This is a genomic window from Intrasporangium mesophilum (assembly GCF_054783095.1).
Map to the genome: position 1 here is coordinate 1 of NZ_BAAGRF010000058.1, position 224,366 is coordinate 224,366.

At 70.4% G+C, this 224,366-nt stretch carries 228 protein-coding genes, 2 tRNA genes and 1 pseudogene (1 of these 231 running past the window's edge); 110 read left to right on the forward strand and 121 right to left on the reverse strand.

Going from position 1 to position 224,366, the window contains the following annotated elements:
- The 4 genes and pseudogenes from ACYVLP_RS25200 to ACYVLP_RS25215 all read right to left on the reverse strand — a co-directional run.
- Positions 1-83 (reverse strand): annotated as a pseudogene (locus ACYVLP_RS25200) (electron transfer flavoprotein subunit beta); the annotation flags it as partial.
- 167 nt (positions 84-250) lie between these two features.
- On the reverse strand, positions 251-598 hold the full coding sequence (locus ACYVLP_RS25205) for a hypothetical protein (protein ID WP_460630033.1): 348 nt from the start codon (positions 596-598) through the stop codon (positions 251-253).
- A gap of 71 nt (positions 599-669) precedes the next feature.
- Entirely contained in the window at positions 670-1,449 is a 780-nt protein-coding gene (locus ACYVLP_RS25210) for an enoyl-CoA hydratase/isomerase family protein (protein WP_460630034.1), read from the reverse strand.
- Complete coding sequence (locus tag ACYVLP_RS25215; RefSeq protein WP_452268661.1) at positions 1,449-1,958, reverse strand: type III secretion system chaperone family protein; 510 nt, start codon at positions 1,956-1,958, stop codon at positions 1,449-1,451. Before ACYVLP_RS25215 ends, ACYVLP_RS25210 begins: the two co-directional genes overlap by 1 nt.
- 45 nt (positions 1,959-2,003) lie before the next feature.
- On the opposite strand from ACYVLP_RS25215, the gene ACYVLP_RS25220 reads away from it, so the two are divergent.
- Together ACYVLP_RS25220 and glgX are read left to right on the forward strand one after the other, a co-directional pair.
- Positions 2,004-2,780, forward strand: coding sequence for an endonuclease/exonuclease/phosphatase family protein (locus ACYVLP_RS25220; RefSeq protein ID WP_460630035.1), 777 nt, complete (start codon positions 2,004-2,006; stop codon positions 2,778-2,780).
- Between the two features lie 18 nt (positions 2,781-2,798).
- Positions 2,799-4,934: a glycogen debranching protein GlgX gene (gene glgX, locus ACYVLP_RS25225; protein ID WP_460630036.1), complete on the forward strand. Its 2,136-nt coding sequence runs from the start codon at positions 2,799-2,801 to the stop codon at positions 4,932-4,934.
- Here glgX and glgP read toward each other — a convergent pair.
- On the reverse strand, positions 4,931-7,519 hold the full coding sequence (gene glgP, locus ACYVLP_RS25230; protein WP_460630037.1) for an alpha-glucan family phosphorylase: 2,589 nt from the start codon (positions 7,517-7,519) through the stop codon (positions 4,931-4,933). The genes glgX and glgP overlap by 4 nt on opposite strands.
- 529 nt (positions 7,520-8,048) lie before the next feature.
- On the opposite strand from glgP, the gene ACYVLP_RS25235 reads away from it, so the two are divergent.
- The 6 genes from ACYVLP_RS25235 to ACYVLP_RS25260 are packed head-to-tail and all read left to right on the forward strand — an operon-like array spanning position 8,049 to position 17,630.
- Positions 8,049-10,052, forward strand: coding sequence for an alpha-1,4-glucan--maltose-1-phosphate maltosyltransferase (locus tag ACYVLP_RS25235; protein WP_460630363.1), 2,004 nt, complete (start codon positions 8,049-8,051; stop codon positions 10,050-10,052).
- A 4-nt stretch (positions 10,053-10,056) separates the two neighbouring features.
- Positions 10,057-11,763: a maltose alpha-D-glucosyltransferase gene (gene treS, locus ACYVLP_RS25240; protein ID WP_460630038.1), complete on the forward strand. Its 1,707-nt coding sequence runs from the start codon at positions 10,057-10,059 to the stop codon at positions 11,761-11,763.
- Positions 11,763-13,190, forward strand: coding sequence for a maltokinase N-terminal cap-like domain-containing protein (locus tag ACYVLP_RS25245; protein WP_460630039.1), 1,428 nt, complete (start codon positions 11,763-11,765; stop codon positions 13,188-13,190). The genes treS and ACYVLP_RS25245 overlap by 1 nt, the downstream gene beginning before the upstream one ends.
- Complete coding sequence (gene glgB / locus ACYVLP_RS25250) at positions 13,187-15,481, forward strand: 1,4-alpha-glucan branching protein GlgB (protein ID WP_460630040.1); 2,295 nt, start codon at positions 13,187-13,189, stop codon at positions 15,479-15,481. Before ACYVLP_RS25245 ends, glgB begins: the two co-directional genes overlap by 4 nt.
- Positions 15,478-17,124, forward strand: coding sequence for a phosphoglucomutase (alpha-D-glucose-1,6-bisphosphate-dependent) (pgm, locus tag ACYVLP_RS25255; protein WP_460630041.1), 1,647 nt, complete (start codon positions 15,478-15,480; stop codon positions 17,122-17,124). Before glgB ends, pgm begins: the two co-directional genes overlap by 4 nt.
- The gene (locus ACYVLP_RS25260) at positions 17,121-17,630 is read left to right on the forward strand and encodes a hypothetical protein (protein WP_460630042.1); all 510 of its coding nucleotides are present in this window, start codon (positions 17,121-17,123) and stop codon (positions 17,628-17,630) included. Before pgm ends, ACYVLP_RS25260 begins: the two co-directional genes overlap by 4 nt.
- An 18-nt stretch (positions 17,631-17,648) precedes the next feature.
- Here ACYVLP_RS25260 and ACYVLP_RS25265 read toward each other — a convergent pair whose 3' ends face one another.
- The 7 genes from ACYVLP_RS25265 to ACYVLP_RS25295 form a co-directional block, all read right to left on the reverse strand.
- Positions 17,649-18,059 carry a hypothetical protein gene (locus ACYVLP_RS25265; protein ID WP_460630043.1) on the reverse strand — a complete coding sequence of 137 codons (411 nt, stop codon included), beginning with the start codon at positions 18,057-18,059 and terminating at the stop codon, positions 17,649-17,651.
- A gap of 46 nt (positions 18,060-18,105) precedes the next feature.
- Positions 18,106-19,047, reverse strand: a complete 942-nt coding sequence (locus ACYVLP_RS25270; RefSeq protein ID WP_460630044.1) for a co-chaperone YbbN — start codon at positions 19,045-19,047, stop codon at positions 18,106-18,108.
- Between the two features lie 14 nt (positions 19,048-19,061).
- The gene (locus ACYVLP_RS25275) at positions 19,062-20,054 is read right to left on the reverse strand and encodes a hypothetical protein (RefSeq protein ID WP_460630045.1); all 993 of its coding nucleotides are present in this window, start codon (positions 20,052-20,054) and stop codon (positions 19,062-19,064) included.
- A 153-nt stretch (positions 20,055-20,207) separates the two neighbouring features.
- Positions 20,208-20,522, reverse strand: coding sequence for a thiamine-binding protein (locus tag ACYVLP_RS25280; protein ID WP_452268673.1), 315 nt, complete (start codon positions 20,520-20,522; stop codon positions 20,208-20,210).
- A 45-nt stretch (positions 20,523-20,567) separates the two neighbouring features.
- Positions 20,568-21,575, reverse strand: a complete 1,008-nt coding sequence (locus tag ACYVLP_RS25285) for a GNAT family N-acetyltransferase (protein WP_460630046.1) — start codon at positions 21,573-21,575, stop codon at positions 20,568-20,570.
- A gap of 127 nt (positions 21,576-21,702) precedes the next feature.
- Positions 21,703-22,677, reverse strand: a complete 975-nt coding sequence (gene meaB, locus ACYVLP_RS25290; protein ID WP_460630047.1) for a methylmalonyl Co-A mutase-associated GTPase MeaB — start codon at positions 22,675-22,677, stop codon at positions 21,703-21,705.
- A gap of 23 nt (positions 22,678-22,700) precedes the next feature.
- The gene (locus ACYVLP_RS25295; RefSeq protein ID WP_460630048.1) at positions 22,701-23,903 is read right to left on the reverse strand and encodes an acetyl-CoA C-acetyltransferase; all 1,203 of its coding nucleotides are present in this window, start codon (positions 23,901-23,903) and stop codon (positions 22,701-22,703) included.
- Between the two features lie 136 nt (positions 23,904-24,039).
- Between ACYVLP_RS25295 and mce the strand changes: the two genes are divergently transcribed.
- Positions 24,040-24,480: a methylmalonyl-CoA epimerase gene (mce, locus tag ACYVLP_RS25300; RefSeq protein ID WP_460630049.1), complete on the forward strand. Its 441-nt coding sequence runs from the start codon at positions 24,040-24,042 to the stop codon at positions 24,478-24,480.
- A 94-nt stretch (positions 24,481-24,574) separates the two neighbouring features.
- Here mce and ACYVLP_RS25305 read toward each other — a convergent pair whose 3' ends face one another.
- Positions 24,575-25,366 (reverse strand): polysaccharide deacetylase family protein, encoded by a 792-nt coding sequence (locus ACYVLP_RS25305; protein WP_460630050.1) that lies wholly within the window; start codon positions 25,364-25,366, stop codon positions 24,575-24,577.
- Positions 25,367-25,570: 204 nt separating this feature from the next.
- Between ACYVLP_RS25305 and ccrA the strand changes: the two genes are divergently transcribed.
- Positions 25,571-26,911, forward strand: coding sequence for a crotonyl-CoA carboxylase/reductase (gene ccrA / locus ACYVLP_RS25310; protein WP_460630051.1), 1,341 nt, complete (start codon positions 25,571-25,573; stop codon positions 26,909-26,911).
- 9 nt (positions 26,912-26,920) lie between these two features.
- On the opposite strand, the gene ACYVLP_RS25315 is transcribed toward ccrA, so the two are convergent.
- Both ACYVLP_RS25315 and ACYVLP_RS25320 read right to left on the reverse strand, forming a co-directional pair.
- Positions 26,921-27,229 (reverse strand): hypothetical protein, encoded by a 309-nt coding sequence (locus ACYVLP_RS25315; RefSeq protein WP_460630052.1) that lies wholly within the window; start codon positions 27,227-27,229, stop codon positions 26,921-26,923.
- A 104-nt stretch (positions 27,230-27,333) separates the two neighbouring features.
- Positions 27,334-29,121: a 3-hydroxyacyl-CoA dehydrogenase family protein gene (locus tag ACYVLP_RS25320; protein WP_460630053.1), complete on the reverse strand. Its 1,788-nt coding sequence runs from the start codon at positions 29,119-29,121 to the stop codon at positions 27,334-27,336.
- A gap of 87 nt (positions 29,122-29,208) precedes the next feature.
- On the opposite strand from ACYVLP_RS25320, the gene nucS reads away from it, so the two are divergent.
- Positions 29,209-29,904 (forward strand): endonuclease NucS, encoded by a 696-nt coding sequence (gene nucS / locus ACYVLP_RS25325; protein ID WP_460630054.1) that lies wholly within the window; start codon positions 29,209-29,211, stop codon positions 29,902-29,904.
- A 44-nt stretch (positions 29,905-29,948) separates the two neighbouring features.
- Here nucS and ACYVLP_RS25330 read toward each other — a convergent pair whose 3' ends face one another.
- The 3 genes from ACYVLP_RS25330 to ACYVLP_RS25340 form a co-directional block, all read right to left on the reverse strand.
- Positions 29,949-30,293 carry a hypothetical protein gene (locus ACYVLP_RS25330; protein ID WP_460630055.1) on the reverse strand — a complete coding sequence of 115 codons (345 nt, stop codon included), beginning with the start codon at positions 30,291-30,293 and terminating at the stop codon, positions 29,949-29,951.
- Positions 30,294-30,327: 34 nt separating this feature from the next.
- Positions 30,328-32,346 (reverse strand): protein meaA, encoded by a 2,019-nt coding sequence (locus ACYVLP_RS25335; RefSeq protein ID WP_460630364.1) that lies wholly within the window; start codon positions 32,344-32,346, stop codon positions 30,328-30,330.
- Between the two features lie 118 nt (positions 32,347-32,464).
- On the reverse strand, positions 32,465-32,698 hold the full coding sequence (locus ACYVLP_RS25340) for an STAS domain-containing protein (RefSeq protein WP_460630056.1): 234 nt from the start codon (positions 32,696-32,698) through the stop codon (positions 32,465-32,467).
- 3 nt (positions 32,699-32,701) lie between these two features.
- Here ACYVLP_RS25340 and ACYVLP_RS25345 point away from each other — a divergent pair, with 3 nt between their 5' ends.
- Complete coding sequence (locus tag ACYVLP_RS25345) at positions 32,702-32,953, forward strand: hypothetical protein (RefSeq protein WP_460630057.1); 252 nt, start codon at positions 32,702-32,704, stop codon at positions 32,951-32,953.
- 70 nt (positions 32,954-33,023) lie between these two features.
- On the opposite strand, the gene murA is transcribed toward ACYVLP_RS25345, so the two are convergent.
- Positions 33,024-34,307, reverse strand: coding sequence for a UDP-N-acetylglucosamine 1-carboxyvinyltransferase (murA, locus tag ACYVLP_RS25350; protein ID WP_460630058.1), 1,284 nt, complete (start codon positions 34,305-34,307; stop codon positions 33,024-33,026).
- Between the two features lie 264 nt (positions 34,308-34,571).
- Here murA and ACYVLP_RS25355 point away from each other — a divergent pair, with 264 nt between their 5' ends.
- Positions 34,572-35,213, forward strand: a complete 642-nt coding sequence (locus ACYVLP_RS25355; protein ID WP_460630059.1) for a cob(I)yrinic acid a,c-diamide adenosyltransferase — start codon at positions 34,572-34,574, stop codon at positions 35,211-35,213.
- On the opposite strand, the gene ACYVLP_RS25360 is transcribed toward ACYVLP_RS25355, so the two are convergent.
- Complete coding sequence (locus ACYVLP_RS25360) at positions 35,214-35,651, reverse strand: DUF2550 domain-containing protein (protein ID WP_460630060.1); 438 nt, start codon at positions 35,649-35,651, stop codon at positions 35,214-35,216.
- Between the two features lie 10 nt (positions 35,652-35,661).
- Positions 35,662-35,943 (reverse strand): F0F1 ATP synthase subunit epsilon, encoded by a 282-nt coding sequence (locus ACYVLP_RS25365; protein ID WP_460630061.1) that lies wholly within the window; start codon positions 35,941-35,943, stop codon positions 35,662-35,664.
- 146 nt (positions 35,944-36,089) lie between these two features.
- On the opposite strand from ACYVLP_RS25365, the gene ACYVLP_RS25370 reads away from it, so the two are divergent.
- Positions 36,090-36,527 (forward strand): DUF6918 family protein, encoded by a 438-nt coding sequence (locus tag ACYVLP_RS25370; RefSeq protein WP_460630062.1) that lies wholly within the window; start codon positions 36,090-36,092, stop codon positions 36,525-36,527.
- Between the two features lie 81 nt (positions 36,528-36,608).
- Here ACYVLP_RS25370 and ACYVLP_RS25375 read toward each other — a convergent pair whose 3' ends face one another.
- From ACYVLP_RS25375 to ACYVLP_RS25490, 24 genes are all read right to left on the reverse strand, one after another.
- Positions 36,609-37,949 (reverse strand): NAD(P)/FAD-dependent oxidoreductase, encoded by a 1,341-nt coding sequence (locus ACYVLP_RS25375; protein ID WP_460630365.1) that lies wholly within the window; start codon positions 37,947-37,949, stop codon positions 36,609-36,611.
- 313 nt (positions 37,950-38,262) lie between these two features.
- A complete protein-coding gene (locus ACYVLP_RS25380) occupies positions 38,263-39,963 on the reverse strand; it encodes a hypothetical protein (protein ID WP_460630063.1) in 1,701 nt (566 codons plus the stop codon).
- A 22-nt stretch (positions 39,964-39,985) separates the two neighbouring features.
- A complete protein-coding gene (gene atpD, locus ACYVLP_RS25385) occupies positions 39,986-41,443 on the reverse strand; it encodes a F0F1 ATP synthase subunit beta (RefSeq protein ID WP_460630064.1) in 1,458 nt (485 codons plus the stop codon).
- Between the two features lie 27 nt (positions 41,444-41,470).
- Entirely contained in the window at positions 41,471-42,406 is a 936-nt protein-coding gene (locus ACYVLP_RS25390; RefSeq protein WP_460630065.1) for a F0F1 ATP synthase subunit gamma, read from the reverse strand.
- Between the two features lie 96 nt (positions 42,407-42,502).
- Positions 42,503-44,134, reverse strand: coding sequence for a F0F1 ATP synthase subunit alpha (gene atpA, locus ACYVLP_RS25395; RefSeq protein WP_460630066.1), 1,632 nt, complete (start codon positions 44,132-44,134; stop codon positions 42,503-42,505).
- Between the two features lie 77 nt (positions 44,135-44,211).
- Positions 44,212-45,024 carry a F0F1 ATP synthase subunit delta gene (locus ACYVLP_RS25400; RefSeq protein ID WP_460630067.1) on the reverse strand — a complete coding sequence of 271 codons (813 nt, stop codon included), beginning with the start codon at positions 45,022-45,024 and terminating at the stop codon, positions 44,212-44,214.
- Entirely contained in the window at positions 45,024-45,602 is a 579-nt protein-coding gene (locus ACYVLP_RS25405; RefSeq protein ID WP_460630068.1) for a F0F1 ATP synthase subunit B, read from the reverse strand. Before ACYVLP_RS25405 ends, ACYVLP_RS25400 begins: the two co-directional genes overlap by 1 nt.
- A 57-nt stretch (positions 45,603-45,659) precedes the next feature.
- Entirely contained in the window at positions 45,660-45,869 is a 210-nt protein-coding gene (gene atpE, locus ACYVLP_RS25410) for an ATP synthase F0 subunit C (RefSeq protein WP_331888275.1), read from the reverse strand.
- 106 nt (positions 45,870-45,975) lie between these two features.
- Positions 45,976-46,758 carry a F0F1 ATP synthase subunit A gene (atpB, locus tag ACYVLP_RS25415; RefSeq protein WP_460630069.1) on the reverse strand — a complete coding sequence of 261 codons (783 nt, stop codon included), beginning with the start codon at positions 46,756-46,758 and terminating at the stop codon, positions 45,976-45,978.
- Between the two features lie 145 nt (positions 46,759-46,903).
- On the reverse strand, positions 46,904-47,179 hold the full coding sequence (locus ACYVLP_RS25420) for an AtpZ/AtpI family protein (protein WP_460630070.1): 276 nt from the start codon (positions 47,177-47,179) through the stop codon (positions 46,904-46,906).
- Positions 47,180-47,193: 14 nt separating this feature from the next.
- A complete protein-coding gene (locus ACYVLP_RS25425) occupies positions 47,194-47,712 on the reverse strand; it encodes a hypothetical protein (protein ID WP_460630071.1) in 519 nt (172 codons plus the stop codon).
- 144 nt (positions 47,713-47,856) lie between these two features.
- Positions 47,857-48,954: a glycosyltransferase family 4 protein gene (locus ACYVLP_RS25430; protein ID WP_460630072.1), complete on the reverse strand. Its 1,098-nt coding sequence runs from the start codon at positions 48,952-48,954 to the stop codon at positions 47,857-47,859.
- Between the two features lie 36 nt (positions 48,955-48,990).
- Entirely contained in the window at positions 48,991-50,271 is a 1,281-nt protein-coding gene (locus tag ACYVLP_RS25435) for a serine hydroxymethyltransferase (protein ID WP_460630073.1), read from the reverse strand.
- A 48-nt stretch (positions 50,272-50,319) separates the two neighbouring features.
- Positions 50,320-51,222, reverse strand: a complete 903-nt coding sequence (locus ACYVLP_RS25440; protein WP_460630074.1) for an L-threonylcarbamoyladenylate synthase — start codon at positions 51,220-51,222, stop codon at positions 50,320-50,322.
- Positions 51,219-52,184, reverse strand: coding sequence for a peptide chain release factor N(5)-glutamine methyltransferase (gene prmC, locus ACYVLP_RS25445; protein WP_460630075.1), 966 nt, complete (start codon positions 52,182-52,184; stop codon positions 51,219-51,221). Before prmC ends, ACYVLP_RS25440 begins: the two co-directional genes overlap by 4 nt.
- Positions 52,181-53,257, reverse strand: a complete 1,077-nt coding sequence (prfA, locus tag ACYVLP_RS25450) for a peptide chain release factor 1 (protein ID WP_460630076.1) — start codon at positions 53,255-53,257, stop codon at positions 52,181-52,183. Before prfA ends, prmC begins: the two co-directional genes overlap by 4 nt.
- 85 nt (positions 53,258-53,342) lie before the next feature.
- A complete protein-coding gene (gene rpmE / locus ACYVLP_RS25455) occupies positions 53,343-53,558 on the reverse strand; it encodes a 50S ribosomal protein L31 (RefSeq protein WP_452268704.1) in 216 nt (71 codons plus the stop codon).
- A gap of 191 nt (positions 53,559-53,749) precedes the next feature.
- Positions 53,750-54,694, reverse strand: a complete 945-nt coding sequence (locus ACYVLP_RS25460; protein WP_460630077.1) for a hypothetical protein — start codon at positions 54,692-54,694, stop codon at positions 53,750-53,752.
- Between the two features lie 152 nt (positions 54,695-54,846).
- Entirely contained in the window at positions 54,847-56,832 is a 1,986-nt protein-coding gene (rho, locus tag ACYVLP_RS25465) for a transcription termination factor Rho (RefSeq protein WP_460630366.1), read from the reverse strand.
- Between the two features lie 342 nt (positions 56,833-57,174).
- A complete protein-coding gene (thrB, locus tag ACYVLP_RS25470) occupies positions 57,175-58,143 on the reverse strand; it encodes a homoserine kinase (protein ID WP_460630078.1) in 969 nt (322 codons plus the stop codon).
- Between the two features lie 4 nt (positions 58,144-58,147).
- Positions 58,148-59,242 carry a threonine synthase gene (gene thrC, locus ACYVLP_RS25475; RefSeq protein ID WP_460630079.1) on the reverse strand — a complete coding sequence of 365 codons (1,095 nt, stop codon included), beginning with the start codon at positions 59,240-59,242 and terminating at the stop codon, positions 58,148-58,150.
- Positions 59,242-60,558 carry a homoserine dehydrogenase gene (locus ACYVLP_RS25480; RefSeq protein ID WP_460630080.1) on the reverse strand — a complete coding sequence of 439 codons (1,317 nt, stop codon included), beginning with the start codon at positions 60,556-60,558 and terminating at the stop codon, positions 59,242-59,244. The genes thrC and ACYVLP_RS25480 overlap by 1 nt, the downstream gene beginning before the upstream one ends.
- 102 nt (positions 60,559-60,660) lie before the next feature.
- A complete protein-coding gene (lysA, locus tag ACYVLP_RS25485; RefSeq protein ID WP_460630081.1) occupies positions 60,661-62,079 on the reverse strand; it encodes a diaminopimelate decarboxylase in 1,419 nt (472 codons plus the stop codon).
- Between the two features lie 2 nt (positions 62,080-62,081).
- Positions 62,082-62,876: a DALR anticodon-binding domain-containing protein gene (locus ACYVLP_RS25490; RefSeq protein WP_460630082.1), complete on the reverse strand. Its 795-nt coding sequence runs from the start codon at positions 62,874-62,876 to the stop codon at positions 62,082-62,084.
- Between the two features lie 157 nt (positions 62,877-63,033).
- Here ACYVLP_RS25490 and ACYVLP_RS25495 point away from each other — a divergent pair.
- Positions 63,034-63,105, forward strand: a tRNA-Arg gene (locus ACYVLP_RS25495).
- 522 nt (positions 63,106-63,627) lie between these two features.
- Here ACYVLP_RS25495 and ACYVLP_RS25500 read toward each other — a convergent pair.
- Genes ACYVLP_RS25500 through ACYVLP_RS25510 form a run of 3 tightly spaced genes read right to left on the reverse strand, consistent with a single transcriptional unit; the run spans position 63,628 to position 65,654 of the window.
- Positions 63,628-64,674: a 1-acyl-sn-glycerol-3-phosphate acyltransferase gene (locus ACYVLP_RS25500; RefSeq protein ID WP_460630083.1), complete on the reverse strand. Its 1,047-nt coding sequence runs from the start codon at positions 64,672-64,674 to the stop codon at positions 63,628-63,630.
- Positions 64,671-65,510: a patatin-like phospholipase family protein gene (locus ACYVLP_RS25505; protein WP_460630084.1), complete on the reverse strand. Its 840-nt coding sequence runs from the start codon at positions 65,508-65,510 to the stop codon at positions 64,671-64,673. The genes ACYVLP_RS25500 and ACYVLP_RS25505 overlap by 4 nt, the downstream gene beginning before the upstream one ends.
- Positions 65,511-65,519: 9 nt before the next feature.
- Positions 65,520-65,654, reverse strand: coding sequence for a hypothetical protein (locus ACYVLP_RS25510; protein WP_460630085.1), 135 nt, complete (start codon positions 65,652-65,654; stop codon positions 65,520-65,522).
- Between the two features lie 9 nt (positions 65,655-65,663).
- Here ACYVLP_RS25510 and ACYVLP_RS25515 point away from each other — a divergent pair, with 9 nt between their 5' ends.
- Complete coding sequence (locus ACYVLP_RS25515) at positions 65,664-66,287, forward strand: ASCH domain-containing protein (RefSeq protein WP_460630086.1); 624 nt, start codon at positions 65,664-65,666, stop codon at positions 66,285-66,287.
- 38 nt (positions 66,288-66,325) lie between these two features.
- Here ACYVLP_RS25515 and ACYVLP_RS25520 read toward each other — a convergent pair whose 3' ends face one another.
- Both ACYVLP_RS25520 and ACYVLP_RS25525 read right to left on the reverse strand, forming a co-directional pair.
- Positions 66,326-67,363, reverse strand: coding sequence for a hemolysin family protein (locus tag ACYVLP_RS25520; protein ID WP_460630087.1), 1,038 nt, complete (start codon positions 67,361-67,363; stop codon positions 66,326-66,328).
- Positions 67,360-68,712: a hemolysin family protein gene (locus ACYVLP_RS25525; RefSeq protein WP_460630088.1), complete on the reverse strand. Its 1,353-nt coding sequence runs from the start codon at positions 68,710-68,712 to the stop codon at positions 67,360-67,362. Before ACYVLP_RS25525 ends, ACYVLP_RS25520 begins: the two co-directional genes overlap by 4 nt.
- A 178-nt stretch (positions 68,713-68,890) precedes the next feature.
- On the opposite strand from ACYVLP_RS25525, the gene ACYVLP_RS25530 reads away from it, so the two are divergent.
- The 5 genes from ACYVLP_RS25530 to ACYVLP_RS25550 all read left to right on the forward strand — a co-directional run bounded on the left by ACYVLP_RS25530 (position 68,891) and on the right by ACYVLP_RS25550 (position 76,210).
- A complete protein-coding gene (locus tag ACYVLP_RS25530; protein ID WP_460630089.1) occupies positions 68,891-69,946 on the forward strand; it encodes an ABC transporter ATP-binding protein in 1,056 nt (351 codons plus the stop codon).
- Complete coding sequence (locus tag ACYVLP_RS25535; RefSeq protein WP_460630090.1) at positions 69,943-70,746, forward strand: ABC transporter permease subunit; 804 nt, start codon at positions 69,943-69,945, stop codon at positions 70,744-70,746. Before ACYVLP_RS25530 ends, ACYVLP_RS25535 begins: the two co-directional genes overlap by 4 nt.
- A 446-nt stretch (positions 70,747-71,192) precedes the next feature.
- Positions 71,193-75,140, forward strand: coding sequence for a multifunctional oxoglutarate decarboxylase/oxoglutarate dehydrogenase thiamine pyrophosphate-binding subunit/dihydrolipoyllysine-residue succinyltransferase subunit (locus ACYVLP_RS25540; RefSeq protein WP_460630091.1), 3,948 nt, complete (start codon positions 71,193-71,195; stop codon positions 75,138-75,140).
- Between the two features lie 106 nt (positions 75,141-75,246).
- Positions 75,247-75,423, forward strand: a complete 177-nt coding sequence (locus ACYVLP_RS25545) for a DUF6104 family protein (RefSeq protein ID WP_460630092.1) — start codon at positions 75,247-75,249, stop codon at positions 75,421-75,423.
- A gap of 130 nt (positions 75,424-75,553) precedes the next feature.
- Positions 75,554-76,210, forward strand: a complete 657-nt coding sequence (locus tag ACYVLP_RS25550; protein ID WP_460630367.1) for a GDSL-type esterase/lipase family protein — start codon at positions 75,554-75,556, stop codon at positions 76,208-76,210.
- A 22-nt stretch (positions 76,211-76,232) separates the two neighbouring features.
- On the opposite strand, the gene ACYVLP_RS25555 is transcribed toward ACYVLP_RS25550, so the two are convergent.
- Positions 76,233-76,634 (reverse strand): hypothetical protein, encoded by a 402-nt coding sequence (locus tag ACYVLP_RS25555; protein WP_460630093.1) that lies wholly within the window; start codon positions 76,632-76,634, stop codon positions 76,233-76,235.
- A 377-nt stretch (positions 76,635-77,011) separates the two neighbouring features.
- Between ACYVLP_RS25555 and ACYVLP_RS25560 the strand changes: the two genes are divergently transcribed.
- The gene (locus tag ACYVLP_RS25560) at positions 77,012-77,260 is read left to right on the forward strand and encodes a WhiB family transcriptional regulator (RefSeq protein WP_030194844.1); all 249 of its coding nucleotides are present in this window, start codon (positions 77,012-77,014) and stop codon (positions 77,258-77,260) included.
- Between the two features lie 64 nt (positions 77,261-77,324).
- On the opposite strand, the gene ACYVLP_RS25565 is transcribed toward ACYVLP_RS25560, so the two are convergent.
- Both ACYVLP_RS25565 and ACYVLP_RS25570 read right to left on the reverse strand, forming a co-directional pair.
- The gene (locus tag ACYVLP_RS25565; protein ID WP_460630094.1) at positions 77,325-78,812 is read right to left on the reverse strand and encodes a sensor histidine kinase; all 1,488 of its coding nucleotides are present in this window, start codon (positions 78,810-78,812) and stop codon (positions 77,325-77,327) included.
- A 142-nt stretch (positions 78,813-78,954) separates the two neighbouring features.
- Positions 78,955-84,423 carry an NAD-glutamate dehydrogenase gene (locus ACYVLP_RS25570; protein WP_460630095.1) on the reverse strand — a complete coding sequence of 1,823 codons (5,469 nt, stop codon included), beginning with the start codon at positions 84,421-84,423 and terminating at the stop codon, positions 78,955-78,957.
- Positions 84,424-84,625: 202 nt separating this feature from the next.
- Between ACYVLP_RS25570 and ACYVLP_RS25575 the strand changes: the two genes are divergently transcribed.
- The 3 genes from ACYVLP_RS25575 to ACYVLP_RS25585 all read left to right on the forward strand — a co-directional run bounded on the left by ACYVLP_RS25575 (position 84,626) and on the right by ACYVLP_RS25585 (position 86,047).
- Entirely contained in the window at positions 84,626-84,931 is a 306-nt protein-coding gene (locus ACYVLP_RS25575; RefSeq protein WP_460630096.1) for a hypothetical protein, read from the forward strand.
- Positions 84,928-85,419: a hypothetical protein gene (locus ACYVLP_RS25580; protein ID WP_460630097.1), complete on the forward strand. Its 492-nt coding sequence runs from the start codon at positions 84,928-84,930 to the stop codon at positions 85,417-85,419. The genes ACYVLP_RS25575 and ACYVLP_RS25580 overlap by 4 nt, the downstream gene beginning before the upstream one ends.
- Positions 85,420-85,549: 130 nt before the next feature.
- Positions 85,550-86,047 (forward strand): DUF2505 domain-containing protein, encoded by a 498-nt coding sequence (locus tag ACYVLP_RS25585; protein WP_460630098.1) that lies wholly within the window; start codon positions 85,550-85,552, stop codon positions 86,045-86,047.
- A 140-nt stretch (positions 86,048-86,187) separates the two neighbouring features.
- Here ACYVLP_RS25585 and pruA read toward each other — a convergent pair whose 3' ends face one another.
- The 8 genes from pruA to ACYVLP_RS25625 all read right to left on the reverse strand — a co-directional run bounded on the left by pruA (position 86,188) and on the right by ACYVLP_RS25625 (position 93,337).
- Complete coding sequence (pruA, locus tag ACYVLP_RS25590; protein WP_460630099.1) at positions 86,188-87,816, reverse strand: L-glutamate gamma-semialdehyde dehydrogenase; 1,629 nt, start codon at positions 87,814-87,816, stop codon at positions 86,188-86,190.
- Positions 87,817-87,916: 100 nt separating this feature from the next.
- Positions 87,917-88,318: a DUF4870 domain-containing protein gene (locus ACYVLP_RS25595; protein ID WP_452271203.1), complete on the reverse strand. Its 402-nt coding sequence runs from the start codon at positions 88,316-88,318 to the stop codon at positions 87,917-87,919.
- 79 nt (positions 88,319-88,397) lie between these two features.
- Positions 88,398-89,105 carry an SGNH/GDSL hydrolase family protein gene (locus ACYVLP_RS25600; RefSeq protein WP_460630100.1) on the reverse strand — a complete coding sequence of 236 codons (708 nt, stop codon included), beginning with the start codon at positions 89,103-89,105 and terminating at the stop codon, positions 88,398-88,400.
- A gap of 60 nt (positions 89,106-89,165) precedes the next feature.
- A complete protein-coding gene (locus ACYVLP_RS25605; protein ID WP_460630101.1) occupies positions 89,166-90,155 on the reverse strand; it encodes an alpha/beta hydrolase in 990 nt (329 codons plus the stop codon).
- Positions 90,156-90,255: 100 nt separating this feature from the next.
- Positions 90,256-90,858: a TetR/AcrR family transcriptional regulator gene (locus tag ACYVLP_RS25610; RefSeq protein ID WP_460630102.1), complete on the reverse strand. Its 603-nt coding sequence runs from the start codon at positions 90,856-90,858 to the stop codon at positions 90,256-90,258.
- Between the two features lie 93 nt (positions 90,859-90,951).
- Positions 90,952-91,470 carry an NUDIX domain-containing protein gene (locus tag ACYVLP_RS25615; protein WP_460630103.1) on the reverse strand — a complete coding sequence of 173 codons (519 nt, stop codon included), beginning with the start codon at positions 91,468-91,470 and terminating at the stop codon, positions 90,952-90,954.
- Positions 91,470-91,916, reverse strand: a complete 447-nt coding sequence (locus ACYVLP_RS25620) for a DUF6912 family protein (protein ID WP_460630104.1) — start codon at positions 91,914-91,916, stop codon at positions 91,470-91,472. Before ACYVLP_RS25620 ends, ACYVLP_RS25615 begins: the two co-directional genes overlap by 1 nt.
- Positions 91,916-93,337: a WS/DGAT/MGAT family O-acyltransferase gene (locus ACYVLP_RS25625; protein ID WP_460630105.1), complete on the reverse strand. Its 1,422-nt coding sequence runs from the start codon at positions 93,335-93,337 to the stop codon at positions 91,916-91,918. The genes ACYVLP_RS25620 and ACYVLP_RS25625 overlap by 1 nt, the downstream gene beginning before the upstream one ends.
- A 40-nt stretch (positions 93,338-93,377) precedes the next feature.
- On the opposite strand from ACYVLP_RS25625, the gene ACYVLP_RS25630 reads away from it, so the two are divergent.
- Together ACYVLP_RS25630 and ACYVLP_RS25635 are read left to right on the forward strand one after the other, a co-directional pair.
- A complete protein-coding gene (locus ACYVLP_RS25630; protein WP_460630106.1) occupies positions 93,378-93,761 on the forward strand; it encodes a hypothetical protein in 384 nt (127 codons plus the stop codon).
- Positions 93,762-93,797: 36 nt separating this feature from the next.
- Complete coding sequence (locus tag ACYVLP_RS25635; protein WP_460630107.1) at positions 93,798-95,147, forward strand: hypothetical protein; 1,350 nt, start codon at positions 93,798-93,800, stop codon at positions 95,145-95,147.
- Here the strand turns inward: ACYVLP_RS25635 and ACYVLP_RS25640 are convergent.
- The gene (locus ACYVLP_RS25640) at positions 95,137-96,873 is read right to left on the reverse strand and encodes an AAA family ATPase (protein ID WP_460630108.1); all 1,737 of its coding nucleotides are present in this window, start codon (positions 96,871-96,873) and stop codon (positions 95,137-95,139) included. The genes ACYVLP_RS25635 and ACYVLP_RS25640 overlap by 11 nt on opposite strands.
- Complete coding sequence (locus tag ACYVLP_RS25645; protein ID WP_460630109.1) at positions 96,870-97,532, reverse strand: CpaB family protein; 663 nt, start codon at positions 97,530-97,532, stop codon at positions 96,870-96,872. Before ACYVLP_RS25645 ends, ACYVLP_RS25640 begins: the two co-directional genes overlap by 4 nt.
- Positions 97,533-97,851: 319 nt before the next feature.
- Between ACYVLP_RS25645 and ACYVLP_RS25650 the strand changes: the two genes are divergently transcribed.
- Positions 97,852-98,079 carry a helix-turn-helix domain-containing protein gene (locus ACYVLP_RS25650; protein ID WP_452271193.1) on the forward strand — a complete coding sequence of 76 codons (228 nt, stop codon included), beginning with the start codon at positions 97,852-97,854 and terminating at the stop codon, positions 98,077-98,079.
- A gap of 17 nt (positions 98,080-98,096) precedes the next feature.
- Here ACYVLP_RS25650 and ACYVLP_RS25655 read toward each other — a convergent pair whose 3' ends face one another.
- The gene (locus tag ACYVLP_RS25655; protein WP_460630368.1) at positions 98,097-98,639 is read right to left on the reverse strand and encodes a hypothetical protein; all 543 of its coding nucleotides are present in this window, start codon (positions 98,637-98,639) and stop codon (positions 98,097-98,099) included.
- 303 nt (positions 98,640-98,942) lie between these two features.
- Between ACYVLP_RS25655 and ACYVLP_RS25660 the strand changes: the two genes are divergently transcribed.
- Both ACYVLP_RS25660 and ACYVLP_RS25665 read left to right on the forward strand, forming a co-directional pair.
- Entirely contained in the window at positions 98,943-100,073 is a 1,131-nt protein-coding gene (locus ACYVLP_RS25660; RefSeq protein WP_460630110.1) for a LysM peptidoglycan-binding domain-containing protein, read from the forward strand.
- A gap of 155 nt (positions 100,074-100,228) precedes the next feature.
- Positions 100,229-100,768, forward strand: coding sequence for an Rv3235 family protein (locus ACYVLP_RS25665; protein ID WP_460630111.1), 540 nt, complete (start codon positions 100,229-100,231; stop codon positions 100,766-100,768).
- 244 nt (positions 100,769-101,012) lie between these two features.
- Here ACYVLP_RS25665 and secA read toward each other — a convergent pair whose 3' ends face one another.
- From secA to ACYVLP_RS25680, 3 genes are all read right to left on the reverse strand, one after another.
- Positions 101,013-103,868, reverse strand: a complete 2,856-nt coding sequence (gene secA / locus ACYVLP_RS25670; protein ID WP_460630112.1) for a preprotein translocase subunit SecA — start codon at positions 103,866-103,868, stop codon at positions 101,013-101,015.
- Between the two features lie 203 nt (positions 103,869-104,071).
- Positions 104,072-105,253 (reverse strand): winged helix-turn-helix domain-containing protein, encoded by a 1,182-nt coding sequence (locus ACYVLP_RS25675; RefSeq protein WP_460630369.1) that lies wholly within the window; start codon positions 105,251-105,253, stop codon positions 104,072-104,074.
- Positions 105,254-105,365: 112 nt separating this feature from the next.
- Positions 105,366-106,061 carry a response regulator gene (locus ACYVLP_RS25680; RefSeq protein WP_460630113.1) on the reverse strand — a complete coding sequence of 232 codons (696 nt, stop codon included), beginning with the start codon at positions 106,059-106,061 and terminating at the stop codon, positions 105,366-105,368.
- A gap of 78 nt (positions 106,062-106,139) precedes the next feature.
- On the opposite strand from ACYVLP_RS25680, the gene ACYVLP_RS25685 reads away from it, so the two are divergent.
- Together ACYVLP_RS25685 and ACYVLP_RS25690 are read left to right on the forward strand one after the other, a co-directional pair.
- Entirely contained in the window at positions 106,140-107,648 is a 1,509-nt protein-coding gene (locus tag ACYVLP_RS25685) for a recombinase family protein (RefSeq protein WP_460630114.1), read from the forward strand.
- A 230-nt stretch (positions 107,649-107,878) separates the two neighbouring features.
- Positions 107,879-108,559 carry a DUF2637 domain-containing protein gene (locus ACYVLP_RS25690; protein ID WP_460630115.1) on the forward strand — a complete coding sequence of 227 codons (681 nt, stop codon included), beginning with the start codon at positions 107,879-107,881 and terminating at the stop codon, positions 108,557-108,559.
- 359 nt (positions 108,560-108,918) lie between these two features.
- Here ACYVLP_RS25690 and ACYVLP_RS25695 read toward each other — a convergent pair whose 3' ends face one another.
- Together ACYVLP_RS25695 and ACYVLP_RS25700 are read right to left on the reverse strand one after the other, a co-directional pair.
- Complete coding sequence (locus ACYVLP_RS25695) at positions 108,919-109,185, reverse strand: hypothetical protein (protein ID WP_460630116.1); 267 nt, start codon at positions 109,183-109,185, stop codon at positions 108,919-108,921.
- Positions 109,182-109,541, reverse strand: a complete 360-nt coding sequence (locus ACYVLP_RS25700) for a hypothetical protein (RefSeq protein WP_460630117.1) — start codon at positions 109,539-109,541, stop codon at positions 109,182-109,184. Before ACYVLP_RS25700 ends, ACYVLP_RS25695 begins: the two co-directional genes overlap by 4 nt.
- 331 nt (positions 109,542-109,872) lie before the next feature.
- Here ACYVLP_RS25700 and ACYVLP_RS25705 point away from each other — a divergent pair, with 331 nt between their 5' ends.
- From ACYVLP_RS25705 to ACYVLP_RS25735, 7 genes are all read left to right on the forward strand, one after another.
- Positions 109,873-110,586 carry a helix-turn-helix transcriptional regulator gene (locus ACYVLP_RS25705; RefSeq protein WP_460630118.1) on the forward strand — a complete coding sequence of 238 codons (714 nt, stop codon included), beginning with the start codon at positions 109,873-109,875 and terminating at the stop codon, positions 110,584-110,586.
- An 83-nt stretch (positions 110,587-110,669) separates the two neighbouring features.
- Positions 110,670-111,182, forward strand: coding sequence for a hypothetical protein (locus ACYVLP_RS25710; RefSeq protein ID WP_460630119.1), 513 nt, complete (start codon positions 110,670-110,672; stop codon positions 111,180-111,182).
- Complete coding sequence (locus tag ACYVLP_RS25715) at positions 111,179-112,174, forward strand: hypothetical protein (protein ID WP_460630120.1); 996 nt, start codon at positions 111,179-111,181, stop codon at positions 112,172-112,174. The genes ACYVLP_RS25710 and ACYVLP_RS25715 overlap by 4 nt, the downstream gene beginning before the upstream one ends.
- Positions 112,175-112,203: 29 nt before the next feature.
- Positions 112,204-112,596, forward strand: a complete 393-nt coding sequence (locus ACYVLP_RS25720; protein WP_460630121.1) for a hypothetical protein — start codon at positions 112,204-112,206, stop codon at positions 112,594-112,596.
- A 2-nt stretch (positions 112,597-112,598) separates the two neighbouring features.
- On the forward strand, positions 112,599-112,928 hold the full coding sequence (locus ACYVLP_RS25725; protein ID WP_460630122.1) for a histone-like nucleoid-structuring protein Lsr2: 330 nt from the start codon (positions 112,599-112,601) through the stop codon (positions 112,926-112,928).
- A 149-nt stretch (positions 112,929-113,077) separates the two neighbouring features.
- Positions 113,078-113,932 (forward strand): hypothetical protein, encoded by an 855-nt coding sequence (locus ACYVLP_RS25730; protein WP_460630123.1) that lies wholly within the window; start codon positions 113,078-113,080, stop codon positions 113,930-113,932.
- A gap of 29 nt (positions 113,933-113,961) precedes the next feature.
- Positions 113,962-114,222 carry a hypothetical protein gene (locus tag ACYVLP_RS25735; protein ID WP_460630124.1) on the forward strand — a complete coding sequence of 87 codons (261 nt, stop codon included), beginning with the start codon at positions 113,962-113,964 and terminating at the stop codon, positions 114,220-114,222.
- 159 nt (positions 114,223-114,381) lie between these two features.
- Here the strand turns inward: ACYVLP_RS25735 and ACYVLP_RS25740 are convergent, their stop codons facing one another.
- Positions 114,382-114,753 carry a helix-turn-helix domain-containing protein gene (locus tag ACYVLP_RS25740; RefSeq protein ID WP_460630125.1) on the reverse strand — a complete coding sequence of 124 codons (372 nt, stop codon included), beginning with the start codon at positions 114,751-114,753 and terminating at the stop codon, positions 114,382-114,384.
- Positions 114,754-114,806: 53 nt separating this feature from the next.
- On the opposite strand from ACYVLP_RS25740, the gene ACYVLP_RS25745 reads away from it, so the two are divergent.
- The 26 genes from ACYVLP_RS25745 (at position 114,807) to ACYVLP_RS25870 (ending at position 130,844) form a co-directional block, all read left to right on the forward strand.
- Positions 114,807-115,106, forward strand: coding sequence for a helix-turn-helix domain-containing protein (locus ACYVLP_RS25745; protein ID WP_460630126.1), 300 nt, complete (start codon positions 114,807-114,809; stop codon positions 115,104-115,106).
- Positions 115,103-115,243, forward strand: coding sequence for a hypothetical protein (locus ACYVLP_RS25750; protein ID WP_460630127.1), 141 nt, complete (start codon positions 115,103-115,105; stop codon positions 115,241-115,243). The genes ACYVLP_RS25745 and ACYVLP_RS25750 overlap by 4 nt, the downstream gene beginning before the upstream one ends.
- A 90-nt stretch (positions 115,244-115,333) precedes the next feature.
- Positions 115,334-115,642, forward strand: a complete 309-nt coding sequence (locus ACYVLP_RS25755) for a hypothetical protein (RefSeq protein WP_460630128.1) — start codon at positions 115,334-115,336, stop codon at positions 115,640-115,642.
- Positions 115,639-117,264: a DNA cytosine methyltransferase gene (locus ACYVLP_RS25760; protein ID WP_460630129.1), complete on the forward strand. Its 1,626-nt coding sequence runs from the start codon at positions 115,639-115,641 to the stop codon at positions 117,262-117,264. The genes ACYVLP_RS25755 and ACYVLP_RS25760 overlap by 4 nt, the downstream gene beginning before the upstream one ends.
- On the forward strand, positions 117,261-117,485 hold the full coding sequence (locus tag ACYVLP_RS25765) for a hypothetical protein (protein WP_460630130.1): 225 nt from the start codon (positions 117,261-117,263) through the stop codon (positions 117,483-117,485). The genes ACYVLP_RS25760 and ACYVLP_RS25765 overlap by 4 nt, the downstream gene beginning before the upstream one ends.
- A complete protein-coding gene (locus ACYVLP_RS25770; RefSeq protein WP_460630131.1) occupies positions 117,482-117,721 on the forward strand; it encodes a hypothetical protein in 240 nt (79 codons plus the stop codon). Before ACYVLP_RS25765 ends, ACYVLP_RS25770 begins: the two co-directional genes overlap by 4 nt.
- Positions 117,715-117,999 (forward strand): WhiB family transcriptional regulator, encoded by a 285-nt coding sequence (locus ACYVLP_RS25775; RefSeq protein WP_460630132.1) that lies wholly within the window; start codon positions 117,715-117,717, stop codon positions 117,997-117,999. Before ACYVLP_RS25770 ends, ACYVLP_RS25775 begins: the two co-directional genes overlap by 7 nt.
- Positions 117,996-118,739, forward strand: coding sequence for a hypothetical protein (locus tag ACYVLP_RS25780; protein WP_460630133.1), 744 nt, complete (start codon positions 117,996-117,998; stop codon positions 118,737-118,739). Before ACYVLP_RS25775 ends, ACYVLP_RS25780 begins: the two co-directional genes overlap by 4 nt.
- A 42-nt stretch (positions 118,740-118,781) precedes the next feature.
- Entirely contained in the window at positions 118,782-119,414 is a 633-nt protein-coding gene (locus ACYVLP_RS25785; protein ID WP_460630134.1) for a hypothetical protein, read from the forward strand.
- A gap of 85 nt (positions 119,415-119,499) precedes the next feature.
- Complete coding sequence (locus ACYVLP_RS25790) at positions 119,500-119,859, forward strand: hypothetical protein (protein ID WP_460630135.1); 360 nt, start codon at positions 119,500-119,502, stop codon at positions 119,857-119,859.
- Positions 119,856-120,020 carry a hypothetical protein gene (locus tag ACYVLP_RS25795; protein ID WP_460630136.1) on the forward strand — a complete coding sequence of 55 codons (165 nt, stop codon included), beginning with the start codon at positions 119,856-119,858 and terminating at the stop codon, positions 120,018-120,020. The genes ACYVLP_RS25790 and ACYVLP_RS25795 overlap by 4 nt, the downstream gene beginning before the upstream one ends.
- On the forward strand, positions 120,017-120,220 hold the full coding sequence (locus ACYVLP_RS25800; RefSeq protein WP_460630137.1) for a hypothetical protein: 204 nt from the start codon (positions 120,017-120,019) through the stop codon (positions 120,218-120,220). Before ACYVLP_RS25795 ends, ACYVLP_RS25800 begins: the two co-directional genes overlap by 4 nt.
- A 112-nt stretch (positions 120,221-120,332) precedes the next feature.
- Positions 120,333-122,972: an AAA family ATPase gene (locus ACYVLP_RS25805; protein ID WP_460630138.1), complete on the forward strand. Its 2,640-nt coding sequence runs from the start codon at positions 120,333-120,335 to the stop codon at positions 122,970-122,972.
- Positions 122,963-123,304, forward strand: a complete 342-nt coding sequence (locus tag ACYVLP_RS25810) for a hypothetical protein (protein WP_460630139.1) — start codon at positions 122,963-122,965, stop codon at positions 123,302-123,304. The genes ACYVLP_RS25805 and ACYVLP_RS25810 overlap by 10 nt, the downstream gene beginning before the upstream one ends.
- Positions 123,305-123,322: 18 nt before the next feature.
- Complete coding sequence (locus ACYVLP_RS25815) at positions 123,323-123,535, forward strand: hypothetical protein (protein WP_460630140.1); 213 nt, start codon at positions 123,323-123,325, stop codon at positions 123,533-123,535.
- On the forward strand, positions 123,532-124,020 hold the full coding sequence (locus ACYVLP_RS25820) for a hypothetical protein (RefSeq protein ID WP_460630141.1): 489 nt from the start codon (positions 123,532-123,534) through the stop codon (positions 124,018-124,020). The genes ACYVLP_RS25815 and ACYVLP_RS25820 overlap by 4 nt, the downstream gene beginning before the upstream one ends.
- The gene (locus tag ACYVLP_RS25825; protein WP_460630142.1) at positions 124,017-124,430 is read left to right on the forward strand and encodes a hypothetical protein; all 414 of its coding nucleotides are present in this window, start codon (positions 124,017-124,019) and stop codon (positions 124,428-124,430) included. Before ACYVLP_RS25820 ends, ACYVLP_RS25825 begins: the two co-directional genes overlap by 4 nt.
- Positions 124,427-124,705 carry a hypothetical protein gene (locus tag ACYVLP_RS25830; protein ID WP_460630143.1) on the forward strand — a complete coding sequence of 93 codons (279 nt, stop codon included), beginning with the start codon at positions 124,427-124,429 and terminating at the stop codon, positions 124,703-124,705. Before ACYVLP_RS25825 ends, ACYVLP_RS25830 begins: the two co-directional genes overlap by 4 nt.
- Entirely contained in the window at positions 124,698-125,360 is a 663-nt protein-coding gene (locus ACYVLP_RS25835) for a hypothetical protein (RefSeq protein ID WP_460630144.1), read from the forward strand. The genes ACYVLP_RS25830 and ACYVLP_RS25835 overlap by 8 nt, the downstream gene beginning before the upstream one ends.
- Positions 125,357-125,572, forward strand: coding sequence for a hypothetical protein (locus ACYVLP_RS25840; RefSeq protein ID WP_460630145.1), 216 nt, complete (start codon positions 125,357-125,359; stop codon positions 125,570-125,572). The genes ACYVLP_RS25835 and ACYVLP_RS25840 overlap by 4 nt, the downstream gene beginning before the upstream one ends.
- Positions 125,573-126,007: 435 nt before the next feature.
- Complete coding sequence (locus ACYVLP_RS25845) at positions 126,008-126,259, forward strand: hypothetical protein (RefSeq protein ID WP_460630146.1); 252 nt, start codon at positions 126,008-126,010, stop codon at positions 126,257-126,259.
- Between the two features lie 3 nt (positions 126,260-126,262).
- Positions 126,263-127,414 (forward strand): hypothetical protein, encoded by a 1,152-nt coding sequence (locus ACYVLP_RS25850; RefSeq protein ID WP_460630147.1) that lies wholly within the window; start codon positions 126,263-126,265, stop codon positions 127,412-127,414.
- Between the two features lie 118 nt (positions 127,415-127,532).
- Positions 127,533-127,730: a hypothetical protein gene (locus ACYVLP_RS25855; protein ID WP_460630148.1), complete on the forward strand. Its 198-nt coding sequence runs from the start codon at positions 127,533-127,535 to the stop codon at positions 127,728-127,730.
- Complete coding sequence (locus ACYVLP_RS25860; protein ID WP_460630149.1) at positions 127,723-129,105, forward strand: hypothetical protein; 1,383 nt, start codon at positions 127,723-127,725, stop codon at positions 129,103-129,105. Before ACYVLP_RS25855 ends, ACYVLP_RS25860 begins: the two co-directional genes overlap by 8 nt.
- A gap of 72 nt (positions 129,106-129,177) precedes the next feature.
- The gene (locus ACYVLP_RS25865; RefSeq protein ID WP_460630150.1) at positions 129,178-130,701 is read left to right on the forward strand and encodes a hypothetical protein; all 1,524 of its coding nucleotides are present in this window, start codon (positions 129,178-129,180) and stop codon (positions 130,699-130,701) included.
- The gene (locus tag ACYVLP_RS25870; RefSeq protein ID WP_460630151.1) at positions 130,698-130,844 is read left to right on the forward strand and encodes a hypothetical protein; all 147 of its coding nucleotides are present in this window, start codon (positions 130,698-130,700) and stop codon (positions 130,842-130,844) included. The genes ACYVLP_RS25865 and ACYVLP_RS25870 overlap by 4 nt, the downstream gene beginning before the upstream one ends.
- 587 nt (positions 130,845-131,431) lie before the next feature.
- Here the strand turns inward: ACYVLP_RS25870 and ACYVLP_RS25875 are convergent.
- Genes ACYVLP_RS25875 through ACYVLP_RS25885 form a run of 3 tightly spaced genes read right to left on the reverse strand, consistent with a single transcriptional unit; the run spans position 131,432 to position 132,061 of the window.
- On the reverse strand, positions 131,432-131,671 hold the full coding sequence (locus ACYVLP_RS25875; protein ID WP_460630152.1) for a hypothetical protein: 240 nt from the start codon (positions 131,669-131,671) through the stop codon (positions 131,432-131,434).
- Positions 131,671-131,874: a hypothetical protein gene (locus ACYVLP_RS25880; protein WP_460630153.1), complete on the reverse strand. Its 204-nt coding sequence runs from the start codon at positions 131,872-131,874 to the stop codon at positions 131,671-131,673. Before ACYVLP_RS25880 ends, ACYVLP_RS25875 begins: the two co-directional genes overlap by 1 nt.
- Positions 131,867-132,061 carry a helix-turn-helix domain-containing protein gene (locus tag ACYVLP_RS25885; protein WP_460630154.1) on the reverse strand — a complete coding sequence of 65 codons (195 nt, stop codon included), beginning with the start codon at positions 132,059-132,061 and terminating at the stop codon, positions 131,867-131,869. The genes ACYVLP_RS25880 and ACYVLP_RS25885 overlap by 8 nt, the downstream gene beginning before the upstream one ends.
- A 55-nt stretch (positions 132,062-132,116) precedes the next feature.
- Between ACYVLP_RS25885 and ACYVLP_RS25890 the strand changes: the two genes are divergently transcribed.
- The 25 genes from ACYVLP_RS25890 (at position 132,117) to ACYVLP_RS26010 (ending at position 153,288) form a co-directional block, all read left to right on the forward strand.
- On the forward strand, positions 132,117-132,476 hold the full coding sequence (locus ACYVLP_RS25890; protein ID WP_460630155.1) for a hypothetical protein: 360 nt from the start codon (positions 132,117-132,119) through the stop codon (positions 132,474-132,476).
- Positions 132,466-134,220 (forward strand): terminase, encoded by a 1,755-nt coding sequence (locus tag ACYVLP_RS25895; protein WP_460630156.1) that lies wholly within the window; start codon positions 132,466-132,468, stop codon positions 134,218-134,220. The genes ACYVLP_RS25890 and ACYVLP_RS25895 overlap by 11 nt, the downstream gene beginning before the upstream one ends.
- Before the next feature lie 16 nt (positions 134,221-134,236).
- Positions 134,237-135,730: a phage portal protein gene (locus tag ACYVLP_RS25900; protein ID WP_460630157.1), complete on the forward strand. Its 1,494-nt coding sequence runs from the start codon at positions 134,237-134,239 to the stop codon at positions 135,728-135,730.
- On the forward strand, positions 135,711-136,451 hold the full coding sequence (locus ACYVLP_RS25905) for a VG15 protein (RefSeq protein ID WP_460630158.1): 741 nt from the start codon (positions 135,711-135,713) through the stop codon (positions 136,449-136,451). The genes ACYVLP_RS25900 and ACYVLP_RS25905 overlap by 20 nt, the downstream gene beginning before the upstream one ends.
- Positions 136,452-136,560: 109 nt before the next feature.
- Entirely contained in the window at positions 136,561-137,184 is a 624-nt protein-coding gene (locus tag ACYVLP_RS25910; RefSeq protein WP_460630159.1) for a hypothetical protein, read from the forward strand.
- 35 nt (positions 137,185-137,219) lie between these two features.
- Positions 137,220-137,585, forward strand: a complete 366-nt coding sequence (locus ACYVLP_RS25915) for a capsid cement protein (RefSeq protein ID WP_460630160.1) — start codon at positions 137,220-137,222, stop codon at positions 137,583-137,585.
- A 97-nt stretch (positions 137,586-137,682) separates the two neighbouring features.
- On the forward strand, positions 137,683-138,594 hold the full coding sequence (locus ACYVLP_RS25920) for a phage major capsid protein (RefSeq protein WP_460630161.1): 912 nt from the start codon (positions 137,683-137,685) through the stop codon (positions 138,592-138,594).
- The gene (locus tag ACYVLP_RS25925; RefSeq protein ID WP_460630162.1) at positions 138,591-138,770 is read left to right on the forward strand and encodes a hypothetical protein; all 180 of its coding nucleotides are present in this window, start codon (positions 138,591-138,593) and stop codon (positions 138,768-138,770) included. Before ACYVLP_RS25920 ends, ACYVLP_RS25925 begins: the two co-directional genes overlap by 4 nt.
- 38 nt (positions 138,771-138,808) lie before the next feature.
- Entirely contained in the window at positions 138,809-139,162 is a 354-nt protein-coding gene (locus tag ACYVLP_RS25930; RefSeq protein WP_460630163.1) for a hypothetical protein, read from the forward strand.
- A complete protein-coding gene (locus tag ACYVLP_RS25935) occupies positions 139,156-139,482 on the forward strand; it encodes a hypothetical protein (protein ID WP_460630164.1) in 327 nt (108 codons plus the stop codon). Before ACYVLP_RS25930 ends, ACYVLP_RS25935 begins: the two co-directional genes overlap by 7 nt.
- The gene (locus ACYVLP_RS25940) at positions 139,479-139,832 is read left to right on the forward strand and encodes a hypothetical protein (RefSeq protein ID WP_460630165.1); all 354 of its coding nucleotides are present in this window, start codon (positions 139,479-139,481) and stop codon (positions 139,830-139,832) included. Before ACYVLP_RS25935 ends, ACYVLP_RS25940 begins: the two co-directional genes overlap by 4 nt.
- Positions 139,829-140,233, forward strand: a complete 405-nt coding sequence (locus ACYVLP_RS25945) for a phage tail terminator protein (RefSeq protein WP_460630166.1) — start codon at positions 139,829-139,831, stop codon at positions 140,231-140,233. The genes ACYVLP_RS25940 and ACYVLP_RS25945 overlap by 4 nt, the downstream gene beginning before the upstream one ends.
- A gap of 86 nt (positions 140,234-140,319) precedes the next feature.
- Positions 140,320-141,030 carry a phage tail tube protein gene (locus ACYVLP_RS25950; RefSeq protein ID WP_460630167.1) on the forward strand — a complete coding sequence of 237 codons (711 nt, stop codon included), beginning with the start codon at positions 140,320-140,322 and terminating at the stop codon, positions 141,028-141,030.
- A gap of 89 nt (positions 141,031-141,119) precedes the next feature.
- Positions 141,120-141,278: a hypothetical protein gene (locus ACYVLP_RS25955; protein ID WP_460630168.1), complete on the forward strand. Its 159-nt coding sequence runs from the start codon at positions 141,120-141,122 to the stop codon at positions 141,276-141,278.
- Positions 141,275-141,751, forward strand: coding sequence for a DUF7426 family protein (locus tag ACYVLP_RS25960; protein WP_460630169.1), 477 nt, complete (start codon positions 141,275-141,277; stop codon positions 141,749-141,751). Before ACYVLP_RS25955 ends, ACYVLP_RS25960 begins: the two co-directional genes overlap by 4 nt.
- Before the next feature lie 188 nt (positions 141,752-141,939).
- Positions 141,940-145,140 (forward strand): hypothetical protein, encoded by a 3,201-nt coding sequence (locus tag ACYVLP_RS25965; protein ID WP_460630170.1) that lies wholly within the window; start codon positions 141,940-141,942, stop codon positions 145,138-145,140.
- Positions 145,137-145,904 carry a hypothetical protein gene (locus ACYVLP_RS25970; protein ID WP_460630171.1) on the forward strand — a complete coding sequence of 256 codons (768 nt, stop codon included), beginning with the start codon at positions 145,137-145,139 and terminating at the stop codon, positions 145,902-145,904. Before ACYVLP_RS25965 ends, ACYVLP_RS25970 begins: the two co-directional genes overlap by 4 nt.
- Positions 145,905-145,907: 3 nt before the next feature.
- Positions 145,908-146,150: a hypothetical protein gene (locus tag ACYVLP_RS25975; RefSeq protein WP_460630172.1), complete on the forward strand. Its 243-nt coding sequence runs from the start codon at positions 145,908-145,910 to the stop codon at positions 146,148-146,150.
- Positions 146,151-146,154: 4 nt separating this feature from the next.
- Entirely contained in the window at positions 146,155-146,547 is a 393-nt protein-coding gene (locus ACYVLP_RS25980) for a phage tail fiber protein (RefSeq protein WP_460630173.1), read from the forward strand.
- 29 nt (positions 146,548-146,576) lie between these two features.
- Complete coding sequence (locus ACYVLP_RS25985) at positions 146,577-149,867, forward strand: discoidin domain-containing protein (RefSeq protein ID WP_460630174.1); 3,291 nt, start codon at positions 146,577-146,579, stop codon at positions 149,865-149,867.
- A gap of 4 nt (positions 149,868-149,871) precedes the next feature.
- Positions 149,872-150,078, forward strand: a complete 207-nt coding sequence (locus ACYVLP_RS25990; RefSeq protein ID WP_460630175.1) for a hypothetical protein — start codon at positions 149,872-149,874, stop codon at positions 150,076-150,078.
- Positions 150,078-151,601, forward strand: coding sequence for a hypothetical protein (locus tag ACYVLP_RS25995; RefSeq protein ID WP_460630176.1), 1,524 nt, complete (start codon positions 150,078-150,080; stop codon positions 151,599-151,601). Before ACYVLP_RS25990 ends, ACYVLP_RS25995 begins: the two co-directional genes overlap by 1 nt.
- An 18-nt stretch (positions 151,602-151,619) precedes the next feature.
- Positions 151,620-152,024 (forward strand): hypothetical protein, encoded by a 405-nt coding sequence (locus ACYVLP_RS26000; RefSeq protein ID WP_460630177.1) that lies wholly within the window; start codon positions 151,620-151,622, stop codon positions 152,022-152,024.
- The gene (locus ACYVLP_RS26005) at positions 152,021-152,878 is read left to right on the forward strand and encodes a hypothetical protein (protein WP_460630178.1); all 858 of its coding nucleotides are present in this window, start codon (positions 152,021-152,023) and stop codon (positions 152,876-152,878) included. Before ACYVLP_RS26000 ends, ACYVLP_RS26005 begins: the two co-directional genes overlap by 4 nt.
- A gap of 143 nt (positions 152,879-153,021) precedes the next feature.
- Complete coding sequence (locus tag ACYVLP_RS26010; protein WP_460630179.1) at positions 153,022-153,288, forward strand: hypothetical protein; 267 nt, start codon at positions 153,022-153,024, stop codon at positions 153,286-153,288.
- A gap of 170 nt (positions 153,289-153,458) precedes the next feature.
- Here ACYVLP_RS26010 and ACYVLP_RS26015 read toward each other — a convergent pair whose 3' ends face one another.
- The 14 genes from ACYVLP_RS26015 to ACYVLP_RS26080 form a co-directional block, all read right to left on the reverse strand.
- On the reverse strand, positions 153,459-153,737 hold the full coding sequence (locus ACYVLP_RS26015) for a hypothetical protein (protein ID WP_460630180.1): 279 nt from the start codon (positions 153,735-153,737) through the stop codon (positions 153,459-153,461).
- Position 153,738: 1 nt separating this feature from the next.
- Positions 153,739-153,972 carry a hypothetical protein gene (locus tag ACYVLP_RS26020; protein WP_460630181.1) on the reverse strand — a complete coding sequence of 78 codons (234 nt, stop codon included), beginning with the start codon at positions 153,970-153,972 and terminating at the stop codon, positions 153,739-153,741.
- Positions 153,969-154,208: a hypothetical protein gene (locus ACYVLP_RS26025; protein WP_460630182.1), complete on the reverse strand. Its 240-nt coding sequence runs from the start codon at positions 154,206-154,208 to the stop codon at positions 153,969-153,971. The genes ACYVLP_RS26020 and ACYVLP_RS26025 overlap by 4 nt, the downstream gene beginning before the upstream one ends.
- Entirely contained in the window at positions 154,201-154,593 is a 393-nt protein-coding gene (locus tag ACYVLP_RS26030; RefSeq protein ID WP_460630183.1) for a hypothetical protein, read from the reverse strand. Before ACYVLP_RS26030 ends, ACYVLP_RS26025 begins: the two co-directional genes overlap by 8 nt.
- 397 nt (positions 154,594-154,990) lie before the next feature.
- Positions 154,991-155,596 carry a hypothetical protein gene (locus ACYVLP_RS26035; RefSeq protein ID WP_460630184.1) on the reverse strand — a complete coding sequence of 202 codons (606 nt, stop codon included), beginning with the start codon at positions 155,594-155,596 and terminating at the stop codon, positions 154,991-154,993.
- The gene (locus tag ACYVLP_RS26040) at positions 155,593-156,090 is read right to left on the reverse strand and encodes a hypothetical protein (RefSeq protein WP_460630185.1); all 498 of its coding nucleotides are present in this window, start codon (positions 156,088-156,090) and stop codon (positions 155,593-155,595) included. Before ACYVLP_RS26040 ends, ACYVLP_RS26035 begins: the two co-directional genes overlap by 4 nt.
- 15 nt (positions 156,091-156,105) lie before the next feature.
- Complete coding sequence (locus ACYVLP_RS26045; RefSeq protein WP_460630186.1) at positions 156,106-156,330, reverse strand: hypothetical protein; 225 nt, start codon at positions 156,328-156,330, stop codon at positions 156,106-156,108.
- Between the two features lie 59 nt (positions 156,331-156,389).
- Entirely contained in the window at positions 156,390-156,527 is a 138-nt protein-coding gene (locus ACYVLP_RS26050) for a hypothetical protein (protein WP_460630187.1), read from the reverse strand.
- Positions 156,528-156,805: 278 nt separating this feature from the next.
- Positions 156,806-157,450, reverse strand: a complete 645-nt coding sequence (hpf, locus tag ACYVLP_RS26055) for a ribosome hibernation-promoting factor, HPF/YfiA family (protein WP_452271187.1) — start codon at positions 157,448-157,450, stop codon at positions 156,806-156,808.
- A gap of 240 nt (positions 157,451-157,690) precedes the next feature.
- Positions 157,691-158,227: a ComF family protein gene (locus ACYVLP_RS26060; RefSeq protein WP_460630188.1), complete on the reverse strand. Its 537-nt coding sequence runs from the start codon at positions 158,225-158,227 to the stop codon at positions 157,691-157,693.
- A 339-nt stretch (positions 158,228-158,566) separates the two neighbouring features.
- Positions 158,567-160,360: an LpqB family beta-propeller domain-containing protein gene (locus tag ACYVLP_RS26065; RefSeq protein WP_460630189.1), complete on the reverse strand. Its 1,794-nt coding sequence runs from the start codon at positions 160,358-160,360 to the stop codon at positions 158,567-158,569.
- Complete coding sequence (gene mtrB, locus ACYVLP_RS26070) at positions 160,357-162,147, reverse strand: MtrAB system histidine kinase MtrB (protein WP_460630190.1); 1,791 nt, start codon at positions 162,145-162,147, stop codon at positions 160,357-160,359. The genes ACYVLP_RS26065 and mtrB overlap by 4 nt, the downstream gene beginning before the upstream one ends.
- 1 nt (position 162,148) lies before the next feature.
- Complete coding sequence (gene mtrA, locus ACYVLP_RS26075) at positions 162,149-162,826, reverse strand: MtrAB system response regulator MtrA (protein WP_452271183.1); 678 nt, start codon at positions 162,824-162,826, stop codon at positions 162,149-162,151.
- 146 nt (positions 162,827-162,972) lie between these two features.
- The gene (locus tag ACYVLP_RS26080; protein WP_460630191.1) at positions 162,973-163,494 is read right to left on the reverse strand and encodes a hypothetical protein; all 522 of its coding nucleotides are present in this window, start codon (positions 163,492-163,494) and stop codon (positions 162,973-162,975) included.
- 212 nt (positions 163,495-163,706) lie between these two features.
- On the opposite strand from ACYVLP_RS26080, the gene ACYVLP_RS26085 reads away from it, so the two are divergent.
- Positions 163,707-165,203, forward strand: a complete 1,497-nt coding sequence (locus ACYVLP_RS26085; RefSeq protein WP_460630192.1) for a hypothetical protein — start codon at positions 163,707-163,709, stop codon at positions 165,201-165,203.
- A 110-nt stretch (positions 165,204-165,313) separates the two neighbouring features.
- Here ACYVLP_RS26085 and ahcY read toward each other — a convergent pair whose 3' ends face one another.
- The 7 genes from ahcY to ACYVLP_RS26120 all read right to left on the reverse strand — a co-directional run bounded on the left by ahcY (position 165,314) and on the right by ACYVLP_RS26120 (position 172,761).
- Positions 165,314-166,750: an adenosylhomocysteinase gene (ahcY, locus tag ACYVLP_RS26090; RefSeq protein WP_460630193.1), complete on the reverse strand. Its 1,437-nt coding sequence runs from the start codon at positions 166,748-166,750 to the stop codon at positions 165,314-165,316.
- Between the two features lie 181 nt (positions 166,751-166,931).
- Positions 166,932-167,867, reverse strand: a complete 936-nt coding sequence (locus ACYVLP_RS26095) for a DUF808 domain-containing protein (protein ID WP_460630194.1) — start codon at positions 167,865-167,867, stop codon at positions 166,932-166,934.
- 90 nt (positions 167,868-167,957) lie between these two features.
- Positions 167,958-169,391, reverse strand: coding sequence for a mycothione reductase (locus tag ACYVLP_RS26100; RefSeq protein WP_460630195.1), 1,434 nt, complete (start codon positions 169,389-169,391; stop codon positions 167,958-167,960).
- 75 nt (positions 169,392-169,466) lie between these two features.
- Positions 169,467-170,603 carry an SIS domain-containing protein gene (locus ACYVLP_RS26105; protein ID WP_460630196.1) on the reverse strand — a complete coding sequence of 379 codons (1,137 nt, stop codon included), beginning with the start codon at positions 170,601-170,603 and terminating at the stop codon, positions 169,467-169,469.
- Between the two features lie 12 nt (positions 170,604-170,615).
- The gene (locus tag ACYVLP_RS26110; protein ID WP_452271176.1) at positions 170,616-170,822 is read right to left on the reverse strand and encodes a Trm112 family protein; all 207 of its coding nucleotides are present in this window, start codon (positions 170,820-170,822) and stop codon (positions 170,616-170,618) included.
- Positions 170,819-172,324 carry a phosphomannomutase/phosphoglucomutase gene (locus ACYVLP_RS26115; RefSeq protein ID WP_460630197.1) on the reverse strand — a complete coding sequence of 502 codons (1,506 nt, stop codon included), beginning with the start codon at positions 172,322-172,324 and terminating at the stop codon, positions 170,819-170,821. Before ACYVLP_RS26115 ends, ACYVLP_RS26110 begins: the two co-directional genes overlap by 4 nt.
- Positions 172,325-172,341: 17 nt before the next feature.
- Positions 172,342-172,761: a DUF3499 domain-containing protein gene (locus ACYVLP_RS26120; RefSeq protein ID WP_460630198.1), complete on the reverse strand. Its 420-nt coding sequence runs from the start codon at positions 172,759-172,761 to the stop codon at positions 172,342-172,344.
- A 160-nt stretch (positions 172,762-172,921) separates the two neighbouring features.
- On the opposite strand from ACYVLP_RS26120, the gene ACYVLP_RS26125 reads away from it, so the two are divergent.
- Positions 172,922-173,356 (forward strand): metallopeptidase family protein, encoded by a 435-nt coding sequence (locus ACYVLP_RS26125; protein WP_460630199.1) that lies wholly within the window; start codon positions 172,922-172,924, stop codon positions 173,354-173,356.
- A gap of 13 nt (positions 173,357-173,369) precedes the next feature.
- Here the strand turns inward: ACYVLP_RS26125 and ACYVLP_RS26130 are convergent, their stop codons facing one another.
- The 3 genes from ACYVLP_RS26130 to ACYVLP_RS26140 are packed head-to-tail and all read right to left on the reverse strand — an operon-like array spanning position 173,370 to position 178,409.
- Positions 173,370-174,836, reverse strand: a complete 1,467-nt coding sequence (locus ACYVLP_RS26130) for a DUF5719 family protein (RefSeq protein ID WP_460630200.1) — start codon at positions 174,834-174,836, stop codon at positions 173,370-173,372.
- Positions 174,833-178,105, reverse strand: coding sequence for a glycosyltransferase family 2 protein (locus ACYVLP_RS26135; protein WP_460630201.1), 3,273 nt, complete (start codon positions 178,103-178,105; stop codon positions 174,833-174,835). The genes ACYVLP_RS26130 and ACYVLP_RS26135 overlap by 4 nt, the downstream gene beginning before the upstream one ends.
- A gap of 37 nt (positions 178,106-178,142) precedes the next feature.
- Positions 178,143-178,409, reverse strand: coding sequence for a WhiB family transcriptional regulator (locus ACYVLP_RS26140; protein ID WP_452271170.1), 267 nt, complete (start codon positions 178,407-178,409; stop codon positions 178,143-178,145).
- Between the two features lie 262 nt (positions 178,410-178,671).
- On the opposite strand from ACYVLP_RS26140, the gene cofD reads away from it, so the two are divergent.
- Both cofD and ACYVLP_RS26150 read left to right on the forward strand, forming a co-directional pair.
- A complete protein-coding gene (gene cofD, locus ACYVLP_RS26145; protein WP_460630202.1) occupies positions 178,672-179,691 on the forward strand; it encodes a 2-phospho-L-lactate transferase in 1,020 nt (339 codons plus the stop codon).
- Positions 179,688-180,809, forward strand: coding sequence for a coenzyme F420-0:L-glutamate ligase (locus tag ACYVLP_RS26150; protein ID WP_460630203.1), 1,122 nt, complete (start codon positions 179,688-179,690; stop codon positions 180,807-180,809). Before cofD ends, ACYVLP_RS26150 begins: the two co-directional genes overlap by 4 nt.
- A gap of 21 nt (positions 180,810-180,830) precedes the next feature.
- On the opposite strand, the gene ACYVLP_RS26155 is transcribed toward ACYVLP_RS26150, so the two are convergent.
- A complete protein-coding gene (locus tag ACYVLP_RS26155) occupies positions 180,831-181,802 on the reverse strand; it encodes a zinc-binding dehydrogenase (RefSeq protein WP_460630204.1) in 972 nt (323 codons plus the stop codon).
- A 159-nt stretch (positions 181,803-181,961) separates the two neighbouring features.
- On the opposite strand from ACYVLP_RS26155, the gene ACYVLP_RS26160 reads away from it, so the two are divergent.
- Genes ACYVLP_RS26160 through ACYVLP_RS26170 form a run of 3 tightly spaced genes read left to right on the forward strand, consistent with a single transcriptional unit; the run spans position 181,962 to position 183,975 of the window.
- Positions 181,962-182,648: a biotin transporter BioY gene (locus ACYVLP_RS26160; RefSeq protein ID WP_460630205.1), complete on the forward strand. Its 687-nt coding sequence runs from the start codon at positions 181,962-181,964 to the stop codon at positions 182,646-182,648.
- A complete protein-coding gene (locus ACYVLP_RS26165; protein WP_460630206.1) occupies positions 182,645-183,355 on the forward strand; it encodes an energy-coupling factor ABC transporter ATP-binding protein in 711 nt (236 codons plus the stop codon). Before ACYVLP_RS26160 ends, ACYVLP_RS26165 begins: the two co-directional genes overlap by 4 nt.
- Positions 183,352-183,975 carry an energy-coupling factor transporter transmembrane component T family protein gene (locus ACYVLP_RS26170; RefSeq protein ID WP_460630207.1) on the forward strand — a complete coding sequence of 208 codons (624 nt, stop codon included), beginning with the start codon at positions 183,352-183,354 and terminating at the stop codon, positions 183,973-183,975. The genes ACYVLP_RS26165 and ACYVLP_RS26170 overlap by 4 nt, the downstream gene beginning before the upstream one ends.
- A gap of 55 nt (positions 183,976-184,030) precedes the next feature.
- Here ACYVLP_RS26170 and ACYVLP_RS26175 read toward each other — a convergent pair whose 3' ends face one another.
- The 3 genes from ACYVLP_RS26175 to ACYVLP_RS26185 form a co-directional block, all read right to left on the reverse strand.
- On the reverse strand, positions 184,031-185,191 hold the full coding sequence (locus ACYVLP_RS26175; protein WP_460630208.1) for an NAD(P)-dependent malic enzyme: 1,161 nt from the start codon (positions 185,189-185,191) through the stop codon (positions 184,031-184,033).
- 191 nt (positions 185,192-185,382) lie between these two features.
- Positions 185,383-186,678, reverse strand: a complete 1,296-nt coding sequence (locus tag ACYVLP_RS26180; RefSeq protein WP_460630209.1) for an HD-GYP domain-containing protein — start codon at positions 186,676-186,678, stop codon at positions 185,383-185,385.
- Positions 186,675-187,985 carry an HD-GYP domain-containing protein gene (locus ACYVLP_RS26185; protein WP_460630210.1) on the reverse strand — a complete coding sequence of 437 codons (1,311 nt, stop codon included), beginning with the start codon at positions 187,983-187,985 and terminating at the stop codon, positions 186,675-186,677. Before ACYVLP_RS26185 ends, ACYVLP_RS26180 begins: the two co-directional genes overlap by 4 nt.
- 597 nt (positions 187,986-188,582) lie before the next feature.
- Here ACYVLP_RS26185 and ACYVLP_RS26190 point away from each other — a divergent pair.
- On the forward strand, positions 188,583-188,657 hold the full coding sequence (locus tag ACYVLP_RS26190; protein WP_369791897.1) for a 50S ribosomal protein bL37: 75 nt from the start codon (positions 188,583-188,585) through the stop codon (positions 188,655-188,657).
- Between the two features lie 136 nt (positions 188,658-188,793).
- On the opposite strand, the gene rsrA is transcribed toward ACYVLP_RS26190, so the two are convergent.
- Genes rsrA through ACYVLP_RS26210 form a run of 4 tightly spaced genes read right to left on the reverse strand, consistent with a single transcriptional unit; the run spans position 188,794 to position 191,499 of the window.
- The gene (gene rsrA / locus ACYVLP_RS26195) at positions 188,794-189,084 is read right to left on the reverse strand and encodes a mycothiol system anti-sigma-R factor (protein WP_460630211.1); all 291 of its coding nucleotides are present in this window, start codon (positions 189,082-189,084) and stop codon (positions 188,794-188,796) included.
- Positions 189,081-190,007 carry a sigma-70 family RNA polymerase sigma factor gene (locus ACYVLP_RS26200; RefSeq protein WP_460630212.1) on the reverse strand — a complete coding sequence of 309 codons (927 nt, stop codon included), beginning with the start codon at positions 190,005-190,007 and terminating at the stop codon, positions 189,081-189,083. The genes rsrA and ACYVLP_RS26200 overlap by 4 nt, the downstream gene beginning before the upstream one ends.
- A 17-nt stretch (positions 190,008-190,024) precedes the next feature.
- The gene (locus ACYVLP_RS26205; protein WP_460630213.1) at positions 190,025-190,666 is read right to left on the reverse strand and encodes an alpha/beta hydrolase family protein; all 642 of its coding nucleotides are present in this window, start codon (positions 190,664-190,666) and stop codon (positions 190,025-190,027) included.
- Positions 190,663-191,499 (reverse strand): SOS response-associated peptidase, encoded by an 837-nt coding sequence (locus ACYVLP_RS26210; protein ID WP_460630214.1) that lies wholly within the window; start codon positions 191,497-191,499, stop codon positions 190,663-190,665. The genes ACYVLP_RS26205 and ACYVLP_RS26210 overlap by 4 nt, the downstream gene beginning before the upstream one ends.
- 159 nt (positions 191,500-191,658) lie before the next feature.
- Between ACYVLP_RS26210 and ACYVLP_RS26215 the strand changes: the two genes are divergently transcribed.
- The 5 genes from ACYVLP_RS26215 (at position 191,659) to ACYVLP_RS26235 (ending at position 196,283) form a co-directional block, all read left to right on the forward strand.
- The gene (locus ACYVLP_RS26215) at positions 191,659-192,204 is read left to right on the forward strand and encodes a DoxX family protein (protein WP_460630215.1); all 546 of its coding nucleotides are present in this window, start codon (positions 191,659-191,661) and stop codon (positions 192,202-192,204) included.
- Positions 192,201-193,583 (forward strand): 3-phosphoshikimate 1-carboxyvinyltransferase, encoded by a 1,383-nt coding sequence (gene aroA / locus ACYVLP_RS26220; RefSeq protein WP_460630216.1) that lies wholly within the window; start codon positions 192,201-192,203, stop codon positions 193,581-193,583. The genes ACYVLP_RS26215 and aroA overlap by 4 nt, the downstream gene beginning before the upstream one ends.
- Before the next feature lie 13 nt (positions 193,584-193,596).
- A complete protein-coding gene (rsgA, locus tag ACYVLP_RS26225) occupies positions 193,597-194,640 on the forward strand; it encodes a ribosome small subunit-dependent GTPase A (protein WP_460630217.1) in 1,044 nt (347 codons plus the stop codon).
- 50 nt (positions 194,641-194,690) lie between these two features.
- Complete coding sequence (hisN, locus tag ACYVLP_RS26230; protein ID WP_452271155.1) at positions 194,691-195,482, forward strand: histidinol-phosphatase; 792 nt, start codon at positions 194,691-194,693, stop codon at positions 195,480-195,482.
- 264 nt (positions 195,483-195,746) lie between these two features.
- Positions 195,747-196,283: a GNAT family N-acetyltransferase gene (locus ACYVLP_RS26235; RefSeq protein WP_460630218.1), complete on the forward strand. Its 537-nt coding sequence runs from the start codon at positions 195,747-195,749 to the stop codon at positions 196,281-196,283.
- A 35-nt stretch (positions 196,284-196,318) separates the two neighbouring features.
- On the opposite strand, the gene ACYVLP_RS26240 is transcribed toward ACYVLP_RS26235, so the two are convergent.
- Both ACYVLP_RS26240 and ACYVLP_RS26245 read right to left on the reverse strand, forming a co-directional pair.
- A complete protein-coding gene (locus tag ACYVLP_RS26240) occupies positions 196,319-197,707 on the reverse strand; it encodes a M16 family metallopeptidase (RefSeq protein WP_460630219.1) in 1,389 nt (462 codons plus the stop codon).
- Positions 197,704-199,014: a M16 family metallopeptidase gene (locus ACYVLP_RS26245; protein WP_460630220.1), complete on the reverse strand. Its 1,311-nt coding sequence runs from the start codon at positions 199,012-199,014 to the stop codon at positions 197,704-197,706. The genes ACYVLP_RS26240 and ACYVLP_RS26245 overlap by 4 nt, the downstream gene beginning before the upstream one ends.
- A gap of 144 nt (positions 199,015-199,158) precedes the next feature.
- Between ACYVLP_RS26245 and ACYVLP_RS26250 the strand changes: the two genes are divergently transcribed.
- A complete protein-coding gene (locus ACYVLP_RS26250; RefSeq protein ID WP_460630221.1) occupies positions 199,159-200,853 on the forward strand; it encodes an aminotransferase class V-fold PLP-dependent enzyme in 1,695 nt (564 codons plus the stop codon).
- 36 nt (positions 200,854-200,889) lie between these two features.
- On the opposite strand, the gene ACYVLP_RS26255 is transcribed toward ACYVLP_RS26250, so the two are convergent.
- The 8 genes from ACYVLP_RS26255 to ACYVLP_RS26290 all read right to left on the reverse strand — a co-directional run bounded on the left by ACYVLP_RS26255 (position 200,890) and on the right by ACYVLP_RS26290 (position 214,888).
- Complete coding sequence (locus ACYVLP_RS26255; protein WP_460630222.1) at positions 200,890-201,786, reverse strand: NADP-dependent oxidoreductase; 897 nt, start codon at positions 201,784-201,786, stop codon at positions 200,890-200,892.
- Between the two features lie 144 nt (positions 201,787-201,930).
- A complete protein-coding gene (locus tag ACYVLP_RS26260) occupies positions 201,931-204,762 on the reverse strand; it encodes a lactonase family protein (RefSeq protein ID WP_460630223.1) in 2,832 nt (943 codons plus the stop codon).
- Positions 204,763-204,770: 8 nt separating this feature from the next.
- Positions 204,771-206,156: an ABC transporter permease gene (locus ACYVLP_RS26265; RefSeq protein WP_460630224.1), complete on the reverse strand. Its 1,386-nt coding sequence runs from the start codon at positions 206,154-206,156 to the stop codon at positions 204,771-204,773.
- Positions 206,153-207,220 (reverse strand): ABC transporter ATP-binding protein, encoded by a 1,068-nt coding sequence (locus tag ACYVLP_RS26270; RefSeq protein WP_460630225.1) that lies wholly within the window; start codon positions 207,218-207,220, stop codon positions 206,153-206,155. Before ACYVLP_RS26270 ends, ACYVLP_RS26265 begins: the two co-directional genes overlap by 4 nt.
- Positions 207,221-207,585: 365 nt before the next feature.
- Complete coding sequence (locus ACYVLP_RS26275; RefSeq protein ID WP_460630226.1) at positions 207,586-209,028, reverse strand: helix-turn-helix domain-containing protein; 1,443 nt, start codon at positions 209,026-209,028, stop codon at positions 207,586-207,588.
- A gap of 178 nt (positions 209,029-209,206) precedes the next feature.
- Positions 209,207-209,280: transfer RNA gene (locus ACYVLP_RS26280), tRNA-Met, on the reverse strand.
- 89 nt (positions 209,281-209,369) lie between these two features.
- Positions 209,370-212,399, reverse strand: coding sequence for a UPF0182 family membrane protein (locus tag ACYVLP_RS26285; protein ID WP_460630227.1), 3,030 nt, complete (start codon positions 212,397-212,399; stop codon positions 209,370-209,372).
- Positions 212,400-212,866: 467 nt separating this feature from the next.
- Positions 212,867-214,888, reverse strand: a complete 2,022-nt coding sequence (locus ACYVLP_RS26290; protein WP_460630228.1) for an HNH endonuclease signature motif containing protein — start codon at positions 214,886-214,888, stop codon at positions 212,867-212,869.
- 303 nt (positions 214,889-215,191) lie between these two features.
- On the opposite strand from ACYVLP_RS26290, the gene ACYVLP_RS26295 reads away from it, so the two are divergent.
- Positions 215,192-215,731 (forward strand): PPA1309 family protein, encoded by a 540-nt coding sequence (locus ACYVLP_RS26295; RefSeq protein WP_460630229.1) that lies wholly within the window; start codon positions 215,192-215,194, stop codon positions 215,729-215,731.
- 11 nt (positions 215,732-215,742) lie between these two features.
- On the opposite strand, the gene ACYVLP_RS26300 is transcribed toward ACYVLP_RS26295, so the two are convergent.
- Complete coding sequence (locus ACYVLP_RS26300) at positions 215,743-216,891, reverse strand: YlbL family protein (protein ID WP_460630230.1); 1,149 nt, start codon at positions 216,889-216,891, stop codon at positions 215,743-215,745.
- Positions 216,888-217,325, reverse strand: a complete 438-nt coding sequence (locus ACYVLP_RS26305) for a molybdenum cofactor biosynthesis protein MoaE (protein WP_460630231.1) — start codon at positions 217,323-217,325, stop codon at positions 216,888-216,890. The genes ACYVLP_RS26300 and ACYVLP_RS26305 overlap by 4 nt, the downstream gene beginning before the upstream one ends.
- A gap of 181 nt (positions 217,326-217,506) precedes the next feature.
- Here ACYVLP_RS26305 and ACYVLP_RS26310 point away from each other — a divergent pair, with 181 nt between their 5' ends.
- On the forward strand, positions 217,507-219,309 hold the full coding sequence (locus ACYVLP_RS26310) for a zinc-dependent metalloprotease (protein WP_460630232.1): 1,803 nt from the start codon (positions 217,507-217,509) through the stop codon (positions 219,307-219,309).
- Positions 219,306-219,911, forward strand: coding sequence for an NUDIX hydrolase (locus ACYVLP_RS26315; protein ID WP_460630233.1), 606 nt, complete (start codon positions 219,306-219,308; stop codon positions 219,909-219,911). The genes ACYVLP_RS26310 and ACYVLP_RS26315 overlap by 4 nt, the downstream gene beginning before the upstream one ends.
- Positions 219,912-219,991: 80 nt before the next feature.
- Here ACYVLP_RS26315 and ACYVLP_RS26320 read toward each other — a convergent pair whose 3' ends face one another.
- Positions 219,992-220,543: a YgjP-like metallopeptidase domain-containing protein gene (locus tag ACYVLP_RS26320; RefSeq protein WP_460630234.1), complete on the reverse strand. Its 552-nt coding sequence runs from the start codon at positions 220,541-220,543 to the stop codon at positions 219,992-219,994.
- Positions 220,544-220,776: 233 nt separating this feature from the next.
- On the opposite strand from ACYVLP_RS26320, the gene ACYVLP_RS26325 reads away from it, so the two are divergent.
- The 3 genes from ACYVLP_RS26325 to ACYVLP_RS26335 all read left to right on the forward strand — a co-directional run bounded on the left by ACYVLP_RS26325 (position 220,777) and on the right by ACYVLP_RS26335 (position 223,604).
- Entirely contained in the window at positions 220,777-220,938 is a 162-nt protein-coding gene (locus ACYVLP_RS26325; protein ID WP_010849458.1) for a DUF5679 domain-containing protein, read from the forward strand.
- A 229-nt stretch (positions 220,939-221,167) separates the two neighbouring features.
- Complete coding sequence (locus ACYVLP_RS26330) at positions 221,168-222,199, forward strand: hypothetical protein (protein WP_460630235.1); 1,032 nt, start codon at positions 221,168-221,170, stop codon at positions 222,197-222,199.
- 67 nt (positions 222,200-222,266) lie between these two features.
- Positions 222,267-223,604: an ABC1 kinase family protein gene (locus ACYVLP_RS26335; RefSeq protein WP_460630236.1), complete on the forward strand. Its 1,338-nt coding sequence runs from the start codon at positions 222,267-222,269 to the stop codon at positions 223,602-223,604.
- 59 nt (positions 223,605-223,663) lie between these two features.
- On the opposite strand, the gene ACYVLP_RS26340 is transcribed toward ACYVLP_RS26335, so the two are convergent.
- The 3 genes from ACYVLP_RS26340 to ACYVLP_RS26350 all read right to left on the reverse strand — a co-directional run.
- Positions 223,664-223,858, reverse strand: coding sequence for a hypothetical protein (locus ACYVLP_RS26340; RefSeq protein WP_460630237.1), 195 nt, complete (start codon positions 223,856-223,858; stop codon positions 223,664-223,666).
- 257 nt (positions 223,859-224,115) lie between these two features.
- Complete coding sequence (locus ACYVLP_RS26345) at positions 224,116-224,250, reverse strand: hypothetical protein (protein ID WP_452269381.1); 135 nt, start codon at positions 224,248-224,250, stop codon at positions 224,116-224,118.
- Between the two features lie 87 nt (positions 224,251-224,337).
- Positions 224,338-224,366 carry the final stretch of a WhiB family transcriptional regulator gene (locus ACYVLP_RS26350; RefSeq protein WP_452269380.1) on the reverse strand. The gene runs 259 nt beyond the window's last position, so 29 of the gene's 288 nt are visible here — the last part of the coding sequence; its start codon lies off the right edge, out of view — the gene reads right to left on this strand; the stop codon is at positions 224,338-224,340.

Sequence of the window (224,366 nt, forward strand, 5' to 3'; positions counted from 1 at the left end):
CGGTCGGTCGTGTTGTCAGATGCGTTGAACGTGCGCTCGGCCTGGGCGTCGGGCACGTACTTGACACAGACGACGATGTTCATGGGTGAACGTCCTCTTCCGTTACGTGGTCAGATGATGCCGGAGGTCGCTCCGGCACTGCGGCCCATCCTCTCACTGAGCGTTTGCATACCGAGCATGCTCGGGGCGTGACGCTCACCACCCGTGCGCTGCCTCACCCCGGGCCTGACCCCGGGCCTGACCCCGGGCCTCACCCCGGGTCTGACGCAGGATCGAGGCCGGCGGTCTCGATGACGTGGAAGGCGGGCTCCTCGTAGGGGTGGGACGCGCGCAGGGCCGCCACCACCTGGCGTCGCAGCCCGCGCTCGAAGGTCACCTCGACCCGGTGCTCGGGCAGCCGCTCGAGGGCGCCGACGACGCCGACCGCCGGACGGGCGCCGGCACCGGGCCGGAACTGGCCCGTGCCCTCGACGAGCCACGCACACTCCGAGTATTCGCCGACCCGCCCCGCCCCGGCGGCGAAGAGGGCAGCGAGCACGCGCTCGGTCGCCTCGACGGGTGAGTAGAAGACGAGCACGTCGAGTGGCCGCTCCGTCACACGACCCGCGTCCGGCATGACCCTAGGAGCAGCGGGTGTGTCGAAGCGGCCACTCGACGCAGGGGAATCGGTCACTGGCCTTCGAACTTCGCCTTGCCCGGCCCCTGCTCGACGAACGAGGTCATGCCCGTCTCGCGGTCCTTGGTGGCGAACAGCCCGGCGAAGAGCATCCGCTCGATCTCCAGACCGGTCTCGAGATCGGTCTCGAGACCACGGTCGATGGCCTCCTTGGCCGCGCGAACGGCATACGAGGCGGCGCCGACGAAGCTCCCGGCCCACTCGCGCGCCGTGGCGTAGACGTCCGCCGCGGGGACGACCCGGTCGGCCAGCCCGATCGCGAGCGCCTCGGTGGCGTCGACGAACCGGCCGCTGAGGATGATGTCCTTGGCCTTGGCGGCGCCGACGAGGCGCGAGAGTCGCTGGGTGCCGCCGGCGCCAGGGATGATGCCGAGCAGGATCTCAGGCTGGCCCAGCTTGGCGTCGTCGGCCACGACCCGGAAGTCGCACGCGAGCGCAAGCTCGCAGCCGCCGCCGAGGGCGTAGCCGGTGATCGCGGCGATGACGGGCTTGGGGATGCGGGCGACCGCACTGATCGAGGTCGTGAGCGGCCCGGAGCGGTCGACCATGCCGGTGTACGACATGGTCTGCATCTCCTTGATGTCGGCGCCGGCGGCGAAGACCCGCTCGCCGCCGTAGACGATGACCGCCTTGACGTCCGAGCGCGCCGACGCCTCGGTGGCCGCCGCGCGGATCTCCTCCTGGACCTGGACGTTGAGCGCGTTCATCTTCGGCCGGTCGAGGCGGATCGTGCCGATGCCACCCTCGACCTCGAGACGGACGAACTCGCCCATCAGTCGGTGCCGAGGCCGGCGCCGGGCTCCTCGGCCGGCAGCCACGACTGGAAGAAGAAGCCGACGCTCTGGAGGATGTGGTTCACCGAGAGCGGGACGAGGATGTCGAGGTCGGCGTTGGGCGTGATGACGTGCTCCGCCGAGACAACGAGGCTCTCCTGGACCAGGGAGAGCTTCACGATGTTGAGCTGCATCGTCATGTCGTTGCAGCGGGCGAGGCGCTCGTTGCGGTCCGTCGACACCGGGTCGGCGAGCTGCCACTGGCCGAAGAACCGAACCAGCGCCAGGTCTCCCTCGGCGACGCGGGCGAACAGCGTCGTGCTCGTGCCCTCGTTGTCGACGATGGCGAACTCGAGGTCCCCGTCGCTGTCGACAGCGGCGTCGATGCCAAGGCCCTTCAGCACCTGCATGATGCGGTCACGCACAGGCGTTTCGCTGACGGGTGCGCCGTTCGGGCCGGCGTCAGGGACGCTCGGCATGAAGTTGGGCAGCGAAGTCGGATCGGTCATGCGCCCCACCGTAGACTGCGACCACGGACGGACGCGAGGTGGCCCATGACTCTGCTCACGGTCGCGACGGCCAACACGTGCTCGGGAGACCTGCTCCGCACGACCGACGGTCTCGGCCCGTTCCGGGCCGCCGGAGTGCAGGTGCTGGGCCTGCAGGAGGTCTTCGGCCTCGACGAGCGGGCGGTGTCGGCCGCGCTCGAGTCGTCCGGCTACCGGCTCGCTCACCTGCACGCGCCCGCGGGCCTCGCGATCGCCCATGACCCCGCCACGACGCATGTCGAGCCTGACGTGCTCGTCACCACCCTGGCTCCTGCGGGACCGCTGCTGCGCTGGTTCGACCACTGGCACGAGCGTGCCATGGTCAGCGCCGTGGTCGCCGTCGGCACCTCGCAGGGTCTCCCGGGCGCGCACTCGGTGACCTTCTCGACAGCACACCTCATCGTCTTCGCGCGTGCGGTGGCGCGCGGACGGCAAGTGGTCCGGCTGCGCGCGGCGATGCAGCAGGACCGGCTGCGCCGCGGGCCGCACATCGTGACCGGCGACATGAACCACTACCCGGGACCGACCCGTCGGGACCTGGCCATGCATGTCGCAGGCGGTTTCGACCGCGTCGTCCTCGACGAGCCGACGTGGCGCATCGCAGGGTCCAAGCACGAGTGGATGGGCCGCGTCGCCGCCATGGCGACACACCGCGACCTGTCCGCGTTCGACGCGCAGCTCGACGTCGTCCTGCACCGGGGGCTGGACCTGCGCTCCTCTGCCGTGGTCGACATCGCCTCGGACCACCGCGCCGTCGTGTGCACGTTCGACCTCGCAACGTGACCCCATACGCTTCTCGACATGTGCCCCCGACCACCAGCGACGCCCGACCTGCCGCCCGACCTCGGCGTCCGCGTGACCGCGGACGGTGCGCAGTTCTGCGTGTATGCCGGCCACGCGCGCTCCGTGGAGGTGTGCCTGTTCGATGTGGCGCCGGACGGCTCTGAGACCGAGCGCCGCGTGCCCTTGCGGCACCGCGCCCACGGCACGTGGTTCGACACCATCGCGGGCGTCGGCGTGGGCCAGCGATACGCGCTGCGCGTCGACGGTGACTGGGACCCGGACCGCGCGCTGCTCTACAACCCGACGAAGCTGCTGCTCGACCCGTACGCCCGGGCCGTCGAGGGCGACGTCGTGCTCGACCCGGCGCTCTACAGCCACCGCGTCGGCCGCGACCTCAGGGGCGACCTCAGTGTCCGGGACACTCGCGACTCCGCGGCCCACCTCCCGCGGTGCGTCATCGTCGACGACGAGTTCGACTGGGGCGCAGATCGATTCCCGCGCCACTCGCTCACCGAGTCGCTGATCTACGAGGTCCACGTCAAGAATGCAACGCGGCTGCACCCTGACGTCCCCGAGCAGCTTCGGGGGACGTATGCCGGCCTCGCCCACCCCGCGTTCGTTGACCACCTGCGTGGCCTGGGTGTGACCGCCGTGGAGCTGCTTCCCGTTCATGCGTTCACCCACGAGCCGGAGCTCGTGCTCCGCGGGCTCACCAACCACTGGGGGTACAACACGCTCGGCTTCTTCGCCCCGCACGCCGCCTACGCCGCGGCCAAGGAACCACAGGGTGTGCTCGACGAGTTCAAGGGCATGGTCAAGCTGCTGCACGCTGCGGGCATCGAGGTGATCCTCGACGTGGTCTACAACCACACTGCCGAGCAGTCCCGCGAGGGCATGACGCTGTCCTGGCGCGGGCTGGACCAGCGCGCCTACTACCGCCTCGACGGCCGGGGCCGCGACATCGACGTCACCGGCTGCGGCAACACCCTTGATCTCACCCACCCGATCGTGGCGCGGATGGTGCTCGACTCGCTCCGGTACTGGGTCAACGAGTGTCACGTCGACGGCTTCCGCTTCGACCTCGCCGTGGCCCTGGGGCGGGGCAAGGACGACAACTTCGATCCCGACCATCCGTTCCTGGTCGCGCTGCGCACCGACCCGGTGCTGTCCCGCTCCAAGCTCATCGCCGAGCCGTGGGACGTGGGGATCCACGGCTGGCGCACGGGCCAGTTCCCGCCGCCCTTCTCCGAGTGGAACGACCGGTTCCGCGACACGGCGCGCACGTTCTGGCTCCGCGACGTCGCGGCCGCCACCAAGGGCGGCGTTCGGCACGGCGTGCGCGACCTCGCCACGCGGCTGGCCGGGTCGCAGGACCTCTTCGACAGCCATGACCGCGGCACCATCGCCTCGGTCAACTTCGTCACCGCGCACGACGGCTTCACGCTCGCCGACCTCACGGCATACGACGTCAAGCACAACGGCGCCAACGGGCACGGCGGCACGGACGGGTCCGATGACAACCGCTCGTGGAACCACGGCGTCGAGGGACGCACCGACGACCCGGCGATCAACGCTGCCCGCCGGCGCTCGATGCGCAACCTGCTCGGCACCCTGCTGCTGTCGACGGGCGTCCCTATGCTCAACGGCGGCGACGAGCTGGGCCGGGGCCAACGCGGCAACAACAACCCCTTCTCCCAGGACAACGAGGTCAGCTGGATGGGGTGGGAGCACGAGCAGTGGCAGTCCGACCTGCTCGAGACGACCCGCCACCTCGTCCGGCTCCGACGCGAACACCCGGTGCTGCGTCAGCGGACCTTCTTCTCCGGCAGGCAGATCCACGAGGACGGGTCCACCGACCTGGCGTGGTTCGGCGGCGACGGCGAGCCGATGGGACACCGCTGGGACGGCCCCGCGACCGATGTGATGCAGGCGCTCTACAACGGCGAGTGGCTGGGCGAGCAGACCGTCCTGGTCACCCTGAACGGCTCGGCGGAGCCGACCGAGGTGACGCTGCCTGCCGCACCGGGCGCACCGGCATACCAGCTGTTGTGGGACAGCAGTGACGACCGCCCCTCGCCTCCGGGAGAACCGCTGGAGGCGGGGGCGGCCGTCACAATGGTGAGCGCGTCGATGCGCGTCTGGCGCGTCGTCTAGGCGTTGCGGGCCAGGCCCAGCTCGGCCGGTGTCGCGAGCGCGGGGTGCTTCGGCACGATGCGGACGCTGTAGCCGAACGAACCGGTGCGGCGCAGCGGCTGGGAGCCGGCGAACTGGTGACGGCCGCCGTCATAGGTCTCGACGAGCTCGAGTGGCGCGGTCTCCATTCCCCAGATGTCGTCGGTGTCGCTGACGTGGCCGTGGACGAGCTGCACCGCGACGTCGTCGGGCGACAGCCCGTCCAGGGCCACGAACGCACGCAGCGACAGCGTGTCGCCGATCTGCGGGGAGTCCGACAGGCCCGAGGGCTCAACGTGCTCGACCTTGACCTTCGACCACGAGGCCCGGACCCTCGCCTTGTATGCCGCGAGCTCCTTGGCGCCGGCGTACTCGGGGCCGTTGAGGCTGCGTCCCGCGCCTGCGGCCGGGCTGTAGAGCCGGGTGACGTAGTCCTGGACCATGCGGCTCGCGAGGACCTTCGGGCCCAGGGTCTTGAGCGTGTGGGTCATCATCTGGATCCAGCCGTGCGGCAGGCCGGCGGCGTCACGGTCGTAGAACTTGGCCGCGACGTCGTTCTCGATGAGGTCGTAGAGGGCGGCCGCCTCAATGTCGTCGCGGCGGTCTGCGTCCTCGACGCCGTCGGCCGTCGGGATCGCCCAGCCGTTGCGGCCGTCGAACCACTCGTCCCACCAGCCGTCGAGGATCGACAGGTTGAGCCCGCCGTTGAGTGCCGCCTTCATGCCCGACGTGCCGCACGCCTCGAACGGACGCAGCGGGTTGTTCAGCCAGACGTCGCAGCCCGGGTAGAGCTGCTGCGCCATGGCGATGTCGTAGTTCGGCAGGAAGACGATGCGGTGGCGCACCTCCGGGTCGTCGGCGAAACGCACCAGCTCCTGGATGAGCCGCTTGCCGGTCTCGTCGGCGGGGTGCGACTTGCCGGCGATGACGAGCTGGACCGGGCGCTCGGGGTGCAGCAGCAGCGACTTGAGCCGCTCCGGGTCGCGCAGCATGAGCGTGAGTCGCTTGTAGGTCGGGACGCGGCGCGCGAACCCGATCGTGAGCACCTCGGGGTCGAGCACGTCGTCGACCCAGCCCAGCTCGGCCTCGGTCGCGCCGCGTTTCTGCCACGACGAGCGCACCCGGCGGCGAGCATCGAGCACGAGCTTCTCGCGCATCTCGCGCTTCGTCGACCAGACCGCGTCGGCCGGGACCTCGTCGATGCGGTGCCACGCGTCGGTGCCCGCGATGTCGGCGGTCCCGAGGTGCTTGAGAGCGACGTCGTACACCGCCCGGTCGACCCACGTCGGCGCGTGGACCCCGTTGGTGATGCTGGCGATCGGCACCTCGACGTCGTCGAAGCCCGGCCACAGGCCGTCGAACATCTCGCGGCTCACGACGCCGTGCAGCTTCGAGACGCCGTTGGCGCGCTGGGCCAGACGCAGGCCCATGACGGCCATGTTGAAGATGCCTGGCTGGCCGCCCTCGTAGTCCTCCGCGCCGAGGGCGAGCAGCCGCTCGACCGGAACGCCGGGGATCGCGTTGGCGCCGCCGAAGAAGAGGTTGATCTTGGCTGCGTCGAACCGGTCGATGCCGGCGGGGACGGGCGTGTGCGTCGTGAACACGGTCGCGCTGCGGACCGCCTCGAGCGCCTCGTCGAACGTCAGGCCGTGGTCGCGAACCAGCTCGGTGATCCGCTCGACGCCGAGGAAGCCGGCGTGGCCCTCGTTGCTGTGGTACACCTCCGGCGTCGGCGCGCCGGTGAGACGCGACCACACGCGCAGAGCGCGCACACCGCCGACTCCGAGCAGCAGCTCCTGCTCGAGGCGGGTGTCGCCGCCTCCGCCATAGAGCGACTCGGTGACCTTGCGGGTCTGCTCGTCGTTGCCGGCCACGTCCGAGTCGAGGAGCAGCAGCGGGACGCGGCCCACCTCCGCCTTCCAGACGTGCGCGTTGAGCACGCGCCCGGCAGGCAGGTCCACGGACACGACGGCCGGGGTGCCGTCGTCCTCGCGCAGCAGCGACAGCGGCAGGCCGTCGGGGTCGAGCACCGGGTAGGTCTCGACCTGCCACCCGTCGCGCGAGAGGGCCTGCTTGAAGTAGCCGGTCTTGTAGAACAGCCCGACGCCGACGATCGGGACACCGAGGTCGGACGCGGACTTGAGGTGGTCTCCCGCGAGGATGCCGAGACCGCCGGAGTACTGCGGGAGCACGGCCGTGATGCCGAACTCGGGGCTGAAGTAGGCGATGGCCGTGGGGGCCGCCTTCCCGGCAGCCTGCTGCTCACGGCTCCACGACTGGTACCAGCGCTCCTCGGTGAGGTACGCGTGCAGGTCCTCGTTGGCGGCCACGACGCTGGCGACGAACTCGTCGTCGGCCGCCAGGGCCGCGAGCTCGTCGGCCGAGAGGCGCGACAGAAGCTTGACGGGGTCCTGGCCCGCGTCGGCCCACTTGCGGGGACTGATGGTTGCGAACAGGTCGCGGGTCGGCGGGTGCCACGACCAGCGAAGGTTGCTCGCAAGGACGCCGAGCCCCTCGATGCGGGGAGGCAGCACGGTGCGGACGCTGAAACGACGGATGGCCTTCACGAGGGAACAGCATAGGGGTGCCCATGACGTGTTCTTGCAACACTTGCAGCCGGGTTTCAGCCGGTGGACGCCCGAGGTCCGCCCGACGGACAGCATGGGGGCCGCCTCATGTGCCAACGGCCCCAACTTCGATACGGTCGATTCCGTGACTGGCAAAGCGAAGAAGACCCGTTCCCGCAAGCCCTCACCCCAGCGCCGCAGGTCCGTCGCGGCGGAGGCGCCGCGGCCGCAGACGTCGACGGCCGCCATCCCGACGGCCCCGCCCGAGCGGCCTGAGCCGCCCGAGCGGCCCGAGCCCGCCGTGGCGCCGGCGGCCGAGACCCCGGGCACCGAGGCGCCGGCGGTCGAGGCCCCGGGCACCGAGGCGCCGGCGGCCGAGGCGCCGCCGCGGACCACTGCGGCCGCCGCCCTGGCCGAGCCCGACGACGCCGTGCCGCACGCGGACGCCGCCTTCGTCGACGACACGGAGGCCGGAGCCGTACACCTCGCGCCCGAGCATCCCGTGAGCACGGCCCCCACCGTCGCCGGTATGCCGGGTGGTGCCCTCCCGTTCGGACGCATCCCCGTCACCGACGTGCGCCCCCTCGTCGACGGCGGCGCCAGGTTCGCCAAGTCGGTCGTGGGCGAGGAGTTCGTCGTGCGGGCCAAGGTCTTCCGCGAGGGCCACGACGCCGTCAACGCCACCGCCGTGCTCACCGACCCCGACGGGCACGACCACTACTTCGCGATGCACTCGGACAACCCCGGGACGTCCGAGTGGTCCACGACGGTGGTGGCCAACCGCGAGGGCTGGTGGACCTACCGGGTCGAGGGGTGGTCCGACCCCTTCGCCACGTGGGTGCACGACGCCGGCATCAAGATCGCCGCCGGAGTCGACGAGGACCTCATGTGCGCCGAGGGCGTCAGGGTGCTCGAGCGGTTCGCCCGGGCCGTCCGCGGGCAGGGCATCGACGCGTCCGAGATCGACAAGGGCATCGCTGCGCTCGGCGACACCCGGCGACCAGCCGCGCATCGTTTCGGGGCGGCGACGTCTCCGGAGATCATCGGTCTTGCCACGATGATGCCGCTGCGTGAGTTCGTCTCTCCCACAACGGCATACCCCCTGCTCGTCGAGCGGGAGCTGGCTCTCTACGGCGCGTGGTACGAGATCTTCCCCCGGTCAGAGGGCTGCTTCCGCGACGACAAGACCGGCGCCTGGGTCTCCGGGACCTTCCGGTCGGCGGCCAAGCGGCTGCCGGCGATCGCCGACATGGGCTTCGACGTCGTCTACCTCACCCCGATCCACCCGATCGGCACCACGGCGCGCAAGGGCCGCAACAACACGCTCACGGCGCAGCCGGGCGACCCCGGTTCGCCCTATGCCATCGGCTCCCCCGACGGCGGCCACGACGCGATCCACCCGGACCTCGGCACGTTCGAGGACTTCGACGCTTTCGTGGCCGAGGCGCGGCGGCTCGGGCTGGAGGTCGCGCTCGACATCGCCCTGCAGGCCTCCCCCGACCACCCGTGGGTCAAGACCCACCCGGAGCTGTTCACGACGCGCGCCGACGGCACGATCGCCTACGCCGAGAACCCTCCCAAGAAGTACCAGGACATCTACCCGCTCAACTTCGACAACGACCCGGCGGGTGCCTATGCGGAGGTGCGTCGCGTCATCCAGGTCTGGCTCGACCACGGCGTGCGGATCTTCCGCGTCGACAACCCCCACACCAAGCCGGTCGCCTTCTGGCAGTGGCTGATCGCCGACGTCGCCCTGGACCACCCCGAGACCATCTGGCTGTCGGAGGCCTTCACCAAGCCGGCCATGATGCACACCCTGGCCAAGGCCGGGTTCCAGCAGAGCTACACCTACTACGCCTGGCGCAACGCCGCGTGGGAGCTCGAGGAGTACGGCCGCGAGATCGCCGGGGACGCTGCGGCATACATGCGCCCGTCGTTCTGGCCCACGACCCACGACATCCTCACGCCCCCCATGCAGTACGGCGGCCCGACCGAGTGGAAGCTGCGCGCGGCCCTGGCCGCGACGATGGTCCCGACCTACGGCATCTATGCCGGCTACGAGCTCATGGAGCACGTGGCGCGGCCCGGCGCCGAGGAGCAGGTCGACAACGAGAAGTACGAGTACAAGGACCGCCAGTGGTTCCTCTACGAGCCCGGCGGTCCCCTCGAGCACCGCAGCCTCGCGTGGTACCTCAAGCGGCTCAACGACATCCGCGGCTGGCACCCAGCCCTGCGCTGGCTGCGCAACCTGCGCTTCCACTCGGCGGAGGACGAGAACTTCCTCGTCTACAGCAAGACCCGCGTCGTCGGCGGCCAGCGCGACACCGTCCTCGTCGTCGCCAACCTCGACCCCCACGGGACGCGCGAGACCTGGGTGCACCTGGACCTGGAGGCGTTCGGGATGGCGTCCTGGTCGACGTTCGACGCCCACGACCACATCACGAACCAGACCTGGCAGTGGCGCGCCGACAACTACGTCCGCCTCGGCCCCGACTCCGAGCCCGTGCACATCCTCAGCGTGAGGAGCCACTGACCGGATGCAGGGACTCAACCTCTCCCAGCCGGGTCTGAGGCATGACCCGCAGTGGTTTCGGAAGGCGGTCTTCTACGAGGTGCTGGTCCGTGCGTTCGCAGACTCCAAGGGGGTGGGTGCCGGCGACTTCACCGGGCTCATCGGCAAGCTCGACTATCTCCAGTGGCTGGGCATCGACTGCCTGTGGCTGCCACCGTTCTACGCCTCACCGCTGCGCGACGGCGGCTACGACATCTCCGACTACAAGGCGGTCCTGCCGGAGTTCGGCACCCTGCCGGAGTTCACCGAGCTCGTCGCGCAGGCCCACGTGCGCGGCATCCGCGTCATCACCGACCTGGTCATGAACCACACCAGCGACCAGCACCCGTGGTTCCAGGCCAGCCGAGCCGAGCCGACTGGGCCGTTCGGCGACTACTACGTGTGGTCCGACACGAACGACGGCTACGGCGACGCGCGCGTCATCTTCATCGACTCCGAGGTGTCCAACTGGGCCTTCGACCCGATCCGCCGGCAGTTCTTCTGGCACCGCTTCTTCAGCCACCAGCCCGACCTCAACTTCGACAACCCCGACGTCCAGGAGGCGATGTTCGACATCGTCCGCTTCTGGATGGACCTCGGCATCGACGGCTTCCGGCTCGACGCGGTCCCGTACCTGTTCGAGCAGGAGGGCACGAGCTGCGAGAACCTGCCGCGCACCCACGCCTTCGTGGCGCGGCTGCGCGCCATGGTCGACGCCGAGTACCCCGGCCGCATCCTGCTCGCCGAGGCGAACCAGCCACCCACCCAGGTGGTCGACTACTTCGGCACCCCGGATGCACCGGAGTGCCAGATGTGCTTCCACTTCCCGGTGATGCCACGGCTGTTCTACGCGCTGCGCGAGGAGAAGGCCAAGCCGGTGGCCGAGGTCATGGCAGACACGCCCTCGATCCCTCCCGGATCGCAGTGGGGCACGTTCCTGCGCAACCACGACGAGCTCACGCTCGAGATGGTCACCCCCGAGGAGCGAGCCGCCATGTACGGCTGGTACGCCCCAGACCCGCGGATGCGGGCGAACGTCGGCATCCGCCGCCGGCTCGCGCCGCTGCTGGACAACTCCCGCCCGGAGATCGAGCTCATCCATGCCCTGCTGCTGTCGCTGCCCGGGTCGCCGTGCCTCTACTACGGCGACGAGATCGGCATGGGCGACAACATCTGGCTCAACGACCGCGACGCCGTGCGCACACCCATGCAGTGGACCCCTGACCGCAACGCCGGCTTCTCGGGCGTCGACCCCGGCAGGCTCTACCTGCCGGTGATCTCGAGCCTCGTCTACCACTACAACAACATCAACGTCGAGGCCCTCATGGCCTCCTCGGGGTCGCTGCTGCACTGGCTGCGGGGCATGCTCCAGATCCGGTCACAGCACCCGGTCTTCGGCCTCGGCGACTTCACCGTGGTCGAGGCCGACAACGAGGCGGTCCTGTCGTTCTCGCGGGTCCTGTGTGGCGACCCCGCCCACGAGGACGAGGCCGTGCTGTGTGTCAACAACCTGTCCAGCCGACCACAGGCGGCGACCGTCCAGCTGCCGGAGCACCTGTCCGGACGGCAGCTCGTCGACCTCTTCGGCGGCAGCGGCTTCCCATGGGTCGCTCCCGACGGCCGCGTCACCTTCACGCTCGGGTCCCGAGACTTCTTCTGGCTGCAGGTCCGCGGCAGAGAGGACAACCACTGATGGCCATCGTCCACAAGGGCGCGACAATTGTGCCCACCAAGACAGAGCTCGTCACCGAGTGGATGCCCCGACAGAGGTGGTACCACGGCAAGGGACACACGCCCCGGCTCCATCGCGTCGGCGGCTTCCGCTTCGAGGACCCGGCCGGCGAGGTGGGCGTCGAGACGGTGCTCTTCGCCGACACGGCGGTCAGCCCCGCCGTCGTCTACCAGGTCCCCCTCACCTACCGGGGCGCGCCGCTCGAAGGCGCCGCTGCTGCCCTGCTCGGCACCATGGAGCACAGTGTGCTCGGCCGTCGCTGGGTCTACGACGCACCGCACGACCCCGTCTACGTGTCGCAGCTCATGGAGACCATCCTCGCCTCGGGCGTCTCCGACGAGGCGCAGGCCTCGGTCGGGAGCAACGCCCTGGCGGTCGGGTCGGCGACCGGCGGCTGGGCGGGCGCCGTGGCCTCGTCCTCGGTGCTCACGGGCGAGCAGTCCAACACCTCGATCATCTGCCGGATGTCAGCGCCCGGGGGCGGTCCCGCCGAGCCGCTCATCGTCAAGGTCTTCCGCACCCTCCAGGACGGCGACAACCCCGATGTCGTCGTGCAGTCCGCGCTGACGCAGGCGGGCTCGCACCGGGTCCCGCTTGCGATCGGCAACCTCTCGGGCGCCTGGGACTCCCCCGATGGCGGACGGGAGGCGCACGGCCACCTCGCGTTCGCCCAGGAGTTCATCCCCGGCGTCGAGGACGCCTGGCGGGTCGCGCTGGTCGCCGCAGCCTCGGGCACGGACTTCACCGGTCGCGCTCGGGACCTCGGGGTCGTCACCGCCGAGATCCACTCGGACCTCGCGGACACGCTGGGCACGGCTGAGGTGACGCCCGAGGCCCGCGAGGCGCTCGCGGCCTCGATGCGCCAGCGGTATGCCGCCGCGGTGGCCCTCGTGCCCGACCTGGCCTCCCAGGCGGCCGCGTTCGAGCGCGTCGTCGCCTCGGTGCGCGACACCCCCTGGCCACCGCTGCAGCGGATCCACGGTGACTACCACCTCGGACAGGTGCTCGACGTGCCCGAGCGGGGATGGGTCGCGCTCGACTTCGAGGGTGAGCCGCTGCGGCCGCTCGCCGAGCGCGTCCAGCCCGACCTCACCCAGCGCGACGTCGCCGGCATGCTGAGGTCCTTCGACTACGCGGCAGGGTCCGTGGCGCTCGCGGACTCCCCTGTCGACGCGACGGCGTGGGCACGCTCGTGCCGCAAGGCGTTCCTGGACGGGTATGCCTCCGTCGCAGGCGAGGCCGACGCCGACGCCGTCGCACTGACCAGAGCGCTCGAGCTCGACAAGGCGCTCTACGAGGTCGTCTACGAGGCCCGGAACCGACCGACCTGGCTGCCGATCCCCCTCGGAGCCGTCGGCCGACTGACCAGCGAGGAAGGCACGCCATGAGCCCCAACGGAACCGACCGTCCCACGATGTCCCCCGTACTCGATGACGCGGCGATCACCGCGTTCCTGCAGGGCCGCAACGCCCAGCCCCACGACCTGCTCGGCCACCACGTCGGGCCGGGTGGGCTCACGATCACGGCATACCGGCCGTTCGCGACCCGAGTGCAGGCGCGTCTCGACTCGGGCGACGTCGTCGAGCTCCAGCACGTCCGCGACGGCATCTTCTCGATGACCTCACCCGACTTCGGGACGACCCACGACTACCGCCTCCTCGTCGAGTACGGCGACGGCGTGGCGCACGAGCAGGACGACCCGTACCGCTTCGCGCCGACCCTCGGCGAGATGGACCGCCACCTCATCAACGAGGGGCGCCACGAGCAGCTCTGGACCGTGCTCGGAGCCCACGTGCGCAGCTACCCCGGGCCGCTCGGGGAGGTGTGGGGGGCGTCCTTCGCACTCTGGGCGCCGCGCGCCAAGGCCGTCCACGTGATCGGTGACTTCAACGACTGGGACCGCCGAAGCCACCCGATGCGTGCCCTCGGGGAGAGCGGCATCTGGGAGCTGTTCCTGCCCGGCGCCCACGAGGGCATGAACTACCAGTTCGCCGTCCGGGGCCCCGACGAGCTCGTGCGGCTCAAGAGCGACCCGATGGCCCGGATGACCGAGGTGGCCCCGAAGCAGGCGGCCATCGTCACCCAGTCGCACTACAGCTGGGGCGACGGCGACTGGATGGAGCAGCGCCGCACCCGCAACTCGCACGAAGGACCGATGAGCATCTACGAGGTGCATCTCGGGTCGTGGCGCCAGGACCTCGGCTACCGCGGCCTGGCGGAGCACCTCGTCAACTACGTGCGCGACCTCGGGTTCACGCACGTGGAGTTCCTGCCGGTGATGGAGCACCCCTACGTCCCGTCGTGGGGGTACCACGTGACCGGGTACTACGCACCGAGCTCGCGCTGGGGGCACCCTGACGACTTCCGCTACCTCGTCGACGAGCTGCACAAGGCCGGCATCGGCGTCATCCTCGACTGGGTCCCCGGCCACTTCGCGACGGACGAGTGGGCACTGGCCCGGTTCGACGGTCTGCCGCTCTACGAGCACCCTGACCCGAGGCGCGGCTGGCACCCCGAGTGGGGCTCCAACATCTTCGACTACGGCCGCCCCGAAGTGCGCAACTTCCTCGTCGCCAACGCGATCTACTGGCTCGAGGAGTTCCACTGCGACGGGCTGCGCGTCGACGGCGTGGCCTCGATGCTCTACCTCGACTACGCACGCGGTCCCGGGCAGTGGCTGCCCAACAAGGACGGCGGACGGGAGAACCTCGAGGCCGTCACGCTGCTCCAGGAGACGAACGGGACGGCGTACAAGCGGGTCGGTGGCATCGTCACCATCGCCGAGGAGTCGACCACGTGGCCCGGAGTGACCAAGCCGACCAACCACGGCGGGCTCGGCTTCGGCTTCAAGTGGAACATGGGCTGGATGAACGACTCGCTCAAGTACCTCGGGCAGGACCCGATCTACCGGAGCTACCACCACGGCAAGCTGACCTTCTCGCTGATGTATGCCTTCGACGAGAACTTCGTGCTGCCGATCAGCCACGACGAGGTCGTCCACGGCAAGGGCTCGCTGCTGCGCAAGTCGAGCGGGCCGCGCGAGCAGCAGGTGGCGACGCTGCGCGCGTTCCTCGCGTACCTGTGGTGCCACCCGGGCAAGCAGCTGCTGTTCATGGGCTGCGAGTTCGGCCAGGAGTCGGAGTGGTCCGAGGGACGCAGCCTGGACTGGTGGCTGCTCGACCAGCCGCTGCACTACCGCGTGCACAACCTCGTCAAGGACCTCAACCTGCTCTACCGGGCCAACCCGGCGCTGTGGGAGCTCGACAACGACCGCTCCGGCTTCGAGTGGCTCGAGGCCGACGACGCCGCCCACAACACCTTCTCGTGGCTGCGCTTCGGTCGCGGCGACCGCGCCAGCGAGGCTCCCGTGGTCGCCTGCGTCATGAACTTCAGCGGCCAGACCCAGCAGTCCTACCGGATCGGTCTCCCCCGCGGCGGACGATGGACCGTCGCGCTGGACACGGCCGGCTACCACCCGGACGCGCCCAGCAGCACAGGGATCGTGCTCGATGCTCGCGAGGAGTCGTGGCACGGCCAGCCGTATGCCGCCGACCTCACCGTCCCGCGCCTGTCCACCGTCTGGCTTGTTCCCCTCGACGAGCCGGGCTCCGCCGACGGCACGGCGCCGGCCACGACCGCAGACCCGACCAGCCCCACCGTGAACGGAGACCAGCCATGACGCACCCGCGCGCCGGCCAGCCGGCCCAGCCCGAGGACCTTGTCGACATCGACGCGCTCGTCGGGGCCTACTACGACCGGCACCCCGACGTCGACAACCCGGACGAGCAGGTCGCCTTCGGCACGTCGGGCCACCGCGGGTCGAGCCTGCGCACGGCCTTCAACGAGGACCACATCCTGGCCACGACGCAGGCGATCGTGGACTACCGCACCTCCCAGGGCTTCGACGGCCCGCTGTTCATCGGCCGAGACACCCACGGGCTGTCCGAGCCGGCCTGGAAGTCGGCGCTCGAGGTCCTCGTCGCGAACGGCGTCACCGTGCTGGTCGACGACCGCGACGGCTACACCCCGACTCCGGCGGTGTCACACGCCATCCTGACCGCCAACCGCGGAAAGGCTTCTGGTTCAAGCGGGCTCGCCGACGGCATCGTCGTCACACCCTCGCACAACCCACCTGCCGACGGCGGGTTCAAGTACAACCCGCCCCACGGAGGTCCCGCCGACACGGATGCCACGTCGGTGATCGCCGCGCGCGCCAACGACCTCATCCGGGGCGGCCTCAGGGAGGTCAAGCGGATCGGGTTCGACCAGGCGCGGGCCGGCGCGGCGGCATACGACTTCCTCGGCACGTACGTCGACGACCTGCCGAACGCCATCGACGTGAACCGCATCCGCGAGGCCGGCGTCCGCATCGGCGCCGACCCCCTGGGTGGCGCGTCCGTCGCCTACTGGGCCGAGATCGGCGAGCGGCACGGGCTGGACCTCACCGTCGTCAACCCCACCGTCGACCCGCAGTGGGCGTTCATGACGCTCGACTGGGACGGCAAGATCCGGATGGACTGCTCCTCGCCGTATGCGATGGCCTCGCTCATCCGCAACAAGGATGCCTACGACATCTCGACGGGCAACGACGCCGACGCCGACCGGCACGGCATCGTCACGCCCGACGCCGGGCTGATGAACCCCAACCACTACCTCGCGGTCGCGATCCAGTACCTCTACGGCGGCGGCCGGCCCGACTGGGCCGCCACGACCGCGATCGGCAAGACCCTCGTCTCGTCCTCGATGATCGACCGGGTGGCCGACGACCTCGGACGAACCCTGCTCGAGGTGCCCGTCGGGTTCAAGTGGTTCGTCCCCGGGCTGCTGGACGGCTCCGTGGGTTTCGGCGGCGAGGAGTCTGCAGGTGCCAGCTTCCTGAGGTTCGACGGCACTGTGTGGTCGACCGACAAGGACGGCATCCTGCTCGCGCTGCTCGCCTCCGAGATCCTCGCCGCGACCGGAAAGACGCCGAGCCAGCACTATGCCGGCCTGACCGCCCGGCACGGGGACCCCGCCTATGCCCGCATCGACGCCGCGGCCGACCGAGAGCAGAAGGCGAAGCTGGGGGCCCTGTCGCCCGACGACGTCACCGCGCAGTCCCTGGCCGGCGAGGCGATCACGGGCAAGCTCACGTCGGCGCCCGGCAACGGCGCGAAGATCGGCGGGCTCAAGGTGACTACCCGGAGCGCCTGGTTCGCCGCGCGCCCCTCGGGCACCGAGGACGTCTACAAGATCTACGCGGAGTCGTTCCAGGGACCGGACCACCTGGCCCAGGTACAGGCCGAGGCCAAGGACGTCGTCTCGGCGGCCCTCGGCGGATGACCGACCACGACGAGCCGGCTCGCGACGCCCCCGACCGTGGCCGTCTCGTCGTTGTCACGGGCAGTCCAGAGCCGGTGCGCACGCGCCTCGCGGGGGAGCTGGCGCGGCGGTTCGAGCATGGTGTGTTCGTCGACGGCACGACGTTCGACGCGATGGTCGTCTCGGGTCGAACGTCCTCGAGCGGGCCCCCAGGGCTCGACGAGCTACGCCTGCGCATGTTGCGGTTCTCTGCGGCCATCGCGACCGCCGAGACCTTCCAGCTCGACGGGTTCGACGTCGTCCTCACCGACGACCTGCTCGGCAACCGGCTGGAGGAGTTCCTTGACCTCGCTGCCCCGGAGCCCGTCCACGTCGTCGTGCTCGACGACGGCACGGGCGAGCCGACACCGCGCTGGGGCCTGTGGCTCGGCGGTATGTCGGGGGACACCCCCGTGCCCGAGACCGTGGACCTGCTCCTGTCGGAGCTCGCAGACGCGCTGGTGCGGACCGACACCGACGCTCAGTGAGCAGCGCGCCTCCAGCTCTCAGTCGCGCAAAAGCCCCAAGCGCTGGTACTCGGCCTTGCCGACCGCGGTGACCTCCTCGAGCTCGTCGAAGAGGGCCTCGTCGATGCGGGTGAAGTTGAAGCACGACTTGCCCTGCCGGCGCTTCGTCAGCTCCGGGGAGAGCCCGCCGTCCGGGGCCGCGCCCAGGTACAGGCTCATGAGGTAGTACGACACGTACCGCCGACCGACCTTGACGGCGGCGAAGAGCTGGCCGCCTGGGTACTTCTGGGTCGGTGCCCCCAGGAGCGCGTACGCGAGCCCGTCCGGCTCGTCCGCCTTGCGCGAGCCAGCCGCATTCGCGTCGGTCAGGTTGGAGGTCTCGTGGAAACCTGCGGCATACCCGGACAGGCGCCGCTGCAGCTCGTCGTACACGGGGATGAGCTCGGCCATCCACCGAGGCTAGCTCCTCCCCCGGACGACGCGAGGCGTGAAGCGCTCAGAAGAGCGCGCTCATGAGCGCCTTGCGAGCCTTGGCGACGCGCTCGTCGGCCCCGCCCACGACGTCGAAGAGCTCGACGAGGTGCTCGCGCGCCGTGTTGCGCTCGGCATCGCTGGTCACCCGGACGGTGTCGATGAGGCGGGTGAAGGCGTCCTCGACGTGCCCGCCGAGCAGGTCGAGGTCGGCCACGAGGATCTGGGCGTCCACATCGGTCGGAGCCGCGGCCGCCGTCGCCCGGGCGGCCTGCACGTCGACGCCCTTCGTGCGGAGCATGAGGCCGACCTGTGCGAGGCCGAGCTTGGCCTCGGTGTCAGCCGGGTTCTGGGCGAGCGCCTCGCGGTAGGCGTCGGCCGCGCCGTCGAGGTCGTCGGCCTCGATGGCGTCGAACGCCTTCTGGTGCAGCGGCGGCAGGGGCGGCTCGGGCGCCGGCTCCAGGTCGGTGGCGGGCGACGCGTCGGAGCCCACCGTGCCGGTCACGCCGTGCTGCGCGGCGAGCGCCAGGACCTGGTCGATGACCGCCGCGATCTGGTCCTCCGGCTGGACTCCCTCGAACAGGGGCACCGGCTGACCCTGCACGAGTGCATAGGTGACGGGGACGGCCTGGACCTGGAACGCCTGGCGGACCGCCAGCTGCGCGTCGACGTCGACGGTCACGAGCTGGAAGCGACCGGCATACCTCTCGGCGACCGACCGGAACGAGGTGACGAGGTCTGCGGACTGCGGGAGAGAGGAGCTCCAGAGCACCATGACGACGGGGTGCCTGGCACTCGAGGCGACGATGTCGCGGATCGAGGCGTCAGTGCCCTCGACCACGAGCGCACCGCCCGCGGACGTGGCCCCCGCGGCGGAGCCGGGGCCATCCTGCGGGGCCGGACGCTTGAGCGATGAAAGGTCGACGGCACCGCGCAGTGCTGCTGCGGTGAATGGCTGGTGACTCATAGATCAATCCTGCCTCACCGGCCCGATCCAGCGATGAGCTGGTCCGAGGCCGCGATGACGCGGGCCTGTCCCGAGGCCGGGATGACGATGGCGATGATCTCGTTGGAGGTGAGGTTCGCCTCCGTCGTGATCCTCTTGATCCCGGTGAGCAGCGTGAGGTCCTTGGCGGGCGTCAGCTTGACGGGCGTCCGCATGGCGATGGCGTCGTCGCGCACGAGCTGCACGAAGACCACGGCGCCCGAGCCGTCCTTGAGCCGGAGGCCGCCGATGACGCCCTTCGGCTCGTGCTCCTGGGTGAACGCGCCCTGGCTGTTCAGCGCCTGCGCCTGAGCCTTGGCCGACTCCCGCAGCTGCTCCGAGAGCGGGTCGGCGGCGAGCAGCTTCGAGCTCGTCGGGTCGGGGTACTTCACCGCCTGGGCGAAGGCGGCGGTGACCTCGTCGGGCTCGGCGACCAGGCCCTTGGCGCCGGCGACCGCGGCCGAGCCGTCGGTCGTCGGGTCGAGCGCGTCGAGCGTCGCGCCCGGGAGCATCGGCGTCTGGGCCGCAACCTTGAAGGGGGCGCCCCGCTCGCTGCTCGTGAGCAGGACGAGGACGGGCGCGCCGGACTTCTTGAGGGTGGCCTGCACGAGGATGAGGCGCGGAGTGTCGCCCTCGCGGGAGACCGCCAGCACCTTGGCCCCCTGGGTCGCGAGCTCGGCTGCGGCCTTCTCGGCTGGGGTGCGCCCTGCGAGCGTCTTGGCGTAGGCGTTCGCAGACTCCAGGGCCGCGCCACTGTAGGCCTGCGCTCGGGCGGCTGCGCCCGCGGCAGTCGAGTCCAGCGAAGCCGACGCTGCTGCCGACACGGCTGACGTCGCCGTGGCCGAGGCCTCCTGCGGCGCGATGACCGGCGTGGCTGACGCCCCTGAGCCGTTGCTGCCGTCGTCGACGTTCCCGGTGCAGGCGGTGAGCATCGCAGCACAGGCAAGCGCGGCGACGAGGGCACGTCGGCTGGTCGCGGGGCGGGGCATGGGGGGCCTTTCGGTGACACGGGAGAGGCCGAGTACGCTCGGCCGCCCACAACCATACGCACGGACCCCCGCGTGGGCCCAATCCCGCGAGCCGCCTACCGGCGGACATTTGCGTGCTTTTCCGGCTCCGCGGAGCACGACCTGTGAATCGGGTCAGTCAGCCGTCTGACGGTCGAGCGCACGCTCGAGACGGTCGAGCTTGCCATCGAGCTCGCCGGTGAAACCGGGACGGATGTCCGCCTTGAGCACGAGCCCGACACGCGGCGAGGTCTGCGCTAGCAGGTCGCAGCACTGCTTCACGACAGCCATGCATTCGTCCCAGTCTCCTTCGATCGTCGTGAACATCGCGTCGGTGCGGTGGGGCAGCCCGGAGTCACGCACGACGCGGATGGCCCGCGCGACAGCGTCGCTCACGGAGCCGGTGTCGTCGGCGGCGACTGTGGGCGCTACGGAGAAGGCGATCAGCATGCCCTCACCGTAGGCCCACCCCTCCGGACCCCGCGGATGGGTCGGCTAGAGGTCCTTGCGCATCGAGAGGGCCTCTTCGATGATCTCGAAGCCGAGGTCCTTGTTGATCTGCACCATCCAGGGGTTCTGCTCGTCGTTCATCGTCTGGACGTGCTTGCGCTCCGGCGCGACCCGCGCCAGCTCCTCGAGGTTGGCGACCTTGACCGCCATGCCGAGGCGGTGTCCCCGGTGTTCCGGCAGCACCAGCGTGCCCCACTGGAAGACGACGTCCTGGTCGGTCTGTGGCCAGGCGAGGTCGGTGTATGCCGCGACGACGCCCGACTCGCGGTGGACCGCCACCGCGGTGACCAGCGTGCGACCGGTCTCGAGGAGGTGGTCCAGCATCGTCTGGAGGTCATCGACGGTCATCGACTCCGCCTCGAACTCCACGTCGCCGGTGGGTGCGTCGAGGATCAGACGGTTCGAGGCGTCACAGACGCCCTGGCGCAGCTCCTCGGGCACTCCGTTGACGTACGTGCTGAGCACGTAGTCGTCGCCCATCGCCGCAGCGGAGCGCGCCTTCTCGCCGGCCAGGACCGCCGCGTCCACCGGGAGCCTCAGCGAGCGCACGATCTCGATGCTGGACAGGGAGTAGCCACGCTTGAGGGCGAACGCGCGGTCGGGGTGCGAGTCGCGGTCGCCCACCGGCACGAAGACCTCGGTGAGCAGCATCGCCCGGCCGCCCGCCCGCGCCCGCTCCTCGCTCCAGTCGAGCAGGGCGGAGCCGACGCCTTCGCCTCGGTGCTGCGGGTCCACCTCGAGGTGGAACCAGGCCTTGTCGAGGTTCTCACGCTCGGGGAACGAGACCCGCGACCAACCAACGGGCGTGCCGTCGACCACCGCGACCGCGCCCTCTTCGCGCTCCCCGGGGAAGTCGAAGCGGACCTGCTTGACAAACTCCTCGTGGCTGCGCCGGATCGGCTGCACGCGCGATACGGCGTCGCTGCGTACATCGACGCCGTGGAGCTCCTTGAGCATGACGTCGTCGTCACGGTCGAGCGGGATGATGTCCATCCAAAGACGGTGACACCGGACGGCCAGCTGCGACAACAGATTTACCAGCGACCCCCCAGCTCACCCGCGCGGGTCCCCTCGGCCGAGTGCGCGCTGAGTACCACCCGTCTCGTTGGTCGCCCGTGGGTCAGATGTCGAGCTGGTCAGCCTCGTCGACGAGCTGGTCAGCAGCGGCATACGGGTCCAGCATGCCGGCGACCACCTGGCGCGCGAGCGCAGGAAGGCCGGCGTGGGCCGACACGTGGCCGAAGCGCGCCCGCAGCGAGGCCAGCGCGAGGCTCTCGATCTCGTCGGCCGCACGTCGCTCCCGCCGGCGCACCAGCTCGCCGCTCTCATCGATGAACGCCCGGTGCTTGTCGATCGCCGCCATGAGCTCGTCGACGCCGATCTTCTGTGCCGCAACGGTTTTCACGACCGGAGGCCGCCACAGGCCGGGCTCCGCGCGATCCCCGAGCGAGATCATGTGGCGCAGGTCGCGGACGGTCGCGTCGGCGCCGTCGCGGTCGGCCTTGTTGACGACGAAGACGTCGCCGATCTCGAGGATGCCCGCCTTGGCGGCCTGGATGCCGTCACCCATCCCGGGCGCCAGCAGCACGACGGACGTGTCGGCGAGGCCCGCGATCTCGACCTCGGACTGGCCCACCCCGACCGTCTCGACGAGCACGACGTCGCAGCCGGCCGCGTCGAGCACCCGGATCGCCTGCGGCGTGGTCCACGACAGCCCGCCGAGGTGCCCCCGCGAGGCCATCGACCGGATGTAGACCTCGGGGTCGAGGGCGTGGTCCTGCATGCGCACCCGGTCGCCGAGCAGCGCGCCGCCCGAGAAGGGCGACGACGGGTCGACGGCGAGCACGCCCACCCGCAGGCCGCGCTCGCGGAACGCTCCGACGAGCGCGGTGGTGGTCGTGGACTTCCCCACGCCGGGAGAGCCCGTGAGGCCGATGACGTATGCCGTCCCGGAGTGAGGCGCGAGCGCAGCCATCACCTCACGCAGCGACCCGTGCCCGTCCTCGACGAGGGAGATGAGGCGGGCGACCGCGCGCGGCGAACCCGCCCTGGCCGACTCGACCAGGGCGGGGACGTCGACGGTCCGGCGCGTCACCGGTGCGGCGCGTCGGCGGTGCGTCAGGCCGAGGCCGGGACGCGGACGATGAGGGCGTCGCCCTGGCCGCCGCCGCCGCACAGTGCGGCCGCGCCGACGCCACCCCCACGACGCTTGAGCTCCAGTGCGAGGTGCAGCGCGAGGCGAGCGCCGGACATCCCGATCGGGTGGCCGAGCGCGATGGCGCCGCCGTTGACGTTGACCTTCTCGAGGTCGAGGCCGAGCTCCTTGGCCGAGGCGAGCCCGACTGCGGCGAAAGCCTCGTTGATCTCGACGAGGTCGAGGTCGGCGGGCGTGATGCCCTCCTTCTCGCAGGCTCGTGCGATGGCCCGGGCCGGCTGCTGCTGGAGCGTCGAGTCGGGGCCGGCGACGACGCCGTGCGCGCCGATCTCGGCGAGCCACGTGAGGCCCAGCTCCTGCGCCTTGGTCTTGCTCATGACCACGACAGCTGCGGCGCCGTCGGAGATCTGCGAGGCCGAGCCGGCGGTGATGGTGCCGTCCTTGCTGAAGGCCGGACGCAGGCCCGCGAGGGACGCGGTGGTCGTGTCCGCGCGGATGCCCTCGTCGCTCTTGAAGTCGATCGGCTCGCCCTTGCGCTGCGGAATCTTGACCGAGACGACCTCGTCGTCGAAGAGGCCGTCCTTCCACGCCTTGGCAGCGAGCTGGTGCGAGCGGGCCGAGAACTCGTCCTGCTGCTCGCGGGTGAACGCCTGGTCGCCGACGTTGGCGGCTTCGGTCAGGGCGCCCATCGCCTGGTCGGTGAAGGCGTCCCACAGGCCGTCGTAGGCCATGTGGTCGCGCATCGTGACGTCGCCGTACTTGTAGCCCTCGCGAGACTTCGTCATCAGGTGGGGCGCGTTGGTCATCGACTCCTGGCCGCCGGCCACGACGATGTCGAACTCGCCGGCGCGGATCAGCTGGTCGGCCATCGCGATCGCGTTGATCCCGGACAGGCAGACCTTGTTGATGGTGATGGACGGGACGGTCATCGGGATGCCGGCCGCGGCAGCCGCCTGGCGAGCCGGGATCTGGCCGGCCCCGGCCTGCAGCACCTGGCCCATGATGACGTACTCGACCTGCTCGGGAGCGACCCCGGCCTTCTCGAGGGCTCCCTTGATGGCGAGGCCACCGAGGTCGGAGCCGGAGAAGTCCTTGAGCGAGCCGAGCAGGCGACCCATGGGGGTGCGCGCTCCGGCGACGATCACGGAGGTGGGACGGTCAACCATGGAGATGCCTCTTCCGACGTCATTTCGGGTGTCCTGTCCACTCTAGTCTCGGCATGCGGGCACCCCTGTCACAGCATGACCAAGCGCACACGGCATACCCGCTCGGTATGCCGTCCTGCCGCCCTAGCGTGGACGCATGAGCGCACTCGCTGGCCCCCTGTTCACCCACATCGACCACGTCGGCATCGCCGTGCCCGACCTGGACGCGGCCATCGCGTTCCACGAGGAGAAGTACGGCATGACCATGCTCCACGAGGAGACGAACGAGGAGCAGGGGGTGCGCGAGGCGATGATGGGCGTCGGCGACTCCGGGTCGTGCATCCAGCTGCTCGCGCCGCTGTCCCCCGAGTCGACGATCGCCAAGTTCCTGGACCGGAACGGGCCGGGCATGCAGCAGATCGCCTACCGGGTCGCCGACATCGATGCGGTGTCACAGACGCTGCGGGACCGTGGCCTGCGGCTGCTCTACGACGCGCCGAGGCGGGGCACGAGCGACAGCCGGGTCAACTTCATCCACCCCAAGGACGCCGGCGGTGTGCTCGTCGAGCTCGTGGAGCCCGCCCCGGCCGGCCACTGAGACGCGCAAGCACCGACTCCGCGCCGGCGCGCACGCCGGTTCGATGTATTACCTCGCGCTATATAGCGAGGTAATACATCGAACCGGGGAGACGTCAGGCGCGCAGCAGGTCCTGCACCGGCACCGCGACCAGCCCGCGCCGGCGCAGCACGTCCAGCAGCGCGGGCAGCGCCTCGACGGAGGGCGTCCGGTCGAGGTCCTGGGCGTTGGGCCCGCTGATCCGGCCGCCGTCGTGGGCCAGGACGACATCCCCGGGCTGAAGGCTCTCGCCCACGGAGCGACCGCCGGTGCGGGCTCCGTCGTGCAGCGCGGACTCGAGGCAGGCGCTCCAGAAGACCGAGCGCTGCCCGAGCTCCCGCGTCCGCTGCGCGACCGTCGCCGAGGTCCAGCCGCGTGGTGGCCGGACGAGGCGGGCCCCAGCAGGGTCGAAGCGCGCCACTGCGTCGTGCCCGGCCTCGAGCTGGTAGGTGATGGCGGCGTCGCCGAGCCGGTCGAGCCAGAGGTGGTCCTGAGTGTGGTTCGAGAGGCGGTGGCCGTCGCTGACGATACGACGCGCGAGGTCCGGGTGCGCCTCGACGTTGCGCCCGACGGCGAAGAACGTCGCTCGGGCCCCGTACGCCGCGAGGACGTCGAGGACCTCGGGAGTGAAGGCAGGGTCGGGGCCGTCGTCGAACGTGAGCCCGACCCAGGGACGGGGTGTGAAGACGCGGACCACGCCTTCCGGGTCGATCTCGTGGCGGACGAGACTGCTGTCGGTCTCGTGCCCCGGACCTCCCGGGTGGAGCGTGGCGTCGACCCTCGGCCAGAGCGCCAGCGCGCACACGCCGAGGCCCCCGAGCAGCGCCGCCCGTCTCGACACGGCCGAACCGGCCTCCCCTGGTGCCACGCGCACAGTGTGCGCTCGGAACCGTAGGAGCGCCTGCGTTTTCGCCCGAGTCGGTCACGCCTCCGGACTCCGACCCTCGTGACCCAGGTCACCTGTGGTGGCCGTCTCAGATGGGTGCCCGCATCCAGCGAGCCTCGCTACGTTCGGATGAGGCCGCGCTGCCGGCCGACCACTCCGTGACGCTGCGAACAAAGGACCTCCACGATGCAGGCCATCCGCGACGCCATCCTCTCCGGCGACCGCTCCCCGGAGACCTACGCCAACCTCGAGATCCCTCGGCACTACCGGGGCGCGACGGTGCACAAGGACGAGGTAGGGATGTTCGAGGGGCTCGCCACGCGCGACAAGGACCCTCGCAAGTCGCTGCACATCGACGACGTGCCCGTGCCCGAGCTCGCCCCCGGAGAGGCGCTCGTCGCCGTCATGGCCAGCGCGATCAACTACAACACGGTCTGGACCTCGATCTTCGAGCCGCTGCCCACCTTCGGCTTCCTCGAGCGCTACGGGCGAACGTCGGAGTACGCCAAGCGGCACGACCTTCCGTACCACGTCGTCGGGTCCGACCTTGCCGGCGTCATCCTGCGAACCGCCCCCGGGGTGACGAAGTGGAAGCCGGGCCAGGAGGTCGTCGCGCACTGTCTGTCGGTCGAGCTCGAGGACGCCGACGGCCACAACGACACGATGCTCGACCCGCAGCAGCGGATCTGGGGCTTCGAGACCAACTTCGGCGGCCTCGCCGAGCTCGCGGTGGTCAAGTCCAACCAGCTCATGCCCAAGCCGGCCCACCTGACGTGGGAGGAGGCGGCGTCCCCGGGCCTGGTCAACTCGACGGCATACCGCCAGCTGATCTCGAAGAACGGCGCCGCGATGAAGCTCGGCGACCGCGTGCTCATCTGGGGCGCCTCCGGTGGCCTGGGCTCGTACGCCACCCAGATGGCGCTCGCCGGCGGGGCGACGCCGATCTGCGTGGTGTCCTCCCCGGAGAAGGCCGAGATCTGCCGCTCGATGGGCGCCGAGCTGATCATCGACCGCAACGCCGAGGGCTACCGGTTCTGGAACGACGAGGACACCGAGCAGAACCCCCGCGAGTGGCAGCGGCTGGGCAAGCGGATCCGTGAGCTGACTGGGGGCTATGACGTCGACATCGTCTTCGAGCACCCCGGCCGAGAGACGTTCGGTGCGAGCGTCTACGTCGCGCGCAAGGGCGGCACCATCGTCACGTGCGCCTCGACGTCGGGGTACCTCCACGAGTACGACAACCGCTATCTCTGGATGAACCTCAAGCGGATCGTGTCCAGCCACTTCGCCAACTACCGCGAGGCGTGGGAGGCCAACGAGCTGATCAACCGAGGGCTGATCCAGCCGACCCTGAGCAAGACGTATGCGATCGAGGAGGTCGGCCAGGCAGCGCTCGACGTCCACCGGAACGCGCACCAGGGCAAGGTGGGAGTGCTCACCCTGTCACCCGAGCCGGGCCTCGGCGTCACCGACGCGGACAAGCGCGCGCGGCTCGAGCCGGCGATCAACCGGTTCCGGAACCAGTAGCGCAGGCGTTCAGCGATAGGCGTTGCCGGGCGGGCGTGCGTCGCGACGCTGCCAGCAGCCGGTGTGCCAGTGCCTGCGGTCGTCGATGCCGCCGACCCCGTCTGCCGGCCACACCACCACGTGCGGCAGGCCCGGCAGGATGTCCTGCTGGCACCCGGGGCACAGGTACGGACGGCTGGCGGACGCGCCCGTCACGGAGCGGACCGTCCAGCTCCGGCCGGCATACGTCTCCTCCCGCGTGCTCCCGCCCTGGATGCGCGTGACGTCGAGGGGCACGTGCGGCCGCGCGCGCTTGCTGGGACGGCGGCGGGACGGCATACGGCCATTCTCCGCAACACACCCGGTAACCGGAAACGCGACCCGGTTGCAACTAGGGGTAGCCGGCGGTTTCCGGGTGTGTTGCGCTGCCGAGGTATGCCGTGTCAGGCGTACGTGCGGAAGCCGCGACCCGTCTTGCGGCCGAGATAGCCGGCGGTGACCAGGTGCTCCAGCAGCGGGGCCGGAGCGTACCCGCGCTCGCGGAACTCGAGGTAGAGCTCTCGTTCGATGGCGAGCGACACGTCGAGACCGACGACGTCCAGCAGCTCGAACGGTCCCATCGGCAGGCCGCATCCGGTCTTCATCGCGGTGTCGATGTCGTCGGCCGTCGAGTAGTTGGCCTCGAGCATCTTCACGGCGTCGTTGAGGTAGGGGAACAGCAGGGCGTTGACGATGAAGCCGGCCCGGTCGCCGCACGTCACCCCGTGCTTGCCCACGGCCGCGCACAGCTGCTGCACCGTCGCCACGACGTCGTCGGCCGTCGACACGGTGTGCACGACCTCCACGAGCCGCATGACCTGTGCCGGGTTGAAGAAGTGCATGCCGATGACGTCCTGGGGCCGCTTCGTCGCCGCGGCGCACTCGACGACGGGCAGCGAGCTCGTCGTCGTCGCGAGGATGGCTCCCGGCCTGCAGATCTCGTCGAGGTTCTCGAAGAGCGCGCGCTTGACGCCGAGGTCCTCGACGACGGCCTCGATGACGAGGTCGACCAGGGCGAGGTCGTCCAGGCGGGTCGTCCCGCGGATGTGCAGGAGGGCCTCGGTACGCTCCGCCTCGGTCGCCTTGCCACGCTGGACGGCCTTCTCGAGGCTGTTCTCGACGGCCGCCCGGACGGCTGCGACCTTCGCCTCGGACCGCGCGACGTAGGTGACGTCGAGGCCGCCTTTGGCCAGCACCTCGACGATGCCGGTGGCCATCGTGCCCGAGCCGACCACGCCGACCGTGCGCACCGGGCGGGTCGCCACCGCGCCGTGCGCGTCCGGCGCGTCGCCGGCCGGCGTCAGCGCGTCCGCCACAACCTGTGAGGATCCGGGCTCGGCATAGGTGTAGAAGCCGCGCCCGCTCTTGCGGCCCTTGAGGCCCGCGGTGACCATCTGCTTGATGATCGGGCTCGGTGCGTGCAGTCGATCGCGTCCCTGCTTGTACATCGTGTCGAGGATCTCGTATGCCGTGTCGAGGCCGATGAGGTCCATGAGCGCGAGCGGGCCCATCGGGTAGCCGCAGCCCAGCTTCATCGCCGCGTCGATGTCCTCGCGCGAGGCGTACTTGCTCTCATACATCGACACCGCGTGGTTGAGGTAGCCGAACAGCAGGGCGTTGGCGATGAAGCCCGCCTTGTCACCGACCACGACCGGCTTCTTGCCGAGCCGCTCGGCCAGCGCCTTGACGTCCTCGAAGGTCTCGTCGCTCGTGATCACGGTCTTGATCACCTCGACGAACTGCAGCACCGGCGCCGGGTTGAAGAAGTGCATGCCGACGACGCGCTTGGGGTTGACCGTCGCAACGGCGATCTCGGTGACCGGCAGGCTCGAGGTGTTGGTGGCGAGGATGGCGTCGTCGGCGACGATCGTGTCGAGCGTCGCGAAGATCTTCTTCTTGAGGTCGAGGTGCTCGGGCACCGCCTCGACGACGAGCTGGCACTCCTTGAGGTCCGCCATGTCGCTGGTGAACCGGACGCGGTCGAACAGCGCCGCCTGGTCCTGCTCGCTCAGCTTGCCGCGTGCGACGGCGCGACCGGTGGAGTGCTCGAGCACCCCTCGTCCCTTCTCGACCGCCTCGTCGGTGATCTCGACGGCAACGACGTCGATGCCGTTGCGCGCGAACACCTCGACGATGCCGGCACCCATGGTGCCGAGTCCGATGACGCCGACCTTGCTGAACTCACGAGCCATGCGTGGAGTCTCCCAGAGCCAGCGGGCCACTCACACCCGGCACCGGGGTGACGCTCCCCACGCGCAGGGTGCGACTAGGGTGGCCCGGTGCGACTCGTCATTGCCCGCTGCAGCGTCGACTACGACGGCCGCCTCACCGCCCATCTGCCGCTGGCGACCCGGCTGCTGGTCGTCAAGGCCGACGGGTCCGTGCTCGTGCACAGCGACGGCGGGTCGTACAAACCGCTCAACTGGATGTCCCCGCCCTGCTCGATGGCCGAGACCGAGCCCGACGAGGAGCAGGCGCACGAGGGTGCCGTCGCGGTGTGGCGCGTTCAGCACGCCAAGTCCGACGACCGGCTGACGGTGCTCATCCACGAGGTCCTGCACGACAGTGCGCACGAGCTCGGCGTCGACCCCGGCCTGGTCAAAGACGGCGTGGAGGCCCACCTGCAGAAGCTCCTCGCAGAGCACATCCACACCCTCGGCGAGGGCTACTCGCTCGTCCGCCGCGAGTACATGACTGCGATCGGTCCGGTCGACATCCTGGCCCGCGACGCCTCGGGCGCGAGCATCGCGGTCGAGATCAAGCGGCGTGGCGAGATCGACGGTGTGGAGCAGCTCACCCGTTACCTCGAGCTGATGAACCGCGACCCGCACCTCACGCCGGTGACCGGCGTCTTCGCCGCCCAGGAGATCAAGCCGCAGGCGCGGACCCTCGCCGAGGACCGCGGCATCCGGTGCGTGGTGCTCGACTACGACGCCCTGCGCGGGCTCGACGACATCGGCTCGCGGCTCTTCTGACCTGTTGCTGGCCCTGCTGCTGACCTACTGCACGCTCCTGCGAGCTACTCGAGGTCGAGCGCCTCGGTGCGCACCCCGTCGGCGTCGACCAGCATGAGCACCGGGTCCGGCTCGTCACCTCCGCGGACGATGACCACGGTCTCGCCCCGGTGACGGTCGACGACCTCCTGCAGGCCCTGTGATGCGTCCGACAGGTCGCCGTGGCCCAGGTGCGCCGGCACACCGAGGTCCTCGGCCAAGGTCTCGGCAGGCCCGGTGTCGGGGACGTCGTCGGCGGCATACACCGCCTGCACCCGCTCGAGGTGGATCGAGGACGCGAGCCACGCCACGTCGCCGAGCCCCGCGGGCGTCAGGACGATGAGCCGGGCCGCACACTGCAGATCGCTCACGCGTCGACTGTATGCCGTCCCGGTCCCCCGGTGGTCAGCTGCGGACGACCTCGAGTGGCGCGAGCCCGCGAGCGGTGCGGATCACACCGACCATCTCCCCCATGATGTCGTTGAGGCCGAAGTCCTTGGGGGTGAAGACCATCGCGACCCCCGCCGCCCGCAGCGCCGCGGCGTCGGACTCGGGGATGATGCCGCCCACGATGACCGGCACGTCGCCGGCCCCGGCCGCCTCGAGTCCGCACAGGACCTCCGGCACGAGCTCCATGTGCGAGCCGCTGAGGATCGAGAGCCCGACGAGGTGGACGTCCTCGGCGACGGCCGCGGCGACGATCTGCTCGGGCGTGAGGCGGATGCCCTGGTAGACGACCTCGAACCCGGCATCGCGAGCGCGGACCGCCACCTGCTCCGCACCGTTGCTGTGGCCGTCGAGCCCAGGCTTGCCGACGAGGATGCGCAGCTTCTCCCCGAGCTCCTCGCTCGTGCGGGCGACCGCCGCGCGGACGTTGGCCAGGGCCCCGCCCGCCTCCGCCGGGGACAGGCCGACGGAGCCGGAGACGCCGGTCGGGGCGCGGTACTCGCCGAACTCTGCACGCAGTGCCTGCGCCCACTCCCCCGTCGTCACGTCGGCTCGGGCGCACTGGAGCGAGGCGGCCATGAGGTTCGCACCTGATGCCGCATCGACCCGGAGCCGCTCGAGGGCAACGGCCGCCTGCGCCTTGCGGCCGGGATCGGCGTCCCGGCCCTCACGCCACGCGCGGACAGCCCCGGCCGCCGCCTGCTCGACCGACGGGTCGACGGTCTGGATCGCGGTGTCGAGGTCAGCCGTGAGCGGGTTGGGCTCGGTCGTCTCGAACCGGTTGAGGCCGACGATGACGTCCGCACCCGCCTCGATGCGCCGCCTGCGCTCGGCATGGGAGGCCACGAGCGCGGACTTCATGTAGCCCGACTCGACCGCGGCAACCGCACCGCCCATCGCGTCGATCCGTGCGATCTCGGCCGTGGCGCCGGCGACCAGCTGGGCGACCTTGGCCTCGACGACCACCGACCCGGTGAACAGGTCGTCGTACTCGAGCAGGTCGGACTCGAAGGCGAGCACCTGCTGCATCCGCAGCGACCACTGCTGGTCCCAGGGCCGCGGCAGGCCCAGCGCCTCGTTCCAGGCGGGCAGCTGGATGGCGCGGGCCCGCGCGTCCTTGCTCAGGGTCACCGCGAGCATCTCGAGCACGATGCGCTGGACGTTGTTCTCGGGCTGTGCCTCGGTGAGGCCGAGGCTGTTGACCTGGACGCCGTACCTGAACCGGCGTGCCTTCGCGTCCGTCACGCCGTAACGCTCGCGCGTCAGCTCGTCCCAGATCTCGACGAAGGCGCGCATCTTGCACATCTCCTCGACGAACCGCACGCCCGCGTTGACGAAGAACGAGATGCGGGCCACAACATCGGCGAACTCGCCCGTGGGCACCTGGCCCGAGTCCCGCACGGCGTCGAGGACAGCGATCGCGGTCGACATGGAGAACGCGATCTCCTGGACGGGCGTCGCCCCGGCCTCCTGGAGGTGGTAGCTGCAGATGTTGATCGGGTTCCACCTGGGGATCTCGCGCACCGTGTAGGCGACCATGTCGGTGATCAGCCGCAGTGACGGGCCGGGCGGGAAGACGTACGTCCCTCGGGAGAGGTACTCCTTGATGATGTCGTTCTGCGTCGTGCCGGAGAGCTCGTGCACCCACGCGGCCGGGTCCTGGCCTGCCGCGCGCGCCTGACGCTCGGCCGTGACCTGGTACAGCGCGAGCAGCCACATCGCCGTGGCGTTGATCGTCATCGACGTGTTCATCTCGCGGAGCGGGATCGCCTCGAAGAGCGCCTCCATGTCGCCGATGTGGCTGATCGGGACGCCGACCTTGCCGACCTCACCCCGAGCGAGCGGGTGGTCGGGGTCGTACCCGGTCTGGGTCGGCAGGTCGAACGCCACCGACAGTCCGGTCTGGCCCTTGGCGAGGTTGCGGCGGTAGAGCGCGTTGCTCGCCGACGCACTCGAGTGACCCGCGTAGGTCCGCATGACCCAGGGCCGGTCCGGCGCGCGCACCGGCGGCACGTCGCTGTCGGACGCGGGCGGCGCAGTCTCCGTCGAAGGCATGGCTCGACGGTAGCGCCGACCCCTGGCGCTGGGGAGCGGCTCAGGCGGTGAGAGGCGCCACAGTGGCGACCGGGTGGCGCGGGGCCAGGATCCGGTCGAGCCGGCACCCACGCAGCAGACGCGTCGTCCGCGGGCTCGCGTCGACGAGCGTCAGGCGCCGGTCCGCACGGGTGGCCCGGCGGTGCAGGTGCACGATGACCCCGAGCCCCGTGGCGTCGCCGATCTCGGCGTCGCTCAGGTGCAGGCGGATCTCGCCAGGACCGCGCAGAATCACGGCATGGATGGCGTCGCGTATGTCAGGAACAGTATGGAAATCGAGGCGACCCTCGATGATGACGTCGTGCCCATCGGGCGCATCAACAACTCTCACCGGACCCCTTCGGTGGGTGTTCAGCGTCATGGTGACCCCTTCCAACGCTGTGCCGTCACTCATGATGACGCCTGTTTGTCCAAAAACGTTGCCCCTCGGAGTCAAGAAAAGGTCAAGAAAATACGAATCAACGCTGAAAAGTTGCCTCGAACGCACTGACAGAACCCCGAGGGGGTATGCCGTCCGCTTCGCGTGCTGCCGGCCGACCCTCGGAGCGGGTCCTAGAGCGCTACTCGTAGGGCGCGTCGTCGGGCTCGCGCGTGACCTGCGCACCCAGGTCGCGCAGCGCCTGCTCGAAGCGCGGGTAGCCGCGGTCGATGTGATGGACGCCGCTGACCAGGGTGTCGCCCTCCGCCACGAGACCGGCGATGACGAGCGCCGCTCCAGAGCGGATGTCACTGCTCTCGACGGGCGCGCCCGAGAGCAGCGGGACGCCGTGCGTCATGACGTGGTGGCCATCGATCGTGGCCTCGGCCCCGAGCCGGGCCAGCTCCTGCACCGTGCGGAACCGCGCCTCGAAGAGGTTCTCGGTGACCATGGCCGACCCGTCGGCGACGGCGTTGTAGGTCAGCGCGAACGGCTGGAGGTCGGTCGGGAAGCCCGGATAGGGAAGCGTCGCCACGTCGAAGGCCCGGGGTCGGACAGCACTGGTCGCGACCCGGAACCCTCGCTCGGTGACCTCGACAGTGCAGCCGGCCTCCTGCAGGGCGCCGAGCGGCGCACGCAGGTGCTCGGCGACCCCGCCGACGACCTCGACGTCCCCGCGCGTGGTCGCCGCCGCGAACGCCCAGGTCCCCGCCGCGATCCGGTCGGACACGACAGCATGCGTCGTCGGCCCCAGGGCGTCCACGCCCTGGACCGTGATGCGTGACGTGCCCGCGCCCTCGACCCGCGCCCCCATCGAGACGAGCATCGTCGCGATGTCGACGATCTCGGGCTCCTTCGCCGCGTTGTCGATCGTCGTCGTGCCTCGCGCGAGCACCGAGGCCGTGAGGACGTTCTCGGTCGCGCCGACGCTGGGGAAGTCGAGCCGGATGTCGGCACCGTGCAGACCGTTTCGGGCCGTGGCGACGAGATAGCCGTGGGTCACATGGACCTCGGCCCCGAGCGCCTCGAGTCCCGCGGCATGTAGATCGAGACCCCGCGAGCCGATCGCGTCGCCACCGGGCACCGCAACGTCCGCCTCGCCCACCCGGGCGACCAGCGGGCCGAGCACGGAGATCGACGCGCGCAGGGCCCGGACGAGCTCGTAGTCGGCGCGGTGGCCAAGTGCCTGTGGCACATCGAGGACGACGGAGCCTGCAGCCGGGTCGTGCACGACGTCGACGCCGAGCCGGCGCAGCAGCTCGGCCATGATCGTCACGTCGGCGATCGCCGGAACGTTGGTCAGCGTGGTGCGACCACGGGCGAGCAGCGCGACCGCCATCAGCTTGAGGGCGCTGTTCTTGGCGCCCACCACGGACACCTCGCCCACCAGTCGCGCGCCACCGACGACACGGAATCGCTCTCTCACCCACTGCACCCTAGCTGCGGTTCGGCGCGCGTCACGCCTGGACCGACGAGCGAAGCGAACGGGTCGAGGGTTCGGCGCGCGTCACGCCTGGACTGACGAGCGATGCGAGCGCCAGCGAGCGAGTCGAGGAGGGAAGGCGTGACGTGAAGGCGCGCCGAACACGGGCGAGCGGAGCGAGCCCAGACAATAGGGAAGGCGTGACGTCGAGGCGCGCCGAACCCGGGCGAGCGGAGCGAGCCCAGACCAGTCTGAGAGAGTGGGCGCATGGTCAACCTCACGCGCATCTACACGCGCACCGGCGACGACGGCACGACGAGCCTGGGCGACTTCTCCCGCACGACCAAGAACGACACGCGCCTGCACGCGTACGCCGACACCAACGAGGCGAACGCCGCGATCGGGATCGCCATCGCCGGCGGGGGCCTCTCGGACGGGGTGAAGGCGACGCTCCAGCGCGTGCAGAACGAGCTCTTCGACGTCGGAGCCGACCTGTCCACGCCGCTGCGCGAGGAGTACGACTACCCGCCGCTGCGCGTGGAGCAGCCGTGGGTGGATGACCTCGAGAGCGACTGCGACCACTACCTCGCGCAGGTCGAGAAGCTGCGGTCGTTCATCCTCCCGGGAGGCACACCCGGAGCGGCATACCTCCACCTGGCCACGACGGTCACCCGGCGCGCGGAGCGGTCCGCGTGGGCCGCGATCGAGGCGCACGGCGACCAGCCGGGGGTGGCCGGTTCAGCCAAGGGCGTCGGTGGGGTCAACGTCCTCACGGCCAAGTACCTCAACCGCCTGTCCGACCTGCTCTTCATCCTCGCGCGGATCGCGAACAAGCCGATCGGGGGCGACATCCTCTGGCAGCCCGGCGGCGGTCGGGTCGAGAAGCCCTCGCGCGAGACGAGAGGCTAGTCACGCGACGTTGACGTTGTACCCGGGCGGGGCCGCCTCCTGCCAGGAGCGCAAGGCGGTGTAGTCCGGCCCCTGGAGCGCGAGCTCGAACTCGCGGGTGCCGTCGCTGCACGTGACCAGGCTCGCGTCGGGAAGCAGCGGGAGGGTCTCGTGCGCGGCGAGCGGCTTGGGTGCGTCGAGCAGGAGCCGCTGGCGCTGCCAGCGGTGCTTCGGGCGCAGGGAGACGCCCCCGAGTGTGTACCACTCGAGGGCGTTGTCACCGAGGCGGATCAAGCCGAGCCGCCAGCGGGCACCGGCGCGGCGCCGGAAGCCACACAGCGTCAGGGGGAGTCCACCGGCGATGTAGCGACGTCGCAGGTAGGTCGTCGCGAGCACGACGACCGCAATGACCAGGAGCGTGCCGATCACGATCTCGGTGGAGACGAGAACGGACGGCACGCTTTCGACCTCAGATGTTCGTCGTCTGCAGTGATGAGGCGTCGACGTGCTCGGCGACGATGGTCACGACGTCGGAGTCGACCGACAAGAACCCACCGTCGACCATCACGGTGCTGCGCCCGCCCTCGAGGGACTCGATGGCCACCTCGCCCTCGACGAGAATCCCGAGCAGTGGTGCATGTCCGGGCAGGATGCCGAGCTCACCCGAGATGGAGCGGGCCCGAACGAACTTGGCCTCGCCCTCCCAGACCTTGCGGTCGGCGGCGACCATCTCAACCTTGAGTGAACTCACGTTTCCTCCAGTCGTGGGCGTGTGCCGGTCAGTTTAGTGCCTCTGCAAGGATGCTCCGTACGCGAGGTGGCCCCGGCCACCTTCGTGCTGTCCGAACATCATTCGTCAGTCCTCCCCTCCTGACCCTTCCCCGAGGAGCCATGCACATGAGCACTGCTGTGTCCGACGCCCTGCTCGAGCCGACCCGTCGCCCGGCCGCTGTCAACGCCCTGACCGGCGTCATCGACGCCGAGGTCTCCGACAAGTCCGGCCTCGGCGGAGCCGCCGTCAAGGCCGGCTACGCAGCCGCGAAGAAGCTCGGCGGCGACTTCGTGTCGAGCGCGACCGACCGCCTCCTGCCCCAGTTCGCCACGGCCCTCGACCCGTTCTGGGCCACCAAGGGCGACCAGAGCTTCGGCGCCTACCTGGCATCGCAGCCCGACGTTGTCGCTGACGCGCTGCTCGCCGTGACCGACACGAAGGCCGCCAACACCTCGCACGGGGCCGCGGCCAAGGTCTACGGCACGCTGCGCGGCAAGGCCAAGGACCACGTCGTGGCGGCACTCCCCCGCCTTGGCGACGCCGTCGAGGGCCTCGTCGCCTGACCGCTTGACCACGCATCACCGTGCCGACTGGGGCCGGGGCCGAGCGGCCCCGGCCCCAGTCGCGGTACCGGTCGCCAGCGCTCAGTCGTCGCCCTGCTCGCGCGGCCGGTCCTTGGCCAGTCGCGGCAGCTCGGGTGAGAACTCGCTGCCGAGATCGGCGATCGCCTGGCGCGCGAACACCTGTTGCTCGGTCACCACCCGCTCGGACCGCCCGCGACCGACGAACGTCACGACCCAGTGGAGCAACGTCGTCACGCGGTGCTTGAAGCCGATGATGTAGACCAGGTGCACGGCCAGCCACAGGATCCAGGCGAAGAACCCGCTGAACTGAGCCTTGCCCACGGACGCGACGGCCGAGAATCGCGAGATCGTGGCCATCGAGCCCTTATCGACGTACTCGAAGGGGCCCTTGGCAGCCTTGCCCTCCAGGCGGCGGGTGATCTGCTCCGCGGCATACCGGCCACCCTGGATCGCGACCTGGGCGACGCCGGGAAGGTGGTCCAGCGCCATCATGTCGCCGACGACGAAGACCTCGGGATGGCCTGGCAGCGTGAGGTCGTTGTTGACCTGGATGCGACCCGCGCGGTCGAGGGTGGCGCCCGACTGCTCCGCGAGCTGCTGCCCGAGGGGCGAGGCGCTGACGCCGGCGGCCCAGACCTTGCAGACCGACTCGATGCGCTCGCGGCTGCCGTCAGAGTGCTCGACCTCGATGCCCGTCGAGTCGACGTCCACGACCTTGGCGCCGAGCCGGACCTCCACGCCCATCGTGGTGAGTCGCTTGACCGCGCGGTCACCGAGCTTCTCGCCGAACGAGCCGAGCACCGCCGGGGCCGCGTCGAGCAGGATGACGCGGGCCTTGGACGGGTCGATCCGCCGGAAGTCGCGACGCAGCGTGCGGTTGGCGAGCTCGGCGATCTGGCCGGCCATCTCGACGCCGGTCGCGCCGGCGCCGACGACGACGAAGGTCATCAGGCGCTCGATCTCCGCCGGCGTCGAGGCCAGCTCGGCCAGCTCGAACGAGCCGAAGATCCGGCCGCGGAGCTCCAGCGCGTCGTCGATCGACTTCATGCCCGGCGCGTGCCGGGAGAACTCGTCATGGCCGAAGTAGGACTGGCCCGCCCCGGCGGCGACGATGAGCGAGTCGTAGGGCGTCACGGTCTCGCGGCCGACGACATGGTGGGTCACGGTGCGTGCGGCCAGGTCGATCTGGGTCACCTCGCCGAGGAGCACCTTGGCGTTCGACTGGCGTCGCAGCACCTCCCGGGTCGCCGGCGCGATCTCGCCCTCGGACAGGATGCCGGTCGCAACCTGGTAGAGCAGCGGCTGGAACAGGTGGTGCGTCGTGCGGGCGATGAGCGTCACGTCGACGTCCGCTCGCTTCAGCTTCTGCGTGCTGAACAGGCCGCCGAAGCCGGATCCGATGACGACGACGCGGTGGCGCTGCCGCTGCTCCTCGGGGGGCGCAGCGGGCGCGGCGGGCGCGGTGGCAGCGGGGTGTTGGCGGGCCTGCGGGGTGGACGGGCTCACGATTCTCCTTGTCCTCGTGTGATGGTCCGGTGAGTTGCGGTCGGGCTGGTCGGCGATGACGCGGCTCCCACTGGCGTCAACAACGAGCAGCTCGTGGCCATGCCCCCGGTGCCGTCACAGTCGTCTCAGTCGCGTCCTTGCGCTGTCCTTCGGTCGTCCTTTCGGTCGTCCTTTCGGTCGTCCTTCGGTCCTCCTCGGTAGTCGGCGATCAGGCGCCACGCTGCAGCACGACGATGTCGTCCGTCTGGGACACGGGCCGGTAGTTGGCGGTGATCCAGTCACGCAACGGGTCGCGCTGGTGCTTGCCCCGGTTGCGGCCGAACTTCTCCCAGGACTCGCGATCGGCCACGACGCACTCGGGCACGCGGCCCCTCCGGTCGAACCACCGCATCACCGGCTTGCTCGACGAGCCGGCCACCGTCCAGATGATCGGGGTGTCGAAGCGGACGTCCTGCAGCAGGAAGGCGCTGGGGAACAGATAGGCCAGCATGCCGTCCCCTGGCGCCGCGCAGCGCTCGACAGCCGCCGCGTCCTGCAGCGCCGAGTCCAGCCGCGACTCGGTCGTCACCAGGCCGGCATACGACCCGCTCGGGACGGTCGCCGCGAGGTCGCCGAGAGGGGCGTCGCGGTAGCTGTTGAGCGCGTGGGCAGTCCCCAGGGCTGCGACGAGCGCGGCGGCGACCACCGCCTTCGCCACCCTCCCGCCGGCCTCGACCCAGATCAGAGCGGCGAGGACCGAGACGAAGAGGCTGGGCGCGAGGACCGCGGCGCTCGCACCCCATGCCGGCGCCCCGGAGGTGAACGCGGCGATGAAGGGCACCCCGACGTACGACGCGAGACCGATGAGCACCAGCCGCATCAGGGGCGAGCCGCGGCGCACCGCGCAGACCACGGTCACCGGCAGCAGCACGACGACAAGTACCAGCCCGAGCACCGAGGAGTACCAGCCGTACACCGTGTAGCTCGGCGTCGTCGCCCCCTGCCGCAGCGCGAGTATGCCGGTCGCGACGACCGCGCCGGCGAGCAGGACCGCTCTGATGCGGCGCAGCGGCGGCACTGCGGCGAGCACGGCCAGGACAAGGGCGGCATAGAACCAGCCAGAGGGCAGGGCGGTGCGATAGAAGAGGACGAAGTTGGCCAGTCTGCCGCTGAGCGAGGTGCGCGACGACTGGTAGAGCTCGGTGTAGCTCAACGTGTTCGTGATCGACGACCAGCCCCAGAAGAAGAGGGCGAGAGCCGCCACGACCGCGGCCACTGTGGCGGCCCCCACCAGCACGCCGACGAGCCCCCGGCCTCGCGCCTGGACGAGCACGACGAGCAGCAGCGCGACTGCCGCGGGCGCACTGACGGGATGGCTCAGCGCACCCAGGGCGACCGCAGCACCAGCCACCACGCCCCAGGCGAGCGACCGTCGGGTGACCGCGGCCGTGCTGGCACACGCGGCGACGAGGTACATCAGCGCCGGTGTCGTGTTGTACGACACGACCTGCTGGTTGTATGCCGCTGGGATGAGTGCGACACCCAGCGCCGCGGCCGTTGTGCCCCGACCGAACAGCGGCGACACAGCGCGCCAGGCGACGAGGCCGCACAGGGCGGAGAAGACGATGTACCAGATCCGCGAGGCCAGGACGATGCCGTCCAGCCCGACGACATGGACCCAGGCCCAGACGAAGGGCACCGCCGGCCACGACCCGAGGACCTGCAGGTTCATCTCGTCGCGGAAGGGCAGATCTCCCTGGGCCATCCGCATGGCGAGCTCGACGGCGTGTGCGCTGTCACCGAAGTCGACGCCGTAACGGGCACGCAGGATGGCGGCGATGCCGAGCACCAACGCGAAGGCCGGTGCCCATACACGAGAAGCGGGGAGGCGCCACCGGGCGCCTCCCCGCCATCGGGTGGCTGTTGACATCACGAAGCCGTGAGTCCCATTGTCAGAGGTTCTTCTGGATCTCCGCCCACTGGCGCTCGACGTCGTCGAGGCCACCGCACATGAAGAAGGCCTGCTCAGCGATGTGGTCGTAGTCGCCGTCGGCGATCTTCGTGAACGCCTCCACCGTGTCGGACAGCGGCACGGTCGAGCCTTCGATGCCGGTGAACTGCTTGGCCACGTAGGTGTTCTGGGACAGGAACCGCTGGATCCGGCGAGCGCGGTTGACGAGGATCTTGTCCTCTTCCGAGAGCTCGTCGATACCGAGGATCGCGATGATGTCCTGCAGCTCCTTGTTGCGCTGGAGGATCGACTTGATGCGCACCGCGGTGTTGTAGTGGTCCTGCGCGATGTACCGCGGGTCGAGGATGCGCGACGTCGAGGTCAGGGGGTCCACGGCCGGGTAGATACCCATCGAGGCGATGTCACGGGACAGCTCGGTGGTCGCGTCGAGGTGCGCGAACGTCGTCGCCGGCGCCGGGTCGGTGTAGTCGTCTGCCGGTACGTAGATCGCCTGCATCGAGGTGATCGAGTGACCACGCGTCGAGGTGATGCGCTCCTGGAGCACGCCCATCTCGTCGGCGAGGGTGGGCTGGTAGCCCACGGCGGACGGCATACGTCCGAGCAGCGTCGAGACCTCGGAGCCGGCCTGGGTGAAGCGGAAGATGTTGTCGATGAACAGCAGCACGTCCTGCTTCTGCACGTCGCGGAAGTACTCGGCCATCGTCAGCGCCGACAGGGCCACGCGCAGACGCGTGCCCGGCGGCTCGTCCATCTGGCCGAAGACGAGGGCGGTCTGGCCGAGGACGCCGGCCTCCTCCATCTCTACCATAAGGTCGTTGCCCTCACGGGTGCGCTCGCCGACGCCGGCGAACACCGACACACCACCGTGGTCGCGAGCCACCCGGGCGATCATCTCCTGGATGAGCACCGTCTTGCCCACACCGGCGCCGCCGAAGAGGCCGATCTTGCCACCCTGGACGTACGGGGTCAGCAGGTCGATGACCTTGATGCCCGTCTCGAACATCGTGGTCTTGCTCTCGAGCTGGTCGAAGTCGGGAGCCTTGCGGTGGATGCCCCACCGCTCGGTGACCTCGAGCTTCTGGCCCTCCTCGAGGTTGAGGCACTCTCCGGTCGTGTTGAACACCTTGCCGAGGGTCACGTCGCCCACGGGCACCGAGATCGGACCGCCGGTGTCCGCCACCGCCGAGCCGCGCACGAGGCCGTCGGTCGGCTGCAGCGAGATCGCGCGGACCATGTTGTCGCCGATGTGCTGGGCGACCTCGAGGTTGAGGTTCTTGGTCTCGCCGCCGAGGGTCACCTCGGTGGTGAGCAGGTTGTACTGCTCGGGCATCGCGTCTGGCGGAAACTCCACGTCGACGACGGGGCCGATGATTCGAGAGATGCGTCCGACGCCGCCCGCGGCCGGGGCCGTCGCAGTGTCGCTGACAGTTGCGGTCATGGTGGTTGGTTCCTTACCTGGGGCGGGTTACTTCTGTGCGTCGGCGAGGGCGTTCGCGCCGCCCACGATTTCGCTGATCTCTTGGGTGATGCCCGCCTGGCGGGCCTGGTTCGCGAGCCGCTCGTACTTCTTGATCAGCTCGCCCGCGTTGTCGGTGGCCGACTTCATCGCCCGCTGGCGGGCGGCGAGCTCGGAGGCGGCCGAGCTGAGCAGCGCGGTGAAGACGCGGTTGCGCACGTACTTCGGCAGGAGCAGGTCCAGGACCTCGGACACACTCGGCTCGAAGGAGTACTCGGGCGGGATCTGCCCGTCCTCGTAGGTGTTGACCGTGAGGTCGATCTCCTCCTCGCCCACGTCGTCGGCGTCGACCACCTCGAGCGGCAGCAGGCGCAGGACGTGAGGCTCCTGGCGGACCATCGAGCGGAACTGGGTGTACACGAGGTGGAGCTCGTCGTTGCCACCCTCGTCGAAGTCCTTGAGGAAGTCGGCGACGATCCGGTCGGAGATCTCCTTGGCGTTCTCGAACGTCGGCGCGTCCGAGAAGCCCTCCCACTCGGCGGCATACGGCCGCTTGCGGAACTTGTAGTAGCTGATCGCCTTGCGACCGACGAGGTACGGGACGACTTCCTTGCCCTCGGCGGTGAGGCGCGCAACGAGCTCCGCGCTCTCCCGGATCGCCGACACGGAGTAGGCACCGGCGAGGCCGCGGTCCGCTGTGATGATGACCACGCCGGCCCGCTTCGAGGTCTCCTTGGCCGTCGTCAGCGGGTGGTCCTCGTTGGTGTTCGAGGCCACGGCCGAGACGGCACGCGTCAGCGCGGTGGTGTACGGCATCGCCTCGGCCGCCTTCTGGCGGGCCTTGACGACGCGAGCCGCCGCGATCAGCTCCATGGCGTTGGTGATCTTCTGGATGGACCGGACGGACTTGATGCGCTGGCGGTAGATCCGCATCTGCGCTCCCATGTGCTCCGCCTCTCTGTGTCTCGAAAGTCTGGTCGTGCGTTCGTGGTGGTCGGCCGGTATGCCGCTGGGCCCGGGAGGCCTAGCGGCATACCGTCGTCAGCGCTGCTTGACGATCTTGGCCTGGGTGACGTGGTCCTCGTCGATCTCGTCGAACTGCTCCACGCCGGCCTCGAGGCCGTCGCGACCGGTGCCACGGAAGGTGAACTTCACGTCGTCGACGACCTTCTCGAGCGCGGCCTCGGTGTCCTCGTCGAGCTTGGCGGTCTCGCGGATCGTCTGGAGGATCTTGCCCTCACGACGAAGCGTGTCGAGCAGGTCCGACTCGAAGGGGCGGACGTCCTCGACCGCGATGTCGTCGAGACGGCCCGTCGTGCCGCACCAGATCGAGACGACCTGCTCCTCGACGGGGTACGGCGAGCTCTGCGGCTGCTTGAGCAGCTCGACGAGCCGCGCACCACGAGCCAGCTGCGCCCGTGATGCAGGGTCGAGGTCCGAGGCGAACATCGCGAACGCCTCCATCGCACGGAACTGGGCCAGGTCCAGCTTGAGACGGCCGGCGACCGACTTCATCGCCTTGATCTGAGCCGCGCCGCCGACTCGGGAGACCGAGACGCCCACGTCGATGGCCGGACGCACGTTGGCGTTGAACAGGTCGGCCTGCAGGTAGATCTGGCCGTCGGTGATCGAGATGACGTTGGTCGGGATGTAGGCCGAGACGTCACCCGCCTTCGTCTCGATGATCGGCAGACCGGTCATCGAGCCGTGGCCGAGGTCGTCCGACAGCTTCGCGCAGCGCTCGAGGAGCCGCGAGTGCAGGTAGAAGACGTCGCCGGGGTACGCCTCGCGGCCCGGCGGTCGGCGCAGCAGCAGCGAGACGGCGCGGTAGGCCTCAGCCTGCTTGGACAGGTCGTCGAACACGATGAGGACGTGCTTGCCCTGGTACATCCAGTGCTGGCCGATGGCCGAGCCGGTGTAGGGGGCGAGGTACTTGAAGCCGGCCGAGTCGGACGCGGGCGCGGCCACGATCGTGGTGTACTCCAGCGCGCCGGCCTCCTCGAGGGTGCCGCGCACGGACGCGATCGTCGAGCCCTTCTGGCCGATGCCGACGTAGATGCAGCGGACCTGCTGGTCGGGGTCGCCCGACTCCCAGTTGCGCTTCTGGTTGATGATCGTGTCGATCGCCACGGTGGTCTTGCCGGTCTGGCGGTCGCCGATGATGAGCTGGCGCTGGCCGCGGCCGATCGGCGTCATCGCGTCGATCGACTTGATGCCGGTCTGCAGCGGCTCGTGCACCGACTTGCGCTGCACGACCGTCGGCGCCTGCAGCTCCAGGGCGCGGCGCCGCTCGGACTTGATCTCGCCGAGGCCGTCGATCGGCTTGCCGAGCGGGTCGATGACCCGGCCGAGGAAGTCGTCGCCGACCGGGACCGACAGGACCTCGCCGGTGCGCTTGACCGTCTGGCCCTCCTCGATGCCGGCGAAGTCACCGAGGATGACGACACCGATCTCGTGGACGTCGAGGTTCAGCGCGAGGCCGAGCGTGCCGTCCTCGAACTGGAGCAGCTCGTTGGTCATGGCCGAGGGCAGACCCTCGACGTGGGCGATGCCGTCACCGGCGTCGCTGACGCGGCCGACCTCTTCGCGCGCAGCGGCGCCGGGCTCGTAGGACTGGACGAACGAGTCCAGGGCGTCCCGGATCTCCTCCGGACGGATCGAAAGCTCCGTCATGTCAGATCTTCTCCTCGTTTCGACCCGTGTCGGGCCGGTGGTTTCTCTGGGGCTTGGGGCGAGGTGGTGCGGGCGCCTCAGGCACCCATGGCGCGGCGGGCCGCGTCGAGCTTGCGAATGACGGTCCCGTCGATGATCTCGTCACCGATCTCGACCTTGACGCCGCCCATGACCCGAGGGTCGACGACGGTGTTGACGTGGACCTTGCCGCCGTAGATGGCGGACAGGCCGGCCGCGAGGCGGTCCCGGTCCTCGTCGGTGAGGGGGACGGCCGAGGTCACCGTGGCCGTCTGCTGGTCGCGGCGGCTCGCCGCGATGTCGAGGTACTTCTCGACCGTCCGGTCGAAGCGGCGACCCCGCGGCGCGACGACGGCCTGGCGGGCCAGGGGCAGCGTCTCGGGAGCGACCTTGCCCGCAAGCAGGGTCGAGACGAGCTCACCGCGCTTGTCGGCCGGAGCCGAGAGGTCGGTCAGCGCGCTGCGCAGCGCCGAGTCGGCGGCGACGATCCGCTCGAAGCGGAACAGCTCGTCCTCCACTCGGTCGGCCCGGTCGGACGTCTCGGCCTCGGCGACCACGGTCTCGACGGCATACGCCTCGATGGCGTCCGAGAGGTCACGCTCGCTGCTCCAGCGCTGGTTGACCACGCCTTTGACGACGACCAGGGTCTCGGCGCTGACCTTGCCGCCGAAGAGGCGCTCGGCGAGCGCGGCCTTGTCGGCCCCCTCGCGGGAGGGGTCACCGAGTGCGCGGCGCAGGTTGGCGCTGCCGTCGAGAACGCCGACGACCGCGAAGAGCTCCTCGGCCAACCGCGAACGGTCGGCACCGGCGGCGAGTGCGCCGGTGAACGCGTCGCGGCTCGCGGCCGCAGCTGCGCGTGAGGATCCCTGCATCAGCGCTCTCCGACCTTCTCGCGGACGACGTCGCCCGACTCGAGCTCGGCAAGGAAGCGCTCGACGATGCCCTTCTGGCGGGTCTCGTCGGCGAGCGACTCGCCGACGATGCGACCGGCCAGGTCGGTCGAGATGCGGCCCATGTCGGTCCGGAGCGAGACCATCGCCTGCTGGCGCTCGGCCTCGATCTGCTTGTGCGCCGTCTCGGTGATCCGGGACGCCTCGGCGACGGCGTGCTCGCGCATCTCGGCGATGATCTGCGCGCCCTGGGCCTTGGCGTCCTCGCGGATGCGCGCGGCCTCGGAGCGAGCCTCGACGAGCTGCGCCTGGTACTGCTCGAGCGCGGCCTGGGCCTGGGCCTGGGCCTCCTCGGCCTTGTTCATCCCGCCCTCGATCGCAGCCGTGCGCTCGGCATAGATCTGCTCGAGCCGCGGCACGACCCGCTGCTTCACGACGACGTAGAGGATCGCGAAGACCGCCAGGCCGAAGAAGAACTCGAGCGGGTGCGGGATGATCGGTGCCGCGGTGGCCCAGAAGCCCTCTTCGCCGCCATCAGCGGCTCTGAACACTGCTTGCATGCGGGTCTCCTAGAGAGAAACGAACGGGAGCGTCGGAAGCTGGATGCCGGGACGGGCTCAGCCGCGGAAGACGAACGCGAGGGCGATACCGAAGATCGCGAGGGCCTCGGTGATGGCCATGCCGAGGAAGGCGATCGGCTGGAGCATGCCGCGGGCCTCGGGCTGACGGGCAACGCCGTTGATGTACGCGGCGAAGATCAGACCGACACCGATACCGGGGCCGATGGCGGAGAGGCCGTAACCGAGGATGGCGATGTTGCCAGTCATGTTGTTTCCATTTCCTTCTGGTCGGTCCTGCTGGCGGTTACCAGCAGGGCTTTCGGTGAAGCGGTCGGGTGGTGCGGGTCCAGCGGGTGGGGCGACGACTGTCGGCTCAGTGCTCGTCGGCGATGGCGCCGCCGATGTAGAGAGCCGCCAGGAGGGTGAAGACGTAGGCCTGCAGGAACTCGACGAGGAGCTCGAAGAGCGTCATGACGAAGGCGAAGACCCAGGTCACGGCCCCGGTGACGACGAGGAACCCGCCGGAGGTGAGCATGTACCAGCCGCCGGTGATGAACAGGACGATGAGGATGTGGCCGGCGAACATGTTGCCGAAGAGTCGCAGCGCCAGGGTGACCGGCCGCGTGAACAGGTCGGTGATCAGCTCGAGGAAGAAGATGGCCGGGACCATCGCCTTGGGCAGGCCCGACGGGACGAGCGACTTCCAGTAGCCGATGAAGCCGTGCTTCTTCATGCCGACCACGTGGAAGACGATCCAGACGATGAGCGACAGCGCGATGGGGAAGCCGATCCGGCTGAAGGTCGGATAGCTGAACGGCGGGATGACGCCGAAGAAGTTGTTGACCAGGATGATCGTGAACAGCGAGAAGAGGAGCGGGACGAACCGCAGGAACTCCTTGCTGCCGATGAGGTCCTTGGCGATGCCGTTGCGCACCAGGCCGTAGACCGCCTCGGTGACCATCTGGGAGCGGCCAGGGACCAGCGCCTTCTTGCGCGTCGAGGAGAGCAGGTACCAGATGATGAGGCCGGCCGCCACGATCATGAGCAGGATCGGACGGGTCACCGCCCAGGGACCGTCCGTCCCGAACAGCGGCTGCCAGAAGTCCTCGGTACCGGGCGCTGTGTAGTCCGTCGGCGCGGCGGCCACGATGCTCACGGGTTACTCCTTTGTAGGTTCTGGGCAGTTCGGGTGACGTCAGACGTCATCGGCGCGGGCCAGGTGCGCGCAGAGGTGGTCCGCACACGTTCCCTCGTCCGCGGGCGGTCCGGTGCCGAGCCGGCGAGCGGCTCGGAGGCCGGGCTCAATGGGTACCGTATCGGAACCAGATCAGGTAGAGCGACAAGGCCATCCCACCCACGATCCCCACTCCGACCAGCCACGTCGTGCCGAGCCAGTGGTCGAGCAGCGCACCGAGGCCGCCGTAGATGAGCGGGCCGGTGAGCAGGTAGGCGACGGCCTTCCAGGCAGAGTTCTGCTCGGCCATGTTGAACCGGCGCAACTGCTCCTGCGGGTCGTCCTCCGGCCGCTCCGACGGGTCCGACGGCTCGGTGGGCTCGGTGGGCTCGGGCGTGGACATGCGTACCTGCCTTCTCACGACTTCTCACGCGGCTCACCCGTCTGCTCGGGGTCACTCACCCCAGCGGCGGGCGCAGCGGGCGCCTGGTTGCCGGGGTCGAGCGAAGCCGCACCGTCGGGGTCGTACGCGAAGATCCGCAGCCGCTTGTACGACCGCATCTCGAAGAAGATCCACACCACCGCGCAGACGATGATCGACACGCCCACGGCATACCCGGACACCCAGCTGACGTCGCGGAGCAGGAACATCACGACGCCGAGCACGACCACCTTGAAGGTGTAGGTGATCATCACGACGATCATCACGGTCGTCGGCGCCAGGTCGGCCGTCCGCTTCATGACCAGCAGCGTCAGGCTGAAGAAGAACATGACGAGCAGCGCGCCGACGGCGGCGGACCAGGCGGCCTTGGGGCTAGAGAACAGCCCGACGACGACGCAGACGAGCCCCGCCAGGGCCGTCGGCGGCAGGGAGCCCCGGAGAAGCTGCGCGAAGGCATCGGACTGTGATGCGGTGCGGGCCGGGATGGAGCTCAAGGAAACCTGCCTGGGTGCGTCGTGAGGCGTAGAGCCGGCGGGGCGGGGATCAGACATACGCTGCTGGATTGTGTTGTGCGGAAAGGGCTTCCGCGCCCTGTGGAGTGGCCTTCACAGACTCTCCTCAGGTGCTTGTGAATGCTATCACAAGCGTTCGGACGGCCTCCACCGCGGTAGCCAGACGGTCAGGACCACCCCGAGAGCGGCCGCCGCCGACACGACCACGAGGGGTCGCCAGCCGTCCCAGATGACGAAGGAGACCGAGCCGAGGGCGACGATCGCCGCCCACAGGTAGAGGATGAGGACCGCCCGGCGGTGACCGTGCCCGATGCGCAGCATCCGGTGGTGCAGGTGCATGGCGTCCGGGTGCCAGGGCCGCTGCCCCGCCCGGGTGCGGCGGATCACGGCCAGGACCATGTCGAGCAGGGGGAGCAGGAGCACCGCGAGCGGCACCACGATCGGCAGGAACGCGGCAGACACCTCGTTCGCGCTCACCTGCCCCGGGTCGACGTTGCCGGTCAGGGTGATCGTTGCTGCCGAGAGCAGCAGCCCGAGCGTGAGGGCGCCCGAGTCACCCATGAAGAGCCGGGCCGGGTGGAAGTTGTGCGGCAGGAAGCCCGCGCAGACCCCCACCAGGGCGGCCGAGATGAACGTCGCGGTCGAGAAGACGTTCGCCGGGACGAACGACCGCGACACGATGTAGCTGTACATGAAGAACGCGAGCGCGGCGATGCCCACGACGCCCGCCGCGAGACCGTCGAGCCCGTCGATGAAGTTGACCGCGTTGGTCCACACCATGACCACGATGACCGTGAAGAGCACGAGCACGGGCGTCGGGAGGATGGTCGTGCCGAAGATCGGCAGCGACAGCAGCTGGACGCCGGTGTACGCCATGAGTCCGGCGGCCAGCATCTGCCCGGCCAGCTTGGTCAGCCAGTCGAGCTCACGGATGTCGTCGAAGGCACCTATGAGGCACACGACCCCGCCCGCGGCCACGACGCCGAGGATCTGGCGGGTCGAGAAAAGCGAGCCGAGGTAGGGCAGCGCCCGCGCCACGAGCGCCGCAGCGACGAACCCGATGTAGATGCCCACTCCCCCGAGGCGCGGGATGGGCGTCTTGTGGACGTCGCGCTCGCGCACCGCGGTGAATGCGCCGGTCGCCACGGCGAGGCTGCGGACGAAGGGTGTGGCGATGTACGTGACCGCGGCGGCCACGATGAGGACGAGAACGTACTCGTGCACCTACCGACCTTCGTTCGGACGCTGAGGCAGGCTGCGTCAGCGGGGGTATGCCGGGAAGCGCGTCACGAGGTCGGTGACCTCGGCGCGGACCTCCTTGCTCACGGGGTGGTCGGGGTCTGCGTCACCCTTGGTCACTGCCGTGTGGATGAGCGTGGCGATCTGCTTCATCTGCTCGGTCCCCATGCCCTGGGTCGTGACCGACGGGGTGCCCACCCGGATGCCCGAGGCGATGTTGGGCTTCTGCGGGTCGAACGGGATCGCGTTCTTGTTGAGCACGATGCCGGCAGCGTCGGCACGCTCCTCGGCCTCCTTGCCGGTCACCCCGACGCCCTGCAGGTCGAGCAGCGAGAGGTGCGTGTCCGTGCCGCCCGTCGTGGGGCGGATGCCGACCTCCAGGAGGCTGGCCGCGAGCTGCTTGCTGTTGGCGATGACGTCGCGGGCGTACTGGGCGTACTCCGGCGTCCCGGCCTCCTTGAAGTTCACCGCCTTGGCCGCGATGGTGTGCATCTGCGGGCCGCCCTGCATCATCGGGAACACCGCGCGGTCGAGCGCCGTGGCGTGCTCGGCCTTGCACACGAGCGCGCCGGAGCGCGGGCCGCGCAGCACCTTGTGCGTCGTGAAGGTCACCACATCGGCATACGGCACCGGCGACGGGATCGCCTTGCCCGCGACGAGGCCGATGAAGTGGGCGGCGTCGATCCACAGGATCGCCCCGACCTCGTCGGCGATGGCGCGGAAGCGCTCGAAGTCGATGAGCCGCGGGATCGCCGAGCCGCCCGCGCAGATGACCTTGGGGCGGTGCTCCCTTGCGAGCTCCTCGACCTGGCCGTAGTCGATGTTCTCGGTCTCCTTGTCGACGCCGTAGTGCACGGCGTTGAACCACTTGCCGGAGAAGGAGACCTTGGTGCCGTGCGTCAGGTGGCCGCCCATCGGCAGGCTCATGGCCAGGATCGTGTCGCCCGGCGCCATGAACGCGCCGTAGACGGCCTGGTTGGCGCTGGCGCCCGAGTGTGGCTGGACGTTCGCGTGGTCGGCCTCGAAGAGCGCCTTGGCCCGCTCGATGGCGATGGTCTCGGCCTTGTCGACCTCCGAGCAGCCGCCGTAGTAGCGGCGCCCGGGATAGCCCTCGGCGTACTTGTTCGACAGCGTCGAGCCGAGGGCGGTCAGCACAGCGGGCGAGCTGATGTTCTCGCTCGCGATGAGCTGCAGGCCGCCACGGATGCGGTCGAGCTCGGAGACGAGGACTCCGGCGATGTCGGGGTCGAAGGTCTGCAGGGCGCCGAAGTCGGAGCCGTAGAACGTCGTGTCGTCAGCCATGGGACATCTCCGGGTTGCGGGCGGGGTACGTGCGAGCGCGAGCCAACTCTATGCCGTCGGCGCAGGGCCGTCCGAGTGAACCTCCTCGGCCCGCGGAGCCGGCGGGGCGGCCGCGTCGGCGGGCGGAGTAGGCGGGGCGGGCGCCTCGAGCTCCGGCTCGGCAACCTCCGCCGCGGCGGGCGGAGTGGACGGGGCGGGCGCCTCGAGCTCCGGCTCGGCGACCTCCCCGCCGATGGGCTCGTCGGCCACCTGGTCCGACTCCGGCGCCAGCTCCGGCTCCGACTCGAGCTCTGACTCGAGCTGTGACTCCAGCTCGGGCTCGTGCTCGATCGCTGCGACGATGTCGTCCTGGGAGATCGCGCCGAACCGCAGGGTCACGGGCGCCTCTCCGGTGCAGTCGACGATGGTCGAGGCCTCGCCCTCGACGGCGGTGCCGCCGTCGAGGTAGACCGCGACCGACTCACCGAGCATGCCGAGAGCCTCGTCCACCGTGCTTGCGGCGGGATCGCCCGTGGTGTTGGCGCTCGTGACGGCCATCGGGCCGATGTCGGCGAGCAGCTCGAGGGCGATGGCGTTGTCGGGCACCCGAAGGGCCACCGTGCCGTTGGTCTCGCCGAGGTCCCAGTGCAGCGAGGTCTGCGCCTTGAGCACGAGGGTCAGCGGGCCGGGCCAGAACTTCTCCATGAGCCGCTGGGCGTAGTCGGGCACCTGGGTGGCCAGGCCCTGGGCGGTCCGCGCAGTCGGGATCAGCACCGGTGGGGGCATGTCGCGGCCGCGGCCCTTCGCGGCCAGGACGGACGCGACCGCGTTGGCGTCGAAGGCGTCGCAGCCGATGCCGTAGACGGTGTCGGTCGGCAGCACGACGACCTCACCCCGCCTGACCGCTGCCGCTGCGGCGGGGATGCCGTCCGCACGTCCGTCGGGATCGGTGCAGTCGAAGCGCTCACTCACGCGGGGAAGCCTACTTCCGCCGGCTGCGGCCCGGCACCGAGGTCCACCGCGCGTCGCGCCGTCGTGACGCGTGGACGCCCGGACAGGTCGGGGTGGTCGGCGAGGTCGTGCCACTCCCCCGTGGCCGCGAGGCGGCGCGGGAGGCTCTCGCCCTGAGAGTCGGCGTGCTCGACGAGCACGAGGCCGCCGGGCCGCAGCAGGGCGGCCGCGGTCCGCACGACGGCCAGAGGAATGGCCAGCCCGTCCTCGCTGCCTCCGTAGAGAGCAACTTGCGGGTCGTGGTCGCGAACCTCCGGGTCGAGCGGCACGGCGCCGACCGGGATGTAAGGCGGGTTGACAGTGACGATGTCGACGGTGCCCACCCAGTCCGGAAGACACGGGCGCGTCGCGTCACCCTGCGTCAGGTCGACATCGAGGCCGAGCCGGTCACGGTTGGCGGTCGCCCAGGCGAGGGCCTCCACCGACAGCTCGACCCCGCGGATCTCGACGCCGGGCCGCTCGTCCGCGATCGCGAACGGGATCGCCCCCGACCCGCTGCACAGGTCGACGACCCTCGCAGGCCGGTCGCCCTGGCGGCCATGCTCGCCACGGTCCTCGTGCTCGTCGCCTGCGTGCGCCGTGAGGCGGTCGACCTCCTCGATCGCGAGCTCGACGAGCACCTCGGTCTCCGGGCGCGGCACGAAGACGCCCGGGCCCACGGCAAGGGTGAGCCGCCGGAAGTGCGCCCGGCCGGTCAGGTGCTGGAGCGGCACCCGGCGGGCACGCTCGTCAAGGAGTGCGGCATACCTCGTGGCGAAGGTGTCCGGGAGCGCGCCGCCGAGGACCATGAGTCGGCGCACCTCCTGCGTCGGCACCCCGAGGACGTATGCCGCGAGCTCCACCGAGTCGACGTCGGGCGAGCCGACGCCCGCGTCGGCGAGCCGGGCGGCGGCGCCGCGCACCAGGGCGCGCAGGCCGCTCACGACCCGGCGAGGGCCGCGAGCTTGGCGGCCTCGTCGGCATCGAGAGCGGACTGCACGACGGGGTCGAGGTCGCCGTCGAGCACACCGTCGAGGTTGTACGCCTTGTAGCCGGTGCGGTGGTCCGAGATGCGGTTCTCGGGGAAGTTGTACGTGCGGATCCGCTCGGAGCGGTCGACGGTGCGCACCTGGGACCGGCGGGCCGCTGATGCCTCTGCGTCGGCCTCGTCCTGGGCCTGCTGGTGCAGGCGGGCGCGCAGGACGCGCATCGCCGCCTCCTTGTTCTGAAGCTGCGACTTCTCGTTCTGGCAGGACACGACCAGTCCCGTGGGCAGGTGCGTGATCCGCACGGCCGAGTCGGTCGTGTTGACGCTCTGGCCGCCGGGGCCCGAGGAGCGGTAGACGTCGATCCGAAGGTCGTTGGGGTCGATTGTCACCTCGACCTCCTCGGCCTCGGGCATGACCAGGACACCCGCGGCCGACGTGTGGATCCGGCCCTGCGACTCGGTGACCGGGACGCGCTGCACCCGGTGGACGCCTCCCTCGTACTTCAGCCGCGCCCATGGGGCCTCGCCGAGCCCAGGAGCGCCCTTGGCCTTGATCGACACGCGGACGTCCTTGTAGCCGCCGAGGTCGCTCTCGGTCGCGTCCTCGATGGCTGTCTTCCAGCCGCGCCGCTCGGCGTAGCGCAGGTACATCCTCAGCAGGTCACCGGCGAACAGGGCGGACTCGTCACCGCCCTCGCCGGCCTTGACCTCGAGGATGACGTCACGGTCGTCCTCGGGGTCGCGAGGTACGAGCATGCGGCGCAGGTGCTCCTCGGCCTCGGCGCGCGCCGCCTCCAGCTCCGGCAGCTCGGCCGCGAACGACTCGTCCTCGGCCGCCAGCTCACGCGCGGCGTCGAGGTCGCCGGCCGCGGCCTGCCAGGCGCGGGCCGCGGCCACGGTGGGGGCCAGTGCGGCATACCGCTTGTTGAGGGTGCGCACGAGGTCCTGGTCGCCGTGCACGGCGGGGTCGGCCAGCCGGCTCTCGAGGTCGGCGTACTCCTGCAGGATCGACGTCACTGAATCGTGCACTGGGCACCTCTTCGCTGGGAACGTTGCCGCAAAACGAACGCCGGCCCCCGGCGACCGTAGTCGCGGGAGCCGGCGTGCGGGAGACCTACTTGGCGGCCTTCTTGCCGTAGCGAGCCTCGAACCGGGCCACGCGGCCACCGGTGTCGAGGATCTTCTGCTTGCCGGTGTAGAACGGGTGGCACTGCGAGCACACATCAGCCGAGATGTGGCCGGAGGTCGCGGTGCTGCGGGTGGTGAACGTGTTGCCACAGGTGCAGGTGACCGTGGTCTCCACGTATGCGGGGTGAAGGTCCTTCTTCAACGTGATCTCCTTGGTATGAGTGGCCGGGTCGGCTGCAGGCATGCATCGTGCCGTGAACCGGTCCAAAGGAAGAGTGTGCCAGAACAGGCGCACGAGACCCAAAACGCAGCCGAGGCCCCCCGCATTCCCGCGCTGCGGCCCCATCCGTGGTGCCAGCCGCACGGTCGATCGTGCGCTCGGCACCACACGGGTCACGCGGCTCGCGCCGAAGCCAGGCGGTGGGCGCGCATGACCTGCTCCATGAACCGGAAAGGTTGCAGACGGAGCCCCAAGACCGGGATGCGCAGGACCTGCTCGCCGGCGATGACAACCTCGTTCTGGCGCAGCGCGTCGTCGACGGTGTTGAGCGCCAGCGCGTGATGACCACCATCCACTTCCACGACGAGCCCCACGTCGTCCCACCCAACGTCCAGATAGACGCGACCGCCCGGAAGGACGCGCACCGCCTGTCGCGTCGGCTCGGCAAGGCCGTGCCGCCGGCACAGCCCCGCAAAGTCGAGCTCTCCGAGCGACTGGGCCCCGTCGCAGACATCGAGAACGACCTGTCGAAGGAAACCCTGACGGCTTCCCGGTCCGGAGCTGGTCCACGCATCGAGAAGGCGACGGGGTGTCGTCAGCCGCTGCTGGAGTGGAAGGCAGACAAGCAACGCTGCCTGGCGATCGGACCTGGCCCATCGCGCCGCTCTGATGGTTGCCTGCTCCGGTGTCGCCCGGGGAACCCCAACCGTGGTGATCGGTCCGAGCGCACGCCGTCGGTGCAGGGAGACTCCGTCGACGGCGTGCCGCCGGTTGTTCGTGGGGATGCTGACATCGATCGTGCTCAGCTCGTAGCCGCTCAGTCCCGCCGCGACGAGGGCAGATGCACCATCGAGCACGGCACCACCGCCGCTCTCCCAGACGGCTCGCCACAGCAGCGCCTTTCCCATCGGCGGATGGTTGCCGATGACAACGGTGTGCCTCCCGGCGCGCATCCACCGTCCCGCATCGATCTCGGTCTGGACGTCGTAGCGGCTTACCCCTGCAGCGCGCAGGTCGCGACGGTGGGCGATGCCATCGGTTGAACTGGCGAGCTCGGCAGCGACAGCGGCTCGCCTAGCACGGGCGACGCGGGTAGGGGGTCTGGATGGGCTGGTCACCTGGCCCAGGGTGCCTGAAGTGGCGCTTCGGCCGTCTGGGCGCTGTGGACAAGGTCAGCGTGTGGTGCCAGGCGCACGGCGGAGCCTGCAGTTGGCACCACACAGTGGCTCAACCGTATGCCGCCCGGCCAAGCCGGGCGGCATACGGTGCGTCAGTTCTCGTCGTCGAGGCGAATGCTGCTGGTCTGCTGGACCTGGAGCAGGAACTCGTAGTTCGTCTTCGTCTTCTTCAGCCGGTCGATGAGCAGCTCGATCGCCTGCTGCGGGTCGAGTGCCGCGAGCACCCGGCGCAGCTTCCACATGATCTTCAGCTCCTCGGCCGCGAGGAGGATCTCCTCGCGGCGCGTGCCCGAGGCGTTGATGTCGACGGCAGGGAAGATCCGTCGGTTCGCGAGGTCGCGGTTGAGCCGCAGCTCCATGTTGCCGGTGCCCTTGAACTCCTCGAAGATCACTTCGTCCATCTTCGAGCCGGTCTCGACGAGCGCGGTGGCCAGGATGGTCAGCGAGCCGCCGTTCTCGATGTTGCGGGCCGCCCCGAAGAACTTCTTCGGCGGGTAGAGGGCCGCGGAGTCCACGCCACCGGAGAGGATGCGGCCGCTCGCCGGCGCGGCGAGGTTGTAGGCGCGACCCAGCTTGGTGATCGAGTCGAGCAGGACGACGACGTCGTGACCGAGCTCGACGAGGCGCTTGGCGCGCTCGATGGCGAGCTCGGCCACGGTGGTGTGGTCCTCGGCCGGGCGGTCGAACGTCGAGGAGATGACCTCGCCCTTGACCGCGCGCTGCATGTCGGTGACCTCTTCGGGCCGCTCGTCGACCAGCACGACCATCAGGTGGCACTCGGGGTTGTTCGTCGTGATCGCATTGGCCAGCGCCTGCATGACCATCGTCTTGCCGGCCTTGGCCGGGGCGACGATGAGGCCACGCTGCCCCTTGCCGATGGGGGCGACCAGGTCGATGATCCGCGTCGTCAGCTGGCCCGGCTCGGTCTCGAGGCGCAGCCGCTGCTGCGGGTAGAGCGGCGTCAGCTTGCCGAACTCGACACGCTTGGCGGCCTCGTCCGGGGTGGTGCCGTTGACACTGTCGAGCCGGACGAGCGCGTTGTACTTCTGGCGGCCGACGTTGCCCGCCGGCTGCTCGCCCTCGCGCAGCGCCTTGACCGCGCCGGTCACGGCGTCGCCCTTGCGCAGGCTGTACTTCTTGACCATGCCGAGCGGCACGTAGACGTCGTTCGGTCCGGCGAGATAGCCCGACGTGCGGACGAACGCGTAGTTGTCGAGGACGTCGAGGATGCCCGCGACGGGGACGAGGACGTCGTCGTCGCCGACCTGCAGCTCCGTCTCGTTCCAGTCCTGGCCGCCCTGCGGACGCCCGCGCTTGCGGTCCCGGCTGCGCTGCCGGTTGCGGCTGCGCCGGCTGCCGCCACGCTCGTCGTCGTCGACCCGGGCCTGCTGGGCGCGGTTCTGAGCCTGGCCGGCCTGCTGGCCCTGCCTGTCGGTGTGCTCGCCCTGCTGACGCTCGCCCTGCTGACGGTCGCCCTGCTGACGGTCGCCCTGCTGGCGGTCGCCCTGCTGGCGGTCGTTCTGGCGGTCGCCCTGCTGGCGGTCGTTCTGACGGTCGTTCTGACGGTCACCCTGCTGACGATCACCCTGACGATCACCCTGGCGGTCACCCGGCTGGCGGTCGTTCTGACGGTCGACCTGACGGTCGCCCTGCTGACGGTCGCCCTGCTGACGGTCGCCCTGCTGACGGTCGGCCTGCTGACGCTCGGCGCGGTCGTAGCGGCGCTCGGTGCGCTCGCCCGCGGAGACGGGCTGGTGGTCGTCCTGACCACGCTCGTCCGTGCGTGTGTCCGTGCGCGCCTCGGTGCGCTCTTCGCGGACCTCGGCCGGCGCGGTGGCGGCGCTCTCAGCGGGCGCCTCGGCACCGGTCGTGGCACCCGCGGGACGGCTCGCGCGGCGCGATGCCCGGGCGGGAGCGGCGTCGGTGCTGGCGGCCGAGCCTGCGGAGGCGGCGCCGGCAGCGACAGAGCCGCCGGCCTGGCGGGCCTTGATCGCCTCGACCAGGTCGCTCTTGCGCATCTTCGTCGTCCCGGTGATGCCCATCGAGGACGCGACGCCCTTGAGCTCGTCCAGTTTCATGGCGGACAGGCCGGAGACCGGACGGATGGATGTTTCTGACACGAAGGATCCTTCCCCCTCGTTTGCGACCCGGGCAGATGGCCACGGGCCGGACCACGGCCAGATCCTCTGGCCAACTGTGATGAACCACTTCGGCGCCGAACGCGCCCAGAGGCATGCAATGTCGCCTCAGCGTGGGGGTGATGCACCGCCTGCGAAGTCGCGGCGCTCGGTGCCCGGACAGAATACCACCCAGGGGCACCTGCCTGGCCGTAACGGCGCGACTGGTCGTCTCGATGCGCCTGATCCCCTGTCAGAGGGCCCTCGACTCGCATACGGGGCCGGATGCCGGCGATCGGGCCCTCAGGCAAGGCTCACTCGAGCGCCACGCGCCGGGATCCCCGGCGTCAGCCGGGCCCAGTGCGCCATCTCGTCGGGGGGCTGGACGCTGTCCGCCACCTGGCGCGTCGTGAGGACGAGCACGCTCGGCCCGGCGCCTGAGACGACGGCCGCGTGCCCCTGCGCCCGAAGCGTGTCGACCAGCTGCATGGTCGCGGGATAGGAAGATCGCCTGGCCTCCTGATGCAGCCAGTCCCTCGTCGCGGCGTGCAGATGGCCCGGGTCCGCGGTGAGCGCGTGCACGAGCAGCGCGGCACGGCCGGCTCCGGCCGCGGCAGCCCGAAGCGGCACCGAGTCGGGCAGCACCGCTCGCGCCGTGCGCGTGGCCAGCTGCGTCTCCGGCACGAAGACGACGACCTCGACGTCGGGATGCGGGTCGATCCTCGCGCTGACGGTGCGCTCGCCCCGGTCGAGCCCGGAACCGTCCGGCATCCAGCTGACGGTCAGCCCTCCGAGCACGCTCGCCGACGCGTTGTCGGGGTGGCCCTCCAGCTCGCTGGCGATATGGGCAGCGACCGCCAGGTCGATGGGCATCTCGCTCCCCCGGCCGCGCAGCGATGTCGACCTCGAGACCGAAAGTGCTTGTGCCGCAACCACACCCGCGACGATGGCGGTGGCCGACGAGCCCAGTCCGCGGCCATGTGGCACGCCGTTGCGCGCCTCGATGCGCAGCCCCGGTGGAGCCTCGAACCCGAGGACCGACCAGGTATGCCGCATGGTCGCGAGCACCAGGTGACGCTCGTCGGTCGGGACGTCGGCAGCGCCCTCCCCGGTCACCTCGACGAGGACCCCAGGGGCCTCGGAGGTGCTCACGACGTAGTGGTCCCAGAGGCCGAGAGCCAAGCCGATCGAGTCGAAACCGGGGCCGAGGTTGGCGCTGCTCGCGGGCACCCGCACCTCGATCGCGAGGCCGGCCCCGACGCGGCCCGGCACGCCCTCAGCCCTCCAGACCGAGCGCCTGGGCAGCCGAGAACGCGTCGACCGGCACGCGGGTCGGCACGACGTCTGACCCGTCGGGCGTCCGCAGCGCCCACTGTGGGTCCTTGAGCCCGTGGCCGGTGACCGTGCACACGATGCGCGCCCCGGCGGGGACGAGCCCTGCGGCGTGGCTGGCGAGCAGGCCGGCGACCGAGGCCGCCGAGCCGGGCTCGACGAAAACGCCCTCCCGAGCGGACAGGAACCGGTGGGCCTCGAGGATCTGCTCGTCGGTCACCGCGTCGATCCGCCCGCCGGACTCGTCACGAGCCGCGATGGCCTGGTCCCAGGACGCCGGGTTGCCGATCCGGATCGCGGTGGCGATCGTCTCGGGGTTGTCGATCGGGTGGCCCTTCACCAGCGGTGCCGCCCCGGCAGCCTGGAACCCCCACATGACGGGAAGCCTGGTGGCCGGACCGGGCCGGTCGCTCACCGTCGGGTCGGCGGAGTACTCGCGGTAGCCCTTCCAGTACGCCGTGATGTTGCCGGCGTTGCCCACGGGAAGACAGTGGATCTCCGGGGCGTCCCCGAGCGCGTCGACGATCTCGAAGGCCGCCGTCTTCTGGCCCTCGATGCGGGCCGGGTTGACCGAGTTGACCAGCTCGACGGGGTACGCCTCAGCGAGCTTGCGCGCGAGGGTCAGGCAGTCGTCGAAGTTGCCCTCGACCTGCAGGAGCGTGGCGCCGTGCGCGATCGCCTGGCTGAGCTTGCCCATCGCGATCTTGCCGTCGGGCACGAGGACGCCGCAGGCCATGCCGGCCTTCGTCGCGTATGCCGCTGCCGACGCGCTCGTGTTGCCCGTGCTCGCGCAGATGACCGCCTTCGCGCCCTTCTTGGCGGCCACGCTGATCGCAGTGGTCATCCCGCGGTCCTTGAACGAGCCGGTCGGGTTCAGCCCCTCGTACTTCAGGTACACCTCGGCGCCGACCAGCCCGGACAGCCGCTCGGCCGGGATGAGCGGTGTGCCGCCCTCGCACAGGGTCACCACCGGTGCGCCTTCGAGCATCGGCAACCGGTCGGCATACTCGGGGATCACGCCCCGCCACTGGTGAGCCATCACGAACCTTCCACACGCATCACAGAGTTCACGCCGCGCACGACATCGAGGGTGCGCAGCGCCTCGACGGTCCCCGACAGGGCGGCGTCGGTGGCCGTGTGGGTGACGATGATGAGGTTGGCCCGTGACACCGCACCCCACTCGTCCGGCACGAGGTGCTGCCGCACCGTCTCGATCGAGACGTCGTGGTCGGCGAACGCCGCCGCGACCTGGGCCAGCACGCCCGATCGGTCGTCGACGTCGAGGCTGATGTGGTACCTCGTCTGGGCGTCACCCATCGACAGCACGGGCAGGTCGGCGTAGCTCGACTCACCCGGGCCCAGGCCGCCGATGACCCGGTGCCGGGCCACGGCGACGAGGTCGCCGAGCACGGCTGAGGCCGTCGGGTCCCCACCTGCACCACGGCCGTAGAACATCAGCTGGCCTGCGGCGTCGGCCTCGACGAAGACCGCGTTGAACGCCTCGCGCACTCCGGCCAGCGGATGCGACCTCGGGATCATCGCGGGGTGGACGCGGACGCTGACGCCCTTGTCGCTGCGCTCGCAGATGGCCAGGAGCTTGACCACGCAGTCCATCTCGCGCGCCGCCACCACGTCCGCAGCGGAGACCTCGGTGATGCCCTCGCGGTAGACGTCGGTGCCCGAGACCCGCGTGTGGAAGGCCAGGGAGGCGAGGATCGCCGCCTTGGCGGCGGCGTCGAAGCCCTCGACGTCGGCAGTCGGGTCGGCCTCTGCATAGCCCAGCGCCTGGGCCTGCTCCACCGCGTCCGAGAAGCCGGCGCCGGTCGTGTCCATCTTGTCGAGGACATAGTTGGTCGTGCCGTTGACGATGCCGAGCACCTTGGTCACCGAGTCGCCGGCGAGCGACTCGCGCAGCGGGCGCAGCAGCGGGATCGCACCGGCGACCGCCGCCTCGTAGTAGAGGTCCACCCCGTGCTCAGCGGCCGCGGCATACAGCGCCGGGCCGTCCTCGGCGAGCAGCGCCTTGTTGGCCGTGACGACGGAGGCGCCGTGCTCCATCGCACGCAGGATGAGCGTCCGAGCAGGCTCGATGCCGCCGATCACCTCGACGACGACGTCCGCGCGGGTCACGAGGTCGGCGGCGTCGGTCGTGAAGAGGCCCGGGTCGACGCCGAGGTCGGACCGGTCGCGACCGGCACGCCGCACGGCGATGCCGGCGATCTCGAGCGGGGCTCCGACCCGCGCTGCCATGTCGTCGGCGTGCTCGGTGAGCAGGCGCGCGACGGCGCCGCCGACCACGCCGGCCCCGAGGAGGGCGACGCGCAGCGGCCTGCCTGGGCTGGGGGCGCTAACCACGTGTGAATCCTGCCGCCTGTCCGCGTGCTGGACGGTCATTGTTTCGGGATCCGGACAGCGGGAGCGCAGGATCTGCGCCCGTGGAACCCGCCCGTCGAAGCATCAGACGTCGAGTGCAAGAAGGTCGTCGATGGTCTCGCGCCTGACGATCACCCGGGCGACGCCGTCGCGGACCGCGATGACCGGGGGGCGCGGGGTGTGGTTGTACTGGCTCGACAGCGACCTGCAGTACGCGCCGGTGCCCGGGACCGCGATGAGGTCACCCGGCGCGACGTCGGACGGGAGGAACTCGTCCTTCACCACGATGTCGCCGCTCTCGCAGTGCTTGCCGACGACTCGGGCCAGGACCGGGTCCGCCGTGGAGTAGCGGCCGGCCACCGTGCAGGAGAAGTTGGCGTCGTAGAGAGCGGTGCGGATGTTGTCGCTCATGCCGCCGTCGACCGAGACATAGACGCGCTGGCTGCCGCCGTCGAGGTCGACCGGCTTGACTGTGCCGACCTCGTAGAGCGTGAACGTGCTCGGCCCCGCGATCGCACGGCCGGGCTCGACCGAGATCCGGGGCACCGCGACGCCCTCGGCCCGGCACTCGCGCTCGACGATCTCGGCCATCCCCGCCGCGAGGTTCTTCGGCGGGAGCGGGTCGTGCTCGGTCGTGTACGCGATGCCGAACCCGCCGCCGAGGTCGAGCTCGGGCAGCTCCACGCCGAGCTCCTTGGCGACCTGGGTGTGCAGGCCGAGGATCCGCCGCGCCGACACCTCGAAACCGGAGGTGTCGAAGATCTGCGAGCCGATGTGGCTGTGCAGGCCGAGCAGCCTGAGCGAGTCGGGACGAGCAAGGATGCGTCGAGCGGCCTCGAGTGCCTGCCCGCCGGACAGGGACAGCCCGAACTTCTGGTCCTCGTGGGCGGTGGCGATGAACTCGTGGGTGTGTGCCTCGACGCCCACCGTCACGCGGATGAGGACGGGCGCCACGACGCCCAGCTCGGTCGCCACCGCAGCGACCCGCTCGATCTCGTCGAAGGAGTCGATGACGATACGGCTCACGCCGTAGTCCAGGGCCGCGCGGATCTCGCCGACACTCTTGTTGTTCCCGTGCATGCCGATGCGCTCGCCCGGCACCCCGGCGCGCATCGCCACCGCGAGCTCGCCGCCGGTGCACACGTCGAGATGCAGCCCCTCGTCGGCGACCCACCGTGCCACCTCGGTGCACAGGAACGCCTTCCCGGCATAGAACACGTCGGCGCCACCGGACAGCGTGTCGAACACCTCGGCATACGTCTGCTTGAAATCCCTTGCGCGAGAACGGAAGTCGTCTTCGTCGATGACGTATGCCGGCGTGCCGAACTCGCGCGCAAGCTCAGTGACGCTCACCCCGCCGACGGTCAGTACACCGTCACTCCCCCGGCCCACCGACGCCGCCCACAGCGACGGGACGAGGGCGTTGACGTCAACAGGGGTCTGGAGCCACGCAGGACCGCGATAGCCCTCCGCGTGGAGCGCTCCGGCTTCGTGTGCGCGCATTGCTACATCCTTTCCGGGGCCGCCGCGCCGACGCGGGCGAGTCCATTGCGCAAGACGATGCGGGTGGCATCCGCGAGCGCCATCCGGGCACCGTGCACCGCCTCGACGGGGGAACCGAGGACCATCGGGCGCACCGGGTGCTGCCACTCGTCGGCGAGCGCTCCCACATCCACCAGGGCACGCTGGGTCTGTACAGCATCGCCGGCGTGGGTCCGGAACCGCTGCGGAAGGTCCGCCACGCCGACGAGCAGGTGCCGCTCGGAGACGTGGTTGAGCACCTCGAGGCGCGCCGCGGGACGGCGCTCCACACCGCAGGCTTCAGCGTTGCGGACCAGCCGGCACAGGCGGGCGTGGGAGAGCTGCACCCGGTGGACCGGGTCTGATGACGGACGCCAGCCGGGCCGCTCGAGCACGACCCGGTAATGGTCGCCGTCGGCCAGTGCGTAGACATCCTCGGCCTCACGGACGGTGCCGATGATCTGGGACCGCGCGCCGTCCGTGAGCGTGATCGCGATGAGTCCGGACGGTGCGACCTCGATGGCGGCGATCGGCTTCTGCCCGGTGAGACCTTGCGCCAGCACGCGGGCCAGATCTCGCGGGACGAGGTCCAGCGGCTGGGCCCAGCGCTGAGCCACCGGGGTCACCCAGTCGGCCACGACCCCGGCGACGCGCGGGTCGGTCGGGCGGAACAGCGGGCCCGGAGGCGGCCCGGCCAGTGCCTCGTCGGGCAGGGTGCCGAACCGGACGGCCCGGGCGGCGACGTCCTCGAGGAGGGCGCGCAGCTGCTCCGGCGTCATGGCGCCGAGTCTAGGGGTGGCCTCCTCGACGGCTCCCGGGAGTCGGTCCGCACCGGCTGGACGTCCTCTGTGAGGTTCTCGGCCCATCCTCGGCAGGGGCCATTCAACGTTCTGGCCCCTGGACTGCTAATCTCACCGGGCGCACGAAAGTGCGCACGCCCCCGTAGCTCAGGGGATAGAGCACCGCCCTCCGGAGGCGGGAGCGCAGGTTCGAATCCTGCCGGGGGCACCGACTAACGATGGCCGATCTGATGGCGCGGAGCGCCTTTCAGATCGGCCATCGTCGTCACGCCCCCGAGGGATTCGGGGAGAGCACGTCCGAGGAACGAGGACGTGGTCGGAGTCCTGCCGGGGGCACGCGATGAATGGCCCGGTCACGACCGCTGCGAAGCAAGGTCGAGGACCGGGCCATTTCGCGTGTCAGCGGCGGATTCGGGAGGAGCGAGGTACGAGCGACGGCTCCTGCCGGGGGCACTTCATCGACTGAGGCCGTGCTGACACCGCGAAGCGTGTCAGCACGGCCTCAGTCGATTCGTGCCCCCGAGGGATTCGGGGAGAGCACGTCCGAGGAACGAGGACGTGGTCGGAGTCCTGCCGGGGGCCCTTTCGCGTGTCAGCGGCGGATTCGAGGTATTCGGGTGGAGGTGATTGTTCGCGGCATAAGGCGACGTATCACCTCGACCCGATTACCTCGAACCGCGCAGGAGGTGGCCGGGGGCCGGGGGGTGGGGTAGCGCGAGGGCCGCGCGGCTCAGGGCGTTTCGGGGGCGACCTCGCGCCCGTCGGCCGCCTCGACCGGCCGGTTCTGCTCGATCCACGTGTCGATCTGCTCCCACCAGGTGAACAGCCAGTCGATCCGCTCCTCGCGTCCGGCCGGGATCTCCGCCCGGGGCACTCGCCACCATCGCATCACGATCTGCTTGTCCATCGGCAGCTCACGCCAGACGTCGCTGACGGTGTCGAGGTGGTCCAGGCCGGTGTGAGCCACGAGCATGACGTCGGCATCCGGTGCGGCGTCGAGCGCGGCGAGCACGCCACCGGGCCGGGGAGCGATGACGCTGGTCATCCGCTCAGCTCGGGCGGCCATGGAGGCGAGCCCGAGCTTGCGCAACGACGCGATAGCCCTCTCGCGTCGGGCCTGGGTGAAGTTGCCGCCCTCCGGGAAGATGACGAACGCGTCGTTGTCGTCGAGGCCGGTTGCCAGCTCGGCGATCTCCGACTCGACCTCGGCGCGCGCGTCCTTCGAGCCTGGGTTCGGCGTGATGAAGCGTGCGGGAAGCCGGTGCAGGACAAGCCCGATGCCAGGGTCGAGGGCCATGGTGTTCTTGAGCACGACGCGCGGCTCACGGCCGTACCACTGCAGCAGGGCATACATCACGGTGAAGGAGTCGCCCGGCCCGGCGTGCCGCGACAGGACCAGCACCGGCCCGGGGGCGCCTTGGTTGGGCGCCTGCCCCTCGAGCACGACCTTGAGGTGGAGCACGCGAGAGGCCTCGTGGAACATCACCGCGAGGTAGGCGCGCACGAGCGCGTAGTGCGCCCGCGCGAACCACGGCCGCCGGATCGCCCACCCGAACCCGGAGAAGACCCAGAGGTCGAGCATGACGAGGATCATGATCGCCTCGAGGAAGATGTGCAGCAGCGCGATCCACATGACACGCAGGGGCCGCAGACGTCCGGGCACGAGAGGCGACAGTGCCGCAGCAAGGACGACGATCAGCGGCAGCCCGATGATCGCGAGCGCGGCCAGCGCCAGCATCGCCACGGCCAGGGCCATGCGACGCAGGAAGGCGATCACGCCGGCCCCTCGAGCCGGGCGAGGTATGCCGCCGAGGCCACGTGCGCCTGTTCGATCCGCCGGCGTACGGCACTGAAACTGCGGTACGCGAACAGCGAATCCTCTTGTGCCTCAGCTGATCCTGTTGGCATCACATGCATCTCGACCTCCGGGGGGACGGCGGCGAGCTCGCGCAGGTAGCGGTGCCGCCTCGAGATCTCGAACGAGACTCGCGCGACGTCCCAGGGTCGCGTCGGCACCGAGAGAGGCTTGTCCACCCGGCCCACCTGCAGCACGAAGATCCGGCCGGCGCCGAGCTCCACGGCGCGCCCGAGCGGGATGGAGTTGACGATGCCGCCATCGAGGAAGTGCTCGTCGCCGACCTTGGCGGGCGGCAGCAGCCCTGGCACGGCGGCTGATGCGACGACGGCGTCGACGACGCTGCCCGTGGTGAACCAGTGCTCGGTCGCCCGCTCGATCGACGCCGCGCAGCACTGGAAAGGCACGGCGAGGTCGTCGAAGGTGCGGTCACCGAGCTCCTCGCGGATCCGGTCGCGCAGTGGCACGGCCGAGTGCAGGTGGGTGCCGGTCCGGAAGGCGCGGGCCGCCTGCCTCATCGGGCTGTCGCCGTAGATCTCCCGACCCTCGGACGCGCTGTGCCACAGCTCGACCAGCCGCTCGACGACACCGGGGCCCGGGTCCGCGGCGACGAGCGCGCCGTTGAGCGCCCCGACCGAGGTGCCGACCACCAGGTCCGGACGGATGCCGCGCTCGAACAGGGCGCGCAGCATTCCCACCTCGACAGCGCCGAGCAGGCCACCGCCGCCGAGCACGAAGGCGGTCCGTCGCTCCTCCACGTCCTGACGCTACCGCGCTGCGACTGCTGCCGTATGCCGCCGTGCCGCCGGGTGCCCGTATGCCGCCGTGCCGCCGGGTGCTTCGTACGCCGCCGTGCCGCCGGGTGCCCCCGTATGCCGTCGGACCGCGGAGCCGCGTGCCACGATGGGCCGGTGCTCATCTCGAAGCCGGTCGCCGATGCCATCCGGGCCGGTACGGTCACGCAGGCCTTCCGCCGATGGGACGTGCCCCGGGTGAAGGTGGGCGCCACCCAGCTCACCCCGGCGGGCCTGGTGCGCTTCGACGCCGTGAGCCAGGTCCGCGACCCGTCGAAGCTGACCGAGCGAGATGCACGCAAGGCCGGCCTGAAGGATCTCGCGACCCTGCAGAAGTTCCTCGCGCCCACGACGCGCAAGCCATCGGCCCGTGGCGGCAAGGGTGGGGACAGGGTCTACCGCGTCCGGCTCAGCTGGGCCGGCGAGGACCCACGAGTCGCCCTGCGCAACAACCTTCCCGACGATGACGAGCTGGCCGACATCGGGGCCCGGCTCGCGCGCCTCGACGCCGCGAAGCCCTCGGGCCCGTGGACCCGGCAGATCCTGGAGTGGATCCGCGACAACCCGCACGTCGTGTCGAAGGAGCTGGCGGCCCTCCTCGACCGCGACCTGCTCCCGATGAAGGTGGACATCCGCAAGCTGAAGGCGCACGGCCTCACCATCAGCCACGAGGTCGGCTACGAGCTCTCACCGCGCGGTGCGGCATACCTCGACTGGCTGGACCGCCAGCCCACCACCTGACCCCCCCCAACCGCTATGCCGTTGCGCCCCAAGGGCGCTCAGCGCTGGGTAGTGTCCGTCACCTCACCGACGAGCTCTTCGAGCACGTCCTCGAGAAAGACCACACCCGAGACCTCGGCGTCACCGTCGATGACCCGTGCGAGGTGGGCGCCGGTCAGCTGCATGGTGGCGAGGACATCCTCGATCTCGTCGTCCTCGCGGACCGTCGCGAGACGGCGGACCCGCTTGGGCGGGATGGGCTGCTCGTGGCGGTGGTCGTCGGCATAGAGGATGTCCTTGAGGTGGATGTAGCCGGCGATCTCCCCAGCTGCGTCGCGGACGGGATAGCGCGAGAAGCCTTGTTTCGCAACGAGCCTCTCGATGTCGGCCGGGGTTGCTCCCAGCTGGACGGTGGTCAGGGAGTCGACCCCGACGGCCACCTCGCGTGCCCTCTTGTCGGAGAACTCGAGGGTCTTGGCGACGAGCCCGTGCCGCTCCTCCTCGATGAGCCCTTCGCGGCGGGACTCGCCGACGATGTGCGCAACCTCCTCGGCGGTGAAGGCCGAGGCGATCTCGTCCTTCGGCTCGACCCGGAACAGGCGAACGATCGCCTTGGCGATCGTCTCCATCGCGTGGACGATCGGTCGCAGGGTCGTGGCGATGACATAGAGCGGCGGGACGAGGACGAGCGCCGCGCGGTCCGGGCCGGCGATGGCGAGGTTCTTCGGGATCATCTCGCCGACGACGACGTGCAGGTAGCTGACGATGAGCAGGGCGACGGCCAGCGCGGCGCCGCGCGCCCACGCCTCCGACAGGCCCCACCCAGCGAAGACGGGCTCGAAGAGATGCTCGAGGGACGCCTCGGCGAGCGCACCCAGTCCGACCGAGCACAGCGTGATGCCGAGCTGCGCGGTCGCGAGCATCGACCCGAGCCGCTCCAGCGCGAGCAGGCACGAGGCCGCCCGCTTGCTCCCGGCGTCGGCGAGCGGCTCGAGCGTGGACCGGCGAACGGCCATCGCGGCGAACTCGGCACCGACGAAGAAGGCGTTGCCGAACAGGAGCAGGACCGAGACCAGGTACACCCACGCGCCGCTCATGCCCGGGGCTCCTGTGGCTCGTCGGGCTCGCTGGAGGGCCGTCGCGGCGCCGTCTCCGGATCGGGCACGAAGCGCAGCCGGTCGACCCGGCGGCCCTCCATCCCGAGGACCCGGATCCGCCAGCCCGGCACGCGCACGACGTCGCCGACCACGGGCACCCGCCCGAGGCGAGCCATCACGTAGCCACCCATCGTCTCGTACTCCGGCCCGTCGGGGACGTCGGCGTCGAGCGCGTCGCGCACCTCGTCCGGCCGCCACAGCCCGGGGACGGTCCAGGAGCCGTCGAGCAGCTCGCGACCGCTCTGACGTGTGCGGTCGTGCTCGTCGGCGACCTCGCCGACGATCTCCTCGACGACGTCCTCCAGGGTCACGATGCCGGAGGTGCCGCCGTACTCGTCGACGACGACGGCCATCTGGAACCCGCCCTCGCGCAGCTGTCGCAGCAGCGGGTCGAGGCGGATCGTCTCCGGGACCACGAGCCGGTCAGACATCAGGGCCGAGACCGGGACGTCCTTGCGGCGCTCGTGCGGCACCGCCATCGCCCGCTTCACGTGAACGACCCCGTCGATGTCGTCCCAGTCCTCACCGAGGACCGGGAAGCGCGAGTGGCCGGTGCGGCGCGAAAGGCGCAGCACGTCGTCGGCCGTCTCGTCACGGTGGATGCCCGTGCAGCGCACCCGCGGCGTCATGACATCGTCGGCGGTGCGCTCGCCGAAACCGAGTGAGCGCGTGAGCATCCGGGCCGTGCTGACGTCGAGCGTGCCCGCCTCGGCAGAACGCCGGACCAGGCTCGAGAGCTCCTGCGGCGTCCGAGCCCCGGACAGCTCCTCCTGCGGCTCGATGCCGATCGATCGCAGGAACCAGTTGGCCGAGCCGTTGAGCATGACGATGAGCGGCTTGACAACCACGGCGAAGACCCGGACCGGCAGCGCGACGACCTTGGCCGCGGCGAGCGGCACAGAGATCCCGAGGAACTGCGGCACGAGCTCGCCGAAGACCATCGAGAACACCGTCGCGATCACGAGCGCCAGCGTGCTCGACAGGGCATCGACCGCGGACTCCCCCAGCCCGAGGGAGGCGAGCGGCCCGGACAGCAGGGCACCGATCGACGGCTGGGCCAGGTAGCCGACGACGAGCGTCGTGATCGTGATGCCGACCTGGGCCGCGGACAGCTGCGTCGAGAGCTGCTTGAGCGACTGGAGCACCACTCGCGCCCGTGAGTCGCCCTCGTCGATGGCCCGCTGGACGGTCGGGCGGTCGAGTGCGACGAGCGAGAACTCGGCCGCGACGAAGACCGCCGTGCCGACCGTGAGGATGACGGCACCGAGGACGAGCAGCCACTCGGTCATCGGAGCCGGCACCGCCGGCGGTCGCAAAGGTCGCAGTGGGTGGTCATGGTGGGCCCAACTATAGGGAGCGGGACGCGCGCCCGCCGGGGTGGACGAGTCCTGTTCGCCGACGGTATGCCGTGTGGTTGAGTTGGCCCCGACAGGGCGCAGTCGGGCAGCCGGCCGAGGGAGGGACCACATGGTGAGCGAGCGACCGGAGTTCACCGGACGGATCGAGGTGCGGGGGCTGACCAAGCGGTTCGGCTCGCTCGTCGCCGTCGACCACCTCGACTTCGACGTGGAGCCGGGCCGGATCACCGGCTTCCTCGGCCCGAACGGTGCCGGCAAGACGACGACCCTGCGAATGCTGCTCGGGCTGATCCACCCGACCGCGGGCACGGGCACGATCGACGGCCACCGTTACGCCGAGATCCACAACCCGCTGACCGTCGTCGGCTCGGCCCTCGAGGCGACCAACTTCCACCCCGGCCGCACCGGGCGCAACCACCTGCGCGTGCTGGCCTCCGTGGCCGGGATCCCCGACCAGCGGGTCGACGAGCTGCTCGAGCTGGTCGGCATCCCGGCGGCCGCCCGCAAGCGCGCAGGCGGCTACTCGATGGGCATGCGCCAGCGGCTCGGGCTCGCAGCCGCGCTGCTCGGCGACCCGAAGGTCCTCATCCTCGACGAGCCCGCCAACGGCCTTGACCCGGAGGGCATCCGCTGGCTGCGCGGCTTCCTGCGGCACCTGGCCGGCGAGGGCCGCACCCTGCTCATCTCGAGCCACATGCTCTCCGAGGTCGAGCAGACCGTCGACGACGTCGTCATCATCGCCAACGGCAAGCGCGTCGCCCAGGGCACCGTCGAGGAGCTCCGCGGCGACCCCACGGCATACGTCCGCACGTCCGACCCGGACCGCCTCTCCGAGGCGCTCCGCGGGCGTGGCCTCCAGGTCACCTCGAAGGACGGCGGCCTACGCGTCACGACGGAGGACCTCGCCGTCGTCGGCGACGTCGCCCACGCCAACGACGTCGCAATCCACGAGCTGCGCACGGAGCAGACGCATCTCGAGGAGCTCTTCTTCAACCTGACCGAGAGCGAGGAGCACCGCAACCGCAACCGCGGCGACCTCGCCGGCCAGCCGCCGACCGGGGCACCTGTGGAGCTCCCGCCACCGAGCGGGCCGCCCCTCGACCCGGCCCTGCTGGCCGACCCGACGACCTCCGGCGACGCCGGGCGTGAGGACGGTGCCCGATGAGCGCGGCGATCCGCTCGGAGTTCCGCAAGTTCTTCACGACGCGACTCTGGTGGGGGATGGCCATCGCCATCGTCGTCGTCGGCGCCGCCTTCGCCGTGCTCTTCGCGTTCATCTTCACCAGCGACAACGTCCAGGGCGCCGCTGCGGGCGTGGCGCCGCGCACCGACGTGGCGCTCGCCAAGTCGGTCTTCACGAGCGGCATCCAGGTCGGCTACCTGCTGACACTGGCCATCGGGGTCATGACGATCGGCTCCGAGTACCGCCACAAGACCATCAGTGCGACGTTCCTCGGCACGCCACGCCGGGGCCGCGTCATGGGCGCCAAGGTCGTCTCGCTGCTCGCCATCGGCGCCTTCTACGGCGTCCTGTCGCTCGCGGGCGCCGTCGCCGCCGGCACGATCGTGCTCCAGTCCAAGGGCCACCACCCGTTCGCCGACCCGTCGATCTGGCGGACGCTGGCGCTGGCGCTGCTCGCTCTGGGCCTCTGGGGCCTGATCGGCCTGGGCGCCGGCATCCTCATCCCGAACCAGGTCGCGGCGCTGCTCATCGCGGTCGGTGTCGCCTGGATCGTCGAGCCGATCCTCAGCATCGTGCTCACCCTCACGGACTGGGGCCAGCACATCTCGCCGTACCTGCCGAGCCGCGCCACCGGGGCAATGCTCGACACGGCGGCCGGCGGCTTCAACGGCGAGGCGCTCCAGCAGCTGTCCTGGTGGACGGGTGCGCTCGTCCTCGCCGGCTACGCGGCCTTCATGGCCGGTCTCGGCACGGTCCGCACCATCCGCGCCGACATCTCCTGACCCGCCAGGTCGGGTCGCGCGGGACGCGTCGGGGCCCGACCGACACCCGGCCCTCAGTCGAGTGGGCGCCCCGTCCCACCAGCCCCACTCGAGTGAGCGGCCCCGTCCCACCAGCCCCAGTCGAGTGGGCGCCCCGTCCCACCAGCCCCACTCGAGTGAGCGCCCCGTCCCACCAGCCCCAGTCGAGTGGGCGCCCCGTCCCACGCGTCGCACGGTCTCGTGTGACGGGAGTGAGGGGGTGCTCACTCGACGGGGTTGGACGGGCCGTCCGCCTCCGGCATACGTGCGAACGGCCCCATATGCCGGGTGCCGACGAGCGTGACGAACGCCTCGTCGCGTCGCCGGTTCGACATCCGGCGGCGTGTCGGGTAAGGGTCCGTTCGGGGCTAGGCTTGGGCGCGTATAGGCATCGACGCACCCAAGCCAACGAAAGAGGCGCATTCGCCGTGTCCGATCAGTCCACGTCCGGTGACCCGATGGCAGCATTCGGGCCGAACGAATGGCTCGTCGACGAGCTCTACCAGCGGTTCCTGACCGACAAGCAGTCGGTCGACAAGGCCTGGTGGGGGTTCTTCGAGGACTACGGGAAGGGTGACGCGGACGCGAACGGTGCCACGATGGCCCCGGCCCGCACGCAGACGGCTACTGCGACCCAGACGCCTGGCTCCAACACCGCTCCCGCCCCGGCGACCACCCCGGCTCCCGGCGGCACCAACGGCGCCCCCGCCCCCACGACCCCTCCGGCCCCTGCCGCCGCGGCTCCTGCTGCCCCCGCCCCTGCTGCCGCGGCCGCTCCTGCGGCACCTGCCCCGGCGGCCCCAGCGCCTGCCCCCGCCGCCCCGGCGCCTGCCCCCGCCGCCCCGGCGCCTGCCCCGGCTGTCCCGGCACCTGCCCCGGCTGCCCCGGCACCTGCCCCGGCTGCTGCCGAGGCGCCCAAGCCGCGCGACATCCCGGCCGTCAAGGAGACCGGACCGGTCAACGACGACATCGTGACGCCGCTGCGGGGCGCGCCCTCGCGCGTCGTGGCCAACATGGAGACGTCGCTGACGGTCCCGACCGCCACCAGCGTCCGCGCGGTCCCCGCCAAGCTGCTCATCGACAACCGCGTCGTCATCAACAACCACCTGGCCCGCTCGCGCGGCGGCAAGGTCAGCTTCACCCACATCATCGGCTACGCCATGGTCAAGGCCCTGGCGATCATGCCGGAGATGAACAACGGCTTCACCGAGCAGGACGGCAAGCCCGCGCTGATCCGTCCGGCGCACGTCAACTTCGGCCTGGCCATCGACCTGCAGAAGGACGACGGCACCCGCACCCTCGTGGTGCCCTCGATCAAGTCGGCCGAGGAGATGGACTTCGTCCACTTCTGGACCGCCTACGAGGACATGGTCAAGAAGGCCCGCACCAACAAGCTCACCGTCGAGGACTTCCAGGGCACGACGATCTCGCTGACCAACCCCGGCGGCATCGGCACCGTCCACTCGGTGCCGCGGCTCATGAGGGGCCAGGGCGCGATCATCGGCGTCGGGGCGCTCGACTACCCCGCCGAGTGGCAGGGCGCGAGCAACGAGACCCTCAACCGCAACGCCGTGAGCAAGATCCTCACGCTCACCTCGACCTACGACCACCGGATCATCCAGGGCGCCCAGAGCGGCGACTTCCTCCGGATCATCCACGAGCTGCTGCTCGGCAAGAACAACTTCTTCGACGAGATCTTCGAGTCGCTGCGCATTCCCTACGAGCCGGTCCGCTGGATCCAGGACATCGACAGCTCGCACGACGACGACATCAACAAGGTCGCACGCGTCCAGGAGCTCATCCACGCCTACCGGGTGCGCGGCCACCTCATGGCCGACACCGACCCGCTGGAGTACAAGCAGCGCCGGCACCACGACCTCGACGTCACCACGCACGGCTTGACCCTGTGGGACCTCGACCGGACCTTCGCCACGGGCGGGTTCGGCGGCCTGCCGTTCCTCAAGCTCCGCAAGATCCTCGGCATCCTGCGCGACTCGTACTGCCGCACCGTCGGTATCGAGTACATGCACATCCAGGACCCCGAGCAGCGCAAGTGGATCCAGGACAAGGTCGAGAAGCCCTACGAGAAGGCCAACCGCGAGGAGCAGCTGCGCATCATGCGCCGGCTCAACGCGGCCGAGGCCTTCGAGACCTTCCTGCAGACCAAGTTCGTCGGCCAGAAGCGCTTCTCCCTCGAGGGTGGCGAGTCGGTCATCGCGCTGCTCGACCGGATCCTGTGCCGGGCCGCGGGCGAGGGCCTCGACGAGGTCTGCATCGGTATGCCGCACCGCGGGCGCCTCAACGTGCTGGCCAACATCGCCGGCAAGTCCTACGGCCAGATCTTCCGTGAGTTCGAAGGCACCCAGGACCCCAAGTCGGTCCAGGGCTCGGGCGACGTGAAGTACCACCTCGGCACCGAGGGTGAGTTCGTCTCGGAGGACGGCAGCAAGACCAAGGTCTACCTCGCGGCCAACCCGTCGCACCTCGAGGCGGTCAACCCGGTCCTCGAGGGCATCGTCCGCGCCAAGCAGGACCGCCTCAACCTCGCCGGCGAGTCCTTCACCGTGCTCCCGGTCCTCATGCACGGTGACGCCGCGTTCGCCGGGCAGGGTGTGGTCGCCGAGACCCTGAACCTGTCGCAGCTGCGTGGCTACCGCACCGGCGGCACGATCCATGTCGTCATCAACAACCAGGTCGGCTTCACCACGTCGCCGAGCTCCTCGCGCTCTTCGGTCTACTCTACGGACGTCGCCCGGATGATCCAGGCGCCGATCTTCCACGTGAACGGCGACGACCCGGAGGCCTGCGTCCGCGTGGCCGAGCTCGCCTACGAGTTCCGCCAGGAGTTCAACAAGGACGTCGTCGTCGACATGGTGTGCTACCGGCGCCGTGGTCACAACGAGGGTGACGACCCCTCGATGACGCAGCCGCTCATGTACAACCTCATCGAGGCCAAGCGCTCGGTCCGCAAGCTCTACACCGAGTCGCTCATCGGCCGCGGTGACATCTCGGTCGAGGACGCCGAGGCGGCGCTGCGGGACTACCAGCAGCAGCTCGAGCGGGTGTTCGTCGAGACGCGCGAGGCCAAGAAGGCCGCGGCCCCCGCTGCGACCATCTCCGACCACGAGTCCGACGCTCCCGACAATGCCGGCCTCGAGCGACCGACCGCACAGGTCCAGGACGACAAGGCTCCCGCGACACGCTCGGCCACGCAGACGGGCGTGCCGGCGAGCGAGCTGGTGCACATCGGCGACACCTTCGCCAGCCCGCCGGAGGGCTTCACGATCCACCCGAAGCTCAAGCAGCTCATGGACCGTCGCGCCCAGATGGTCCGCGAGGGCGGGATCGACTGGCCGATGGCCGAGCTCCTCGCGTTCGGCACCCTCCTCAAGGAGGGCACCCCCGTCCGGCTCGCCGGTCAGGACAGCCGCCGCGGCACGTTCGTCCAGCGCCACGCGGTGCTCATCGACAAGAACAACGCCGAGGAATGGACCCCGCTGCTGTACCTCGGTGAGGGCCAGGCGCGGTTCTGGGTCTACGACTCGCTCCTGTCCGAGTACGCCGCGATGGGCTTCGAGTACGGCTACTCGGTCGAGCGGCCGGACGCCCTCGTGCTCTGGGAGGCCCAGTTCGGTGACTTCGCCAACGGCGCCCAGACGATCGTCGACGAGTTCATCAGCAGCTCCGAGCAGAAGTGGGGCCAGCGCAGCTCGGTCGTGCTCCTGCTCCCCCACGGCTTCGAGGGCCAGGGCCCCGACCACAGCTCGGCGCGTATCGAGCGCTACCTGCAGCTGTGCGCCGAGAACAACATGACCGTTGCCTACCCCTCGACCGCGGCGAGCTACTTCCACCTGCTGCGCCGGCAGGCCATCCAGCGGCCGCGCACGCCGCTGATCGTCTTCACCCCGAAGTCGATGCTGCGCAGCAAGGCGGCCGCCAGCGACGTCGAGGCGTTCACGCAGGGCGGCTTCCGTCCGGTCCTGCCCGACCACGAGGGCGTGACGACCACTGTCGACCGCGTCATCCTCGCCTCGGGCAAGGTCGTGCACGAGCTCGACGCCGAGCGCGAGAAGCGCGGCGACACCTCGACGGCGATCATCCGGGTGGAGCAGCTCTACCCGATCCCGGAGCAGGAGATCCGCGACGCCGTGTCGAAGTACCCCGGTGCCGAGCTCGTCTGGGTCCAGGACGAGCCGCGCAACCAGGGTGCGTGGCCGCTCATGGCCCAGTGGCTGCACGAGGACCTGTGCGAGATGGGCGAGACGCGGCCGTGGCGCGTCCTGGCCCGCAAGGCGTCGGCGTCGCCGGCGACCGGGTCCTCCAAGAAGCACGCGGCAGAGCAGGCCGAGCTCATGGAGCGCGCCTTCACCCGCTGACCGCCCCACCCGCACGAGGGCCCTGTCACGCTGCGTGGCGGGGCCCTCGCGCTGCCTGACGGCCCGCCTCCGCAGCCCGGCCGGGCGCACGCGGTAACCTCCCCACGTGTACTTCACCGACCGGGGAATCGAGGAGCTCGCAGCCCGTCGCGGCGAGGAAGAGGTCACCCTCGAGTGGCTTGCCGAGCAGCTGCGCACCTTCGTCGACCTCAACCCGGAGCTCGAGGTGCCGGTCGAGCGCTTCGCTACGTGGCTCGCCCGGCTGGACGACGACGAGGACTGAGCACGTGAACAACGGCACCGACAGCGCTGACCGCCCCCGACCGCCCTACGGCGTCGGTCCGGCATACCCCTCGTCCCACACGCAGTTCACCGACGACGCGACGCGGTATGCCGCAGCGCCTCCCCCCGAGGTGAGCTCGGACTCCGTCGAGGAGCCCTACTTCGCCCCCTCGACGGAGTTCACCGTCGCGGAGGGGGTGCGCGACGTGGGCATGGTGTTCATCGGTGCGTCCATGACCGCCGGTTACGGAGACCCCAAGGGCCTGGGCTGGGTCGGTCGCGTCGTGGCCCGCACCCAGCACCCGGACCTCGACCTGACGGCATACAACCTCGGGGTGCGGGGCAACACCTCCGGTGACATCGTCACCCGCTGGGGAGCAGAGTGCTACCCGCGCTGGAAGGGCCGCTCGGAGCGCCGCCTCGTCGTCTCAGTCGGGATGAACGACGTCGTGTCCGGGATGACGATGGCTCGCTCGCGGCTCAACCTGGCGAACGTCCTCGACGAGGCGACCAACGCCGGCATCGGGGTGTTCGTCGTCGGCCTCACGCCGACCCTCGACGACGACCTCAACCGGCGGGTCGCCGCGCTGGCCGAGGCCCAAGCCGACGTGTGCGCCCGGCGCGGCATCACCTACGTCGACTGCTTCAGGCCGCTGGCCACGCACGACCAGTGGATGGCGGACCTTGCGGCAAGCCCGGACCGCGCCCACCCGGGGCAGGCCGGCTACGGCCTGATCGCGTGGCTCACGCTGCACAACGGCTGGAACGACTGGCTGGCGATCAGCTGAGGTCCCGCTCCCCTGCGTCGGGTCAGCCGACCGGTCGGTCCACGCGGCGTCCGGGGGCCGCCACGGCCGCCACGATCGTCGCCACGGCAACCACCGCTATCGGCAGCGCCAGGTCCGTGCGGTCGGCGTCGTGCAGGGACCACGCGACCGGGACCAGGAGCGCGTTGAGCAAGATCGTCGGCGTCCGGGGCCAGGTCGCACCGCGCCACCACCCGACCGCCAGCGCGGCGAAACCGGCGGCGAAGCACACGATGAGGACCCCCAGCGTCGAGGCGGTGGCCACACTCTCGCTCGCACCCGAGACGATCTCGATGACGAAGAAGACCGCGAAGCCGAGCAGCACGAGCGACTCGACGAGCGTGAGCGCTGCCGCGGTGCGCTGGGCGCCCCGCAACGGCGGGCGGGAGGGCGTGGGATCCGTCACGTCTGAAGCGTAGCGAGGGGCCACCTGCGCACCTGCGTGGCGGGTACGAACGTCCGTGGGGCGGGTATGGGCGAGATGCGCGCCGGTTGACTTCCGCTGGGGTCTGGAACTGGGAGCCGACTGCCGATAAGATCACTCCTTGGTGTGACCTTCGACGAGACCGTTGAATACCCACGTGGATCCTGGTCACACTGGTTCATGGCCACGACGCGTACGGAACATTTTCGTGCGCGTTTCCGTTGGTTCAGGGGGCAATCCCCTCATGAACGACACCAACCATGACCTGGCTCCGACAATGACGATGGCGCCGAGACAGCACCACTGCCAGCACAGGCCTGTGGTGCCGAACACTACTTGACTGAAGGAGCACGACCCACATGGATTGGCGCGACCGCGCTGCCTGCCTGGAAGCCGACCCGGAGCTGTTCTTCCCCATCGGGAACACCGGACCGGCCATCCTGCAGATCGAGGAAGCCAAGGCAGTGTGCCGGACCTGCCCCGTCATCGACACGTGCCTCAAGTGGGCTCTCGAGACCGGCCAGGATGCCGGCGTCTGGGGTGGCCTGTCTGAGGACGAGCGCCGCGCGCTCAAGCGGCGCAACGCGCGAGCGCGCCGAGCCGGCTGAGCCTGCCCCACGACCCGAACGCGGCCCGGTGACCCACGGTCACCGGGCTCTTGGCATTCCGGGCTCAGCCGAGGGGGCGCAGACTCGCGGTGAAGCGTGCACGCGTCCCGCGCGGCACCACGGGCTCCCAGCTGATCCGGCCCTGAAGGTCGGCAACGAGCGACTGCACGATCTGGGTGCCCAGGCCCGACCCCGGCCGGCGCGCGGGGTCGATCCCCTTGCCGTCGTCCTCGATCGACACGACGACCATGGGCTGGCCCCGCTCGTCGGCCAGCCGCTCCACCGAGATCCTCACCTGGCCGCCGGTGTCGCCGAGGCCGTGCTCGATGGCGTTCTGCACGAGCTCGCTCATGATCATGGCCAGGGCCGTCGCGTCCTCCGCGCGCAGCCTCCCGAAGGAGCCCTGCGTCACGGTCTGCACGGGGGCGCCGTTCGCGGCGACCTCCACCACCGCGCCGAGCCCGCGCTGGGCGATCGCGTCGAAGTCGACCGTCTCGTCGAAACCCTGGCTCAGCTGGTCGTGGACCATGGCGATGGTGCCCACACGCCGTTCCGCCTCCTCCAGGGCGACCCTCGCCTCCCCGTCCGGGACCCGACGGGCCTGGAGCCGCAGCAGGGCCGCAACCGACTGGAGGTTGTTCTTGACCCTGTGGTGGATCTCGCGGATCGTCGCGTCCTTGGTCATCAGCTCGCGCTCGCGCCGGCGCAGCTCGCCGACGTCGCGCATGAGCACGATCGCACCGAAACGCTGACCGGCCTCGGTCAGCGGGATCGCCCGCATGGACACGGTCGTCCCGCCTGCGACGACCTCGGTGCGCCACGGCTGGCGCCCGGTCACCACAAGGGGTAGACCCTCGTCGACGGGGTACGACTCGCGGACGTTGTCGGTGACGATCTGCGCCAGGCTCGCGCCGACGACCTCGCCGAGATGGCCGAGGCGGTGCAGCGCCGAGACGGCGTTCGGGCTGGCGTACGTGACGATCCCGTCGACATCGAGGCGGACCACACCGTCGCCCACCCGCGGGGCGCCGCGGCGCAGCCCGGTGGGAGCCGTGCTGTGCGGGAACTCTCCCCCGGTGACCATGCGGCACAGCGCGTCTGCCGTCGCGAGGTAGGTGAGCTCGAGGCGGCTCGGCGTCCGTGTGGTCCAGAGGTTCGTATGCCGCGTCATCACCGCCACGACGTGACCTTCACGCACGACCGGGATGTACTCCTCGCGGACGGACTGGTCCGGCCCGTGCTCGTGCGGCACGACGACCTGGCGGACCCGAAGGATTCGCTGCTCGGCAGCGGCCTCGTCGAGCAGGTCCCGCGTCCGTCCCGGTTCGGCGACCCGCCCGACCTGGTCCTCGACGAAGACCAGCTGTCCGGTCGTCGGACGCACGTGCGCAACCGCCTCCCAGCGGTCGCTGATCGACCGGACCCAGAGGACGAGGTCCGCGAAGGACAGGTCGGCCACGAGCTGCCAGTCACCGACGAGCAGATGCAGCCACTCGACGTCGTGGACCGGCAGGCCGGTCCGGCCGCGCAGGAGCTCGCTCAGGGTTGCCACGGGACGAGCCTATTGCGCGCGGATGGCCACCTCAGGACGGGTCCGAGACGTATCACGCCGCCCAACACCCCGATGCTCGGCATGGATCAGACTGACCACTCGACGTGGAACTCGCCACGTCGAGCGGTCAGCTTGATGCGGCTCAGCCGCGTGCGCTCGCGGCGGCCTTGCGGGCCGACTGCTTGGTCGTCTTGACGGCCTTCGCCGCCGACTTCGCGGTGGACTTCGCCGTGCTCTTCGCAGTCGGCTTGGCGGTCGACTTGGCCGTGGACTTGGCGGTCGACTGTGCTGTGGGCTTCGCGCTGGAGGCGGTCGCCTTGGTGGCGGTCTTGGTGGCCGCCTTCGCAGTGGACTTCGCCGGCGCGTTCCGCTTCGAGGCGCCGGTGGCGGACTTGGACGCACGCTGGGCTGTCGCTCCCCCACGCGGGCCCGAGGAGATCGATGCGGCGGCGGCCCGGCTCGCCGAGCGGCCGGCCTCCCTCGCGTCGTTCACCGCCGCGGCCGCCGCGGGTGCGGCGGCCCGGGAGCGCTTGCTGGCGGCAGCCCCGGCCGCGGCGACCCTGCGCGGCGCCGTCTTCGAGGTCGCCGTCGAGGCCGCCTTCGCAGGAGTCCGCCCCGCGCTGCCGTCTGGGCTCGCCGCTACTGCCGACCCGGCCGCCTCGGCCACGGCGGCGGGCAGCTCCACGGCGGTGGGCGGTGCCGACGAGGCGGGCCTCGTCACGGTGCGCAAGGTGCGCAGGGCGACAGACAGCGCGGCTATGCCGGCGTGGCTCATCCGCTCGATGCCGCCCAGGGCGGCGCGGGCCCGGCTCAGCGCGTCCGCGTTGAGCTCGGCCCACTCGGCGAGCCGCTCCGGCGCGTCGTGGCGGGCGTGGCTGACCTCGAGCACGGACCTGGTCAGACTCTCGAGCACGGCATAGAGGTCGTCCCGAAGGGCACCGCGCGCGAGGGCATCCCACCGGTCCTCGCGAGGCAGCGCCGTGACTCGCGTGAGCATCGCGTCGATCGAGAACGTCTCGGACGTCAGGTAGTACACGCCGACGACGTCGTCGAGCCGCTCGCCGGTGTCCTCGGCGATCTCGACGCAGTCGAGCAGCGAGTAGCAGTCGAGCAGCGTCGCGGCAGTGAGGGCGAGGTCCTCGGGAACTCCCTTGCCCTGCAAGTCCTTTGCGCGACGCATGAGGCGCGCACGCTCACTGCCCTGGAGCAGCTCGGGGATCCGGCCGGCATACCGCTCGATGCCAGGACGGAACCGCGCGACCTCGGCCGCGATGTCGAGCGTCGCGGGCCGCGACGTGAGGAACCAGCGGACGGCACGGTCGAGCAGGCGCCGGAACTCGAGGTAGACCGCGGTCTGGGCACCGGTGCTGACGACGTTGTCCGTGGCCTCGACGCGGCGCACGAAACTCGCCAGGTCGAAGATCTCACGGCACACCACGTAGGCGCGGGCCACCTGCTCCGGCGTCGCGCCCGTCTCCTCGACCGCACGGAACGCGAAGGTGATGCCACCTCGGTTGACCATCGAGTTCGCGACAGCGTTGGTGATGATCTCGCGGCGCAGCGGGTGGCCCGCGATCTGGTCGGCGTACTTGCCGCGCAGCGCCTTCGGGAAGTACTCCGAGAGCGTCGTCGCGAACCACGGGTCGTCCGGCAGCGACGTCGCGATCAGCTGTCCCTTGAGGTACAGCTTCGCGTAGGCCACCAGCACCGAGAACTCCGGCGACGACAGCCCCAGGCCGTCCTTCTGGCGGCGGGAGATCTCGGCATCGCTCGGCAGGAACTCCAGCGCCCGGTCGAGGTCGCCGTGCTCCTCGAGGAACTGGATCAGCCGCTCGTGCACCGTGAGCATCTGGTGCTGCTGGGCCCGCGCGTTGCCGAGCAGGACGTTCTGCTCGTAGTTGTCGCGCAGCACCTGGTCTGCGACGTCGTCGGTCATCGACGCGAGCAGGGTGTTGCGCCGCTTCATCGTCAGCTCGCCCGAGCGGGTCAGCTCGGTCAGGGTGATCTTGATGTTGACCTCGTGGTCGGAGGTGTCGACGCCCGCGCTGTTGTCGATCGCGTCGGTGTTGATGCGGACGCCGGCCAGGGCCGCCTCGATGCGGCCGAGCTGGCTCGCCCCGAGGTTGCCGCCCTCGCCGACGACCTTGCTGCGCAGGTCGCTTCCGTTGACGCGGATCGCGTCGTTGGCCCGGTCGCCGATCTCGGAGTTCGTCTCGGAGGCGGCCTTGATGTAAGTGCCGATGCCGCCGTTCCAGAACAGGTCGACGGGTGCGAGCAGGATCGCCTTCATCAGCTCGGCCGGGGTCAGGCTCTTGGTGTTGGAGCGCAGGCCGAGCGCGGTGACCATCTCGGGGGTCACCGGCACCGACTTGGCCGAGCGGGGGAAGACCCCGCCGCCCTTGCTGACCAGCGCGGTGTCGTAGTCGGCCCACGACGAGCCCGGCAGGTCGAACAGCCGGCGGCGCTCGGCATACGAGCTGGCCGCATCGGGGGTGGGGTCCACGAAGATGTGCCGGTGGTCGAAGGCCGCCACGAGCCGGATGTGCTCCGACAGGAGCATGCCGTTGCCGAAGACGTCCCCGCTCATGTCGCCGACGCCGACGACGGTGAAGTCCTCGGTCTGCGTGTCGACGCCGAGCTCCCGGAAGTGCCGCTTGACCGACTCCCACGCGCCGCGGGCGGTGATGCCCATCGCCTTGTGGTCATAGCCCGCCGATCCACCGGAGGCGAAGGCGTCGTCGAGCCAGAAGCCGTAGTCCGACGAGATGCCGTTGGCGATGTCGGAGAACTTCGCGGTGCCCTTGTCCGCCGCGACGACGAGGTAGGTGTCGTGCTCGTCGTGACGCACGACGCGGTGCGGCGGGACCGCCGTTCCCGACATCCGGTTGTCCGTCAGGTCGAGCAGGCCCGAGATGAAGATCTTGTAGGACGCGATGCCCTCGTCCATCCAGGCGGCACGGTCGACTGCCGGGTCGGGCAGCTGCTTGGCGTAGAAGCCACCCTTGCTGCCGGTCGGCACGATGACGGCGTTCTTGACCATCTGTGCCTTGACCAGCCCGAGGATCTCGGTGCGGAAGTCCTCCCGGCGGTCGGACCAGCGCAGACCGCCGCGAGCGACCTTGCCGAACCGCAGGTGCACGCCCTCGACGCGAGGGCTGTAGACCCAGATCTCGAACATCGGCCGCGGCGCCGGCAGGTCGGGGACCTTCTTCGGGTTGAGCTTGAGCGAGACGTAGGACTTGTCCAGGCCACGCTCGTCGGGCTGGTAGAAGTTCGTGCGGAGGCTCGCCTGGATGACGCCGAGCAGCGCGCGCACGATGCGGTCGTGGTCGAGGCTGGCGACGTCGTCGAGGGCCTCGCGGATCCGGGTGACGATCGCCTTCTCGCGCGAGGCGCGCTTGTCGGAGCCCGCATCGGTGTCGGGGAAGGCGTCGGGGTCAAAGCGCGTCTCGAACAGCTCGACGAGGCTGCGCGCGAGGCCGGTGTGGGCCACGAGGGCCGACTCGACGTAGTCCTGCGAGAACGTCGACCCGGTCTGGCGGAGGTACTTCGCGACCGTGCGCAGGATGACGACCTGTCGCCAGGTCAGGCCGGCCCCGAGGACGAGGGCGTTGAAGCCGTCGGACTCCGCCCGACCGTCCCAGACCGCCCTGAAGGCGTCCTCGAAACGCTGGCGGATGTCCGCTTCGGCGGCGCCGCGGCCCCAGGCGTCGGCGTCCGCGCGCAGTCCGAAGTCGAAGATGTGCAGGACCCGACCGTCGGCGCCGGGCACCTCGTACGGGCGCTCGTCCGTCACCTCGACGCCGAGGTGGGTGAACAGCGGCAGCACCTGGGTCAGCGACAGGTCCGCGCGCCGGTAGAGCTTGAACCGCCGCTCCTGCGCGCTCTCGCAGGTCGGGTCGTCATAGAGGTGCAACGCCGTCGTGCGGTCACCGTCACCGATGGCGTCGATGCGATCGAGGTCGTCGACCGCGGTCTCGACGTCGAAGTCCTCCTTGTACGCCTCCGGAAGGGCCTTGGCGTATGCCGCCATGGTGCGGGCGGCGCCCTCCGCGCCGCGCGCCTGCTCCAGCGCCTCGGACAGGTCCTCGTCCCAGGTCCGCGTCGCGTCGATGACCCGCTGCTCGAGGGCCTCCTCGTCGACCTCCGGGATGTCCACTCCGGCCGGCATCCGGACCACGAAGTGCAGGCGGGCGAGGATGGACTCGCTGACGCGGGTGGTGTTGTCGATGTTCGCGCCGCCGAACGCGTCGAGCAGGATCGACTCGATGCGCAGCCGCACCGTGGTGTTGTACCGGTCTCGCGGAAGGTAGACGAGGCACGACACGAAGCGGCCGAACTCGTCGCGGCGCAGGAACAGCTTGGTCTTGCGGCGCTCCTGCAGGTGCAGCACGCTCGTGGCGATGTCGGCCAGCTGCGCCGGGCTGGTCTGGAACAGCTCGTCGCGGGGGTAGGTCTCGAGGATCTGCAGGATGTCCTTGCCCGAGTGGCTGTCCGAGCTGAGACCGGTGCGTCGTAGCACCTCCTCGGCGCGGACGTCGAGCAGCGGGATGTCGTGGATCGTGTCGTTGTAGGCCGCCGAGGCGTAGAGGCCGAGGAAGCGCTGCTCGCCGATGCACTCGCCGCGGGCGTTGAACTTCTTGACCGAGATGTAGTCGAGGTAGACGTCGCGGTGGACGGTCGCGCGCGAGTTGGCCTTGGTGATGATGAGGATCGTCGAGTCGCGAGCGGCCCGGCTCGCGGCCGGGGTGAGGATGACGCCCTTGGCGGCCTGCGGCCGGTCGTAGCGCAGCAGGCCCAGGCCTGTGCCGGGAACCTGCCGCGAGAGGTCGTGACCCTTCTCACTCGTCAGGGAGTACTCGCGGTAGCCGAGGAAGGTGAAGTTGTTGTGGGCGAGCCACTCGAGGAAACGAGCCGCCTCGCGGGCCTGCCGCGGGTCGGTGCCGGGGGGCGTGGCCGCCTTGAGCTCGCTGGCGATCGTCAAGGCGTGGGCGCGCATCTTCGGCCAGTCCTCGACCGAGTCGCGCACGTTGTCGAGGACGTGGGCCAGGCGGGCCTCGACGTCGGCGAGCGCCTCGGACGGCAGCCGGTCGATCTCGAGGTGCATCCAGGACTCGTTGACCAGGCCGAGCGACCCGTTGTCGACGGTGGTGGAGCCGTCGGTCACGACCGTCTTGAGCTCGCCGGTGATGCTGCGCGACACGGTCATCTGCGGATGGACGATGAGGTGCACCCCGCGGTCGAAGCCGCCGAGGGCCGCGACGACGGAGTCGACGAGGAAGGGCATGTCGTCGACGACGATCTGCACGACGGTGTGGCCCGTCGACCAGCCTTCGTCGTCGGCGGTCGGGTTGAAGGCACGGACGTTGTGGGTGCCGATGGGTCGCTGCTGCGCGAACTCCTTGTGCTGCAAGGCGATTGTCGCCAGCTCACGGGCGGGTCGGGCGAGGAGGTCCTCGGTGGCCACGAGCCGGTAGTAGGCGAGCAGGAACTGCTCCAGCTCCTCCGTGGCCCGGTCGGGGGCGCCTCCACCTCTGCGGTGGGCGGGTGCGACGGCCGCTGCAGCAGCCTTCAGGACGTCGATTCGAGACTGTTCGAGTGACGTTGACATGCGGTTGTAAGTTTCCTCACCGTGTGGCCCGTGCCGGCACGTCGGTGTGCCGCGCATCTCACCATGTGAGCCTATCGCCGTTCCGGGGGTGCCCCGAACCACCTGAGGGGCACCGGTGGAGAACTCTCAGGAGCCGTGCGGAACTTCCCTAGAGTTGACTCATGACCGGTGGGAGGCGGGCGGCAGCGCCGTGGTGGACGGGATGACCCCTGCCCGTCCTGCGCCCGGCGCGTCCGGCTCCGCAGGCCGCGGTGACCTCGCCACCCAGCGTTCGCTCGCGGCCACGCGGTCGGCCGCGAGGGACCAGGCCGACGAGCTGCTCGTCCACGTGCCCGTGCTCGGTGACCGTGCAGTCCAGCGCCTGCTCGACAGCTGGGTCGAGCAGGCTGCCGACACGCTGCGGGCGATCTCTGAGGCTGCCGAGGAGCGGCTGCTCGACGCCGGCTCGGTAGAGACGGGCCACGGGGCCGCTGCGCCGGGGACCCCACCCCGAGGAGCGCGGAGATGACCTCGCCGGCAGGGGACCCGGCCTCCACCTCGGCCCTCGGGGGCGCCCTGCGCACCCAGGCCGGCCATCTCGTCGAGCTGGTGCATGACCTCGCGCGACCGGCCGCCGCCGCCGAGCGTGCCGGCCTCGCCGACCAAACCGCTCATGAGCGCGACCTGCTCACCCGCGCCGCGACCGAGCTCGACCGGGTCGGCGGGCTGCTCCAGTCCTGGACGACGACCGAGGTCGAGACCGCAGCCCGGGTGCGTGCTCTCGAGCCCGAGCTCGACCGGTGGGACCTGCTCGTCGACGGCCACCTGGTCCTCGACCGGCCGGGGCCGAGCCGCGTGGACCCCAGCCGGAGGCTGGCCGAGCGGGAGCGTCTCCAGGAGCTGCTCAACCGGGCGACGGCCGCCCGCTCGCGCGAGCTCGCCCGGCTGGCGCGGGAGCTGGAGCGGTCCACCGAGACCCTGGCGACGGTGTCCGGCCGCGCGCGCTCGGGACGCTGACCGCGCCGAGACCCACCGGCATACGCGTCCCGACGGCAGACCCGGCCCGACGGCATACCCGGCCCGACGGCATACCGGGCCCGACGGCATACCTGCCCGGGCGACATACGCGTGCCATAGCGTGTCCGCCATGAGGATCTCCGAGACGATCACGTATGCCGCCGCGCCCGACGCGGTGTACGCCATGGTCACCGACCCCGACTTCCAGGTGCGCAAGTGCGTCGACGCCGGAGCCCAGGAGCATGAGTCGGCAGTGAGCACGGCCGGCGCCGGCGCTCGCGTCGTGACCAGGCGCGACCTGCCCGCCGACGGGCTGCCGGACTTTGCCAGGTCGATCATCGGCTCAACCCTCAGGGTCACGGAGACGTACGAGTGGGGCGCCGTGCAGGACGGCGGCACCCGGTCGGGCACCCTCGTCGTGGAGGTGCAGGGCGCTCCCGTGGCACTGCGCTCGGCCGTCCGACTCGCGGCGCGAGGCGCCGGCACCACGATCAGCATCGACGGCGACCTCAAGGCCTCGATCCCGCTGCTCGGCGGCAAGGTCGAGCGAGCCGCGGCACCGGCGGTGGTGCACGCGATCCGTCAGGAGCAGGAGACCGGCGAGCGCTGGCTCGCCGAGCGTGCCTGACGCCCCTGCGACCTCTTGACGCCCCTGCGACCGCCTGACGACCTCCTCGCCGCGAGTGCCTCTGGCTGCGCGCCTGGAAAGACCGCTCGACCGGGGCTGTCCCCGGTCGAGTGGTCATTCCAGGCCTGTCGGCGACCGCCTCAGCCCATGTGGGGGTAGGCGTGGCTGGTCGGCGGCACGAACGTCTCCTTGATCGAGCGGACGCTGGTCCACCGGAGCAGGTTCTGAGCGGCGCCGGCCTTGTCGTTGGTGCCGCTCGCACGGCCGCCGCCGAACGGCTGCTGGCCCACGACGGCGCCGGTCGGCTTGTCGTTGATGTAGAAGTTGCCGGCCGCGAAGCGCAGGCGGCTGGTCGCGTCGGCGATGGCTCGGCGGTCCTGGGCGATGATCGAGCCGGTCAGGCCGTAGGGCGCGAACCGCTCCATCTGGTCGACCACCTGGTCGTAGTCGCCGTCGGGGAAGACGTGCACGGACAGGATCGGCCCGAAGTACTCGGTGCGGAACGACTCGTCAGCGGCGTCCTTGATCTCCAGGACCGTCGGCCGGACGAACCAGCCCACCGAGTCGTCGTAGGAACCGCCCGCGATGACATCGATGCCCGCCTCGGCGTGGGCCCGGTCGATGGCGTCCCGGTGCTTGGCGAAGGCCCGCTCGTCGATGACCGCACCCATGAAGTTGTGCAGGTCGGTCACATCGCCCTGCGGCAGGGAGTTGGTGATGTCCACGAGATCGGACTTGATCCGGTCCCACACGGAGGCCGGGACATAGGCGCGCGAGGCGGCCGAGCACTTCTGGCCCTGGAACTCGAAGGCGCCGCGGATCATCGCCGTGCGCAGCACGTCCGCATCGGCGCTCGGGTGCGCGACGATGAAGTCCTTGCCCCCGGTCTCGCCGACGAGGCGCGGGTAGGTGCGGTACCGCTCGAGGTTCGCACCGACCTCGGCCCACAGGTGCTTGAACGTGGGGGTCGAGCCGGTGAAGTGGATGCCGGCCAGGTCCTCGTCGTGCAGGGCGACCTTGCTGACGTCGAGCCCGTCGCCGGTGACCATGTTGATCACGCCCGGCGGCATACCTGCCTCTTCGAGCAGCTGCATCGTCAGAGACGCGGCGAACTGCTGGGTCGGGCTCGGCTTCCACACGACGGTGTTGCCCATGAGCGCGGGAGCGGTCGGCAGGTTGCCGGCGATGGCCGTGAAGTTGAAGGGCGTGATCGCGTAGACGAAGCCCTCGAGCGAGCGGTAGTCCGACCGGTTCCAGATGCCCCGAGCGTTGAGGGGTGGCTGCTGCTCCAGGATCTGCCGGGCGAAATGGACGTTGATCCGCCAGAAGTCGATCAGCTCGCAGGCGCTGTCGATCTCGGCCTGGTATGCCGTCTTGCTCTGTCCCAGCATCGTCGCGGCGTTCAGGCGCGCCCGCCACGGGCCCGCGAGCAGCTCGGCGGCCTTGAGCAGGATCGCGGCACGGTCGTCGAACGACAGCTCCCGCCACATCGGAGCTGCGGCCTTGGCGGCGCTGACGGCTGCCTCCGCGTCGGCGACGGTCGCGTTGCGCATCGTGCCCAGGACCTTGGCGTGCGCGTGCGGCTGACGCACCTGGATCTGCGCTCCGGCGCCGGTGACCCGCTCCCCGTTGATGGAGTGGGGCAGGTCGACCTGGGTGGTGCCCAGCTCGGTCAGCGCGACCTCGAGCGCGGCGCGCTCGGGCGATCCCGGCGCGTAGTCGAGCACCGGCTCGTTCGCCGGCGCGGGCACATGGGTCACTGCGTCCATCAAAGGTCTCCTGCTGTTGCACGGTGGTGCGCCCAAAGGGCGATGGGGTGGCCGCCTTGTGAGCGGCCACCCCATCGTTCCACGTCTCGGGCAGTGCCCGTCAGCGCAGGATCGTGATGCCCCACGGGTAGCGGTAGGACTGGCCGCGGTTCGCGGCGAGAGCGGCCTTGATGTGGAAGACCAGTGCCGCGACGATCGCCACGATCCAGACGATGACCGCGACCGGGATCAGCAGGACCGTGAAGAACATCAGCCAGCCGACGATGATCGCGGCCCAGATCGCGAGGTTGAAGTTGAAGGCGCCGGCCGCGGCCTGACGCACGAACTGGCTCTTGTCCTTGTAGAACACCCAGATGAGCAGGGGGCCTACGAAGCTGAGCCAGCCGGCGGAGATGACGGCGGCGATGATGGCGGCTAGGTGCCCGAGGACCGCCCACGTGCGCTCTTCACCCGTGGTTGCCTGGAGCCCCTGACCGTACGGGTTGGGGATCGGTTGTGTCATGGCTCCATCGTCACCCACGCAGGCCCTCCCGCGCTGCTGGGGTGTGCCCTGACTCGACCCTGACTCGTCCCTGACCGGGTCAGGCGCTGCACTCCACCGCGTCATGCACCTCGAGCGAGCACATGGCACTGGCGGAGTCCTCGATCCCGAGGGCCGCGAGCAGCGTCCGGGCCAGCTCGTGGTGGCCCTGAGCGCTGGGGTGGAACGAGTCGTCGAGCCATCCGTCCGGCGCGACCTTGCCGGGCTGGACCGCGGCAGCCCAGTGCGCGACGTGGTCGACGACCAGCACTCCGAGGTCCGTACCGACCTGGCGCACGGCGTCGGCATAGAGCGTGATGAGCTCGGGCCGGCGGTCGCCCTCGGCGAGCACCGGAGGCGGGGTCTGCAGGACCACCGTCGCTCCCACGTCGCGGGACCGCTGGACGATCTGGTCGAGGCGGAAGCGGAAGCCGCGGACGCCGTGCTCGCCAGCCAGGATGTCATTCGTGCCGAACATCACGACCACCACGTCAGGGGCGAACCGCCCTGCGCGCCAGTGGAACTCGGGCAGGAGGTCCTCGGTGGTGGTGCCAGCGACGCCGGAGTTGACGACCGCGTCGCCGCGCCGGCCGAGCTCGCCCCGGACGCGCTCGGCGAAGTGCTCGACGTAGCTGCGCCAGCCGTGCGTATGGGTCACGCCCTGGGTGATGCTGTCGCCGAGGAACACCCAGGTGACGGGGGGACCCGTGAGGACCTCCTTGAGCCGGTCACTGTCGCGGCGGGCGTACTCGTCAGGGGTGAAGTCCATCCGCGCAAGGTAACAAGCGATCCGCGGGTCGCGACTCCCCCGGCCCACCACGTGGGACGGTCACGCCACGGCGGCGCGCTGGGACGAGCGGGTGGCAGCGTCGGCCTGGTCGGCCGTGCGGGGGAACGGTGTCGGACGGTCCTCACCGTGCAGCGTCGGCTCGACCGGCAGGCGGTCGGCGAACCGGCTCACGGCACCAGCCACGGCGGCGTCCGCGAGCACCCGGCGGTGACCGAGGCCCGCCGTGGACATCAGCTCGGCGCCCGGCCAGCCACGGACCAGCTCGACCGACGCGGCGTGGTCGGCCTCCCGGTCGAGCAGGTCGTGGATCACGAGCAGGTCCGGCCGGTCGATCTGCTGCGCCACCACTGCGACATCGAGGCCATCGACGGGATACCCGGTGCGTCGCTCGGCGCGCCGGACGAGCCGGCGCTCGGTCCGGTCGCCGAAGCCGAGCTCCTCGCGGAACCTGTGCAGCAGGGCCGGGATGCCTGGTGCCGGTGCGATGAGCACGAGGCGCTCCGTGGCCAGCCATCCGTCACGCAGGGCGAGCACTGCCGACAGCGCGCCCATCGAGTGCGCGATGACGACCCGCGCGGGCCCGAAGCGTGCCGCGACGGCGTCGAGGGAGCGCCCGAGCTCGACCGCGTCACTCGAGCTCGGCCCGTGCTCACCGGGATCGGAGTGCCCATGGCTGAGGCCGTCGAACGCCACGACGGTCAAGCCGCGGTCGAGCAGGGGCGCCACGAGCGGCGTCAGCTGTTCGCCGGTGCCGCCCCACCCGTGGACGAGATAGGCCACCGGCCCGGAGCCCCAGACCCACCCGCGGACGGTGCGGCCGCGCAGCTCCACCTCGAAGGGCGCGCCGAGGAGCTCGCGGATGGCCGGCCGGTCGATGCCGGCGACCCGGTGTGCGCTGCCCGGGAGCCGGAACCAGCTCCGCTCGGCGATCCGGGCGCCGAGGGCCGGTGCGAGGACCTCGAGCGTGCGGAAGGTCCATCGTGAAACAGTCCGAACGTTCGTGCTTTTCTGAACCGAAGTGGATGCCATGGTCTTCTCCGTGGATGCGGGTGTGAGTCGGTGAGGTTGAGGCTCGAGCCTGGTGTTGAACCTCGTTTGGAGAGTCGCCGCCGCCTGCGTCGGCGACCGGTCAGGCGGAGCGGGCCGCCGGTCGGCAGCTGTCGACGAGCCGCTCGAACGCGAGCCGGGCGCGCGCGTCGGCCTGGTCGTCGCGCATGAGCCGGCGCGCGTGGTGGTGGGCGAGCAGGACGCCCTCGAGCTCATAGGCGAACTGGGCGACATCGACGTCAGGGCGGAAGTGCCCTTCGCTGACGGCGGTGCCCACGATGAGTCCGATCGACTCCATCTTGTCCCGCTCGGCGCGCACGAGCTCGTCGCGAACCGCACCTTCCTGGTCGTCGAACTCGCTTGCCGCGTCGACGAAGATGCAGCCCCCGCCGTATGCCGCCGACTGCCAGAGCAGCCACCGCTCGAAGAACGCGCGGATCCGGGGCTCGCCGCGAGGGGCGGCCACGGTCGGACGCATGACGACGTCGGTGAACCGGTCGCGCGCATGCTGGAGCACCTCGACCTGGAGCGCCTCCTTCGAGGTGAAGTGCGCGTAGAGCCCGCTCTTGCTCAGCTTGGTCGCCGCGGCCAGGGTACCGATGGTGAGGCCGCCGAGGCCGACGAGCGACGCCAGCTCGGTGGCTTCGTCGAGGACGGCTGTCTTGGTGGTCTCACCCTTGCCCATGGATCCATAAAAGCACGATCGTTCGGTAAGTTCAAGAGGTTCAGGCTGGCGAGTTCGGGGACCCCTGTGACGGAGCGCTCACTCGACGGGGCGTCAGGATGGGGTCGGCGCGGCCCACCCGCGCACCGTGTCGCCCCACACGCTGACGCTGTCGGGCACGATCGTGTCGGTCTCCTCGTCCAGACGGCGGACGAGCTCCTCGAGCGTGACCCACTCGCCCCAGGACACCTCCTCAGGCTGCCACCGGATCGGGCCGTCGAAGACCACGACGAACCGGTAGGCGACGTACCGCGTCGCGTCGTCCGCGTAGAACGTCACTCCGAACGGCTCGAGCGGGACGCCAGTGACACCGAGCTCCTCCTCGGCTTCCCGGACGGCGCCGAGGACCGGGTCCTCCCCCGCCTGCACGACCCCGCCTGCGGCGAAGTCGAGCAGGCCCGGGTACACGTCCTTGGTCGTCGTGCGCCGATGCAGGTAGATCCGGCCGCGTCGATCCCGTACGACCACCGACGAGGCCGCGTGGCGAAGGTTCTGCTGCCGCATGATCGACCGGGGTGCCGACCCGATCACCTCGCCGTCCTCGCCGTACAGCGCCACCTGCTCCTCGGTCATCACGCGCCCGTGCCGACCAGCGACCGCACGTCGTCGAGCTCGGTGACGTCGTACCAGAGCAGCTCGTCGGCCTCGTCGTCCGGGCCTGCGCCCTCTTCGTCGATGTGGAAGGACGCGACGCGCGAGAGAGGCAACGGCGAGGTCAGCACCACCCGCGAGACCGGCTGGCCGCCACTCGGGGCGACCCAGGACCTGTCGGCATCAGCGGCCGCGACGACGCGCCGGTGGCCGACCGCGCTGCGGACCGCCGCGGAGGCCGCCACCGCGTCGCTGAAGGCGGCGTACTCGAGGTCCTCCATGTCGAGACCCGGCGCGGCCTGCTCCAGACCGGCCGTCACGGCATACGCAGTGCGTGGGGCGCCCGGCCCGGCCGGCAGCGTGCCGTTCGTCGCGAGCTCGTCGAGGTCGGACCGGCCGACCGGCACGTAGACACGCACGACCGGCATCAGGACTCCCTTCCGCTCGTCAGCTCCGCAAGGGACTCGACGATCGACTGGCCGAGCACGTCCACGTCCGGCATCGCGTCGCGGTCCGCGTTGAGGCCGTAGTAGACGCCGCCGTCGTACGACGTGATGCCGATGGACAGAGCCTGACCCTTGGCCAGGGGCGTCACCGGGAATGTGGACAGCATCTTCGCGTCACCGGCGTAGAGCGGTGTCTGAGGTCCAGGCACGTTGGTGATCATGACGTTGTAGAGCCGGCGCGACATCGCCGAGCCGAGTCGAGCGCCGAGCGCGTGCAGCGTCGGCGGGGCGAAGCCGGCGAGGTTGGCCAGCGACGTCGCCCCCACGGCCTGGCCGCCCTCCATCTGCTGCCGCATCGCGAAGGCGATCTGGTGGAGCCGCATCGAGGCCCCCGGCTCGCCCACCGGCAGGTTGACCACGCACGCCATCACCTGGTTGGCATACATCCCCGCAGGGTCGTCGCCGTAGATGCTGACCGGGACCATCGCGCGGACCACCGTGCCGCCGCTCACCGGCTCCCCCCGACCGAGCAGCCAGGTGCGGAAGCCACCGGCGATGGTCGCGAGCACGACGTCGTTGATCGCGACGTCCTCGGCGTAGGCGCCCCGGGCCAAACGCTTTCGCACCGTGCGGTAGTCGTCGAGGTCCGTCGAGATCATGATCCAGCGTCGGGCCGACCCGATCTCGGCGTTGAGCGGCATGTGCGGCGCCGGCCGGGCCGCCGTGCGCGCGACCGTCGAGAGCACCTGCCCCGCCGACTCGAGCGCGCGAAGTCCGACATTGAGGGCGTCGTTGATGCCGCCTCGTACCAGGTCGACGACCTGGGTCGGGCGACGGACCACGTCGACGAGGGCGTCCGTGACCAGCTCGGCAGATGACGGGGCTCTGCTTGGCTCCCAAGGGATCTGGTCGACATCGAAGTCGTGCCCCTTGACTGAGTCGACGATGACGTGAGCGATGTCGAGGGCGTTGACGCCGTCGATGAGCGCCTGGTGCGTCTTCGTGACGACTGCGAACCGGCCCTCGCTCATGCCCTCGACGAGATAGACCTCCCAGAGTGGCCGGGTCCGGTCGAGTCGGCGTGGCTGCACGCGTGCGACGAAGTCCTGCAGCTGGGAGTCGGTGCCAGGGCGAGGGAGCCCGGCGCGGCGGACGTGGTAGCTCATGTCGAAGGCCTCGTCGTCGACCCAGATCGGGTTGCCGATCCGGCCGGGGACGTCGCGCACCTTCTGCCGGAAGCGCGGGATGGCACCGATCCGTGCCTCGATGATCCGCACGAGCTGGTCGTAGTCGAAGCCCTCTCGGGGCGGCCGGAAGATCATCACCGACCCCACGTGCATGGCGGTGGTCGACTCCTCGAGATACAGGAACGACGCGTCCAGCGATGTCAGGCGGTCGGACATGGTCACACTCTGCCAGAAGGCCTTACGTAGGATCTGGGCCATGCGTGCGATTCGTGTCCTGCCGTATGCCGTTGCCGTCCTCGCGCTGTCGGGCGTCGTGGCGTGCTCGTCGAGCTCCCCGGGCTCGCCGGCGGGCTCCACCGTGTCGGCGAGCACCGGCGCGGTCAAGCGGCTCACCGTGACCATCACGGGGTCCACGGTGACCCCGGCACCGGCCCAGGTGGACCTCCCGGTCGGCGACACCCTCGAGCTGGTCGTGACCAGCGACCACGACGACGAGCTGCACGCCCATGGCTTCGACCAGGAGGCCACGCTCAAGGCCGGCGTGCCGACGACCTTGCGCCTGAGGGCCAAGGAGCCGGGGCTGTACGAGGTCGAGACCCACGAGCCGCCGCTCACGCTGCTCACCGTCGCGGTGCGCTAGGCCTATGAGCGCCGGTGAGCGCGTCGTGAGCGCCAGATGAGTGCGGTCGGGCAGGTGCCCCTGCTCGTCCTTGCGGCGCCCGCCCACGGCGTCGGCAGCCGCTCGGACCTCCCGCTGCCCTTCACGGCCCTGGTGATCGGGGCGCTCGCGGCGCTCGTGATCTCGTTCGTCGCCATCGGGACCCTGTGGCGCGAGCCCCGGCTGCACAGCACCGACGGCATCCTCCTTCCGCCGTGGCTCGCCGCGACGCTCGACTCCCGCTGGCTGCGTCTCGTCGCCCGGATCCTCGCGGTGGCGCTGACCCTGTGGACGCTCGCGGCGCTCGTCTTCGGACCGGACTCGGCGCTCAACCCGGTGCCGAACGTGATCTACGTGTGGCTGTGGGTCGGCCTGGCGTTCGTCTCGATGGTGCTCGGCCCGGTGTGGCGCGTCATCAACCCGGTCCGCATGGTGCACTCGGGTGTCCTCCGGCTCGCGCGGATCTCGCCAGAGATGTCGGTGCTGCCATACCGGTTCGGGCTGTGGCCCGCGGCCCTGGGGCTCGCCGCCTTCACCTGGGTCGAGCTGGTCGCCCAGGACAACACGTCTCTCGGCTTCCTGCGCGCCCTCGTCGCCGGATTCTTCGCGATCTCGCTCCTGGGTGCCTTCGTGTTCGGCCGCGTCTGGTTCGACAAGGCCGACCCGTTCGAGATCTGGTCGGCGATGTTCGGCCGCCTCTCGCCGCTTGGCCGCAGGGCCGACGGCCGGTGGGTCGTGCGCACGCCGCTGCACGGGGTCAACGAGCTGCGCGCCCAGCGGGGGCTGGTGGCCACCGTGTCGGTGATGCTCGGCAGCACGGCATACGACGGCTTCTCGGCCAACCTGTCGTGGGCGACGTTCGTGCAGACGTCGGCGCTGCCCACGCAGCTGCTCAAGACGGCGACGATGCTCGCGTTCTTCGGCATCGTGGCTCTGACGATCTGGGTGGCATCGGCGGTCTCGGTGCGCCTTGCGGGGCAGCCGCTGCGGTCGTCGGTCGAGTTCGTCAGCGACATCGCGCCATCGCTCATCCCGATCGCCGGGGGCTATGTCATCGCGCACTACTGGTCGCTCTGGGTCTACCAGGGTCAGTACGCCTGGCGACTCATGACCGACCCGCTCGGCACCGGGGCGAACCTGCTCGGCACCGCGAACCTCACCCCCAACGACCTGCTGATCCAGCCGACCCTCGTGGCGACGGTGCAGGCCGTGAGCATCGTCATCGGGCACCTGCTCGGCGTGCTCGCGGCGCACGAGCGGGCCATCACGGTGCTGGATCGGCGGGCCGCGGTGATCGGACAGGTCCCGCTCATGGTCGTCATGATCTTCTACACCGTCAGCGGCCTCACGATCCTCTTCACGCCCTGACCCGACGAGACCGCTTCGATCCGGTCGGGCTTCCCGATCCGCTGCGGGTGCTCGGGGCGTCGCCGGCGGCCGGGTCAGGTTTGCGGTCCTGCGGGCCTGGTGGCTCGGCGCTTGCCGGTGAGTGCCGGGCCCGGCGTCCCGAGGCGCCACGCCCGCGGCCCCGCAGCCAGAGGCGACCCCGGTGACCGGGCTTCGGCCGGGTCCGCGGCACCGTCCACGGCGCCAGGGCCGTCGCCAGCTCGCTCACCGCGGCGTGGACCTTCGAACCCGGCGCCTGCTCCGCGACCGAGCGTCCGGCGAGCACCGCGGCGTCAAGCGTTGCCGGGTCGAACGGGACGAAGTGCGCCACCTCGACTCCGGCGAAGCGGCGGAGCGAGTCGGCGATCCGCGCCTCCGGCCTGCTCCCGACCGCGGCCGTGCGCACCCGGTTGACCACGGGAACAGGGCGTCCGGACGGGACGGTGCCCAGCTCCTGGACACCCCGGACGAAGCGCTGGAGCCCGACCGGGTCGGCCGCAGCGACGGCGACCACGACATCGGATGCGGCCAGCGCGGTGAGCGTCGCCTCGTTGCGCCGGGGTGCGAGCGTGTCGTAGCTGAGCTCCTCGTCGTCCTCGAGGCAGAACCCGCAGTCGACGACGACGACCTGGACGAGACGACGGGTCAGCTCGAGCACCCGCTCGAGCGCAGCGCCTCTCACCTCCGGCCAGCGGTCCGCCCGAGGCAGCCCCGTGAGCACGCGCAGCCCGGGCATTACCTCCGGCGCCAGGCCGGCCAGTGCCGGGACATCGAGCGTCCCGAGATCGGCTGCGCGGCACGCCGCCGCCACGCCGGGAGCCTCGTCGAGCACCCCGAGCGCCTGGGCGACCGACCCGCCGTACGTGTCGGCGTCGACCAGCAGGACGTCGGCGCCGCGGCGCGCGAGCTCAACGGCGAGGGTCGTCGCTATCGTCGTTCGCCCCGGCGCGCCGGTCGGACCCCAGACCGCCAGGACCGGTGCACGCTCGGGTGGGCGCGGTGGGCCGTGCTGGTCAGTCTGAAGCCACGTCGCGTCCGTGGGATCCTTTGCACCCGCGGGATTCCCGTCCGGCGGCCGGTGGCCCAGGGTCGGTGACGGATCCTCACCGGTCATGCCGCCTCCACCGGTCGTGCCACCTCCACGGGTCGTGCCGCCTCCACCGGTCGTGCCGCCTGCCGATGCGACGTCCCAGGACTCCGCGCCGGCGGCTCCGGCGCGGCCTTCTCGCAGGCGGTCGCCGGTCGCGGACCAGGAGGCGGCGTCCGCGCCGGACGGCCCGTTCCGCGGGACGGTGCTCTGCTCACCCTGCAGGAACACCTCGACGTCAGCCGCTCCGAAGTCCTGTAGGCCGGGGTGCTCGGGCCGATCCTCCGCGAGCGCGGTAGCGAGCTCGTCAGCAGACGCGTCGAGGTGGGCCGTCGCATCGACTCCCAGCTGGCGAAGCCGTCGCTCTGCGGCCTCGTCCCCTGCGGGATGCAGCCCAAGCACGCGAACTCGTCTGTCCTGCAAGCCCCTCACGACTTCAAGATCCAGATCTCGCAGATCGACGGAGACCACCGCGACGTCGCCGAGCCCCGCCTGCGCCACCGAAAGCAGCTCAGCCACGTCGGCACACCGTCGGGCGATGGTCGCTCCCGGCACGTGCTCGAGCGTTGTCGCGACCATGGCCTCCCACGCCGGGCTCACTGCCGTGAGGACATCACTCACGACGCACCTGCGCCCAACGCACCGACTGCTGGGACGAGAGTGATCTTCGAGTCGGCGTCGACAGCCTCGACAAGGTCCTGCACATGGTCCGTGGGGACGTAGATCTGCACCGAACTCGTCTCGGCGGTCCCGAAGCCCGACCCACCGTTGAGCACCGCCGCTACCGCCGCGGAACGCAGGAGCCGAGTCGTCGCGCCGGCTGTCGAGGTGGACCCGGTATGTGACTGCGGGGTGACGAAGACGTCGACCCTGCTGCCTCGGCTGAGGCCTGCGGTCACCTGGGCGTCGGACCGGACGGTGACCCGCTGCACCTGAACAGCGTCCGCGGCGCCCAGGGCCGATGACGGCACCAGCTCCCCGGCACGGACATCACGAACCACCATCGAGCCGACCGGTGGCGGCGAGGCGGCCTCGAGGTAGCGGGCCATCCCGTCGGCGAGCCGGACGTCCGCGCGCGCGAGGGAAGTCGCCTCGACCCGGTCACCGGCGACGAGGTCGATCGAGGCGACCCACACCGGCACCCGGTCATCGGCACTCGCCACCGCCTTGGCGCCGAGCGCGGCCGCGACCACGACGAGCAAGAGACCGACGACGAGGCGGCTGTCGCGCCACGACGGACGCTGCAGGCGCTTGGCGGTGGGTCGTGCGTGCTCCGGCATCCTGGCCCCTGACGGTCTGCGAATTCGTGGATAGCTGACAGAGCGAACTGAGAGTGCGCACCGGACGAGTCCGCGACCGATGCGACGGGTGCTCGCCCCAAGCGGCCATCCTGCACCAGGCGCAGCCAAACCAGGTCTGGTCACCCACAGCTGTGGATAACGTGCCTCTTCGCATGCATTCGCACGTATGATGGTGGGGCAGCCCCTCTTGCACTGGTGTCCCCGCATGCCCACACGCGTGCGTAATTCGGACAAGCCGGGTAAGGGTGGGTCGAAGCGTCTCGACGGTGCCGAAGAGGTTCCGAAGAAGGAGAGAAACGTGGCCCAGCGGTTCCTGCAGCTTGCCGAAGTGTCCGAGGTCCTGAACATCTCGTCCGCCCAGGCATACGCCCTCGTCCGGTCCGGTGAGCTTCCGGCCATCAAGATCGGCGGTCGTGGGCAGTGGCGAGTCGAGGCGACGGAGCTCGAGAACTACATCCAGCGGATGTACGCCGAGACCCGCACGTTCGTCGAGGCACATCCCTTCGGCGGCGCCGGCGACGAGTGATCCCGGCCGCAGCCGGGTCACAGACGTCGCACCGAGCCGAGGGACCACAACGGCACGACGACCCGCCCTGCGAGGTGCTCGTGCCGACGCGGCACGTCTGCGGCGTGAATGACCAGCTCGATGTGGTCGGCGCCGACTGAGTCGATGGTGCCGACCAACGACCGGCCTTCTAGATCGACGACCTCGACACGTGACCGGTCGCGGCTGACCCCGCGGAGCACCACCGCGAGCGAGAAGCTCCGGGCCACGACCGTCGGGATGCGGGCGCCACTCGCGAGTCCTGTCAGCGCGCGGACCGCCGCCAGCGCAACGACGACCGAGCGCCCGCGAGACTCGAGCAGGGCCCAGTCGGGCCCCACGTCGACCAACCGTCCCGAGACGCTCCCCGCGTGGAGCCGGCATGACACGGCGTCGTTGCCGAGGTTGGCGAGCATGCGCGACTGGAGGTCGAGCTGGCCCCGCTCGCGCCTGGTTCGGTCGGCGACCTCACCATCGCGCTCGCGCGAGCGCTCAGCAGCCGCGACTGCCTCGAGATCGTCGAACAGCCGGTCCCAACGCATCAAGCCTCCTCCTTGGTGTCGGACCGGTGATCGGCTGGCTCTCGATGACTCGTGAGGGTTATCCACCGGCTATCGACATCCTACTTGACCAAACTTAGTCAAACTGCGTTCAATTGCCGCATGCACAGGGGATCGCGAGGCAATCAGGTACGCACCGGCCGAGACGAGGCCGCCCGCTCGGTGCCCATCGCTACGTTGATCGGCCACGGGCTGGGCCTTGCCGCAGCCATGGCGACTCTTCGGCTCCTGCTGCCCTCTGGCAGCCAGGCATCGGCCGGGTCCGCGATCGCCAGGGGTGCGCCGATGCGACTGGACGACGTGCTGATGCTCGGGCTCACGTGGGTGGGAGCCGGGCTTGCGCTCTGGCTCGCGCTCGGGTCGGCTCTCGGGCTGCTGTCTCTACTGCCGGGCGCGATCGGGCGGCTCGCCGCCATGGCCGCGGAACGGGTGACGCCGGCCGTGGTGCGCCGGTCCCTCACGCTGCTGCTCGGGGCCTCGCTCGGCTCGGCGGCACTCCCCGCGCCTGCGTTCGCCTCGAGCGCGCAGCGCGACCCTTCCAGCGCAGGGACCGTCACAGCGTCCGCCGAGGTCATCGCCCGTTCGGCAGGCACCGTCCGGAGCACCCGCGGGGCGGACCCGACCAGCACGACAGTCCGTTCGGGCGGGACGGCGACGAGCGTGGGCTTCGCGGAGTCACGACAGCCACAGGAGACGCACGCGCAGCGCGCTCTCGATCCGCCTGCTGGCGCAGGGTCCGGCGCACCCCAGCGCGCTCCCGAGTCTGCGCGTCGGGCGCGAGTCGCAGTGCTGGAGCAACCTAGCGCCGCCTACCGCCCGACTCCTCCGCCCCCGGCGGCCGAGGCGAGCCGCTCCCGCCTGCTCGCGCCGACGCCGCGGGCGGCCGCCTCAGCACACGACCTCGTGACCGTCCGCCGGGGCGACACATTGTGGTCGATCGCGCGGCGTCACCTCGGCCACGCCGCCGCCGACGCGGAGATCGCGCACGAGTGGCCGCGATGGTACGCCGCTAACCGCGACGTCATCGGCAGCGACCCGAACGCCCTCAGGCCGGGGCAGCTGCTCAGTCCACCCCGCCAGACACCCGTCCGAGCGAGGTCGGCGGCCGAGCCCAGTTCAGTGGCCGAGCCGAGTTCAGTGGCCGAGCCGGTGTCAGGGGTGCAGCCGAGCCCAACGGCCGAGCCGGGGTCCGGGGCCCAGCCAAGCCCAACGGCGGAGAAGAGGCCGGCGTTCGGCCCGACCGAGCCGAGGTCAACGGCCGAGCCCGGGCCCGCGGCCGAGCCCGGGCCGGCGTTCGGCCCGACCGAGCCGAGGTCAACGGCCGAGCCCGGGCCGGCGGCCGAGCCCGGGCCGGCGTTCGGCCCGACCGAGCCGTCCACGCATGACACCGGGCACGCCGGCGAGGTACTTCCGTGATGGCGCCCGAGCGCGGCTCATCGCGCACTACCGTCTCCTCGGGCAGCTCAAGCGGCTCATCGCGCACGTCCGTCCCCTCGGGCAGCTCTAGCGGCTCATCGCGCACTTCCGTCCCCTCGGGCAGCTCAAGCGGCTCATCGCGCAGGTCCGTCCCATTGAGCGCCTCGACCACCTCGACCGGCTCGACCGCCCCGCTTGGCTCGGGCGGATTCACGGTGCGGCGCATCCCGGAGACGGCGCCTCGGATCATCAGCGCCGACGAGGCCTGGAGCTACGAGCAACCGTACGCGCAGGACACACTCGCGCTCGACTTCTTCGGAGCCCGTGACGACGATGACTTCGGTCGCCGGCCGACGCGAAGGCAGCTGCTTCCAGATCCCACGCCGTTGGTCGCCAAGCTGTCGCAGGCGATCATCGAGGTGGTGTCGGGCCAGCGCCCAGCGCCGCAGCTGATCCGGCACGCGTCGCCGACCGTCTACTCCGTCATCGCCCGCCAGGCGCTCGTGGCGGCCCGGCGACGCACCCCTGGTCCCCGACGCCCCGCCGTCGTGCGGCGCATCCGGCTGTGCGAGCCCGCGGACGGTGTCGTCGAGGCGTGCGCCGTAGTCGTGTCACACGGGCGGGTGCGGGCGCTGGCGCTGAGGCTCGACGGACTGGACGGTCGCTGGCTCATCACCGCCCTCACCATCGGCTGACAGCTCGCTGAAGCGGCGCCGCGCCCGCACCTTTTGCGGGACAAGGCGGCCCCGAGCCGTCGAGGAACACGGCGACCCGTCGAGGAACCCAGCGAATCGTCGAGGAGCGCAGCGACGGGCCGCGGAGCCCGACGACCCGTCAGGGAACGCAAGGACCCGGCGCGACCCGGACGTGAAGCGGCCCGGGCATCCAGTGGATGCCCGGGCCGCTGACGTGCTCAGCGCTGCCCACTGTGACAGCGGCTCAGCGCCGCTTGCGCTTGACCTTCTTGCCACGGCGGTCGGCGGCGCGCTCGACCGGCTGGTTGGTGCTCTCCACGGCCTGACCGTCCTCGCCCGGCGCCGAGTACCGCAACGCGCGCTCGCGACGCGAGTCCTCGGCGATGCCCACGCCCGAGACCCGCAGCCCGGACCCGAACGCTCGCCCGCCGTTGGGACCTGCCACAGCGGCGTGCTCACCCGGCGAAGGTGCGGCGGCGGCATACGGCTCCTCGTCGGCTGCCGCGGCGCCCGTCACGTCGTCGGGCGCGCCTTCGGACATGGCGCCGAGCAGCTCTCCGACCGCCATCGGGGCGACCCCCACCGGCGCCTCGGCCGGCGTCACCTGCACCTCGACCGAGAAGAGGTTGGAGACCGACTCCTCCTTGATGGCGTCCATCATGGCCTCGAAAAGCTGGAACCCCTCGCGCTGGTACTCGATGAGCGGGTCACGCTGGGCCATGGCGCGCAGGCCGATGCCCTCCTGGAGGTAGTCCATCTCATAGAGGTGCTCGCGCCACTTGCGGTCCAGGACCGACAGCACGACTCGGCGCTCGACCTCCCGCATCGTGTCGCTGCCGAGCGTCTCCTCACGGCGGTCGTAGGCCTCGTGCGCGTCGGACATGAGCTGCTCGCGCAGGAGGGTCGCGGTGACGGCCTGGCGGCCGCCCGCCATGTCCTCGACCTCGTCGATCGTCAGCGAAACGGGGTACACCTGACGCATCGCCTCCCAGAGCTTCTCGAGGTCCCAGTCCCCCGCGAAGCCCTCGGCGGTGGCGGCGTCGACATAGCTCGCCACGACGTCGTTGACGAAGTGCCGCAGCTGCTCGTGCAGGTCCTCACCCATGAGCACCGCGCGCCGCTCTTCGTAGATGACCTGGCGCTGGCGGTTCATGACGTCGTCGTACTTGAGGACGTTCTTGCGGATCTCGTAGTTCTGGGCCTCGACCGCGCCCTGGGCCTTCTGGATCGAGTTGGTGACCATCTTCGACTCGATCGGGACCTCGTCCTCCATGCCTGCCGTCTGCATGAAGCGGTCCACGATGCCGGCGTTGAAGAGCCGCATCAGGTCGTCGTTGAGCGAGAGGTAGAAGCGGGACTCACCAGGGTCGCCCTGGCGTCCCGAGCGGCCGCGGAGCTGATTGTCGATGCGCCGGGACTCGTGGCGCTCGGTGCCAAGCACGTACAGCCCACCAAGGTCGGTGACCTCTTCGTGCTCGGCCGCGACTGCCTCCTCCTCCGAGGCAAGTGCCGAGTCCCACGCCGCTTCGTAGTCCTCCGGCGTCTCCTCAGGGTCCAGGCCCTGCCGCTTCAGCTCTGCCACCGCGCGGAACTCGGAGTTGCCGCCGAGCATGATGTCGGTGCCGCGGCCGGCCATGTTCGTCGCGACGGTGACGGCGCCCTTGCGCCCGGCCTCCGCGACGATCGCAGCCTCCCGCTCGTGCTGCTTGGCGTTGAGCACCTCGTGCTTGATGCCCTTCTTGCGCAGCTGCTGCGAGAGGTACTCACTCTTCTCGACCGACGTCGTGCCGACGAGCACCGGCTGCCCGACCGTGTGGCGCTCGACGATGTCGTCGACGACCGCGTCGAACTTCGCAATCTCCGTGCGGTACACCAGGTCCGCCTGGTCCATCCGGATCATCGGCCGGTTGGTCGGGATCGGGATGACTCCGAGCTTGTAGATCGAGTTGAGCTCGGCGGCCTCGGTCTGGGCGGTGCCCGTCATGCCCGAGAGCTTGTCGTACATGCGGAAGTAGTTCTGGAGGGTGATCGTCGCGAGGGTCTGGTTCTCGTTCTTGATCTCGACGCCCTCCTTTGCCTCGATGGCCTGGTGCATGCCCTCGTTGTAGCGGCGCCCGGGCAGCATGCGGCCGGTGTGCTCGTCGACGATGAGGATCTCGCCATTCATGACGACGTAGTCCTTGTCGCGCTTGAACAGCTCCTTGGCCTTGATCGAGTTGTTGAGGTACCCGATCAGCGGCGTGTTGACGGTGTCGTAGAGGTTCTCGATGCCAAGGAGGTCCTCGACCTTGGCGATGCCCGACTCGAGCACGCCGACGGTGCGCTTCTTCTCGTCGACCTCGTAGTCGCCGCGGCCGTCCTCACCGCGGGCGAGCCGCTTGGCGATCCGGGCGAACTCGACGTACCACTTCGTCGCGAGGTCGGCCGGGCCGGAGATGATCAGCGGCGTGCGCGCCTCGTCGATGAGGATCGAGTCGACCTCGTCGACGATCGCGAAGTTGTGGCCACGCTGGACCAGCTCGGAGGGCTCCCACGCCATGTTGTCGCGCAGGTAGTCGAAGCCGAACTCGTTGTTCGTGCCGTAGGTGATGTCCTTGGCGTACTCGGCGCGACGCTGCTCCGGCGTCATCGAGGCGAGGATGCAGCCGGTCTCCATGCCGAGGGCGCGGTGGACGCGGCCCATCAGCTCGGACTGGTACTCGGCGAGGAAGTCGTTGACGGTGATGACGTGCACGCCCTTGCCCGTCAGGGCGTTGAGGTACGACGGCAGCGTCGCGACGAGCGTCTTGCCCTCACCGGTCTTCATCTCGGCGACGTTGCCCATGTGCAGCGCCGCGCCGCCCATGAGCTGGACGTCGAAGTGCCGCTTGCCGAGGGTGCGCTTGCTCGCCTCCCGGACCGCCGCGAACGCCTCCGGCAGGAGCATCTCGAGCGTCTCGCCGTTCTCGAGGCGCTCGCGGAACCCGTTGGTCTCCTCGCGCAGCTCCTCGTCGGTGAGCTTCTCGAAGTCGGCCTCGAGGGCATTGACCTGCTTGGCGATGCCCTGAAGCTTCTTCAGGATCCGGCCCTCACCGGCGCGAAGCAGCTTGTCGATGACCATGGTTGATCTCACTCCCGACTGAACGTGTGGATCCCGCATCGTACGGACTACGTGGGCGGGCGCCATCGCCCGTGCTGACTCACGGGTCCCGCCTAGGCTATCCGGCAACCCGACTCTGGGACCAACGCACCGGCTCGCCCGCGGGTTCCACGGCCACTCCCACGCCGCATCGGGCAGCTTCCTCGGCCTCTGGGACGGTTGCGTCAATCCAGCTGGGCATCGACGTGCTCGAGCCCCAGCCAGTGGGCAAGGGACTCGAGGTTGCGCATCAGCGCGGCCCGCGCCTCGACCGGGACACCCGGCTCCCAGGTCACCTTCAGGCAGCGCAGGGTCCCGGCGGCCCGGTCAGCCTTGAGATCACACCGGGCCACCAGGGCGTCGCCGAACAGGAAGGGCAGCACGTAGTACCCGTGCACACGCTTGTGTGCCGGGGTGTAGATCTCGATGCGGTAGTAGAAGTCCCACAGGTCGTGGATCCGCTCGCGCTGCCAGACCAGCGAGTCGAACGGGCTGAGCAGCGCCTCAGCGTGCACCCGGCGGGGCACCCTGGCCTCGGCATGCAGCCAGGCCGGCCGCCAGCCGGGGACGGTGACGGGGATCAGCTCGCCGTCCGCGACGAGCCGCGCGATCGCGGGACGGGCGTCCTCACGCTTGATCCGGAAGTAGTCGGCGAAGCACAGCTCGGTGCCGATCCCGTGGGCCCGGGATGCGATGCGGACCAGCTCGACGTAGCGGTCCGGGTCGGCCTCGGCCCCTGGCCGGTGGGTCCAGGCGTCGCGCAGGGGGGCCGGCGCTGTGGCGGCCAGGGCGGCATACCTGCGCTCGAACTGGGTGGTGCGACCGGCGGAGCTGATCCGTCCGGCCCAGAAGAGGTACTCGAGGGCCTGCTTCACCTCCGACCAGTTCCAGCCCCAGTTGTCGTTTCGGCGCGGCTGGTCGTGCTCCAGGGCGGCCTCGACCTCGCGCGCTGTCATCGGCCCGCGGGCCTCGACCTCGGCCTGGACCAGGTCGACGAAGTCCGGTCGCTCGGCCAGGACCCGACGCATCGAGCCCCAGGCCTTCTCGGCCGCCACGCGCATCCGGTGGTCGAGCAGGGGCCAGGTCGTGGGTGGGATGAGGCTCGCCTCGTGTGCCCAGTACTCGACGAGGCGCCGGGGGGCTCGGTCGCGGGCACGGTCGAGCAGCGCGGTGTCGTACGGGCCGAGCCGCGAGAACAGCGGGAGGTACTGGCTGCGGGTGAGGACGTTGACGCTGTCGATCTGGATGACGCCGACGCGGTCGACGACGCGCTGAACGTGGCGCATGGTCGCGGCGAAGGGCGCGGGCCGCGGGTCGAGGAAACCCTGCGCGGCGATCGCGACGCGCCTGGCCTGTGCGCGGGTCATGGGGCGCGTCAGGGTGCCCGCGCTGTGGGGAGACCCGTTGGTGGTGGGGGTCGGAGCGGCACGGCTGGGGCGCGTCGTCATAGCCTCCGCCGCCGGCGTCAGGCTCACGCGCTCACTCCCCGATGTCGATGAGCCGCTGACGGACGGCATACATCGCCGCCTCCATGCGCGAGTGCATCTGGAGCTTGTCCAGGATGTTGCGGATGTGGTTGCGCACGGTGTTCTCGGAGATGAACAGGTCGGCCGCGATCTCACGGTTGAGCTTGCCGCGGGCGACCTCCTTGAGGATGCCGAGCTCGCGCTCGGTCAGCCGGGGCAGCTCCAGCCCGGGCGATGGGTCCGGCTCGGTCGCCTCCGCTCGCTGGCTGATCTGCGCGAACTCGGTCAGCAGCTTGGACGCCATCATCGGCGACAGCAGCGACTGGCCGTGGAAGACCCCACGGATGCCCGTGGCGACCTCCTCGGGCGGGACGTCCTTGAGGAGGTACCCGTTCGCGCCGGCGCGGACCGCCTCGAACAGGTTGGCCTCGTCGTCGGAGCTGGTCAGCATGAGGATGCGGACCGACGGCACGCGCTGCTTGATGACGCGGCAGGCGTCGATCCCGCCGCGCTTCGGCATCCCGACATCCATGACGATGACGTCGGGCATGGCCTCCTCGGCCTGGTCCACTGCCTCGACGCCGTCAGCCGCCTCGCCCACGACCTCGATGCCCTCCTCGGTGGCCAGCACCGTCTGCAGGCCGCGGCGGTAGAGGGCGTGGTCGTCGACGATGAGGACACGGATGACGTCGGGGGGCGTATGCTCCAAAGTGCACCAACCTAGTAGAGGCCCCGCCGGTCAATGAGGAGGCGACCGACGGGGCCCGCCGACCGAGAGAGGATCGACATGACCAAGAGTAGGGCACGGGTCCGACGCCGGGCGCCGGGCACGCGGCGGGGTAACCGCGTCATCATCTACATCCGCGTGTCAGACACGACCGGGCGCGAGGACACGCTCATATCCGATGAGGTGCAGGAGCAGGTATGCCGCCGGTTCGCCCAGCGCGACAACCTCGTCATCGTCGACGTCATCGTCGAGCTGGACAAGTCGGGGCGCGAGTCGAGCAAGCGAGCCATCGCGGCCATCATCGACCGCGTCGAGGCCAAGGAGGCTGACGGCGTCCTCGTCTGGAAGATCAGCCGGTGGGGTCGCAACACGATCGACTCCATGCTCAACATCGGCGAGTTGCAGGAGGCTGGCGGCTTCATCCTCTCGGCGACCGAGAACCTCGACGACATCGACACCCCCGCCGGCAAGTTCTCCCTCACGGTCCTGCTCGCCATCGCCCAGATGTACTCGGACGAGATTGGCAAGGTGTGGTCCAACGTTCACGACTACCGGATCAGCAACGGCAAGCCAGGCACCGGCGGGCTGCGGTTCGGGTACATCCGCGACAAGGACGCCGACTGCTACGAGGTCGACCCCTTCACCGGCCCGTGGCTGCGCAAGGCCTATGAGCGGTACGTCTCGGGCGAGGCCATCACCGGCATCGTCCGCTCGATGAACGAGGCTGGCGTCGAGACGACGCGCGGCACTCGGATGACCGTGCCCTCGCTGCGCGCGACGATGGACGGCGGATTCGGGGCTGGGCTCGTCGTCGACCGCCGAGGCGAGGAAGACGTCTGGGCGCCCGGCACCCATGAGGCGCTTATCTCCGAGGAGACGTGGCAGGCCTACCTGCGGCGCCGGGCGCTCAAGGTGCCAGCCCGCACCAAGAGCGCGCCCTACCGGGTGGCCGGCCTCGTCCGGTGCGGCTCGTGTGGTGGCACCATGAGCGTCTACTGGCGCGTCTACAAGGGCGAGAAGGTCCGCTCCTTCCGGTGCAACAGGATCGACAACGGCAAGAATTCGAGGCTGTGCCCAGCGCCCGTGACGGCCAAGGAGGAGCGCGTCGAGGCAGCCCTGCTCGCCTGGCTCGAGGAGCACGTCGCAGGCGACGCCGCGCTGCAGACCCACCACCAGCGGGCCCTCGCTGCCACCCAGGCGCAGGTCGACGGCGCCAAGATCGACCGCGACATCGAGCGGGTGCAGAAGCGGCTCTCCCTGCTCCTCGACAAGTACATGGATGGGCTGAGCAAGGAGGCCTACACCCTCAAGGAGCGCGAGCTGACCGAGCAGCTCGCGCACCTGCGCGAGGCCAAGGAGCAGGCCACCGTCAGGGTCGAGGTCAACTCGCTGCCGGATGGCTCAGTGTTCGGCGCCCTGCTCACCGGCTGGGACATCCTCGACCCAGCCATCTTCAACACCGGCCTGCGCAACGTCGTCCGCGAGATTGTCCTCTCCAAGCGCGACGGCGGGCTGGGCGGCCGGGACACCAAGATTCGCGTGGTCGGTCAGTGGGAGGCCGTCGCGTAAGAGCAGAGCAGAAGGGCCCCGCCTATCGCAGGCGGGGCCCTTTTCGTGTCCGGCGATGTATTGACACCGTGTATCGACACGGACATGATGTCAATACACGCGCACCTGAGAGAGAGGACACCGCGCATGGACCCTTGGACCCTGGCCATCTGGCTGGTCGTCGCGAGCAGCATTGTGAGCGTGCTCGCCGGCATCGTCGAGCTCGCCTGGCACCGAGGGGAGGTGGAGTGATGTCCGTCCGTACTGCTGTCCGCGCCGCTGCCGCCATCGTGTCGGTGTCGACGTTCGTCCTGCTCTACTTTGGCCTCGTCGACCTCGCGCGGCTCGCCGGTGAGACCGACGCCCGCGCCTACCTGTACCCGCTCGCCATCGACGGGATGGTCGCCGCAGCGTATGCCGTGACCCTCGACCCGCACCTCACGCGCGGCGGTCTCCGGTTCGCGTGGGCCGTCATCATCGTGGGCTCGTCCATGAGCCTGTTTGGTCAGTGGCTCCACGCCGAGGCGACGTCCTCGTGGACGTTCGCTGGTCCGGTCGCGGCAGCGCCCGCGCTGTGCATGGCGCTCGTCTGGCACCTGCTGTTCCTCGTGTCCGTCCGGCGTCCGGTCGAGGCTCCGGTGTCCGTTCCGGCGGACACCGCGACCGTCGAGGCGCCGGACAGCAGGCCGGGCGCGGCGGACACCAAGCCGGACGTGCCGGACGCCCGGACGGACACCTCGCCGGTGCCGACGGACCTGCTGACCGCCGCCCGTGAGGCACTGTCCGCCGGTGCGGACACCGGACCCAAGATGGCCGAGGCCCTCGGCTTCGCCGCGACGGAGTCCGGCTACCGACGCGGTCGCCGGTGGCTCCGAGAGGCGAGCCTCGCCGCACTCAACGAGCGGAACCACGGCGCCACGGCCACCGTCTGAGCGCGGGAGGTGATGAGACGATGACCAAGAAAGAGAAGGCCCTCGGCGCCCTCGCTGGCGCGGGTGCAGGGCTGGCCCTGCTCGCGGGCGCGTGGATGTTCGTGAGCGGCGCGGTGGCGATTCACCTGCCCTGACCCAGCGCATAGCAGAAGGGCCCCTCCCGCATGGGCGAGAGGGGCCCTTCCGTTGTGCCGATCACCCCTCCACGAAGTAGACCGACGTTGACACCACCCTACCGCCATGGCTACTCGTCGTCGCGACCCTCACGCCTCGCCATGAGCCAGCCCAGCGCCGAGACGACCGTGAAGTAGATCGCCAGCGCGAGCGGGTGGAGGTGATGATCCAGCATGCCGCCGACCCTACAACCCCATGACCACTTCGCACCCAGCGGGCAGCATGCCGACCTTGAGGCCGACGGCGCCGGTGGGCGGGTCAACGATCACCCAGCGGCGACCGCCGGGATGGGTGGGTGACGGCCCGGCGTAGACCACCTCCACCGGCACCTCGCGACCATCGGCCAACACGACGCGGACATCGACCGGGCGACGCCGTCGGCTCGGGGCCCGGCAGCTCCACCAGATGACCTGGCCGACATACCAGCCGATGACCCAAGTCGTCAGGATCACGGCGAGCTGTCCCACACCGGCCCCTCGGTGAGTCGGTCGACCTCGGCGAGCATGGAGCGCACCTCGGCAACCATCTGGTCATGGCCGGCGAGCGCGGCCTCGCGGGTCGGATACCTCACCGGCCCGAGCATGTCCGAGCGGCCCTCGACGAACGCCATGGACTCCCAGAGCATGGGCGGGCCCATGCCGAATGAGTGGTCGAGGACTAGGAAGACCGTCGACACCCACCAGTCCCCGATGTCCGTCCAGGCCACCCGGCGGGCGTCCCCGTCGGCCATGAGGCGCCAGGCTTCCTCGCGTTCGATGGGCTGGCCGTCGAGTCCGTAGTAGAGCGGATGGTCGGGAAAGTCGCTCATCGCTGCCTCGTCCACACCATCGGGTCGACCGAGTAGCAGTCGAAGCACAGCCCCGTCGGGTCGCCCCTGGTGGTGACGAACCGATCGCGCCCGCAGCGGTCGCACGGGCGCACGGCCCGCTTGTGGTCCCCAGCGTAGGCGCTCGTCGACGGGAGGCCGCGCACCCGCCGGCCAGGGATACTGCGATAGGGCATGTCGCCAAGAATGACACACGAGGAGAGCCATAATTCCCCCCTATCAACAATCCCGCCTCTATGGTGTGAGAAGCAACCCTAATGGGTGAAAAATGTTAACCCTAAAGGGTTATTGACATTTCGGGGAGGATGTAACCGTGCGCATCGAGGTTGCTCTCATGGCCGAGGCCCCGCTCGTCGTCGAGGGCCTCAAGCGGCTGCTCGAGCTGCACGACCACCACGGGGAGGTGACCCTGCGCGAGCTGGGCCTCTGGGATGCCATACCCCCCGACGTCGACCTCGTCCTCTACGACGTGTTCGGGCCCGACCGCCGCTACATCGTGGTGCCACCGGCGCTGGACGCCCGCGACGCGGCCAAGCGGGCTGGGCGAGTGCACGCCAAGCTCATCCTCTTTGGTTGGCAGATAGAGCCGCACCTCATCGATGACGCGCTCGCCAAGAACCAGGCCGACGGCTACATCTCGAAGGGCCTGCCCGCCGACGAGCTAGTCGGGGCAGTGCGCCGGGCGGCCAGGGAGAGCCGGATCGTCGTCCTGCTGCCGAGGCCCGCCCTCGTCGACCCGCGCGCCGGCGATGAGCACTTCTACGTCGGTCAGCGAGAGGGCCTGTCCGAGCGCGAATCCGAGGTCATGGGGATGATCGCGCAGGGCATGTCCAATCAGGACATCGCTGGCCGACTGCACATCACCGTGAATACCCTTAAGTTCTATATCCGCGGTGCCTACCAGAAGTTGGGCCTGACCCGGCGCAGCCAAGCCGTAGCATGGGCCCGATCGCACGGGTTTGGGGAGCATGACGCACCCCGCTCCTACACGGTCCTGCACCCCCAGCCACCCTCGGAGGATCAATGAAGCGCAAGGAAATCGTCAAGGTGTGCGATCGATGCCCGCTGGGCAGGAACGCGACGCGGGCCACAAGGACCATTCGGTTCGGATTGGGCGACACCCTCTGGGATATCGACCTCTGCGAGAAGCACGGTGACGCCCTTGAGCGCGAGCTATACGCGTGGGGCCTGCTGGGGCGGGCTGTCGAAGAGCACCAAACCGGGCGCATGTTCGGGTCCAACTACGGCAGCAATGGGCGACGCCTCGCCGAGCTGCGCACCCAGCAGAGCCGTGAGGATCGCGAGACCGTCGCTGCCGCGCGCCAGTACGCCGTTACCGCCACCGGCACCGAGTTGCTCGCCCGAGCCGGCGGGCCGCGGCCCGCCGCACCCGAGGACGCCGGGGCCTGGGTCTTCACCGAGCACGCCATCGAGCGCATGGAGGAGCGCAACGTCAGGGCGATCGACGCCGTATGGGCTGCCAGCGCCCCGACGGTCAAGCGCCCAGGCAAGCATGCCGGCCTCATGGTCCACGAACGCGGCGACACCAAGGTCGTCGTCAACCCGGCAACCAAGGTCATCATCACGGTTGCCCTGCCCGAGCGAAAGGCGATTGCACTGTGAGCCGAGCAACGATCATCGTCGAGACCGGGCGGCGCCCCGACATCGAGCGCGAGTTGTCCGAGAGGTATGCCGTCGAATGGGAGTTCCGACCGGCTGTGCCGATAGCCAGCTTCGACCAGGACAAGAGCCTGCACAACCAAGCGCGATTCGAGGCCCTCGACGAAAAGACGGTCGAGCTCTACACCGAGGCCGTCAAGCGCGGCGACGAGTTCCCCGCCGTCATCGCCTACCGGCCCAGCCCTCGTGCCCGGCTCGTCATGATCGACGGCAACCACCGGCTCAGCGCCCATATCCGCGCCGAGAAGCCGGTGGATGTCTATGAGGTCGACCGTGACACCGACCGCCGTGCGATTGCCCTCATGACGTATTCGTTCAACACCCGGCATGGGCGCCCGACGTCCGAGACCGAGCGGCTATCCCAGGCGGCCTACCTCGTCGACAACGGCTCGAGTATCGCCCACGCTGCAGCGGCGGTCTCAATCCCGGTCGCGCACCTCAAGCGCCACCTCACGCGGGTATCTGCCGACACGCGCGCCGACGAGGTCGGACTCAAGCGCAATGAGTGGGACGCGCTCAATGCCACCGTCAGGTCGCGACTGAGCCAGATATATACCGACGAGGGCTTTGCCGACGCGGCCAAGCTCGCGTTCGCCGCCCGGCTCGACGCCGACGAGGTATTCGAGTTGGTCGCCCTGCTCAACAGCACCAAGAGCGGGGCCCGCCAACGGGCGATCGTCACCAAGCACCGCGAAATGATGCGCGAGCGCATACAGGCTGCAGCCGGCGGCGCCCTCGGAACGGCGCCGAGGAAAGCGCAAGGGCCCAAACAGCGGCTCAGCATGGCGCTCGGTCAGGCGCTCGCTCTGCCCGAGGACGACCAGGCCATCGTCGGCGCTTACGCCCAGAGCGAGCGCAAGGACGCGGCTAGGCACATCCGTGAGGTTGTCGAGCGGCTCACCCGACTGGCCGTGGCGCTCGACGCTGCCAAGTGAACGGCGCGCCCGGCCCCGTGCTCATGCGCATGTGCGACCTGCTCGAGGGCCGCGGCTGGGTCCAGCGGGAGTGGCTCATCCGCGAGGCCGGCAAGGTCATCCCGCCTGGGCAGGCGATTCGTCAGGCTGAGCGGGACCGTCGCAAGGCAGCGGGTCGCGACCGGCCCAAACCCCCAAGCGAGCGGGCTATCGCGCGTAGCGAGGATCGACTCATTCAAGCCGGGCGACGCACCTTGGTCGTTGCCCGTCTGCGATTGCGGTACGGGTCGGCCTTCATTGAGCGCATGACCGATGCCGAGGGCGTCGAATGGGTGCGGATGTTGTCTCTACCTGAGAGCGTCGTGCAGGAAAGGGAGCGATTGCGCGCTAGTATCAACAGCACAGTCAACCCCGAGGAGGGAACAGCATGGCCCAACGCGTAGAGGTGCGTCTGCTCGACGATATCGACGGCACCGACGCATCGGAGACAATCACCTTTGGTCTCGATGGCGGCACCTATGAGATCGACCTATCCGACAAGAACGCCGACAAGCTCCGCAGCTCGCTCGACAAGTGGGTCGGTGCCGCCCGCAGGGTCAAGACCAGCGGCAGGGCTGGGCGTGGCCCGGTAACGGGTCGCGGTCACTCGCCCGCCGAGCGCAGGGCGTATCTCGCATCGGTGCGCGTGTGGGCCGCGAAGAACGGCTACAGCGTTGCCGAGCGCGGGCGCGTTCCCGGCGATATCGTGGCTGCCTACGAGGCGTCCTTGCGCTAAGGGCGCCCCTCCCCATAGACCGGAACCCCGGATCGTCGCACCCCTGTCGACGGTCTGGGGTTTCGATTTACCCTCTGTCCGTTTCCACCCCAAAGGGTTACTCTTAGGGCATCCGGCATATCGCCGGTCGTCGAGAGAGGACACCCGATATGAAGCACAAGCGCAGGTTGCTCACCATCGCCGCCCTGGCGGCAGCGGCAGCGGCACCATTGCTCGCCGGGGCGGGGCCGGCTCAGTCCGCCAGCCCGTTCGGCAAGCTGCTGTCCGGCCCGCCGTGCGAGGCCGCCAAGCACGCCAAGCCTGGCACGGGCTGGGTGTGCATCGACCCGGTCGCCTCCAAGGCTCGGCACGACATGCTGCCCGCACCCCACAAGGCCGCAGGCGCCACGAAGGCCCTCGACGGGCACGTGTGCACCGTCTCGGGTTGCTTCGACGTCTACAGCACCGTGCAGGCCTCTTACAGCGGCGTGGGGCACTACGGCGTCGCGGACAGCAGTGGATTCTTCCGCGAGATTGGGCAGGTGAAACTCGACCTCACCGACACCCTCAACGGCGGCAAGTTCATCCACAAGCCGTTCTGCTGGTCCAGCACCGCCTCCACGGCGAACCTCTACCTCATCGTCGAGCGGTACTCGATGACGCCACCCTCTTCGAGCACGGGCAAGTTCACCACGGGCGGCTCCCCGCTCAGCCCACGCGTGCGGGTTATCTCACCGACCAAGACCCTTGCCTCGGCGGGCACCGGGATGTGCCTGGCCGCGAGCGGGAACAAGAACAACAACGGCGTGCCGACGGACAACACGACGGTCGCGACCGCGAACACCTACTACACGAGCTACCACTACGTCACGTGGAAGGACACCCACGGGTATCCGGGCAAGTGGTGGATGCAGGCCAAGATGGTCGTGGCCTACAAGCGGTCGGACAGCGCGGCCTACTGGTTCTATCAGGACGCCGACACCAAGATTCCGCTCGACGCCGCCAACGGCGGTTACCTGCCCTGACCGACCGAGGAGGTGGCACCATGGGTGACATGGCTGCACTGACCGAGACGCACCACGGCGAGCCCGGCGAGGTCAACCCCGCCAGCGCGAGCGTGCTCATCGGGCCCAGGGACGGCCTATGGGATGGGACGTGGATCGACGAGGAGGACCATTGCGTGTCCACCCTCGGCGACCTCGACGAGGTCAAGGCGTGGGCGCTGACCAAGCCTGCCCGCGGTCGATGGATGACCGACGGCACGCGCGAGTTCCGCCTCGAGGACGATGGCTCGCTCGTCCTCGTTGACCCGTAGACGTCCCGCAAGTGGAGCCCAAAAGGGCCGAGGCTGCTCACAGAGCCCTCGGCCCTTTTGCGTGCGACTTGCCCCTCGATCGGCCGGAATCATGCAACCCCAAGGGGTGAATTTTTGGGGCCGCTCTCACAGGTTATCCGCAGAAAGTTTCGGATTCTGTCAAGAACCTGAGTCCGCCGGCGGGGGTGCCCCGAGGTACATCCACTGAGTCAGGCGGGCGATGGCCGCCGGACGCTGCTCCTCGGGAATCTCCTGCAGCCACCCGGCGACAAGCTCCTTGGCTATCTCGATGTCGGGCGTCGAGGACGTCCGCAGGAAGGCCGTCGAGGCTGGGATGCTCAGCGCGTCACGCACGGCGGCGAGTTTGGCGCCCTGCACGTGCTCGGAGTCGCCGGTCTCGATCTTGCGCACCGTCGCGTCCGAGACGCCGGACTCCTCGGCGAGCCGCTCCTGGCTCCACCCCAGCTCGCGACGTCGCTCGAAGACAACCTCGCCGATGTCGCGGGCAGGGTCGCCGTTGGTTTCGGACATCCCGCAACTATGGCGAATCTTGCGCAACGCCGCAAGCCTCACACTTTCGGGTGATGTGGTGGAGAACGATTGCGAACCCGTGCGCAAGTCCTTACGTTTCCCCCGTGCTACCCGAACGATCACCGCAGATCGCCCTCCCTGGCCCCGTACTCCGCGCCATGCGGGACGTCGCTGGGATGTCCCAGACTGACCTCGCCCAGGCCGCAGGCGTGAGTGCCTCGCACCTGTCGTACTTCGAGGCCGGCAAGCGGCACATGGCAAAGGCCAAGGTCGACGCGGCGCTCGAGGTGCTCACCGTCCGGCTTGCCCAGCAGGGCGCACCGTCCGTCGCCGAGCTGGGGCTCGTCTCATGACCACCGAGCAGGCCACCGACCCGCTCCCCACCAAGGACGAGTGCTGGGACGCGTTCTGGGCGGTCATCGCCCCGGCCATCGTCGACGCCCAGCAGAGAGGCGTCTGGCCCGAGGGCACCGCCCGCGCCGCCGCCTGACGCACCCCCCATACGCCGCCAGCGCCGGCTGGTCCCCCGCTCCCCCCGGCGCTGGCGTGCTCACCCGTCCCCACCCTCAAAGGAACAGCCATGCCCAGATTCCACCCCGGTCAGCTCGTCGTCACGCCGGGCGGCACGTTCGCCATCGTCACCGACGTCTCCGACAAGAACGTCGTGCGCGTCCGGCGCGAGGGCGACGCCCGGCAGGCCGTCGCCTGGCTCGACATGACCCAGAGCCGGGCCGAGGCGCTGCGCAGCTCGTTGCGTCTGCTCACCCGCCTGGCCGAGGACGTGGGCGCCTATCGCCTGGTCGACCTCGCCGCCGAGCTGGCGCCGCACGTCGAGCATGCCGCGCAGCTCTGCGACCTGTCGGACGCCCTCAAGGAGCAGGCCGCGTGATCGTCGACCTGTTCGCCGGCCCCGGCGGCTGGTCCACCGGCCTCAACATGATTGGGCGGGCCGAGACTGTGGGCGTCGAGTGGGACGAGGCCGCGTGCGCCACGGCTCGAGCCGCTGGCCACGAGCGGCTGCAGGCCGACGTCGCCGAGCTGGACCCGGCCACCATCGGCGGGGCGTCCGTCGAGGGCCTCATCGCCTCCCCGCCGTGCCAGGGCTTCTCGATGGCCGGCAAGGGGCGCGGGCGCCAGGACTCCGCTGCGATCATCGCCGCCGTCGCCGAGATGGCCGCCGGGCGTGACCCGCGGGCCCAGCTCGCCCAGCAGGTCAAGGACGAGCGGTCGGTGCTGGCCCTCGAGCCGCTGCGCTGGGCGCTCGACCTCGAGCCCGAGTGGATGACCTGGGAGCAGGTTCCCGCCGTCCTGCCCCTCTGGGAGGCCTGCGCCGAGGTGCTGCGCGCCGACGGGTACTCCGTGTGGACCGGCAAGATGCTGGCCGAGCGGTACGGCGTCCCGCAGACCCGCACCCGAGCAATCCTCATTGCCTCACGGGCCCGCCTCGTCGGCGAGCCGATCGCCACCCACTCCCGCTACCACATCCGCACCCCCCAGAGGCTCGACCCCGGCATGCCGCGCTGGGTCAGCATGGCCGAGGCCCTCGGCTGGGGCATGACCCAGCGCCCCTACCCGACCGTCGCGCCGGGCACCGGCGGCGGCGGCACCGACCCGATGGCCCTGGGCGGGTCCGGCGCCCGGCGCTCCGTCCTGCGCGAGCTGGCCGAGGGCCGCTGGATGGTCCGCGACTCATTCGGCACCCCTGCCGATGACTACGCCGGGCGGGAGGACTCCCGGTGGAAGGACGCCGCCGAACGCCCGGCCCCGACGATCACCTCGAAAACGAGGAGCTGGGCCGTCGAGTTCCGCCCTGACGCTCAGCGGAGCAACTACAACACCGGCGGCCCCGGCCCCAGCGGTGAGCGCGAGCGGGGCCTCCGATCCGTCGACGAGCCCTCGTCGACGATCACGAGCAAGGGCTTTCAGTGGTTGTTCGCTGGGGCTGGCGCGACCTCGCAGCACACCGCCGGCCAGATACCCCGCGAGCTGGACGAGCCCGCCCACACCATCACCGGCAAGGGCACCGCCGCCTGGCTCCCCTCCGAGCTCGAGATGGGCGACGTCCGCAGCTCTCACGGGAGCGTTCGCCCAGCCACCGCCCCGGCCCCGACCCTCACCGCGAGCATGGACAACGGCAATTTCCGCTGGCGCCAGCGCGTCGCCGAGGTCGTCGAGCCGCTGGTCACCAATCAGTCAGGCAACGACTTCGACCTGTCCTGGCCGTGCGACCGCCCGGCGCCCGTCATCGCGGGCCGTGGCCTCGTGCCGATGCCCGGCGCCAACGCCAACCGCTTCAACGGGTCCACCAAGAGCCGCAACGACGGCATACGCGTGACGGTCCAGGAGGCCGCTGTCCTGCAGTCGTTCCCTGCTGACTACCCGTGGCAGAGCACCAAGACCGCTCAGTACCGGCAGGTCGGCGACGCCGTCCCGCCCCTCATGGCAGCGCACATCCTCGCCGCTGCCGGCGCAATCAGCGAGCCCGAGTGGGCCGAAAGGAGAGCCTCATGAAGCTATGGAGAGACCGCAACGCTGACCGGATCGACGTGGGCCAACGCCTCGAGCAGCTCCGCTGGACCTGGGAGCGGAGCGACTATGACCGCCTCGTAGCCGAGAACCGCGCCCGCCTCGGCGCCGCCAGGCCGCCCAAGCTCGACGACGTCCTGCTCTGGCTCAACGAGAACGAGCCCACGATGCTGCGCGAGGCCCTCGACGAGGCGGGCGTCCCGTGAGCCCGAGGCCGGCCTTCACTCACGACGAGCTGTACGGCGAGGGCCACCGGCCCAGCATCGCCCGAGTGGGCGCGCACTGGCTGCCCTCATGCTCCTGCAGCCTGCGCTGCCGGCGGGCTGACGACAAGGGCGGGCCCCGGCACTACGAGGACGCCCTGGCCGACGCCGCCTACAACCTCATCTTCGCCCAGCACGGCTGGGACATCCTCGCCGAGGAGTGCGAGCCCGCATGTTGAATCCACCCTCCTGGGCCGAGCGGGCGCTGTGCAACGACGGCCCCGACGACGCGACGTGGTTCCCCGACGAGCGCGTCGTCGGCTCGACCAAGTACGCCCGGCAGACCTGCAAGGCCTGCCCCGTCACCAACGAGTGCCTCGAGTACGCCCTGTCCCTGGGCCCCACCTGCCTCGGCATCTGGGGCGGCACGACCGAGCGCCAGCGCGGCAAGCTGCGCACCCTGCGCCGGGCCGAGGGCCCCTTCCACGACTACCACGACCAGGAGAACGCGTCATGACCGTCACCGTCCCCGACGTCTGGGCACCCGAGCGGACCATCCCCGACCTTGAGGCCGTCCTCGAGCATGCGATCCTCAACACCGACCGGAGCCTGCAGCGCACGATCGGGCCCAGCTCGCTCGGCTCCGAGTGCGACCGCTGCCTCATCCTCGAGCTGGCCGGCATGAAGGCGCCCGAGGAGACCGCCCCGTGGCTGCCCACGATCGGCACCGCCGTGCACGAGTGGGCCGAGGGTGCCGTCATCAAGTGGCTGGCCGCGACCGGCTCTGACCGCTACATCCCCGAGGCGCGCGTCATGGTGGGCGTCGTCGACGGCACCGAGATATGGGGCTCGAGCGACCTGTTCGACACGTGGACCGGGACCGTCGTCGACTACAAGGTCGTCGGCACCACGAGCCTGCGCTCGACCCGCAAGAACGGCGCCCGGCTGACCTACCGTCGCCAGGCCCAGCTCTACGGCAAGGGCATGGAGGACAAGGGCTACCAGGTCCAGTCGGTCGCCATCTGGATGCTCCCGCGCAACGGCTTCACGATCGGCGCTGGCCACCTGCACCAAGAGCCCTACGACCGCGCGATGGCCGAGGCCGTCATCGCCCACGCGGACATGCTCGCCGCCGCCATCCGCACCCTCGGCGTCGAGGCCGTCCTCGCCGCCACCGGGCCCCACGCGGGCACCGAATTTAGCTGTCCGGCTCCCGACAAGGGGCCGGTCACAGCCGAGGCCTTCCTTCTCGGCTGACGTTCCGTCAAACATCAACCCCCCCTTTACACAGGAGATTCATTGAGCACCAATACAGCCGATGCCTTCCTTCTCGGCTCGGGCAGCAAGTCCGCCGCCTTCGACAACCTGGGCGACTCGATCACCGGGACCGTCCTGTCCACCGAGGTGAAGGCCCAGACCGACATCGCGTCGGGCAAGCCGCTCACCTGGGACGACGGCTCGACCCGGCAGCAGCTCGTGGTCAAGCTGCAGACGGCTCTGCGCGAGGACGGCGACGATGACGGCATCCGGGCCGTCTACGTCAAGGGCGCCAAGAAGAAGGGCTCCCGCTCCCTGCACGACGCCGTCGCCAGCGCCGTCATCGCCGCAGGCGGCAAGGGCCTCGAGCCGGGCGGCACCCTGACCATCACCCACGACGGCGTCGAGCCGTCGCAGACGCGCGGGTACAACGACCGCAAGCTGTACAGCGCCCGGTACGTCCTGCCCGACCGCGCTGCCGCCTCGGCTGGCTTCCTCGGCACCGGCATGGACACCACGTCGCCGCCGGCGTGGGCCCAGGCTGCGGCGCAGGCGCCGGTCGCCGTCACCGTGGGCACGAACGTGGCCCCTGCAGCCCAGGCGCCCGCCATGTCGCCCGAGCAGGCCGCAGCGTTCCTGGCCTTCCAGCAGCAGATGCAGGCAACCCCGGCCTGACGGGCTGGCTCCCCCGCTCGCGGCAGGGTCCGTCGCGAGCGGGTGGGGCGATCCCGCCAGCCACCAGCCACCTCAAGGAGTCACCGTGCAACACCCACCGCCTCTCGTGCCGGTTCGCCCGGCCCAGGAGGACGAAATTCCCCGCACCGCAAAGTCGCTCATCAAGAAGGCCGCCAGCCTCGGCTGGGTCACGAGCGCGACCTACGCCAAGGGCACGACGCTACCCGCCCGAGGGCAGGAGGTGGGCAAGGTCGTCGCGTCCGTCGTCGTGCGCATCGAGCTCGTCCAGGCTGGCTCTCGTGCCACTGCCGTCTGGGTGGACGGCAAGTTTGACACCGCATTCCGGTGGGCCCACTGGCTCACCAATGAGCAGGTGGGCTCCCGCGAGCTGGGCAAGTGGATCGACGCCGTCTCCGACCTGCTCATCGGCGAGGTGCCCGCGTGACCCTCGTCGAGGTGCAGTGCCACCTCTGCCTCGAACCGCTGCGCGCTGCCACGTGCGGCCTGCTCATCTGCGAGCACTGCGACACCGGCTGCCGCCTGCGCGGCTGCCCCAAATGCGCCCAGGGCGCCAAGAGCCAAGGGAAGGGCCCGAGGACCGAATGAACCACCACCAGCCACCACTGTTCCACCTCTGCGGGTCGCACAACGACGGCACGCTAGCGAGCTACTACTTCCTGTCCCCGCGCGGGGTGCTGGCCTACACGTGCCAGCCCTGCGCCACCGAGGCCGTCGCCCACGGATTCGTCGCGGTTCCCCTCGAGCAGCTCGATTGGTTCACCAACAACCACGAGGGTGCGGCGTGAGCGCCCTCGTGGGGCGCCTCGTCTGCCTGGCCGACCTCTGGCTGGGCTGCCGGGTGATCGCCATCTGTGAGGTGCATGGGACCGACTGCGCGTCCTGCGGGGACATCCTGAGATGTCCGCAGTGAGCGGGCCCTACGAGCTGGGCGAGCCGCCTGCTGGTCCCTACGCCCAGGCCGCCAAGACATATTGGGCGGCTGGCTGGAAGGGCTGCCTGCCGCTGCCGGCTGGCTCCAAGGGCCCCGTGCCAAAGGGCTTCACCGGCAACGCGGGCGCCTGGCCGTCGTTCCCCGACCTCATGGCATGGATGGAGGACAAGGGCGCCGGCAACGTCGCCCTGCGCCTGCCGCCCGACGTGCTCGGCATCGACGTGGACCACTATGACGGCAAGCCGGGCGGGGCGGTCCTGGGCCTGCTCGAGGGACAGCTCGGCGCGCTGCCGCCCACGTGGCGCACGACGAGCCGCGACGACGGCTCGAGCGGCATACGCCTGTTCCGTATCCCCGTCGGGCTGCGCTGGCCCGGCGTTCTCGGGCCCGGCATCGAAACCATCCGCTACGAGCACCGCTATGCCGTCGTGTGGCCCTCGGTGCACCCCAACGGTGGCACGTACCGCTGGATCACCCCCGAGGGCGCCACGAGCCTCGGTGGCGTGCCCACCGTCGACGCGCTGCCCGAGCTGCCCGCCGCATGGGTCGCCCACTTCACCAAGGGCGAGCTGGCGACCGAGCAGGCCCGAGCCGACCTCGGCGACCGCGAGGCCGACGAGTGGGTCGTCGCCCGCGGGCAGGGCGTCAAGTGCCGGCACATGGCCTCGGCGCTCGAGGCTGGCCTGCTCGAGCTGACCGCTGGCGGCGCCCGCCACGATGCGGCCCTGGCGCTGACGAACCGGCTTGCATGGCTCATCGGCGAGGGCCACACCGGCGGGGAGCTGGCCCTCAATCAGGCTGGGCGCGCGTTCCTCAAGGCTGCGGCCGGCGCCCGCGAGGGCCTCGACGCCGAGTGGGCCCGGATGCTCACGGGCGCCGTCAAGATGGCCGCTGCCGCCCACCCTGAGCCCAACATTGACCCGTGCTCGGACCCGTGGCATGGGCTCCTGCTGGAAGGACCGTCATCCCCCCCGCACCTGCCACCTGCCCAGGCGACCACACCGGCGAGCACTGCTGGCACCTCCACCGCACTATCCGGGACCGTGATGGACGGGCCGTCGTCTACTGCTGCCGCTGTCGAGGCTCACGAGCGTCAGAACCGTACCGATTCCGGTACGGTTCTGACCGCCGCTGAGCACGACGACATGACCGAGCTGGACATCCGGCGCCGGCAGGCCGCCGCGGTCGAGGTCGAGCGCATCCGGGCGCAGCGGGCGGCCATTCGCATCCTCGAGCACGAGGACCGGGACGACACGATCGCCGACCGCGTCCGCCGACGCATCCTCGACGACGATGCGTCCGCCGAGTACAAGCGTCAGACCGAGCCACCGGCGCCGCCGTTCGACCTGGGGCTCATCGGGCAGATACTCGCCCGGCCCGCCGACCCGCCCATGCGGTGCGACCGGCTCGTGCCCTGGGCTGGCTCGACCCTGCTCGTGGCCCAGCGCAAGACCGGCAAGACGACGCTCCTACTCAACTACGCTCGCTGCCTCATCACCGGCGAGGCCTTCCTGGGCGAGTTCCCGGTCATCCCGCTGGCGCCCGACGAGCGCATCGCGTTCCTCAACTACGAGGTGTCCGGCGCCCAGCTCGCACGCTGGGCGCACGAGTGCGGCATCCCCGAGGACCGCCTGCTCATCGTCAACCTGCGAGGCCGGCGCAACCCGCTGAGCCACCCCGAGGACCGGGCGGCCCTGGTCGCTGCGCTGCGCGAGCACAACGTCAAGGTCGTCATGGTCGACCCGTTCGGGCGCGCGTACACCGGCCAGTCGCAGAACGACAACGGCGAGGTGCAGGCCTTCCTGGTCGACCTCGACATGTTCGCCCGCGCCGAGGTGGGCGCCCTCGACCTGCTCCTGGCCACGCATGCCGGCTGGGACGGCGAGCGGACGCGTGGCGCGTCCGCTCTCGAGGACTGGCCTGACGTCATCATCACGCTCACTCGCGACCCTGACGACGAGGCCCGGCGCTTCATCAAGGCGCTGGGGCGTGACGTCGACGTCGACGAGGACGAGCTGTCGATGGACCCGCTGACCCGCGTCCTGACCCGCACCGGCAACGGCGGGCGCAAGGACCAGAAGGGCGACCGTGAGGCGTCCCGGCTGGCTCAGTTCGTCATCCGGGCTGCCGCCCAGAATCCCGGCGCGAGCAAGGGTGCGATCATCCGGGCCATCCGCGAGATGTCGGACGCCCCGGACCTGGGCAAGTACCCCGACACCAAGGTCAAGGAGGCCGTCGAGTGGGCCGAGCAGAAGGGCCGGCTGCGCCGTGAGCGGGGCGGAAACGGCAGGGGCGACCAGCACTTCGAGGTCACCCCTGAAGGTGCGCCAGCCGCCCGTCGGCCCATCCCCACCCCGACCACTGAGACCACTGAGAAACCACTGAATTCAGTGGTCCCCCAAACCACTGAGACCGCCGTATATGAGGCGGTCTCAGTGGTGGGCGGTGCTGGGGAGCCCGCCGAGCCTGTCGCAGCTTTCAGTGGTTCAAGGCCCACCAGAGGCGCGACCTTCCTGCGAGACATCCAAGGCGAGCGGTACGAGTTCGACCGCGAGGCGCGCACCATCACCAACACCCGGACGGGCGTGGTCGAGCCATGGCAGTGAGGGTCAGCGACAAGCCGAACCCGGCGCCCTGCCCGAGCTGCGGCGCCGACACCTTGACCGCGTGGCGCGATGGCCTCTACGAGCAGGTCCATGTCGACCCGCTCGAGCTGACCCGGCGCGGCGAGCTCGAGGCGGTCCTGACCGGGCGCCGGACCTTCGCCCATTGGGGCGGGCCCAACGGCGGCCTCGACCACCGGCGCGCCGAGGCCATCACCCGCTGGCCGGCGGGCGAGCCCTCCCGTCCCGTCCGACCCGAGCACCGCTGCGGCGCCCGACCCCCCGACCACCTACCTGTCCGCCGTTCGGCACTGACCGAACACCCACCGTTCTGACAACCAAGGAGAACCACCATGAAGAACCTCGTTCGCTCCCGCAAGAGCAACCTCGTGCATCACGCCTCGTGCGCCAACGCGAAAGACGGCGTGCGGTGGACCTGGGCGGATGGCCGGCCTGCCGCGCACGTCCTGCGCGTGATCGCCATCGCCCGGCTCAAGCCGTGCTACATCTGCCGCCCGTTCGGTCGTGAAGACCTCCCGCCGGTGATGCTCACGGCGGTGGCATGATGGCGAACCCCTCCAAGGCCAAGGGCACCCAGGGCGAGACCGCCTGCGTGCGGTGGTTCCAAGACCACGGCGGCTTCCCGATGGCCGACCGGCAGCCGCTCCGTGGCAACCGTGACACCGGCGACATCGCGCTGTGCCCTGGCATCGTCGTCGAGGTCAAGGCCTACCGGCTCGCGACCGGCTACCCGACCGCCGGGCAGCTTGAGACCTGGCTCGATCAGTGCGCGGTCGAGAAGGCCAACGCGGGCGCTGCCTACTGCCCGCTCATCGTCAAGCGGCCTGGCACGACCGACGTGTCCCGGTGGTTCGCGTTCCTGCCGCTGGGCGACTTCGCCATGCTGACCGGCGCCCTGACGCCGCTCGAGGCCGACGACCAGGCCGTCCAGCTCACGGTCGCGGCGCTGGCGCTCGTGTTCCGCGCCGCCGGCTACGGCACGCCCCTGAATGAGGTCTACGCCGACCTGGCCTGGGTGAGGTCCGCATGACCGCCCTGCCGCTGCCGTACATCGCGGCCATCGTCGACACCCAATGCGCGCTGGGCACCCGCGTGGCCGCCGGCACGGAGCTGCCGATGGTCACCCTGCACGGGCCGAACATGCCCCTGCTCGTGGCGCTGGGTGAGGCTACCGGCGTGGGCGTCCGTGAGGTGCGCCGGGCGTACTCCAAGAGCCCTTGCTCGACGCACTGCGACACCCCGCATGTCCACATCTCGTCGCTGTCCGGGCGCTGGCAGGTCACCGGCGCTCGGGCGACGATCCTGCTGCGCAACGTGCTGCCCCACCTGCACTTCCGCCGCGAGGAGGCCCAGGCCCTCTACGAGCTGGGACGCCAGGCGCCAAGCAAGGGTGCCACCGCCGACAAGATGCGCCAGCTCGGCTGGAAGGTGGCCGCGTGACCGCCCACATCGACGAGATGGCCGAGTTGCGCGAGCAGCTCGCCGAGTGGCAGTCGACCGCCCGCGACGCCGCTTGGAACAAGATGCTCCTTGCCGCCCGCACCCGCGCCCTGGGTCGCGTCATCCGCGAGAAGGACCACCTCAAGGCCGTGGTCGCCAAGGGCGCCGTCTACATCCGCGCCGGGCGCGAGGTCTACAAGCTGGCCGCCCAGGGCGACTGGCCCGTGCGCCCGTCCGACATCATCACCACCGCCGAGGAGTGCGACCATGAATGACTGTGCCCGCGGATGCCTGCTCGTTGGGGTCCACGTCCCGCTCGAGGATCACCCTGACGGCGACGCTCACACTGTCTCGGAGTGCGCGGGCTGTGCGCCCAAGCCTGCCGAGGTGGGCGGCTACTGCCAGCGGTGTGCGTTCGGCCTGCGCGACGCCATCGCCGCGCTGCCTGACCTCATCGCGACCCTCTACGCCATGCCGGCTGGGCGGCTGGCGCCCGCCGACCGCAAGTCCGGCGACGTCGGGCGACGCTCGACGGTCGTGGACCCGCCCTCACCCTCACCCGCCCACGACGCCGCCGACGAGGCTGCCCGCTGGATCGGCGCCTGGGCGCTGGTGGTCGCTGACGAGCGCGGCGAGTGGGGCCCGTTCCTGTACCGGCGTGACGGCATCCCCGCCCTGCACGCGGAGCGAGAGGCTCGCTACCTCACGAACCACCTGGCGCACGTCTGCGCGGCCCCGTACGCCGACGACGTGTACGACGAGGCCCGCCAGCTCCGTCACCGGCTCACACGGGCGACGGGCGCCGACTCTGGCGACCGCCGGCTGCCGACCCGCTGCCCCGAGTGCAACCAAAAGACCCTGGTTCGCCCCAACGGCACCGAGCACATCGAGTGCCGCAACCGTGGATGCGTCTCACGGGAGGCGGCATGAGCTGGCAGCCCGAGCGGCGGCTCGTGACGATCGCCGAGGCTGCCAAGTCCGTCGACCGCCCCGAGTCCACCGTCCGGCGCTGGCTCGCCGAGGGGCGGCTCAAGTCGAATTTCACCTACGACGGGGCGCCGCTCGTGCTCGAGTCGCACGCGCTGCGCGTCGACGCCGAGGACCGGCGCCGGGGCGGGCGTCCCAAGATTCAAGACGGCTAGGCCTTGTTTGACATACCCGAGCGGCACTATGATACGCTCCCGCCATTCGGCGGAGTCATGCAACGATGACCCGTCCGCGAGGCCCCGGCACTTGTAAAGCGCCTGGGGCCTCGCCCATTTGACCCCCTGCCAAGCCTCTCACTGACGCTCAAATGGCAGGGGCTCCAACTTCCCCCCTGGCACCGACCGGCGCAACCTGGCCGCCCTGAGCGGCATACGCGGTGCGAGTGGCTGGGTGGGGAGTCAGCTCCCCGGCTCCTGAGGCAAGTCAGGTCCGGGGTGCTCTCCTCGGCAGCTCGGCCCGTTGCGGTACGTAGAGCTGCCGACGCCCTGCGCAGAGCGCGGGCAACCCCCTCGGCAGGGCGCCCCGGCGCGCCTCCTTCCCGCTCCGTGCGGGCGCCCTGCCGGGTCCAGCCAAAGTCGATGGAGACCGTCATGGACCTGTCCGAGGCCCTCGAGCTGACCAACCGCGCCGGCTACACCGACGGGCGCTGTTACGTCGCCCGCCTGGTCGCCTCCGACGCGTTGAGCGAGCAGCAACGCTCCGACGTGCTGGCCGTCATGGACGACCCGCACCGGGTCAGCCACGCCAACCTCGCCCGTGCCCTGACGATGATGACGGGCGCCAAGATCATGCAGGATGCGCTGGGCAAGCACCGGCGCCATGTCTGCGCCTGCGCGGGCTGACCCATGGACCTCGAGCAGGCCCTCGCCGCGACTGCGCCCATCGACCCCCCCGCCCGGCGGGCCGCCGCTTCGCACTCGAGCGGCTTCTCCTACGAGTGGGATGGCGCCCAGGGCGTCATTCAGACCGGGCCACTGCCCGAGCGCCCCAAGACGTGGGACGCGTTCATCCTCGACGCCGGCATCGACCCCGAGCAGGTCGAGGTGGTCGAGCCCGTGCAGGTGCGCGGCTGGGACATGCCCACCGCCGAGGGCGTCGTCCGCGCCCACTACTACCGGCTGACCGTCCGGCGCCGCACCCTCAAGCTGGAGCTGGACGACCTCGTCAAGGCCGCCAAGCGCCGGCCCCGCAAAGCTAGCTCCGCGCCGTCTCCCGAGACTGGCGCGGCTTTTCTCGTCGCCCTGGGCGACCTGCAGCTCGGCAAGATGGACGGCGACGGCGTCGAGGGCACCGTGGCGCGATTCCTCGACAAGACCGCTGCGGCTGTCGAGCGTTACCGACGCGTCGCCAAGGGCGCCCCGATCTACCTGGTGCATCTGGGCGACTGCATCGAGGGCTTCATGTCCCAGGGCGGGGCAAACACGTTCCGCACGACCCTGACCACCACCGAGCAGGTCCGCCTCTACCGGCGGCTGTTGCTCGAGCAGGTCAAGGCCTTCTCCTCCGTGGCGCCCCGCCTCGTCGTGTGCGGCGTGCCCGGCAACCATGACGAGGCCCACCGCCCACTGCAGACCTACGGCGACTCCTGGGCCATCGACGCCGTCTCGGCTGTCCGTGACGCCCTCGAGCTGGCGGGCACCTACGAGCACGTCACCATGCACGCGCCCGCCCGCGACGAGCTGACCCTCACCCTCGACGTCGCCGGGACCATCGTCGGCATGGCCCACGGCCACCAGTTCGGTCGGGGCGTCGAGGGCTGGAAGCAATGGTGGAAGGGTCAGCAGATGGGCCGCCAGCCCGTGGGCGACGCCGACATTCTGCTCGCCGGCCACTACCACCACCTACGTATCGAGCGCGAGTCCCGCACGTTCGTGCAGGTGCCCGCCCTTGAGTCCGAGTCGACCTGGTTCCGCCACACCAAGGGCGGGCTGTCCGAGCCGGGCATCGTCACGATGCTCGTGGGCGGCGGGCGCTGGCACTCACTGGAAGTCCTCTAGGCAAGGTTGCGCCCCAACCTTTACTAGGCGGGCGTGGTGGAGCGGTCACCACGCTGGGTCTCACGACCCAGAGACGCGGTTCGAATCCGACGCCCGTTACCCAAAGGGAGCCCACATCATGATGCTCGAGGCCGGCTATGAGACCGGGGCGTACGTGCGTTTCGACGACATGAACCACAAGGGACGCATCCCCACGCCCGAGGTCATCGAGGACATCCTGCGCCGCCTCGAGCGAACCGCCTTCCGCCTCAACGCCGGCCAATCGCTGGACGAGGCGACCACCCCACTCATGGAAGGGCCCGCGCCCCATGGCTAAGCACGTCTACCACTGGAAGCACGGGTGGATTCCGCTCGACCATGTCGCGGCCCTCTCCAAGGCCAAGGGCAACCACAAGGCCGCCAGCAAGATCCTCGAGGCCGTCCACCAGAAGCACCTCTCCCGCGAGAAGCACATCACCGTGGGCCACCGTGACGGGCGAGTCGCCATCCACGACACCAAGAGCGGCCACATCGCCAGCATCGAGGCTCATCACGCCCGCGAGCTGCACGAGGGCGGCAAGCACATCACGGGCGTCAACAAGGATGGCTCGCTGTCGTTCCGGGGCGAGCCCAGCGGCGGTGGCCTCTCTCGCGTCGACGCCTCGGGCGTCCGCGAGGGCGACGTCATCCATGAGCCGTCCATCATGAGCGGCGGCGTGCGCCGGCTCCGCGTCGACAAGGCCTACTCGCCCAAGAGCGATGGCAGCGTCAACGTCGACGTGACCGACCTGGGCACCGGGCGCACCCACCAGCTCACGCTGCCGAACAAGCCACACAACGTCGAGCGCCACAACGCGCCCGAGCCCAAGGCGCCCGCGCCCAAGACGGCTCGCAAGGCCGCGCCCAAGCCGGCTGACCTGCCCGAGGGCTACTCCGTCCGCCGGGACGTGATCGACCAATACGGCCCCGTGTCGACCTTCTCCGCGTATGGACCGGGAGGCGCCCGCGTCGCCCGCAGCGTCCGCACCGAGGCCGAGGCTCGCCGAGCCGTCGAGAAGCATCACGCCCGCGAGCAGAGCCGTGAGGCTGCCCGTCAGGACATGCTCGCCGCCGTCAAGAGAGAGCGTGAGGCCAAAGAGGCTCAGCTCGCCCAGAACAAGGCCGAGGGCGCCGCTGCCGCAGCCAAGCTCGACGAGGTCGACATCGCCCACCAGGTCGAGACGAACCACATGGTCGAGCGGATGCACAACGCGCCCGGCGCCATGTCGCCGCCCGAGCTGGCGCGCATCGCATCGGCTGACCACGTCTCCGAGCCCAACCGCAAGCGCGCCCAGGACGAGCTGAACCGTCAAGCGTTCCGACGTGTCCAGTCCATGCCAGGGCACGACGACGAGCGCACGCTGCACGCCCGCCTCACCGACGCCCGCCACATGCCCGACGGCCCAATCAAAGTCGCCCTCATCGACGCGCTCGAGCGTACGCTGCAGGCCATGACCCATGGACCCGAGGCCGACGCCCGCCGCCCGAGGCCGCGCGACGCCAAGATGGCGGCCCTGCACGACATCGCCGCCGGGAACGACACGCTCCCCGGTCGCTCACACGCGACAGTCGCCGCCCTTCATGAGGCCGACGCCATCGCGCCCGTGTTCGGGCCAGGCCCGGCCCGATGGAAGCTCACGGAGTACGGGCGCAATCTCGTCGAAGGACGCTGACCCACAACCCAACACACGTACCGCGAGCCCCGGCCCATCGCCGGGGCTCGCGGCATTGAGCCAAGGGGAAAGATGACCGCCCATCGCATCTACCACTGGAAGCACGGGTGGATTCCCCTCGACCACTACGCGGCCCTCAAGAAGGCCAAGGGCAGTGAGAAGGGCGCCCGCCGGGCGCTCGCCAACTCGCACGCGTCCGGCCACGCCCATCACTCGGTTGTCGCCGGCACGCACCACAACGGCACGCACGTGCGGGGCATCCAACCCGTGGCGTCCGAGCACCTCAAGCGCGACAGCCACATCGTCGCGGCCTTCAACCCGCAGAGCCGCAATTTCTCGATCCTCGACCAGCGGGGCAAGCGCATCGGCCTGTCCCACGAGTTCGACGGCAACGGCCTGGCGACGACCATCCCCGAGCACCTGGGCGAGCACCTCAACGCCCGCGGCTACACGATCGACAGCGTCAAGCACTTCCCCGACGGGCACCGGCTCCTTGCCCGCAAGGAGGACGGCTCGCTCAAGCTGTTCCGGGCGGACGGCACCGACAAGAACATGATCGACCCGCCCGAGGCCCCGCCCGCGCCCAAGCACCAGGCGCCCCGCGCGGCAGCCGCGACGCCGGGCGCGCCCGGCGAGTACGGCGGGCACATCGAGTCGCACGAGGTTCTCCTGCGCCGCGCGGGCGACGGGAGCTATCGCGACTACGCCGTCATCCGCCAACTGAACCCCAGCGGCATCCGCGGCAGCACCGACGTCGTCAACTACAAGCTGGGCGAGCACATCCGCGACAACAACCTGCGCGTCATCGACTACCGAGCCAAGGTGCTGACCACCGTCGACCGTCAGGGCGTCATCCGCAAGTTCAAAGCCGACGGGTCGAACATCGACAAGCCGGTCATGGGGCGCGTCGCCAAGTTCACCCGCAAGGACATCGGCGATTGGGTCCACACCGAGCCGCAACACGCCATCGTGCCCGACGGGTCGGTGGGCGGCGCCATCTCGGCGGCCAAGGTCAAACGGGCGTACGTCAAGGGCAACAAGCGCGTGCTCATCGAGTCCACCATGACCGAGGAGCAGGCCAAGGCATTCATGGCCGACGTGGACCGCGCATTCGTTCTGACCCACGCCGAGACTGGCCACCTCGACCTGACCATCCGCGTACCCTCGGGCGACCGCCACCTGCGCAACGCCTACGGCTACGTGTGGAAGGGCGACAACACCCGCGTCCATATCAGCCCCAAGGTCGCCGACGGCACGGAGAAGCCGAACGTCTACGGGCTGAACGCCACCTACAAGATGCCTGCGCTCGCCCAGCAGGGCATGACCCAGGCGCTCTACACGCTCGTGCATGAGCTGGGGCACGTCGTCGACAACGACCACACCCACACGTTCCACGGCGCCGGCAGCGGCATGTCCCGTCACGGCGACACGACGGACGCCCACAAGTTCCACAACTCGCAGAAGAAGGAAGGCCTGTCCAGATACGGGCAGTCCAAGGTCGCCGAGGGGTACGCTGAGGCCTACGCACAGCGAAGGCTGGGCACCGCCGCCAACTCGGCGGCCGAGGAGTACGCAAGGAGGTACGGCTGGCGATGATGCTCGATCCTGCAGAAAACGATTGGTCCCTCGAGGACGACGCCGAGGTGTGGCACAGCGCCAAGGCCGGCATCCCCGAGGCCATCGCCGAGGCCCAGAAGCGAGGCCTTCTTGAGCCTGCGCCTGCCGATGGCCTGGGCTGACAAGCGACGCACCCCCAGCGACTACCTACACCCCAAGAAGCAAGCACGCATCCTGGCCGCACATGGAGGCATCTGCCACCTGTGCGGCCATGGTCGTGCCGAGCAGGTGGACCATGTCATCCCATGGTCGGAGTGGACACATCCCACCCTGTCAGTGCATGACGCATCCAATCTGCGACCAGCACACGGCCAGCCCTGCCCTACGTGTGAGGTGCAGTGCCATGAGGACAAGAGCAAGGCAGAGGCCGCTCGAGGCAGGGCACGAGGCCATGAGCGCCGGCAGGCAGCCGGCAAGCGGCCCGTCGAGCGGCATCCCGGCGCACTCTGAGCCCATGGGGTGGGGGGAGCTCCCCCACCCGGCCAGGGGGACGCGCGAAGCGGGGTAGCAACTCACCATGCGTGCGACCTCGGCTCTCGTTTTTTCGAACGCGCGTTCGGGGCCGCGTCGGTGTGGATGGCGCCGTTGGAGCGCGCGAAACCGCAGAGGTCGCACACCTCGACGACGCCGTGCCACTCCCCAGACGGCCTCGACGCGTGAGGCCGTGCCGCTTCCTCAAGGTCGCCAGGCCGAGGCCTAATGGTCACGGCTACAGCACCCGCTGGACCAGCTCGGCGTCGAGCCACTGCTGCACGAGCACCTTGTCACCCTCGACGAAGTAGGTCACGAGCAACAACCGCTTGCCATCCTCGGCGTCGCGCCATGCCATGACGAGGCCCGGATGCACTGCCAGTCGACCGTCAGCGTCCGCGACCCAGCAGTGCCGGGTCGACGGCGGCGTCGGCGGTATCGGATGGTCCTGGCGCTTGCCGCCGGTTCCCCCGGCCATCAGCCCTCGACCTCCCGCCAGTCCGTGACGAACGTGCGGCGCGTGACAAGCCGGATGTTGTCTGGCGCGAGTTCCCGCGCCAGACGCTCGGCCATGTCCGCAGCTCGCCGATGGGCCGTGCGGCCATTGAACGAGTGATGCACCGAGCCGTCATGGAACATCACGCCCCACTCGGGGCGGCCCTCGCGTAGTTCGTCAGTCATCGTCGTCCTCTCCATTGGCTCGCAGCTCGCGGCGCAGCCGCTCGACCTCGGCCCACTGGATACGCCGGAACCCCGACCCCGGCAGATGCACGACGCCTCGGATGACGCCACTGTCGCACCAATTCCGAATCGTGTTCTCGTGCACGCCGAGCACCCTGGCGGCCGTCCTCACGTTCACAAACTCCATAGCACCACCCTCGCACCCTGGCGGTGCGTTTCCCACCCGCCCAGGAGGCGTCAGCATGTCCAAAAACACCCCCGAGGGGCTCGGCAAGGCCGGCCTCGCCGTGTGGCACTCGATCGCTGGCAGGTATGAGCTGCGAGCGGACGAGAAGCACCGGCTCGAGTCGGCCTGCAAGACCGCGGACATGATTGACGCCCTCGAGCGCGGCTGGATCGCAGCCGGCAGCCCGCACATCACCAAGGGCAGCATGGGCCAGGAGGTCATTCACCCGGCCATCGGCGAGATGCGCGCCCAGCGCGCGGCCCTCGAGCGGATGCTCGCCGCTCTCAAGCTCCCCGACGAGGCCCCAGCCGCCGAGGACAACGTGTCGAGCGCAGCTCGCGCGGCCGCCGCCTCGCGCTGGACCCGTGGCGCGTAGCCTCGCGGCGCGCGCAAGCACCGAGGACCGCGACGAGCTCGACGCCATCGAGGCCTTCTACCGGCGCAAGCTGACGGGCCCGGCCGCCGAGGAGCGGCTCGATTGGGAGCCGGTCAAGATCGGCCCGACCTGGCAGCGCGACGGCGCCGGCTGGCTCCTGCCCGAGCGCACGCTCGGCTGGGGGATGCTCGCTTGGTGCGGCCTCATGCTGCAGGCCGGTCGCGATGACCCGTGGGTTTTCACCGACGAGCAGGCGCGGTTTCTGCTCTGGTGGTATGCCGTCGACGAGGCGGGCCGGTTCCTGTTCCGCGACGGCGTGCTGCAGCGGCTCAAGGGCTGGGGTAAAGACCCGATCGGCGGCTGTCTGGGCCTCTTCGAGCTGGTGGGGCCCTGCACCGTCGGCGACATGATCGCCGGGCAGCCCGTCGGCCAGCCGCACGACGACCCGTGGATTCAGATTGCCGCCGTGTCGCTCGAGCAGACCAAGAACACGATGCGCCTACTGCCGAACCTGGTCACCAAGCGCGCACGCGACGACCACAACCTGCTCATCGGCAAGGAGTCCGCCTACGCGGGCAACCGCTTCCTGCAGGCGGTCACATCCTCGCCGGCCACCCTGCAGGGCGCGCGTGCCACATTCGTGCTCCTCAACGAGACGCACGAGTGGGTCAGCTCCAATGGCGGCCACGATATGGCCTACGTGCTGTCCAACAACGCGACCAAGTCCAAGGGCGGCGCCGCGCGAACCCTGCGCATTACCAACGCCTTTGAGCCTGGGCTCGAGTCGGTCGCCGAGAGGGACCGCGACGCCTGGCAGGACGTGCAGACCGGACGCTCGGTCGACACCGGCCTGCTCTACGACTCGCTCGAGGCAGCTCCCGAGGCGCCGCTGACGCTCGAGGCCGCCCCGGCGGTCATCCGCTCGGTGCGCGGCGACTCGACCTGGCTCGACGTCGACCGCATCGTGCAGTCAATCGCCGACACCCGCAACGCGGCGAGCCAGTCACGGCGCTTCTGGTACAACCAAATTGTCGCCGCCGAGGACGCCTGGGCTGACCCCAACCAGGTCAAGGCCGCCTCGACCGAGGACGACCTCGCCGCTGGCGACACCGTCGTGATGTTCGGCGACGGTTCCAAGTCCGATGACGCGACCGGCCTTGTGGCAGTGCGTATTTCGGACGGCCTGGCCAAGGTGCTGCACGTCCAGCAGCCCAAGAAGGACCAGATTGTCGACCGCTTTGCGCTCGACCGGGCCGTGACCGACGCGTTCGCCACCTACCGCGTGGTCGCGTTTTGGTTCGACCCGTCGCACGCCAAGGACGACGACGCCGAGGGTGACAGCCGCTTCTGGTGGCCGCTGTGCGACGAGTGGATGGCCCGATTCGGCCGCCGGCTCAAGCTGTGGCCAGTGCTGACCGGCAAGACCCGTCACGCGGTCGCCTTCGACCTGTCCCGGCACGACCACCAAGGGCTGTTCGTGCCGGCGGTCGAGCAGTGCCTCTCGGACATCGAGGGCGGCCTCGTCGCCTACCACCGTTCCGACTGGCTCGCCGAGCACGTCATCAACGCACGGCGCAACCCGAACACCAAATGGGGCGTGACGATCCGCAAGGAGCATCGCGAGTCCCCCCGAAAGATCGACCTGGCGGTGTGCCTCGTCGGCGCGCGGATGCTGCGCCGCATGTACCTGCTGTCCAACAAGAAGGGCGCGCCCGGCAAGGGCCGCGTCATCGTGCTCGACTGACCGAGAGGAGCGTGGCATGGCCGGTTCCGTCGACTGGACGCCATCGTTCTCCCCCACGAGCATCCCGACGCTGCCGTCGCTGACCCTGACCGAGGACGAGAAGCGCACCATCGGCTGGCTGCAGTCCCGCGGACAGGGAATCGACCGTTTCGAGATGGAGCTCGCCAACGCCTACTTCATGGGCGAGCAACTCATCGACAACCTCGAGATTGCCATCCCGAAAGACCTGGCCGCCAAGCTGCGCACCCTCGTGGGCTGGGCGCGCATCGCCGTCGACCCGTACGTCGAGCGCCTGGCCGTCGAGGGCTTCCGGCTCCCCGGCGACACCGACGTCAACCGCGACCTCGCAGAGCTGTGGTCCGGCAACGGCCTCGACGCCGAGGCGCCGCTCGCGTTCACCGATGCGCTCGCGCTGCGCCGCGCGTACTGGATGGTCGGCGCCGGCGAGGCCGGCGGGCCACCCAAGATCACCGTGGAGTCCCCGCTCAACGTCGCGGTCATGTGGGACGTGACTGGCCGGCGCGCCGAGGCGTGCATCCACCACTACATGCACGGGTCCGAGGACCGCGCGTCGCTCATGCTGCCCAACCGGACCATCGACATTGCGCGCGACCATAACGGGCAGTGGGTCAAGACCGGCGAGGACAAGCACGGATTCGGCTACGTGCCCATGGTGCGGATGGCGAACAACCCGCGCACCTACAACCGCGACGGCTTCTCGGAGATTACCCCCGAGCTGCGCTCGATCATCGACGGCGCCTGCCGGACCCTCCTGGGCCTCGAGGTGGCCCGCGAGCTGTACTCCGTGCCGCAGAAGCTCCTGCTCGGCGCGACCGAGTCCGACTTCCAGACCCCCAGCGGCCAGGTCCGCCGGGCCTGGGATACGTACATCAACCACATTCTCGCGCTCGAGCGGGACGACGAGGGCAACCTCCCCGAGGTTCGCCAGCTCACCGCCTACGACCCGTCGACCTTCACCAAGCTCATCGAGATGTACGCCTCGCAGGCCGCCGGCATCCTGTCGGCGGTCCCGCAAGACCTCGGCCTCTACACCCAGGGCAACCCGGTGTCAGCCGAGGCCTACGAGGCGACGGAGACCCGCCGCAACCGCCGCGCCATGCTCAAGCAAGCGCAATTTGGCGTCGCCATCACCGAGGCAATGAAGCTCGCCATCCGCTTCCAGAACAACGGCGAGCTGCCGGACAAGTACGGGCGGCTCGCGATCGACTGGCAGTCGGTCCACACGATGGCGCCGCTCAACCCCGACGCTGTCGGCAAGATGGTCGCCGCCCAGGTGCTCCCGGCCCGCTCGGACGTGACCCTCAAGCGCCTGGGCATCACGCCCGAGGAGCGGGTCGAGCTCGAGAAGGACTTTGACAAGGCCGCCGGGCAGCAAAACCTGGCCGCCATCCGTCAGGGCCTCGCCGACACCGCGCAGCAGGCCGCCAACGGGCCCCAGAAGACCCCTGGCGGGGCCGTAGGCGCGCCAAATGCCAGCGTCGCTGGCTGAGGACCACCAGGCCGAGCAGGAGGCCCTCACGGGCCACATGGCGCCGCAGCTCGCGGCTGCCTGGCACCTGCTCGACCTGTCCAACCTCAACGCCACGCTGCCGCAATTCCGTGAGGCCGTCCAAGCCATCGTCGACTACTACGGTCGAGCCTCGGCGGCGGCGGCGCTCGAGTATTTCCGCAACGCGCGCCGCGCTGCCGGCGTCGGTGGCCGAGCGGACATCCCAGCCGCCGGGCCGGTCAAGCCGCAGCTCATCGACCAGCTCGTCGACGAGGTAGTGGCACCGCTGCGCGGGCCCCATCCGAACGAGCAGGACTCGCAGGATGTGCTCGACTCAGCGGCGCAGCAGCTCGTCTGGGACTACGGACGGCGCCAACTCATCGGCGGCGTCGCCATCGACGACCAGGCACGGGGCTGGGCCCGCGTCCCGAACGCGGACGCGTGCTCGTTCTGCCTCATGCTCGCGCTCCGCGCAGCCGGCGGCGACCTCTACAAGTCCAAGCGGTCAGCCTCCTTCCCGGCGCACCGGCGCCGCGCCAACGGCTCCGGTGGCGACTGCAAGTGCAGCGTCGAGCCCGTCTTTGGCGTCTACGAGCCCACGGCTCGGGTCCGCGAGGCCCAGGCCTTGTGGAAGTCCTCAACCAAGGGCCTCGGCGGCAACGACGCGCGCAACGCGTTCCGCCGGGCTGTCGAGGGTCGCACCGACCCCGCGGCCAAGTAACCCCCACGACCGATTCCGCCCGCCTTCTCGGGCCCAGGGCCGGTCCTCACATTCCCCCCGGCCTGACGCCGAGGCAACCCCCCAACCCCTGCACCAGGAGTGCTCTGCCATGTCTGATTTCCCGCCTGAGCTCTTCGACGACACGGATGCGACTACTCCCGCAGCCGAGCTCGAGGACGAGGCTGCCGCACCCAAGCCGTACGAGCGAAAGTCCCTGGCGGACCTGCTCTCTGGGCTCGACGACGATGCCCGCAACACGGTCATGGGTGAGGTCTCCAAGGCCCGCAACGAGGCCGCGAGGTATCGCACCGCGCTGCGCGAGGCAGAGCCGCAGATTGCCGACTACAACCGCCTCGTCGAGGCGTCCAAGTCCGACCTTGAGCGCGCCCAGGAGGCCGCCGAGGCACAGCGCGCACGGGCCGAGGCTCTCCTGAGCCGCTCCGTGCAGTCCGAGGTCAAGGCAATGGCCGCAGTCGGATTCGCTGACCCCGAGGACGCCATCGCGTTCCTCGACGTCAGCAGGTACGCCACGCACAGCGGCGACGTTGACGCAGACGCGATCCGAGGCGACCTGGCCGACCTCCTGGCCCGCAAGCCGCATCTGGGCAAGACGCCCGGCTCACGCATCCCCGCACCCAACCCAGCCCAGGGGGCTTCCGGGTCCGGTGCTCCCAACCAAGACGACGCCGCCTACTTCGCCTTCTTCCCTGACGAAGCTCCTGCGCGTCGCTGAATCGCCTTCTCCCCAAACGAAAGTGAGGCCGGCTAATGGCCGAGTATCTCCCCATCTTCAAGCCTGGGCAGGCCGTGACCCTCAAGGCCTCGGCCTCGGTCACCGCCGGTCAGGTTGTGGCCGCTTCCGGTGCCGGGACGGTCGCTGCGGCGGGTGCCGCGTCGGTGGCTGTCGTCGGCGTGGTCGCCTTCGACGGCTCCACGAACGACAACGTGACGGTCTACGTCGGCGGGGTGCACAACCTCACCGCCTCGGGCACGGTCACCGCTGGCGACCCGGTCATCGCCGGTGCCGCGGGCACGGTTGCGACCTCCGCGACGCCGCCGGCCGGTCAGCAGATTGGCGTCGCGCTGACGACCGCCACGACCGGCAACAAGGTCCGCGTCCTCTGGACCCGCTGACCCCGCCGGGTCACCCCTTCCCCAGCTTCCCCAGGAGATGGCGCGACTCGCCGTCTCCCGCACCCCCGTGAGGTGAACCATCGCTACCTATCCCCCGGTGCCGGCAACCCTGTCGGACCCCAATGTCACCGCTTCCCGGTTCCTGCAGTACCCGCAGTTCGTTGCGCGGCGCCTGCAGACGCTCGGTGACCTGCGCTACGTCGGAACGAAGATTCTGACGGGCCGCCAGGACACCAACGGCGGCGCTGTCGGCTACGAGCTCGTCGAGGGCATCTTCTCCGACGGCACCCCCGAGGTTGTCGCGCCCGGTGCTGAGTACAGCATGACGACCATTTCGGACGGCCCCGCTGGGCTCGCCCGAGTGACCAAGTGGGGCAAGGACACCCTCGTCACCGACGAGGCCATCCGCCGCCGCAACATGGACCCGGTCAACAAGGGCCTGCTCAAGCTCGTCAACTCTGCTGCGCTCGCCATCGACACGTCGGTTCTGTCCGTCGTTGCCGCTGCGGTCACGCAGACGCGCGCCGCCAAGGCCAAGTGGGATGGCTCGGGCACGACCCCGTTCATCCTGCAGGACATCATGCGGGCCAAGGCCGACATCCGAGGCAACAACCTCGGCTACGAGCCGAACGCCCTGCTCGTCGACGACTCGACGTGGGCCTACCTCGCGTCCGACGCGACGATCGCTGCGGCGATGGCTCGCGAGTCCCAGAGCAACCCGATTTACACGGGTCGGTTCTCGGTCCTAGCTGGCCTGCAGGTCATGCCGGTCCCGGCTGCCAACCTGCCGGGCAACGTCGGCACGAGCGCGTGGGTGGTCGACACCAACCAGCTCGGCTTCATCGCGACCGAGAACCTCGGTGGCGGCTACTTCCCGGCTGGCGACCTGGTCGAGTCCAAGACCATCCGCGCGGACGAGAGCGACTCCTGGCGCCTGCGCGCTCGGGCCAACTTTGTCCCGGTCGTGACCGACCCCAACGCTGGCTTCAAGATCACCGGCGTCGCGTGACCGAGAAGAAGCAGCCCGCACCGAAACGAGTCCTGCGCGTCATCGCGCAGCTCGTTCCGGTTAAGGGCGTCGACGGCAAGGTCTTCTACCTGCAGGCCGGCGACGTCATCACCGACCGTGTGTCGCAGGAGTCCGTCGAGCACCTCGACGGACTCGGCTTCCTCGCGGCGGACTAGGCGACACCCCAGGTACACCCCGAGAAAGCGAGCCATCTGTGAGCACTCCCCTGTCCACGGCCGCCGACCTCGGGGTGTACCTCGGAGTCGACGACATCGACCCCGCCCGAGCCGGCCTGCTCCTGCAGCTCGCGCATGACCGGCTCGAGACAATCGTGTCGCCGCTGCCGGACACCGCCAAGAGCATCGAGCTGGCGGTGGCCGGACGCGCCTACCAGAACGTCTCATCCGCGCAGTCGATGGGCCTGGGCTCGGCCAACATCTCGTTCGGCTCCACGACGGGTGGCGGCGGGCTGTACCTCACCAAGGCCGAGCGTGCCGACCTGCGCCGGCTGGCCGGTCGTACCGGCGCGTTCGTCATCGACCTGCTCCCCGACGACTCGACATGCTGAGCCTGGCATCCTTCTTCATCCACACCGTCACCGTCGAGACCTACGGCGGCGCAGGCGAGTTCGGCGACACGTATGCCGCCCCGGTCGACGTGCTGGGCCTGCTCGACGACAGCGTGAGCCTGAGCCGCACCGCCACCGGCGACGTCGTCTCGTCGAGCGGAACCGCCTTCTACACGCACCTGGCCAACGCGCCACTGTTCCGGCCACAGTCCCGCGTGACCGACCCCTACGGCAACGTCATGCAGGTGCAGGCCGTCAAGCCCCGGCTGGGCCCGTCGATGCTCCGCGCGCTTGAGCACGTCGAGGTGCAGCTCCGGTGAGCATGCGCTGGCGCGACACCATGTCGATCTACCTGCGCGAGGTGCTCGAGAAGACTAAGCGCCTCGACGACGACCTGGCCGTCGGCGCCAAGATCATCCTGGCCGACAGCGACAAGCGAGTCCCCAAGGAGCACGGGCGCCTCGTCGCGTCCGGCGTCGTCAAGCGCGACCGCAGCGGCAACAACGCTGTCGGCATCGTCTACGGCGGCCCCTACGCGCGCTGGGTCCACGAACACGTGCACTTCAAGCACCCGCGCGGCGGGCAAGCCAAGTTCCTCGAGACCGCACTGCTCGAGAAGGGCCGTGAGGCCATCAACGAGGCCGGCAGACACCTCTGGGAGCGACTGTGAGCTTCACCAAAGACCTCCTGCTCGGACTCAAGGCCGAGCTTGTCGCCGCAGGCATCACCGAGCTCATCGTGTTTGGCGACCTGCCCAGCGAGCCGCACCGGGCCATCGGGCTGTCCGCCTACGCGACCGTCGACGATGCCACCGTGGCGCACTCGACGCTGCGCGTGCAGCTCATGGCCCGAGGCGTCCCCAACGACAGCCTCGATGTCCACGAGCTGGCTGACAGCGCATTCCTGGCGCTGCAGACCCTTGAGAACCGCACCTACGGCACCGCTCATCTCGTGCAGTGCCTCCGCGTGTCGTCCGTGCCGCTCGGCATCGACGATGCCAAGCGCTCGGCCCGCTCGGACAACTACGAGGTCGACGTCGACCTGCCGCTCACGGCGGGCCGGCCCTTCTGACAGCCACACCACCCATCCGCCCCTAGCGGGCACCAACCCATAGGCCCCGAGCATCGGGGCCTTTGTCATGCCCCAGGAGGCATTGCGTGACTACTACTGCACTCGCCCGCAAGTTCCGGGTGGACGTGACCGCCGACCTCACCCTCGCTGGCGGCTGGGTCGAGCTGAAGGGCATCTACGCCCTCAAGCCGACCGTCGACGCGAACACCGTCGAGACCGGCGCCTATGACACCGACGGCTGGGACAGCTTCGAGATTACCGGCAACGCCTGGGGCGTCACGGCCTCCGTCTTCCGCCGCACGGTCACCGGCGTCTATGACCCCGGCCAGGAGCTCGCTCGCGCGCGCATCGGCGGGTTCGGCGACGCCGCGCGCGTCGGAATCCGCTTCTACGACAAGAACGGCGGGCCTGAGGCCTACCAGGGCGTCGCCATCGTCAAGTGGGAGCGCGCCAACGACGGCGTGAAGGACGTCGACGCGGCGACCATCACGTTCATGGGTGACGGCGTGCGCAACACCATCACCAACCCCGGCACTGCGGCCACCGCCCCGATGCTCCTGTCGGCCCTGCCCTCCGGTGCTGCCGCTGGCGCCCAGGTCACGATCACTGGCTCTGGCTTCACCGGCACCACCGGCGCGGCTGGCGTCAAGTTCGGCGCGAACAACGCATCGAGCTACGTCATCGTGTCCGACCAGGTCATCGTCGCCATCATGCCGGCTGGCACCGCTGGCCCGGCCAACGTCGTCGTCACGAACGGCGTCGGCGCCTCGACGGCACTCGCGTACACGCGCGCCTGACCGTCCCTCTCAACGTGTCGGGCGCGGCTATGGCTGGGCCGCGCCCGACACCTCACAGCCAACCCAGCCAATCAGCCAAGGAGACAGCCATGTCTGTGTTCAAAATCGTTCTGCTCGCGTGGTTCGCGCTCGGACTGCTCGGCGCTATCTCGTGCATCGGTAAGCCTCGCCCGATCCTCGAGTCCCGCCACGTCATCCGCACGGCCCTCATCCTCGGCGTCGCCTCGACCATGGTGGTGCTCTCGTGAAGAGCTGGGAGGACGTTGCCCCGGAACCGCTCGCGTTCCCGATCAACGGCAAGGTCTACACCGTCCCCGAGCTGCCCTATGACGCCATGCTGACCATCCAGAAGGTCAAGGCCGGCGAGTACACCGTGCTCGAGGAGCTGGCTCCCGAGCAGACCTGGCGCCTCATCATGGGCGACGCCTGGGACGAGATGGTCGACGACAACGTCCCCGCCGAGGCCATCGGTCGGGCTGGGCTCGCCACCCTCGTCTACTTCGAGCAGGGCCGTGAGGCCGCCGAGGTGGTCTGGGAGAACGGCATTGACCCAAAAGCCCTGGCGACGGCGATCCGGTTGCGCACAACGCAGCCCGAGTCGCCGAGGCCGACCAGTACGGACGAGGCGAGCGTGACCCCCTCACCGGCACCTACCAGTGGTACGAGTTCCCGCCCGGCTTCATCCAAGAAGAAGGCCCGGATGGCGGCTACTCCGTCCTGACGCTGTGCGAGCAGTGGCCCCTCGTCGTCGCCGACTTTGCCTCCGAGTACGGAATCCGTCTCGGCACAGGCGAGTTCGTCGCGTGGCGAGAGTTCGTGGTCCTGCTCACCGGCCTCCTAGCTGCCGATACGCGGCTGTTCCGACACTTCACCTCCCGCAAGGAGGCTGACGACCCCCAGGAGTGAACGATGGCCGCTGGCGAAACCAACATCGGCGGCATCGTCGGCTTCCTGCGCCTCGAGGCCGGCCAGTTCCACCGCGAGATTCAGCAGGCGCTCCTCGAGATTGAGGCCCTCGACGACAAGGACGTCCGCGTCTCGGTCAGGACCGACGGCAAGGTGGGCGGCGTCGAGGGCCTCGACCAGCTCGAGCGCAAGGCCAAGTCTGCGTCGAGCAGCCTCGACGACCTCGGCAGGTCGCAGCGCCGGCTCGAGGACGCGACCAACCGCGTGAACCTCGCACAGATGCGCCTGTCGGAGCTCAACGAGTCCGGCAAGGCCAAGGCCTCCCAGCTCATGGCCGCCGAGCAGGCCCTCGCCAAGGCCCGGCGCGACGAGCAGGACGCCATCGATGCGACCTACGACTCGAACCGGAACCTCGACCGCTCCAACCGTGACCTCGTCCACTCCAACAAGGATGTCGAGGAGAGCAACCGCCGGGTAGGCAAGAGCGCCGAGGAGTCCCGCAGGGGTGCTGGCGCCCTGCTGACGGCGATTGTCGCCCTGGGCCCGGCCCTCGTGCCGCTCGCCGCCGGTGCGGCTGGGCTCGCCGTCGGATTCGGCGGCATGGCGACCGCTGGCATCCTGGCCGTCGTCGGCATCAAGAACGAGATGAAGGCCGGCACCGACGTCGGGCGCGCCTACGGCGTCGCGCTGGGCCAGGCCAAGGATGACCTGAACCAGCTCGGTGCGGTCGCCGCCCGCAACGTCCTGGCGCCGCTGCAGACCGCCGTCGCGGACCTCACCGCCCGGACCCCGGCGCTGTCCGACCAGCTCGGCGAAATGGCGACCATCACCGGCAAGGTCGCCGTCAACATCACCACCGGCCTGCTGAGCGCCTTCGAGGCGCTACGGCCCGTCATGCTCGACGTCGCCACCTACGTCCTGCGCCTGAGCCAGCGTTTCAGCGACGCGATGCAGGGTCCGGGCATCGTCAGCTTTGGCGACTACGTCCGCTCGGTCTTTCCCCAGGTGGTCCAGTCCATCGAGGACATCGCGGGCGCCGCCGTGAAGCTCGTCGACGCGTTCGCGCCGCTCGGCATGGGCACCCTCACCGCCATTGGGAACATCGCGGCGGCCATCGGCGCCATCCCTGCGGACAAGCTGCAGGTCATCGCCACGCTGGCGAGCTCCGTCTTCCTCGGCTTCCAGACGTGGAGCGGCCTGAGCACCGTCATTACCAAGGTCGCCAACGCCGTCAGCGACGTCGCGACCAGGTCCGTTCGGGCCGCCGCTGCAGTCCGCGGGCTGCAGGTCGCTGCCGGCGTGATCGGCATCGCCCTCGCCGGGCTGTCGCTCCTGCTGGCGAACACCGCCGAGAGCACCCGCGAGAACCAAGAGGCTGTCAACGATTGGGCGGACGCCCTGCGCGCGTCCAACGGCGCCCTCGACGAGTCGATCCGCCGCAAGGCGGCCATGCAGCTCGTCGACAACGGCGCCGCAGACGCCGGCAAGAGGTTCGGCCTCACCCTCGGTGACCTCACCGACGCCGCGCTGGGGCTGCCCGGCGCGATGGACCGGGTCAACACGGCCATTGACGCCCAGGGCGACAAGCTGAAGACCGTTGCCAGCTCGGGCCGGTACGCCGCCGTCGTCAACAGCGACCTCGGCAATGCGGCGGTCGACCTCAAGGACAAGCTCGGCCAGACCAACGGCCAGCTCGACGCTGGCGCCAAGGCGTACGCCGACATTAAGGCCGCCGCCGAGGGCGCAACCGGCTCGGTCAGCTTCTCGGCCGCCGCGATCCAGAACCTTGCGGACACCTACGGCGTCAACGCGACCACCTTCATGAACGCCGCCACTGCCCAGCAGCACATGTCCGACAAGCTGGCGGCGGCAACGATCCAGATGCAGCTTCAAAACGACGCGGCGGGCCTGCTCAAGCAGTCGCTCGACGAGCTCAACGGCGAGAAGCAGTCAGCAGAAGAGGCTGACATCGCGTTTGGTCGGGCGCAGAACCAGGTGGGCGCTGGCATCCGTGCGGCCAAGGAGCGGGAGGCCCAGGCCCTCGCGGCTATGTCCTCCGGTGGCAGCAGTGGCGGCACCTCGCGATCCGCTACGGATAGCCTCGCACGGGCCCGGCTCGCCCAGAGCCAGGCAGCGGCGCACCTCGCGCGCCTGCAGTCTGACCCCAAGTCGACGGCATCATCGCTCGAGTCAGCGCGCAACCGCCTCGCCAACGCGAACCTGCGGCTGCAGCAGGCCGAGGCCAAGGTCGCGTCCTCGACGACCAAGAGCACGAGCGCCGCAACCGCAGCCGAGAAAGCGGCCTACGCCCAGGCCAAGGCGGACGCGGCAGCGGCAACCTCGCTCACGGGCAACTCAGAGGCCGCGCTCACGAACCGCGACAACCTGCTGCAGGCGATCAAGGCGGCCGAGGCCAAGGCCGGCGTCGACGGCAACCTCGCGGATGCGAGCGAGGCAGCCCGCAAGAAGCTGAGCCAGCTCAAAGACGAAATCATCAAGAACGCGGTGGCCCAGGGTCTCAACAAGGACGAGGTCACCAAGTACGTCAACGAGTTGCTCAAGATTCCCACGAAGCTGCCGCCCACCCAGGCCGAGCTGGACATCGCCAAGGCGCTCAAACAGAAGAAGGCGCTGCAGGATGCCATCAACGGCATCACCGGCAAGACCGTCACTCTGACCATCCAGCAGGTCTACAAGACGATCGGCAGCCAGGCAGCCCTGCAGGTCCACAACGAGCAGACCCTCGCGCGGCACGGTATCAACCCCAACCTGCGCACGGGTGGTCCCATCCCCGGCTATGCCGTGGGAACGCTCGTCGGGCCCGGCACCGGCACGAGCGACAGCATCCTGGCGATGGTCGCCCAGACCGGACGCATGCTGCGCGTGTCTGCTGGCGAGTTCGTCTCGACCGACGCCTCACGCCAGCGCAACCAGGCCGCGCTCGAGGCGGGCAACCGAGGCGCGACGCTCACCGTCGCCGGTGGCATCCCCAAGGGCAACAGCGTCGCGCTGCGCCTGAATCACGGGCAGCTCGTCTCGGCGGCAGCTCACCGGCGCAACGAGGAGCGGCGTGAGGCCCGCGCTGCAACCAACCGCCTGCACCCCGAGGACATCCGAGCCATCGGCAAGGAGATGGCCCTGGCCATCCGCGAGCTGCCACGGCCTCGGGTCGACGTCAACGACTTTGACAGGAGACTCGCGTGACCACCGCGATTGACCTCGGCGGCCAGAGTTTCGGCACTGGCGTCCGCGACGCCAACGGCGCGCTCTGGAAAATGGCCCTCCCGCGTGGGTGGGACGCCCCGATCTTCCGCAACGAGGACGGGGCGCCCACCTTCCGCGATGGCGCCTATGAGGCCGAGGCGCTCCACGGCGCAAGGGCCCTCGTCTGCTCGGGGCTCGTCCGGTGCGCGACCGACGCGCTCGCCTGGCAGGTCTACTACCTGCTGCCGACCCTGTCCCCGGTCGGTCGTGACATCGACCTCGTCGTGCATGAGCCAGGCGGTGACAAGTTCCTCAAGGTCCGCCAGGGCGCCAAGCCGGACATCCGCACGCCGCAGGCTGGCGTCGTCTTCTTCGAGCTGAACCTCAAGGCGCTCTACCCCTTCAAGCGGTCGACGACGCCCATGGTGCGGACCATCAACGCCGGCGCCACCGACGGCTTTGCGTGCCAGGGCACCGTCGCCGCCGAAATGGAGGTGCGCACGCTCAGCTCGGGCACCGTCACGCTCAAGAGCTACGGCGCGGTCCAGGGCACCGGCGCGACCTCGGTCCCCTCGGGGACGGTCTTCACCTCGGGATTCGGCTTCTCCAACCCCGAGCGCACGGTGATCGGCCCGGCTGGGGAGAACCTCTACAACTCGCTCATCCCGGCCAACCACTGGCTCGCGGCGCAGCCCGGCACCAACACGGTCCAGAACAGCGGCACGGCCAACGTGCGCCTCACCTACTACCCCACCTGGGAGTGACTTTTGCGCGTCTGCGACCTGTGCGGCCTCGTCGACGAGGGCCCGCGTCACGTCATCGGGCATGCGCCCGGCTCGGTCCCCGTCAACGCGGGCCTCGTGGCCGTCGTCGCCGCAGCGGAGCTGCCCGTCGACGCCAAACAGGCGGCGCTCTGTGCGCTCGTCGACATGACCCTGCAGCTCCGCCACCCCGCCTGCTGCGCCGCGGCCGGCTGTGACATCTGCACCCCTAGCCCAGAAGGGAATTGAGCCCATGTCGCTCGACCAGTCATTCGCCCAGGCGATCCAGAACCACATCCACGGCGGCTCGTCCCTGACGGCGCCGACCGGCCACAAGGTACTGCTCATGACGGCCAACGGGACGTCGACGTCCGGCGGCACTGAGCTGTCCACCGGCGGCGGCTACACCGCCGGCACCGGCCAGTCGATCACCTGGGCGTCCGCCACCGCCGCCACCCCGAGCGTGTCTGCCAACTCGGGCAGCATCTCGTTCACGAACATGCCTGCGGCAACCATCGTCGGCATCGAAATCAAGTCCGGCTCCAACGTCCGGCTCGAGTTCGGCGCGCTGACCGCGTCCAAGACGACCGCCAGCGGGGACACCCTCTCATTCGCCGCCTCGGCGATCAGCTCGGCCCTGTCCTGACGAACACCTAGCCAGCGAGAGGGGCCGCAATGTACCGGGCCAGCCCACCAGTCGCGGACGGCACCGCCAATGACGGTCCTATCTCGCTGGGCGCCGAGTTTCACGTCACCTCGACCGGCTGCACCCTCAACGGTTTCCGCGTCCACGAGGGCAACACGGGTACGTGGACCGGCACCATCACGGCGGCGCTCTACGCGGTCGGTGGCTCCACGCCGCTGACCACCGCAGTCACCATCCTGACGCCGGGCAGCAGCGACCCGGCGGGATACTGGCCCGGCCAAGCGTTCGACGGCAGCACGTCAACCTGGTGGCTGGGCACCTCGCCCAAGACCGGCGGGGCGCAGTGGCTCAAGACCTGCGGCGACAGCGCCTCGACCGTCACGCAGTATTCGATCACGCCGCACCCGAGCAGCAACGCCTACTCGCCCAAAGACTTCAAGTTCCAGGGCTCCAACGACGGCACGACATGGATCGACCTCGACACCCGCACGGGCGTCACGTGGTCGAGCACCGCTGCGCAGGTCTTCAACTTCACCAACAGCAACAGCTACCGGCAGTACCGGCTCTATATCACCGACGTGGTGTCGGCGACGGACTACGTTGCAATCACTGAGTTTTCGGTCACCGGGCACACCCACTCGGGCTACGGCGAGACGATGCTCGCCACTCCGTACGCGCTGACGAGCGGCACGAACTACCGGGCCGTCTTCTACTTCACCGGCACTCGGGCCAACGCCAACGGCAGCTTCAACACGACGCTGACCAGCGGGCCCCTCGTCATGCCCAGCGGGGCAACCTCGGTCAACGGCAACCACACCTATGTCTACGGCTCGGGCATGCAAAACCCGACCAACGCCGCCGGCTCCAACTACAAGCTCGACGTGTGGATCGACCAGCCCGGCGGCACGACGCACAACGGCGCGGCGGCACTGTCGGCGACCTCGACACTGACGGCCACTGCCGCAGGAACCGTATTCAGCGCCTCGGCGCCACTGAGCGCCAGCTCGACGCTGTCGGCCAACGGCAACATCGGCGCGCCAATCGCGAGCGCCTCGGCGAGCCTCGCGGCCAGCTCAACGCTGACCGCGACCCCAGCAGCCACCCGTCCGGTGTCGGCGGCGCTGACCTCGACGTCAGTGCTGCGCGCCACGGCCCAGGCGACCGTGCTGCAGGCCATCGCGTCAATGACGGCGACCTCGGTCCTGTCGGCCACCCCCGACCCGCCCAAGACGACCGCCGCCGAGGCGCCGCTGTATGCGGCATCGGCTCTGTTCGCCGAGGCCGACCAGACCGGCTCTGCGAGCGTCGCGATGACGTCCAGCTCGAGCCTGACGGTCGACGCGAGCGCGTTCACGCCGTTCACCGAGCCGCTCGACCCGCGCACCGGCAAGCCGCAGTACCGGCTCATTATCGCCCACCGCGACGGCACCCGGCTCGCCGAGGTCACCAACGCGCACGTGGCGCCGATCGAGGATGGCGTGGGCGTCGGGTCCAGCTTCAACTTTGAGCTGCCCGCCTCGGACCCCAAGCGGGACTACATCACCCCCGCGGGCCGCCAGGCCCAGGTGTGGCGCGGCACCGAGCTCGAGTTCCGGGGCCCCATCGTCACCATCGACGACGACGACGAGGGCAGGAGCACGGTCAAGTGCCGTGACCCCTTCTGGTATCTCGAGTCAGGCCGGCGGGTCATCGGGCAGATACCCAAGCGCAACCTGCTCGTCAACGGCTCGTTCGCCACCGGCGAGCCGCCGTGGACGGGCGCCTATGCGCCTGACTCCATTCCGGCGGCACAGCCGGTTCGCGACGTCATCTCGACCGACTTTTTCGGCGTCACCATGAACGCGCTGCAGATTCGCGGCGTCGACAAGGTCGTCACCGTCACCAAGGAGGTCAAGACCGAGGCCGTCTTTGTGCCCAACCAGGCGACCTACCTGCCCGGCGGCGAAGCGGCGATCAAGGCCGTTGCGGCGCTCATGCCCAAGACCGGCAACCTGTCGGTGCGGGTCGAGGGGTACACGGCAGACAACCGGATCAACGGCGACTATGGCGACGGCATGGCGCTGTCGCTCAACCGCGCCAAGGCCGCTGCGGCGTCGATCAAGAGCGTTCGGCCCAACGCGGTGACCACCACCGTCGGCTTTGGCTACTACCACCAGATTCCCGGTGGGCTGGCCGCCAACCGGCGCGTGGTCATTTCGTGGTCCGGCGTGCAGGAGGCCTCGGGCCACCGGCAGTACGAGGTGCAGAAGCTGTCCATCGTGCAGCCGGTCGCCAAGAAGGCGCCGCTGCCGCTCACGTTCGTGGGGTGGACGTGGATCACCAAATGGATCGGCCCGTCCAAGGACGGCTGGGGCGTCTACATCCAGGCCGCCGACCCGACCAAGCCGGCGGACCCCAAGAAGCCGACCGGGCCGCGTCTCGTCATCGACTCCGCGCACGCGGACATCGACGAGAAGACCCCTCGGGACCGTTGGATGCGCATGGAGGCGACGATCGAGATTCCGGCTGACGGTCGGACCTACGACGTCGAGGTGCGCCTCTACCCGCCTGCTGGCGAGGCGATGTGGACGATGGCTGGGCTGTACCCCGCCGACCAGCTCGGATTCTTCAAGGTCGACCAGGCCAACATCATCAAGGGCCTAGTCGAGCATGCGCAGGATACGAGCATCGGCAAGGGCGACCTGGGCATCGGCACGCGCTGCCAGCCCACGGGCGTCACCCGCACGCGCGAATACCCCTACCACGAGCGGATGCCCATCGAGACCGCCATCGGCGAGATTGCCTCGCTGTACCGCGGGCCCGAGGTGGTCATGGAGGTCACCCCGACCGCCCAGACGGTCGTGACCTACTACCCCCGGCAGGGCTCGCTCACGAGCGAGGTGCTCGTGCATGGCGGCAACGTCACCGCCTACGAGGCGCCGTCGGACTCGCGCGAGGTCGCATCGTCGATCATCCTGCAGGCCGACGGATGGGGCGCCGACCGGGAAGAGGGCTACGCCTCCGACCCGGCCGCGCTCGACGGACTCATGCTCGAGCGCGTCGTCTCCACCGAGGGCGACACGCCGGTCACCGAGCTGGAAGAGGGCGCCCAGCGCCAGCTCAAGCGGCTCAAGACCTCCAAGCCGGCGGTGTGGGTCACCATCCACCCCAGCCGCACGAGCGAGGTCATGGACGCGTGGGAGCAGGGCGATTGGGGCCGACTCATCATCGAGCAGGCCGGCATCGACGGCCTGTATCGGTTCGTCAAGCGCCGGCTGCACCCCGGCCAGTCCGACCTGCTGGAAATGATGCTCACCCCCTGCGAACAAGACGGGAGCTGACCCGATGCTGACCCCAACGAACAGGCCGCGCGGCGACGACGGCCTGGGCACCCGGCTGGGGCGCACCGACGAGGCGGTCGACCTGCTGGGCCGGCGCATTGCGCGCCAGGCCCGGCAGGCGGCCACCGCCTCGGTCGTCTACGTGCAGGACGAGGCGCCGTCCAGCCCCGTCAAGGGCACCCTCTGGTATGACACCGACGCGGGCGTCTAGTGGCGACGCTCGACTACGTCAAGGGCGCCATGCTGCAGAATCAGCACGAGGACTCGACCTTCCTCACCTGGGGCGCGCCCGGCGCCGCGGTGCTGCCCGACGGGACGTTTTTCGTCATCGCGCACACCGAGTTCAACGCCGGCTACACCTCGGCCAACCCGCCCCAAGGGTGGGACGGCCAGTATTACGGCTTCCAGACCTGGCGGCTCGACAGCGACCTCAACGTCCTGAGCTACACGCTCTACGACCAGCTCGAGACGTGGTCGCCGCTGTACCCGGTCCCGCTCGAGGACTACGTCGTGCAGGTCCACATGTCCGAGGGCTTCTATCCCGGTCGCCCCGTCGCGCGGACCATCCTGTTCGACTGCCGCGACGGCGGGGCCGTCATCATGAAGAACCTGCCCGACGCGAGCTGCCCGCCGCTCGCGACGGGCGCGTACAGCTACCTCTACAACGCGCACGTCTACCTGCGCGAGTTCGGCATCGTCGCCCTCTCGACGGCCACGAGCGTGCACACGTACCGGCGCGGCCAACTCCTCGCCACCGCCACGTACGAGGAGCTCGGATACGACCGCTGGGTAAACATCCTTGGGATGTGGCCGCACCCCACCGACCCGACCAAGTTCGCGGTCATCGACTGGTGGCACCAGAGCACCCTGCAGGCCTTCGAGGTCACCGTCGACCCGGCGTCGGGCGCGATGTCCGGCAGCCTGCTCTGGCAGAAGACCTTTGCCACCGAGGTCACCGATTGGGTGCTCGCGGTTGGCGACCCGTATGCCGACACCATCTGGGCCTGGGTCAGCGATCAGGTCCAGGTGCCGACCGTGCCGTTCAACCCCATCCACCCCTACACCACCTATGCGGTGTACTACCTGCGCAGCATGGACGGCGGGGTGGGCACCAAAATCTGGGACCGCCAGCTTGACGTCACGTCCAACAACAACGTCACCCGCGTCATCGCGCCCAACGTGATGCTCGGCGCGGTCGAGCTGTACGACACCACCCCCGCGACCGCGGGCCAACCCACGTCTGGCGAGGCCGAGTGGATTGCCGCATGCGTGCTCGACCTCGGACACGATGACCCCAGCGCCAAGATGGTCGGGCTGTCCCGGCGTGACCTCGTCCTCGGCGCGGGCGTGCCATTCATCGGCTTTGAGGACATCGACGACGTCCGCAGCGGCTCGCAGTATGCGCCAGCCTACCGAGACGGCACCCTGCTCCTCGCGAGCTGCCCGGTCTATCGCAACAACAGCGGCAACTACACCTTCCCCCTCCTGGTCTACAAGCTGCAGGGCGCTGGGCATGCCGAGTTCGGCGTCGCCGACGAGAGCGAGGAGTGGCTGCCCATCACCGATGGCATCGGCCCCGGCAGGGCCAAGGTCTACGTCGGCAGCGAGTGGCACGAGCAGGTCACCGTCGAGACGTTCGACCAGGAGTGGAAGCCACTCAAGATCAACATCGCCGAGGCCGACGAAGACCCCATCTGGCGGTGCGTCGCCCTGCTCACCCCCTCCCTCGACTAACCCCAAAGGACGGTCCCTGTGCTCGTGCTTGCCGGCTCCGTCCTCACCCTTGCGGGCACCCTCGTCGGTGCCTGGTGGGTCCGCAAGAGCGCCCACGAGGCGCTGCGAGCGAGTCCCTATGACGCGTTGGCCGCGCGGGTGGTCACGCTCGAGGAGTCGGACGCCCGCAAGTCCGCGCAGCTCGAGGAGCAGGGCGTGGTCATCGTCGCCCTGCAGCAGGACGTGCGCGCCAAGGGCAGCCAGATAGGACAGCTCCGCGACGAGGTCTACACGCTCGTCGACCACATCCTCGTGGTCCAGGCGTGGATCGACGTCGGTATGCCGCCGCCGCCGCCCATCGTCCCCGAGCCCGTCGCCGTCCTCGTGCGCCGGCTGCGCGAGGACGGCCACACTCGACCATTCAACGCTTGGAGACCGGCATGACTCGACTCGCGACCTACACCGTCAACGGCACGAACCTGAGCGTCGACATGAAGGCGCCCCTGGCCGAGGCGCAGCGGCTCATCACCGCCGACACACTCACCAAGGCCATCGTCCTCACGCCCATCCGCGGCTACGGCTCCTACTCGACGAACGCCTCGAGCGGCAGCACCGACACCGGCTCGGGCCACGTCGACTTCGACGCCGAGGGCATGACCGACGCCCAGGCGCAGCGATGCGTCACCTACCTGCGCCGCGTCGGCTTCCTGGCCTACTTCCGCCCGCGCTCCTGGTGGTCGAGCTGGCTCAAGCGGATGCGTACGCCGGGCTGGCAGCGGCACATCCACTGCCTGCTCGACGACTCCGCTGACCTCTCGACCGCCGCCAAGGCGCAGGTCGCCGAGTGGAAGGCCGGCGGCGATGGCCTCGTCGGGCCCGAGCTGGACAACGGCGACCGCACCATCGTCGGTCGCACGTGGACGCAGTATCTCGCCTGGCTCGCCGCAGTCAGGGCCGCCGCAGCTCGAGCTGTGAAGGTCCGGGCGCTGCAGGTCGCGCTGCGCCAGACCCCCGACGGCAGGTGGGGCGCGGTCACCGAGCGCGTCCTCTCACGCACCAAGGCCGTCCGGCAGGGCGGGCGCGTCACTTTCAGCTCCTACGCGCTCGTGTACCGCCGCGAGCTGCAGGCCGCCTGGGGCACGACGCCCGACGGCGCCTGGGGCCCGTACACCCTCGTCGCCAACGTCTCGGTCGTCAAGAACATCCAGAAGGTGCTCGGCGTGCCCGTCGACGGCCTCTGGGGTCCGGTGACCGACAAGGCCTACCTCGCACTGCGCGCCCAGGCCTACAAGCCGTAGGTGGACACCCGCCCGCAGCTCGAGCGGACGGCAGCCCGCCTCATCCTCACAGCCAAACTCGCCGGCCTCGCATGGATCGTCCTCTGTGGCGTCCTCGGGGCCGTCTTGGCACTCCGAACGACCAAGCCAACCAAGGAGTCCCTTTGCTAACCTCGCTCGTCTCCCTGCTGCCCGTCGCGGTGCAGCCCTACGCCAAGGCGCTCGTCGCCGCCGTCACCGCCGGGCTGGCCGCCTACGGCACCGCGCAGTCCGACGGCGTGACCGGCCAGGAGTGGGTCGCTGTCGCCATCGCCGCGCTCACCGCCGGTGGGTTTGTCTACGGCACGCCCAACATCGAGCAGGCGCCGCCGGTCGACCCGCCCGTCGAGCCGGGCCCGCCCAGCCTCGACGCGCTAGGCGAGGTTGGCTGACCCCCGTGCGCACCTGCCCAAGCTCCTGACGTGGGTGCGTCGGGATGACCTGTGATAGGAGGCTCGATGCGACCCTCTACGTGGACGTGGGGCGGCGGCTGACGTACGCTCACCCCACACCCGATGACAAGGCCCCACCTGCTACGGCAGGTGGGGCCTTGTTTCGCGTTTCAGCGTGCGTCTACTACAAAGGTGATCCAGGCGCGATTGCTCGCGGACTTGTGCATGACGGTGCCCTTGATGACGTCGTGACGCACGAGGACGCAGCGCGGGTCGCTGCACGTGTCGTCCGGCGACTCCTTGCGCGGCTCTGGCTCGACGATGGTCTGCCCGCAGCACTCGCAGGAGTCGCCTACCGCGAGGCCCTCGTAATGGCCGAACCGCTCGCACGCGTCAGGGTCCGGGCAGACGTTGTAGAAGCGCGGGTGGTGGTCGCGGCGACGGCCCACCTCACTCACCCGCTCCGGGCCGGTCGAACCGCCCTGGCCTACGGTCGCGCTCCGCGATGAGCACCTCAAGGGGTGGCACCGGGCCCTCGCCCTCGCGAGGCTCGGTGTACTCGCGCAGCGCGCGGCGCAGGACGTCCGTCAGCGTCTCCTCGCGCTGCGCGGCGCGCCACGCGGCAGGCAGCCACTCCTCGTCCGGCGAGCGGAGCGACCGAGGCGTCGTGTGCGTGTCCTTCATCGGAGAAACCCCTTTGCGAACCGAGCGGCGCCAGCCGCCGACTTGAAGGTCTTGCCCTCGACCCAAGTTTTACCATCGGCGCCGCCGTGGTCGATGTAGGAGGTCACCCGCAGGGCGCCGTTGACCACCTCCGCAGTGACGAGGCGGTTCCCCTTGCGGAACGACGCGCCGACCCTCGACGTCGCCGTCGCGTAGCCGTCGAGCAGGTTGGTGAGGTCGTCGAGGCCGTCAGCCATTGGAGACCTCCGAGGAGTAGTCCTCGACGCCGAGGGCGCCGTAGGCGTCGGACCCGTCCGTGCTCTCGTCGACCGCGAAGAACGCCGCCAGCGCGGCGGTCCCGTCGTTGAAGAAGAGGACCAGGTCGAGCGACTGCTCGTCGTCGAGCGAGTAGAGGTGCACGACGACATCCCCCGGCTCGTCCGGCATACCAGGGCCCCACGAGTCGTGGGTCTTGACGTACAGCTCGTCGGAGACCTGCCGGCCCAGCACGTACAGCCCGCCGCTGTGGTGCTCTGCGAAGGCCTCGATAGCCTCAAGGCCTTCTGCCGTGAGACCTGCGGCAAAGGCCGCGTTCTGCGCTAGGAACGCCTTACTGGCGCTCGGTGGCTCAAGCATCGTCATTGTCCCGCTCCCTCCTTGTTGTTCCAGATGGCAAGAGTATGGCCCGTGTATCGACAAGGTGTCAATACACGGGCCACGGTGCGCCGGTTAGGCGCTGTGAGGATCGTATGAGTCCGCGTGTCCACACACGGGGCAATCCCACATCCACAGGTCGCCGTCGTCCCAGAGGTCCGACGTGGCCGTGTGAGCCGGAACGTGGAGACTGCCGCGCTTCCCGTTGCTCGGGATTCGGGCGGTCACCGTCCCCGCTGACGTGTCGACGGTGAGGTCGATGCGGCAGTCGGAGCAGTCCGTCTTGATGAGGGCCATGTCGGTCCTTCCTCTCTGTAGTTGTGATGGGGACAAGTATGGGCCGTGTATCGACACGGTGTCAATACACGGCCCATGGGTGGGGCTGTCAGGGCAGGAGCGGGATATCCCCTCCACGGTATGGCCTCGACAGCCACCAGCGAGCGCCACGCTCGACGTCGTCGGGGTGGCAGTAGTCCGGCTGCCAAGCAAGTCGACCTCGCTCGGCGGGTTGTCCGTCGGCGGCGACCTCATCGCCGCGCTGCCAGTCGCCGCGCTCGGCATTGAAGGTGAAGCCGAGGTCGACGAGACGCCGCTCGGCGTCGTCCCGTGAGAACAGAGGGCCTGTCGTGCACTGCCCGATGTGGCGGTGACCACCCCACACGAGACCGTCAATCCACGCGCGGCGCTCGGGCAACTCGATGGGCCAGAGCGTGTCCTCGGAGTGGTCGTGGGTGACGGCGTGCTTGAGGTCAGGAGTGATGCATCCGGCGCTCTCGCAGGTGTGCAGCCGGATGTTGTCGCCGACCTCGTCGACGTAGCACCACTCCCAGCCGTCCGGCTGGACAGCGGCGCAGGCAGCGAAGTGGGCGGCTAGCTCGGCAGCGGACAGCGCCGGAACGTGGAAGCCGTTCCAGCCCGTGTCCGTGCACTCGGCGGTCAGGACTGGCGGGTCCGCGACCTCCGACAGCGTGATGACGCGCACGGTGGTCACTTGCTCTCCTCCCGCACGATCGGGTCGACGACGACAGCGTCGTACTCGCCCGCGTCGTCGCCGTAGCACGCGCGGCAGCAGGCGCCGCCCACCGACCCCTTGTCGTACGCGTCGCAGCACAGCGTCAGACCGAACAGGTAGCCGTAGCCGTCATCGACGACGACGCGTCCCTCATCGCTCAGACCTTGGACCCGCTCGATGAGGTTGGGGTGCAGGACGCGCGTCACGCCGGACTCGAAACGGGCCACGTTGGGGCGCCCCGCGCGCAGCCACTCGTCGACCTTGTCCTGCACCGTGTTGCACGCCTCGACGCCGAACCGCTCAGGAGCGTCATCCTCGGTCAGTCCGCCGTACTCGTTGGCGTCGACGTGGTCGTGCAGCGCCGAGAATGTGGCGACGGTCGACGGGACGATGCCCGCCGTGATGTCGTCGAGAATCTCCTGCTCGGCGCGGCGCACGGCCTCGTCGATGAAGACCTGCGTTTTGGTGCTCATGTGTCCGATCCTCTCTCAGATGGGGAGTCCGGGGCCGTCGGTGTCGACGTGCTTGTGATACCAGACCTCGTCCTCGATGTAACGACGCACAGCGCCACCCGTCTGCGTCTTCCAGCCGCACGAGCACTCGGCGTCATAGCCCGGCCAGAAGCCGCGCATGGTCGAGGTGCGACGGATGCGCTCGCGGTCAGGACCGCCGGTGTAGACCCACCAGATGATCTTGTGCGTGTTCGTCGTCATGGCACAAGCATGGCCGTGTATCGACACAGTGTCAATACACGGCCATGGGCGAGTCTGGGTCAGACAGTGCTGTCGTCGGGCAGCTCGGGGCCCTGGGTGCCGGCAGTGCGCTCCTGCCACTGAGCCCAGGCCGCGCCGCCGATGGCTCGCCAGAACGCGTCATACTGCCGCTCGAGGAGCTCGGTCGTGGTGTCCATGACACTCAAGCCTGGGCACGTTTCCGCAGGTCAGCGCAAGGATGGGGCCGACACGCCGCCATGGTGCACTTTAGGAAAGACGCTCGGGGGCGGGTTCACCGTCTTATCTTGGCAAAGAACACCGACATCGCATGCACGTAGCCGGGTCGTTTCGACGGCATAGGTCCCCGTATGCCGCCAGGCCCGCACGCCATAGCGGCCACCTCCGCTTCCCGGCGACGACGACGGGGCGCCACCGGCGTGCCGGTGGCGCCCCGTCGGGCTCACGGGAGCAGAGGTCAGCCGGTGGCCGCCACCTCGGCGTCGGTCTCGAGGTAGAGCACGCCGTAGCTCCAGCCGCGGCGCCGGTAGACCACGCTCGGGCGGTCCGTGTCGGCGTCGTGGAACAGGAAGAAGTCGTGGCCCACAAGCTCCATCTGGTTGACCGCATCCTCGAGGGTCATCGGCGTGGCCGTGTGGATCTTCTCGCGGACCTCGATCGGCGAGTTGCCGAGGGCCCCGAACCGGTCAAGGTCATCGACCCGGCCTTCGCCGGTGTCGGGCTCACTGGGCGCCGAGCCGTTGCTCGCGACCGCCACACGCGCGGTCGCCTGTGCGACCGACTCCGGGATTCGTCGTCCGCGGCTCACCCGCCGCTTGTCGTGCATCCGCCTGAGACGTTCCATGAGCTTGTCGACCGCGGCATCGAGGGCGGCGTACTTGTCGTTGAGGCTGGCCTCGGCCCGGATGACCGGGCCCTTCGCGTAGCAGGTGATCTCCACCTTCTCTGACCCGGACCCGCGAGAAACCTTCTCGTGGGTGACGACGACATCGATGCGGTGCACCTTGGGCGCGAGTGCCGGCACCTTGGCCAAGCGCTCTTCGAGCAGCTCACGGAATCGGTCGGGGATCTGGACGTGACGTCCAGTGACGACGATCTCCACGGTTCCTCCTTGATCGCGCACGTCTTCTTCGTGCGGCGCAGTGTGGTGGTCCGGGGCCCGACTTGGTAGACAGGCCCACCTGTCAGCTCGGCACCACCCCTTCCGCTCGATCACGCCCCGAGGAGCGACCTGCTGGCCACGTCGTAGGACGGGGGTCTGTGTCTCCGACACTACTTCGGTGCCGCGTCCGCTGGGAAGGCATCAGCGGAACCCGGATAAACATCACAACGCGTCGCCGCTTCAGCTCGCTCCGGAGCGCTGCGTGGCCGCGATCGTGGCACCCACGACGTCTGCTGCCCCGGCCCTCCGCAGTGCCCGCGCCGCTTCGGCCATGGTCGCTCCGGTGGTGACCACGTCATCGACCACGATGCACCGTCGACCGCGAATCACGTTGTGCCACAGGGGTTTCACTCCCATGGCGCCACTGAGGTTGGCCCGTCGCTGACTCGTGTCGAGACCTGACTGGTCCCGCACCGTGCGCACATGGACCAGGGCGGGCGACAGCTCGAAGGACGCTCCAGCCCTCGCGCCCGGCGTGTCGCGACAGGTGCTCATCGCGGCCGCGCAGAGGCCCACGAGCGGTGCGTCGCCGCGGGCCCGCACCGACCGCCGCGAGGAGGGTGCCGGGACCACCAGGACCGGTCCCTTCACCCACCCGGCCGCGCACGCCGCACCCAGCAGAGCGCTGGCCAGCCGCGGCGCGAGCACTCTCCCGAGGTCGCGGCGGCCGACGTCTTTCCAGGCCGACACCGCGGAGCGCAGCGGATCCGCGAACACACCCCAGGCGTGGACCGGGGGAAGGCCTCTCGGTGACGGCCGAGGAACCACGCGGTGGGCCACGTCGCCTCCGGGGCCTGCCCGCGGCTCGAAGGCCAGGGACTCCAAGGCCCGGTCACACCGGGCACACCACTGCGGTCCGGCCCGGTGGCAGCCCCCACACTCCGCCGGAAGCACGAGGTCGAGCAGGGCCGAGCCGAGCGTCCGCAGCTGACCCGACGAACGCGACGCCGGTCCTGGTCCTCCCATCGGTCCATCGAAGGGCACCGCGCCCCGCGACAGGGCGGAGCCACGCGCGCCTGTGGACGGCATACCTCGGCGACGCCCGGGATGTGGACGCTAGCCGCCCGGGACGAGGACGTCGGTGCCGCTCTTGATCTTCTGCCAGGTCGAGCCCGTGCGCGCCAGCACCCGGTTGTCGCTGGTGACGATGAGCAGCCCTCGCGGACCGCCGACGGTCATGATCGTCGTCGCGCCCGGCACCGCCGCCAGCTGGCCACCCTCGCGGATGCCGTCCAGGCCGGCGCCGAGGGTGCCCAGCCACGGCCGCATGGGGTCGGTCGCCGCAGGCTGGCCCAGCACGGCATACGTCGTGGTGTCGATCCACGTGACGTCCTGGATGTTCGCAAGCGCAGGTGCCTCCCGCAGGGGTGGCGCGAGTGCCGTGGGCTCGCCGTTGGCCGAGCGGACGATGCCCGTCAGGCTGAGCTGGATGTCCATCCCGTTGCGGTCGCTGGAGACGACGAGCAGCCGCGTGGCGTCTGCCGCGACGCTGAGGGCGAGCACCCGGCGGTTGGCCAGCCATGGCGCGGACACGGCCTTGGGTGCCACGGACGGGTCGCTCGAGACGGAGTCGAGGATGTACATGTGGTCGGCGCCCTGGCGATCGGAACCCGCGATCCACAGGTACCCGGTCGAGTCGAAGGCGGGACGAGTCATCGACGTGGCGAAGCCCTCCACGAAGCGAGGCTCGGCGTTGGCCCGCCACAACGACAGCCGCGAGCCGTCGTTCAGCACGGCAGCGATCTGCTTGGAGTCGACTGACAGTGCAAGCTTTCCCCAGCTGTTGGGGATGCGGGCTACGTCGGTGTCGCGACGCTGCAGATCGGGCTTACGTGCGGTCGTCGAGGTCTCCGGGGTGAACCGGGGGTCCATGCGCGCGATCGTGTCGCCCTGCCGCAGCAGAGCCGTGTCGACCGTGAGGCGGGGCACGGTGGCGTACCCGAGGTCGGCGGCCGATGACACGCGGGTCACCCCGTCGGGCAGCTCGAGGGTCGTGTTGTCGACCGCGAGCGACACCGAGGTGACGCCCTGCACCTGGGACAGCGCCGCCGTCAGCTGCGCCAGCATCTTGGTGCGCCCGTCCGGGTCTGCCGACAGGGCTGTCGCGGAGAGACTGACCGTGGCCAGACCGTTGTCCACCGGGACGGCATCGACTGCGAGGTGGGTCCCTGTCGGGACACCCGTCACGACGGCTCCCGCCAGGTAGCCAGGCACGTCGTCGAGCTGCGCTCGGGCGATCGTCGTGGCCAGGCGCGGGCCGGCGGGGAACCATCGCGAGTCCGGCACGAGGTCTCGACCGGTCTTGGTCACGTAGTAGAGGTCCTGGTTGATGAAGACGCGGTCGAACTGGTCGCTGTCCAGCCACATGCCGAAGCCCGAGGGCGGCAGCTCGATCCGCCACTCGCCGCCGACCTTGGTCATCCCGAACGTGACCTTCGCCGTGGTGCCGGCGCGCATCTCGACGTAGCGGCCGTCCGGGGTGAGGCGCCCCACCTCCCGGGCGGACACCTCGACCTTTCCGTGGCCGAGCTCGCGGACGCTGACCTCACCGCTGTAGATGACGACCTCCTGGCTCGACCAGCGCCACAGGTCGACCGACTGGGGAGCGAGGAAGAGCTTCCCGGTCTGATGGGTGTCGTCGGTGTCTTCTGCGGCCGCCAGGAAGCCGCGGACGATCGCCGCCTTGCTCGCGCCGTCCACCGGGCCCGATGCCGACACGCGCACCCGGGGGTTGAGCACCTCGCCGAGCATCCGCCCTTCGGTGACCGGGCCGCTGCTGGGCAGCCCTCCGCAGGACGACAGTGCCAGCGCCGCGAGCAGGGCGACGACGGCGGCAGCCCAGCGCCTCACGGCGCACGCTCCACGGTGATCCGGCGGAGCCGGAGGGTGTCGTCGTCGGCCGCCGGCGCAAGCGCGTCGGAGGCGGCGCCCGGGGCCTCGGAGGAGTCGGCTTCCACCATGCCGACGCCTGGCCGCGATCCGGCAAGACGCTCCCTGGCCAGGCGAGCCCGCGCAGCCTCGGCCGCCAGCGGGCTCAGCGGCAGCGGGGAGCTGGTGATGGTCGACTCGGCCCGTCGGGGCAGGGTCAGCCGGAAGCAGGACCCCTCCCCCAGCGCACCCCAGGCCTCGAGCCGCCCGGCGTGAAGACGGGCGTCCTCCAAGGCGATCGCCAGGCCGAGGCCCGTGCCACCCGTCGTGCGGGCGCGTGCTGGGTCGGCCCGCCAGAAGCGGGTGAACACGAGGGCCGCCTCGCCCGGGCGCAGGCCGACGCCGTGGTCACGCACCGTGACCGCCACCGCCGTGTCGTTGGAGCCGACCGTGACCTCGACGGGCCGGCCCTCGCCGTGCTCGATCGCGTTGGACACGAGGTTGCGAAGGATCCGCTCGATGCGCCGGGAGTCCATGTCCGCGACCACCGGCAAGGAGGGCATGTTGAGCACCAGGGAGGTGCCCTTGCGCGCAGCGAGCGTGCGGTGCGCGTCGACGGCCCGCTCGACGGAGGCCCGCAGGTCGCTGGCCTCGACGTCGAGCACCGCGGCACCGGCGTCGAACCGGGAGATCTCGAGCAGGTCGCTCAGCAGCTCCTCGAACCGGTCGAGCTCGCCGCGGAGCAGCTCGGCCGAGCGGGCCACGGTCGGCTCGAAGTCGCCGCGGGAGTCGTGGATCAGGTCGCCGGCCATGCGGATCGTCGTCAGCGGCGTGCGCAGCTCGTGGGACACGTCGGAGACGAACCGCTGCTGAACGCGAGACAGGTTCTCCAGCTGGGCGATCTGCTGCTGGATCGAGGCCGCCATCGCGTTGAACGAGTTGCCGAGCCGGGCCAGGTCGTCCTCGCCCTTGGCGCGCATCCGCTCGTTGAGGTTGCCCTCGGCGAACTTCTCGGCGACGATCGCCGCCCGACGCACGGGGTCGGCCACGAGGCGCGTGACGACGAACGCGATGGCCCCGACGAGCAGGATCAGCGCCGCGCCGCCGAACAGGAACGTCTGCCCGATGAGCGAGATGATCTCGCGCTCGCGGTTCATCGGATAGATGAAGTACAGGCCATAGTCACCCGCGACCTGGGTGGCGATGCGCTGGCCCACGATGACGGCCGAGATCGAGTCGTTGCCTTCCTCGATGGTGGCCACCTGCAGGTGCTGCCGGTCGGGCTGGGCCGCAACCTGCTTGCGCAGCTCGTCGGGGATGAACCGCATCCCGACGCTGCCACTCTCGATGAGCGGGAGGATGAGCTGGCTGGTGTTGCCGTCCAGCCTCGAGAGCACGACATACCGCGTCTCGTTGTCCGCATTGCGGCTGTACTTCTTGACCAGGTCCGTCGCGAACTGCTTCAGCTGCTCCTGCGTCTTGTTCTGGTCCGTCGTGTCGAACGCACCCTGGATGGCCGTGGCGTCGCTCAGGCTGTCCTCGGCGGCGATGCGCTGCCGGCTGTCGACGAGGCCCTGGGCGATCGACCCGTAGAGGTACGTGCCGACGGCCGTGAGGACCAGAACCCCGAGCAGCATCGTCACGACGACGACGCGGAAGCCGAGCGAGGAGCGCCACAGGTGGAGCGTGCGATTGAAGAGCGAGCGCAGCCCTGAGCCGACCCGTGAGACCAGGCCTCCGAGTGCTCCGGCGCCGGTCCGTTCGCTCATGTCAGGACGGACCGGCCTTGTAGCCGACACCGCGCACCGTCACGACGATCTCGGGGCGCTCCGGGTCGTGCTCGATCTTCGAGCGCAGGCGCTGGACGTGGACGTTGACCAGGCGCGTGTCGCCGGCGTGGCGGTAGCCCCAGACCTGCTCCAGCAGCACCTCCCGGGTGAACACCTGCCACGGCTTGCGTGCAAGCGCGACGAGCAGGTCGAACTCGAGCGGCGTCAGGGACAGCGACTGGCCGTCGCGCTTGACCGAGTGCCCGGCGACATCGATCTCGAGGTCGCCGATGGAGAGCTTCTCGGGCGCGGGCTCGTCGCCGCGACGCAGCCGGGCGCGCACCCGCGCGATGAGCTCCTGCGGCTTGAACGGCTTGACGACGTAGTCGTCCGCGCCGGACTCGAGGCCGACGACGACGTCGACCGTGTCGGTCCGGGCGGTGAGCATGACGATCGGCACGCCGCTCTCGGCACGGATGCGACGGCATACCTCCATGCCGTCCAGCCCAGGGAGCATGACGTCCAGCAGGACGAGGTCGGGACGGGAGTCGCGGAACGTCGCGACGGCCTCGGAGCCGTCGGCGACATGAGTCACCTCGAGCCCCTCGTTGCGCAGCACGATCCCGAGCATCTCGGCGAGTGCGAGGTCGTCGTCGACGACCAGAACCCGACCCTTCACGACACACTCCTTCCTGGGACCGTGTGCACGCTCCCCTGCTTCCTCAGCAAATCATCACACAGGTATGCCGTGTGACCCGTCCACGCACAAACGCCCGGGGGCGCGGGTCGGTTCCCGCAGCCCTCACGCCGACCAGTGATCGCGCCTCAGCCCTCGGTGATGTACCACTTGTCGCCCACCTTGACCGCCTTGAAGCTCGCGACGACGTCGGCGGCCATCGGCGGCTCGGTGGTGACGCTCTCGAAGGTGGCGTTGTTCCCGTTGACCGTCGCGCCCTTGATCGACAGGCCCTCGAAGGCCCCGCCGAGCTGCTTGATCTGGGCGAGCATCGGCTCGATCTTCGAGGCGCAGGCGTCCGCGGCCCCCGGGATGCTCTCGATCGTCTTGCCCTTGATGGCCATCAGGCGGCATACGTTGTCGGCGTCGCCTCCGACCATGGCGTTGAGCCAGGATGTCATCGCCAGCTCTGGCGTCGACTGGTCGACCGGGGCCCCCGTGGCAGGGGTCGTGGAGGTGTCCGACGTCGTGCCGCCGCTCGCGTTCGTCGAGGCCGATGTGGTGGTCGTGTCCGTGGACGAGGTGGACGGCTCGTTGGTCGCGGTCTTCGAACAGGCGGCGAGCGAGAACGAGATGGCCAGTGCGAGTGCACCGGTCATGAGCTTCTTCATGGAGGGAGGTCCCTGTCGGTGGCGGTCGGTGGCGGTCGGTGGCGGTCGGTGGCGGATCAGGACCCCAATCCTTGCACGGCCTGATGTGTCCGGTACGCGTAGTTGCCGGCGCAACCCGACCCGAACGGTCGGGACCGCCCGACCCAGCACGGATGACCGCGCAATCCGCCCGAACTCTCCCACTCATCCCGCCGAGCCGGGATGATCGCCGGGTGACGAGTGACGCGACCGACACCGCAGCGGCAGAGCCGCCCACGGTCCTAGCCGTCGACTCCGCGTCCGCGGCCGCCCACGACGCGGGGACCGCTAAGACGCGGGCGCGGTTGGGGGTCCTGCCGTTGCGCCTCCTGCAGTTGCTGCCCGGAGTGGCCACGGTCATCGTCGTCCTGCAGGTGATGCGTCCGGTCAACGACCCGGACACGTTCTGGCACCTCGCCGCCGGGGACCGGCTGCGCGAGACGTGGACGTTCAGCGGGCCGGACCCGTGGAGCACGATGTCGACCCTGCCGTGGCGGATGCACGAGTGGCTGCCGGAGCTGCTCATGAGCGTGGTCCAGCAGGCGTTCGGCCTCGCAGGCGTCTCGTGGCTGCTCCCGCTCGGCGCCGCCGCGATCGCTCTGACGCTGTGGGCCGTCCTCCGGCGACACGCCGGCCTGCTTGTCACTGCCGTCGTCATGCTCGTGGCACTGCTCGCCATGAGCGCCAGCATGTCGCTGCGCCCGCAGCTGGTGACCTTCGCGCTGACAGCCGTCACCGCGGGCGCCTGGCTGCGCACGCGGAACGACGGGCGGGCGCGGTGGTGGCTCATCCCGCTCACCTGGGTGTGGGCGTGCAGCCACGGGATGTGGTTCGTCGGCGTGGCGGTTGGGGTTGTTGCGCTGGTCGGCCTGTTCCTGGACAGGACGGTCCGCGGTCGCGCGTGGCTGCGTCTCGCGGTGGTGCCGTTGGGCTCCCTTGGCGTCGCGGCCCTCACACCCGTCGGTCCAGAGCTGCTTGCGGCACCGTGGGCGGTCCGCGGGTACGCGCAGTTCATCAGCGAGTGGCGCTCGCCGTCGCTGACCGACATCGGCTTCGTCGGGTTCCTGGTGCTGGCCGGGGTGGCCCTGCTCGTCTGGGTCCGGTCGCCGCGTCGACCGTCATGGACCGAGATCCTCCTGCTCGGCCTCGCCGTCGGGTTCGCGCTGCTCTACGTCCGGACCATCGCCGTGGGCGCCGCCATCGCGGCCCCGGTCACCGCCTTGGCGTTGCAGGGCGTGCTGCCGGCCGCGCCGGAGCCGGTGCGGCGCCGCGAGGTTGCCCTCACCCTGGGGCTGGCCGCCGCAGCGCTTGCCGTTGCCGGGTTCGTGGCGACGACGCGCGGAGCCGAGCCCGGCATGGGCGCGAACGACCTGGACACGCCGATCGCCGCGCTGCCTGCCGGCACCGTCCTGTGCAACGACTACACCGTCGGCGGCTGGTTGATCTGGAAGCACCCGAACGTGCGCCCGGCCATCGACGGCCGAGTCGAGGTGTACTCCGTGCAGCACATGCAGTCTTACGTCGACTTCCAGGCCGCCGTGCCGGGCTGGCAGAAGTACCTGACGCAGACGGGATGCCGGTGGGCCCTGGTTCCGAACCACCTGCCCGTCGCCGAGGCGCTCACCGCTCAGGCGCACTGGAACGTCGCCGCGCGCGGCTCGGGCTACCTGTTGCTCAGAGCACCCGGCTGAGGCCCGGCTGGGGCCCGCCCAACCTGCCAGCCAAACCTGCCCGAGCACGACGTATGCCGCCCGCCTGCGAGGCGGACGGCATACGTCCTGGTGTGGCGGGGCCGGTCGGCTCAGTAGCGGTAGTGGTCGGCCTTGTAGGGGCCCGCGACGTCGACGCCGAGGTACTCCGCCTGGCCCTTGGACAGCTCGGTGAGCCGCACGCCGAGCGCGTCGAGGTGCAGACGGGCGACCTTCTCGTCGAGGATCTTCGGCAGCGTGTAGACCTGCTTGTCGTACTCGGCCGTCTTGGTGAACAGCTCGATCTGGGCGATCGTCTGGTTGCTGAACGAGTTGCTCATGACGAAGCTCGGGTGGCCCGTCGCGTTGCCGAGGTTCATCAGCCGGCCCTCGGACAGGATGATGATCGAGCGGCCCGACGGGAACGTCCACTCGTGGACCTGCGGCTTGATCTGGGTCTTGGTGACGCCGGGCACCCGCGCCAGGCCGGCCATGTCGATCTCGTTGTCGAAGTGGCCGATGTTGGCCACGATCGCCTTGTCCTTCATCCGCTCCATGTCCTCGGCGCGGATGACGTCGTAGCAGCCGGTGGTCGTGATGAAGATGTCGGCGGTCTCGACGACGTCCTCGAGGCGGGCGACCTGGTATCCCTCCATCGCGGCCTGCAGCGCGCAGATCGGGTCGACCTCGGTGACCACGACGCGCGCGCCCTGGCCGGCGAGCGACTGGGCGCAGCCCTTGCCGACGTCGCCATAGCCGCACACGACGGCGACCTTGCCGCCGATGAGGACGTCGGTGGCGCGGTTGAGCCCGTCGATGAGCGAGTGGCGGCAGCCGTACTTGTTGTCGAACTTGCTCTTGGTCACCGCGTCGTTGACGTTGATGGCCGGGAACAGCAGGTCACCGGTGCGCGCGAGCTCGTAGAGCCGGTGCACGCCGGTCGTCGTCTCCTCGGTGACGCCCTTGATGCCGGTCGAGATGGCCGTCCACTTCTGCGGGTCGGCCGCCATCGTCTGGCGCACGAGCTCCTTGAAGACGCCGAACTCCTCCGAGTCGTCCTCGGTCGTGGCGGGGACCTGCCCGGCCTTCTCCCACTCGGCGCCCTTGTGGACGAGCATGGTGGCGTCGCCGCCGTCGTCGAGGATCATGTTGGGGCCCTCGCCACCGGGCCAGGTAAGGATCTGGTCGGTGCACCACCAGTACTCCGGCAGGGTCTCGCCCTTCCAGGCGAAGACCGGCACGCCCTGGGGGTCCTCGGGCGTCCCGTGGGGGCCGACGACGGCCGCCGCGGCCGCCTCGTCCTGCGTGGAGTAGATGTTGCACGAGGCCCAGCGGACCTCGGCGCCGAGCGCGGTGAGCGTCTCGATGAGGACCGCAGTCTGGACGGTCATGTGCAGCGACCCGGCGATGCGGGCGCCCTTGAGGGGCTGGGCGTCGGCATACTCGGCGCGGATCGCCATGAGGCCGGGCATCTCGTGCTCGGCGAGTCGGAGCTGGTGGCGGCCTGCCTCGGCGAGGCTCAGGTCGGCAACCTTGTGGTCGAAGGACATGGGTGATCTTCCTGTCGATGGTCGGTGTGCAGACCCGGCGCGCCCCTCTGGGCTCATCTGGCGGGTCATCACCCACGCCGGCGGTGCACCAGTCTAGCGAGGTCGGCCAGGCGAGGTTCCCGGCCGCGGCCGGCGCCCTGGGCCACCGTCGACTGATGAGCCCTCTTCCCCCGGGGTGGCGTCAGTGGGCGGAGGCGGGCGTCTTGCGGCGGGGCAGGACGTGCAGCACGGCGACGATGACTGCGCCGACCACGAGACCGATCAGTGCCGAGGCCAGGGTGTTGACGAGCCAGGCCAGCAGCCCGCCGACGCCGGCAACGCCGGACACCGCCTCTTCGAGGTGGTGGACCTGGTCGTACAGCCAGTGCCAGCCGAGCTCGTCGACGCCGGCGAGCAGGATGTGACCACCCACCCAGAGCATGGCCGCGATGCCGACCGTCGACAGCACCTGGAGCAGCACCGGCATGGCCTTGACCAGACCGCGCCCGACCCGCTGGGAGGCACCGGACTCGCGGGCCGCGAGCCTCAGGCCGAAGTCGTCCATCTTCACGATGAGCGCGACGACGCCGTAGACGAGTGCGGTGATGAGCAGCGCGACGATCACCAGGATGATCAGCCGCGACAGGAACGGCTCGTCCTCGACCTCGTTCAGCGCAATGACCATGATCTCGGCGGACAGGATGAAGTCGGTCCGGATCGCGCCCGTGACGACCTTGTCCTCGTCGACCGCCTCGACCGCCCCGCCGTCCTCCTCGTGGTGGCCGGACACGGCCTCCCACACCTTCTCGGCGCCCTCGTAGCACAGATAGGCACCACCGATCATGAGGATCGGGGTGAGCAGCCATGGCACGAACTGGCTGAGCAGCATTGCCGCGGGCAGGATGAAGACCAGCTTGTTGCGCAACGAGCCGAACGCGATCTTCTTGATGATCGGCACTTCTCGTTCGGGCGACAGACCTTGGACGTACCGCGGGGTCACGGCGGTGTCGTCGACCACGACCCCGGTGGCCTTGACGCTCGCCCGCGCAGCAGCGGCGCCGACGTCGTCGACCGACGCTGCCGCAAGCTTGACGAGAGCGGCGACGTCGTCGAGCAGCGCTACCAGTCCACCTGCCATGCGGACAGCCTATGGCCACCCAGCCCGCTCCCAGGAACGCATCTCAGCACGGCTGGGAGGACCGAGGGCCATGCCCTCGGCAGCTGCAGTTCAGCCCGGCGACACGAACTCCCCTGCGCCACCGGCATTCTCGTCGAGATCCAGCCCGAGCAGCGCGTTCTCGGCGACCTCCGCGAGCGCAGGGTGGATCCAGAACTGGCCGCGGGCGACGTCGCGCACATGGGTGCCGAACGCCATCGCCTGCACCAACGGCTGGATGAGGGTCGTGGCGTCGGGCCCGAGCAGGTGAGCGCCGAGAAGCTCCCCGGTGGCCGGGTCGGCGACGACCTTGCAGATGCTCGTGGTGTCCTCCATCGCCCAGCCGTATGCCGTGTCGCCGTACTTCTGGACGTACGTCACGTGCCGACGCCCGAGGTCGCGGCAGTCCTGCTCGGTGAGCCCGACGGTCGCGATCTGCGGGTGGCTGAAGATCCCCGCCGGCACGTGGGTGCGGGGCAGCAGCATGAGGTCCTCGGGGTGGACGAGGTTGTGGGCGATGGCGCGCGCCTCGGCGTTCGCGACGTGCTTGAGCTGGTGCGGCGAGCTGACGTCGCCGAGGGCCCACACTCCGGGGGCGGACGTCCGTCCGTACGCGTCGACCGCGACGCGCCCGTCCTCGTGCAGCCCGATGCCGCCCGCCTCGGCCCCGAGGTCGGCCGTGCTGGGCGACCGCCCGGTTGCCACGAGGAGCAGGTCCGCGTCGAGGACGGACTCGCCGGCCCCGTCGTCGCGGGCCGACACGAGGTGCATGCGGATCCCGTCGCCATGTCGTTCGACCCCGACCACGTCTGTGCTCGTGCGCACGTCCCACCGCCCACGCGCGAGGTCGGTGAAGGTGGTCGAGAGGTCGTCGTCGAGGTGGCGAAGCAGCAGCGGTCCACGGGCCAGGATCGTCACGCGCGATCCGAACGACGAGAAGATGTGTGCCATCTCCGCCGCGATGTAGCCGCCGCCGATGATCGCCAGACGCGCGGGCACCTCGTCGATGCGCATGATCGTGTCCGAGGTGTGGAAGGCGACGCCGGACTCGCTGACGACGTCGGGGACGTTCGGGTGGGCCCCAGCGGCGACGACCATCTGGTCGGCGGTGATCGTCTCGGCTCCGCCGTCGAGGTCGACGGTCAGCCGCCGATCGCCGGTGAACCGCGCATGGCCGAGGTAGGCCGTGGTGTTGCGGCCCTCGACCCGGTACCGCCGGCCGCTCTCGGAGATCGGGTCGATCCGGCCGAACACGCGGTCCCTGATGTCGCGCCAGCGAACCCCGTCGAGGGTCGCGTCGACGCCGTACCGCCCGGCGTCACGGACGTGCGAGGCGATGTCGGCGGCATACACGAACATCTTGCTCGGGATGCACCCCCGGTTGAGGCAGGTGCCACCGAAGGTTCCCTCTTCGACGACAGCGACCCGCCGGTCCGTGAAGTCCCGCGTGACGAGCGAGTTTCCGGAGCCGCTCCCGATGATCGCGAGGTCGAAGTGCTGCGTCACGCTGGGCAGCCTACGGGGACGTGCCCTGGCCGGGCCGCGGACGCGCCTGGGCGATGTACGGGACAGCCAGAAGGGTCAGCCGTCGCGAGCGCCGCGCAGCAGCCGGACGTGAGGGGAGGTCGCGGGGTCGTACCCCAGACCCAAGGCCAGGTACGTCGCCGCGAAGTCGGTCAGGGCCACATGGTGCGCGAGGCGCAGCAGCGGGTCGGTGGCCGGCGCGTCGACGAGCGAGACCCGCACGCCTGCATCTTCGGCGACGGACACGACTGTGTCGGTGAGCTGCCGCTCGGCGCCGTCCGACGCGTCGCGCAGCATGATCAGCCGCAGCGGCGGCCGGGTCGGCCCGTCGAGGTAGGGGTCGGCAAAGATGTCGGTGGCATCCGGCGCACCGTCGCCTCCGGCGAGAGGGCCGTCGAAGCAGGCGACGATCTGGCTCGCCGCATCCGGAAGTGCCCCGAACGCCACGGGAACCCGACCGGTCCGGCCGAACATCGCCGCGGCGCGTCGTGCCGCGACCTCGCCGAACGGCCCGTCGCCCAGGACGATCGGGGCCGACTCTGCGACCTCGGTGGCGAGCACCTTCGCGGGGTTGACGAACGACTCGGAGCTCGGCCGCGCGTCGGTCGCGCAGCGGTCGAGCACGTCGGCGACGGCCGACATCGTGTCGAGGCTCACCGGGGCCAGACCCATGGCGTCGGCGGCGATCAGGGCCGGGGTGGCCTGGGCCCACATCGAGGTGCGGGACGAGGACCCCATGGCATCGATTGGCACGTGGACGCCGCGCGCTCTCGCGCTGACGTCGGCCAGGGGTGAGTCGGAGGCGCCGATGGTCACCAGAAAGGCGCCCCTGCGGGCCGCCTCTGCCGCCAGCGCCAAGGTCCCGGCGGCACGGCCGGACTGCGACACGGCGATGACGACATCGAGGGTGCCGACCCACCCGGGCAGCGGGCCCGACGAGCAGCTCTGGACCGGTTTGGCCGACGCCCCGCGTGACACGGCCTCGAACAGCTCGGCGACGGCAGCGGAGCCTCCGGCGGCCGCCACGACGACCCCGCGAGGCTCCATCTCGCGCAACCGCTCGAGCCCGGCCTCCCCCGCCGCGACGATGGACCGCCGGACCTGAGCACCGGCGCCTGCGAGGGCACGCAACGTGTCACTGCGGTCGAGGGAGCCGATCGCGCCCTCGTCGTCGAGGCGGGTCTCGTCGAACATCGGTCGACGGACTCAGGCTTCGAAGTGGCGGGCCAGGTCGGTCAGGAGCACCGGCACGCCGGACTCGATGGGATAGGCGAGCAGGCAGGTGGGGCAACGGAGCTCGGCGATCGAGGTGGCACCGCTGGTGTGCACGGCGTCAGTCAGCTCGCCCTTGCACTTCGGGCAACGCAGGATCGCCCGAAGCCACGGCTCGACGGTCTTCTGGCTCTGGCTCACGAGGCATCTCCTGCATCTGGAGCGGTGGTGCGCCCGGTCTCGGGCGTCTCCGGCGGGTCCGGCGTCTCCATCGTCACGTCGTCCGACCTGATCAGGCCGAGCAGCTCGTCGCGGACGCGCTCCATCGTCTCACGGTCGCCCGCCTCGACGTTGAGCCGCAGCAGCGGCTCGGTGTTGGAGGCCCGCACGTTGAACCACCACATCGGGTCCTGCCCCTCGGGACAGCTCACGGTGAGGCCGTCGAGCTCGTCGGTGCCGGCGCCACGCACCTGGGCCCAAGCCCGGACCTGCTCGACGACGGCGCCCTGGTCCGCGACGGTGGAGTTGATCTCGCCGGACGCGACGTAGCGCTCATAGCTGTCGGTGATCTCCGCAAGCGGCGCAGGCTGCTCACCCAGGGCCGCAAGGACATGCATCGCCGCGAGCATCCCGGTGTCTGCGAACCAGAAGTCGCGGAAGTAGTAGTGTGCGGAGTGCTCACCGCCGAAGACGGCCCCGGCTCTGGCCATCTCGGCCTTGATGAACGAGTGGCCGACCCTGGTGCGCACCGCCGTCGCGTCCGCCTCGACGACGATCTCGCGGACCGCCCTGCTGGAGATGACGTTGTGGACGATGGACACCTCTGAGTCTCCTCCGTCCCTCGCCCGGGCGATCTCGCGGACGGCGACGAGGCCGGTGATCGCGCTCGGCGAGACGGGGTCGCCGTTCGCGTCGACGACGAAGCAGCGGTCGGCGTCGCCGTCGAACGCGAGCCCGATGTCGGCCTGGTGCTGCTTGACCGCAGCCTGCAGGTCCACGAGGTTCGCCGGGTCGAGCGGGTTGGCCTCGTGGTTCGGGAAGGTGCCGTCCAGCTCGAAGTAAAGGGGCACGATCTCGAGTGGCAGCTCGGGCAGACCGGCCGACGTGCCGAGGACGGCCGGGACCGTGTGGCCGCCCATGCCGTTGCCGGCGTCGACGACGACCTTGAGCGGTCGTGATGCCGACAGGTCGACGAGCCCGCGCAGGAAGCCGGCGTAGTCGGCGAGCAGATCGCGCGTCGTGACCGAGCCGGGCCCGTCCGCGGGCGCCGCAAGACCGCTGCCGCCGTCGAGCATCCACTGCGCGAGGTCCCGGATCTCGACGAGCCCGGAGTCCTGGCCGACCGGACGCGCTGCCGAACGGCACAGCTTGATGCCGTTGTACTGGGCCGGGTTGTGGCTCGCGGTGAACATCGCGCCGGGCAGGCCGAGGGCGCCGCTGGCGTAGTAGAGGCCGTCGGTGGAGCAGAGCCCGATGTGGGTCACGTCGACGCCCCGGGACGTCACTCCGGCAGCGAACGCGGTGGAGAGCTCAGGTGAGCTCGGCCGCATGTCGTGCCCGATCACGACTCCCGAAGCGCCGTCGGGGATGGCCACGACCTCGGCGAACGAGGCACCGATCGCGTACGCCACCTCGGGGGAGAGCTGGTCGGGAACGATCCCGCGTACGTCGTAGGCCTTGACGAAGTCGGTGAGCTGGGGCACGACGCCCACCCTAGTGGTCAGGAGTCGCGCAGGATTCGCAGGTGCCCCCGCCGCCCGGCCTCGACGACCCCCGACTCTGCCTCGGCGGCCACCTGGCCGCGGGCGCTCGGATGCCCGCTGGCGCGTGCCTGGGACGGGGTGGCGGCCGCGGGCCGGGGCGTCCGCGGCCGTCCGGCCTCACGAACCGCGTCGGCCAGGGCGAGCAGGTCGTCATCCGCCAGCACGGGCTCGGGGAAGTCACCGCCGACGCGGACGACGTCCCAGCCGCGCGGGGCGGTCATGCGCTCGGCGTGCTCGAGGCACAGGTCGTACGTGTGGGGCTCGGCATAGGTTGCGAGCGGCCCGACGACGACTGCTCGGTCGGCATACGCGTAGGTCAGTGTCGCGACGGCGGGACGGGCACATCCCGTCTTCGAGCACCCACGTGTCAGACCCACGACCCGGACTCTAGTCGGCACGTCCGACAGCGACGGTGCACCACGCCGCACGCCCGCACGATCTGAGTGCCACGAGCTGCTGCTCGCGTCCCGGGGACGCTCGCGGGGCCTCGCTCTCGTCTGCGTCCGCGCAGATCCGGGTGCGATCTAGAGTGGTGCCGTGGGCACCTCCGAGATCGAGATCCAGGGTCGCGGACACCGTCGCGACCGGCACGGCCGGGGCCTTCGCGGACCCCTCGCCTGGCCGCCGGTCCCGGCCATGACCTCGAGACGCGACGAGTTCGACGACTTCGTCCTCGATGCGGCTGCTCGGCTCGAGGCCACCTGCGGGCGCGCTTTCCCCGCAGTGGAGTTCGCGGTCGAGGATGTGCCTCGTGGCCCGGCGCCGTGGGACCACCGCGAGGTGCCACTCGGGCGCCTCTACCCGGCCACCGGGTCCCGGCCGGCCCGCATCGTCGTCTACCGCCGGCCGGTCGAGACGAGGGTGAGCGACCGGCGCGACGTGGCCGCACTCGTCGCCGACATCGTGACCGAGCAGGTGGCCGGCCTCCTCGGTGTCTCCCCCGAGGATCTGGATCCCGGGTTCGGCGAGTAGTTCTGGGCCCGGCTCAGTTGCGCACCTGGCGGACCGGGAGCGACAAGGCCCGCAGCGGCGCGTCGGTGAGCGAGGCGACAGAGTAGAGCGGGACCCCGGAGTCGGCACCCACCACCGACACGGCACCCCGCAGCCCGGTACCGGAAGGCACGACCCAGACGGCGTCGGCATCCCCGAGGTCCACGACGCGCGTCGAGTCGGCAGGGACGTCCACGGTGGTCGTTCGGCCGGTCGCACCCGACCCGATCCGCACCTGGGCGCTGGACGCCGTCGAACCGGTGCTGAGCAGCAGCCGCTTGGTCGTGCCTCCGAGCGCCGGGAGCGCGAGGCCCGAGACGCCACGCAGGGCGGGTGTTGCCGGGGACCACGCGAAGTCACCCATGTGGTCGGCTGTGGTCGCACGTCGCTCGGTCCACGCCGAGGCGACGACCGGCTGGTCGGAGCGCAGCCCGAGGCCGACCGCACCGGACGCTCCCGGGACCTGCACGGCAGTGGTCGACTGGCCAGGGACCCGGACTGCTCGCAGGACCTCCGGCTGCACCGCACCTTTGTCGGTGAGGACGCGGACCTGGACGAGCGCCTCGGTGTCACCGAGGTTGGCGATCCGCACCCAGACCGCGCCGCTGACGTCGACGCCCGCGATGACGAGGTCCTTCGACGGCGGGGCAGCGCGGGTGCCGTCGTCGATGCCGCGCGCGGTCGCCCCGTCGATCCACTGCTCATCGAGCACGGCGGACACCACCCCGCCGGTCGCGGTGACGTGCACGACGGGCCCCGGCTCGTCCGGAGCGAGCGCGTCGAGCGAGATCACGGCCCTGGACAGCGGCGGGATCGACACCGAGCGGTCGTCCGTGCCGGGAAGCCGTCCCTTGGTGCCGAAGATCTCGAACGACGCCGTCACCGCGTTGGCTCCGGGGTTGCTGACGATCAGCCGCTCGGTGCGCGACGCGCCGGACCCTCCGGCGACGAGCCAGACATCCGACGAGGGGGGCTGGCACGGTGTCACGGCCAGGCCTCGGTCATCGTCACCGGTATGCCGCCAGACCTGGGTCGCCACGGCGCCGGGCGCCAGTGCGCTCTTGGCTCGCGCGACGACGGGGTATGCCGCCGTGACCGGTGCGCTCACGACCTGGCCACTCTGCCCACCGGAGGAGAGCGTGGTCGGGTCCGGGCCGCCTTCCAGGGTCACGGTGCCGGAGCCCCCGTGGGGCACGCCTGAGACGAGGCCTCCCGGGAGCGGCACCACTGCGGTCACCACGTCGCCCTTGACGTCACGCAGGCCCACGGCACCGAGTCGCTGCTGGCCCGGACAGACGAGTGTCGCCTGGTCGACGAGCACGCTCGAGGAGTCGGGAAGTCCGGCTCCGCTGTGCCGGTCGGCGAGCTGGACCGAACCGCTGACGTGCGTCGCGGCGACCGCGAGCGCGGCCGCGGTGAGCGTCACCGCGCCGACCCGGGCGACCCCTCCGAGATGCCTCATGCCCGCCTCCTCGACCGTCGGTTGCCGAACGGCAAGGCCATGAAGACGACAAAGCCGAGCAGCAAGGCCTGACCCAGGCGCCACCACGGCTGGCCGGCTGCGAGGTCGACGGTCAGCTGACCCGCGCCGGGCGGCACGGCATACGTCGGCTGAGCTGCGCCCTTGACGGGCTCCAGCAGCCGCCCGTCGAAGCTGACCGCAGCGTGGTCGGCCCACTCGAGCGGCTCGGCCAGGACGAGGAAGCGGGTCCCGCTCCCGGACTTCGGCGCGGCCTCGAGGGAGGCGTGGACAGCGGAGTGCGGACCGATGGTCGGCACGACCGCGATGAGCCTGCCGGACGCGTCGACGAGGCGCGCCCGCGACGGAGCGCTGGCCGCCTCGGCACCCTGAGCCGGGGCGATCGGCTGCACCTTCCAGAGGATGCCCTGGTCGCTCGTGCCGAGCCGGCTCAGCCCCTGGCCGGAGTCGATGCGGCGCGCGGTCGCCGAGTCGGCGCCCGCCTTGGCCTGCACGAAGCCGATGCCGAGCCGCGCCAGCGCGGCGGAGTCGAGCGCGTCCGCCTCGCGCCCACCGACGAAGGTGGCGACGGCGTCGACGAGGGGCCGTTCGTCAGCGTCGGGGACGCGGTCGAGGTCGCGCAGGAGCTCGCCAGGCTCCTGCCCGGAGAGGACGAAGTCGACGACGTCGTCCGACGGTCGGATCACGAGAAGCCGGTTGGCGGTGGGCCCGTTGGCCTGCTCGACCGCTACGGCCGGCAGCGCCGCCTGGCCGACCGACAGGCTGCGGCCGGTCCCCTCGACGCCCCACAGGGCGGCGCCCGCCGCGAGCGGCAGCACGACGAGGCTGACCGCACCGACGGCTCCGACGAAACCCCACCTCCGGCCCGGCCGGTCGAGCTGGGCCAGGACGGACCGGCTGCCCGCGAGCAGCCCGACGACGATCCCGGCGAACCACAGCTGCAGGCCCACACCCGCCCAGAGGCGGGCGTCTCCGGACTCGCCGACGCCCGTCTCAGCAGAGCCGAGCACGAAACGGCTCGATGCCAGCGCGATAGCGAGACCCGCCACCACCATCGCGCCGCCGGCAGCAAGGCCGGCCGTCTCGGCGCGGCTGCGGGAGCGGGTCGCGTAGCCGAGGACGCCGAGGACGACGACGGGCAGGAGCAGCCACAGCGCGGTGGACCCGCGGCCCGCCTGCGCGAGGGCGCTGGTGAGCGGCTCCCACGGGCTCGGTGCGGCGTCGGTCGACACGAGCCCTGGACCGCTCGCGAGCAGCGCAGGGTCCTCGAGGAGCCGCACGACCCAAGGCCCGAGCAGCGCGGTGGGCACGACGAGAAGCACCAGCGCGCGTGCTCGGCGCAGGCCCGGACCGACGACGAGCAGGACGAGCGCGGCCACGACAGAGAGCGCGAGGTAGGGCGGCGCGAAAGCGCCGAGGACGGCCGTGGCCAGTGCCGTGGCGAACGTCGCGGTGAAGGTGCCGTCCCCCCGTGCGGCAAGACAGAAGCCGGCCAGGACCAGCGGCAGCAGGACATGGGCGACCGCGAACGTCAGGCGGCCTTGCGCCACGCCGGTGGTGAGCACACCCGCGGTGGCCCAGGCGAACGCCGCCACGGCGCGAGCCACCCGGGACGAGGTGACGACACGTCCCGCGAGGTATGCCGTCGACGCGGACAGGGCGGGAGCGAGGAACAGCAGCCAGGCGATGGTCACGCCCGCCGTCGACCGGCTGTCGGCCACACCGGGCACCCGCTCGGCGATCCAGGTGAGACCAGCGAGCACCGCGAGGTGCGGTCCGGACTCCGTGCCGGTGCCCAGGCCGGCGCCGTGCCAGGCGTCACGGAAGGCGTGCCAGAGCCCGGACGACCCCGTGGTGACGGCGCGCAGCTCACCTCCCGCGAGGCCGACGCGGGTCGGCGACAGTGCTCCCGCACGCAGGGCGTCTCGCCAGGCAGCGGTCGTGGCGACCAGGGTGGCCGCGACAGCCAGCAGCCCGGGATGCGTCAGGAGCCGCCGAGGCAGCGAGGCCGGAAGGTTGTCGAGCGACTCGGACTCCTCGGCCACCGGGCCCGTCTCGGTCGTGGTCGCAACCTCGCGCCTGGCCCCGGCACGCTCGGGTGCAACCGCGTCCTGGATCTGGTCGAAGGTGGCACGCGCCGCGACGGACGGGGGGACGAACAGCGACCCCAGGTCGCCGCTGTGCAGGCGCCTCGTGCGGCGGCTGCGCCACCGTGCGCCCGTCGTGGCCACCGGGTGCAGGACCGCCGACAGGTCCGTGATCTCCCGCCAGGCCCGGCGCGGGCGCTTCGCGACGAGGAGCATGACTGCCGCGACGAGCGCGGCCAGCACCATCCACACCACGAGCAGGGGTGACAGGAGCAGCGAGCAGCGAGCCAGCGCGACCTGCCGGGCGGCGCGGCGCGCCCTCCGCTCGATGTCACCGGGACGCGGGGCTCCCGTGCGACGGCCGTCAAGGCTCGCGGACGCGTCGCGCACGACGGCGGCGGGCACGACGACGACGCGATGTCCGGCGAGCTGGGCCCGCCAGCCGAGGTCGAGACCAGCACCTTCGGCGACGAAGGTGCGGTCGAACCCGCCGAGGTCGTCATAGACCGAGCGACGCACGAGCATCCCGCTCGTGCTGACGGCGAGGACGTCGGTGCGGTGGTCGTACTGCCCCTGGTCGACCTCGCCGCGCGCGGGTGACCCGAGCAGGCGCCCCGTGCGCGTGACCTGGATGCCCAGGCCGACGAGGCGGCGCTGGTCGTCCCAGCTGACCAGCTTCGGACCGACGATGCCGACCGACTTGGACCGGAGCCCGGCATGGAGCAGCACTGCGAGCGCGTTCGCCCTGGGGACGGAGTCGTCGTGCAGCACCCACACCCAGCCGGACCGCTCACCGGGGAGCTGCTGCATACCGTGCTCGATGGCTCGGCCGACAGGAACCGCGGCGTCGAGCGTGACGATCCGAACGGATCCGACGGCCTGGCGTACGCGCTGGTGCGCGCGGGCGATCGCGACCGACGTGTCGCTGCTTGCGACGTCGACGATGACGAGCCGGGCCGGCGGCAGTGTCTGTGCGGCGATGCCGTCTAGACACTGCGCCAGCCAGGCGGCTCCGTCGTGCACGACGACGATCGCGTCGACCAGTCCGGTGGGTCGGGGTCCTGTGGAGGGAGGGGCGGACACCGATCCAGACGGGGATCCCCCCGCGGTGGCGGAGGTGGTCAGGTCAGCGGCGAGCTCGTCGGGCACAGCGGTCACCTTCACCCGGACACCTGCTCGGAGCCGGGTCGGAACCACACGGTCAGACCGCGCGCTTCTTCAGCTTGCGGCGCTCCCGTTCTGACAACCCACCCCAGATGCCGAACCTCTCGTCATTGGCGAGGGCGTACTCGAGGCACTCGGCGCGCACCTCGCACCCCACGCAGACCTTCTTGGCCTCGCGGGTGGAACCGCCCTTCTCGGGGAAGAACGCCTCCGGGTCGGTCTGGGCGCAGAGCGAACGCTCCTGCCAGGAGAGCTCGCTCTCCCCGCCACCCGGATCCGACATGACCAACATCAACTCGTGCATGACCCCTCCTCGACCCTGACTTCCACTTGTGTCAGCACTGGCTGCATCCGGCGATACCGTTCCCGTGCGAGCGGGGTGCGAGAGCTGGCTGCCCACGCACGGTTCCGACCACCACGACGACCGACTTCAACGAATACAACAATGAAATTACAAGCGTGTCATACCCCGTGAGTCAAGCCCGTTAGTGATATTCGCTCCGCCCGATGACTCCACACCGACCCCGCGACGCGCTGGCCCTGGGTGCGGCTGAGAGGATCGGCGCATGCGCATCACAGCCCTGGCCGGCGGAGTCGGCGGAGCCCGGTTCCTTCGTGGCCTGCTGCATCACGTCGAGCGTGCCCGCACCGCCCCCGGCCCGGTGCGGGATGCCCTCGCCGGCCCCGACGAGCCGGTCGAGCTGACGGTCATCGGCAACACCGGCGACGACATCACGCTGTTCGGCCTGCGCGTGTGCCCGGACCTCGACACGCTCCTCTACACCCTCGGCGGAGGCATCCACGAGGGGCAGGGCTGGGGGCGGGCCGACGAGACTCACAACGTGGCCGCCGAGCTGGCCGAGCTGGGCGCCACTCCCACGTGGTTCACCCTGGGCGACAAGGACTTCGGCACTCACGTCTTCCGCTCGCAGCTGCTCGGCCAGGGTATGCCGCTCAGCGCGGTCGTCGAGCGGCTGGCCCTGCGCTGGGGGCTGGACCGCCAGGGGGTCCGGCTGCTGCCGATGACCGACACCCCGGTGGAGACCCACGTCGTCGTCGACGAGGACGGCGCGCAGCGCGCGATCCATTTCCAGGAGTGGTGGGTCCGGCACCGGGCCGAGCTCCCGGCTGAGCGCTTCGTCGTCGCGGGGCTCGACCACGCCGCGGCGGCTCCGGGCGTCCTCGACGCGATCCGTGACGCCGACGTCGTGATCCTGCCGCCGAGCAACCCGGTCGTCTCGATCGGCATCATCCTCGGCGTGCCCGGGGTGCGCGACGCGCTCCGGGGCAGCCGGGCACCGGTCGTCGGGGTCTCTCCGCTCGTCGGGGGCCGTCCCGTCCGCGGGCACGCCGACGTGTGTCTTCGCACGATCGGCGTCGAGGAGACCAGCGCTGCCGTGGCCGGTCTCTATGCCGACTTCCTCGACGGCTGGCTCGTCGACGAGGAGGACCCGATGCAGGCGCGGCCCGGGCTCGAGGTCCTCCACCGGCCCCTGCTCATGACCTCGGTCGACGCGGCCGGGGCGATCGCCGGGGCCGCGCTGGACCTGGGCCTGCGGTTGCGCTCCGAGCGGGCACCCGCATGACCGACATGACCGCCGGGACCGCCGGGACCGGCGCGGGCGAGCCGGACGTCCCCACCGACAGCGTCACCGGGCCCGTGACGATCACCCCGCTCACCGGCATACCCGAGGTGCGCGAAGGCGACGACCTCACCTCGCTCGTCGACCTCGGCCTCGAGCACGCCGGCGTGCGCCTCGCCGACGGCGATGTCGTCGTCGTGTCCAGCAAGATCGCCAGCAAGGCGCTCGGCCTGGTCACCCACGACCCCGACAAGGACCGGGTCGTGGCCGGGGAGACCGAGTATGTCGTCGCAGAGCGGACCGCCGGCGACCGGGTGACCCGGATCGTGCGGGCCAAGGCCGGGCCGATCATGGCCGCGGCGGGTGTCGACGGCTCCAACACCGGCGAGCGCGGCGGATGGCTGCTGCTCCCCCACGACCCCGATCGGGTGTGCGAGCAGATCCACGACGGCCTCGGCGCGCGGCACGGCGTCCGGGTCGGCGTCGTCCTCAGCGACACGGCGGGTCGTCCATGGCGGGTCGGTCAGGTCGACTTCGCGCTCGGCGCCCACGGCCTGCGCGTCCTCGACGACCTCCGCGGGGGTGTCGACGCCGACGGCAAGCCGTTGGAGGTCACGACGCGAGCGCTTGCCGACGAGATCGCCTCGGCCGCCGATCTGGCCAAGGGGAAGGTGGCGGCGGTGCCGGCTGCGGTCGTGCGCGGCCTGCGCAACATCCTCGTCGACGAGCCGCTCGAGAGCCACGCGCGCGGTCGCGACCTGGTGCGCACCGGGCCTGGCGACTGGTTCGGCTACGGTCGCGCGGAGGCGGTGCGGGCCGCCCTCGGCGTCGAGCCCGGCACCGACGTCGCCCTCGAGGTCGGGATCGCCCCGGCCGGACCGGACACCCGAATCGATGCCGTGTCCCGGGCTGTGCGCGCGGCACTCCACGGCGTCGACTCGGCCACCGCCGACCTGGGACCGCTCACCGTCACTCTCGGCGCCGACACGCCATACGAGCTCGGCATGGTCGTCGCGCGCCTGCAGGCCGCCCTGTGGTGCGAGCTCCTTCAGGGAGATGCCGAGACGCCGTCGGCGGACGGGCTCTCCGTGGTCGTCCACATCAGCGCCGACCATTCCTGAGGCGCGCAGCCCCCCGGGCGCTCACCCGACCATGAAGACCACCTTGCCGAAGACGTCGCCGTCGACCATCCGCGCGAACCCGTCGCGAGCCTGAGCCAGCGACAGCACCGAGTCGACGGCCGGCTCGATCCGCTGCTGCACGACCAGCTGCGCCAGCTGGGCGAGCTCCTCCCGGGTCCCCATCGTCGAGCCGACGATGCGCAGCTGCCGGAAGAAGATCTTGGTCAGCTCCGCCTTGCTCGGGGCGTCGCCGGACGTCGCACCCGAGATGACGATGGTGCCGCCCGAGCGCAGCGAGTTGACCGAGTGCGACCAGGTCGCCGCCCCGACGGTCTCCATCACGGCGTCGACGCGGTCGGGCAGCCGCTCACCGCTGGCGAAGACGCGGTCGGCGCCGATGTCCAGCGCCCGCCGGCCGCGGGCCTCGTCCCGGGAGGTGACCCACATCCGGTACCCGGCGGCTGAGCCCAGCTGCACCAGGGCGGTCGCCACTCCCCCGCCCGCGCCCTGGACGAGCACGGTGCCACCCGGCCGGACGCCGGAGTTGGTGAACAGCATCCGATATGCCGTGAGCCACGCCGTCGAGAGGCAGGCCGCCGTCTCCCACGACATCGACTCGGGCTTCGGCACGACGTTGGTCGCCGGCACGACGACCTTCTCCGCCAGAGTTCCGTCGTGCAGCTCCGACAGGAGCGTGCGTCGTGGGTCGAGCGTCTCCTCGCCGCGCCAGCCGTCCGAGGGCACGACGGAGTGGATGATGACCTCGTTGCCCTGCTCGTCGACGCCGGCGCCGTCGCAGCCGAGCACCATGGGCAGCCTGTCTGCGGGCAGCCCGACGCCGCGCAGAGACCAGACGTCGTGGTGGTTGAGAGCGGCTGCCTTGAGGTCGACCGTGACCCAGCCAGGAGGCGGCGTCGGGTCCGGGCGCTCGCCGACGACGAGACCCGAAAGCGGGTCGGATGCGGACTGACTTGCGGCGTAGGCAGCGAGCATTCCAGCACCATACTGACCGGGCTCTGCGCCGGGTCCGGCCCGTGACCGATGACACGCGTCACGTCCTCCGGACGCGGCACGCCGAGAGGACGCCGCCGGCATACCCGCCCCGCCGGTCGGCTTCGCTGCAGATCGCGGGCCACCGGTAGGGTCCTGCGCGTGAACGACGACACCCAGGTCGAGCCGCGGCCGGCGACCGAGCCCTCCCGTATGCCGGCGACCGACCCATCCCGTATGCCGGCTGCCGCTGAGCCCCGTGCGCCGCGCGGCACCGACGCGCGGTCGGTGGCTCTGGTGGCGGTCTTCACGGCGCTCCTCGTGGCCGCTGCGGTCGTCCCCGGCATACCCGTCGGCGGCTTCGGGGTGCCGCTCACCCTGCAGACCCTCGCGGTACTGCTCACTGGTCTCGTGCTCGGGCCGGCGCGCGGCGGGCTCGCCGTCCTGCTCTACCTCGTGCTCGGCTTCGTCGGCCTCCCCGTCTTCAGCGGCGGCACCTCGGGTCTGCAGGTCCTGGCCGGACCGACGGCCGGCTACCTGCTGTCGTTCCCGGTCGCGGCCGTCGTGGCCGGCTTCGTAGCGGTCCAGGTCGTGCGGCGCGCCCGGCGCGGCCTGTGGGCGCCGCTGCTCGCCACGGCCGGCGTCGCGACGTCGGTCCTCGTCGTCCACACGCTCGGCATCCTCGGCCTCATGGTCAACGCGAAGCTGCCCCTGGGCGCCGCGGTCGTCGCTGACCTGCCGTTCCTGCCGGGCGACGTCCTCAAGTCCATCGTCGCGGGTGTGGCCGCGGCCGCCGTGCACCGCGCCTTCCCCGACGTGCTCGTGAGGCGCGCCCGCCGCGTCCCGTGACCTCGATCCGGCTCGACCGCGCGACCGTCGCGGTCCCGCTCGACGGAGACCGCGGGCCTCGGCAGAAGACCATCCTGGAACCGGTCGACCTCACGCTCGACGAGTCCCGCGTGACCGTCATCGGCGCCAACGGATCGGGCAAGTCGACGCTGCTGCGACTGCTCAACGGCCTGGTGCACCCGACTCAGGGCACGGTGACCGTCGACGGGATCGACACGGTCCGCGACGGAGCGCGCGTCAGGCGGCGCGTCGCCTTCGGATTCACCGATCCCCTTTCCCAGCTCGTCATGCCGACAGGGCGCGAGGACGTGGAGCTGTCGCTGCGGCGCCTCCACCGGTCCCGGTCCGAGCGCCGTGCGGCGGCCGAGCAGGTGCTCGCGCGCTTCGGCCTGACGGGACTCGCCGACCAGAGCGTCTACGACCTGTCCGGCGGCGAGCGTCAGCTGCTGGCGCTCGCGGTCGTGCTCGCCACCGAGCCGGCAGTGCTCGTGCTCGACGAGCCGACCACGCTGCTGGACCGGCGCAACACCACCCTGCTGCGCCGCACGCTGGCGGCCCTGCCGCAGACTCTCGTGGTCGCCACGCACGACCTCGACCTCGCCCTCGACGCCGACCGCACGCTCGTCGTCGACAACGCCCGCATCGTCTACGACGGGCAGCCTGCGGACGCGGTGGCCTTCTACCGTGCCCTTGCGGACTCAGCATGACCGGGCCCGGTCTCTTCACGGCACATGTGCCCGGCACGTCGTTCCTGCATCGAGCGCCCTTGTGGCTCAAGCTGGTCGGAGTTCTGTTCGTCGGTGCCGTGCCGTGGCTCGCGTCGACTGCGTGGCCGATGGTCGTCGTGTCGCTGGTCCTCGTGCTCCTGGTGGCGGCCGCGCAACTGCCGGCCCACCGCCTCCTGAGCTCCGTGCGCGCGCTGGCACCCGTCCTCGTCGTGCTGGGCGCGTACCAGTGGTGGGCTCGGGACCTCCCGTATGCCGTCCGCGTCGTCCTCGGCATCGCCAACGCCTTCGTGGCAGCCGGCATCCTCACGGCGACGACGCCGGTGACCGAGCTGCTCGACGGTGTCGTGCGAGCGGCGCGACCGCTGCGCCGGATCGTCGATCCGGAGGTCGTCGCGCTGACGCTCGGTGTGGCTGTCCGCTCGGTGCCGTGGGTGGCTGGGTCGTTCGCAGCAGTGCGCCAGTCGGCCCGCGCGCGGGGCTTGGACCGTAGCCTCCGCGCACTCGTCGTGCCGACCGTGGTGCACACCGTCGCCTACGCGAAGGCGACCGGTGAGGCCCTCGCAGCCCGTGGCCTCACCGATCCGGACGACCGCGGCTGATGGTGTGGTGCCAAGCGCACAGCGGACCGTGCGCCTGGCACCACACACGTCGGCGTTACTCGGCCAGCCGGGAGACCGCGGCCGCAACGCTCGGGGCGACCCGGTCGTCGAAGACGCTCGGAACGATGCGGTCCGCGGTCGGGTCCTGGACCAGCGCGGCGATCGCCTCGGCGGCCGCGAGCTTCATCTCCTCGGTGATCGCGCGAGCCCCGGAGTCCAGGGCCCCCCGGAAGATCCCGGGAAACGCGAGCACGTTGTTGATCTGGTTGGGGAAGTCCGAGCGCCCCGTGGCCACGACCTCGGCGAAACGGGTGGCCACGCTCGGGTGGACCTCGGGGTCGGGGTTCGCGAGCGCGAAGATCACCGCCCGCGGCGCCATGCGCATGAGGTCTCGCTCCGCAACGGTCCCGCCCGACACCCCGATGAACACGTCGGCCCCGCTCAGGGCGTCGCCGAGACTGCCCGTGACGCCTCGCGCGTTGGTGTCCGCGGCCAGCTCGGCCTTGTGCGGCGCCAGGTCGCCGCGGTCCGGGCCGAGCACGCCCCTGGAGTCCGCGACGATGACGTCGCCGACACCGGCCGCGAGCAGGATCCGGGTGACCGCGACCCCGGCGGCACCGGCCCCGGACACGACGACGGTGAGGTCGGCCAGCTCCTTCTCGACGACCTTGACGGCGTTGAGCAGCGCCGCGAGAGCCACGATCGCGGTGCCGTGCTGGTCGTCGTGGAACACGGGGATGTCGAGCCGCTCCTTGAGGCGCCGCTCGATCTCGAAGCACCGTGGCGCCGAGATGTCCTCGAGGTTGATGCCGCCGTAGGTCGGCGCGATGCGGGCGACCGCCTCGACGATCTCTTCGACCGTCCCCGTCTCCATGCACACCGGCACGGCGTCGACGTCGGCGAAGTGCTTGAACAGCACCGCCTTGCCCTCCATGACCGGCATCGCGGCGAGCGGGCCCACCGCGCCGAGGCCGAGCACGGCGGTGCCGTCGCTGACCACGGCAACGGTGTTGCGGCGGGTGGTGAAGATCGTGGCGAGGGCCGGGTCGGCCGCGATGGCTCGAGACACCTCGGCGACGCCGGGGGTGTAGAGCAGCGAGAGGTCAGCAGCGTCGCGCAGCGCCGACGTGGCGTGTACCCCGAGCTTGCCGCCCTCATGGGCCACGAAGATCGGGTCCCTCGGGTCGAACAGCTGGCTGGTGGGCAACGCACTCATGGTTGGAAACACCTCGTTCGCGTGGGAAAGACGAGGGCAGACCGCCCTCACTGATGGACAGTGCCGGGGTCTGGCCTGCGAGTCGTTCGCGCGACGGGGGTTGCCCGAAGGTCGCCATTCTGGCATGCGAGACGGCGTTGCATAAAGGGGCTGGCGCCGGACTGTGAGCACCGTCTCAGCGCGGTGCGGGGTCAGCCGGTGGGCGTCGTGGCGCCGAGCGCGCGCAGCAGCGCGTCGACGACGCGCGGGTCGTACTCGTAGCCGAGTCCGAGGTAGATCCGCTCGATCGCGGCCTCGCGTGCCCGGACGCTGCGAGCCCCCGCGGTGAGGTCCTCGTAGGCGTTGACGACCTTGACGATCCGGCTCGTGAGGGGAATCTCCTCGCCGAGCTCGCGGACCTGGCGGTACGGCGTCGTCTGGTGCTCGAGGATCCGGGCGACGCCCTCGAAGACGCCGGTCTCCCGGACGATGGCCACGGTGTCGGCTTCGATCCGCCGCTGGTCCGCGGGGGCAGCAAGGACGGTCGCCCCGCCGGGGATCGGCTCCACCAAGGCGACCTGGCCGATGTCGTGCAGCAGCGCGGCGTACTCCAGGTCGAGCAGCTCTCGCTCGGACAGCCCGAGCTCCCGGCCGACCCGGACGGCGACGTCCGCGACGCGCTCGGAGTGGCCGGACGGCGTGTACCCGGCCGCGTCCGTGAGCCGGGAAAGGGTCCGGATGCTCTGCAGGTAGGTGGCGCGGATGCTGACATAGCGGCGGAAGGCGAAGAGCGTCAGCACGAGGGGCACGAGGAACAGCGGCAGCGCCGCGATCCCGAGCGGTGGCGCCGCGAGGGCGATGAGCACGCCGGTCACCGCGACGGCGGTCGACAGGGCGAACGAGGACCACAGCTCCTCGACGAACGCGCGTCGGACGTTCGCGGTGGCCGACCAGGCCCGCAGGGTCGACGTGAACAGGATGTCGGCCAGCAGGGCGACTCCGGAGATCGCGAGCATGAGCAGCGCAAGCTGCCACGGGACGAGGCTGTCGCCGGGGACCGGTGTCCCGGGTTCCTGTCCCAGGTAGAGGGTGCGGTAGAGCACGGCCACGACACCGACCGCGACGAACCGGCCGGCCGTCTCGACGAAGCTGACCGGCCGCCCCGCGAGCAGTCTGGCCCCGGCTCCCAGCCCCATCGAGACCCCGGTGGCCGCGACGACGAGCGCGGCGGCATACGTGACGAAGTGCCCCTCGGGCACCTCGACGGTGAAGGCCAGCCCGAACGCAGCCGCCGTCGCGATCGGCGCGGCCCCGCGCAGCCCCGGTGCGGACAGCTGGAACCACTCGCCGAGCACGATGGTGACCGAGAACGCGGCGACGACGCCGATGCTGGACTGCTGGTGCCAGCCGGGCATGTCCCCCGTCCGGGTCGCGACCACGACGGAGAGCACCAGCCCGACCGCGCCGAGGACGAGCGCCACCCCCTCGCTGCGCGAAGGCCCGCTCACCGGCCGGCCCCTGAGGTGACTGCGGCCTGCCAGCCGTGCTTCTCCAGGGCGGCACGGGTGGCCGAGACGACATTGGGGTCGAAGCGCCCGGAGTCCCGGTCGAGCGGCCGCAGCACCTCCGCGACCGCCACGCCCGGCGCGGCTGGCGTTGCCGTCGACAGGTCCTCGACCGCCGTGACCACGGCCACGATGCGCGCCGCGACCGGGATGTCGAGCCCTGAGAGACCGTCGGGTCGGCCGCGTCCGTCGAAGCGCTCGTGCTGGTGGCGTATGCCGGACCGTGCGTCCTCGAGGAAGTCGATGCCCTCGATCATCCGGGCTCCCATGACGCAGTGCCGAGCCACGACGCGGCGCTCGGCGTCGGTCAGCGACTCGGGCGCTCGGCGCAGGAGGCGCGTCGGCACGCCCAGGTGCCCGATCTGGTGGAGCGTCGCGGCATACCGGACCGTGCCGATCTGGTGGGGGCCGAGCCCGAGCTCCTCTGCGACCCACTCGGCGAGCATCGCCGCGCGACGGCTGCGCGCGACCGCCTGCGGCTCCTTCGTGCCGAGCGCGGTGACGAGAGTGTCAACGGTCCGCTCGTGCGACCGGAGCTCCTCGCCGTACTGGATGAACGCCCACCGGGCCGCCAGCAGCGGAGCCATGATGAGCAGGGCGCTGAAGGCTCCGAGGTCGGCAGGGAACCACAGGATGACGAAGAGGAACCCGATGATCCCGTAGCCGACGTAAGCCACGCCCGAGCTGACGAGGACGCGGCGGACGAACACCCCGAAGGGCACCCGCTGGTACAGGTGGATGACGCCGGAGAGCAGCACCGCGTTGGTGATGCACTGGACGACGTCCGCCACCATCAGGGGCACGCCGACCTGCACCGCGAGGTTCGCCAGACCTGTGACGTCGTTGAGGTTGTCGGCCCCGTTGGCGAAGACATACGCCCAGGCGCCGGCGGCGCCGATCGTGCCGGTCATCGCGACGTTGAAGAGGTTCTGGAACCACTTGACCTCGCTCTCCCGGTCGATGACGACCGAGAGACTGCCGACGCACCACGCGCCGAACGGCCCGAGGATCGCCCCCGAGGCGAGCAGGATGATCGACAGGAACGAGAAGCCGATGCGCGAGGTCACCGCCGGTTCGCGCAGGTTGAAGCTGAGGATCCCCATGGCCGTCAGCAGCAGCAGCGGAAGCAGGTCCGGGTGGCGGCCGAACATCCACGAGACCACGCCGAGCGCGAGCCCGAGCACGACGACGAACGCGATGTAGAAGGGCAGCAGCCGCGACGGGGGTGGCTGCTCGGGACGGGTGGTCACACGCTATTCAAGCCTGAGGACGGACGGGTCCTGCAAGGCATGGACGGATCGCAGGACGAGCAGCATGGGACGAACCGGCACGAGACCGTGCAGGATGGGGGCGTTCTGGCGCCCGTTCCGGGCCGGTTGCCAACGCCGGTGCGCAGGCCGGTTCCACGCCAGCCGGGGCGACTCAGCCGCCGCCCCAGGTCCAGGTCGTCAGGTACTGAATCGCCTGGAGGGTCAGGTCGTCGACCGCGAGGGCCGACAGAAGTGCGGCGAACATGGGGGCTCCTTACCAAGCGTCCTTGTTCCGAATGCGTGCACCGCAAGGGGCCGCGCCGCACGCAGCACGGAACATGTGAGGTCTCCCTCGCGCGGTAGCCTGCCAAAATGGCCCGCCGCCTGGAAAGTTGAGCGAACTCGCACGGTCGCTTCTTGACCAAGAATTTAACGTCTCTTGGTGATCAGCAGACCGATTGGGCCCAGACGTGCCCATGTGGAAGAATCGGCCTTCGTGTCTGGCGTCGTGACGACCGAGCCGCGCCGACGAGGCGTCCAGGTCCCCTCACCCGCCCGGACACGACAGACCACCAGCATCACGAAAGAGAGCAGACGATGAGCAAGCGCGCCCGCAAGCGCCGCTCCCGCAAGGGCAACGCCGCCAACCACGGCCGCAAGCCCAACGCCTGAGCCGCGAGACAGACGACAAGGCCCGCCCCGATGCTTCGGGACGGGCCTTTCGTATGCCGTGAGCCGCCGGCGCCACGGTGGCCGGGTGCGGGTGGGCTGTGGCCGGGTGGGCTTGGCGCGTGGCCTGGCCCCGCGCTCAACCGCGGTCGATGCGGATCACGGTCATCGAGATGCGCGACATGATCGTGGTCCGCAGCGCCTCGGGAGCGTGCTCCGCGCCGCACGAACGCCGCACGAGCGCCTTGAGCGTGGTGTCGAGGTCGTACTCCTTGAGGCACGGGCCGCACTCGTCGAGGTGCGCCTGGATCTTGGCGCAGTCCTCCGGGCCCAGCTCGCCGTCGAGGTACTCGTAGACCCGCAGCAGGGCTTCGGAACAGTCGGTGCCGGACCGCTCGTGCAGCTCGTCGCCGTGGGTGTCGTCGTTCATGACGCGGTTCCTTCCGTGCCCGCCCCCGCGCCGGTGCCGGCCGCGACGAAACCCCGCTCCGCGGCATACTCCGACAGCAGCTCACGCAGCTGCCGCCGCCCGCGGTGGAGCCGGCTCATCACGGTCCCGATCGGTGTGTCCATGATCTCCGCGATCTCCTTGTAGGAGTAGCCCTCGACGTCGGCGAAGTACACCGCGAGCCGGAACTCCTCCGGAATCTCCTGCAGCGCACGCTTGACGTCCGAGTCGGGCAGGTGGTCCAGCGCCTCGGCCTCGGCCGACCGGAGCCCGGACGACGAGTGCGACTCGGCGCGCGCCAGCTGGTAGTCCTCGATGTCGGACGAGTCGGACTCGAGCGGCTGGCGCTGCTTCTTGCGGTAGCTGTTGATGTACGTGTTGGTGAGGATGCGGTACATCCACGCCTTGAGGTTCGTGCCGGGGCGGTACTGGTGGAAGGCGGCGAACGCCTTCGCGTACGTCTCCTGGACGAGGTCCTCGGCGTCGCTGGGGTTGCGGGTCGTGCGCAGCGCAGCGCTGTAGAGCTGGTCGAGCAGGGGCATCGCCTCGTGCTCGAAACGGGCGCGACGCTGGTCCTCGGTCTCGCTGGCGACGTCGACCACCGGGTCGTCCGTCGCAGCCGCCGGGGCCGGTGCTGCGACCGGGGTCGAGGCCGTCGCTGCGGTGTCCGTGGCGCGCGCGCTGCGTCGTGACGCCTTCGCTCGCTCGGGCTGGGCGTGCGGCTCGGCGACCCACGTTGCCGCGGCCTGGTCAGTCTGCTTGTCCTTTGCCATCGCCATCCAGCCTAGACCGGCGGTCTGAGAGGCCGGTTCACGCAGGATCGAGCTGGTCGAGCTGGTCGGGCTGGTCGACAGGGTCGATGTCGTCGCCGGGCGGACGGAGGCGTTCGGCGGGCAGTAGACCATGGCTGGTGCAACGACGGTCAGCCGGGGAGCATTCCCGCGATACGGACCAGTGCGTCGGTGAGGGCACCCCGGGAGCCCTTGGGAAAGCTGTGCGCGCCCGGGACCTCGACGAGCGTCGCGCCAGGCGGCAGGTGTGGGCGCACTTCCGCGGGCGTGCCGAAGGTGTCGTTGGTGCCCTGCACGACCCAGGTGGGGTCTGGGGCCAGGGCCAGCTCGTGGGCGCGCAGCTTGTCGGGCTGACCAGGCAGGTGGAGCGGAAAGCTGAGCATGAGGCCCGCGTCGGCCTCCAGTCGCTCGGCAGTCCGGCACGCCACCCGCGCTCCGGCGCTGCGTCCGCCGACGACGAGCGGGCGCGGCAGCTTGCCGCGCCCCGCCAGCAGCGCCTCGACGATGGGCACCCAGGCGACGTCGAGCGTGGGCGGGCGTCCGGCCAGGCGGCGGCCGGCGACGAGCCACGGCTGCTCGACAAGGACGACTGCCCAGCCCGCTGCCAGGAGCACCTCACGTGCGACGGTCAGGTCGAGGGCGCGAAGGCCTCCCCCGGCCCCGTGCCCGAGGACGACGGTGCCGCGGGCGCGCGTGGGACGGCATACGTGGGCGCGGCCCGGCCCCTCGGGGGTGACGATCTCGCGCACGGTCTCCTTCGGCAGCACCGTCACGCCCCGATCACCTCGCCGGTCATCGGGTCGACGACCCCTTCGAGCTCGGCGGCGGGCACGGGCGCGACGAGCCACGCGCCGTTGTTGCTCGTCGAGCCGACCGCACGGCTCACGGGGTGCGCCTCGAACCGGCCGGGCTGGGCGAACTCGAGGAACGAGCGCACCACCTCGGGGTCCTTCTCGGCGGGGTCGAGCCATTGCTGCCACTGCTCGGGCTCGAGCACGAGCGGCTGCCGGTCGTGGATGCGGTCCATCCCGGGGTCGGCGGCGGTGGTGATGATCGTGAACGTCGTGAGCCAGGCCTCGGGATCCCCCTCCGGACGCTCCTTGTCACGCCAGAACTCGTAGAGCCCGGCGAACGCGACCGGGCGCCCGTCGGCGCGGTGGATGAAGAACGGCTGCTTGCGGGGCTTGCCCTTGGCGTCGACTGCGGTCGGCGAGGCCTGCCACTCGTACCAGCCGTCCGCAGGCACGATGCAGCGGCGCGACAGCGCCGCCTTGCCGAACGCGCCCTTGCCTAGGACCGACTCGGCACGGGCGTTGGTCATGCGCAGGCCCATCTTGACGTCCTTGGCCCAGGCAGGCACGAGCCCCCACGTCAGCAGCCTCAGCTGCCGGGTCGGCGGTGTCGCGTCGTCGGCGCCGCGTGGGGACCGTGTCAGCACGACCGCAGCCTGCTTGGACGGCGCCATGTTCCAGTCGGGCTCGCCGGCTGGCGGGGACTGGGGGTTCTTCAGGACGCTGCGCGCCGGCTCGCCCATGTGGTCCTCGTCGATGTCGAACTCCTCGACGAGCTCGTCGGGCCGCGCGCTGGCGGCATACCTCCCACACATGCGGCTCAGCGTATGCCGCCCCGCCGACGACACGACCGCACGCGGCGAATGCCTGTGGGCGGCTCCGCGGCGGGGTCGGGTATGTCGATAACGTAGGAGCCAACCAATCCGCGAGGCCGGGCTTGCCGCATGGCGCCTCGGCCGAAGGAGGAAGCCGCAATGATCGTCCGCCGTCTCGCCCGTCCCCTGCTCGCCTCCGTGTTCGTCGCGGCAGGCATCGACGCCTTGCGCCATCCCTCCAGCCGCAGCCACCAGGCCGCCCACCTGCTGGAGAAGGTCCCCGACCGGGTCCCGGGCTCCGAGGTCGCAGCCCGGGCTGCCAAGGACCCCGACGTCTTCGTCCAGGTCAACGGCGGCGTGCTGATCGCCGGCGGTCTGCTGCTCGCGACGGGCCGGATGCCGCGGCTCGCCTCCACGGTGCTCGCCGCCTCGATCGTGCCCACGACGGCCATCGACCACGCCTTCTGGGAGGAGACCGACCCCACCCGCAAGGCACAGAGCCGCAGCCTCTTCTTCAAGAACGTCGGCCTGCTCGGTGGGCTGCTTCTCGCAGCCGTCGACACCGAGGGCAGGCCGGGTCTGGTCTGGCGTGCCCAGCACGCCAGCCGGACGACGCGCCGCGAGGCCCGTCACGCCGCGCGAGCCGCCTCGCGCGAGGCCCATTTCATCGCCCATCGAGCACAGGACGTCGTGAGCGCACATTGAGTCCCGCTGATCCCTCGCCCACCGCGCCAGCCACCGGCGACACCCTCATCGCCCCGCCGGACTGGGCCGCCCCCGTCGCTGCCGGGCCGCTCGACGCGACCGTCGTCCTGCCCGGCAGCAAGTCACTGACCAACCGCTACCTCATCCTGGCCGCGCTCGCGAGCGAGCGGTCGCGGCTGCGGGCTCCACTCCGGTCCCGCGACACGCTCCTGATGGCCGATGCCCTGCGCACGCTGGGCGTGCGGATCGTCGACGTCCCCGCCGAGGGCGAGTCCCCGGGATCGGTCGACGACTGGCTCGTCACGCCGCCCGAGCGCCTGCGCGGGGACGTGACCATCGACTGCGGCCTCGCCGGGACCGTGATGCGCTTCCTGCCTGCGGTCGCCGCGCTCGCCGACGGCCCGGTCCGCCTCGACGGCGACCCGCAGGCGAGGGTTCGGCCGATGGCACCTGTCGTCGACGCGCTCCGCGTGCTCGGCGCGACCGTCGACGACGCCGACGGCCACCTGCCCGTGACCGTCCACGGGCAGGGCGGTATGCCGGGCGGCTCGGTGACCATGGACGCGTCGGCGTCGTCGCAGTTCATCTCGGCGCTGCTGCTCGCCGGAGCCCGCTACGACGAGGGCGTGACCGTGCACCACGACGGCAAGCCGGTGCCGAGCGAGCCGCACATCATCATGACGGTCGAGACCCTGCGTGACGCCGGGGCCATCGTCGACGACAGCGAGCCCAACACGTGGCGCGTCGAGCCTTCGGAGATCAACGCGTTGGACGTGTCCGTCGAGCCGGACCTGTCCAATGCCGGTCCTTTCGTCGCGGCCGCGCTCGTCGCCGGAGGCACCGTCCGCGTCCCGGGCTGGCCGCAGCACACGACCCAGGCAGGTGACCTGCTCCGCGAGATCCTCGACTCCATGGGCGCGGACGTGCGGCTTGACCGGTCGGGGCTGACGGTCGTCGGTGGCGACGAGCTCGTCGGCATCGACATCGACCTGCACGACGCCGCTGAGCTGACGCCGACGGTCGCAGCGCTCGCTGCCCTCGCCTCCACTCCGTCATGGATCCGTGGCGTGGCCCACATCCGGGGCCACGAGACCGACCGGCTGGCCGCCCTGACTGCCGAGCTCTCAGCACTGGGCGGCCGGGTCACCGAGACCGAGGACGGACTGCGCATCGCCCCGGCGTCCTTGCACGGCGGGCGATTCCGCTCATACCACGACCACCGCATTGCCACCGCGGGCGCCATCATCGGCCTGCGCGTGCCCGGGGTGACTGTCGAGGACATCGGCACCACGCGAAAGACGCTGCCGGACTTCGTCGGCCTCTGGCAGGGCATGCTCGCGGGCGACCTCGGCTCGCTGCCGGCAGTGCGGCTCGCATGACCAGGCCCGCTCGATGAGCCCGCGGGACCTCGACGAGGACGACGTCCGCGTCCGCCCGAGCCGCAAGGGTTCGAGGCCCCGCACGAAGGAGCGCCCGGCCCATGCCGACGCGCTGGTCGGCATGGTGATCGGTGTCGACCGTGGTCGCTACACCTGCCTGCTGCCGCGCGGTTCCGGCGGGCGCAAGGAGCGCGAGCGGGTCGTGGTCGCGATGAAGGCACGCGACATCGGGCGCACCCGCGTCGTCGTCGGCGACGACGTCGCTCTCGTCGGCGACACCTCCGGCGCGCAGGACTCCCTGGCCCGCATCGTCCGAATCGAGGAGCGGCGGTCCGTGCTGCGACGCACGGCCGACGACACCGACCCCTACGAGCGCGTCATCGTCGCCAACGCGGACCAGCTCGTCATCGTCACGGCTCTGGCCGACCCCGAGCCGCGCCCCCGGATGATCGACCGCTGCCTCGTCGCGGCATACGACGCGGGGCTCGAGCCGCTGCTCGCGCTGACCAAGTCCGACCTGGTCGACCCCGCCGAGTTCCTCAGCTCCTACGCGCCGCTGGAGGTGGAGCATGTCGTGACCTCGTGGGACGGCGCCGACTTCACCGGTCTCGAGCAGCTGCGCGATCGGCTCTCCGGTCAGGTCTCCGTGCTTGTCGGCCACTCCGGCGTCGGCAAGAGCACCCTGGTCAACGGTCTCGTGCCCGGCGCGCAGCGAGCCACGGGTGACGTCAACGACACGACCGGTCGGGGGCGGCATACCTCCACGAATGCCGTGGCGCTCCGGCTCGTCGACGCCGCGGGCGAGCCGGACGGCTGGGTCATCGACACGCCCGGGGTGCGGTCCTTCGGGCTGGCCCACATCGACGTCGACCGGATCATCGACCATTTCCCCGACCTCGCGGCCGGCACCGAGGGCTGCCCCCGAGGCTGCACGCACGACGAGCCGGACTGCGCCCTCGACGACTGGGTCGCGCAGGGCCACGCGGGGCCGGCGGGTCCTTCGCGGCTGGCCTCGCTGCGGCGGCTGCTTGCGAGCCGTTCGGGTGAGGAACGCTGACCCTCCGGGCATTCCGCCCGCACGGGTGTTCGTGGCGCTAGGTTGACCCGGTGACCTCCTACGACGACGACCTTCGTCTGGCCCATGTCCTCGCGGACGCCGTCGAGCGCGTGACCGTGGCCCGATTCCGCGCAGCCGACCTCGTCGTGGAGAGCAAGCCCGACCTCTCGCCGGTCACCGACGCCGACCGGGCCGCCGAGGAGCTCGTCCGCGGCCAGCTCAAGCGCACCCGGCCGCGCGACGCCGTCGAGGGCGAGGAGTTCGAGACGACGGGTCACGGGCCGCGGCGCTGGATCATCGACCCGATCGACGGCACGAAGAACTTCGTCCGTGGCGTGCCCGTGTGGGCCACGCTCATCGGGCTCGTCGTCGACAACGAGCCGGTGCTGGGCCTCGTCGCGGCGCCAGCGCTGCAGCGGCGGTGGTGGGCCGCAACGGGATCCGGCGCCTGGACCGGACGGTCGCTGTCGTCGGCCAGGCGCATCAACGTCTCACAGGTCGGTCGGCTCGGCGACGCGTCCCTGTCGTACTCGTCGCTGGCCGGCTGGCGGGTGCGGGGCAAGCGCGACGACTTCCTCGACCTCATGGACGACTGCTGGCGCACGCGCGCCTACGGCGACTTCTGGTCCTACATGCTCGTCGCGGAGGGCGCCGCGGACATCGCGGCCGAACCAGACCTGGCGGTGCACGACATGGCCGCCCTCGTGGCGATCGTGCAGGAGGCCGGAGGACGCTTCACCGGCCTCGACGGACGGGACGGGTGCTGGAGCGGCAACGCGCTCGCGACCAACGGCCTGCTCCACGCGGAGGTGCTGCGGCGGATCGGTATGCCGTCCGGCTGAGACACGCGGGCGCACCTCCGTCGGCGCGGCATACCCTCGGCGCATGACGTGCCGTATGACATGGCGCCTCCGCTTCGCTACGGCGCGTGCCGCGGGGCATCACTTGGCGCCTCGCTTCGCTCCGGCGCGTGCCGCGGGGCCTGAAGGGCCTTGCCTTCCTCCGCTCCGCTCGCTCGTTCCTCCCACGCAGAGCGTGGGACCCAGCTCGCTGCGCTGCGTCCAGGCAACGCCGTCCCCGCGGCTCACCCAGGACCGTGATCTCGCATGAGCCTCTCCGTTCGCGCGGCCACGGCCGATGACGTGCCGGTGCTCTCGGAGGTCGCGGCGGCCACGTTCGGGCTCGCGTGCCCGCCGAGCATGACCCAGGACCGCGTGGAGGCGTTCATCCGCGAGGTGCTCTCGCCGGAGCGGTTCGTCGAGTACGTTGCCGACCCCGAACGGCACGTGCTCGTGGCCGAGGACGCCGTCGGCGCCGCCCTCGGCTACGCGATGCTCGTCTCCGGCGAGCCACACGACGCCGACGTCCGCGCTGCCATCCGGCTGCGGCCGACGGTGGAGCTGAGCAAGATCTACGTCCTGCCCGCGGCCCACGGCACCGGAGCGGCGGCCGAGCTCATGAGCAGCTCGCTCGACTGGGCGCGCGCGAGCGGAGCCACCGGGGCGTGGCTCGGGGTCAACCAGCAGAACGAGCGAGCTCAGCGCTTCTACGCCAAGAGCGGTTTCGAGCGCGTGGGCACCAAGCGCTTCCTCGTCGGTGGGGTGTATGAGGACGACTACGTCCTCGAGCGCCCGCTGCCCTGACCGGGGCGCTCACTCGACTGGAAGGGGATCGGTGATCAGGCGTCGGTCACCACGGTGAGCTCGCCGAGACCGAGTCCCTGCACCGCGGCACGGTGCTCGTCCGCGTCGCCGACCATGACGATCGTCCAGCCGGAGCCCGGCGTCCCGGCGCCGATGCCGGCCCCGGCCGCGAAGCGGGCGTATGCCGCGTCGACCCGAGCCGTGTCGACCGTGGCCAGATCGCGCAGGTTGGCCGTCGTGAACTCGGTGGTCCGACCGTCGAGAGCCATACCCACGGCCTCGTCCGCGATGGTGTCGGCGGTGGCATAGCGACCGGGCGCGGTCTTGCCGATGAAGTCGACGCCAGAGCGGATCTCCTTGTCGCGGAAGCCGTCTCGCCCGCTCTCGAGGATCTCGACGAGAAGGCGCAGCGACTCGGTCGTCGAGTCGGAGCGCACGGAGCCCGAGGTCAGGAACACCCCACCGCGCCGGCGCGGCCGGAAGGTCGACCGGATGCCGTAGGTGTAGCCCTTCTCCTCGCGCAGCACCGCGTCGATGCGCGCGTTCGGGGACCCACCGACGACGAAGCCGAGCACCGGGTACGGCGCCCAGCCGCCGTCGACCGACCGGTCCGGACCGGGCGCGCCGATGACGAACTCCGTCTGCACCGACCCCGGCCGCGAGACGAGGACGATGCGCGCCCGGTCGGGCGCCAGCGTCGCCTCGTGCTGAAGGTAGCGGTCGCGGTCGCGTGGACCGCGTGCCCACTGACCCAGGGCGGACTCCACGAGCGCGGGCACGTCGAGCCCTGCGAGGTCACCGGCGATGCAGATCGTCGCGCCGGCGGCGACGACGTGATCCCCGTGGAAGGCGGCGACGTCCTCACGCGTGATCGCGCCGACCGTCTCGGGGGTGCCGCCGGTGGGGCGGGACGAGCGGTCGCCGAGGTCGTAGAACGTGCGGACGAACTCGAGCCCGGCACGGTTGGCCGCGACCGACCGCTCCTGCTCGATCTCTGCAAGGCGGGTGCGGACCTGGCGGGCCACCTCGGTCTTGGGGAAGACCGGCTCGGTGATGATCTGCCGCAGGAGGTCGAGCGCCGGCTCGAGGTTGCCCTTGACGACGTCGATGTCGAGCGAGAGCCCGGCATCGGACATCCCTGCGCCGAAGCTGACGCCCTTGCGCTCGAGGAGCCGGGCGAACTCCTCGGCCGAGTACGTCGCGGTGCCCTCGTCGAGGGTGCGCGACATGATCGTCGCGACGCCCTCGCGGTCCCTGGGCTCTTCGCGCAGCGGCACGGGGAGCCCGACGCGCACGGACAGGACGTACTGCCCGGGCACGTCGTAGGTGACGAGGCGAAGCCCGTTGGGCAGGTCGTGGGTCGTCGCGGCAGGGAAGTCCCACGGCTCGGGAGCCGCCACGACGGGGCGGGCGATGGTCGTCACTGGGCCTCCTCGGCCTCTGCGTCGGTGTCGTTCGGTGCGGCTGTGGCGAGGTATCGCACCACGGCCCGGGCCTCCGGGTCGAGCCACGCGGCGGCGACCTCACGCACCTGCTGGGCGGTCACCGCACGGATGCGTTCGACGAACGTGTTGACGTATGCCGGGTCGCCGGTGAGCAGGGCGTGGTGGCTGATGTGGTCGGCGCGCTCCTCGATGCTGGCGAGGGCACTGAGCCACGAGCGCTCGGTGTCGGCGATGACCGACTCGAGCTCGGCGTCGTCCGGGCCCTGCTCGATGAAGACGCGGATCTCCTCGCAGACGGCCGCCTCGACCTGCCCGACATCGGCGCCGGCGGACACGTCGACGGTGATCGTTCCCAGGCCCACACCGTCGACCAGGCCCATCGTCCAGCCGCCGACGGCGACCGCTGTCTCGTCGTTGCGGACCAGCCGGCGCACGAGGCGTGAGCTCGACAGACCGCCGAGCACGTCGACGGCGATCTGGCAGGCGAGGTACTCCGGTGTGGTGTCGACCGGCAGCCGGAACGCCACGTAGATGCGGTCGTTCGGGACGTCACCCACCCGGTCGAGCCGCGTGGGCTCGCTGATCGGCGAGAGCTGCGACAGCCGCCTACGGGCGTGCAGCTCGATCGGGGGAAGGTGGCCGAAGTACTTCTCGGCCGCCGCGAAACCGTCCTCCGGGGTGACGTCTCCGACGAGCGTCAGCACGGTGTTGTTGGGGCCGTAGTGGGCGCGGAAGAAGGCGTGGACGTCCTCGAGTGTCGCGGCGTCGAGGTCCTCCATCGACCCGATGGTCGGGTGGTGGTACGGGTGGTCCTCGGGGAAGGCGGTCGCGTAGATGTCGATGAGGGCGGATCCGTAGGGCACGTTGTCGTACCGCTGACGCTTCTCCTCCTTCACGACGTCGCGCTGGTTGTCGAGGTTCTCCTGCGTCACCGCGTCGAGCAGGTAACCGTGCCGGTCCGCCTCGAGCCAGAGGGCGAGGTCGAGCGCGCCGGTCGGGACGGTCTCGAAGTAGTTCGTCCGGTCGAACCAGGTCGTCGCGTTGAGCCGGGCTCCTTCGTCCATGAGGGCCGAGAAGTGCTCGCCCGAGGCGACGTTGCGGCTGCCCTGGAACATCAGGTGCTCGAAGAGGTGCGCGAAGCCGGTGCGGCCGGGCGACTCGTGCCGGGAGCCGACGCCGACCCAGAGGTTGACCGCGACGTTGGGCACGGTGTGGTCCTCGCTGACGATGACCCGCAGGCCGTTGTCGAGGGTGCGCTCGACGAGCGGGTAGGAGATCGCTGTCACGCGCTCGACCTTATGCGACTGTCCCCTGCGTTCGAGGTATGAGGTCGGGCTCTGGAACGACGGCATACCTCCAACCGACATCCGGCTGGTAACTGATAGTTATGTTTTTTGGATCTAGCATCACTCCACGCTATAGTCGAGGACATGAACGTCGCCGCAGACCTGCTGACCACGATCCGTGAGAATGTGATCGGCGAGGACCAGGTCATGCCCGGGCCGTACGGTCCCCGGCGCGTCACGTACGCCGACTACACGGCCTCCGGCCGCGGTCTCGCCTTCATCGAGGACTTCATCCGCGACGAGGTGCTCCCCCGCTACGCCAACACTCACACCGAGAGCTCCGGCACCGGCCTGCAGACGACGCGACTGCGTGAGGACGCGCGCCGCGTGATCCGCGACGCCGTCGGCGGCGACGACGACACCGTCGTGATCTTCGCCGGGTCCGGGTGCACCGGAGCGATCGACAAGCTCGTCGGCATCCTCGGACTGCGTGTGCCGTCCAACTTCGAGGACCGTTGGCACGCAAGCGATCTCGTGCCATCCGACCAGCGGCCGGTCGTCTTCATCGGTCCCTATGAGCACCACTCCAACGAGGTGATGTGGCGCGAGTGCGTCGCCGACGTGGTCGTCATCCCGCAGGACCCCGACGGGCACGTCAGCCTCGACGTGCTTCGCGCGAAGCTCGAGGAGTATGCCGCTCGGCCCCTGCTCATCGGGTCCTTCTCGGCTGCCAGCAACGTCACCGGCATCGTCACCGACACCGACGCCATCTCGAGCCTGCTGCACGAGCACGGCGCGCTCGCCTTCTGGGACTTCGCGGCCGCCGGCCCCTACATCGACATCGAGATGTACGGCCGCGGGGGGCGCGGCCAGGCCGACACGACGGCATACAAGGACGCCGTGTTCCTCAGCCCGCACAAGTTCATCGGAGGCCCGAGCACGCCAGGCGTGCTCGTCGTGCGGCGCGAGCTGCTGACCAACCGCGTGCCCGACGTCCCGGGCGGCGGAACGGTGACGTACGTCAACCCGAGCGACCACGACTACCTCACCGACCCTGCCCACCGCGAGGAGGGCGGCACCCCGGCCATCATCGAGGCGATCCGTGCGGGTCTCGTCTTCAAGCTCAAAGAAGCGGTCGGCGTCCCGACGATCCGCGCGCGTGAGGCGGAGTTCCTCCAGCGCGCCGTCGAGTCTTGGCGTCACGAGCCGAGCATCGAGATCCTGGGCAACCTTTCGGCAGAGCGACTTTCGATCGTGTCGTTCGTCGTGCAGGCCGATGGCGGCAGCTACCTGCACCACAACTTCGTCGTGGCCGTGCTCAACGACCTGTTCGGCATCCAGGCACGCGGCGGGTGCTCGTGCGCCGGGCCCTACGGCCACTACCTGCTCGGCATCGACCTCGAGCGCTCGCACGAGTTCGAGCGTGAGATCGGCCGCGGCTGTGAGGGCATCAAGCCCGGGTGGGTTCGCGTCAACTTCAACTACTTCATCTCCGACACGGTCGTCGACTATGTCATCGAGGCCGTGCGGCTCGTCGCCCGTGACGGCTGGCGCCTGCTGGGCGACTACGACTTCGACCCGGCCACCGGTCGCTGGCGGCACAAGAACGGCCCGGTCGAGCCCCCGCTGCGCCTGCACCAGGTCGGCTTCGAGAGTGGTCGGCTCACCTATCCGGCCCACGTCGACCGCGCCGGCGAGGATGCCCTCGCCGGGTACCTCGACGAGGCGCGAGCCATCCTGGCCGGCGCCGAGCCCGTCGCGGGTCCCGCGGCCAGCGTCAATGTCGACTTCGACCACCTGCGGTGGTTCGAGCTGCCCGTCACCAGCATTCGCGCCTGAGCCCCCGGCAGCCGGGCGCGCCCGTGCGCATCGCGGTCAGGGCACGAGGACGAGCTTTCCCCCGGCACGACCACTGTCGCTCAGCGCCTGCGCGTCGGCCGCCGCCGTGAGGGGGAAGACCCGGCTGATCGTCGTGGTCAGCTCGCCCGAAGCCCGGAGCGCAACATAGGCGCCGAGGTCGAACGCCCCCGGCTCGCCGCCGGTCGTGAAGGTGATCCCCATCGCGAACGCGGCCGGGTCGGCGATCGTCACGACCCGCTCCTTCCCGCCGACCAGCTCGACGGACTCCTCCAGCACACCCGCCCCGCTCGTGTCGAAGACCGCGTCGACGCCGTCCGGCGCGAGCGCCCGGACCCTGTCGAGCCAGCCGTCACCGTAGGTCGTCGGCGTCGCGCCGAGTGCCGCAACCCGCCCCTGGTTCGCCTCGGACGCCGTCCCGATCACCCGCACCCCGTCGCGGACCGCGAGCTGGGTGGCCACCTCCCCCACCGCGCCACTCGCGCCGTGGATGAGCAGGGTCTCGCCCGGCTTGAGAGCCAGCAGGCCCAGGGCGCGCTGCGAGGTCTCGCACGCCACCGGCAGCGAGACGCCGGCTACCGGGTCGAGCCCGGCCAGGGCGGCATACGTCCCCAGCAGCGCCAGCTCCGCGTAGGCGCCTCCGTCGGCGAAGCCGACCACCCGGTCGCCGACGGCGACGTCACCGACGCCCTCACCCAGCGCATCCACGACGCCGGCGGCCTCGGCTCCGAGCAGCAGGGGGAACTTCGTGTCCGGTGAGGCCATCCGCCCGCCGCGCACCTTGCCGTCGATCGGGTTGACCCCGACCGCCTCCACGCGGATCCGCACCTGGCCGGGTCCCGGCTGCGGGTCCGGCACCTCGGCCTCGTGGAGCTCCTCGGGTCCGCCGAAGCGGTCGATGACGATGGCCTTCATGGGTCCTCCTCGGACGGGTCCGCCGGCCTGCCGCCGGATGGGGTGGGAACACCGCGCGACTTCACCGTATGCCGCGGCCGACCAACGGCTGGCGGCGGCCCGCCGGCTTGCGCCGACGGACCGCCGCCTGTGTCCGGATCCAGGTCAGTCGTTGTCCGACGGCGGAAGGTAGGCGCCGGGGACCTCCGAGGGAGCCAGGATCGTGGAGTCACCCGGGTAAGGGGTCTTCCAGTGGTGGGAGTCGTACCACGTGAAGCGGTTCATCAGCTCCGGGTTCGCGTAGTCCGCCACCGCGCCGTTGCCGGCGAGGTGCTGGGAGGTCTTCCACCTGTCCCACGCACCCGCGACGGCCTTCTTGTCCGAAGGCACCGCGGTCTCCGCGGCGACCTTGGCGTTGAGGGCCGCAGCGGCCGCACCGGTCTGGCCGAGGGTGTCGAGGCCGCAGTCCGGTGCAGTCTTGACGCCCTCGGTGAGCGGCACCTGGTTCGGCACCGCGTCGAACGGCGTGTAGTCAGGGGTTGACTGGAACGCGTCGAACATCGGCGTGGCCGCGGCGACCTTCTGGTTCAGCGGCGCAGAGCCGAGGATCTGCTCGATGGTGCGGATCATCGAGATCTGCGAGTAGTACGTGCTGACCACCTTGCCGTGTGCGGCGTACGGGCTGATGATCTGGATCGGAGCACGGTGCCCATCGACATGGTCGGCGCCGTTCTGGCTGTCGTCCTCGACCACGAAGATCGCGGAGTCCTTCCAGTAGGTGCTGTGCGAGATCTCGTCGACGATCTTGCCGACCGCGACGTCACCGTCCGCGACCTGGGCGCGGGCGTCGGGCGCGCCACCGGTGTGGTCGCTCGAGAGCCACATCATGTTGAGGTTGGCCGGCCCGTCCTTCTCGAACTCCTGCTTCCAGATCTGGTAGCGGTAGGTGTCCGGGATGTTGCTGTCGAACATCGGCGAGTCGTGGTTGGTGATCGCGTTGAGCGACGGGATCGGCGACTGGACGTTGAGGCGCAGGGACGGGTCGACCAGCTGCGCTGGGTCGCCACCGCCGTCGACGGACTTTGTGGCGCAGTAGTACTTCTGCCACGTCGCGCCGGCCGGCTTGTTCTCCCAGATCATGAACTCGCCGAAGTTGCGTGCGGTGTTGCCGGCCGACTGGACCGCCGTCCACAGGAAGCCCGACCGCTGGTGACCCAGTACGTCGTCCTCGGTGTCGTAGCTGCGGGTGTACTCGCCTGCGCTGGACTCGGTGTACTCCGGGTTGTCACCCTGCATGAGCCAGTTGTGCCCCTCGGCCGAGTTCGTGCCGACGTCGTACGTGTTGTCGTAGAGTCCGAACTGCTTGGCCAGGGCGTGCTGGTTCGGCGTGACCGTCGCGCCGAACTGGGCCAGGGTCGCGTCGCTCTTGCCGCGCGCGTCGTCGCCGTACACCTGGTCATAGGTGCGGTTCTCCTTGACGAGCAGGAAGACATGTTTGATCGTCGACGGGTCGCCGATCCGCTTCGGGACCGGCACGGCCTTCTGCTTGTTGCCGTTGGCGACCTTGACGTCCGTGTCGCTGTCGCCCCAGCCGTTCTGGGCGAACACCGTCGGGGTGTACGTGTCGGCGATCTCCTGGTCGGTCGGGAGCGTGAAGCGGGTCAGCGACGCCGTCGTGCCGTGCGTGCCATGGCCCTTCGCGGGTGTGGTGTTCGCACCCTGGTTGAACGTCAGGAGCGGGCCACGCGCGTCGATGCCGCGGGTGTTGGTCACGACGACCTGGTCGCCGACGGTCGCGATCTCCGACGGGTAGTAGTCCGTCGGGAGCAGGCCGACGAAGCTCATCGGCTCCTGCGGGTCACCGTGGTAGCGGTAGACGGCCACCGCGTTCGCCCGGCCGAGCGTGACGAGCAGGTGCCCGTCGGCCGTCAAGGTCACGCCGTTGGGCTGGTAGCCGACATCGGAGCCCTTCCACGGCTGGGTGGTGATCGTCTGCACGACCTTGTCCGAGTCGGTGTTCACGACGGACACGGAGTCGTCGAACGTGTTGGTGACGAACAGCGCCTTCCCAGCGGCATACATCGCCGTCGGGTGCAGGCCGACCGCGATCGAGCCGACCTGCGCGCCAGGGTTGTTCGTGTCGATGACGCTGAGCGTGCCGGTCGTCGACGTGCCGAGGTAGCCGTCTGCCGGGACCTGGGTGCCGTACGAGTTGATGGTCGTCTCACCCGGGTTGGCGAACCGGCCTCCCTCGTTGCTGACGTAGAGCTTGTCGCCGACGAAGGTCAGGTGGCGCGGCGCGATGCCCACGGTCCAGCTCTGGGTGATCGTGCCGGCGACCGGGTCGACCAGCACGACGCGGTTCTGGCCGTTCACCGCGACGTAGAGCCTGGAGCCGTCGGGCGAGAAGACCGCCTTGCCCGTGAGGGCCTGGGCGCCGTTCACGGTGGGGATGGCGACCTTCGTGCCGGCTCCGAGGGTGCCGTCGGCGTTGACCGGGTAGCGGGTGAGGCCGGTGGCCTGCGGCACCCAGAGGAACTTGCCGTCCGGGGAGTAGGTCGGGCCCTCCTGGCCCACGGTGTTGTCGGAGACCTTCTGGTTGGCCGAGGCGGCGCTTCCGACCGTCCAGATCAGCTGGTAGGTCTGGAGGTCGAAGATCTGGACGGAGATCGAGCGGTCGTTGCTCGTGGCGGCGAGGTAGCGGCCGTCGGCGCTCACCGTCGAGCCCATGAACTTGCCGATCTGGGTGAGCAGGCGCTCGCCGTACGGCTTGATGATCTGGTTGGCGGAGACCTGGATACCGGCGCTGTACTCGGTGCCGACCTGCTGGTCGCCGAAGCCCACGGTGGTCGCGAAGGCCTCGACGCCTGAGCCGGCGACGACCAGGGCGGCGGTGCCGGCCAGGACGATCCGGGTGCGGCGACCGAGGTGCCCGGAGCGGCCCGGGAGCGCGGGGCGCGCCTGCGAGTCGCTGCGGCGGTGTCGGGTGACGTGCATGAGTGTGGCTATCCCTTCGAAATGGGGTTCAGCAGGTCGACGCTGCCGTCGAGCTGCCAGAGCGGGTTTGGTGAGTCCCCTCGCGGGGTCCTCACGGTGAAGCTGCCATTGACCTCCTTGGGCCCGTCTCCGTCGGCGACGTACCGCCCGTCTGCGGTGACGTCGAGCTGGTAGATGGCGCTGCCGACCGCCGCCGCGCCGGGCAGATGCCAGGTGACGACGCAGCGCCAGTTGCCTCCGGGACCCTCGTCCTCCATCCGGTCGCCGCCCTTGTCGCACGACGCGGTCGCGGCCAGCTGCGCCTCCGTCACGTCGGGGCGGTGCAGCTCCGAGGTCTGGAGCCGGTACAGGTGCGCGAAGGAGGTCGCGAGCGACGCATCGAGCCTCGGCTTGTCGATGCCCGTGCCGCTCGCGGGAGTCGCGACGGCGACGACGAGGCAGGTGAGCGCTCCGAGGGCGGCGAGCGGAGCGACTGCCACCAGAGCACGGCGGCCCGACCCGTCGTTGGAGAGGTCGGTGAAGTCCCGGAGCACGAACAGCCGGTAGGCGAGCGCGGTTGCGGCGACCGTCCAGGCGAGGCCCACGACGAGGCCGATGACCAATGGTCCGGTCTGGGCCGGGTCGGTGAAGAGCCCGCGCCAGGCGATGAAGCCCTGGCTCGGCAACGCCATCCGGAGTGCCACCGGGAGCGGCAGCAGCTCAGCGAGCTGCATCCCGAACGCGACGACCGCCGGCACGAGCAGACCCATCGGCGAGCGTCCGAGGACGACCGAGCCCAGCAGCCCCAGTGCCCCGAACGCGAGGGTCGGCACGAGCACGCAGAGCCAGGCGAGCACCACGAGTAGTGCCGCCTCCGACGGGGCAAGCTGCGAGCCGTCGAGCCCGACGAGCGGGTGGTTGCCGATCGCGGCGAGCCCGCCGACGATGCCGGAGACGCCCAGGGCGACGACGAGCAGGACGATGACCGTCAGGGTGGCCAGCGCCTTGGCGGCGAAGATCCGCCTCGGTGAACGCACCGCGATGAGCAGGTGGCGCCAGGTGCCAAGCCGGTCCTCGGAGGCGAACACGTCACCCGCGACGACAGACGTCAGCAGCGGCAGTGCGAACGAGCAGCAGAAGCCGAGTACCACCAGCGAGCTCGCCCAGCCGGTGGCGGCCATCCAGCGCCCGAAGACCGTGTCCGCGGGCAGCGAGCTCTGGTTCCCCATCACCGCGACGAAGACGGCTGGGCCGACCAGACACGCGGCGAGCAGCAGTCGGATCCGCCAGAGCGAGAGGATCTTCAGCAGCTCGAACCGGTATGCCGCACGCAGCGCGGCCGGACGCGTCGCGTCGAGCTGCGGGGTGGGGCGGGCGTGGGCCTGGGGTCGCGGCGCGGCGATCGTCGCGGTCATCGGGACTCCTCGGTGTCGGTGGTGGCGACGTGGTCGGGGTCGGCTGGGTCGGGGTCGGCTGGGTCGGGGTCGGCTGGGTCGGGGTCGGCTGGGTCGGGATCGATTGGGTCGGCGCCCGCGTCGCCTTCGGCGACCGCTCCGGTCAGGGCGAGGAACGCCGACTCCAGCGGCGAGACGACCGGAGCGAGCTCACGGAGGGCCACGCGCGCGCCGACCAGCCGCACGACCAGCTCGTCCATCGCGGCGACGCCGCCTCGGACGACAAGGTCGGTCTCCTGGCGACGGAGCGCGAGCTCGTCGTCACGCAGCACCCGCAGGCCGGGCGTGCCCGATGCGATCTCGAGGGCCGCGGCGGGGGCTGACGTGACGACGCGGTAGTCGAGGTCGCGGCTCTCCGCGGCGAGCTTGCTGAGCGGTCCGGAGAAGACCACTCGTCCGGTCGCGAGCAGGGTCACCTCCGAGCAGAGGGCCGCCAGGTCGTCCATGCGGTGGCTGGACATGACCACCGCAGTGCCTTGTGCTGCAAGGTCGGTCAGGATGCGGTGGACCTGCTTCTTGCCGGCCGGGTCGAGGCCGTTGGCGGGCTCGTCGAGCACGAGCAGCCCCGGGCGAGTGAGCAGCGCGGCTGCGAGCCCGAGCCGCTGGCGCATCCCGAGCGAGAAGCCGCGCAGCGGGTCGTCGGCGACGCCCGTCAGCCCGACCTGCTCCAGAGCGTCGTCGACCTCGCGTCGCGACGGGACTCGGCCGCGCAGGGACATGAGGGCGGAGAGGTTCTTGCGCGGGCTCAGGGCGGGGTAGAGCCCCGGCCCGTCGACGAACCCGGCCACCGCGTCCGGCACAGCCAGGACGCGGCCGACCGGCGACCCGAGGATCTCGAGGCTGCCGTGGCTGGCGACCGCGAGACCGAGGAGCAGGCCCAGGAGCGTGGTCTTGCCGGCCCCGTTCGGGCCGACGAGCCCATGCACCTCCCCGGCCGCGACGTCGAGGTCGACACCGTCGAGGGCGACAACGTCTCCGAAGGTCTTGGTGACCCCACGAGCCCGAACCACGAATGTTGTTTCCATAGCAATCCCGTCGACGCAGAGGCGGACATCGAGGAACCTACGAATGTGGCTATGCGTCGACGGGGCGCTGAGCCAAACGTTGCGTGAATGACCTCGGGCCTACTGGGGAGTTGTGCATCAACTCGTTGATTGACCAGGAGAGTGTTGACAGGTGTGCAACAGAACGTTGAAAACGGCCGGCCCGGCCCCGCGCGCCGCGTGGTGCGGCCGCGTGGGCGACGGGCAGCCCAGCGGCACAACGTTGTTCGCGTAGGTCGCCGAGAACGAGGGCGGTATGCCGTGTCGTCGGCCCACGGCATATGGCGGGGGTGTGCTGCTCTGCCCAGCCTTTTCCCAGACTATTCTCAGCGTCTTGACGCCCTATGTCAGCGGGAAACGGCGTGCGGCGCAGAATGTTGAGGGAAATGCAAAGGATCGTTGACAGCAGGGCCTGACAAGGCCCGCTCGAAAGCGTCCTCCGAGATCCCGAGCGCCAGGCGGATGCTCGCGAGGACGCGCTGGAGGATGACCTGCTCGGCCTCCGGGCTCACTGGGACCCAGTCCGTGTGCAGCTCCACGGCGTCGGGGTCGTAGCCCATCCAGGCTCCGACGGTCCAGCCGGAAGGCACCTCGACGGTGAGCCCGCAGTCCTCGGGGAAGCGGCTGAAGCACAGTCTCACGGGCTCGCCGGCCAGGGCCACCTCGCGACGCCGACTGCGCCAGCTCAGCGTCACCGGCCCGGCCGGCGCCGGGGCGGCCTCAGGTCGCACGACCAGGGTGACCGGCCCGAGCCAGTAGTCGGGGAAGTGGGCCATGACGACGTCGGGCCTCAGGTGTGCGGTGCGGACCGGCTCGAAACAGCTGACGCCGTATCCCCCATATGCCATGTCCAGGACTGCGGGCAGGTGACGCACCCTCCCGGTCCGTCCAACCTCGTAGTTGTGCACCTGCATCGGCGACACCCCGCGCCTGCGCGATCCTGGGTGCGGCCACATATGGTCGCCGGTCCGCAGCACCCTGGTCGCCGCCTGCGCCGCCTCAGCCTGCGAGAGGCCGCGGGCGTGCCGCAGCTGCCGGTGCAGGCTGCGATGGTCGTCGGGCGTGCGGGGCGGCGTCGGGTCGCGGTGGGCGTCGCTCATCGGCCAGTCGGCTGAGCCGGCCCCCGAACGCCACTGGTGCTCCAGCGCATCCCAGCGGTCGCCGTCGACCAGGGACCGGATCCGGGGGCGCAGCGTCCGCGGGTCGCCGCGGTCGAGCCGTCGGACGCCGTCGACGAGCCGGCCCATCATCGGGTCGCCAGGATGGCTCAGCACGACGTCGCGCAGCCCGATCGAGGACATCCGCGGCACGTCGAGCCACGCAGGCGGCACGCCCCGCCCGAAGTCCACCCAGACGGGCTCATCGGTCAGGACGTTCACCGCCCAGTTGGGGTCCATCCACGGTGCGACCATGAACAGGCCTTCCGGCCCCACCTCGTGGTCGATGCGCAGGCCGAAGACCCGCAGGCGCGCGAGGCCGCGGACGCGCCCCGCTCGCACGGGCCTGATCCAGGCCCACACGGGCCCTGGCTCGCCGTGGAAGGCGTGCCCCCAGCGAGTGCGCGGCTCCAGCGTCGAGGTGCCGATCGCCCGGGCCAGGTCGACCAGGCAGCCTCCCGCACCGAAGACGCTGTCGAGCCGGTCGAGCGCCCCGAGCGGTATCCCCCGCACCCCCGTCTCCCAGGCGCTCACCGCGGCCGAGCTGACATGCACCTCGGCGGCCAGCTCGGACTGGGTGCGGCCGCTTGCCCTGCGCCACGCTCGCAGGAGGGAACCAGATGACGTCGGCACGAGGCTTCAGGCTACGGACGACATATGAACGCCAGGAGACCAGTTTGGGTAGATCTGCGAAAAGTATGCCGCCCGACGCAGCCGACCCGGCGGGCCCGGTCGGTGCAACGACCCACCCGCCGAATGACGAAGGCCCGGACCATCTGGTCCGGGCCTTTCGCTCGCTGACGCGAATTTGTAGCGGGGGCAGGATTTGAACCTGCGACCTCCGGGTTATGAGCCCGGCGAGCTACCGAGCTGCTCCACCCCGCGTCGGCAGTCGTAAGGTTACGCGAATCCCTCGCCACGACCAAATCGGGGGCTTTGGGACCCCCGATCCGGTCGTGGTGGCGCGCTCCGGCTCAGGGCGACGGAGCCCCGGTGCCCTGCGGTGAGGCGGCGACCGCCCGCGCGAGAGCCTCCTTCAGCTTCTCCTGCGCCTGCCCGTAAGCCGCGAAGTCACCCTTCTTGAGTGCCGCCTGGCCGTCGGCGTAGGCCGCCTCCGCGTCCTTGAGCGCCTGAGCGAGCGCGCCGGCATTCGGAGTGCCCTGCTGCGTCGACGGTGAGGACGTCGGGGGCGACGACGGACCGGTGGTCGGGTTGCCGCTCGTGCCGCCACCGGGAGTCGTGGGCGTGTTGGCTCCCGTGTCGCCGGCCGATGCCCCGGACGAGCCCCCGAACAGCTCGTTGAGCGCCGTGTCGAGGGAGCCGGCCCAGGCGATCTTGTCGCCGAAGGCCACAGCAACGGCATTCAGCTTCGGGAACGTCCCGGTGCCGGTCGAGCGCGCCTGGACATAGATCGGCTGTACGTAGAGCAGTCCTCCGCCGACGGGCAGGGTCAGCTGGTTCCCGAACGTCACGACGGCCCCGTTGGACGACGTCGTCGAGATGAACTGCGCCAGCGTAAGCTGGCGTCCCAGCGACGCGTCGTTGGAGGTGGTGCTCGATGTTCGCATGTCGTTGTAGACCTGGCCCGGTCCGTTGACCGTGCCGCCCGTCATCTCGAGCAGCCGCATCGTCCCGTAGCTCGTCGAGCGTTTGCCGTCCTGCGAACCGGCGTCGCCGTCGACGGCGAGGAAGCCGGACAGGACGTTGCGGTCACCGGTGGGCATGAACGTCGAGGTCAGTGAGAAGGCCGGCTGTGACTGCCCGGGCATGGCCAGGGACAGGTAGTAGGGCGGTTGGAGCAGGTCCGAGCCCGACTGGGTCGGGTCGTCCGGGATCCGCCAGAAGTTCTGGCCGCCGTAGAACGAGCCTGCATCAGTGTCGTGGTACTTCTGCAGGAGCTGCCGCTGAACCTTGAACAGGTCCTCGGGGTAGCGCAGGTGCTCCATGAGGGAGCCTGGGATGTCGCTCAGCGGCTTGACGCTACCGGGGAAGATCGACATCCAGGCCTTGAGGATGGGGTCGGTCTCGTCCCACTGGTAGAGCGAGACCGTGCCGTCGTAGGCGTCGACAGTGGCCTTGACGGAGTTGCGCACGTAGTTGACCTGGCCACCCTGGACTGCGCGGACCGACTGGCGGGTGCTCGTCACGGCGTCCTCTGTCGCCTGGTCGAGGGTGGTCATCTCCGAGTACGGGTAGTTGGCCGAGGTCGTGTACCCGTCGAGGATCCACAGCACGCGGCCGTTGACGACGGCGGGGTATGCGTTGCCGTCCAGGGTCAGCCACGGCGCGACGCGCTGGACACGCTCACGCGGGGTGCGGTGGTCCAGGATGCGGGAGTCGTTCGTCACCGCGTCCGAGAGCAGGAAGTTGATCTCGCGGTACTTGATCGCATAGGCGATCCGTCGCATCGCATCGAGCTGGACGCCGCCGGTGCCCTGGTAGGTGTAGGTGATCTGCCCCGTACCGTTCGGGTCGGGGTAGTCGAACTCCTTCTTGCCACCGCCGACGATGGAGTACTCGGGCGAGGACTCGCCGAAGTAGATGCGCGGCTCGTACTTGCCGAGCTTGCCCTCGGTGCCGATCTGGGACTCGAAGAACGTCGGACGCCCATCGTCCTCACGGGTGTTGCCCTTGGCCGCGACGACGCCGTAGCCATGGGTGTAGACCGTGTGGTCGTTGAGCCAGTTGCGCTGTGCGTCAGGGACGCCGTTGAGGTCGAGCTCGCGGGCGGCGATGACCGTGTCGGTGGGCTTGTTGTCGATCTCGTACCGGTCGACGTCGAGCACGTCGGCGAACTGGTAGTACCCCTTGCTCGCCTCGAGCTGCTTGAACGTGGGACTGACGATGTTGGGGTCGATCAGGCGGATGCCGGGGATGGTGGCGGCGTCGCCACGGAGCTGTCCCTGGGTCGCGATCGTCTTGGTGTCGTACGGCTTCACATCGATGTTGTTGAAGCCGTATGCCGCTCTGGTGGCGTCGATGTTGCGCTGGAGATATGGGATCTCGAGCGACTTCTCGGACGGCCTCACCTTGAGGGACTGGACCAGGGCCGGGTAGATGCCGCCGACCGCGACGACGATGACGGCGAGCACTGCGACGCCGACGAGCGGCAGCCGCCACGAGCGCGTCCAGATCACGGTGAGGAACATCAGCGCGCACATGACCGCCGCGATCGCAAGGATCCCCTTGGTCGGGATGACGGCGTGCGCCTCGGTGTACTGGATGCCGGTGATCTTGGTGGACTCGGCCGTGGCGAGGTTGTAGCGGTCCACCCAGAAGGCGACGGCGCGGACCAGCACGAGGGCCGCGGCGATGATCGACAGGTGAACCCGTGCGGCGTGGGTCGAGCGCATCCGCTGCCCGATGACGATGCCGCCGTAGAGGTAGTGGGTGAAGGCCGCGGTGATGAACCCGATGACGAGGATCATCGTCAGGAAGGCGACGACGAAGTTGATCCACGGCAGGACGAAGACGAAGAAGCTGATGTCCAGGCCGAACTCGGGGTCAGTCGTGCCGAACGAGTTGCTGTTGCGCCAGAGCAGGAACGTGTCCCACTGCGTGGCCGCGGAGAGGCCGGCGAACAGCCCGATGGCCAGCGGCGCCGCGATCGTCGCCGTGCGGCGCATCGGCTCGACGAGCTGGCGGTAGTGCTCCATCGCTTGCGTGTCCGGCGAGGGAGCGTAGATGGGTCGGCTACGGAAGGCGAAGTGAATGCTCGACCACACCATGGCGGCGGTGAGCAGTCCGCCGACCACGCCGAGGAGCACCTTGGTGACGATCTGGGTGGTGAACACGCCGGTGAAGTCGACCGACTGGTACCAGAGCACCTCGGTCCAGAACTGCGCCAGGATCGCGATGACGACGATGAGGGCGCCCGCGATGACGAGGGAGGTGACAAGGGGCCGTCGCGTGGGCGGCAGGGCCGCCGTGCCGCCGCGCCCGGGCGTGCCGGAGTCGTCGCCGTTGAAGTTGCCCGGCGGGGGGCCGAAGTTGCTGTCGCTCACGTGGAGTGCCTTGCGTGCGGGGGCGGAAGAGGTTCAGGCGAAGCTGTCACGGCCGCCGGCGGCCGTTGCCGCAACCATAACCCGGCGTCCGCACGAGCTGAGCACGGCGATACCGCACCGTGACCCGGGGTGTGAACGCTCGGCCCCACACGCCGGGTTCCGCAGGTCCACGGGTGACTTCCTGTGGGCTCTGCAGGAACTGTTCCGCGGTGGACGCCCGTCACTGGGGCGTGCCGTCTGGCCAAGCGTCGAAACATGCCGCGGGGCTCCAGACACCGGGGGTCTGCCGACGGGCTTCAGACAGGGAATGCGGTCAAGGACCAGGCAGCCGGGACTGCCGTCAAACAACCAGGGCACCGAGGAACGCGACCACACATCAGGCAGCGAGGAGCGCCGTCATAGAACGAGGGCACCGAGGAACGCGACCACACGCATCAGGCAGCGGGGCATGCCGCCGACTGGGTCGCTCAGAAAGGTGGCGGGTCGTGGGTCGCCGGCCCTCGACCGGGTGACTCGCCGGGTGACTCGCCGGGTGACTCGCCGGGTGACTGGCCTGGTGACTGGCCTGGTGACTGGCCTGGTGACTGGCCGGGTGACGGGTCGGGCGGGATGCTGTGGTCGGGTTCGGGATCGGTGTGGGGTTCGGTGGGTCGGTGGCCGTCGAGCCAGTCCTTGGGGTGGGTGAGGTAGGTGCGGCCGGCGGCGGTGCGCCACCTCAGCACGGCGCCCACGGCGCCCTCGTCCTCCTGCGCGTGCTGCTCGTGCTGCTCGTGCTGGTTGTTGTGGTTGTTCTGGCACTCCGTGGTGTCGGGGGTGCCGAGGGTGTCGGGGTCGCGGTGGGCGGTCCACCAGCCGGTGGTGCGGACCCGGTGGTGGGCGCGGTGTTTGGCGGTGAGGTTGTCGGTGCTGGTGGGCCCCTGGGGCCAGGGCCGGTCGTGGTCCAGGTCGCACTGCCGGGCCGGGATCTGGCAGCCCGGGCCGCGGCAGATGCCGTCGACGGCCCGGACGTGCTCGATGATGGCGCGGGTGGGCCGGTACCCCTTGGCGGTCAGGGCCAGGGCCCGCCCGGTGGGCAGGTCGGCCAGCAGGGTCTGCCAGATCGAGCCGTCGGCGGTGATGAGGGCGCGGGCGTCCTCGGCACTGACCCATCCGTGCCCGGGCAGCTCGCACGGGGCGTCGTCGAGCCCGGCCGCGGTGGACCACGGCACCACGATGAACACCCGCCCGGCCGGCGAGGGCGCGAATCCGAACCCCGGATCCCCGACCGCATCCCCGACCGCATCCCTGGCCGCATCGCCGACCGCATCGGCGCCGGTCTTGTCGCTAGCGTCGTCGCCGGTCCCGTCGCCGGCGGCATCGTTGCGGGCGTCTCCGCCGGGCCAGGCGTGGGTGGCGGCGCCGGTCAGGAAGTCGGCCCGCAGCTGATCGAGGGTGCGCCGGTCGCCGCGGGCCCAGGCGGCACGGGCTGCGGCGTCGGCCCGGTCCAGCGCGGCCGCGATCTTGGGCGCGTCGTTGACCACGGTCAGGCTCCCGGTGCCGTCGTTGAAGACCTGCCCGAACACCCCGACCCGGTCCCGGGCCGCCCGGCGCCGCGCCACGGCGTCGGCGGCGTGCTCGGGATCGGTGTCGGCGGCGATGACGGCGCGGCGCAGCCGGGACCGGAACAGCCGCTCGCTCAGCCCGGCCCCGTCCCGGGTCGGGGCCAGCGCGGCCCGGGCGACCCGGTCCACCCCGGCGTCGCTCAGGGTCGTGGTCTCGGCGAGCACGGCACCCGCGCGGCGCAGCGTGGCCGTCCCGGCGCGGACCTGCTCGCGCAGGAACCCGACCCGCACCGCGGGCCCGGTGGCCAGCTCGACCCGCAGGGCCAGCTCGCCCTCGCCGAGCCCGGTCGCCGCGGACACCTCCATCACGACCGCCTCCCGCGCCGCGAACGGGGTCCGCCCGACCCAGCCCTGCCCGGCCCGCGCGGCCAGCTCGGCCCGCGCGGCGGCGTGCATCCGGGCCAGCGCGTCCAGCTGGTGGTCCTCGATCTGGCCCTTGAGCCGCTCCCCGGCCTCGAACACCGCCAGATCACGATCGAACCCCGCCGCGAACCCCGCCGCGAAAGCGTCATCCTCACGGTCACCGCCACCGTCCACGCCCGCGTCGGCACCTGCGTCACCGGCTGCGTCGGCATCCGCAAGACCTGCTACACCCGCGGCGTCGGCACCGGCCGCGGCACCGGCTGCGTCGCCCTCGGCGTCCGCGTGTGGCCGGGTCGAAGGTATCGCCGCTGGGCTGGCGTGGGCGCTCGCGTGAGTGCCCGCGTGGGTGGGCGTGTGGGTGCTCGTGTGGGGCCTGCGCTGGTCGGCGTGCTGGGTCATCAGCGACCCGAGCAGCCGGTGCGTGCCCTGCTCGACGGTGGCCGGCTGGTGCCGGCCGCGCGGGGCTGCGCGCAGCCCGGTGGCGAACCCGGGCTCGGGTGATGGGTCTTGCACCTGGTGCGGCATCGGCAACCTCCATTCGTCCCCTCCATTAGAACACGCGTTCGACCATAGGCTGGGCGGCTCTGTTCTTGAGCGGCCTTTATCCACAATGGTTTTCGCTGGCCCGGGGGGATGTGGACAACCCGCGGCCGTGTCGGGTCCGGGCCCGCGCGAGCGGGGCGCTCACTCGACTGGGAGAGAGAGGACTCGGCGAGCGCGCGGGGCGGGATGGGGCGCGTGGGACGGGGCGCCCACTCGACCGGGAGGGGGTACCCGGCAGGGACCTGGCACCCCTGTGCGCCCGAGTGTCGGACGGCATACGGCAGCATGGGACGCGTGAGACCCGAGCCTGTCATCGACCCCCTCGCCATAGCCGCCCTCGACACCGAGCGCCATGTGGCGGCGGCGGGCTGGGACCAGCCCGCTCGGCTGTTCGCACTCGTGCGGACCGCCGAGCTGCTCGAGCGGGAGCCGCACCTGCGCGTCCAGATGGGCCCCGCGGACCTCGCGGAGGGGTCGCTCACCGCGATCGAGCAGGAGGGCCTGCCCTCGACGAGCTCGCTGGAGACCCTGCTCGGACGGATCGCCTGGCCCGACGAGGTCGACGGGTGCGCGTTCGCCATCGAGCGGATGGTCGTGCCGCCCGACGCCGAACGGCACCTTCCGGACCGCCCGGGCGACGTCGTGGACCACCTCGCGGCGCACCCGGACCGCAAGGACGTGCGCCTGCTCGTCGCGGTGCTGCGCGACGGCTCGTCGATCTGCCTGCTGCGCCAGCGCGACCACGACTCCGACGACGCGGTCGCCACGGGCAAGGACATCGCGCCAGGGCTCGTCCAGGCGCTGCAGGCCACCTTCGAGCCCTGAGGCCCGGCGCCTCAGCAGTGCGGCAGCGAGCCCGTGTTGCCCTTGGCGATGGCCTCGACCGCGGTCCTGGCATCGTCGAAGGTCGAGACCTTGACGACGTCAAGCCCGTCGGGGATGTGGCCCACCACCTCGTTGCAGTTGTCCGCGGGAGCGAGGAAGTAGGACGAGCCACCAGCCCGGGCGCCGGCCAGCTTCTGCCTGATGCCACCGATCGGGCCGACGTTCCCCTGGTCGTCGATCGTGCCGGTGCCAGCGATGTCCTTGTCCCCAGCGAGCGGGCCAGGGGTGAGCTTGTCGTAGATCCCGAGCGAGAACATCAGCCCGGCCGACGGTCCGCCGATGGATCCGGCGTCGATCTTCACGGTCGCCGGGAAGTCGTGGTCGATCCCGAGCAGCACCCCGAGGGCGGTGCGTCCACCCTGCCCTTCGATCGTGGGCACATCGACGGTGACGTCCTTGCCGTCTCGGCTGACGCGGATCTTCACGGACTCGCCCGGCTTGACCTGCTGAAGTGCGTCGCGGACGCTCTGGGCCGAGGTGATGGGCGTGTCCCCCACCTGCTCGAACCTGTCCTTGGGCTTGAGCAGACCCTTGGCCTTCGAGGCGTCGGTGAGACCGCCGACGACGATGTGCGTCGGGACGTCCTTGCCGATCCCTCGCAGCGCCACCGCAGTGGCCTCCTCCTGCGAGCCCTCCATCTGGATGGCGTTCTCCTCCGCGACCTGCTCCTGCGTCACAGCGGGATCGAAGACGTCGTCGACCGGGAGGACGTCGCGCGAGGGGTCGATCCAGGCCTGCAGCACGTCCCAGAGGTCGACGGGGTACCCGGGACCGCCCTCCACCCTGACCGTCGTGAAGTTGAGCGCCCCGTTGGTCGGGTACGTGGGCAGGCCGGTGATCGAGATGATCGGCGTCTGCTTGCCGTCCTGGGAGACACCGAGGGTGTTCTGCGTAGGGCCGGGGCTCATGACGGCATACGGCAGGTGGATGAGCGACCCCGCGACGATGATCGCCAGGAGCCCGAAGAACACCCCGAGGACGACCTTGTTGCCGCGGGTGAGCCGCCCGGAGCTGTCCCGGTATGCCGGTGGGCCGGCCTCGTCGGACACGGGCAGGTCCGTGCCGGACGGCTGCTCCGGCACGCGCTTGATCGTCTTCACGGCAGCCCGACCCACTCGTCGGCGCCGTCGGCGAACTGCTGGTGCTTCCAGATCGGCACCGTCGCCTTGAACTCGTCGATGAGCTCGCGGCATACCTCGAAGGCCTCGCCGCGGTGCTCGGCGCTCACTCCGACGACCACGGCGATGTCGCCGACCGTCAGGTGGCCGACGCGATGCACCACCGCGATCCGGACTACGCGGCCGTCGGCGGCGAGCTTCTCGGCGACCGATCGCGCCGTGTCCGCCGCCTGCGGATGCGCGCTGTAGTCGAGGTGGACGACGCCCTTGCGGTCGTTGGGGCCACCATGCCCGTCGTGGTCCCTTACCGTCCCCACGAACAGGCACGTGCCTCCGGCTCGAGCGTCTGAGACGCTCGCGAGCACCTCGTCGACCGACAGAGGCGCTTCACGGATCTCGGCAAGGGTGACCGTCACGCCCGCAATGGTAAGCCGCGATCGTGTGTGCCCGGCCCCCACCGCAACGGCGCCGCGAGTCGTGCGGGGATGCGCGACCGGAAGCAGCGTGACCGCCGTCCTTCTGCCGGGGAACCAACGTGCGCGATCCGTGGTTGTCTTGGGTGTAGCAGCAACTTCTGTCGAGTGGGGATGAGCAGCGATGGCCGACGACCGCGGACGCGGGGACGACGACAGCCGCAACGACGAGCGCGACGAGGCCGGTGACGGTCCCGACGAGGAGTCGCAGGGTCCCGGCACGGGCGGGCGCGCTCCGGGTGAGTCGCCGTTCGGCCTGCCGCTGCGAGGGCGAGGCGGGTTTGACCCATCCCAGTTCGACCCGTCCCAGTTCGACCCGTCCCAGCTTGACCCGTCGCAGTTCTCCGGGGCCGACCTGGGCGCGATGCTCGAGCACGTCCTCGGGGAAGCCGCGCAGAACCCTGAGCTCGCCGAGGCGATGCGCAGCATGGGCGTGGACCCGCGCGACCCGGCGACCCAGGCGGCGATGCGGGCTCAGCTGAGCACGTTCATGGCGGCGCAGCAGTCTCCGACCGGATCTCGTGACCTGGCCACCGAGGTCGCGCGGCGGCATGTCCTCGCCATCGAGGGGAACGACGTGCATGACGGCGCCGCCGCCCGTGCGGTGGCCGACGCTGTGGCCGTGGCCACGCTCTGGCTCGACGAGTACACGACGCTCGCCGCTCCTGCCTGGCGCGCCAACGGGCTCAGCCGCGCGGAGTGGGTCGAGGCGACGATGCCGCGATGGTTCGAGCTCATCGAGCCGGTCTCGGACGGCGTCACGGCGGCGACCTCCGAGGCCCTGCGCAAGCAGGTGGGCGAGCTCGGCCCGGAGGCGTTCGGCGACGCCCTGCCCCCGGGCCTGCCCGAGGGGTTCAACCCACGCGACATGGTGGAGCAGTGGGCCCCGATGCTCGGCAACCTCAGCCGTCAGATGTTCGCGGCCCAGCTCGGCCAGGCTGTCGGCACGCTGGCCACCGAGGTCGTGAGCGGCACCGAGGTCGGCCTGCCGCTGACCGAGCCGGGCCTCGTGGCGCTGCTGCCCGGCAACGTCGAGACCCTGGCCGACTCCCTCGAGATCGACATCGCGCAGGTGCGCCTGTACCTCGCCGTGCGCGAAGCGGCCCGGGTCCGGCTGTTCTCCGAGGTGCCCTGGCTCGGCCCGCAGCTGCTGTCCGCGGTGTCCGACTACGCGCGCAACATCACGATCGACACCGAGGCCATCGAGTCCGCCTTGTCGACCATCGACCCGTCCGACCCCGAGGCACTGCGTGCCGCCCTGCAGGGCAACCTCTTCCGTCCGCATCCGACCCCGGCCCAGCAGGCGGCCCTCGACCGGCTCGAGACGCTGCTGGCCCTCGCCGAGGGCTGGGTGGACCACGTGACCGACCGCGCCACGTCGCGCCACCTGCCCCAGTCGGCCGCGCTCGCAGAGACGATCCGACGCCGCCGGGTCGGAGGCGCCGCCCAGAAGACCTTCGCGGGTCTGGTGGGCCTCGAGCTGCGCCCGCGGCGGCTTCGTGACGCTGCCAACCTTTGGGCGGCCCTCGAGAATGCCGGCGGCGCCACGCTGCGCGACGGTCGCTGGGCCCATCCCGACCTTGCGCCGACATCGGCCGACCTCGACGACCCGATCGGCTTCGTCGAGCGCGTCACAGGCGGGGGCGCCACGCTCGAGGGCGTGCCCAGCGACGCGCTGGGCTCGCCCGAGCTCGGCACCGACCTCGACTCGGTGCTGCGGGGCATCCTGGAGGAGGCCGAGCGCAGCCGGCCCACCGGCGGGACCGACGAGGCCAGGGAGACCCGGGATGCCGGGGAGACCCGAGATTCCGGGGTGACCCCGGAGACCGGGGAGACGGGCGACGACGGCGAGGCCGGCACGACCGGTGCGCAGGGCGGCGGCTCACCCGACGACCCGACGGCGGGCGGCCCGGGCTCGGCCCGGTGAGCTCGGAGGCATCTGCGCGCAGCGTCCCGGCGCCCGAGCCCGTCAGGTCCGGCTGGGAGCGGCTGCATGCCGATGCCGTGGCTCGGCTCGAGGGGTGGTCCGCGCCCGACGCCCAACAGGAGCAGCTGCGGGTGGACTTCCTGCGCCACCTTCGCCGCCACGCGGACGCCATGGCCAGGTCAGGCCCGCCCGCGCACCTCACCGGCAGCGTCATCGTGCTCGACGAGGCGGGCGAAGCCGCCCTGCTGACCCACCATCGGCGGGCGCGGCAGTGGTTCCAGTTCGGTGGCCACTACGAGCTCGGAGACGCCTCCGTGTGGCATGCGGCGATGCGCGAGGCCCGCGAGGAGTCAGGTGTGGCGTACGTCACTCCGCTGCCCGAAATCGCCCAACTTGACCGACATGTTCTCGTGGGCGACTTCGGCACCTGCCAGGAGCATCTGGACATCCGGTTCGCGGCCGTGGCGCTCCGGTCGGCGGGGCCGGCCGTGAGCTCCGAGTCGATCGACGTCCGGTGGTGGCCCGTGAACGCGCTTCCGTCGGGGACACGGGACGAGCTCGGCCCGCTCGTCGAGGCGGGCCTGCGGCTGACCCGGCGCTGAATGCGAGGCTCAGCGGGCGCCTGCAGGAGCAGGGCGAAAGCACGCCCAGCGTGCGCCCCACGCACCGCCCTGCGTGGTGCTCACTCGTCGCTGAACCCGAGCCCGGCGGCCGCGGACACTCCCTGTAGGTAGCCGCGTGCCCGCTCGAGCCGCGGATAACCACGCAGGAGCTCCCAGAACTCGGGACCGTGGCCCGGCTGCAGCAGGTGGGCCAGCTCGTGCAGGAGGACGTAGTCCACGACCCACGTCGGCATGCCGCGGAGCTTGTCGGACAAGCGAATCGAGCCCTCCGCAGGCGTGCAGGAGCCCCATCGGGAGTTCTGGTTCGTCACCCACCGGACACTCGTGGGGACAGCACGTCCGCCGAGGTGGTCGCGGGACAGCTCGAGAGCGCGCCGCCCGAGGTCGTCATCGCTGCGCTGGCGGCGCTGCTCGGAGGCCGCCACGCGGGCCACCATGGTGCGCACCCACTCGCCCTCCTCGGCCCGGCTCATCCGCGCCGGGACGAGCACCACGAGGCGCCCCTCCTGACGGTAGGCAGAGACCGTGCGGCGACGCTTGGCGCTGCGGCGCACCTCGACGGTGACCCCGTCGACCACCGTGTGCACCACCTCGCGCCGCGCCACTGCCATGAGGGCAGGGTAAGCCAGCGCGGCGACAACGTCCCGCACCGTGTGCCGGAACCTCGGTGGACGCCCGCCGAGGCCCGATATGTTGTGGTTTGCGGATGGGGGGCCGCCACCGGCATACCGCATGCCGAACAGGCGCGCCCAGCGGGGATGAGCATGAATTCGTGCTCAGGGTGCTCTAGGGTTGAACGAGTCGAGGCGCCCGTCGGATGGGCGCCAGCTACAAGGAGACACCAATGGCTGACGAGACCTACAAGGGCGAGTTCTACTGCGTGAAGTGCAAGGCCAAGCGCGAGGCCGAGGGCAAGGTTGTCGTGTCCGACAACGGTCGTCGCATGGCCAAGGGCCAGTGCCCCGTCTGTGGCACGAACCTCAACCGCATTCTGGGCAAGGCCTGATCGGGTCGCGACGGCGTCGCTGACGCCGGTGACGAGGGGGCGGGACCAGCGCGGTCCCGCCCCCTCGTGCGTCCGGGGTCTCGCGTCCCCGACACGCGTCCCCGACACGCGTCCCCGACCCGCGTCCAGCAGACACCCTGCCGAGGCTGTGGACGAGGCTCGCACGCCCGCTCTCGAGCCTGCGAGCCTGACGGACGGCGGTGATCCGCACCGTCGGTCGGGAGGTCCCATGTCCACAGTCGCTCTGCCCCGCCGGCCACGGGTGCCGATCTGGCTGCGCCCGCTGACGCGCCCCTCGGGTGAGGTCCAGTTCGGCGTGCTCCCCGGCGGCCCGATCGTCGGCGGCGCCAGCAGCGCCGAGGTGCGCCTGCTGTCCGGTCTGGACGGCGGCCTCTCGCTCGACGCGACGTACGAGCGGGCCCGCGCGTCAGGAGTCTCCCGTAGCCGCTGGCGAGAGCTGCTCACCCTGACGACCCGGCTGGGCGTCCTCGTGGACGCTGACGAGCCCGTTCGCGGGCTCGGACCCCCGTCGTCCCTCGCGGCCGTCGCCGAGCCGTATGCCGCCCTGCTGCGGGTCGTCGTGGACGGCGCCGGCCCGGTGGCCGCCGAGATCGCCGCCGTGGTCGGATCGTGCGCCGGAGTGACGGCCGTGCACGACCGCGCCGACGTCGACGGCGTGATCGCCGACCCGGCCGGCCAGCGACCCGACCTGGTGGTCCTCGTCGGATCGCCCCTCGTCGACCCGCGCCGCGGCAACCTCTGGCTGCGTCATTGCATACCTCATCTGCCGGTCGCGACCGCGGGGCCGCACACGACGGTCGGGCCCCTCGTCGACGGGTCTGCGGCTGCGCCGTGCCTGTGGTGCCTCGACCAGCATCGGGCAGACCGCGACGAGGCCTGGCCGACGGTCCTGGCCCAGGCGACCCCCGATCTCCAGCGAGGGCGAGAGCCACGCCCAGAGCCACCGCGTCCGTCTGCAGCGGTGCCACCAGTGGCGATGGCGGAGGGCGTTCACGACAGGCTCCCTCCAGGCTTGGGGCAGCTCGTGGCGGGGACGGTGGCGCTGTTCGTGTCCCGCCTTGCCGAGGGCCAGCTGCCGCCGCGTGGTGTGTCAGTGGACGTCAGCCTGCCGTGGCCGCGCATGGACCACCGGCGCTGGGGCCCACATCCCCTGTGTCCGGCTCATCTCGAGGCCCGTCAGGAGGCGGAGTGGCCACCGGCCTTGGGGACAGAGCGTCCGGCCGGGCTCGGGAGGCTCTAGAGTCGAGGCAGGGGTGGTCCCACCTGCCCCGGCCCCGAGCTCCCGAGCCCGCCCGAGGAGGTGCGCCGTGACCGACCTGCCCCGCAAAGCCGTCGTGCGCACCGCCAAGCTCGCCTCGGTGCCGATCGGTTTCGCCGGGCGCACCGCGCTGGGCATCGGCAAACGCCTCGGTGGCCGGCCTGCCGAGCTCGTCGCGGCCGAGCTCCAGGCGCGCACGGCGCAGCAGCTCTTCCAGGTGCTCGGAGAGCTCAAGGGCGGCGCGATGAAGTTCGGGCAGGCGCTGTCGATCTTCGAGGCGGCGTTCCCCGAGGAGGTCGCGGTCCCCTACCGGGCGCTGCTCACCAAGCTGCAGGACAGTGCGCCTCCGATGCCCACGACGTCGGTCCACGAGGTGATGCGGGCCGACTTCGGCTCCCGCTGGCGGAGCCGGTTCCAGTCGTTCGACGACCACCCGGTCGCCTCGGCGTCCATCGGCCAGGTGCACCGCGCCGTGTGGAGCGACGGCCGGGACGTCGCCGTCAAGATCCAGTACCCCGGTGCCGGTGCCGCGCTGATGAGCGACATCCGGCAGATCTCCCGCGTCGCGAAGGTGGCCGCCGGCTGGATCCCTGGGCTCGACATCGCCCCGATCCTCGACGAGCTGCGCGACCGCATGGCTGAGGAGCTCGACTATCGCCTCGAGGCAGAGTCGCAGGACGCCTTCGCCACCGGCTTCGCCGGCGACCCCGACTTCAGCATCCCGGCCGTCGTCGAGGGGCACCAGCACGTCATCGTCTCGGAGTGGCTCGAAGGTGTTCCGCTGTCGCGCATCATCGCCGAGGGCACGCAGGAGCAGCGCGACCACGCCTCTCAGCTCTACCTCGAGTTCCTGCTCGCCGGGCCGGCCCGGGTGGGTCTGCTGCACGCGGACCCGCACCCGGGCAACTTCCGGATCACGCCCGACGGCAGGCTCGGCGTCATCGACTTCGGTGCGGTGAACCGGCTGCCCGACGGCATGCCGCCCGAGATCGGCCTGCTGCTCACGATCGGTCTCGAGGGCGGCAGCTCCGACGAGGTCCTCGACGGGCTGCGCGAGATCGGGTTCGTCAAGTCCAACATCGACCTCGACGCCGACCGCCTGCTGGACTATCTCGAGCCGTTCATGGCGCCGTTCCGCAGTGACGAGTTCACCTTCAGCCGCGACTGGCTGCGGGGCGTGTTCGCCCTCATCAACGACCCACGACAGCCCAACTATGCCGTCGGGTACAAGCTGAACCTCCCGCCGGAGTACCTCCTGATCCACCGGGTCTGGGGTGGGGGCATCGGCGTGCTCAGCCAGCTGGGTGGCACGGTCCAGGGCCGGGCGCTCGTCGACGAGCTGCTCCCCGGTGCAGACCTGCCACCGGTCGGGTCACCGGTGGAGTGACACGCTGACCAGCCGACGAGGCGGGCGCCGGGACCTGCTCGGGCCGCGCCGTCGCGGCGTCACCACCAGACGGGGTCGAGCTTGCTCTCGATCGAGCGGAGGTTCTCGCGGCTGCATCGCTCGCACGTCCAGGTGGTGCGGTCGCCCTCGCTGCTGCGGCTCCAGGTGAGCCGGGCGGTGGGCTGGTCGTCAGGAGCAGGAATCGTGCCACAGCTCGCGCAGACGAGCACCGGAACAAGTTCTGAGGTGTCCATGGGGTTCTCCCTTCCCTCTACCTGAGTATCCGTCGCGGCGCCTGATTCGTTTCACGCCGACACGCTGATGACATGGAGACGCCACCCGACTGTTATCGAACCGGCAGCGGATGGCGATGGGTGTGCGGGCCTTCGAGCGGGGCCAGGTGCAGCGCGCTACCGGCCCCGGGAACGCGAAACCGCGGGTGACGTGCGCGTCACCCGCGGCTTGCTCACTCGGTTCGGTTGTGGGTCTGGTTGCCCTGCCGGGCGTTGGGTCACTTCTCGTTGTGACGTCGACTCGACCGGATCTGCTGGGCGATCAGCCGGGCGCTGCGACGGATGCCGCTGCGGTCCTGGCGATGCGATCGCTCCTGGATCTGGTTGCGAGCCAGCATTTCGAGCTGGTTCATGACGATCTCCTGATCTACGGACTGGGATGTGTTCGGGGGCCTGTGGCGTGCTGAACATGCGGGGGTCACATCGGTGTGTGCGCCGGTTCAGGCAGCCACGGGGTGCTTACGGGGAC

Bases quoted from the DNA above. Each gene is read 5' to 3' on its own strand.
- ACYVLP_RS25780 (WP_460630133.1), top strand. From the start codon at position 117,996: ATGACCGTCACCGTCCCCGACGTCTGGGCACCCGAGCGGACCATCCCC.
- ACYVLP_RS25845 (WP_460630146.1), top strand. From the start codon at position 126,008: ATGGACCTGTCCGAGGCCCTCGAGCTGACCAACCGCGCCGGCTACACC.
- ACYVLP_RS26005 (WP_460630178.1), top strand. From the start codon at position 152,021: ATGACTCGACTCGCGACCTACACCGTCAACGGCACGAACCTGAGCGTC.
- ACYVLP_RS25765 (WP_460630130.1), top strand. From the start codon at position 117,261: ATGAAGCTATGGAGAGACCGCAACGCTGACCGGATCGACGTGGGCCAA.
- ACYVLP_RS25315 (WP_460630052.1), bottom strand. From the start codon at position 27,229: ATGCCGTCCCGCCGCCGTCCCAGCAAGCGCGCGCGGCCGCACGTGCCC.
- ACYVLP_RS25620 (WP_460630104.1), bottom strand. From the start codon at position 91,916: ATGCCGGTCGTGCGTGTCTACGTGCCGGTCGGCCGGTCCGACCTCGAC.
- ACYVLP_RS25570 (WP_460630095.1), bottom strand. From the start codon at position 84,423: ATGTCAACGTCACTCGAACAGTCTCGAATCGACGTCCTGAAGGCTGCT.
- ACYVLP_RS25835 (WP_460630144.1), top strand. From the start codon at position 124,698: ATGAATGACTGTGCCCGCGGATGCCTGCTCGTTGGGGTCCACGTCCCG.
- ACYVLP_RS26310 (WP_460630232.1), top strand. From the start codon at position 217,507: ATGGCCGACGACCGCGGACGCGGGGACGACGACAGCCGCAACGACGAG.
- ACYVLP_RS26040 (WP_460630185.1), bottom strand. From the start codon at position 156,090: ATGAGCACCAAAACGCAGGTCTTCATCGACGAGGCCGTGCGCCGCGCC.
- ACYVLP_RS26320 (WP_460630234.1), bottom strand. From the start codon at position 220,543: ATGGCAGTGGCGCGGCGCGAGGTGGTGCACACGGTGGTCGACGGGGTC.
- ACYVLP_RS25345 (WP_460630057.1), top strand. From the start codon at position 32,702: ATGGATGGCGTCGCGTATGTCAGGAACAGTATGGAAATCGAGGCGACC.
- ACYVLP_RS25320 (WP_460630053.1), bottom strand. From the start codon at position 29,121: ATGGCTCGTGAGTTCAGCAAGGTCGGCGTCATCGGACTCGGCACCATG.
- ACYVLP_RS26235 (WP_460630218.1), top strand. From the start codon at position 195,747: ATGAGCCTCTCCGTTCGCGCGGCCACGGCCGATGACGTGCCGGTGCTC.
- ACYVLP_RS25645 (WP_460630109.1), bottom strand. From the start codon at position 97,532: ATGCCGGAGCACGCACGACCCACCGCCAAGCGCCTGCAGCGTCCGTCG.
- ACYVLP_RS25840 (WP_460630145.1), top strand. From the start codon at position 125,357: ATGAGCTGGCAGCCCGAGCGGCGGCTCGTGACGATCGCCGAGGCTGCC.
- ACYVLP_RS25265 (WP_460630043.1), bottom strand. From the start codon at position 18,059: ATGGCCGAGCTCATCCCCGTGTACGACGAGCTGCAGCGGCGCCTGTCC.
- ACYVLP_RS26130 (WP_460630200.1), bottom strand. From the start codon at position 174,836: ATGAGGCATCTCGGAGGGGTCGCCCGGGTCGGCGCGGTGACGCTCACC.
- ACYVLP_RS25750 (WP_460630127.1), top strand. From the start codon at position 115,103: ATGACCACCGAGCAGGCCACCGACCCGCTCCCCACCAAGGACGAGTGC.
- ACYVLP_RS25865 (WP_460630150.1), top strand. From the start codon at position 129,178: ATGACCGCCCATCGCATCTACCACTGGAAGCACGGGTGGATTCCCCTC.
- ACYVLP_RS25735 (WP_460630124.1), top strand. From the start codon at position 113,962: ATGGCTGCACTGACCGAGACGCACCACGGCGAGCCCGGCGAGGTCAAC.
- ACYVLP_RS25655 (WP_460630368.1), bottom strand. From the start codon at position 98,639: ATGCGTTGGGACCGGCTGTTCGACGATCTCGAGGCAGTCGCGGCTGCT.
- ACYVLP_RS25335 (WP_460630364.1), bottom strand. From the start codon at position 32,346: ATGCGGACCTACGCGGGTCACTCGAGTGCGTCGGCGAGCAACGCGCTC.
- ACYVLP_RS25490 (WP_460630082.1), bottom strand. From the start codon at position 62,876: ATGACGCCGGAGCAGCTGCGCGCCCTCCTCGAGGACGTCGCCGCCCGG.
- ACYVLP_RS25275 (WP_460630045.1), bottom strand. From the start codon at position 20,054: ATGCCCCGCCCCGCGACCAGCCGACGTGCCCTCGTCGCCGCGCTTGCC.
- ACYVLP_RS25630 (WP_460630106.1), top strand. From the start codon at position 93,378: ATGCGTGCGATTCGTGTCCTGCCGTATGCCGTTGCCGTCCTCGCGCTG.
- ACYVLP_RS25850 (WP_460630147.1), top strand. From the start codon at position 126,263: ATGGACCTCGAGCAGGCCCTCGCCGCGACTGCGCCCATCGACCCCCCC.
- ACYVLP_RS25870 (WP_460630151.1), top strand. From the start codon at position 130,698: ATGATGCTCGATCCTGCAGAAAACGATTGGTCCCTCGAGGACGACGCC.
- ACYVLP_RS25635 (WP_460630107.1), top strand. From the start codon at position 93,798: ATGAGTGCGGTCGGGCAGGTGCCCCTGCTCGTCCTTGCGGCGCCCGCC.
- ACYVLP_RS25805 (WP_460630138.1), top strand. From the start codon at position 120,333: ATGTCCGCAGTGAGCGGGCCCTACGAGCTGGGCGAGCCGCCTGCTGGT.
- ACYVLP_RS25965 (WP_460630170.1), top strand. From the start codon at position 141,940: ATGGCCGCTGGCGAAACCAACATCGGCGGCATCGTCGGCTTCCTGCGC.
- ACYVLP_RS26080 (WP_460630191.1), bottom strand. From the start codon at position 163,494: ATGAAGAAGCTCATGACCGGTGCACTCGCACTGGCCATCTCGTTCTCG.
- ACYVLP_RS25535 (WP_460630090.1), top strand. From the start codon at position 69,943: ATGAGCGCGGCGATCCGCTCGGAGTTCCGCAAGTTCTTCACGACGCGA.
- ACYVLP_RS25880 (WP_460630153.1), bottom strand. From the start codon at position 131,874: ATGACTGACGAACTACGCGAGGGCCGCCCCGAGTGGGGCGTGATGTTC.
- ACYVLP_RS25215 (WP_452268661.1), bottom strand. From the start codon at position 1,958: ATGACCGATCCGACTTCGCTGCCCAACTTCATGCCGAGCGTCCCTGAC.
- mtrB (WP_460630190.1), bottom strand. From the start codon at position 162,147: ATGAGCGAACGGACCGGCGCCGGAGCACTCGGAGGCCTGGTCTCACGG.
- ACYVLP_RS25420 (WP_460630070.1), bottom strand. From the start codon at position 47,179: ATGTCCACGCCCGAGCCCACCGAGCCCACCGAGCCGTCGGACCCGTCG.
- ACYVLP_RS25685 (WP_460630114.1), top strand. From the start codon at position 106,140: ATGACCAAGAGTAGGGCACGGGTCCGACGCCGGGCGCCGGGCACGCGG.
- ACYVLP_RS25235 (WP_460630363.1), top strand. From the start codon at position 8,049: ATGCCGGGTGGTGCCCTCCCGTTCGGACGCATCCCCGTCACCGACGTG.
- ACYVLP_RS26175 (WP_460630208.1), bottom strand. From the start codon at position 185,191: ATGAGTGCGTTGCCCACCAGCCAGCTGTTCGACCCGAGGGACCCGATC.
- ACYVLP_RS25520 (WP_460630087.1), bottom strand. From the start codon at position 67,363: ATGAGCGGCGCGTGGGTGTACCTGGTCTCGGTCCTGCTCCTGTTCGGC.
- ACYVLP_RS25600 (WP_460630100.1), bottom strand. From the start codon at position 89,105: ATGGACTTCACCCCTGACGAGTACGCCCGCCGCGACAGTGACCGGCTC.
- secA (WP_460630112.1), bottom strand. From the start codon at position 103,868: ATGGTCATCGACAAGCTGCTTCGCGCCGGTGAGGGCCGGATCCTGAAG.
- atpA (WP_460630066.1), bottom strand. From the start codon at position 44,134: ATGACGGAGCTTTCGATCCGTCCGGAGGAGATCCGGGACGCCCTGGAC.
- ACYVLP_RS26170 (WP_460630207.1), top strand. From the start codon at position 183,352: ATGACCGGGCCCGGTCTCTTCACGGCACATGTGCCCGGCACGTCGTTC.
- ahcY (WP_460630193.1), bottom strand. From the start codon at position 166,750: ATGTCCTTCGACCACAAGGTTGCCGACCTGAGCCTCGCCGAGGCAGGC.
- ACYVLP_RS25615 (WP_460630103.1), bottom strand. From the start codon at position 91,470: ATGACCGAGGAGCAGGTGGCGCTGTACGGCGAGGACGGCGAGGTGATC.
- ACYVLP_RS25800 (WP_460630137.1), top strand. From the start codon at position 120,017: ATGAACCACCACCAGCCACCACTGTTCCACCTCTGCGGGTCGCACAAC.
- pruA (WP_460630099.1), bottom strand. From the start codon at position 87,816: ATGGACGCAGTGACCCATGTGCCCGCGCCGGCGAACGAGCCGGTGCTC.
- ACYVLP_RS25815 (WP_460630140.1), top strand. From the start codon at position 123,323: ATGAAGAACCTCGTTCGCTCCCGCAAGAGCAACCTCGTGCATCACGCC.
- thrC (WP_460630079.1), bottom strand. From the start codon at position 59,242: ATGGCTCACCAGTGGCGGGGCGTGATCCCCGAGTATGCCGACCGGTTG.
- ACYVLP_RS25400 (WP_460630067.1), bottom strand. From the start codon at position 45,024: ATGCAGGGATCCTCACGCGCAGCTGCGGCCGCGAGCCGCGACGCGTTC.
- ACYVLP_RS26045 (WP_460630186.1), bottom strand. From the start codon at position 156,330: ATGACGACGAACACGCACAAGATCATCTGGTGGGTCTACACCGGCGGT.
- ACYVLP_RS26290 (WP_460630228.1), bottom strand. From the start codon at position 214,888: ATGCCGCACCAGGTGCAAGACCCATCACCCGAGCCCGGGTTCGCCACC.
- atpE (WP_331888275.1), bottom strand. From the start codon at position 45,869: ATGACTGGCAACATCGCCATCCTCGGTTACGGCCTCTCCGCCATCGGC.
- rsrA (WP_460630211.1), bottom strand. From the start codon at position 189,084: ATGAACGACGACACCCACGGCGACGAGCTGCACGAGCGGTCCGGCACC.
- ACYVLP_RS25825 (WP_460630142.1), top strand. From the start codon at position 124,017: ATGACCGCCCTGCCGCTGCCGTACATCGCGGCCATCGTCGACACCCAA.
- ACYVLP_RS25530 (WP_460630089.1), top strand. From the start codon at position 68,891: ATGGTGAGCGAGCGACCGGAGTTCACCGGACGGATCGAGGTGCGGGGG.
- cofD (WP_460630202.1), top strand. From the start codon at position 178,672: ATGCGCATCACAGCCCTGGCCGGCGGAGTCGGCGGAGCCCGGTTCCTT.
- ACYVLP_RS26030 (WP_460630183.1), bottom strand. From the start codon at position 154,593: ATGACGATGCTTGAGCCACCGAGCGCCAGTAAGGCGTTCCTAGCGCAG.
- ACYVLP_RS26155 (WP_460630204.1), bottom strand. From the start codon at position 181,802: ATGCTCGCTGCCTACGCCGCAAGTCAGTCCGCATCCGACCCGCTTTCG.
- ACYVLP_RS26020 (WP_460630181.1), bottom strand. From the start codon at position 153,972: ATGAAGGACACGCACACGACGCCTCGGTCGCTCCGCTCGCCGGACGAG.
- ACYVLP_RS25980 (WP_460630173.1), top strand. From the start codon at position 146,155: ATGTCGCTCGACCAGTCATTCGCCCAGGCGATCCAGAACCACATCCAC.
- ACYVLP_RS25560 (WP_030194844.1), top strand. From the start codon at position 77,012: ATGGATTGGCGCGACCGCGCTGCCTGCCTGGAAGCCGACCCGGAGCTG.
- ACYVLP_RS26250 (WP_460630221.1), top strand. From the start codon at position 199,159: ATGAACGTCGCCGCAGACCTGCTGACCACGATCCGTGAGAATGTGATC.
- ACYVLP_RS26140 (WP_452271170.1), bottom strand. From the start codon at position 178,409: ATGCACGAGTTGATGTTGGTCATGTCGGATCCGGGTGGCGGGGAGAGC.
- ACYVLP_RS25990 (WP_460630175.1), top strand. From the start codon at position 149,872: ATGCTGACCCCAACGAACAGGCCGCGCGGCGACGACGGCCTGGGCACC.
- ACYVLP_RS26255 (WP_460630222.1), bottom strand. From the start codon at position 201,786: ATGAAGGCCATCGTCATCGACCGCTTCGGCGGACCCGAGGAGCTCCAC.
- ACYVLP_RS25820 (WP_460630141.1), top strand. From the start codon at position 123,532: ATGATGGCGAACCCCTCCAAGGCCAAGGGCACCCAGGGCGAGACCGCC.
- ACYVLP_RS26260 (WP_460630223.1), bottom strand. From the start codon at position 204,762: ATGCACGTCACCCGACACCGCCGCAGCGACTCGCAGGCGCGCCCCGCG.
- ACYVLP_RS25700 (WP_460630117.1), bottom strand. From the start codon at position 109,541: ATGAGCGACTTTCCCGACCATCCGCTCTACTACGGACTCGACGGCCAG.
- ACYVLP_RS26340 (WP_460630237.1), bottom strand. From the start codon at position 223,858: ATGGACACCTCAGAACTTGTTCCGGTGCTCGTCTGCGCGAGCTGTGGC.
- ACYVLP_RS25270 (WP_460630044.1), bottom strand. From the start codon at position 19,047: ATGAGTCACCAGCCATTCACCGCAGCAGCACTGCGCGGTGCCGTCGAC.
- ACYVLP_RS26050 (WP_460630187.1), bottom strand. From the start codon at position 156,527: ATGGACACCACGACCGAGCTCCTCGAGCGGCAGTATGACGCGTTCTGG.
- rho (WP_460630366.1), bottom strand. From the start codon at position 56,832: ATGAAACTGGACGAGCTCAAGGGCGTCGCGTCCTCGATGGGCATCACC.
- ACYVLP_RS25775 (WP_460630132.1), top strand. From the start codon at position 117,715: ATGTTGAATCCACCCTCCTGGGCCGAGCGGGCGCTGTGCAACGACGGC.
- ACYVLP_RS25860 (WP_460630149.1), top strand. From the start codon at position 127,723: ATGGCTAAGCACGTCTACCACTGGAAGCACGGGTGGATTCCGCTCGAC.
- ACYVLP_RS26095 (WP_460630194.1), bottom strand. From the start codon at position 167,867: ATGGCAGGTGGACTGGTAGCGCTGCTCGACGACGTCGCCGCTCTCGTC.
- ACYVLP_RS26325 (WP_010849458.1), top strand. From the start codon at position 220,777: ATGGCTGACGAGACCTACAAGGGCGAGTTCTACTGCGTGAAGTGCAAG.
- pgm (WP_460630041.1), top strand. From the start codon at position 15,478: ATGACGCACCCGCGCGCCGGCCAGCCGGCCCAGCCCGAGGACCTTGTC.
- ACYVLP_RS25675 (WP_460630369.1), bottom strand. From the start codon at position 105,253: ATGACCCGCGCACAGGCCAGGCGCGTCGCGATCGCCGCGCAGGGTTTC.
- ACYVLP_RS25910 (WP_460630159.1), top strand. From the start codon at position 136,561: ATGTCTGATTTCCCGCCTGAGCTCTTCGACGACACGGATGCGACTACT.
- ACYVLP_RS25280 (WP_452268673.1), bottom strand. From the start codon at position 20,522: ATGCTGATCGCCTTCTCCGTAGCGCCCACAGTCGCCGCCGACGACACC.
- ACYVLP_RS25625 (WP_460630105.1), bottom strand. From the start codon at position 93,337: ATGTCCGACCGCCTGACATCGCTGGACGCGTCGTTCCTGTATCTCGAG.
- rsgA (WP_460630217.1), top strand. From the start codon at position 193,597: ATGAGCCCGCGGGACCTCGACGAGGACGACGTCCGCGTCCGCCCGAGC.
- ACYVLP_RS25610 (WP_460630102.1), bottom strand. From the start codon at position 90,858: ATGGGCAAGGGTGAGACCACCAAGACAGCCGTCCTCGACGAAGCCACC.
- ACYVLP_RS25370 (WP_460630062.1), top strand. From the start codon at position 36,090: ATGAGCACTGCTGTGTCCGACGCCCTGCTCGAGCCGACCCGTCGCCCG.
- ACYVLP_RS26025 (WP_460630182.1), bottom strand. From the start codon at position 154,208: ATGGCTGACGGCCTCGACGACCTCACCAACCTGCTCGACGGCTACGCG.
- ACYVLP_RS25955 (WP_460630168.1), top strand. From the start codon at position 141,120: ATGTCTGTGTTCAAAATCGTTCTGCTCGCGTGGTTCGCGCTCGGACTG.
- ACYVLP_RS25605 (WP_460630101.1), bottom strand. From the start codon at position 90,155: ATGGCATCCACTTCGGTTCAGAAAAGCACGAACGTTCGGACTGTTTCA.
- ACYVLP_RS25935 (WP_460630164.1), top strand. From the start codon at position 139,156: ATGCTGAGCCTGGCATCCTTCTTCATCCACACCGTCACCGTCGAGACC.
- ACYVLP_RS26330 (WP_460630235.1), top strand. From the start codon at position 221,168: ATGTCCACAGTCGCTCTGCCCCGCCGGCCACGGGTGCCGATCTGGCTG.
- treS (WP_460630038.1), top strand. From the start codon at position 10,057: ATGCAGGGACTCAACCTCTCCCAGCCGGGTCTGAGGCATGACCCGCAG.
- ACYVLP_RS26265 (WP_460630224.1), bottom strand. From the start codon at position 206,156: ATGACCGCGACGATCGCCGCGCCGCGACCCCAGGCCCACGCCCGCCCC.
- ACYVLP_RS25580 (WP_460630097.1), top strand. From the start codon at position 84,928: ATGACCTCGCCGGCAGGGGACCCGGCCTCCACCTCGGCCCTCGGGGGC.
- ACYVLP_RS26215 (WP_460630215.1), top strand. From the start codon at position 191,659: ATGATCGTCCGCCGTCTCGCCCGTCCCCTGCTCGCCTCCGTGTTCGTC.
- ACYVLP_RS26150 (WP_460630203.1), top strand. From the start codon at position 179,688: ATGACCGACATGACCGCCGGGACCGCCGGGACCGGCGCGGGCGAGCCG.
- ACYVLP_RS25595 (WP_452271203.1), bottom strand. From the start codon at position 88,318: ATGACACAACCGATCCCCAACCCGTACGGTCAGGGGCTCCAGGCAACC.
- ccrA (WP_460630051.1), top strand. From the start codon at position 25,571: ATGCAGGCCATCCGCGACGCCATCCTCTCCGGCGACCGCTCCCCGGAG.
- ACYVLP_RS26105 (WP_460630196.1), bottom strand. From the start codon at position 170,603: ATGTTCGACGAGACCCGCCTCGACGACGAGGGCGCGATCGGCTCCCTC.
- lysA (WP_460630081.1), bottom strand. From the start codon at position 62,079: ATGCGCGCACACGAAGCCGGAGCGCTCCACGCGGAGGGCTATCGCGGT.
- ACYVLP_RS26295 (WP_460630229.1), top strand. From the start codon at position 215,192: ATGGGACGCGTGAGACCCGAGCCTGTCATCGACCCCCTCGCCATAGCC.
- ACYVLP_RS26270 (WP_460630225.1), bottom strand. From the start codon at position 207,220: ATGGAAACAACATTCGTGGTTCGGGCTCGTGGGGTCACCAAGACCTTC.
- ACYVLP_RS25585 (WP_460630098.1), top strand. From the start codon at position 85,550: ATGAGGATCTCCGAGACGATCACGTATGCCGCCGCGCCCGACGCGGTG.
- ACYVLP_RS26200 (WP_460630212.1), bottom strand. From the start codon at position 190,007: ATGGTCTACTGCCCGCCGAACGCCTCCGTCCGCCCGGCGACGACATCG.
- ACYVLP_RS25720 (WP_460630121.1), top strand. From the start codon at position 112,204: ATGTGCGACCTGCTCGAGGGCCGCGGCTGGGTCCAGCGGGAGTGGCTC.
- ACYVLP_RS25745 (WP_460630126.1), top strand. From the start codon at position 114,807: ATGTGGTGGAGAACGATTGCGAACCCGTGCGCAAGTCCTTACGTTTCC.
- ACYVLP_RS25285 (WP_460630046.1), bottom strand. From the start codon at position 21,575: ATGGACATCATCCCGCTCGACCGTGACGACGACGTCATGCTCAAGGAG.
- ACYVLP_RS25220 (WP_460630035.1), top strand. From the start codon at position 2,004: ATGACTCTGCTCACGGTCGCGACGGCCAACACGTGCTCGGGAGACCTG.
- mce (WP_460630049.1), top strand. From the start codon at position 24,040: ATGAGCGCACTCGCTGGCCCCCTGTTCACCCACATCGACCACGTCGGC.
- ACYVLP_RS25405 (WP_460630068.1), bottom strand. From the start codon at position 45,602: ATGCAAGCAGTGTTCAGAGCCGCTGATGGCGGCGAAGAGGGCTTCTGG.
- ACYVLP_RS25890 (WP_460630155.1), top strand. From the start codon at position 132,117: ATGTCCAAAAACACCCCCGAGGGGCTCGGCAAGGCCGGCCTCGCCGTG.
- ACYVLP_RS25915 (WP_460630160.1), top strand. From the start codon at position 137,220: ATGGCCGAGTATCTCCCCATCTTCAAGCCTGGGCAGGCCGTGACCCTC.
- ACYVLP_RS26210 (WP_460630214.1), bottom strand. From the start codon at position 191,499: ATGTGTGGGAGGTATGCCGCCAGCGCGCGGCCCGACGAGCTCGTCGAG.
- ACYVLP_RS25295 (WP_460630048.1), bottom strand. From the start codon at position 23,903: ATGGTTGACCGTCCCACCTCCGTGATCGTCGCCGGAGCGCGCACCCCC.
- ACYVLP_RS25690 (WP_460630115.1), top strand. From the start codon at position 107,879: ATGTCCGTCCGTACTGCTGTCCGCGCCGCTGCCGCCATCGTGTCGGTG.
- ACYVLP_RS25660 (WP_460630110.1), top strand. From the start codon at position 98,943: ATGCGACTGGACGACGTGCTGATGCTCGGGCTCACGTGGGTGGGAGCC.
- ACYVLP_RS25810 (WP_460630139.1), top strand. From the start codon at position 122,963: ATGGCAGTGAGGGTCAGCGACAAGCCGAACCCGGCGCCCTGCCCGAGC.
- ACYVLP_RS25740 (WP_460630125.1), bottom strand. From the start codon at position 114,753: ATGTCCGAAACCAACGGCGACCCTGCCCGCGACATCGGCGAGGTTGTC.
- ACYVLP_RS25905 (WP_460630158.1), top strand. From the start codon at position 135,711: ATGCCAGCGTCGCTGGCTGAGGACCACCAGGCCGAGCAGGAGGCCCTC.
- ACYVLP_RS25755 (WP_460630128.1), top strand. From the start codon at position 115,334: ATGCCCAGATTCCACCCCGGTCAGCTCGTCGTCACGCCGGGCGGCACG.
- ACYVLP_RS25875 (WP_460630152.1), bottom strand. From the start codon at position 131,671: ATGGCCGGGGGAACCGGCGGCAAGCGCCAGGACCATCCGATACCGCCG.
- glgB (WP_460630040.1), top strand. From the start codon at position 13,187: ATGAGCCCCAACGGAACCGACCGTCCCACGATGTCCCCCGTACTCGAT.
- ACYVLP_RS26345 (WP_452269381.1), bottom strand. From the start codon at position 224,250: ATGAACCAGCTCGAAATGCTGGCTCGCAACCAGATCCAGGAGCGATCG.
- ACYVLP_RS25985 (WP_460630174.1), top strand. From the start codon at position 146,577: ATGTACCGGGCCAGCCCACCAGTCGCGGACGGCACCGCCAATGACGGT.
- ACYVLP_RS25210 (WP_460630034.1), bottom strand. From the start codon at position 1,449: ATGGGCGAGTTCGTCCGTCTCGAGGTCGAGGGTGGCATCGGCACGATC.
- ACYVLP_RS25730 (WP_460630123.1), top strand. From the start codon at position 113,078: ATGAAGCACAAGCGCAGGTTGCTCACCATCGCCGCCCTGGCGGCAGCG.
- ACYVLP_RS25390 (WP_460630065.1), bottom strand. From the start codon at position 42,406: ATGGGAGCGCAGATGCGGATCTACCGCCAGCGCATCAAGTCCGTCCGG.
- ACYVLP_RS25245 (WP_460630039.1), top strand. From the start codon at position 11,763: ATGGCCATCGTCCACAAGGGCGCGACAATTGTGCCCACCAAGACAGAG.
- ACYVLP_RS25900 (WP_460630157.1), top strand. From the start codon at position 134,237: ATGGCCGGTTCCGTCGACTGGACGCCATCGTTCTCCCCCACGAGCATC.
- ACYVLP_RS25435 (WP_460630073.1), bottom strand. From the start codon at position 50,271: ATGGCTGACGACACGACGTTCTACGGCTCCGACTTCGGCGCCCTGCAG.
- ACYVLP_RS25575 (WP_460630096.1), top strand. From the start codon at position 84,626: ATGACCCCTGCCCGTCCTGCGCCCGGCGCGTCCGGCTCCGCAGGCCGC.
- ACYVLP_RS25855 (WP_460630148.1), top strand. From the start codon at position 127,533: ATGATGCTCGAGGCCGGCTATGAGACCGGGGCGTACGTGCGTTTCGAC.
- ACYVLP_RS25355 (WP_460630059.1), top strand. From the start codon at position 34,572: ATGGTCAACCTCACGCGCATCTACACGCGCACCGGCGACGACGGCACG.
- ACYVLP_RS25525 (WP_460630088.1), bottom strand. From the start codon at position 68,712: ATGACCGAGTGGCTGCTCGTCCTCGGTGCCGTCATCCTCACGGTCGGC.
- ACYVLP_RS25260 (WP_460630042.1), top strand. From the start codon at position 17,121: ATGACCGACCACGACGAGCCGGCTCGCGACGCCCCCGACCGTGGCCGT.
- ACYVLP_RS25885 (WP_460630154.1), bottom strand. From the start codon at position 132,061: ATGGAGTTTGTGAACGTGAGGACGGCCGCCAGGGTGCTCGGCGTGCAC.
- atpD (WP_460630064.1), bottom strand. From the start codon at position 41,443: ATGACCGCAACTGTCAGCGACACTGCGACGGCCCCGGCCGCGGGCGGC.
- glgX (WP_460630036.1), top strand. From the start codon at position 2,799: ATGTGCCCCCGACCACCAGCGACGCCCGACCTGCCGCCCGACCTCGGC.
- ACYVLP_RS25380 (WP_460630063.1), bottom strand. From the start codon at position 39,963: ATGTCAACAGCCACCCGATGGCGGGGAGGCGCCCGGTGGCGCCTCCCC.